Source organism: Moorena producens 3L (assembly GCF_000211815.1).
GTDB classification, from domain to species: domain Bacteria; phylum Cyanobacteriota; class Cyanobacteriia; order Cyanobacteriales; family Coleofasciculaceae; genus Moorena; species Moorena producens.
Genome location: NZ_GL890823.1, coordinates 92,369 through 309,732 on the forward strand (window position 1 = coordinate 92,369; position 217,364 = coordinate 309,732).

171 protein-coding genes and 13 pseudogenes are annotated in these 217,364 nt (G+C 43.8%); 81 read left to right on the plus strand and 103 right to left on the minus strand.

The features are described 5' to 3' along the window. Positions 1-141: 141 nt before the first annotated feature. Both LYNGBM3L_RS02125 and LYNGBM3L_RS46895 read right to left on the minus strand, forming a co-directional pair. Positions 142-3,066 (minus strand): esterase-like activity of phytase family protein, encoded by a 2,925-nt coding sequence (locus LYNGBM3L_RS02125; protein WP_008178488.1) that lies wholly within the window; start codon positions 3,064-3,066, stop codon positions 142-144. A 458-nt stretch (positions 3,067-3,524) separates the two neighbouring features. Then, a complete protein-coding gene (locus LYNGBM3L_RS46895; RefSeq protein WP_207554304.1) occupies positions 3,525-3,671 on the minus strand; it encodes a hypothetical protein in 147 nt (48 codons plus the stop codon). A 238-nt stretch (positions 3,672-3,909) separates the two neighbouring features. Here LYNGBM3L_RS46895 and LYNGBM3L_RS02135 point away from each other — a divergent pair, with 238 nt between their 5' ends. Further along, positions 3,910-4,332, plus strand: coding sequence for a helix-turn-helix domain-containing protein (locus LYNGBM3L_RS02135; RefSeq protein ID WP_044492020.1), 423 nt, complete (start codon positions 3,910-3,912; stop codon positions 4,330-4,332). Between the two features lie 124 nt (positions 4,333-4,456). Here the strand turns inward: LYNGBM3L_RS02135 and LYNGBM3L_RS42635 are convergent, their stop codons facing one another. After that, positions 4,457-4,678, minus strand: a complete 222-nt coding sequence (locus LYNGBM3L_RS42635) for a hypothetical protein (protein WP_008178494.1) — start codon at positions 4,676-4,678, stop codon at positions 4,457-4,459. A 167-nt stretch (positions 4,679-4,845) separates the two neighbouring features. Between LYNGBM3L_RS42635 and LYNGBM3L_RS02145 the strand changes: the two genes are divergently transcribed. Continuing rightward, positions 4,846-5,268, plus strand: coding sequence for a hypothetical protein (locus LYNGBM3L_RS02145; protein ID WP_008178498.1), 423 nt, complete (start codon positions 4,846-4,848; stop codon positions 5,266-5,268). A 33-nt stretch (positions 5,269-5,301) separates the two neighbouring features. Here the strand turns inward: LYNGBM3L_RS02145 and LYNGBM3L_RS02150 are convergent, their stop codons facing one another. After that, positions 5,302-5,493, minus strand: a complete 192-nt coding sequence (locus LYNGBM3L_RS02150; protein WP_008178500.1) for a hypothetical protein — start codon at positions 5,491-5,493, stop codon at positions 5,302-5,304. Between the two features lie 39 nt (positions 5,494-5,532). After that, the gene (locus LYNGBM3L_RS34605) at positions 5,533-7,515 is read right to left on the minus strand and encodes a caspase, EACC1-associated type (RefSeq protein ID WP_161603117.1); all 1,983 of its coding nucleotides are present in this window, start codon (positions 7,513-7,515) and stop codon (positions 5,533-5,535) included. Positions 7,516-7,543: 28 nt separating this feature from the next. On the opposite strand from LYNGBM3L_RS34605, the gene LYNGBM3L_RS42640 reads away from it, so the two are divergent. After that, positions 7,544-7,711 (plus strand): hypothetical protein, encoded by a 168-nt coding sequence (locus LYNGBM3L_RS42640; RefSeq protein ID WP_154659651.1) that lies wholly within the window; start codon positions 7,544-7,546, stop codon positions 7,709-7,711. Between the two features lie 100 nt (positions 7,712-7,811). Here the strand turns inward: LYNGBM3L_RS42640 and LYNGBM3L_RS02165 are convergent, their stop codons facing one another. Together LYNGBM3L_RS02165 and LYNGBM3L_RS37785 are read right to left on the minus strand one after the other, a co-directional pair. Then, positions 7,812-8,744: a hypothetical protein gene (locus LYNGBM3L_RS02165; protein WP_008178504.1), complete on the minus strand. Its 933-nt coding sequence runs from the start codon at positions 8,742-8,744 to the stop codon at positions 7,812-7,814. A gap of 69 nt (positions 8,745-8,813) precedes the next feature. Next, positions 8,814-9,993, minus strand: a pseudogene (locus tag LYNGBM3L_RS37785) (IS630 family transposase). An 804-nt stretch (positions 9,994-10,797) separates the two neighbouring features. On the opposite strand from LYNGBM3L_RS37785, the gene LYNGBM3L_RS45365 reads away from it, so the two are divergent. The 3 genes from LYNGBM3L_RS45365 to LYNGBM3L_RS45370 all read left to right on the plus strand — a co-directional run bounded on the left by LYNGBM3L_RS45365 (position 10,798) and on the right by LYNGBM3L_RS45370 (position 12,339). Then, positions 10,798-10,965, plus strand: a complete 168-nt coding sequence (locus LYNGBM3L_RS45365) for a hypothetical protein (protein ID WP_154659652.1) — start codon at positions 10,798-10,800, stop codon at positions 10,963-10,965. Between the two features lie 487 nt (positions 10,966-11,452). Further along, positions 11,453-11,875, plus strand: a complete 423-nt coding sequence (locus LYNGBM3L_RS02180; RefSeq protein WP_044492023.1) for a helix-turn-helix domain-containing protein — start codon at positions 11,453-11,455, stop codon at positions 11,873-11,875. 200 nt (positions 11,876-12,075) lie between these two features. Further along, positions 12,076-12,339, plus strand: coding sequence for a hypothetical protein (locus LYNGBM3L_RS45370; RefSeq protein ID WP_081473242.1), 264 nt, complete (start codon positions 12,076-12,078; stop codon positions 12,337-12,339). Here the strand turns inward: LYNGBM3L_RS45370 and ftsY are convergent. From ftsY to LYNGBM3L_RS02195, 3 genes are all read right to left on the minus strand, one after another. After that, complete coding sequence (gene ftsY / locus LYNGBM3L_RS02185) at positions 12,247-14,166, minus strand: signal recognition particle-docking protein FtsY (protein ID WP_008178517.1); 1,920 nt, start codon at positions 14,164-14,166, stop codon at positions 12,247-12,249. The two genes, LYNGBM3L_RS45370 and ftsY, sit on opposite strands and share 93 nt — an antisense overlap. A gap of 231 nt (positions 14,167-14,397) precedes the next feature. Next, a complete protein-coding gene (gene nusB, locus LYNGBM3L_RS02190; RefSeq protein WP_008178519.1) occupies positions 14,398-15,027 on the minus strand; it encodes a transcription antitermination factor NusB in 630 nt (209 codons plus the stop codon). A gap of 40 nt (positions 15,028-15,067) precedes the next feature. Continuing rightward, positions 15,068-15,796: a DUF502 domain-containing protein gene (locus LYNGBM3L_RS02195; RefSeq protein ID WP_008178521.1), complete on the minus strand. Its 729-nt coding sequence runs from the start codon at positions 15,794-15,796 to the stop codon at positions 15,068-15,070. A gap of 102 nt (positions 15,797-15,898) precedes the next feature. On the opposite strand from LYNGBM3L_RS02195, the gene LYNGBM3L_RS42650 reads away from it, so the two are divergent. Next, positions 15,899-16,039 (plus strand): hypothetical protein, encoded by a 141-nt coding sequence (locus LYNGBM3L_RS42650; RefSeq protein ID WP_154659653.1) that lies wholly within the window; start codon positions 15,899-15,901, stop codon positions 16,037-16,039. 152 nt (positions 16,040-16,191) lie between these two features. Continuing rightward, positions 16,192-16,431, plus strand: a complete 240-nt coding sequence (locus tag LYNGBM3L_RS39460) for a hypothetical protein (RefSeq protein WP_131827010.1) — start codon at positions 16,192-16,194, stop codon at positions 16,429-16,431. A 420-nt stretch (positions 16,432-16,851) separates the two neighbouring features. Here LYNGBM3L_RS39460 and LYNGBM3L_RS02200 read toward each other — a convergent pair. Together LYNGBM3L_RS02200 and hpsJ-B are read right to left on the minus strand one after the other, a co-directional pair. After that, positions 16,852-17,752, minus strand: a pseudogene (locus tag LYNGBM3L_RS02200) (glycosyltransferase family 2 protein). A gap of 52 nt (positions 17,753-17,804) precedes the next feature. Further along, a complete protein-coding gene (gene hpsJ-B, locus LYNGBM3L_RS02205; RefSeq protein ID WP_008178528.1) occupies positions 17,805-18,623 on the minus strand; it encodes a hormogonium polysaccharide biosynthesis protein HpsJ in 819 nt (272 codons plus the stop codon). A gap of 427 nt (positions 18,624-19,050) precedes the next feature. Here hpsJ-B and pgl point away from each other — a divergent pair, with 427 nt between their 5' ends. The 5 genes and pseudogenes from pgl to LYNGBM3L_RS02230 all read left to right on the plus strand — a co-directional run bounded on the left by pgl (position 19,051) and on the right by LYNGBM3L_RS02230 (position 23,383). Next, complete coding sequence (gene pgl, locus LYNGBM3L_RS02210; protein WP_008178529.1) at positions 19,051-19,773, plus strand: 6-phosphogluconolactonase; 723 nt, start codon at positions 19,051-19,053, stop codon at positions 19,771-19,773. A 293-nt stretch (positions 19,774-20,066) separates the two neighbouring features. Continuing rightward, positions 20,067-20,954, plus strand: a complete 888-nt coding sequence (locus LYNGBM3L_RS02215) for a double zinc ribbon and FHA domain-containing protein (protein WP_008178531.1) — start codon at positions 20,067-20,069, stop codon at positions 20,952-20,954. A 272-nt stretch (positions 20,955-21,226) separates the two neighbouring features. Beyond that, on the plus strand, positions 21,227-21,640 hold the full coding sequence (locus tag LYNGBM3L_RS02220; protein ID WP_008178534.1) for a hypothetical protein: 414 nt from the start codon (positions 21,227-21,229) through the stop codon (positions 21,638-21,640). A gap of 259 nt (positions 21,641-21,899) precedes the next feature. Beyond that, positions 21,900-22,370 (plus strand): annotated as a pseudogene (locus tag LYNGBM3L_RS50100) (IS1 family transposase); the annotation flags it as partial. A gap of 536 nt (positions 22,371-22,906) precedes the next feature. Beyond that, positions 22,907-23,383: an FHA domain-containing protein gene (locus LYNGBM3L_RS02230; RefSeq protein WP_229414261.1), complete on the plus strand. Its 477-nt coding sequence runs from the start codon at positions 22,907-22,909 to the stop codon at positions 23,381-23,383. A 31-nt stretch (positions 23,384-23,414) separates the two neighbouring features. On the opposite strand, the gene LYNGBM3L_RS46900 is transcribed toward LYNGBM3L_RS02230, so the two are convergent. Beyond that, positions 23,415-23,627, minus strand: a complete 213-nt coding sequence (locus LYNGBM3L_RS46900; RefSeq protein ID WP_008178540.1) for a hypothetical protein — start codon at positions 23,625-23,627, stop codon at positions 23,415-23,417. Positions 23,628-24,347: 720 nt separating this feature from the next. Here LYNGBM3L_RS46900 and LYNGBM3L_RS02240 point away from each other — a divergent pair. From LYNGBM3L_RS02240 to LYNGBM3L_RS02255, 4 genes are all read left to right on the plus strand, one after another. After that, positions 24,348-24,899 carry a sterol desaturase family protein gene (locus tag LYNGBM3L_RS02240; protein WP_008178542.1) on the plus strand — a complete coding sequence of 184 codons (552 nt, stop codon included), beginning with the start codon at positions 24,348-24,350 and terminating at the stop codon, positions 24,897-24,899. A 145-nt stretch (positions 24,900-25,044) separates the two neighbouring features. Beyond that, positions 25,045-25,668 (plus strand): Crp/Fnr family transcriptional regulator, encoded by a 624-nt coding sequence (locus tag LYNGBM3L_RS02245; RefSeq protein WP_008178544.1) that lies wholly within the window; start codon positions 25,045-25,047, stop codon positions 25,666-25,668. Positions 25,669-25,964: 296 nt separating this feature from the next. Next, positions 25,965-27,659 carry a cyclic nucleotide-binding domain-containing protein gene (locus tag LYNGBM3L_RS02250; RefSeq protein ID WP_008178547.1) on the plus strand — a complete coding sequence of 565 codons (1,695 nt, stop codon included), beginning with the start codon at positions 25,965-25,967 and terminating at the stop codon, positions 27,657-27,659. A gap of 273 nt (positions 27,660-27,932) precedes the next feature. Then, complete coding sequence (locus tag LYNGBM3L_RS02255) at positions 27,933-28,268, plus strand: DUF8822 family protein (RefSeq protein ID WP_008178549.1); 336 nt, start codon at positions 27,933-27,935, stop codon at positions 28,266-28,268. 225 nt (positions 28,269-28,493) lie between these two features. Here the strand turns inward: LYNGBM3L_RS02255 and rpsN are convergent, their stop codons facing one another. The 5 genes from rpsN to LYNGBM3L_RS02285 all read right to left on the minus strand — a co-directional run bounded on the left by rpsN (position 28,494) and on the right by LYNGBM3L_RS02285 (position 33,230). Continuing rightward, on the minus strand, positions 28,494-28,796 hold the full coding sequence (gene rpsN / locus LYNGBM3L_RS02260) for a 30S ribosomal protein S14 (protein WP_008178551.1): 303 nt from the start codon (positions 28,794-28,796) through the stop codon (positions 28,494-28,496). 57 nt (positions 28,797-28,853) lie between these two features. Further along, positions 28,854-29,570, minus strand: a complete 717-nt coding sequence (gene nth, locus LYNGBM3L_RS02265; RefSeq protein WP_008178553.1) for an endonuclease III — start codon at positions 29,568-29,570, stop codon at positions 28,854-28,856. A 389-nt stretch (positions 29,571-29,959) separates the two neighbouring features. After that, a complete protein-coding gene (rseP, locus tag LYNGBM3L_RS02275) occupies positions 29,960-31,051 on the minus strand; it encodes an RIP metalloprotease RseP (RefSeq protein ID WP_008178559.1) in 1,092 nt (363 codons plus the stop codon). A gap of 97 nt (positions 31,052-31,148) precedes the next feature. Continuing rightward, complete coding sequence (gene serS, locus LYNGBM3L_RS02280; protein ID WP_008178561.1) at positions 31,149-32,432, minus strand: serine--tRNA ligase; 1,284 nt, start codon at positions 32,430-32,432, stop codon at positions 31,149-31,151. 228 nt (positions 32,433-32,660) lie between these two features. After that, entirely contained in the window at positions 32,661-33,230 is a 570-nt protein-coding gene (locus LYNGBM3L_RS02285; protein WP_008178563.1) for a DUF3611 family protein, read from the minus strand. Positions 33,231-33,971: 741 nt separating this feature from the next. On the opposite strand from LYNGBM3L_RS02285, the gene LYNGBM3L_RS02290 reads away from it, so the two are divergent. Together LYNGBM3L_RS02290 and LYNGBM3L_RS02295 are read left to right on the plus strand one after the other, a co-directional pair. Continuing rightward, positions 33,972-34,376 (plus strand): PadR family transcriptional regulator, encoded by a 405-nt coding sequence (locus LYNGBM3L_RS02290; protein WP_081431986.1) that lies wholly within the window; start codon positions 33,972-33,974, stop codon positions 34,374-34,376. A gap of 248 nt (positions 34,377-34,624) precedes the next feature. Then, entirely contained in the window at positions 34,625-35,173 is a 549-nt protein-coding gene (locus LYNGBM3L_RS02295; protein WP_008178567.1) for a cofactor assembly of complex C subunit B, read from the plus strand. 150 nt (positions 35,174-35,323) lie between these two features. Here LYNGBM3L_RS02295 and LYNGBM3L_RS02300 read toward each other — a convergent pair whose 3' ends face one another. Beyond that, on the minus strand, positions 35,324-35,641 hold the full coding sequence (locus LYNGBM3L_RS02300; RefSeq protein WP_008178570.1) for a DUF3155 domain-containing protein: 318 nt from the start codon (positions 35,639-35,641) through the stop codon (positions 35,324-35,326). Between the two features lie 481 nt (positions 35,642-36,122). Here LYNGBM3L_RS02300 and LYNGBM3L_RS02305 point away from each other — a divergent pair, with 481 nt between their 5' ends. Then, positions 36,123-37,544 (plus strand): GAF domain-containing sensor histidine kinase, encoded by a 1,422-nt coding sequence (locus LYNGBM3L_RS02305; RefSeq protein ID WP_008178573.1) that lies wholly within the window; start codon positions 36,123-36,125, stop codon positions 37,542-37,544. A 532-nt stretch (positions 37,545-38,076) separates the two neighbouring features. Here LYNGBM3L_RS02305 and LYNGBM3L_RS02310 read toward each other — a convergent pair. Together LYNGBM3L_RS02310 and LYNGBM3L_RS02315 are read right to left on the minus strand one after the other, a co-directional pair. Continuing rightward, positions 38,077-39,327 carry an S-layer homology domain-containing protein gene (locus LYNGBM3L_RS02310; protein ID WP_008178575.1) on the minus strand — a complete coding sequence of 417 codons (1,251 nt, stop codon included), beginning with the start codon at positions 39,325-39,327 and terminating at the stop codon, positions 38,077-38,079. A 367-nt stretch (positions 39,328-39,694) separates the two neighbouring features. After that, positions 39,695-40,123 carry a tellurite resistance TerB family protein gene (locus LYNGBM3L_RS02315; RefSeq protein WP_008178579.1) on the minus strand — a complete coding sequence of 143 codons (429 nt, stop codon included), beginning with the start codon at positions 40,121-40,123 and terminating at the stop codon, positions 39,695-39,697. Between the two features lie 77 nt (positions 40,124-40,200). Here LYNGBM3L_RS02315 and LYNGBM3L_RS02320 point away from each other — a divergent pair, with 77 nt between their 5' ends. Both LYNGBM3L_RS02320 and aat read left to right on the plus strand, forming a co-directional pair. Then, positions 40,201-40,434, plus strand: coding sequence for a hypothetical protein (locus tag LYNGBM3L_RS02320; RefSeq protein WP_008178581.1), 234 nt, complete (start codon positions 40,201-40,203; stop codon positions 40,432-40,434). A 310-nt stretch (positions 40,435-40,744) separates the two neighbouring features. After that, positions 40,745-41,329, plus strand: coding sequence for a leucyl/phenylalanyl-tRNA--protein transferase (aat, locus tag LYNGBM3L_RS02325; protein ID WP_008178584.1), 585 nt, complete (start codon positions 40,745-40,747; stop codon positions 41,327-41,329). A 12-nt stretch (positions 41,330-41,341) separates the two neighbouring features. Here the strand turns inward: aat and LYNGBM3L_RS02330 are convergent, their stop codons facing one another. Then, a complete protein-coding gene (locus LYNGBM3L_RS02330; protein WP_008178586.1) occupies positions 41,342-41,917 on the minus strand; it encodes a hypothetical protein in 576 nt (191 codons plus the stop codon). 130 nt (positions 41,918-42,047) lie between these two features. On the opposite strand from LYNGBM3L_RS02330, the gene LYNGBM3L_RS02335 reads away from it, so the two are divergent. From LYNGBM3L_RS02335 to hpnH, 3 genes are all read left to right on the plus strand, one after another. Further along, complete coding sequence (locus LYNGBM3L_RS02335; RefSeq protein ID WP_008178587.1) at positions 42,048-44,987, plus strand: efflux RND transporter permease subunit; 2,940 nt, start codon at positions 42,048-42,050, stop codon at positions 44,985-44,987. Positions 44,988-45,081: 94 nt separating this feature from the next. Then, on the plus strand, positions 45,082-46,053 hold the full coding sequence (gene hpnA / locus LYNGBM3L_RS02340; RefSeq protein ID WP_008178589.1) for a hopanoid-associated sugar epimerase: 972 nt from the start codon (positions 45,082-45,084) through the stop codon (positions 46,051-46,053). Between the two features lie 456 nt (positions 46,054-46,509). Continuing rightward, positions 46,510-47,529: an adenosyl-hopene transferase HpnH gene (hpnH, locus tag LYNGBM3L_RS02345; RefSeq protein ID WP_008178591.1), complete on the plus strand. Its 1,020-nt coding sequence runs from the start codon at positions 46,510-46,512 to the stop codon at positions 47,527-47,529. 291 nt (positions 47,530-47,820) lie between these two features. On the opposite strand, the gene LYNGBM3L_RS33565 is transcribed toward hpnH, so the two are convergent. Beyond that, positions 47,821-48,489, minus strand: coding sequence for a hypothetical protein (locus LYNGBM3L_RS33565; protein WP_008178595.1), 669 nt, complete (start codon positions 48,487-48,489; stop codon positions 47,821-47,823). 177 nt (positions 48,490-48,666) lie between these two features. Continuing rightward, positions 48,667-49,767: pseudogene (locus LYNGBM3L_RS33570) on the minus strand (serine hydrolase domain-containing protein). A gap of 140 nt (positions 49,768-49,907) precedes the next feature. On the opposite strand from LYNGBM3L_RS33570, the gene LYNGBM3L_RS35750 reads away from it, so the two are divergent. Further along, positions 49,908-50,174 (plus strand): hypothetical protein, encoded by a 267-nt coding sequence (locus tag LYNGBM3L_RS35750; protein ID WP_081431985.1) that lies wholly within the window; start codon positions 49,908-49,910, stop codon positions 50,172-50,174. Between the two features lie 169 nt (positions 50,175-50,343). Here the strand turns inward: LYNGBM3L_RS35750 and LYNGBM3L_RS02355 are convergent, their stop codons facing one another. From LYNGBM3L_RS02355 to LYNGBM3L_RS44855, 5 genes are all read right to left on the minus strand, one after another. Then, entirely contained in the window at positions 50,344-51,570 is a 1,227-nt protein-coding gene (locus tag LYNGBM3L_RS02355; protein WP_008178601.1) for an ABC transporter ATP-binding protein, read from the minus strand. Further along, positions 51,571-52,380 carry an ABC transporter permease gene (locus LYNGBM3L_RS02360; RefSeq protein WP_008178603.1) on the minus strand — a complete coding sequence of 270 codons (810 nt, stop codon included), beginning with the start codon at positions 52,378-52,380 and terminating at the stop codon, positions 51,571-51,573. Between the two features lie 348 nt (positions 52,381-52,728). Beyond that, positions 52,729-55,452 carry a glycosyltransferase gene (locus LYNGBM3L_RS02365; protein ID WP_008178605.1) on the minus strand — a complete coding sequence of 908 codons (2,724 nt, stop codon included), beginning with the start codon at positions 55,450-55,452 and terminating at the stop codon, positions 52,729-52,731. A 13-nt stretch (positions 55,453-55,465) separates the two neighbouring features. Further along, on the minus strand, positions 55,466-56,536 hold the full coding sequence (locus LYNGBM3L_RS02370; protein WP_008178608.1) for a glycosyltransferase family 2 protein: 1,071 nt from the start codon (positions 56,534-56,536) through the stop codon (positions 55,466-55,468). Beyond that, positions 56,523-56,795, minus strand: coding sequence for a hypothetical protein (locus LYNGBM3L_RS44855; protein WP_131827009.1), 273 nt, complete (start codon positions 56,793-56,795; stop codon positions 56,523-56,525). The genes LYNGBM3L_RS02370 and LYNGBM3L_RS44855 overlap by 14 nt, the downstream gene beginning before the upstream one ends. A gap of 348 nt (positions 56,796-57,143) precedes the next feature. Between LYNGBM3L_RS44855 and LYNGBM3L_RS02375 the strand changes: the two genes are divergently transcribed. From LYNGBM3L_RS02375 to LYNGBM3L_RS42655, 4 genes are all read left to right on the plus strand, one after another. Continuing rightward, on the plus strand, positions 57,144-58,205 hold the full coding sequence (locus tag LYNGBM3L_RS02375; protein WP_008178611.1) for a glycosyltransferase family 2 protein: 1,062 nt from the start codon (positions 57,144-57,146) through the stop codon (positions 58,203-58,205). Between the two features lie 330 nt (positions 58,206-58,535). Beyond that, a complete protein-coding gene (locus LYNGBM3L_RS02380) occupies positions 58,536-60,005 on the plus strand; it encodes an NAD(P)/FAD-dependent oxidoreductase (RefSeq protein WP_008178612.1) in 1,470 nt (489 codons plus the stop codon). Positions 60,006-60,014: 9 nt separating this feature from the next. Next, positions 60,015-61,808, plus strand: a complete 1,794-nt coding sequence (locus tag LYNGBM3L_RS02385; RefSeq protein ID WP_008178613.1) for an LIC_10190 family membrane protein — start codon at positions 60,015-60,017, stop codon at positions 61,806-61,808. Positions 61,809-61,873: 65 nt separating this feature from the next. Further along, positions 61,874-62,029 carry a hypothetical protein gene (locus LYNGBM3L_RS42655; protein ID WP_154659654.1) on the plus strand — a complete coding sequence of 52 codons (156 nt, stop codon included), beginning with the start codon at positions 61,874-61,876 and terminating at the stop codon, positions 62,027-62,029. A 13-nt stretch (positions 62,030-62,042) separates the two neighbouring features. Here the strand turns inward: LYNGBM3L_RS42655 and LYNGBM3L_RS02390 are convergent, their stop codons facing one another. The 14 genes and pseudogenes from LYNGBM3L_RS02390 to LYNGBM3L_RS02460 form a co-directional block, all read right to left on the minus strand. Next, the gene (locus LYNGBM3L_RS02390; RefSeq protein ID WP_008178614.1) at positions 62,043-63,125 is read right to left on the minus strand and encodes an amidohydrolase family protein; all 1,083 of its coding nucleotides are present in this window, start codon (positions 63,123-63,125) and stop codon (positions 62,043-62,045) included. Positions 63,126-63,170: 45 nt separating this feature from the next. Beyond that, on the minus strand, positions 63,171-71,834 hold the full coding sequence (locus tag LYNGBM3L_RS02395; RefSeq protein WP_008178615.1) for a non-ribosomal peptide synthetase: 8,664 nt from the start codon (positions 71,832-71,834) through the stop codon (positions 63,171-63,173). Next, the gene (locus LYNGBM3L_RS02400) at positions 71,831-73,345 is read right to left on the minus strand and encodes a methyltransferase (protein WP_008178616.1); all 1,515 of its coding nucleotides are present in this window, start codon (positions 73,343-73,345) and stop codon (positions 71,831-71,833) included. Before LYNGBM3L_RS02400 ends, LYNGBM3L_RS02395 begins: the two co-directional genes overlap by 4 nt. Positions 73,346-73,387: 42 nt before the next feature. Continuing rightward, a complete protein-coding gene (locus tag LYNGBM3L_RS02405) occupies positions 73,388-78,493 on the minus strand; it encodes a type I polyketide synthase (protein WP_202799138.1) in 5,106 nt (1,701 codons plus the stop codon). Positions 78,494-78,567: 74 nt separating this feature from the next. Then, positions 78,568-80,121, minus strand: a complete 1,554-nt coding sequence (locus tag LYNGBM3L_RS02410) for an amino acid adenylation domain-containing protein (protein WP_008178620.1) — start codon at positions 80,119-80,121, stop codon at positions 78,568-78,570. Positions 80,122-80,155: 34 nt separating this feature from the next. Continuing rightward, entirely contained in the window at positions 80,156-80,962 is an 807-nt protein-coding gene (locus tag LYNGBM3L_RS02415) for a thioesterase II family protein (protein ID WP_008178622.1), read from the minus strand. Positions 80,963-81,115: 153 nt separating this feature from the next. Next, the gene (locus tag LYNGBM3L_RS02420; protein ID WP_008178624.1) at positions 81,116-82,009 is read right to left on the minus strand and encodes a chlorinating enzyme; all 894 of its coding nucleotides are present in this window, start codon (positions 82,007-82,009) and stop codon (positions 81,116-81,118) included. Between the two features lie 59 nt (positions 82,010-82,068). Then, entirely contained in the window at positions 82,069-82,971 is a 903-nt protein-coding gene (locus LYNGBM3L_RS02425) for a chlorinating enzyme (RefSeq protein ID WP_008178626.1), read from the minus strand. Positions 82,972-83,002: 31 nt separating this feature from the next. Next, entirely contained in the window at positions 83,003-83,290 is a 288-nt protein-coding gene (locus LYNGBM3L_RS02430; RefSeq protein ID WP_008178628.1) for a phosphopantetheine-binding protein, read from the minus strand. An 811-nt stretch (positions 83,291-84,101) separates the two neighbouring features. Next, positions 84,102-85,235: pseudogene (locus tag LYNGBM3L_RS37795) on the minus strand (IS630 family transposase). A 64-nt stretch (positions 85,236-85,299) separates the two neighbouring features. Next, positions 85,300-86,144: pseudogene (locus tag LYNGBM3L_RS37800) on the minus strand (IS630 family transposase). Positions 86,145-86,527: 383 nt separating this feature from the next. Next, a complete protein-coding gene (locus LYNGBM3L_RS02455) occupies positions 86,528-86,719 on the minus strand; it encodes a hypothetical protein (RefSeq protein ID WP_008178652.1) in 192 nt (63 codons plus the stop codon). Between the two features lie 74 nt (positions 86,720-86,793). Then, entirely contained in the window at positions 86,794-87,036 is a 243-nt protein-coding gene (locus LYNGBM3L_RS35755) for a transposase (protein WP_071986781.1), read from the minus strand. A 74-nt stretch (positions 87,037-87,110) separates the two neighbouring features. Continuing rightward, positions 87,111-88,181 (minus strand): annotated as a pseudogene (locus tag LYNGBM3L_RS02460) (ISKra4 family transposase); the annotation flags it as partial. 436 nt (positions 88,182-88,617) lie between these two features. Between LYNGBM3L_RS02460 and LYNGBM3L_RS02470 the strand changes: the two are divergent. Then, on the plus strand, positions 88,618-89,946 hold the full coding sequence (locus LYNGBM3L_RS02470) for a glycosyltransferase family 4 protein (protein WP_229414263.1): 1,329 nt from the start codon (positions 88,618-88,620) through the stop codon (positions 89,944-89,946). Between the two features lie 366 nt (positions 89,947-90,312). Here the strand turns inward: LYNGBM3L_RS02470 and LYNGBM3L_RS02475 are convergent, their stop codons facing one another. The 6 genes and pseudogenes from LYNGBM3L_RS02475 to LYNGBM3L_RS48290 all read right to left on the minus strand — a co-directional run. After that, the gene (locus tag LYNGBM3L_RS02475) at positions 90,313-90,768 is read right to left on the minus strand and encodes a nucleoside deaminase (RefSeq protein WP_044492035.1); all 456 of its coding nucleotides are present in this window, start codon (positions 90,766-90,768) and stop codon (positions 90,313-90,315) included. A 46-nt stretch (positions 90,769-90,814) separates the two neighbouring features. Continuing rightward, a pseudogene (locus tag LYNGBM3L_RS35760) lies at positions 90,815-90,919 on the minus strand (PDDEXK nuclease domain-containing protein); the annotation flags it as partial. 82 nt (positions 90,920-91,001) lie between these two features. Beyond that, positions 91,002-92,021 (minus strand): PDDEXK nuclease domain-containing protein, encoded by a 1,020-nt coding sequence (locus LYNGBM3L_RS02480; protein WP_008178663.1) that lies wholly within the window; start codon positions 92,019-92,021, stop codon positions 91,002-91,004. 161 nt (positions 92,022-92,182) lie between these two features. Next, a complete protein-coding gene (locus LYNGBM3L_RS02485; protein WP_008178665.1) occupies positions 92,183-93,340 on the minus strand; it encodes a tetratricopeptide repeat protein in 1,158 nt (385 codons plus the stop codon). Then, positions 93,337-94,614: a tetratricopeptide repeat protein gene (locus tag LYNGBM3L_RS02490; protein ID WP_008178667.1), complete on the minus strand. Its 1,278-nt coding sequence runs from the start codon at positions 94,612-94,614 to the stop codon at positions 93,337-93,339. The genes LYNGBM3L_RS02485 and LYNGBM3L_RS02490 overlap by 4 nt, the downstream gene beginning before the upstream one ends. 301 nt (positions 94,615-94,915) lie before the next feature. Beyond that, positions 94,916-95,062, minus strand: a pseudogene (locus tag LYNGBM3L_RS48290) (transposase); the annotation flags it as partial. A gap of 57 nt (positions 95,063-95,119) precedes the next feature. Here LYNGBM3L_RS48290 and LYNGBM3L_RS02495 point away from each other — a divergent pair. Then, positions 95,120-96,325, plus strand: coding sequence for an RNA-guided endonuclease InsQ/TnpB family protein (locus tag LYNGBM3L_RS02495; protein WP_008178668.1), 1,206 nt, complete (start codon positions 95,120-95,122; stop codon positions 96,323-96,325). Here the strand turns inward: LYNGBM3L_RS02495 and LYNGBM3L_RS02500 are convergent. The 3 genes from LYNGBM3L_RS02500 to LYNGBM3L_RS02510 all read right to left on the minus strand — a co-directional run bounded on the left by LYNGBM3L_RS02500 (position 96,311) and on the right by LYNGBM3L_RS02510 (position 98,016). After that, a complete protein-coding gene (locus LYNGBM3L_RS02500) occupies positions 96,311-96,811 on the minus strand; it encodes a tetratricopeptide repeat protein (protein WP_008178670.1) in 501 nt (166 codons plus the stop codon). The two genes, LYNGBM3L_RS02495 and LYNGBM3L_RS02500, sit on opposite strands and share 15 nt — an antisense overlap. A gap of 453 nt (positions 96,812-97,264) precedes the next feature. Further along, positions 97,265-97,585, minus strand: coding sequence for a hypothetical protein (locus tag LYNGBM3L_RS46340; protein ID WP_202799140.1), 321 nt, complete (start codon positions 97,583-97,585; stop codon positions 97,265-97,267). Between the two features lie 230 nt (positions 97,586-97,815). Beyond that, entirely contained in the window at positions 97,816-98,016 is a 201-nt protein-coding gene (locus tag LYNGBM3L_RS02510; protein WP_008178674.1) for a hypothetical protein, read from the minus strand. Between the two features lie 91 nt (positions 98,017-98,107). Between LYNGBM3L_RS02510 and LYNGBM3L_RS02515 the strand changes: the two genes are divergently transcribed. The 5 genes from LYNGBM3L_RS02515 to LYNGBM3L_RS02530 all read left to right on the plus strand — a co-directional run bounded on the left by LYNGBM3L_RS02515 (position 98,108) and on the right by LYNGBM3L_RS02530 (position 101,771). Further along, on the plus strand, positions 98,108-98,329 hold the full coding sequence (locus tag LYNGBM3L_RS02515) for a hypothetical protein (protein WP_008178675.1): 222 nt from the start codon (positions 98,108-98,110) through the stop codon (positions 98,327-98,329). 212 nt (positions 98,330-98,541) lie between these two features. Further along, positions 98,542-98,676, plus strand: coding sequence for a hypothetical protein (locus LYNGBM3L_RS48295; RefSeq protein WP_267871971.1), 135 nt, complete (start codon positions 98,542-98,544; stop codon positions 98,674-98,676). Between the two features lie 27 nt (positions 98,677-98,703). Beyond that, entirely contained in the window at positions 98,704-99,699 is a 996-nt protein-coding gene (locus LYNGBM3L_RS02520; RefSeq protein WP_008178678.1) for a hypothetical protein, read from the plus strand. Positions 99,700-99,893: 194 nt separating this feature from the next. Then, on the plus strand, positions 99,894-100,187 hold the full coding sequence (locus LYNGBM3L_RS02525) for a hypothetical protein (protein ID WP_008178681.1): 294 nt from the start codon (positions 99,894-99,896) through the stop codon (positions 100,185-100,187). 3 nt (positions 100,188-100,190) lie between these two features. Continuing rightward, a complete protein-coding gene (locus LYNGBM3L_RS02530) occupies positions 100,191-101,771 on the plus strand; it encodes a polyamine aminopropyltransferase (RefSeq protein ID WP_008178683.1) in 1,581 nt (526 codons plus the stop codon). Between the two features lie 308 nt (positions 101,772-102,079). On the opposite strand, the gene LYNGBM3L_RS02535 is transcribed toward LYNGBM3L_RS02530, so the two are convergent. The 7 genes and pseudogenes from LYNGBM3L_RS02535 to LYNGBM3L_RS02560 all read right to left on the minus strand — a co-directional run bounded on the left by LYNGBM3L_RS02535 (position 102,080) and on the right by LYNGBM3L_RS02560 (position 108,658). Further along, positions 102,080-102,334, minus strand: coding sequence for a BrnA antitoxin family protein (locus LYNGBM3L_RS02535; protein ID WP_044492115.1), 255 nt, complete (start codon positions 102,332-102,334; stop codon positions 102,080-102,082). Between the two features lie 2 nt (positions 102,335-102,336). Next, a pseudogene (locus LYNGBM3L_RS49685) lies at positions 102,337-102,435 on the minus strand (BrnT family toxin); the annotation flags it as partial. A 421-nt stretch (positions 102,436-102,856) separates the two neighbouring features. Next, complete coding sequence (locus tag LYNGBM3L_RS02540; protein ID WP_008178689.1) at positions 102,857-103,057, minus strand: hypothetical protein; 201 nt, start codon at positions 103,055-103,057, stop codon at positions 102,857-102,859. Positions 103,058-103,647: 590 nt separating this feature from the next. After that, the gene (locus LYNGBM3L_RS02545; protein WP_008178691.1) at positions 103,648-104,595 is read right to left on the minus strand and encodes a lipase family protein; all 948 of its coding nucleotides are present in this window, start codon (positions 104,593-104,595) and stop codon (positions 103,648-103,650) included. 220 nt (positions 104,596-104,815) lie between these two features. Further along, the gene (locus LYNGBM3L_RS02550) at positions 104,816-105,106 is read right to left on the minus strand and encodes a hypothetical protein (RefSeq protein WP_008178693.1); all 291 of its coding nucleotides are present in this window, start codon (positions 105,104-105,106) and stop codon (positions 104,816-104,818) included. Positions 105,107-105,241: 135 nt separating this feature from the next. Further along, the gene (locus LYNGBM3L_RS35285) at positions 105,242-105,877 is read right to left on the minus strand and encodes a single-stranded DNA-binding protein (protein WP_044492043.1); all 636 of its coding nucleotides are present in this window, start codon (positions 105,875-105,877) and stop codon (positions 105,242-105,244) included. 243 nt (positions 105,878-106,120) lie between these two features. Next, positions 106,121-108,658, minus strand: coding sequence for a mannose-1-phosphate guanyltransferase (locus LYNGBM3L_RS02560; protein WP_008178697.1), 2,538 nt, complete (start codon positions 108,656-108,658; stop codon positions 106,121-106,123). A gap of 728 nt (positions 108,659-109,386) precedes the next feature. Here LYNGBM3L_RS02560 and LYNGBM3L_RS02565 point away from each other — a divergent pair. Both LYNGBM3L_RS02565 and LYNGBM3L_RS02570 read left to right on the plus strand, forming a co-directional pair. Further along, the gene (locus LYNGBM3L_RS02565; RefSeq protein ID WP_008178699.1) at positions 109,387-109,581 is read left to right on the plus strand and encodes a hypothetical protein; all 195 of its coding nucleotides are present in this window, start codon (positions 109,387-109,389) and stop codon (positions 109,579-109,581) included. Positions 109,582-109,583: 2 nt separating this feature from the next. Next, the gene (locus LYNGBM3L_RS02570; RefSeq protein WP_008178701.1) at positions 109,584-110,375 is read left to right on the plus strand and encodes a cobalt-precorrin-6A reductase; all 792 of its coding nucleotides are present in this window, start codon (positions 109,584-109,586) and stop codon (positions 110,373-110,375) included. Between the two features lie 129 nt (positions 110,376-110,504). Here LYNGBM3L_RS02570 and LYNGBM3L_RS02575 read toward each other — a convergent pair whose 3' ends face one another. From LYNGBM3L_RS02575 to LYNGBM3L_RS46905, 3 genes are all read right to left on the minus strand, one after another. Then, a complete protein-coding gene (locus LYNGBM3L_RS02575) occupies positions 110,505-111,155 on the minus strand; it encodes a DUF3386 domain-containing protein (protein WP_008178703.1) in 651 nt (216 codons plus the stop codon). A 542-nt stretch (positions 111,156-111,697) separates the two neighbouring features. Continuing rightward, the gene (locus tag LYNGBM3L_RS02580) at positions 111,698-113,419 is read right to left on the minus strand and encodes an ATP-binding protein (protein ID WP_044492116.1); all 1,722 of its coding nucleotides are present in this window, start codon (positions 113,417-113,419) and stop codon (positions 111,698-111,700) included. Between the two features lie 132 nt (positions 113,420-113,551). Then, positions 113,552-113,836: a type II toxin-antitoxin system CcdA family antitoxin gene (locus LYNGBM3L_RS46905; protein WP_008178707.1), complete on the minus strand. Its 285-nt coding sequence runs from the start codon at positions 113,834-113,836 to the stop codon at positions 113,552-113,554. A 175-nt stretch (positions 113,837-114,011) separates the two neighbouring features. Between LYNGBM3L_RS46905 and lepA the strand changes: the two genes are divergently transcribed. The 8 genes from lepA (at position 114,012) to LYNGBM3L_RS02625 (ending at position 132,902) form a co-directional block, all read left to right on the plus strand. Continuing rightward, positions 114,012-115,823, plus strand: a complete 1,812-nt coding sequence (gene lepA / locus LYNGBM3L_RS02590; RefSeq protein WP_008178709.1) for a translation elongation factor 4 — start codon at positions 114,012-114,014, stop codon at positions 115,821-115,823. Between the two features lie 275 nt (positions 115,824-116,098). Then, positions 116,099-117,049, plus strand: a complete 951-nt coding sequence (locus LYNGBM3L_RS02595) for a UDP-glucuronic acid decarboxylase family protein (RefSeq protein ID WP_008178712.1) — start codon at positions 116,099-116,101, stop codon at positions 117,047-117,049. Positions 117,050-117,160: 111 nt separating this feature from the next. Next, entirely contained in the window at positions 117,161-118,552 is a 1,392-nt protein-coding gene (locus LYNGBM3L_RS02600) for a UDP-glucose dehydrogenase family protein (protein WP_008178714.1), read from the plus strand. Positions 118,553-119,500: 948 nt separating this feature from the next. Continuing rightward, positions 119,501-123,238 (plus strand): hypothetical protein, encoded by a 3,738-nt coding sequence (locus tag LYNGBM3L_RS34615; RefSeq protein WP_008178716.1) that lies wholly within the window; start codon positions 119,501-119,503, stop codon positions 123,236-123,238. Next, positions 123,235-125,667, plus strand: coding sequence for a tetratricopeptide repeat protein (locus tag LYNGBM3L_RS02610; protein ID WP_008178718.1), 2,433 nt, complete (start codon positions 123,235-123,237; stop codon positions 125,665-125,667). Before LYNGBM3L_RS34615 ends, LYNGBM3L_RS02610 begins: the two co-directional genes overlap by 4 nt. Before the next feature lie 364 nt (positions 125,668-126,031). Then, the gene (locus LYNGBM3L_RS02615) at positions 126,032-127,336 is read left to right on the plus strand and encodes a family 8 glycosyl hydrolase (RefSeq protein ID WP_202799141.1); all 1,305 of its coding nucleotides are present in this window, start codon (positions 126,032-126,034) and stop codon (positions 127,334-127,336) included. Positions 127,337-127,525: 189 nt separating this feature from the next. Further along, on the plus strand, positions 127,526-130,138 hold the full coding sequence (locus tag LYNGBM3L_RS02620; RefSeq protein WP_008178723.1) for a cellulose biosynthesis cyclic di-GMP-binding regulatory protein BcsB: 2,613 nt from the start codon (positions 127,526-127,528) through the stop codon (positions 130,136-130,138). Between the two features lie 169 nt (positions 130,139-130,307). Continuing rightward, on the plus strand, positions 130,308-132,902 hold the full coding sequence (locus LYNGBM3L_RS02625; protein ID WP_008178726.1) for a glycosyltransferase family 2 protein: 2,595 nt from the start codon (positions 130,308-130,310) through the stop codon (positions 132,900-132,902). Positions 132,903-133,098: 196 nt separating this feature from the next. Here LYNGBM3L_RS02625 and LYNGBM3L_RS39470 read toward each other — a convergent pair whose 3' ends face one another. Both LYNGBM3L_RS39470 and LYNGBM3L_RS46910 read right to left on the minus strand, forming a co-directional pair. Next, entirely contained in the window at positions 133,099-133,281 is a 183-nt protein-coding gene (locus LYNGBM3L_RS39470) for a hypothetical protein (RefSeq protein ID WP_131827007.1), read from the minus strand. A 233-nt stretch (positions 133,282-133,514) separates the two neighbouring features. Then, a complete protein-coding gene (locus LYNGBM3L_RS46910) occupies positions 133,515-135,623 on the minus strand; it encodes a cellulase family glycosylhydrolase (RefSeq protein ID WP_438941754.1) in 2,109 nt (702 codons plus the stop codon). Between the two features lie 1,094 nt (positions 135,624-136,717). Between LYNGBM3L_RS46910 and LYNGBM3L_RS33585 the strand changes: the two genes are divergently transcribed. Then, positions 136,718-137,497, plus strand: a complete 780-nt coding sequence (locus tag LYNGBM3L_RS33585) for a hypothetical protein (RefSeq protein WP_008178731.1) — start codon at positions 136,718-136,720, stop codon at positions 137,495-137,497. A 333-nt stretch (positions 137,498-137,830) separates the two neighbouring features. Here LYNGBM3L_RS33585 and LYNGBM3L_RS02640 read toward each other — a convergent pair whose 3' ends face one another. Continuing rightward, positions 137,831-138,202, minus strand: coding sequence for a hypothetical protein (locus tag LYNGBM3L_RS02640; RefSeq protein ID WP_008178733.1), 372 nt, complete (start codon positions 138,200-138,202; stop codon positions 137,831-137,833). Between the two features lie 343 nt (positions 138,203-138,545). Here LYNGBM3L_RS02640 and LYNGBM3L_RS39480 point away from each other — a divergent pair, with 343 nt between their 5' ends. The 9 genes from LYNGBM3L_RS39480 (at position 138,546) to LYNGBM3L_RS02680 (ending at position 153,163) form a co-directional block, all read left to right on the plus strand. Beyond that, positions 138,546-138,752 (plus strand): hypothetical protein, encoded by a 207-nt coding sequence (locus tag LYNGBM3L_RS39480; protein ID WP_008178736.1) that lies wholly within the window; start codon positions 138,546-138,548, stop codon positions 138,750-138,752. Positions 138,753-140,396: 1,644 nt separating this feature from the next. Beyond that, positions 140,397-141,179: an HAD family hydrolase gene (locus LYNGBM3L_RS02645; RefSeq protein ID WP_008178737.1), complete on the plus strand. Its 783-nt coding sequence runs from the start codon at positions 140,397-140,399 to the stop codon at positions 141,177-141,179. 580 nt (positions 141,180-141,759) lie between these two features. After that, positions 141,760-143,559, plus strand: a complete 1,800-nt coding sequence (locus LYNGBM3L_RS02650; protein WP_229414267.1) for an adenylate/guanylate cyclase domain-containing protein — start codon at positions 141,760-141,762, stop codon at positions 143,557-143,559. A 338-nt stretch (positions 143,560-143,897) separates the two neighbouring features. Next, entirely contained in the window at positions 143,898-144,758 is an 861-nt protein-coding gene (locus LYNGBM3L_RS02655; RefSeq protein ID WP_008178741.1) for an RNA-guided endonuclease InsQ/TnpB family protein, read from the plus strand. A 73-nt stretch (positions 144,759-144,831) separates the two neighbouring features. Then, the gene (locus LYNGBM3L_RS46345; RefSeq protein WP_008178744.1) at positions 144,832-145,221 is read left to right on the plus strand and encodes an RNA-guided endonuclease InsQ/TnpB family protein; all 390 of its coding nucleotides are present in this window, start codon (positions 144,832-144,834) and stop codon (positions 145,219-145,221) included. A gap of 1,515 nt (positions 145,222-146,736) precedes the next feature. After that, on the plus strand, positions 146,737-147,330 hold the full coding sequence (locus LYNGBM3L_RS02665) for a helix-turn-helix domain-containing protein (RefSeq protein WP_044492126.1): 594 nt from the start codon (positions 146,737-146,739) through the stop codon (positions 147,328-147,330). Between the two features lie 4 nt (positions 147,331-147,334). Beyond that, complete coding sequence (locus LYNGBM3L_RS02670; protein ID WP_008178747.1) at positions 147,335-150,073, plus strand: peptidase domain-containing ABC transporter; 2,739 nt, start codon at positions 147,335-147,337, stop codon at positions 150,071-150,073. Between the two features lie 243 nt (positions 150,074-150,316). Further along, on the plus strand, positions 150,317-151,870 hold the full coding sequence (locus LYNGBM3L_RS02675) for a beta-barrel domain-containing protein (protein WP_008178749.1): 1,554 nt from the start codon (positions 150,317-150,319) through the stop codon (positions 151,868-151,870). 555 nt (positions 151,871-152,425) lie between these two features. Beyond that, entirely contained in the window at positions 152,426-153,163 is a 738-nt protein-coding gene (locus tag LYNGBM3L_RS02680) for a peptidylprolyl isomerase (protein ID WP_044492047.1), read from the plus strand. A gap of 74 nt (positions 153,164-153,237) precedes the next feature. Here LYNGBM3L_RS02680 and LYNGBM3L_RS02685 read toward each other — a convergent pair whose 3' ends face one another. From LYNGBM3L_RS02685 to LYNGBM3L_RS02700, 5 genes are all read right to left on the minus strand, one after another. Continuing rightward, positions 153,238-156,489: a type 2 lanthipeptide synthetase LanM family protein gene (locus LYNGBM3L_RS02685; protein WP_008178757.1), complete on the minus strand. Its 3,252-nt coding sequence runs from the start codon at positions 156,487-156,489 to the stop codon at positions 153,238-153,240. A 354-nt stretch (positions 156,490-156,843) separates the two neighbouring features. Beyond that, the gene (locus LYNGBM3L_RS02690; protein ID WP_008178761.1) at positions 156,844-157,023 is read right to left on the minus strand and encodes a hypothetical protein; all 180 of its coding nucleotides are present in this window, start codon (positions 157,021-157,023) and stop codon (positions 156,844-156,846) included. Positions 157,024-157,491: 468 nt separating this feature from the next. Next, positions 157,492-157,875, minus strand: coding sequence for a hypothetical protein (locus tag LYNGBM3L_RS45385; protein ID WP_131827006.1), 384 nt, complete (start codon positions 157,873-157,875; stop codon positions 157,492-157,494). Between the two features lie 378 nt (positions 157,876-158,253). After that, entirely contained in the window at positions 158,254-159,369 is a 1,116-nt protein-coding gene (locus tag LYNGBM3L_RS02695; protein ID WP_008178764.1) for a T3SS effector HopA1 family protein, read from the minus strand. A gap of 107 nt (positions 159,370-159,476) precedes the next feature. Next, positions 159,477-160,637: a phosphotransferase family protein gene (locus LYNGBM3L_RS02700; protein WP_008178765.1), complete on the minus strand. Its 1,161-nt coding sequence runs from the start codon at positions 160,635-160,637 to the stop codon at positions 159,477-159,479. Between the two features lie 762 nt (positions 160,638-161,399). On the opposite strand from LYNGBM3L_RS02700, the gene LYNGBM3L_RS42665 reads away from it, so the two are divergent. Continuing rightward, positions 161,400-161,561: a hypothetical protein gene (locus tag LYNGBM3L_RS42665; RefSeq protein ID WP_154659656.1), complete on the plus strand. Its 162-nt coding sequence runs from the start codon at positions 161,400-161,402 to the stop codon at positions 161,559-161,561. A gap of 103 nt (positions 161,562-161,664) precedes the next feature. On the opposite strand, the gene LYNGBM3L_RS33590 is transcribed toward LYNGBM3L_RS42665, so the two are convergent. After that, entirely contained in the window at positions 161,665-165,429 is a 3,765-nt protein-coding gene (locus tag LYNGBM3L_RS33590) for a two-partner secretion domain-containing protein (RefSeq protein ID WP_008178767.1), read from the minus strand. Positions 165,430-165,672: 243 nt separating this feature from the next. Between LYNGBM3L_RS33590 and LYNGBM3L_RS02710 the strand changes: the two genes are divergently transcribed. Beyond that, the gene (locus LYNGBM3L_RS02710) at positions 165,673-167,157 is read left to right on the plus strand and encodes a zinc ribbon domain-containing protein (RefSeq protein WP_229414271.1); all 1,485 of its coding nucleotides are present in this window, start codon (positions 165,673-165,675) and stop codon (positions 167,155-167,157) included. 109 nt (positions 167,158-167,266) lie between these two features. Here the strand turns inward: LYNGBM3L_RS02710 and LYNGBM3L_RS45390 are convergent, their stop codons facing one another. Continuing rightward, complete coding sequence (locus tag LYNGBM3L_RS45390) at positions 167,267-168,721, minus strand: NF038122 family metalloprotease (protein ID WP_008178769.1); 1,455 nt, start codon at positions 168,719-168,721, stop codon at positions 167,267-167,269. Positions 168,722-168,975: 254 nt separating this feature from the next. Between LYNGBM3L_RS45390 and LYNGBM3L_RS02720 the strand changes: the two genes are divergently transcribed. Then, on the plus strand, positions 168,976-170,169 hold the full coding sequence (locus tag LYNGBM3L_RS02720) for a DNA double-strand break repair nuclease NurA (RefSeq protein WP_008178770.1): 1,194 nt from the start codon (positions 168,976-168,978) through the stop codon (positions 170,167-170,169). 398 nt (positions 170,170-170,567) lie between these two features. Beyond that, entirely contained in the window at positions 170,568-171,176 is a 609-nt protein-coding gene (locus LYNGBM3L_RS02725) for a hypothetical protein (protein ID WP_008178771.1), read from the plus strand. Between the two features lie 6 nt (positions 171,177-171,182). Here LYNGBM3L_RS02725 and xseB read toward each other — a convergent pair whose 3' ends face one another. Continuing rightward, positions 171,183-171,446 (minus strand): exodeoxyribonuclease VII small subunit, encoded by a 264-nt coding sequence (gene xseB, locus LYNGBM3L_RS02730; protein ID WP_008178773.1) that lies wholly within the window; start codon positions 171,444-171,446, stop codon positions 171,183-171,185. Positions 171,447-171,575: 129 nt separating this feature from the next. Here xseB and LYNGBM3L_RS02735 point away from each other — a divergent pair. After that, positions 171,576-172,410 (plus strand): annotated as a pseudogene (locus LYNGBM3L_RS02735) (Rpn family recombination-promoting nuclease/putative transposase). A 111-nt stretch (positions 172,411-172,521) separates the two neighbouring features. On the opposite strand, the gene LYNGBM3L_RS02740 reads toward LYNGBM3L_RS02735, so the two are convergent. From LYNGBM3L_RS02740 to LYNGBM3L_RS02750, 3 genes are all read right to left on the minus strand, one after another. Further along, positions 172,522-177,666 (minus strand): WD40 domain-containing protein, encoded by a 5,145-nt coding sequence (locus LYNGBM3L_RS02740; RefSeq protein ID WP_008178778.1) that lies wholly within the window; start codon positions 177,664-177,666, stop codon positions 172,522-172,524. Beyond that, positions 177,612-178,973 carry a P-loop NTPase fold protein gene (locus LYNGBM3L_RS02745; protein ID WP_008178781.1) on the minus strand — a complete coding sequence of 454 codons (1,362 nt, stop codon included), beginning with the start codon at positions 178,971-178,973 and terminating at the stop codon, positions 177,612-177,614. The genes LYNGBM3L_RS02740 and LYNGBM3L_RS02745 overlap by 55 nt, the downstream gene beginning before the upstream one ends. Positions 178,974-179,050: 77 nt before the next feature. Beyond that, entirely contained in the window at positions 179,051-179,326 is a 276-nt protein-coding gene (locus LYNGBM3L_RS02750; RefSeq protein WP_008178783.1) for a hypothetical protein, read from the minus strand. A 444-nt stretch (positions 179,327-179,770) separates the two neighbouring features. Here LYNGBM3L_RS02750 and LYNGBM3L_RS02755 point away from each other — a divergent pair, with 444 nt between their 5' ends. Beyond that, entirely contained in the window at positions 179,771-181,276 is a 1,506-nt protein-coding gene (locus LYNGBM3L_RS02755; RefSeq protein ID WP_008178786.1) for a GTP-binding protein, read from the plus strand. Positions 181,277-181,411: 135 nt separating this feature from the next. Here the strand turns inward: LYNGBM3L_RS02755 and LYNGBM3L_RS02760 are convergent, their stop codons facing one another. Beyond that, positions 181,412-183,043, minus strand: a complete 1,632-nt coding sequence (locus tag LYNGBM3L_RS02760) for a mechanosensitive ion channel (protein WP_008178789.1) — start codon at positions 183,041-183,043, stop codon at positions 181,412-181,414. A 1,195-nt stretch (positions 183,044-184,238) separates the two neighbouring features. Between LYNGBM3L_RS02760 and LYNGBM3L_RS02765 the strand changes: the two genes are divergently transcribed. Beyond that, complete coding sequence (locus tag LYNGBM3L_RS02765) at positions 184,239-184,703, plus strand: SRPBCC family protein (RefSeq protein WP_008178794.1); 465 nt, start codon at positions 184,239-184,241, stop codon at positions 184,701-184,703. 51 nt (positions 184,704-184,754) lie between these two features. Here LYNGBM3L_RS02765 and LYNGBM3L_RS02770 read toward each other — a convergent pair whose 3' ends face one another. Next, the gene (locus LYNGBM3L_RS02770) at positions 184,755-185,576 is read right to left on the minus strand and encodes a SirB1 family protein (protein WP_008178796.1); all 822 of its coding nucleotides are present in this window, start codon (positions 185,574-185,576) and stop codon (positions 184,755-184,757) included. A gap of 292 nt (positions 185,577-185,868) precedes the next feature. Beyond that, on the minus strand, positions 185,869-186,015 hold the full coding sequence (locus LYNGBM3L_RS45395) for a hypothetical protein (RefSeq protein WP_008178798.1): 147 nt from the start codon (positions 186,013-186,015) through the stop codon (positions 185,869-185,871). 61 nt (positions 186,016-186,076) lie between these two features. Between LYNGBM3L_RS45395 and LYNGBM3L_RS02775 the strand changes: the two genes are divergently transcribed. Further along, entirely contained in the window at positions 186,077-187,063 is a 987-nt protein-coding gene (locus tag LYNGBM3L_RS02775) for an aldo/keto reductase (RefSeq protein ID WP_008178801.1), read from the plus strand. A gap of 307 nt (positions 187,064-187,370) precedes the next feature. Here LYNGBM3L_RS02775 and LYNGBM3L_RS02785 read toward each other — a convergent pair whose 3' ends face one another. From LYNGBM3L_RS02785 to LYNGBM3L_RS02795, 3 genes are all read right to left on the minus strand, one after another. After that, positions 187,371-188,612, minus strand: a complete 1,242-nt coding sequence (locus LYNGBM3L_RS02785) for an SH3 domain-containing protein (RefSeq protein ID WP_008178805.1) — start codon at positions 188,610-188,612, stop codon at positions 187,371-187,373. Positions 188,613-188,692: 80 nt separating this feature from the next. Continuing rightward, positions 188,693-189,571: a universal stress protein gene (locus LYNGBM3L_RS02790; RefSeq protein WP_008178808.1), complete on the minus strand. Its 879-nt coding sequence runs from the start codon at positions 189,569-189,571 to the stop codon at positions 188,693-188,695. A gap of 497 nt (positions 189,572-190,068) precedes the next feature. Then, the gene (locus tag LYNGBM3L_RS02795) at positions 190,069-190,245 is read right to left on the minus strand and encodes an NblA/ycf18 family protein (protein ID WP_008178810.1); all 177 of its coding nucleotides are present in this window, start codon (positions 190,243-190,245) and stop codon (positions 190,069-190,071) included. 839 nt (positions 190,246-191,084) lie between these two features. On the opposite strand from LYNGBM3L_RS02795, the gene polA reads away from it, so the two are divergent. Next, a complete protein-coding gene (gene polA, locus LYNGBM3L_RS02800) occupies positions 191,085-194,075 on the plus strand; it encodes a DNA polymerase I (RefSeq protein ID WP_008178813.1) in 2,991 nt (996 codons plus the stop codon). 373 nt (positions 194,076-194,448) lie between these two features. On the opposite strand, the gene LYNGBM3L_RS48300 is transcribed toward polA, so the two are convergent. From LYNGBM3L_RS48300 to LYNGBM3L_RS48305, 6 genes are all read right to left on the minus strand, one after another. Further along, entirely contained in the window at positions 194,449-194,580 is a 132-nt protein-coding gene (locus tag LYNGBM3L_RS48300; RefSeq protein WP_267871972.1) for a hypothetical protein, read from the minus strand. Between the two features lie 32 nt (positions 194,581-194,612). Beyond that, positions 194,613-195,104 (minus strand): hypothetical protein, encoded by a 492-nt coding sequence (locus tag LYNGBM3L_RS02805; protein WP_044492054.1) that lies wholly within the window; start codon positions 195,102-195,104, stop codon positions 194,613-194,615. 12 nt (positions 195,105-195,116) lie between these two features. Then, positions 195,117-195,431: a hypothetical protein gene (locus LYNGBM3L_RS42675; protein ID WP_008178819.1), complete on the minus strand. Its 315-nt coding sequence runs from the start codon at positions 195,429-195,431 to the stop codon at positions 195,117-195,119. Between the two features lie 643 nt (positions 195,432-196,074). Next, complete coding sequence (locus LYNGBM3L_RS02815; protein WP_008178821.1) at positions 196,075-196,527, minus strand: MerR family transcriptional regulator; 453 nt, start codon at positions 196,525-196,527, stop codon at positions 196,075-196,077. Beyond that, complete coding sequence (locus LYNGBM3L_RS44865) at positions 196,502-196,690, minus strand: hypothetical protein (RefSeq protein ID WP_161603119.1); 189 nt, start codon at positions 196,688-196,690, stop codon at positions 196,502-196,504. Before LYNGBM3L_RS44865 ends, LYNGBM3L_RS02815 begins: the two co-directional genes overlap by 26 nt. A gap of 11 nt (positions 196,691-196,701) precedes the next feature. Continuing rightward, positions 196,702-196,833, minus strand: a complete 132-nt coding sequence (locus tag LYNGBM3L_RS48305) for a hypothetical protein (protein WP_267871973.1) — start codon at positions 196,831-196,833, stop codon at positions 196,702-196,704. Between the two features lie 1,051 nt (positions 196,834-197,884). Between LYNGBM3L_RS48305 and LYNGBM3L_RS02830 the strand changes: the two genes are divergently transcribed. Continuing rightward, positions 197,885-198,712: a hypothetical protein gene (locus LYNGBM3L_RS02830; protein WP_008178829.1), complete on the plus strand. Its 828-nt coding sequence runs from the start codon at positions 197,885-197,887 to the stop codon at positions 198,710-198,712. A 5-nt stretch (positions 198,713-198,717) separates the two neighbouring features. Here the strand turns inward: LYNGBM3L_RS02830 and LYNGBM3L_RS46915 are convergent. Both LYNGBM3L_RS46915 and LYNGBM3L_RS39515 read right to left on the minus strand, forming a co-directional pair. After that, positions 198,718-198,843 (minus strand): annotated as a pseudogene (locus LYNGBM3L_RS46915) (DNA-binding protein); the annotation flags it as partial. Continuing rightward, positions 198,836-199,069 (minus strand): hypothetical protein, encoded by a 234-nt coding sequence (locus tag LYNGBM3L_RS39515; protein WP_131827005.1) that lies wholly within the window; start codon positions 199,067-199,069, stop codon positions 198,836-198,838. The pseudogene LYNGBM3L_RS46915 and the gene LYNGBM3L_RS39515, both read right to left, overlap by 8 nt. Before the next feature lie 305 nt (positions 199,070-199,374). Between LYNGBM3L_RS39515 and LYNGBM3L_RS02835 the strand changes: the two genes are divergently transcribed. From LYNGBM3L_RS02835 to LYNGBM3L_RS02845, 3 genes and pseudogenes are all read left to right on the plus strand, one after another. Continuing rightward, positions 199,375-199,596: a hypothetical protein gene (locus LYNGBM3L_RS02835; RefSeq protein WP_044492060.1), complete on the plus strand. Its 222-nt coding sequence runs from the start codon at positions 199,375-199,377 to the stop codon at positions 199,594-199,596. A 121-nt stretch (positions 199,597-199,717) separates the two neighbouring features. Continuing rightward, a pseudogene (locus LYNGBM3L_RS50105) lies at positions 199,718-200,641 on the plus strand (Rpn family recombination-promoting nuclease/putative transposase). Positions 200,642-200,714: 73 nt separating this feature from the next. After that, positions 200,715-201,578 carry a DUF4351 domain-containing protein gene (locus LYNGBM3L_RS02845; protein WP_008178837.1) on the plus strand — a complete coding sequence of 288 codons (864 nt, stop codon included), beginning with the start codon at positions 200,715-200,717 and terminating at the stop codon, positions 201,576-201,578. Positions 201,579-201,867: 289 nt separating this feature from the next. Here the strand turns inward: LYNGBM3L_RS02845 and LYNGBM3L_RS02850 are convergent, their stop codons facing one another. From LYNGBM3L_RS02850 to LYNGBM3L_RS02860, 3 genes are all read right to left on the minus strand, one after another. Next, positions 201,868-202,899: an N-acetylglucosamine kinase gene (locus LYNGBM3L_RS02850; protein ID WP_008178838.1), complete on the minus strand. Its 1,032-nt coding sequence runs from the start codon at positions 202,897-202,899 to the stop codon at positions 201,868-201,870. Between the two features lie 74 nt (positions 202,900-202,973). Then, positions 202,974-203,231: a hypothetical protein gene (locus LYNGBM3L_RS45400; RefSeq protein ID WP_044492063.1), complete on the minus strand. Its 258-nt coding sequence runs from the start codon at positions 203,229-203,231 to the stop codon at positions 202,974-202,976. Positions 203,232-203,233: 2 nt separating this feature from the next. Then, positions 203,234-203,419, minus strand: coding sequence for a hypothetical protein (locus tag LYNGBM3L_RS02860; RefSeq protein ID WP_008178840.1), 186 nt, complete (start codon positions 203,417-203,419; stop codon positions 203,234-203,236). A gap of 185 nt (positions 203,420-203,604) precedes the next feature. Between LYNGBM3L_RS02860 and LYNGBM3L_RS02865 the strand changes: the two genes are divergently transcribed. Further along, positions 203,605-204,261, plus strand: a complete 657-nt coding sequence (locus LYNGBM3L_RS02865) for a sigma-70 family RNA polymerase sigma factor (RefSeq protein WP_008178841.1) — start codon at positions 203,605-203,607, stop codon at positions 204,259-204,261. A gap of 39 nt (positions 204,262-204,300) precedes the next feature. Then, a complete protein-coding gene (locus LYNGBM3L_RS02870; RefSeq protein ID WP_008178842.1) occupies positions 204,301-204,978 on the plus strand; it encodes a DUF1822 family protein in 678 nt (225 codons plus the stop codon). A gap of 62 nt (positions 204,979-205,040) precedes the next feature. On the opposite strand, the gene LYNGBM3L_RS02875 is transcribed toward LYNGBM3L_RS02870, so the two are convergent. Then, positions 205,041-205,799, minus strand: coding sequence for a bilin-binding protein (locus LYNGBM3L_RS02875; RefSeq protein ID WP_008178848.1), 759 nt, complete (start codon positions 205,797-205,799; stop codon positions 205,041-205,043). Between the two features lie 615 nt (positions 205,800-206,414). On the opposite strand from LYNGBM3L_RS02875, the gene LYNGBM3L_RS02880 reads away from it, so the two are divergent. From LYNGBM3L_RS02880 to LYNGBM3L_RS02895, 4 genes are all read left to right on the plus strand, one after another. Further along, a complete protein-coding gene (locus tag LYNGBM3L_RS02880; protein WP_008178851.1) occupies positions 206,415-206,741 on the plus strand; it encodes a hypothetical protein in 327 nt (108 codons plus the stop codon). A gap of 333 nt (positions 206,742-207,074) precedes the next feature. Then, positions 207,075-207,488, plus strand: coding sequence for a CHAT domain-containing protein (locus tag LYNGBM3L_RS02885; RefSeq protein WP_008178853.1), 414 nt, complete (start codon positions 207,075-207,077; stop codon positions 207,486-207,488). A gap of 194 nt (positions 207,489-207,682) precedes the next feature. After that, positions 207,683-208,141: a putative toxin-antitoxin system toxin component, PIN family gene (locus tag LYNGBM3L_RS02890; protein ID WP_229414273.1), complete on the plus strand. Its 459-nt coding sequence runs from the start codon at positions 207,683-207,685 to the stop codon at positions 208,139-208,141. Then, the gene (locus tag LYNGBM3L_RS02895; protein WP_008178857.1) at positions 208,138-208,377 is read left to right on the plus strand and encodes a hypothetical protein; all 240 of its coding nucleotides are present in this window, start codon (positions 208,138-208,140) and stop codon (positions 208,375-208,377) included. The genes LYNGBM3L_RS02890 and LYNGBM3L_RS02895 overlap by 4 nt, the downstream gene beginning before the upstream one ends. Positions 208,378-208,547: 170 nt before the next feature. Here the strand turns inward: LYNGBM3L_RS02895 and LYNGBM3L_RS39520 are convergent, their stop codons facing one another. The 3 genes from LYNGBM3L_RS39520 to LYNGBM3L_RS48310 form a co-directional block, all read right to left on the minus strand. Further along, on the minus strand, positions 208,548-208,754 hold the full coding sequence (locus LYNGBM3L_RS39520) for a hypothetical protein (RefSeq protein WP_131827004.1): 207 nt from the start codon (positions 208,752-208,754) through the stop codon (positions 208,548-208,550). A gap of 171 nt (positions 208,755-208,925) precedes the next feature. Continuing rightward, a complete protein-coding gene (locus LYNGBM3L_RS02900; protein WP_008178859.1) occupies positions 208,926-210,431 on the minus strand; it encodes a UbiD family decarboxylase in 1,506 nt (501 codons plus the stop codon). A gap of 28 nt (positions 210,432-210,459) precedes the next feature. Beyond that, positions 210,460-210,582: a hypothetical protein gene (locus LYNGBM3L_RS48310; protein WP_267871974.1), complete on the minus strand. Its 123-nt coding sequence runs from the start codon at positions 210,580-210,582 to the stop codon at positions 210,460-210,462. 15 nt (positions 210,583-210,597) lie between these two features. Here LYNGBM3L_RS48310 and LYNGBM3L_RS02905 point away from each other — a divergent pair, with 15 nt between their 5' ends. Both LYNGBM3L_RS02905 and LYNGBM3L_RS02910 read left to right on the plus strand, forming a co-directional pair. After that, positions 210,598-210,783 (plus strand): hypothetical protein, encoded by a 186-nt coding sequence (locus LYNGBM3L_RS02905; RefSeq protein WP_008178861.1) that lies wholly within the window; start codon positions 210,598-210,600, stop codon positions 210,781-210,783. Between the two features lie 144 nt (positions 210,784-210,927). Next, the gene (locus LYNGBM3L_RS02910; RefSeq protein WP_008178863.1) at positions 210,928-212,355 is read left to right on the plus strand and encodes an NYN domain-containing protein; all 1,428 of its coding nucleotides are present in this window, start codon (positions 210,928-210,930) and stop codon (positions 212,353-212,355) included. Here LYNGBM3L_RS02910 and LYNGBM3L_RS39525 read toward each other — a convergent pair. Continuing rightward, positions 212,320-212,553, minus strand: coding sequence for a hypothetical protein (locus LYNGBM3L_RS39525; RefSeq protein WP_131827003.1), 234 nt, complete (start codon positions 212,551-212,553; stop codon positions 212,320-212,322). The two genes, LYNGBM3L_RS02910 and LYNGBM3L_RS39525, sit on opposite strands and share 36 nt — an antisense overlap. A 102-nt stretch (positions 212,554-212,655) precedes the next feature. On the opposite strand from LYNGBM3L_RS39525, the gene LYNGBM3L_RS48315 reads away from it, so the two are divergent. Beyond that, positions 212,656-212,781, plus strand: coding sequence for a hypothetical protein (locus tag LYNGBM3L_RS48315; protein WP_267871975.1), 126 nt, complete (start codon positions 212,656-212,658; stop codon positions 212,779-212,781). 105 nt (positions 212,782-212,886) lie between these two features. Further along, entirely contained in the window at positions 212,887-213,585 is a 699-nt protein-coding gene (locus LYNGBM3L_RS02915; RefSeq protein WP_008178865.1) for an HAD family hydrolase, read from the plus strand. A 369-nt stretch (positions 213,586-213,954) separates the two neighbouring features. Here the strand turns inward: LYNGBM3L_RS02915 and LYNGBM3L_RS42680 are convergent, their stop codons facing one another. The 3 genes from LYNGBM3L_RS42680 to LYNGBM3L_RS42685 all read right to left on the minus strand — a co-directional run bounded on the left by LYNGBM3L_RS42680 (position 213,955) and on the right by LYNGBM3L_RS42685 (position 215,006). Beyond that, entirely contained in the window at positions 213,955-214,113 is a 159-nt protein-coding gene (locus LYNGBM3L_RS42680) for a hypothetical protein (RefSeq protein ID WP_008178867.1), read from the minus strand. An 8-nt stretch (positions 214,114-214,121) separates the two neighbouring features. Next, complete coding sequence (locus LYNGBM3L_RS02920) at positions 214,122-214,748, minus strand: CPP1-like family protein (protein ID WP_008178869.1); 627 nt, start codon at positions 214,746-214,748, stop codon at positions 214,122-214,124. A gap of 105 nt (positions 214,749-214,853) precedes the next feature. Beyond that, on the minus strand, positions 214,854-215,006 hold the full coding sequence (locus tag LYNGBM3L_RS42685; RefSeq protein ID WP_154659657.1) for a hypothetical protein: 153 nt from the start codon (positions 215,004-215,006) through the stop codon (positions 214,854-214,856). 281 nt (positions 215,007-215,287) lie between these two features. On the opposite strand from LYNGBM3L_RS42685, the gene LYNGBM3L_RS02930 reads away from it, so the two are divergent. After that, on the plus strand, positions 215,288-216,016 hold the full coding sequence (locus LYNGBM3L_RS02930; RefSeq protein WP_008178873.1) for a response regulator: 729 nt from the start codon (positions 215,288-215,290) through the stop codon (positions 216,014-216,016). Between the two features lie 273 nt (positions 216,017-216,289). Here the strand turns inward: LYNGBM3L_RS02930 and LYNGBM3L_RS02935 are convergent, their stop codons facing one another. After that, positions 216,290-216,592, minus strand: coding sequence for a TatA/E family twin arginine-targeting protein translocase (locus LYNGBM3L_RS02935; protein WP_044492070.1), 303 nt, complete (start codon positions 216,590-216,592; stop codon positions 216,290-216,292). Positions 216,593-216,862: 270 nt separating this feature from the next. Next, positions 216,863-217,066: a photosystem II reaction center phosphoprotein PsbH gene (psbH, locus tag LYNGBM3L_RS02940; RefSeq protein WP_008178875.1), complete on the minus strand. Its 204-nt coding sequence runs from the start codon at positions 217,064-217,066 to the stop codon at positions 216,863-216,865. Positions 217,067-217,364: the final 298 nt, after the last annotated feature.

The window sequence follows — 217,364 nt, forward strand, 5'->3', positions numbered from 1 at the left end:
GATAGTAACTCCAAAGTTGTCACTGGTATTAACTTCCTCGGAGAGGTTAGCTTTAATACTGGATCCTTAACCCACGCAGTATTGCGTATTACCAAATAATAAAAACCGGGTAATCCTTTAATTACCCGGTTTTACAACGGATTAGATGATCGTGAAATCAGCCTCTGTTAGAGGATTAGCGATCGCAAAAGTTGCTAATAGTTGATTCTCCAAACTAATGCGAGCATTTTGCGAATCTTGTTCAATGGATAACTGACCAAAGGTCAAACCATCGGCTAAACCAATTAAGTCAACTCCTGCCTGGAAATCGAGAATGAAATCTGTACCTTCCCCAGCAGCTAAGACAAAGGTATCACTACCGCTAATACCAGAAGAGTCATCACCAGTCAAGAAGTCATTACCTAATCCACCTCGGATTAAGTCATCACCTTCATTACCGAAGATAAAGTCATCTCCTGCACCACCGTAGAGTTTGTCATTGCCGAGATTGCCGTTAATCCGGTCATTGCCTAAGCCACCGAAGATAACGTCATCTCCGCCAATGGTGCTATCAGCAAAGTCTCCCTGCAATACATCATCTCCAGCTTCACCCTGAATCAGGTCATTGCCCAGACCGCCATCAACGGTATCATTGCCTTCAGCAGCAGTAATGAAATCGTTACCTAACTCGCCAACAATTTCATCACTATCTGGAGTACCTGAAATAAAGTTGGGGGCTGGAAGACCTAATAAAGGATCTACATCCAGGGGTTGATCTAATTCGATCAGAATAACTTCGTTATTATCAATATCCGGACCCCGTCCTACGGAGAAGGGATAGTTGTTGTCATTGGCAACTAAGATCGTATTCTGATCAATCACCAATACATCTTCGATCGTGACAAATGGGAAGGTAAAGGTGAGTTCACCATCCCCGTTCACATCATCTGGGTCAGGAATGTTGAGCAAGTCAACTACTTCCTCTTTGGCAACAAAGCCATTTTCATCAATCTCAGACAAGTCAATCTTAAAGATTTTCTTGAACTGAGCCTCCGCTCCTTGCTTACCATCCCGCTCTATGACTAAGAACTCGTTGTCATTGATGGGGGTAAAATCCCCAATCGGATGACCGGGAACATCGGTACGGTAAAATCCTACCAGACCTTGGTATTCACTGGAAGCAACATCAAACTCATAGATGCGTAGAGCATCCTCTGGGTCCCCATCTACTACACCTTCGAGTAGGGGATACAAGGTGGTGCGGTCAGGGCTAAATGCCATGCCCTCAAATCCGCGAGACCTAGATAGATTAGGCAGTATAGTTTCTTGGTCAACTACAATTCTTCCAGTTTCTGGGAAGTCTGTAAAGAAACCATCTACTCCAAGCTCAATCAATTGACGGAACTCATCCTCTGGGCTTTGAGGGGTACCATCAGGGTTGAGGGTCAGGAAGCGCTCTTCATTACGTAGGGTGTAGGGGTGAATCTGCATTCCTGCATCATGAGCCCAATCGATGAAAGGACGAACTTCACCAGTGAGCTGGGTAGTGATTTCAGCAATGCCATCACCATTGCCATCAACAGGAGTATCGATCGATTCCCGCAGCAAAAAGCTGTTTTTCCAAGGACCAACACCCTCAGCGTAGTTAGCGCCAATGTAGTCAAAGACTGTCTGAGTGGCTAAATCTTGGTAAGTGGTATCGGGAATACCATCACCAGTGACATCAGCACCAAAGTCGGGAACAATGTCAACTAAATCGCCGTAGGTAGCCCGAGCCTCTTCTGCGGTAAAGTCAGGTTTGCTGAAATTAGCAACAATATCGTAGGGAGCAGAAAAACCGCCACCACCAGCATTTAGGAATTGATCGTCTACATCTCCGTAGAGCTGTACTAGGGGTAGATTTTCCAATCCAGCCCCAGGTAGCAAGTTATTTTGTAAATCAATTAGGTTAGCTACTTCAAAGGATTGGATGAAAATCCGGCTGGGGTCGGTAAAACCAGTTTCTTGTAGGGTTGCGATTAAAGGCTCTTCTAGGGATAAGCCTTGGTCATCGAAGAATGTAGGATGCTTGGTTTCAGGATAGATACCGATTTTTTTACCAGTTTCCGCTTCTACCTGCTGGAGTAGTTCGATAACCTCTTTGAAAGTGGGAATTTCAAACTGACCATCAAACTCATCACTACGAAAGTCACGAGACTGAACAGCACGCAGTTGCTTGATTTCTGCTAAGGTGAAATCTTCAGCAAAGTAACCAGTAATTTCTTCACCATCGAGCAGTTTGGTGGACTTGCGGTCTTCACCAAATACTTCAGCTACGTTAGTGGTATCATCTAGCAACGGTTCGTGACGAGCAATCAAGACACCGTCTTTGGTGATTACTAGGTCAGGCTCAATGAAATCAGCCCCTTGTTCAATGGCTAGAGCGTAAGCTTCTAAGGTATGCTCTGGACGATCACCACTAGCACCCCGGTGTGCAATTACTAGGGGAGGATCACCATCAAGGGTATTGAACTTTAAATCTGGGTTTTGAGGCGATCGCACAAATTCCCCTGTGGTATTACCGGGGATATTGGGAGTAGAAATAGGGGCTTCGAGCAGTTTACCAGTAGCATCGAAGTGAAGTAAAAATGGACCGAATTCTTCACCAATCCAGATATCGCCTTTAGCATCAATCACAAAAGACTCGATATCAAAATCCGCCCCGGTCAGAAAGCGTCCGCTACTGTCTTCGTTGACAATCTTGAAAGGAATTTTGCCATCAGGGTCAGACAGTTGAACAAAGCCTTCAATCTCTACACTACCATCTCCATCCTCTGCACCCTTGAAATCAGGGTTAACTTGATAGAGTCTGAGTAGGTAATCCGCACTATTCTGTTGGGCTCCAAAACCGTTATCTGATAGAAACCAAAAAGAGCCACCCCCACTAGGAGCAAACTGAACACCACTAAAGCCTTGAACAGGTTGTCCATCAAACGGACCGGTGCGACCATTGGCAGAAATCGGTTCACCGTTGCCATTGTCTGCACCAGACTGGGGTCCCTCTGCAAAGGTATCAGCTGGTAAAGATGCAAATCCTTTTAATTTCATAAAATCCTGGAATCAACGAGACTAAAACTCTCGAATTTAGCGTTTTTATATCTAGAGACTTAGAAGCACAGAAACTAGCTAAATTGTGTCAGCATTTCAGCTTTCAGCTATCACCTAGTACGTAATTGTTGCCAACCTTAAATCGCCTTGGCCTAGGTTTACGTGATGATTGAAACTGGCTGACCTCCCTTAGTAAGGTTTTCATTTCCAGGTTAAATTTTGATTGTATTTATATAAACATAATTATAAGGTTTGGTTAAAGCTTGTTTTTGAAGTCGCTGTAAATTTTTAGTGTAATTTTATCTGAGTAGGGTATAAATATTTTGTAAAGTTAACCTAGATTTAATATTAACTTAATTTTTTTAGTTTTTTATTAACCTTGAGCCTAGAGATTTTTTATATAATCCCTGACTAAGTAAGGTTTCGGCCAAAAATTTTGTTATCAACGATTTTAACAATTAGTTTTTAGCAAAGGGAGTAGGAAATAGGAAACAGCGGATCTGGAAATAATTATTTTTGATTTTTTTTAAGTAAGTATTCAGCCGTTGGCCATGCAACTTGGTATTAGCATTTAATTGTGAAAATGCAATAGTTTTTGATAACACTTTTATCTCACTCCTCTCACTAATCCCACTAATCCCAGTTGCCCCTACTGCTTGAGATTGTGACAATGCAATAGTTTTTCAGCACTCCCAAACCTCCCAAACCTTCCAAATAACCTAAATATCCCAAACCTACCACAAGCCCTGAAATAGCGATAATGCAATAGTTTTACTATATCCTTGCCTTTTCCGAAAAAGTGTGTTAAAGTAATAATATCGTTAAAGCAATGGTTTACGACCCATGATGATTTCCACCGCACAAGCCGCTGAATTACTTGGTGTTTCCGCCACTCGCGTCCGTTACCTTCTGGGCAAAGGCAGAGTTAAAGGGGCTTATAAGGTGGGTAGAACTTGGGTAATTCCTTTGTTTGATGGCATGCCGGTGGTCACTCCTGGCACTCGCGGACCAAAACGGAACTGGTCAAAGCGCACAGAGTACACTAAGGCTGTGATCCACGTTAATCAGAAAGTCATTCGCCAAAATCTCAAGACCGGGGAGCGTAATCCTGTAATTACGGTGAAGCGAGGCACTAAAAATGTTTACGCTCATACGGTGGAGGTCAATGGCCCGTGTCGGGTGATGTATCGTCCAGATGATCCCCTCAAGTGTGGAGCACGGGTGTGGATTGAGACGATTTCTGATTTTGAAGTGATTTCAGCTTGATGGGATGTGAATGCGTTCGCGTAGCGTGACCTACGGTCAATCGCGTAGGGTGGCAGTAGGCCAATCCCATTCACATCAAATTAATCACAAGGTGTCTTTTTGCGATCGCATTCACATCGATCAATCACAAAGTGTTCTTTTGCGATCGCATAAGCGCGGAAGCTTCGCTTGATCGCGTAGGGTGGCAGTAGGCCAATCCCGTAGCGTGACCTACTGCCAATCCCATCAAACCAGTCAATGTGGCGTAAGTCCCCTTTTGCCTTTTGCCTTTTGCCTTTTGCCTTTTGCCTTTTGCCTTTTGCCTTTTGCCTCTTGCCTTTTGCCTTTTGTCTTTTTCTTCAACCAAAGAATTAACTTACCATAAACATTGAGTAGTGTAAAACACTGTTTTATACGAGTTTACCGCCATTTCATGAATTTTTGGAGATATTTCTTGGTTTCTTAGTAAAATATCCTGATTCAATTTAGAGCTAGCGAAGAGTATAGTAGTCAACCATTACTTTTCTCTTTGCCATGAAAGGAAAAATTTTAAATTACCTTGTTATTATTGGAGTAAGCATTATTCTCCTGCTCGGTATAGTTACAACAGCTGTTGGTCAGGATAATTACAAACCGAATTTTAATGATAAGGTTTGTTTACAATGCTTTTCACCATATGTCCCCCTACATGACATACAACCATCAAATGATGAAGATCCTACTCCGGTTATAGGTTACCTTCAATCATCTATTGAAGTAACTAAGATAAACGATTCCTTCACTAGTGGTGATATCATTTTTGAAAAAATAACACTAGATAATAATAATTATGAATTTGCGATTAATAAAGATTACTTAGAAGACTGCATAAATAAAACCCAAAATCAACCCAATCAACAAAAAAAGATACAGATTTGTAAAATTATTAAACCAAAATCAAGTAATATAAAAATTTAAGTGTTTATAGACCAATATCACTGATAAAATTTATTATTCAGGATTACACCGCCTTTTAAACTCCTGATCATTATAGTACGTATTAGTAGCTTTTTTGTTACCTTTATGAAATCCTTCAATTATATCATTACAATACACAGATTCTTTCTCTAAATAAGCCACACGCAGCAAAACAGAAATCACCACAATAGCGATAACTATAACAAGTTTTGAGAGGATTTTCATAGGTAAGCTAAGTATTATCAAACTATCTGCTTTTGAACTTTATTTTATCCCCTCTGGGGTAACTAAAGGAGTATCTGAAACAGGGCTATAATCCCTTGGTGCTTTAGCAATCTGAATTTTAGAACCTTCCTGATCAGTATAGATTTTAGGAGTCATGACAGGAAGGGTTTCTTTAATCTTATTTTCGATGTACTCATGTAACTCATCCAGAGAAATCACCCTATCCCCATTCAAATCAGCTTCTCCCGTTTCAATGCCTTGTACCAAATACTGAGTGTAAATTGAGAGCTGTTTGTCCAATTGACTAAAGGAATAGTCAGTTGAAGAGGCGAGAATAGCACGCCCTTCTCCTCCTAATTGATTTTGAAGATCGACGGAGCGATCATCTTTAACCAGTAGGCCCTTACGAAAAGCTGCACTAAAGCAGCAGTCGAGGATAACGACTTGTCGCTTGGAGCGGCTACCATTCATGATGTTATGGATAGCCCTAGCAGAAACGGCTGTTGTCTTAACTAGTTCCCCCTGTGAATTCTTACGAGTAATACGAGTTGTTAAATACAGTTGATTGCTGCTATCTTTGACACCGTGACCTGAAAAGAACAGTAACACCAAATCATCTTTTTCAGAACTAGCGAATAACTCTTCAATAGCCTCTTCCATTTCCTGTCGATCAGGATTGCTGAGAGCTTTGACATCAACAAAATTTCCCAGTTGTGGGGAATCCAGTATTCCTTTGATTTCCTCTAAATCTTTGGTTGCGCCAGGTAGTGGCTTTAACCCCTTTCCATATTTACTGACTCCAATCAACAGCGCTCGTTTGACCCCTTGTGATTGGCGAGCATCCTTTACATGGAGCTGTTTATGGCTTGGCTTGTCTAGCACAACTGGCTGATTTAGACGTTGAAATGACTCAATTGGACGTTGAATTAATTGAGCATCTTGCACTTGCATGAAAATCACAGGTGTGGCAAAATCCCGTTTCCGATATCCTGTTGATTCATGGAGACTAATTTCTCGTCTTCCTTCCTGTACTGCTATATCCGCTGGCTTCCCTTGAGCTAATTGTTTATAAAAGTGGCAGGCAAATCGGCTAGCTGTGCTGTTAGACACGGGATACTGCATTGCCACGAGTACAGGAATAATTTGCTGCACAACCTTGGAAGCTAGCCCTACAGATACTTTCGATGTAGACTCCATTGCTCCCTGACATGCCTGCAACAAAATAATTCTAGGTCGATGCTGATTCAATAGCTCACTAAAGTCATTGGCGCTAATCCACCGTGCCTGATCAAATTCATCCACCAAGGCAATTTCACCATTTTCATTCTGAAAACGACCATGACCGATGAAATGGAAAATGTGAGGCTTTTTCCTGAGAATGTTATCAATAGCTTTGCGGCTAGCTGGATTCACTACTGGTAACAATTCCACCTGCTCTGGTTGTTCCTGGGCTAGTGTCTCTATCGCCGCCTGTACTTCTTCGTAGGCAACTGGATTTAAATCTGTGGGTGCAGAGACAACTAAGGCAATCCGCATTTTTTCATTTGCCCCTGACTCCATCGGTGGTGCTGAAATCCGCTGTGAGGGCAGGCGCGAGAAGACCAAAGCAGGTGCAGTAGCCAACCACATTGTTCCTGAGTATTTCTTCTCGGGTAAACACATAAATTCCCACGGGAACGCTGCCACTTCAGGCATCTTTCGCTCATCTATATGTAGTTCTACCCGTAGCAGTTGCTGTTTAGTGTGAACAACTTCGTTATAAAATGCTATAAAGTCATCGCAAAGTTCATCATCAAACAAGGTATCAAACAACGCTTCTCCCAGAAACCTCGACTGGTTAGCATCGTTTAATCCGTTTTGACGAACCTTCTCAATCAACTCCTTGACTTCTGGGGTGATCTTATCCTGATAGCGAAATATTCCAGGGATTCGATTATTGGGCTTTCCAGGTTCTTCCTTTTCAACCCGCACTCTACGAGGATTTATCACGCAGATGCGATAAATGTATTTGGCTCTAGTCATAGCGGTCTGATCAGATAAAGCTGATGAATTGGTAAGCATACGCGCTACGCGCACGCTACTTGAGGTGCGGTCAGCGGTCAGCGGTCAGCGGTCAGCCTTCAGCCTATGTGCTACGCGCACGCTACGCGAACAGCCTTCAGCCGTCAGCCGATTTTATTCAAAAGCGTGGCACAGGCTTCGACGCTGTGACGCATAAGCTGATAGTTGATAACTGATAGCTGAATGCTGATAGCTGAATGCTGATAGCTGAATGCTGATAGCTTACCATAGATTTACAACCAAAAGATGCACCCGATTTAAGTCGCTAAATCCTGTTGAAGATTAGCTTTCGGCAGGTTCAATATCCATTCCTTAACATCACTACGACTGAATTTAATTGCTGCCTTATTCTTATTTCGTATTAAGGTTTGGAATCTATCTGCCAGATCACTGAAAACATCACGGATATCAGCAGTTAACCAGTTCATATCCGGCTCACCCCAGGCGATCCCGCGCAAATTAATAGACTTTATTTCCTTAGGCACTTTAAAGACAATTGCAAATTGGACTGTCAGTATTTTTTGGATTTCCGGCTCTTCAATCCGCCAGTAACACCTTGAGTTACCTTCACCTTGGGAAATAATTTCAAAGTGACCAGCTTCGTAAGCATACTCAGGAATGACAATGAATGCTTTGAGTTCGTTCTTATTTCCTACATTAGCTTTGAGCTCCGCAGGAATAGTTGTAAATTCGGCTAGTTCAGTGCTATCAATCCCGATACTCCAATCAAGATTGCTATTGATACCTAAATTCATGCCCACCCCGAAGTTCATCACAGGTCGCCATTGGCTTTTGGGGAAAATAGACTGAACGATGGGCTCTTTTTCTCCTTTGGGACTGAAGTCAAGCTCACAGCATAATCGCCAAAATATAACCCCTGGTTTAGGACGCAAATCGACAGTCACAGTCATGTAATAGAAATCAAATGCATCACGCATTTGCTGTCGATAAATATTGGTCAATCCCTCTTCAGTTTCTTCAAATAGGTCTTCGGTAAGTAATATCAACTTATCCCTAGGATTGCCAAAGATAACTCTACTTTCCTGCAAGTTTTTAACGGCGGTTCCACCTACACCAAGCTTTGTACTTTCATCCAGGGGACTTTCCCATTTTTTCACTTGCTCAAATAGGTCAGCCAATAAAGTCTCAGCTTCTTGGGGATTCGGTCGGGAAATGTTTTCATCGGTCATTGACTTCAGCTCTCTTTACATTGACAAAGTTACTCATATTTGAAAATATTGTGTAGTGGCGTGGCACAGCTAATTTGGTGCATTAGATTCTAGGTCTTCATCAAGTTCAAATACAGGATATAGGTGTTTAAGTTTGACTCGTGCATCTTCGGTAGTAAATCGCCAAACGACCTTGGCTGAACTACTGTTGCGCTCTTGTTGCCATGCATCAAGTTCATTCTTTAGTTCCTCAACCGTGGCAATCCGACGGTCAAGACATTGCTGAGACAGTACTGATAGCTCAGTTTCCGCGTTCATTTTGCCAACTACCATTGCGTGGCGTGTGAATCAACGACCGTCGCCGTGCCAAACTGTGGGCTTCAGAGGCGGGAAAAGTCTTGTAAAAAGAGGAGATGTTATGGATATTGAGGTTGTCGCACAGCAAGCGCACAATGTGATCATCAGGATAGTCAATATCGAGTAATTGCTTGACTTCCATAGCCCAGTCGGAGCTGGTGCGGTTGTCGCGACAACTGACTCGTCGCCAACCTCGGCTGGGGTCAAAAAACCTAAATAGGGCTTGGACTCCTTCACGGGTGTAGTGATAGTCTTCTTTGGCATTTACTCCTGGCTGCATCGGAATCGGTTCGCTTAGCGTGACCATGTAACTCCTTGCTGGCTTCATCCATGCAGATTAAGGGGATTTCTGGATTTTCAGGACAGGTATAGTGGTCTAGAACTACTTCCATTTCGGCTACAAATCTTGGCAAATCTCGTTCTGGAATACAGAATCTCTGAGTTTTCCAGGGACGCAATTTGTTTTTTTTAGGGTTCGTCTCACTGTTTCCCTAGAAATTTCCGTGACGATTGTGCGTCGCTTGAGTTCTGTAGTTAAGAGTCTCAAACTCCAATTCCCTCTCCCTTGGGGTGGCTCACTGCAACAAAGGGCAATAATTTGAGCTTCTGTTTCTCCATCCACAATCGGCTCTACTGGTGGTTTCCTTCTGAGTTTTCTCTCCTTAGCTGGCACTACTCCTTTTTCTAAGAATTTTTTTCGCACTCGACCCACTGTATTGCGATGGAGATTGAGTGCTAAGGCAATTTCGTTATCTGTCCATTTCCGCTTTGCTTCCCCTCCTTCGTCTGACATCAACAGTATTTGAGCATGAAGTATTTTTTTGGCTGGGGCGTATCCATTGTTGCTTATGACTTCCAGCCTTTTTCTCTGTTCTCGACTCAGAATCACCTTGTCTCGTTTTCCTCTTCCCATACTTTCCGCCTCAGTTATCCTATTTCTATTGCACTATTTTAGCTGTGCCACGCCAGTAGGGTGCGTTAGGGGGGCGATCATTTTCTGCCTCGTAGCCAGGGTTATGTTGCTGCCCGTAACGCACCACCGTGTCAAACAGCAAAAACGAGATATACCCGTATAGCACAAGCCACAATCACACAATTATTGATTAAGTTACTGGCAAGCTGCATCTACAGCTTCGATGGATAAGGGGGAAGTTAGAGAAGTTAACAACCAGCCTTTTCAATCAAATCCGTAAATTTACCAGACTATAAACTTATAAAAATTAGTATTATCTGATTATCTAGTATGATGAGCTATCAGGGTTGTAATTGGGGTAACAACAACTTGTCTAGCCAAACCATAACAAATAGCTATATTTTTAAGATTATTTACTTTGAGTATAGTTTATTTGATAATACTATACCACAATCCGGAACAAGAGGAACCAACTAGAGACAATTTTAATCTAATCTTTTATTCTTTCATCAGATAAAATAACCCCTTTCCAAATAGGTCATGAACACTAATGCGGATTTCTGATCACATCAAAAAATCCCGGAGTCCTTTGCTAATATTCTCTTTCAGCTGTTTCTTGTTTCCGGTTAGAGCAATTCTCTGTTTACATCTCATTTGAAAACCCTAATGTCCCTGAAACAATCGATAAATTTTAAGACTTATGAATTGACAAAAAAGCAAAAATGTGCATAGGAGAGAATAGAAAAAGCGATCGCATTCCCTATGGTCGAGTAACAAAGGGTTCCAGGAAAGCGTTCCCGTAGCGTGACCTACGGTCAATCGCATTTCCATAACAAAGGCAACAGGGTAACCATTCAGCCGTCAGCGGTCAGCGGTCAGCGGTCAGCGGTCAGCGGTCAGCGGTCAGCTTTCCCTAACTCAGATAAAAAAATGCTTACCTGTTTTATTCAAAAGCTGATGACTGATAGCTGATAGCTGATAGCTGATAGCTTACGCAACAGGCAACAGGCCAGAGCTGATATTTCGATAATGCAATAGTTTTATAGAACCCTTTTATCCTAATCATCCTACAATCTCTACACATCCCATACATCCCACCGAATTAGAAATTGCGACAATGCAATAGTTTTATAGAACCCTTTTATCCTAATCATCCTACAATCTCTACACATCCCATACATCCCACCGAATTAGAAATTGCGACAATGCAATAGTTTTATAGAACCCTTTTATCCTAATCATCCTACAATCTCTACACATCCCATACATCCCACCGAATTAGAAATTGCGACAATGCAATAGTTTTTAGCACCCTCTTATCCTGTTTAACTTGCTACACCCACTCATCCCATTCGTTTCTCTTTTAAATTGTGACAGTGCAATAGTTTTACCATGCCCTGGCATTTTCCGAAAAAGTGTGTTAAAGTAATAATATCGTTAAAGCAATGGTTTGCGACCCATGATGATTTCTACCGCACAAGCCGCTGAATTACTTGGTGTTTCTGCCACTCGCGTCCGTTACCTTCTGGGTAAGGGCAGAGTTAAAGGCGCTTATAAGGTGGGTAGAACTTGGGTAATTCCTTTGTTTGATGGCATGCCGGTGGTGACTCCTGGCACTCGCGGACCAAAACGGAACTGGTCAAAGCGTACAGAGTACACTAAGGCTGTGATCCACGTTAATCAGAAAGTCATTCGCCAAAATCTCAAGACCGGAGAGCGTAATCCTGTGATTACGGTGAAGCGAGGCTCTAAAAATGTTTACGGTCATACGGTAGAGGTCAATGGCCCCTGTCGGGTGATGTATCGTCCAGATGATCCCCTCAAGTGTGGAGCACGGGTCTGGATTGAGACGATTTCTGATTTTGAAGTGATTTCAGCTTGATGGGGAATTTGCGATAGCGTAGCGTGACCTTAGGCCAATCGCATTCAAATCGAATCAACCAGAAGCTGGCTTATCCTTGATGAGGGAGACTTTAGCGATCGCGTTTTTTAGCAATTATATTTTTTTGCTTCCATAATAAGTATGGACAACTTAGTCATTACATTACTAAACTGTTGTCCATTTATATTGGATATTATTCAGTGAGAAGCAAAACGAAGCAAAACCGTCAAACCCTATCCCTCTGCTCCCGACTCCCGACTCCCGACTCCCTACTCCCTACTCCCGACTCCCTACTCCCGACTCCCTACTCCCTACTCCCGACTCCCTACTCCCTACTCCCTACTCCCTACTCCCTTGCTGTCAAAACCAGCTTAGCCACTAAGCAAAGCTTCCACAAATTCATAACTAGAGAAAGGCCGCAAATCTTCAATCCCTTCTCCTGCACCAATAAACCGAATCGGTAAGCCCAGTTCCCGCACTACTGCTAAAGCGACACCACCTTTAGCACTTCCATCCAATTTTGTCAATACCACTCCACTCAGTTTTGCCGCCTCTGAGAATACTTGTGCTTGACGTAAACCATTTTGACCCAAAGTAGCATCCAGCACTAGCAACGATTCAACTTTGGCATCCGGGGCTTTTTTAGCAACAATTCGCCGAATTTTCGCCAATTCCTCCATTAGATTTTTCTTATTTTGCAATCGTCCTGCTGTATCCACCAACAGTAATTCGGTATTTCTAGATTGGGCAGCACTAATACCATCAAACACAACAGCAGCTGGATCAGTATTCTTACCAGGATTAGCAATCACTTCAGTACCACTGCGCTCTCCCCAAATCTTAACTTGTTCCACTGCAGCAGCTCGAAAGGTATCTGCTGCTGCAATTAAACAACGGTAGCCTGACTTCTGACCTAAGTTAGCGAGTTTACCAATAGTAGTAGTTTTACCAGCACCATTGACTCCAGTCATCAGCCAGATATTCAAGGTATCGTTTTCTGGAGCAAAGATCCGACTGTAATTGTTACTGTAAGGTTGCTCTAGCAAATCTCTGATGATTTGTTTGAGATATGCGATCGCTTTTTCTGCTGGTAGAGACTCCTCCCGCAACTTAGCTTGTAGAGTATCAATAATATAGTCAGTGGCCTCAATTCCTACATCTGCTTGTAGCAGCAGCGACTCAATCTCCATTACCGCGTCTTGATTCAACGGGCCTTGACCCACAATCGCCTTTATTTGGTTAATCAAGCTACGACGAGTTTTGCCCAATCCCTGACGCAGTTGCTTGAGCCAGCTAATTTCCTCGATCGAGATATCCTCAGGACTTCTTCCTTGAGATGCCAACACTTCTGCTGACCACAAGAACCCATCATCAAAGGCCAGACCCAGCATATCTTGATCTATCTCTGCTTCCCCTTCATCCTCTTCGATCACAGTTGCCACTTCGGGTTCCGGTTCAGGGGTCTCAATAGCTGTTTCCTTAAGACGTTCCAGCCGTGCTAGTCGGTTAGCACTTGCTCGACGCGCCCAGCTTGGGCCAGAAGCAGGCGTTTCTTCCTCTGTTGTCTCAGCTGATGGAGCTATATCAGTTGTCAAGCTATCTGACTCAGGGATTGGTTTATTCTCAACCAAGGTCATACCTATAGATGAGTCATGATTAGATTCTGAATCCGATGGTGTTGATACTACCTCCTCTACCATCTGATCAGAGGATTGCTCGGTTACTGGTTCCACCGTTTCAGCAGTATCTACCGAAGCTTCACTAACTGTAGACTCTTCTACTTGTGATTCTACTTGTGATTCTACTTGTGATTGTGCTTGTGATTGTGCTTGTGATTCTTCTTCAACAGCTATCTGACCTATCTCAGCGACTTCTGTAGTGTCAGTTTCCTCAGACACTTCCAATGTTTCAGCCGCTGGAGATTCAGTAGACGCTTCGGATGTTTCAGCCGCTAGAGATTCAGTCTCCTGAGATTCTTGAGGTTTTTCCGGTTTAGCCGTTGCTGCTGGCTGAGCCGTTGTATCATCTACTGGCTTACTTTCAGTAGTGTCTTCCTCTGGAGATTGATCTACTTGTTGCTTCTGAATATTTTTGTAGGCAGCTTTTGCCCAACTCAGGTAATCATCAGCTGCTGCTGAGGATGACTCTTCGACAGATTTAGAATCAGCTTGGTCTATTGGTTGTTGCTCTGTTGCCTTTTGTTCCGATTCTACTTGAGATGTATCAGAGTCCTTTTTCTCAGCAGACTCTGCGCTAGGATCAGACTTTCGGTGGAACCAATTAAAGACCATTACCCTTACTTGACTATGGCGTCAATTAACTATATATATTCAATATTTGATTTAGGTTTTGAGTGCTTAGCCCTAGGCTAATCCCTAACCTTTTCCCTTAATTTTATCGATATTTGACTTAATATTCTTAATTTTGTGATCTAGCCTGGCCTATTAGGCTAATTTTAGTCTATTCCCGATACTCCTCCTCTCTACTCCCTACTCCCTACTCCCTACTCCCTACTCCCTCCGCTATTGTGGTAGAGCTTGAGTTTTAATCAAGTCATTGGCACGACGCAAGACACCATTAATAAAACGGTGTCCCTCTTCATCACTGTAGCGTTTAGCCAGTTCCACTGCTTCATTAATTGCGACTCGGTCTGGGATACCTAAAAACGCAATTTCCGCCACAGCCATCCGCAGAATATCCCGGTCAATACGAGGTAAGCGCTTCAGTTGCCAATCTTTCAGGGATTGGTTCAACATCTGATCAATCTCAAGCTGTCTACGACTGACAGCTTTGATAATTTCTAGGGTATAGCTACGGACTTCAGCCGTATTAGACAACTGGACAATTTCGGGAATCTCTACCGCACTTCCCAAGTGATTGATCGCTTTCTCGGTTAACTCAATTGCATCCGTTACCATTGCTCTAGCACTACGTACATCAGTAGCGCGAGTTTCACTTTCGAGAATGCGATCGCTACCCCGTTTCAGTTCAGCCGCCGCCGTTTCTAAAGCCTCTTGAATTTCTCCAGTCAGGGTACGAACAGCCGCCAGCACCAGATTATTCAGTTGTTGTGTATCCAACCGCTCTGGTGAGTTGGGCATCTGAGAGATGCTCAAAAGAGCCAGTTCACGGGCCATTCTGCGAGGTTGCATTGTTTGTCCTTAGTTAATTTTGTCCTTTTACCCAAAAAGATTAGGTTTCTTCTGTTGGCAAAACCTGCTGTATCATCTCAGGCAAAGGTTCTTCCAATGGTTGCTTTTCAGGAGGCTGCTGTAGGTTAATTGGGATTGCAGGGCTATCTGGGCTAACAATTCCACCTGAGAGCAATACTTTAAAGGCATCTTCGATGGACATCGAAAGATTAATGACTTCCTCTTCAGGAACCATAGCATACCAGCCACTGGTGGGATTAGGAGTAGTAGGTATGAAAACGCTCAACATCGGACGATTCATGTGGGATTGGAGTTGTGCACTCACAACACCGGTGACGAACGCTATCGCCCAGACTCCTTGGCGAGGATACTCTACCAAAATCACCCGACTAAACTTAGTTTTAGAATCCTGTAAAAGGGTTTCCAAAATCTGTTTAAGGGTTTTGTATACTGAGCCAGCTAAGGGAATCGCTTGCAATATTTTCTCACCCAAATCTAGCAACCACCGTCCAACAATGTTGCGTGCCATCAAGCCAATCAGCATAATAAATAGTAGTGGGACTGTCAGTCCCACTGCTAAATTTAGCAGATTTACTAAGATAGGGTTGAGATTATCAAAAGGGTTAATTTGTTTGGGAATTCTAGTTAAAAAATTTATCACCCAGTTGGCGATTGTAATCGTCAGCCAGATTGTGGTAGCCAGGGGAATTACCACTAGAATCCCCGCAATTAGGTCATTTTTTAGATCCTGCTTCAAGCCCTCGAACACAGAGCACAGATTCTCCTTTTAATAACTGAATAAAATTTTTTACTAGCCACCTAAATCACAACTACTCTCCCAACTTGTTCTAGCCACTTTTTTTTGGAGTGGGTGAAAAAATGCCAAGGTGGCTATAGCCGTTATACACTAGTATACCTCAGTTTCCGTAGCGTGCGCCGTTCCCGTAGCGTGCGCCCATGGGCAATGGGCAATCTAATCAATTTACTCCCTTATGAGGAGGATACAGGATAAAGAATTCAGTTTTCATCATAATAATTCAGCGATGTTAGTGGCACTATACAGAATATTATTGGATTCTTTCGCCAATTTATCGGAAAAGTTCCTTGACAATCAATTAGTCTGAATCGAAGCTCCTGACTTTAGACTCCTCAATGGTCTGATAGTTGGTTAGATTGGGCCTAGGCGCACGCTACGGGAACGAACTCAGTTATTCTACACCAATAGACACTGATTTTGCAGTAGGTGGAGTGGGAGGAAAGTTGGGTTGCTTTCACCCATGGGAAGCTATATCATCGGAAAAATCTACGCTGCGCCTATTAGCTTATCTCGATAGTTGGGTAAGTTTTAACGGTGGAATTACACCTGTTTTACCTTCCCGTTCTAGAGTTTGGAGTTGGCTTTAGCTACTCCAAATCTGGTTTCTAGATACTGCCACAAAACGGTAGCCCGTTCGGATCAATCTAGAATACCACTTCCAAAGTCTGGCGCTAGTTAATGGGTGACAATATGATGCCATTAGGGCGTTATACCCATGACTAGATTTTACCCAGCACTAGCTATAGGGTTATTACTGGCATGAACTAACATCAGACCAGCTTTTTCCCTTTGACCAGATCAATCGGTATTATTCTTTACATATTACCAGAGATAGATTAACAAAGATAGAGAATCGGAATTGACACTCACCGGTGATTAGACGCGGGGATTGCTGCTACCCAGTTTTACTATGAAATGTTTGATTTATCAGTTAGTTAGCCAATTCAGTTAGTTAGCCAATGGTATAGTAATCTCTTTGATTCTACCCTAATCTGACATCAAGACTACTAGGATGAGGATGAAGTGACCTGGGTAGCATCAGAGTCTTTTGAGCCTTGGGAAGTTGAGGACATGACACGGCTACTGGGAGGGTGCATGGGATGCTTGAGTTCCCAAAGTTTGACCAATATCAGATACTCATAAAATGCTTGTAAGGTACACCAGGTAAACCCGGCTTGACCATCCAGGAAGCCTCCCAGTAGGAAATACATGTATATAAAACGCAATACAGGTCGCCAGGGCAAGCGTAAGGACAAGTTTTTGAGGGCACGGCGTCTTTCTACTTCCGAACGCCCAAAAAATAGGTCTGCCCACTGAACAGTTCCTTGGTCCAACTGGCGCAAGGTTTCGAGGGCTTCGTCGCTAGAGTAGCGATTGTGTTTATCAATCCAGCGGGTAAATCCCTTACTGTTGGTGTAGTGAGGATATGTTTCTTTGATGAAACCAGTCGGTCCATCACATACTTCCCGTTCCGTATGACCATAATCATCAAACCAAACATTGTCCTTACGAAACAGCCGTAGTTGGTAACGGGGATACTGAGTAGAGTAGCGAATCCACCGATTCATGAACATGACCCGCTCAGCAACGTAATAAGCCACATGCTCCTGTCCTTGTATTGCTCCCTGGCATTCGGCAAATAACTCAGGGGTCATGCGTTCATCAGCTTCAAGGATATAGACCCATTCGTACTTGGTGGGGACTTCCTTGAGCATCCAGGTGCGCTGACGTCCGTGACTTTCAAAGGCGTGCTGCACAGCTCGCACCGGATACTGACTAGCAATTTCTACAGTGCGATCGCTACTGATTTGAATCTACGATCATCACATCGTCCGATAGTAGGGCTGACTCGATACAAGCAGCAATACCTAGTTCTTCGTTGTAGGTCAGGATATAGATCGAGAACATGTCTTGGGGATCATCATCAAAAATCTGGTCAGGGTTAAAAGTCTCTACCCTACTAAGCTTGTCCACGACGGGTTACTGGTGTACTTCCCAACCCGCGCAATCCGGTCCAGCCAATGGCAATATAGCCAATTGCTAGGAGTAAGCTACTCAGACCAGTTTTAATGCCCAGTTTGAAAGCTTCAGTGGTGGCTCGTTTCTCTAGTTGAAGTTTCTGACTACGGATTTGGTTAATATTCTGCTCTGCTTCTTGATTGAGTACGTCAGGGTTTTCCTTTATTGCCTGCAATTGTTGTCTAACTCTGTTAGCCTGAGCTTTGGCTTGCTCAAGCTGTTGTGCTGGAATCCTACCACTTTTAATGGCTGCATCTAAATCGGCGAGTCTCTTTTCTACCTGGGCTATACCTTGAGGACTTTTGAGAAGTTCAGTGACTTGCTGAGTGCGGTTTTCCAGTTGAACTTCGGCGGTCTTGGCTCTTTGGTTAATTTGTTCTAGAGCCTGGGAACTTTGCAAACGAAGGTTATTGAGATGTAGGGGTACCATTAGCAAAAAGACCAACCCTAGAAAACTAGAGAGACACAGCACCCAAAATCGGAGATCTTGAACCGAAGATTTTGGCTGTGTGGTAGCGGTAGCAGCACTTTGAGCAATCCAATATCCAGCAAATAAAAACCCAATGCCGACCATAGGGATAATGCCTCGGTCAACAACTTGGGTAGCAAAGTTCAACTGCCACTCTGGCTTTAACAGGCTAGCTCCCTGTGAGGGAATTGCCAAAATGATGTAATCCAAAAGAGAGGAAACGATCATTATCACCCCGACAACCTTAAGAGTCAGAGCAGTAAACGAGGAATAAACAGAATTAGTATTCATGGGCTATGAAGCGCGATTATTAGATTAACTTAATCATCGAATTTAGTACTTGAATGATTAATTCCTCCTCAAATTACTGGCTTACTAGTTTTTGGAGTAGTTTTTGGAGTACTCACTCAAGTGTAAAAATAGAATAGCACGAAGGCCAACCATGGCGCTTTGCCCATATTAACCTATGGCAATCAAGAATCCTAACTCCAACATCCTAGCTGGTGTTAAGTTTTAGAGGGGAAGTCCCGCGCTCTACATTTTAGGTGAGCGTCACCAGCCTTAGCCATTAACCATTAACCATTAACCATTAACCATTAACCACTAATCAAGGTGTTAGGATAATTCGTGGTATTCTTCCTTAATCAGGTAAAGCGATCGCACAATCGCTGATTAACGGTAGTCTTGTGGATGTAGTGTTCCTCGGCAGACAGGTTTTATGAACAAAGTGGTTGAAGTTGTACCGGATAAAGAAGCTTTGATTAGGCGAGCTGTTGATGTTGTCCTCAGTAAAATCGAAGGAGCAATCCAGGCTAACGGTCGCTGTACCATTGCCCTTGCTGGCGGTAGCACCCCCAAGCCTTTATACGAAGCGATCGCTACCTTTGACCTTGCCTGGAATAACATTCATGTGTTTTGGGGTGATGAACGCTATGTTAGTCCCGAGCACCCGGATAGTAATCAAAGGATGGCTCGTCTGGCCTGGTTAGACAAAGTCGATATACCAGAGGCTAACATTCACCCCATGCCCACCGATGGCTCTAGTCCCACTGCTGATGCCGATAAACATCAAGCTCAACTGTATGAGTTTTTTGGCATACCAGTAGGAGAGTTTCCTCACTTTGATGTAATTTTGTTAGGCATTGGTGATGATGGCCATACTGCCTCCCTATTCCCCCATACAGAGGCTCTGCAAGTAAAAGACCGACTAGTTACAGTTGGCAACAAAGATGGTCAACCACGAATCACCTTTACGTCGAGCTTGATTAACCATGCCAACTGCGTTATGTTTCTGGTTGCTGGTGCTGGCAAAAGAGCAGCCTTGGCTCAAATATTTGCCCCCGAAGCTGATCCACAAACCTATCCAGCTCGGTTGATCCAGCCCCAAGGAGAACTTTGGTGGCTTCTAGATGAATCAGCAGGTCAAGATTTGAAACATTGACAAGCGCGGAAGTGTCAAGTGTGAACGATTAAGTGCGAAACAGTAACTTCAATCAAGTCTATTACAAGTGGGGCAGGACGTGTTCCTGACAAGAAAACGCGCCATGATGGAATCCAGTTATTGATAGTTCTATCACTAATAGTACCTCGTTCGCGCAGAGTCTCCAAAGGAGAAAGGAGTTCTGGTAGCCTTAAGAGGTGCATTAAGCCTACACTTGCCCGATCGGGAAGTGTATGATCGTCACATTATCTGAAACTAGATAATAGCTGTTAAAAATAATAAATTAAAGTTCTATGATTGTTTGCCCTAACTGCAATCACCAAAATCCGGAAGGGGCTACCCAATGTGAAGCCTGCTACACTCCCTTACCTTCCACTACCAGCTGTCCTAACTGTGGTGCAACAGTTCAGACTGACGCAAGCTTCTGTGGTCAGTGTGGATTTCACTTGAATGTGGGTGCCAATATGGAGAAAGGGGAGAAATCAGGGTCAAACTCTACCCCAGAGATACCCGACTTGGTATCCCCAGACCCACTTATTGAACCTATACCCATGGCTATGAATACTCAAGTCCCCGATCCAGCATCCAATCCTATCAGTTCTGATGATGCTGAATCTACCACCCCTATGCCAGCTACGGTCGTTAATCCAGCCCTCAACTCAGAAGCATTTCAACCGCAGAATCCTGACTTAGAAACCCTGCCATTGCCGCTACCTACCGTTGGCAATTTAGGGTTTTCTCAGGAAGAATCTAGCCAAAACTCGCCATCACCGTCAATACCAGAAGCTGACTTAGAGAACCCGCCACCGCCCCCTGTACCCAATAGAGGTACTGCCCAAACTCAGTTGCAGGTAATATCAGCTCAACTGCTGCATATGCAAACCAATACAACAATTGAGTTACCGCAGCATATATCGGTGATTCATCTGGGTAAGCCCAATGATAAAATTCCCCCGGATATTGATGTCTCTGGTTTTCCTGACTCAGACATTGTCTCTCGCATTCACGCGGATATCAGAGTGGAGGGGGATACCTACTATATTGAAGATGTAGGCAGCTCCAATGGCACTTATGTCAACCACACGTCTCTAGCACCAGGCAATCGGCATCGGCTAAGAACAGGCGATCGCATTAGCTTGGGGAAAGGTGATAAAGTGACATTTTTGTTCCAAAGTTCTTGAGTTTCCGGTGCTAGGTGGGTGTGACAGCTGGTTGTGCAAAATTGATCTCGGACAAAGCCCCGACCTAAAGCGCTAGCTAGGTCGGGGCAGTTTACTATCGGGGGAGTTTGGCACTGGTTCCGTTAAGCGGGTGGTTGAAAGTCTTGCTATATCTGAATTAGGAGGGATAATAGGTAAGATTTGACCTGTCGCGACTTAGAGGTGAGCAATGGAGTTATTATCCCAAAATTGTCCGTTGTGTGGTAGTCCACAAGTTAAACCCCACGACCGCTATGAGACCCAAAACGGCACACGAACCATCTACCATTGCTTTGAGTGCGATACGTACTGAGCGTGAGACCTTCGCCACCCCCATAGCAGGACTGCGCACCCCCTTAAGTCGCATTATCGAGATTCTCAAAGCCAGAAGCGAAGGGATGGGTCTCCGTGTGGTTCGTACCTTTAACGTTTCCTTGAAAACGGTGATTGATTGGGAAGAACGTTTGGGTGGGCTTAAACCTGTATTGATGCTGTACGCCTTGCTTGATCAGTTTCTGCAACTGGTAATCGTTGGGGATGAACTGTACACATTGGTCAACAAAAACGTCCCACAAAAGCTGAGTGAGGGCTGGACGATCGTCGAGATGGATAGAGCCAGTCGGTTTTTGTGGGAATTACATTGTGGTCAAAAAGAGCAACAACTGTAAGAACCACGCCATCAAGGTGTTAGTTCAAGTTATAGCAGTCGCCAGGGCAGTTAGGACATGACAAAAGTCTCACACCCTTTGTAAGCGATGCAGAGGTGCGACCCGTGGCGAATTTAATTCGCCAACGGAAAGCGCACCTAAGCGGTCTTGGGGGTTTCCCCCACTCGCTATTGCATCAAGAAGCGCAAGAGTTTGACTTCTGACTTCTGACTTCTGACTTCTGACTTCTGCTATATAGAGCAAACCCAAGACCGAGGGCCTGTTTACAGATGGGGAACGCCGCTATGGTAACTTGCTGTTTGAGATTTGCCATGAATTGGTGCGTGATGGCAAGCCGGGTCGTCCACCCAAACGCTTGCCCAAAGGCATACGGGTCAGACTCTTGAATAAGGGAGCCAAAAAGCGGGTCGGTCGTCCTCGCAAGAAGTACCAAGCTCCCGTACCAGAGCATCCGCAAACAAACTCAGAGGTTCCAGAACACGAGAAAAATGCCAATCATATCGATGGATTTAATCCATCGATGCGGCGGCGCAATAGTGCCAATAGGCGTCGAGCCAATACCTATGCTAAGTCCCGTCAACATTTGCTTTGAACCCTGGATGTGTTTTGGGTGGTTCACAATTTTGTTCGGGTACATTTCACAACTAAAGTTGTTCCTGCAGTGAAGTTAGGAATTATGGAAACAGGTCTGTCTTGGTCTGGACTGTTTAGTATTCGATCTGCTCTGTAACCACCTACTAGACAAGGGCTATACCTGTCCCATGCAACGGAACCAGTGCCCCACCTACGCGCCTGTACCTTAAAAACCTGGAATATAGGGTGACCTTCAGAAAAAAGACTCAATAGTTTGAGTTATCTGTGAATGGGTAAAATTCCATAGGTGCGCTTTCCGTCGGCGAATTAAATTCGCCACAGGTCGCACCTGCAGCTACATTGGAGATAGAACTTTTTGTATTGTTCCGGCGCGGAGGGGCATCCCGTGTCGTTAATAAAGCTTATCGAGTATCCGAACGCGCCCCGCGTCGGGCAAAGCCCGATAGGGATAGCTGGAGTTGGTAAGAAGCCCGCGCTGTACCGTGCTTGTCAGCGTCGGTAGTATGTCACTGTTTACAGTAAATTCTATATTAATATAGGTGTGCCTTAATTGGGGTGCATGTCAGTCCTTGCCAATCTAAGCAGATATGACTAACTCTGGCAGCCTTTTTGGCTGTATAAGCAAGGAAATCCCACGTCGTGTCGGTGGGGGATAGTTAACAGTATCAGGCCGTGAGGACAAAATCCTTGAAAGATGTGACACCGGCGATTACCCTAACCCTACTGCATCCTCTCCAGTCTGTGCCTGTTCAAAGTTGGCCCTTTGAAACAGAATCAGTGATTCGGATTGGCCGGTCAACCGATAATCATGTTATTCTCTATAGCGCTGTAGTTTCCCGTCACCATGTAGAACTACGGCGAAATCCTAATGGTTGGGAAATTATCAGTTTAGGTGCCAATGGCACCTATATGGATGGCAAGCGGATTACCCAAATGCCGGTTATCGATGGGATGATTATTCGTCTAGCTAGTTCGGGTCCGAAAATTCAGATTCATATTAATGGAGAAATGCCTTCAGCAAGGCTGAAGACAATTTTGGATAAGCGTGCCTCTGAAGGAAAGCGGAACATCAATTCATTCAATAATACGTTAATAAATGCCGAAAGCACCCAATCCGATCAAACTGAGTCAACTGAAATGGAAGATTGAACTTTTATGGTAATTTATGATAATTGGTAATTTATGATAATTGGTAATTGGTAATTGGTAATTGGTAATTGGTAATTGGTAATTGGTAATTGGTAATTGGTAATTGGTAATTGGTAATTGGTAATTGGTAATTGGTAATTGGTAATTGGTAATTGGTAATTGGTAATTGGTAATTGGTAATTGGTAATTGGTAATTGGTAATTGGTAATTGGTAATTGGTAATTGGTAATTGGTAATTCGTCATTCAAATAGGACTTACCTGAAACTGGGCACTAAATGCGCTTATTTAGTAGGAACCCACGCCGTGGGTTCCTACTAGCTTAGCCAGCTTAATTTGGTGCATTAGAATTATCCTCCTCTTCTTACCATTTAACCTTTTTCCTCTTACTCTCTATTAGACCATGTTTAGCTGGCCACGGGACTAAAAGTAGCGTTACTGGGTCAGTCCTCTCAAAAAACTTTGATAGTTGTGGGATATAATTGTAATTTTTAAAACGAGAAGTCCATACAGACTTGATTTAGCTAATTAAAATTATGGCTAATTAAATTAGCAAGCCCTAGTTAAAGTTAGTATGGTTTTTAATCAAAAAACTGCTTGATATTGGATTCAATTATAGCTCATATATAGACAGATTGATATCCTGTTCGTTTGACTAATGAGCATTGAAAGTTGTTCCTTAATTGTTAAGGGACAATTAACTATTAACTATTAACCGCAAAGGGATATCAATTAATTCAGTAATTCAAATTATATAGCGTAGCGCGTCGTTCAGGAGTGGTACAACTTAGATGAAGTTGAAAAACTAGAAGTCATAAGTCATAATTTTCAAACATTGGCTTAATTGAAACTATTAGATAATATAACGATTATTGTCCAAGAATGATTTAGAATTGCTAGAGTAGCATACCTTCAATAAATAATAAATTTAAGTTTAACCTCTTCTTTGACAAACCTTAACGTTTGTTGACTAAGATCAGCGCATACGAAGAGGAGTTAGATGTGTTTATCATTAAGATATTATTGGTTGCTTTAGTGCAGCTACTACTTGGGGATTTTCTTTCTACTTTTGTGTACCATGTCCCTGAGCACATTTTTGGTAAATTCCATGCCATAGTACACCATAGTAAGAATCGTAGCTTCATTCACTATGCTGTATTAACTAAGAACCCCCTGGTAATCCTTGATGGTTTCGCAGGTGCCTTTCCTTATTTGATGTTTGTGCCTTGGTTCTGGCAGATTTCTCCTCTAGGAACTATCTTGGGACTAGTCTTGGGTGAGCTTCATGTGATCTGGAGGCATGTTTCTGTGATGGAGTGGAAAACTCCCCAGACCCTAGAGCGCCTTTGCAACTTCTTGTGCATTACTACTCCAGAAAAGCATTGGCTTCATCATCAGGATGCAACAGTTGCTTATGGGGATATCTTCACATTTTACGACCAACCAGCACAAGCCTGGTATAGGTTTTTGATGTCAGTTAAGAAGAAATATAAGCTAAGTAGGGAGAAATCAAGTTAGGATGCTGGCTGTTGACTGTTTACTCTTAAGTATATGGTACGGTCAACCCTGGACGGTAAACAGTCAACGGTAAACCAAAACTATTTTGCCTACCCATTATCAAGAGCGTTTAATAGAGCTTTAGAAGCTACAGAACTTATAAACAATGCCTCTAATCCAAAAGGCCTTTCACGGAATATCCCAAGACGGACAAAAACAGCGACAGCGGCTGCGTTGGTATTCAAAGGGGGAAATGATTCCTTTGATTGCACCTGGGATCTGGCAAGTCTGTCAAGGTATTGTTCAACTCAGTAAAATTAACCTTGATGGAGAGGAAGTGCTACTAGGTTGGGCATTGCCCGATACCTCTTTCCGGATTGGGTTGGCTGCTCTAGACACCTATCAGGCTCAAGCTTTATCCGAAGTGCATCTTAAATGGTTTTCGATGATTGAATTGGAAGCGTGCCCTCATCTATCTCATTCCCTATTGAATCAGCTAGGTCACAGGATACAACAGACAGAAGCACTTTTAGCGATCGCTGGACTGCGCCGAGTAGAAGACCGCTTGCAGCAGTTATTATTCTTATTGAAACAGGAAATGGGGGAGCCAGTTCCCGAGGGCACTCGCTTGAGTGTGCGCATGACCCATCAGAATCTAGCTAATGCCATCGGCACCTCTCGGGTCACAGTAACTAAAACTCTAGGAGAACTCCATAACCGTGGTATGATTACATTTGACAGAGACCGTCACATCATTGTCAAACATGGTATAATATGTAATAATCTCTGAAGCTAACTTGAAGCTAGTACTGAGTACTGATTAGTGTAGTGATTAGTGATTGTGTCAGTGTGGCAATGGCTTTTTAGGCTTTGTTGTCAGGTTTGTTGTCAGGTTTTTTACTTGTGCCTGACTCAAAAGTAGTTGTGTTGCTCAAAGCGCTTCATGGTAGCTCGTTCAACGAATTTAACTGGTCTAGGAGTTGCCAGCTGGAAAAGTGGTAAATAGCAACTCTGAGATCTGAATCCTAAAATAATACTAAGATTAAGTGGTATAAATATAGATTCATAGCTGAAAAGCAGTTATTTATGCCTCTTGATCAATTAGTTCCAAAATTCTTAAAAAAATCTCTCTTCCAACTAGGAGAAGTGCCTGTATCTATTTTCACCATACTTCAATTAATCTTTTTATTTTTAATTGCTAAATTTATAATTCAAGATTTCAAAAAATTCCTGAATTATAAACTGCTTAATAAGCTAGTTAATGATCCAAATAAAAGAGAATTTTTATCTAAAATAATTAGTTATGCAATTTTAATCGTATTGGTATATATTATATATTTTATAGGTGGTTTAGATCTAATTAAGTTAACCATTTTTGAAGTAGGTAATACTAAAGTATCTATTAAATTAATAATACAGCTAGTACTGTCTTTAATGATAGTAATTTTTCTGGCTAGTACCCTAAAAAACTTTCTAAAACAAGAGCTACTTCCCCAAATGGGGATTGACGAAGCTAATCGAGCAGTTATCGCTACAATCATCAGTTACGCATTTGGAATATTAGGCATTGTAATTGTTCTGAATAATCACTTTGAATTGGGTTCATTAGCCGTTATTGCTGGTGGCTTAGGGGTTGGAATTGGTTTTGGACTACAGGATATAACTAAAAACTTTATCAGTGGTGTGACATTACTCTTAGAACGAACAATAAGAGTTGGTGATTTCATTGAATTTGATGGGTTATCCGGATATGTTAAAGAAGTCTCCATGCGGTCTACAATCATCCGGACAAGGGAGGGTGGAGATGTAGTAGTTCCTAACTCTCATTTGGTGGAAAACCGAATGCTTAACTGGACTTTTGACAGCTATAAAGCCCGTATACACATACCTGTAGGAGTCGCTTACGATAGTGACCCAGTATTAGTGACAGAAGTCCTGTTAAAATCTGCTTATTTAGAACCATCCGTCTTATCTGAGCCGACACCTAGAGTTCTTTTTAAAGGGTTTGGTGATAGTTCTTTAAACTTTGAACTTCGGGTATGGGTCAATCGAATTGATCAAGAACCTTTTATAAGAAGTTCTTTGAATTTTATTATTGAATATAATTTACGTCAGCAGGGACTCTCAATTCCTTTCCCTCAAAGGGATTTTTGGCTGCGCAACCCTGAAGCCCTGATGGCGAGAGACATTCACCGCGAAAATATTGAAACTATTGAAGAAAATATTGGACAATCAACTCAGCAGCCATTCAAAGTTAAAACACCTAGACCTTTAGCGTTACGTGACTTACTGCGGCAGGTCGATTATTTTAAAAATTTTACTGAATTAGAACTAAGGCAATTAATTGAAATTGGATACCGAAAGCGCTTACGTGCCTCAGAGATTTTATTTCATGAAGGCGACCCTGGAGATGCGTTTTATATTATCCTAGCTGGTTCTGTCGAAGTCTTTGTAGAGAGGATTAACAAAACTCTCAATAATCTTCAGGCCGGTCAATTTTTTGGCGAACTTTCGTTAATGTTAGGCGTACCAAGAACAGCATCAGTTAGAGGGTTAGAAGAGTCACTACTATTTGTAATTAACAATAAAGGTTTTAAACAACTATTGAAGGACTATCCAGATCTATCGGAGATTATTGTCCAGGAATTAGGCAAGCATCAGGAAGAATTAGCTGAGCGACAAAAACAGATGCGGAAAATGGGTTTGTTGGATGCGGCAGAAGATGACAAAAATCTTCTAGTTTGGGTTCGCAAGCGAGTCAAGAGACTATTTGCTCTTTAATAGCAGGATCAGTTTGTTTAGTATTGATACTAAGTTGCGGTCAAAGGTAAAACTTTCTCTACCCCCAATCTCCCAATCTCCCAATTTCCCAATCTCCCTATCTCCCTATCCAAGCAATCGACTATCTTTGAATCCAACTTGGTATGAGTGTTGAGTATGAAGTGTTGAGTGTTGAGTGTTGAGTCTTGAGTGTTAAGTGTTGAGTGTTGACAGTATCATAGAATCAAAGGTCAACAGAAAACTATTTAGCTTAGCCGTCATTAAACCTTATTTATGGCTAAACCGAAACCAATTCCAGCGATTACTCTGCCACCGGCTGCAAATCCTCAGCAGGAAGGTGAATGGTTACGAGAAACTCTTGCGCAATGGCTAGATCAAGAGTTTCTCCCAGAAGCAATTAATCAAACGATTGCACAACGCGCCGCCCAGATTTTCGTCCGTCAACGGATGGAGGGAGAAAATGATTTGGGTTCACTTGTGATTGCTATTGTTACAGAAATGCAGGCGTTTGACTTTCGAGAAAGTTTTTACGGGGAATTTGCGATCGCTAACGCTGTCAGTGACCTACTCTTAGAAAGTCTTGGCATTGATCGCTGTTGTGGCCAGTAGAGGTTTCAGGTTTCAGGTTTGTTTGCGTAGCGTGGCCGCAAGGCCAAGGTTGAAAGTTTCCAGAGCGTCATGCAAGGGTCGGTTTAAGCTCAAGGGAGAGTAGCTATGCTCCTCTTCAGTAGGAAAACCCGAAGGGTAGACTACGGTAAGTCAGAAAATCTTCTACCCTGCAACCTGTTAACCTGCAACCTGTAACCTGCAACCTAAAACCTGCAACCAGTTAACCTACCAGCTTGATTTAACCACACCTGGCAATAGACCTTGGTGCGCCCATTCCCGCAAAACATGGCGAGATAGTCCAAAGTCTCGGTAGTAACCCCGAGGACGCCCTGTAACCCAACAACGGTTCCGCACACGGCAGGGGGCGCTGTTGCGGGGGAGCTGTTGTATTTTCCGGTGGATCTCTAACCTTTCTCGTTGAGTCGCAGCATTTTTAAACTCTTCCTTGAGCGCCTCCCGCTTAGCTGCGTACTTCTCTACCATTTTTTTGCGCTTTTTTTCGCGCTCAATCATTGATTTTTTAGCCATTAATTCTCGAAACTCTATCTAAAAGAAGACACTGCCTTTTTATCTTATCCGATGAACTTAATCAGAGGCTGGTACAGTAGCGTTAGTTTTCCAGCTCTGTGTTGTAGTAGTCGTTTTCTCAGCCAGATCTGCACTGGCACATAAATCCGCCAAAACACAAGCATCACAATCAGGTTTTCGGGCTTTACAAATTGCCCTACCATGATAAATCAGCCGAATCGACCAGTTTTCCCAATCCTGCTGGGGCAAAAGCCCCATTAAATCTCGCTCAATCCTGATGGGATCTTTGTGTTTTGTCAATCCTAAACGCTGACTGAGGCGCTTGACGTGAGTATCTACAGTGACTCCCTGGTTAATACCATAGGCATGGGCAAGTACGACATTGGCGGTTTTACGAGCAACTCCAGGCAACTTGAGGAGTTTGTCCATTTGTTTCGGTACCTGACCACCGTATTCCTTAACAATCATGCGGCAGGCACCTTGAATATTTTTTGCCTTATTGCGATAAAAGCCAGTAGAGCGCACTAAAGTTTCCAAGACTTCTATATCAGCACTAGCGATGGCCACAGCATCAGGAAACTGGCGAAACAACCCCGGTGTTACCTGATTCACACGTTCATCAGTACATTGAGCTGAAAGAATGGTTGCCACCAGTAACTGTACTGGTGTTTCGTAATTCAGTGTACAGGTGGCTTCCGGATAGAGTCGCTTAAGGCGAATTAGAATCTCTAGGGATCGTTGCTGCTTGGCAGACCATTTACGGCTAATACTCATGGGTTGGAAGGTTGGAAGGTTGGAAGGTTGGAAGGTTGGAAGGTTGGAAGGTTGGAAGGTTGGAAGGCTGGAAGGTTGGAAGGTTGAAGGTTGACAATATCTTAGGGTCAATGTCTTCTGAAGCTACACTAGTAAAACCAACAGGGTAAACTAACCTAGGTCAAGAAATCTTTGTACCTGTAACCTGCAACCTGTAACCTGTAACCTGTAACTTGCAACCTGTAACAACTTGCAACCTGTAACCTGTAACCTGTAACCTGTAACCTGTAACCTACAACCTGCAACCTGTAACCTACAACCTGCAACCTGTAACCTACAACCTGTAACCTGTAACCTACAACCTGCAACCTGTAACCTGTAACCTGTAACCTGTAACAACCAAACACGGGTCACTGGAATAAGTTTTGTACCCAACCCAGGTTAGCTGTATCCCGAATAATCAAGAAGACACCTAAACCCAGAAGCAGCACTAGCCCAGTTTGCATAATATTCTGCTGTACTTCCATGGGCAAGGGCTTACCTCGAAGTCCTTCAATCAGTAAGAAAGCCAGCTGACCACCATCAAGGGCTGGTAGAGGCAAGATATTAATAATCGCTAGATTGATACTAATCAGAGCTGCAAACTGTAAAAGATTGACAGCGTTGGAACGAGCAATATCGGCTCCAATCGCCACAATTGCCACTGGACCGGATACTTGTTCCGCTGTTTCGCCAAAATTACTCAGTAGCTGACCAAAGCCTTCCAGGGTTAAGACTGTAATGCGTTGATATTCTTCGGCACCACGACTGAATACCTCCAGCAAACTACCAGCACGCTTACGCACTTCCTCCCCATTGGGAGACAGTTGTACACCAATTTTTCCTTTCCCATCTATCCCTGGTTCCGGAATCACCTTCAACAGTAGCGTTTGTTTTTGACGCTGTATCCGCATTTCCAGGGGCTGGTTGGGATGATTTTGAATCGCTTTCATCAGGAAAGTAATCCCTTCCGGGTTTGCTTCCAACTCTTGACCATCTACGGCGAGAATTATGTCTCTTGGTTTAAGGCCTGCTTCTGTAGCCACTAAACTGCTTTCTGGGGCAAGTTTAGGCACTACCACACCCGCTTGGTAGTTGAATTGGGAGATGCCAACCATTCCTACCTGAGCCACAAGCAGGAAGTAAGCAAAGACTAAGTTAGCAATGACACCAGCACTAATCACAATTGCCCGGTCTAGAATCGGTCGGTTGCGGAGCAAATTGGGGTCATTGGGGGGAATCTCGCTATCGGGGTCATCATCAGGAAAACCCACAAACCCCCCTAGGGGAATCGCTCGCACTGCATACTCAGTTTCTGGACCCTGATATTTCCATAGAATTGGACCAAAGCCAAGAGAAAAGCGATTGGCATAGATTCCTTGCAGACGAGCTGCCATAAAATGACCCAGCTCGTGAACAAGAATCAAGACTGCCAAAACTGCAATCGCCGCCAAAATTGACATATAAGTGAAGAATTTATTTAATGTAATGTTAACTTCATTTTTCTATTGTATAGGCATTGCAATTAGGTTCTAGGTTCTAGGCTTATGGCTGATGGTATTACAAGACGTCTCGCCCCATATAAGGCTGTAAAGCCTCTGGGATCTTAACCGTTCCATCCGGTTGCTGATAATTTTCCAGAATGCCTGACATAGTACGCCCCACTGCCAATCCTGAGCCATTGAGAGTATGAACAAAGTGAGTGCCTTTTTTGCCGGACTCTTTGAAGCGAATCCTACCCCGCCGTGCCTGGAAATCAAAGCAATTGGAGCAACTGGAAATCTCCCGATATGTCCTTTGCGAAGGCAGCCAAACTTCTAGGTCATAGGTTGTAGCGGCTGAGAAACCGATATCCCCTGTACACAGTTCTACAGTTCGGTAGGGTAATTTCAAGGTTTCCAAGATCGCTTCAGCATTCTTAAGCAGTTTCTGATGCTCTTGGGAGGAGGTACTAGGCTCAACAATTTTCACTAGCTCAACTTTATTAAACTGGTGTAGTCGAATTAGACCCCGGGTATCCCGTCCATAGCTACCCGCTTCCCGGCGAAAGCAGGGGGTGAAGGCACAGAGATTAATGGGAAGTTGGGATGCTTCAAGGATTTCGTCTCGGTAGAGATTCACCAATGGCACTTCTGCTGTGGGTGCTAACCACAAATCATCATCAGAACACTTGAAGCTGTCCTCGGCAAACTTGGGCAACTGACCGGTAGCGGTTAGGGATTCACTGTTGATTAGTACCGGTGGCATCACTTCGGTATAGCCAGCAGCAATTTGCTGGTCAAGCATGAAGTTGATTAGTGCTCGTTCCAAAGCAGCACCAGCCCCGATCAATGTCACAAATCGACTCTGAGCGATTTTCACCCCTCGCTCAAAGTTAAGAATGCCGAGTTTTTCGCCAATTTCCCAATGGGGGAGAATCGGAAAATCCTTGGGAATGTACTCATCACCCCAGCGATGGACTTCCACATTTTCGGCTTCACTCTTGCCAATCGGTGTGGATTCGGAGGGCAAGTTGGGGAGGGATAGCAAGAGGGTGTTCAGCTGGTCTTTTAGGTCTTTTTCTTTGGGTTCCAGTTCGCTCAACTTAGTTTTGATTTGGTTACCCTCTTCCTTGAGCGACTGAATTTCTGGGCTTTGTGGAGGACTACCCGATTTGATTTTTTGACCAATCAGCTTACCAATTTCATTACTACGAGCCTGCAACTGGGTGCGGGATGTTTCCAGCTCCCGCTGACGCTGATTCAGTTCCAGAATAGGTTGTAGGTCATATTGATTGACACTACGTCGGTCGAGTAGTTCTTGAACCTTTTGTGGATTTTCCCGAATTTGCTTTAGGTCAAGCACGAATTTTCTTTACTAAAATGACGCGATCGCATGATCGGTACTCATCTGAGCAACATCGATCTAACTTCACCAATTTGCCACAGTTTTCTTGCCAACGGCAATTAACTTCTCCTGGGAGTAGGGAGCGGTGCGACAATCAAGCAAATTTAATTACGGGTCAAGCGCACCGAGGGAGTAGGGAGTAGGGAGTCGGCTGGTGAGCTGGTGAGCTGGTGTGGGGTATGTTGGCTAGCGACTGACTCGATTAAATAGCCACAGGGAAATGGCTATGCCAACAAAATTAGCAAAAATAGTGTTGATGTTTGCCTGCACAACAAACAGGTCTATCGGTGGAACATCATTACAAGCCAACCCAACTGGACTTTGTTGCTGAGCTAGAGCTAGGGCTACAAGGCTGCCTATGACTGCAAATGAGCCAATGATGGTCAATAACATTCCTACTAAACTGACAATCAAGCCCAGCCTAATCGTTTGAAGGGTTTGAGCTTTGCTTGGTATGTCTGACCCATTGGCAGCTAGCAGCCGACTAGCGATGCCAGTGTAACGGTAGGCAAAATAAATGCCTATACCTAAAGCCACTAGTCCACAAACTACGAAAAAAAGACCGAAGCCGATTCCTTGACCCCCTTGATTGTCAGGTTGAGGGCTGGCAAGGGCAAACCCTGCAAACACTAAAATCAGCGTAGAAATAACCCCTAGGATTAACTGAGTCCAGAAGGAAATCCAACCGAATCTGCGTAGGGTTAGGGCAATTTTTTGACGAGCTGGTGGGATGGAACTGTCAGGTATCTCTCGCATGGGGGCTGTGTCCCTTGAGTAATCACTTTTGAACCGCCTACCACGCGCTCCGCAACGCGAAAAGACGTAGGGCTAATCTTGGGTTGGAAGCTAAACACCCTTGTGGTAGGTCGGGGGGGTCAGCAACCAACTTTATTGTGACAAGGATTGATGACACTCGCAATTCATCCCCAGCTAAATCGCAGATAAAGCCCTGAGGGACTTCTTGTGGGAACCGTTAATTTTCTACAAAACCTGCCTGAATGGGTCCTATGTGAGATGAGCAATATTAATGGTTCACTTTTGTGTTACACTAACCCCCACTTACTCCAACCCCCACAAAGATTGCTATATATTAATCCCTCCATGCCCCCATCCTTCCATCCCCGATCATCCTCTCTAGGTCGCATCAATGAAATTGGTGTTACTCGTCTGTCTTGTCTTCCTTCCCGATGTTCCCCTTGATAGTCGGTAGTTTTGGATAACGGTTTCGAGCAATTATTAAAGTTGATCTTTACTTTTTAGGTGTGTTAAGTCCAAAATTCATTAAACTTTCATCAAATTAGGGAGATATTTAAACCCTACGCCAGAGATTTTTAAGTTATAAAGTGTGATAGCGATGTACCTACCAAGGTGAGTCGTTTAAATAAAACTCACTGCAAAACGCGCGTGAATTTCCCAGGGTGCCTCCAACCATGATTATTTGCCAGAAAACCCTCTAATCCCATCTAGAATAACTGGGAATTCCAACTACATATGCAGATGAAATTCGAAGATATCTATAACTTTTTCCAAGATCCTCCACCCAACTATCTCAATAAAGAATTAGCCGTATGCTATGTGCTATCGGTGTTGTTGCAAGGAGAATCTTATGGAACACAACTGATCCAACAACTGGAACAAGAATACCCCACCTATCGACTTTCAGATACTGTCCTCTACAGTGCACTGAAGTTTCTTGAAGAAAAACAGGCAATTTCAGCCTACTGGCAAAAAGTAGAAGGAAGAGGACGCCCACGCCGGATGTATCAAATCTGCCCAGAGTGGCAGGAGAAAGCTATAGAACTGGCCAGTTTTTGGCATGACTATATGGCTGAGGAAACAACCGTGGGGAAATTTCAGCCAAGGACTCCCTGCCACCAGTCTGTTGTTGAGTCAGTTAGGTAGGGAAGTAGCAATTTTTTCCAGGGTGCTGTCTTTGAAAACCCTGGTGGCATCCCAGAAGTCAGGTGATGCATTGTCTTACCCAGATGTGAATTCAGGTGAATTCAGGGCGTGCTAGCTGCTAGCCATCTACCCACACCAGCATCTTACAGCCTCTAGCTAGTGGGTACCGAGGAGCTAACCTGACCAAAGTGTGTCTAAGAAATTGTAAAGTAGTAGCAAAGGATGTGTATTTTTATCGTTAATATTCAGTGAATACAACTATTCTTGCTTCTACACTTTTGCTAACCCTTTTATTGGCAGTAGGTTTGTTTTTCTTTATTCGAGCCTCTGTGAAAGACCGAATACAACAAGTCAAGTTAGCTTCCCCAGAAACAGAAGAATCGCTTCTAAATCAGTTGAAGCAATATTTTGATCAAAGAGCCTACCAGGTGGCGGCGGTGGATGCTGCCACTAATCAAGTCACGTTCCAGGGGATAGTCCGACCGAGTTGGTTTCTGGCTATCTTTTTAACCGTCTTAGCTGCCTGTGGTATAGTCTGCTTATCTCTAGTGCTCTCTATTTTGTTTCCGACTTTGACTAAGGTGTTTTTGGGGCTAGTGGCACTAGCTCCCGCTGCGGGCCTTTTTTATTGGAAAAAAGCTGAGCGACTCGAACAGGTATCTCTGAAATTAGAATCAGCGTCTACCCAAGCCCCTGGGGATCAAGCCACTGCGGAGCAATCTTTGGTTATAGTCACTGGCCATCGCGATGAACTAATACAACTTCAACAGTCTCTGAAACTAAAACCCTTGCTGTAAGCAAGCAGGGTTTGACATCCTCCCCAACTATAATCAGCGAGATCAATTTCCAGAATAGGTAAATTTACCAAGATACTTAGCCCTCCTCAAGCCAAAGAGTTTGAGGAGGGCTAAGTCAAAGCACTTTCAATAAATATTACCAGTAAGGTTTCAGCGGCTACGAGCGGCAACCCCTACCTTCTTTAAGGGAGAGTTGATTAATCGCAAACTGGGAAACAGAAAATGATTTTCTTCCACATATTGGGCACCGAAGAGCCCTTTTTCTGCCCAGAAATAACGGTCTGTGGTATGCTCGTTACGTTTGACCAGTAGTAGGGCAGGTGGAACTATCCCTTGTGATCGAATGTATGCCCGTGCTGCTGTAACCGGTTTATACTCGCCACTTTCTAGATTGTACTGAGGTACATGCTCAAGTATCTTGCGCCCTTCTTGGCGGCGGCGACTCTTACGCTTACGTCTTCTTGCCAACCTTTTTACCTCCTCTTTTTGCTGGCAATTGTAAAGATAGTTACAAAAGCCGTGGAAATTATATCGAGTCTTTTGAGAAATATCAAGCTCTTGTCATAGAACTAAATAAACCGGCTGAAACCTTTGACAGCAATACTTTAGGGGATTTTCAGTTTCCTGATGACCTCCGGAAAATTCATACAAAATTTAATTTATTAATAAAATTAAATATAATTAGAAGAAATAGCCTTAAACTCATCCGAGCATTACACTGATCAGGTGATGAGGTGATGGGGTGATCAGGTGATTGGGCAACGGATGTAACGGATATTTGCCATAGGTCTAATGACTGATGACTTATCACGCTATGACTTATCACGCTATGACTAAAGCTGACTAAAGCATAATAGTCAATTGTTTAAGGGGTTCGACATTTATAGAAGGGAAGCTGATAGTGGCTTAACTTCGAGTAGGATTAACCCAGATCACTCATCTATAGCTCATGTTCACTCGATTCAGTTCAGAATTTGTCTCCCTGTGTCGAAACCAAGTGGCTTTATTAACCCAAGGACTGGGAGCAGCTAGTGGTGCTGTATATTTAACGGAAGAATTCGTTGAGGGAAATCAGGCAAAGCTAATTCCTGTGGTAGTTTATCCGGAAACAAGTACCGTGTGGGATATGAGTGATCCTGACTGGGTTTTGCCACAGAAAATAGGTGAGATTGATCAGATTCCTCGATTATCCAGCAGCTTACCTCGGCTACTCCCTCAGGGAAATAACCAAGATCAAGATTTGGGTTCAACCTCTTTTGACTGGACAGAAAATTCCCTACAGCAGCAGCACCAAATTGTTTTACCTCTAATCCATGAAGGGATAGTGATGGGGTTATTGGTGAGTGCTCGTGATGATAGACCTTGGAATCACACAGAACAGGCAAGTGTGGAAAGCATTGCCAGAACCTTAGCGATCGCATATGTCATAGAACAGCGTCAAGGTTGGTTTGAGCAGCAGTTGACTCAGCACAGACGTCTACAGGCAAAACAACGGGATATGCTTGATGATCTGCTGCATCAATTTCGTAATCCCCTGATGGCCTTACGAACCTTTGGTAAGCTACTGCTGAAGCGACTGGTACCAGGAGATAAAAACTATCCAGTGGCTTCGAGCATTATACGAGAAAGCGATCGCTTACAGGAGTTGCTGCAACAGTTTGATGCTTGCCTGGACATGAACCAAACCGGTACAGCATCCTTAACTTTGCCTGTAGCTACGGCTGAGGCTTGCTCATCCCCAGAATCAGATGATCTTGGGGAGATTTACCCAACTAGTCACTCCGAACCACACTCCACCCCAGGGGAATTTCCCCTACTCACGGACAAAACTCTTCCGTTGCAACTGTTTGCGGTCAAGGATGTCTTAGAACCCTTGCTTATATCTGCTGACGCTATTACTCAAGAGGCTAATTTGGAGTTGCATTGCTCTATTGCCCCTGATTTACCTTTGGTGAAAGGGAATCCTAAGGCTTTACGGGAAGTCTTGAGTAATTTGATTGACAATGCTTTGAAGTACACCCCAGCTGGGGGAAAAATTGATATTCAAGTTGGTGTTGGACAATGGCTTGATCATGGTGATGCTATAGCGATCGCAATTAGTGATACTGGTCCAGGTATTGCTCCAGAAGACTTAGACCATCTGTTTGAGCGACATTATCGGGGAGTTCAAGCTAATGGTCCTATCCCTGGCACTGGTTTAGGATTAGCGATCGCAAAAGAACTCATGGCATACATGCAGGGTGATATTGAAGTCTTTAGTCCTGCCAAACTACTATCAACTGAGGAAAATGGGGAATTATCCATTAGTCATGGTCAAGATAACTCAAGGATGGGAACAACCTTTATCGTTTGGTTGACTTACGCTCAGTAGCCCTCAGTAGATAGTTGTTGTTGACCAAAAATATGGGTTTCAAGCCTGGCCTTTGGCCACGCTACTTGAGGTGCCCTTCTAGGGCGACTTTTCCAGGAATAATGTATAATATATTTAATTGTGTAGCCTAGCACAGGCAGGATTCGTCGGTACTGCCCTATTTAATAACGAGCGTTTTGCGATGCTAGTACACGAGGCGCGAAAAACCTCGCTATACGCATGGATCTTAACGGATACCGAACACCAGTAAAATACAGTTTCAAAATATTTAACGTACCGTGGGGCACACGGAAACGGGGAAATTCCCAACGCTTAGGGAGATCAGCCCACTGGGGTTAGTTAAATTAGGCTCGATATTTGGTTTTTAAACGGGTATTTGGCTTAAGTATTGCCTTTCAGGATAGCTAATTTTAAGGCGTGTCGTAGAACTAAGAATCCTCGCTCTTTTAGGGCGGGGAGTGTCAACGTTGAGAGGTTGGCTGTGATTGGTTAATCTATCATCCTCTCAACAGTTAACTGTCCACATATGTAGTTACTGACTGCTAATCACCAGGTCAGAGTCGATGGTAAGCTGTAAGTCGGTTTCTGGTTCAACCACAAATAGGTCAACGCTGCTGCTACCAAATAAACGTTTGCCGATATTTAAAGCGATGCCAGAACTAACTCCGATCAAGATTTCTTCTGTAGCGATCGCACGGTCACCGGTAACGGCAGAGATAGCAGCGGCGGCAGCGGTACCAACTGCTGCATCTTTTAGGATACTCCCTGGATTGCTACCCTTGCGAATGGTTTCAGTGGTGGTAATTTCCTCAGAGGTGGCATTAAACGATAGGGTTTCACCATTGATCAACAGCTGCTGAGCTACAAACTGAGCTCCCTCTTTTGTCGCACGCAGTTCGCCAACCACTTCACTACCAGCAGGAATCAGCAACTTGCCCTCATCAGCAGTGGTAATGTTTAAATCCACTGTCAGGGTTAGGGGAATAGTTTCCTCTTGGGCGAGCAGAATTTTATCTTTTTTGTACTTAACCGGAATAGAAGTACCTGCAGGAATTGTGAAGGCTACAGGTGCTGGATTGGGATCGATAATGTATTGGGAGCTAATCACTGGGGCTTGTTCTGTTGCCACCAGCGCTTGGTACATAAAAGCTGCAACTTCTGCACGAGTTGCATTCCGAGTCGGATTGAGAAAGGCAACGTTAGGATAATTAACCACCAAACGATTTTCTGTAGCAGCAGCGATGGGAGCACGGGCAAAGTTAGAAATTTGGCTGCCGTCGCGGTAGAAACTGACCAGTTCTGAGGTAGAACCGCTGGAAGAGAAATTCAGTCCATTAGAAAGGGCAACTAAAACTTGTTCACGGGGAATATTTTGTTCAGGTCTAAAGATATTACCAGGGTAACCACTTAGAAATCCGGTTTGGTAGGCTTCCTGAATGGCAGGATTTGCCCAGTAGTTGGAAGCAACATCCACGAAACTGTTGCCACCGCGAATCGCGGGTTTATTGAAATCTTGATTTGCTTTACGCAGCATTGCCGCAAACTGAGCGCGGGTCACTGGTGCATTTGGTCTGAAGGAGCCATCAGGAAATCCGGCAATAATACCGCGCTGGGACAATTCCCCAATAAACTCACTTGCCCAGTAGTTGGATGAAACATCGATAAAGTTAGTGCTTTGGGCAAAGGAGGGAGCAGGTGCGACTAGGGGAGCCATGGTGGTGGCGGTGAGTCCAAGGGCTAAAACAGCAGCAGTTCCTGATTGAAAATGATTTAGGTTAAGCATGGAAGGCATTCTCTTAAATTAATGTGTTCTTAATTAAATAGAACCAATCAGATGCTAGATGTTCCTAGGTTCAATAAAATTGTTTTTTTTGCTCAAAATAAGCATAAAAAACCAGATTACGCCTGTTTAATAACAATCATTTCGGCACAATCTGAGTAATTTGACGCTAGTAACATTCCATGAGTTGCCAACCACTTGCCAGATCAAAAATTGTCACATTAGCCCAAGGGGGTGGGGTGACCAGTTGACCCCGTGTGGAGTGTAGTAGGAGAGTGCTCAGGGTGACCCTAGAGCTAGAGTTGCTGGGTAAGTCCTGAAGTTTTGAAGACTTACCCAGCACTTAGCCACTGATCTACTGACGCAGTAATCAATCAGTAAATTGCTTATTAATCCACCGGCGGTAAATTTTTTGAATTGCTTTGAGTACTTTTTGACTACTCGACTGCTGAGATGGACTGCTGGGGTCGAGTAACTGCAAGCGATTCAGAAGTTTCGCTTCTTCTGTGTCTACCAGCCCATCACTATAAATTAAAGCACTGAGGGCTTCAATCAAGCGCTGATAGTCTTCTGGACTAGGGCGATCGCCTAAATACTCTTCCACCCAACTGTAGCATTCATCTGCTGACACAGCTTTGAGTTCATACAGTAACGGTTTAATCTCTGGGTCGTCAGCAACTCCATATTCCTTGGCGACTTTATACAGATATTCCCGTTCCTCTGCCTGAACTTTACCGTCTATCCAGGCGGCACCGATTAAAATTTTGAGCAACTGTTTGACATTAGAATTTGTAACCATGACTTTATCTCTCCAGTAGGGGGGAACCGAACCAATACAGCACTTGTTGCCGGGAGCAGGTCAAATTTGCAGAACAAATGAACTATATAGGGAACAGGGAGCAGGGAGCTGAGGCCGTAGGCCACGCTACGCGAACGGAGTTGGGAGCTGAGGCCGTAGGCCACGCTACGCGAACGGAGTTGGGAGCTGAGGCCGTAGGCCACGCTACGCGAACGGAGTTGGGAATATGGCATCAAAAATTCTCACAATTCCTAAACGGTACCCTATACTATCAGAGCAACCTAAAACACATTAGGGAGCTATGGCTTTAGTACAAATGTTCTGCATAAGTGACATGCTCCCCTTGTTGCCAATCAACCTTGAATCATCAACAGCTTGCCACGATTAGGGGAAAAGGGAAAGTGGAAAGGGAATAGGGGGAAGAGTGGGAAGATTGGGCAGACGGGGGAGAACTTTGTCAAAAAACCGGGTTTGTTAAAACTAACTTAGTTACACCCCTTTATCTAGGTAATAAACCTCATTTCTTTAAAGCCAATTTTTTTTTCACAGAAGTTTCAACCGGTAGTATGTTACGTTTAGTTCTACTTAACTAATTTAGTTCTTACTTACACAGTTCTGTTAATGGAAATCGATATTGATTACTTAATTCAAGGGTATGCTCAAGGCTATTTCCTAATGGCAGATGATACTGGTAATTTAGGCTGGTACTCAAGCCGCAAACGTGCTATAATTCCTCTCGATGATCGGTTTCGCTATCCTAAATCTCTGCGTCGTGTCCTAAATCAGGAACGGTTTAGTGTCAGCATCAACCGAGACTTTTTAGGGGTAATGACTGGTTGTGCTGACCGTGAAACTACTTGGATTTCTCCAGAACTAAAGGAAATTTATTGGCAATTTTATAAGGCTGGATGGGCCTACAGCTTTGAAACTTGGCAGGGAAATCAGCTAGCAGGAGGAATTTTGGGCATTGTAATTGGTGGAGCGTTCATTGGTGAATCGATGTTTTATCGGATTCCGGAGGGCTCGAAGGTAGCGATGGTTAAGCTAGTAGAACGGTTGCGTCATCGAAACTTTTTGCTGTTTGATGCTCAGATGATGAATTCTCATCTAGAACGGTTTGGTGCCTGTACGGTAAATGAGCAAGAGTATAGTCTGCTATTACAGCAGGCAATAGCACAAACCTGTTCCTTTGATGAACCGATCTAACTCAGCTAGGGCTTACTTGCTCCAAATAGCCAAACCTCCTCCCCGACCTCTAGCAGCAATGCAACGGTTTTCCACTAAAAAGTAGGTGAAGAATGCTTGTTCTTTTAAGGGTTGCTCATAGAACCTAGTTTCCCGGTCTTGTCCACCTTTAATGTAACCTTGATAAAGTGTTAGACCAGATAACGATATCCTGATTTGACTAAAGTCGAAAGCTAAGATATTGGTCTTAGGATAAAACTTCGTAGGACCGGTGAGAACTATTTGAAGCGGTCCAAGTTGAACAGCATTTTGAACCGTGCCTTGGTCTTGAGAAGACTCTGATGGGGAGTAGGATAGGTAAATTTTGATCCACTTTGGCAGAAATCGTCCGCTACCCAAGATCACCCCTGCTCGTTGGCGCGATCGCTTTGTCCCAGTAATAAACCCTAGTCGCCAAGTTCCGATCAGTTGTGAATAGCCATGGCTGAGTTTGGTTCGTTTAGCAGTTGTCTCTGCCTGAAGTAGTGCCTCGACTACAGCTGATGAGGTCGGGGGGGTCACCGATGGGCTTGTTAAAAACTCAATCGCTTGGTCTAGAGCTTTATCCATTGCTAGCAAGTGTCTTAGGGAAGTGTGGCGCTACTGGGTCAATCCCATGTCTTGAGAATCTAATCCGATCTTATCGCCGATCGCTAAAAGTATATCCTAGGGGAACAGTGAATTAACATAATTGTCTTGAATGGTCAAGTTGAGTTCCCTCAATGCCTTACGAAAGCGGTTCAATATTTCCCGGTTAGCCATTAAGTATTCCCGAGTAACCATAGGTTTTTGGATCGCAATGGTTGTGGCTGGGCTTTTGGCGTTCAGTTCCCTTAAGTATGCCCTATTCCCAGATATTACGTTTCCGGTGGTGGTGGTCAATGCTCAAGTGCCATTGGAGACTGCCCTGGAAACTGAGCAGAAACTGACTCAACCGATTGAGGAAAGGCTTTTCCCTTTGGCAGGACTCGATCAGATGGTTTCCTCAACCTACCCTGGTCGAACAGTAGTTACCCTCTATTTCCATGTCGGAACCGATCTCAACTCCTCTTCAATGGAGGTTGAAAAGACACTGTGGCAAATTGCTCTTCCTGAAGGTGCAACCTTTCAGGTCATTCCCTTCAATTTGAACGAATCCTCTGCAGTTAGCTACACCATCAAGAGTGATACTAAAGACCTGAAGGAATTAGCTGAGATTGCTAAGACTAGTGTTTTACCAGAGATTGCTCAACTTCCAGGAGTTCTGAAAGTCAATTTGTTGGGAGGGGGGGAAACTACCTTTACGGCTCTCAATTCTGGCTCAGACTTGACCAAACAAGCACCAGAAATTATTAAGGAGGAACAGCGGCAAGATACTCCCGAATCTCCCATACCCGTTACCCCAACTCGGATTCGCTTCAATGGACAGGAAGCTTTGGCTTTTCAGGTGATCAAAGGGGGTGATGCTAACACCTTAGATGTGGTTAGTCGGGTAGAGGAAACAGTGCAAAGGCTACAAGGTAGTTTGCCAGGGGTGCAGTTAGTCTTAGCAGTGACTCAAGCTAACTATATCCGGGAAGCGACTCAATCTACTATTGATGGTTTAGTACTGGCAATTGTTCTGGCAGTGTTGGTAATTTTTACTTTCTTGCGCAACTGGCGTGCCACCCTAATTACTGCCTTGGCAATTCCAATTTCCCTACTGGGAACCGCTATAGTGATGGCTATCTATGGGTTCAATCTCGAAACCATTACTCTACTAGCTTTGGCTCTGGTAATTGGGATTATCATTGATGATGCGATTGTAGAAGTCGAGAACATTTCTCGGCACTTGGAGGCTGGGGAGTCTCCTCGACAAGCTGCTCTTTCTGCTACTAATGAAATTGGTCTGACGGTTTCTGCTTCTACTTTGACCATTGTGGCGGTATTTCTACCGGTTGGTTTAATGGGTGGTAACTTAGGACAGTTCTTTAAACCCTTTGGTCTGACGGTTTCGGCAGCAGTTCTTACCTCTTTGCTAGTTGCTCGAACCTTATGCCCAGTGCTTGCGGTTTATTGGCTTAAACCTAGGCAGGGGAAAAGGGAACAGGGAACAGTAAACAGGGAAAAATTATCGACAGTAGTTTTCGACTTTTGGTTGAGGTCTAATCCTAAGTATCCTGATTTGCTGCGCTGGTCCCTAGGGAATCGGAAATTTGTAGTAGCATTAGCGGTATTGAGCTTGGTGGCTGGGATTTCTCTGATTCCCCTAATTCCTCAGGGGTTTATTCCTACCCTAGACCGAGGGGAATTTATGATTACCTATACAGCACCGTTGCCTCAGATGCCTAGTGCCTCTCAATTTGGTGATTTAATTAATAAGATTCTGAATTTGGGAGGGTTTGATACTAATAGTCAGGAGTCAAAGCCATTAAGTAATTCAGATACTAATTCAGATACTAATCCAGACCTTAGGGAGCAGCTAAAACCACAACTATCAAAACCAAAACTATCAAATTCCGGGTTTAATGGTCTATTTGCGATTCAAAGTGGGATGAAATTAGTACTGAACCAATCTGAGCAGGTGGCTAAGCAGTTGGAAGAAGCGGTGCTGGCTTTCCCAGAGGTGGAATCGGTCTATACAGTTGTGGGGGTACAGGGTGAGCCGAACAAAGGTAACCTTCAGGTCAAACTTAAACGTAATCGCCAATATACTACTGCTCAGGTTCAGGAAAAAATGCGGGCTGCTTTGCCGAAGATCTCTGGTGTAACTACTAGTGTTGAAGATATTCAGTTTATTGAACTACCTACTCAAAAACCGGTTCAAGTTGCTTTATTGGGTGATGATTTAGAGGTGTTAGGCAATAGTGCTGCGGATCTCAAAAATCGGATTGAGACATTACCAGGATTAGTGGATGTAGAGGCAACAGGTCAGAATAATCGAGGCAATAGGATTACTGAGATTGAGCATGTTAATGGTCAGCGAGGAGTTTATGTTCGCGCTAGCCTTAACCAGGGTCACAGGTTGGGAGATGCGACTGAGGAGGTGGTAAAGGTGGCCAAATTGGTTTTACCCGATGGTGTGAGGTTACAACTGTGGGGGGATTCGGCTCTGAGTAGTCATGTGCTGGGGAGTTTTGCTGGCACCTTGACCTTGTCTGTTACCTGTATGCTGTTAGTGCTAATTTTGCCTTTTGGCCGATTGTTAGAACCGATGGTGGTGGGCTTGTCGTTGCCCTTATCTATTGTGGGAGCAATGCTGGCACTTCTGATCACCCAGAGTGATTTTGGCATGATTTCTCTGATTGGTCTAATTTTTTTGCTGGGACTACTTGACAAAAATGCGCTTTTGCTGATGGATTATGTTAACCAACTTCGTCGAGGTGGTTTAAGTCGCACTGAAGCAATTCTGGAAACGGGAGTGGTGCGTTTGCGACCGATTATAATGACTACTGCTTCGACAATTTTGGGGATGTTGCCCTTGGCATTGGGATTTGGTGCAGGAGCAGAATTGCGACAACCGATGGCTGTGGCAATTATTGGTGGATTGCTTACGTCTACGTTGTTGAGTTTGATTGTTGTACCAGTATTGTATAGTCTGCTGGAAGATTGCTGGGTAGGATTATTTTCTGGTATAGCGCTACGCGCAAGTCAGAAGTCAGAAGTCAGAAGTCAGAAGTAAGCTATGACTAAGTTTCAGAGTTTAGAAATGTCAAACACCTTAATTGGTAGTGCTATAAGCAATAAGGAATTGGGAAACAGAGGAGCGTGCGTCAATGGCAATCAAAGCTTTCGTCACTGGAGGAACAGGGTTTATCGGTGCTCATGTTGTGCGATCGCTACTTGAAGCAGGATACTCCGTGCGAGCTCTGGTGCGCCCTACTAGCCAACTCGATAACCTCCAGGGTCTAGATATAGAAGTCGTTATCGGTGACTTAAACGATCCAGGTTTGTCCCAACTGATGCAGGGATGTCAGGTATTATTTCATGTCGCTGCCCATTATTCCCTGTGGCAAGCGGATCGAGATTTACTCTATCGTAACAATGTCGAGGGAACCCGTAATGTGCTACAAAGTGCTGGTAAAGCTGGGATTGAACGCACTGTTTACACCAGTTCAGTAGCGGCTATTGGTGTGGGTAAACCTGGGGAAATTGTGGATGAAACCCATCAGAGTCCTGTAGAGAAATTGGTGGGTGACTATAAAAAATCTAAGTTTTTTGCTGAACGGGAAGCAATCAAGGCAGCTGAATCTGGTCAAGATGTGGTGATTGTTAATCCTAGCGCTCCCATTGGTCCGATGGATATTAAGCCAACTCCTACCGGAGAAATCATTGTGCGCTTCTTACAGCAGAAAATGCCATTTTATTTGGATACGGGATTAAATTTTATTGATGTGCGGGATGTGGCTCAGGGTCACCTGTTGGCGTTAGACCGGGGGAAAAAAGGCGATCGCTATATTTTAGGTAACCAAAATCTATCTTTCAAATCCTTATTGGAGCAACTTGCGGACATTACTGGATTGAGTGCGCCTCAAAAAACTGTTCCGGTCTGGCTACCGCTGAGTATGGCTTGGATTGATGAGTGCGTGTTGACTGCTTTCGGGAAAACCCCTTCTATTCCGCTCAATGGGGTGCGTATGGCACAACACCCAATGTATTACGATGCCTCGAAAGCGGTGAGAGAGTTAGGGTTACCCCAATCTTCGATTAGGAAAGCCCTCAAGGATGCTGTTGATTGGTTGAGGTAAGGGAACAGCGGATCTGGGAACAGGGAGCAGGGACTGAGGCCGTAGGCCACGCTACGCGAACGGAGCAGGGAGCAGGGAACAGGGAATAGATAGACTTTTGGCAGCTTTAAAAAAGTTAACACAGTTCCGTTTATTTATCTCTAGGTACTTACCGCTGGCGGCAGGAAATAGGGAAACCGAGAACTGCGGCGAAATCTAGGATTTTAAGCAATTCGCGAACAGTATTGTTAATACCAAGTTGCGGTCAAACGTACAACTTTCTCTTCCGCCTATCTCCCTATCTCCCTATCTCCCTATCTCCCTATCTCCCTATCTCCCTATCTCCCTATCCAACCAATCACTCTCTTTGAATGCAACTCGGTATAATTTATCGGCGAGGCTGATCATAGTTCAAGCTGTAGGGTAATCATGATTACCCTCAATGATTAGCGTTAATTATATGGTGTGAGGACAATTATGGCAATTCAATTACAACAAGCCCTTGATGTCGGAAAGTATATTGTTACCCAGCGTCTTTTGGGTCGTAAACGCTTTCCCCTGGTGCTGATGTTGGAACCTCTGTTCCGCTGTAATCTAGCTTGTTCCGGTTGTGGCAAAATCCAGCATCCTACGGAAATACTCAAGCGCCAGCTAACTCCTGAAGAGTGCTTTGCTGCGGTGAAAGAGTGTGGTGTTCCTGTGGTTTCTATTCCGGGGGGAGAACCTCTGCTTCATCCACAAATTGACGAAATTGTCAAGGGTTTAGTGGCATGGCGAAAGTATGTCTATCTCTGTACCAATGGGTTGTTGTTAGAGAAGTCTCTGGATAAGTTCCAACCTTCCCCTTACCTGACTTTCAGCGTTCACTTGGATGGCTTACGGGAACGGCATGATCAGTGTGTGGACCGTCAGGGGGTATTTGATAAGGTGGTGCAGGCAATTCGAGCGGCTAAAGCTAGGGGATTTCGTGTGACTACTAACACGACGGTGTTTGAGGGAACTGATCCTAAGGAAATCCAGGAGTTCTTTGATTTCTTGGCCATGTTAGGTATTGATGGCATGATGGTTTCTCCTGGATATAGTTATGAATGGGCACCAGATCAGGAGCATTTCCTGAAGCGGGAACAGACTAAGGCGATGTTCCGGGAAATTTTAGCGCCTTTGAAGGCTGGGAAGAAAACCTGGAATTTTAACCATAATCCTTTATTTTTGGATTTCCTGATCGGGGAGAAAGATTACGAGTGTAGCCCTTGGGGAAGTCCTAGTTACAGTGTTTTGGGGTGGCAAAAGCCTTGCTATTTGTTAAATGAAGGGCATTATTCCACTTTTAAGGAATTGCTGGAGGAAACGAATTGGGATCAGTATGGTCGCGCTAGTGGTAATCCTAAGTGTGCCGATTGTATGGTCCATTGTGGGTATGAGCCTACGGCGGCTATGGATGCGTTTCAGCCCCAGAATATGGTTCGTGCTATGGGCAGTGTGTTAGGAGGGGTTTAAACCTGACCAATTTCCCAGACCATAAAGCTGGCGCTAGTTCCTAGGTCTAAGTGGTGATGGATTGCTAAGCCTGGCAGGATCGGCAAGGTCAACTTGAGCACAATACACACAATACAATAAAAGCGATCGCATTAATCTGAGGCGCACGAATAAATGCGATCGCATTAATCTTAGCTTTCTGATTCTTGATTAAATTGACATTGAAATCAACTTCAAGGTCATTATTGAATTGGGAATGAATTGGTTTTACTAAAACCCCATTATCTGCTGCCCCTTATCTAATCACAAAAATTAAAATTTAAATCCTAATAAATTCCAATAATTTAGGAGCCAGATAAATAGCCATGCCGCTAGCATACTCAAACAATAATACCCTCGTCTGATCCAAGACCAATTTTTGTCTCTCCAAGCCAGTAAACCAATAATCGATACTACAGTAGTCAAGCCTGTGGTGACAATGGGTAGATAAAGTAACGCAATCATCACAGGGGGGATTCCGAAGAAAAATTCCCAGAAATCTATTATACTAATAGCTATCCCCATCCCGCTGAAAAAGCATAAATTCAAGATACTAATCAGACCAATGATCAACTCCACCAGACGAGTATGTCGTGAAACTAGAGATAAGCTTTGATTTTTGCGGCTAATTAATGGTCTAATTAGCCAAACCAAACATCCCCATAGGAAGATTAGCACACAAAATCCTACCAGTCCAACCTGTAAAACAAGAGTTTCGTACCAGGCTAACTTTTCATAGGTTAAATGGACATGACTACTCAAAGACATAGCAGTAATTTTACCCTGACTATCTTTCCGAAAACTTATATACATATTGCTGTCAGGATAGCGAAATAGGAGTGGCTCAAATTCCTCCCATTTACTTCCTCCTGGAAATACAGTTAAGGTGCGGTCTGGATTAGTTTTAATAGTAAATAATCGTCCAGATTCCAGCAAAACCATGGCTAGTTTAACCAGGGAGTTTCGAGGATATCGAATGAAGCGATAGCCGCCATTAATTTGTTGATATTGCTGTTGATATTGCTGTTTATAATGCTGGGTACTATTAGCTTGAGGGCTAGCTTTAGAGCTAGCTTCAGGGATAGGTTTAATAATCGTTTCAGTAGGTGAGGTAATGGTCTACTGTACAGGATAATAACGATCTAAAAACTGTTCAACCAAGTCGTCTCGCAAATTCTCATTAAGACTGTTACGATTGTAAGCAATATAGAAACCTAACTTTTGTTCTGGGATTAAAAACACCAGATTAGTATACCCTGACATGCTACCGCCATGCTCAATTATCCGTTGATTATTCACAAAGCGCTCAAAAAAACCATAAGTAGATCCTGCCGATTGAGGAATGTTCGGAAAATTAGTATAGTGTTGGTGGTGCATATCCTTTACTGTAGTATCATTCAGGATACGCTGTTTACGATAACGACCTCCCTGTAAATGAGCAATCATAAAGTGGGCCATGTCTTCAGCAGTAGTAGTTAAAGCTGTAGTAGGAACACTTTTATTACAGGTAAAGGCTTGCTTTAGATAATTGCCATTTTTGTACCGATATCCTACAGCTAAGTTAGCTGCCAGCTGATACGGTAATGGTTGCTGAAAACTACTTTGACTCATATCCAAAGGTTGTAGGATAGTTTGGTCAATATATTCACTGAAAGGAATTCCAGCAACCACTTCTACTAAGTAACCTGCCAATGCTAATCCTACATCACCATAAACATATAATTGACCTGGTGGTCGCACTCGCTCTGGTAAATTTTCTGTGAGAAATTTTTCTAAGGATAGCAGCTTAGACTGGCAACGAGTGGCTCCGCCAATCACCCAAGCTACATCGAATCCATCAGTATGAGTTAAGAGATGATCAACTGTAATTGGCTTAAATTTATCAGTCTTAATTTGAAATTACTTAAGATACTGGTTAATATCTTCATGTAGCTTAAGCTTACCTTGCTCGACTAGTTGCATTACTGCTGTAGAGGTAACTAGTTTAGATACAGAGCCTACACGAAACAGAGTTTTGTTAGGAATAACCGGTATCTTATCCTCAAGGTTAGCGTAGCCGTAGCCTTTCGAGAAGAGAATCTTGTCATCTTTTACTAAGGTGAATACGGCACCAGGAATATGATTTTCTGCCATTTGATTGACAAAAAAGTCGTCACTAAATTTTTCTATATCCTGGAATTTAGTTAGTTCTAACTGGGAATCATTGGCTGTAGATACCATAGGCAAATCCTGATTAGATACATTCAAGGATTCCTGAGCAAATACGGGCAGTACAGAAACACTAAGAATCAAGATAGCTAAACTTATTGATTGAATCAGCTTTAATAATCTATATACTATTTTTTTCAATAGTTTTAGATTTGATAAATTTTTGCTCAAAGGGAATCGGGAATCGGGAATCGGGAATCGGGAATCGGGAATCGGGAATCGGGAATCGGGAATCGGGAATCGGGAATCGGGAATCGGGAATCGGGAATCGGGAATCGGGAATCGGGAATCGGGAATCGGGAATCGGGAATCGGGAATCGGGAATCGGGAATCGGGAATCGGGAATCGGGAATCGTAAAGCTAAATCTGTTACCTGTTGCCTATTACCTGTTCCTCAGTCAACAATCAAGCAACATTAAACCTACCCTTCACCGAACGCCAAAGGCGAACAACATTCAACATTCAACTTTTACCCAACCTTCAACCTTCACCCAACATTCAACCTTCAACCAACATTCAACCTTCAACCAACATTCAACCTTCAACCAACATTCAACCTTCAACCAAATTTAAACCTTCAACCAACTTTCAACCTTCAACAACATCCCAACGAAGCGGTGGGCTAATAATACCTTTTTCGCTATCTTTTGAACGCACTAAAAGCTGATACACATGCCAATGGTAGTCATAGGTATAAGCCCGATTCGGTTCATAAACCCCAACATCAACAAAATACTTACCACCGTTTAAATCTAAGCGGGATAGATGGAGTTTTATTTTTCCTTTACCTTTAATACCTGGTAAGGATGCTCCCATGGTAGTTGTGTTAGTCTCAAGACAGATTTGACCATCTTCAGTGCTAATGATGACACTAAAAATTAGTCCATCAATTGGTTGAAGTGACAAGTACTCAATGTCAATGGCCAAGGAATCACCACTATTAATCTCTAAGCTAGGTAACAGCAGCACATCGGTAATTTCTACTTCTAGAGAGCCAAACCGGTTTTCATTCATTCGCAGTTCCACACCAGACCTAGTCAGTTGGGCAGGTCTGTTGGGAGTAGGTTGCTGGGTTTGCGATCGCATTTGATTGACATACTGTCCTGCTACCACTTTTGGCTCACCGTAAGCCATGATTTGTCCTTGTTGTAGCCACAAAGCGCGATCGCAAAGTTGCTCAATTTGCTCGCTACTGTGAGAAATTAGGACAATAGCACAGCCAGACTCTTTCAACTGAGCAATTCGTTCCAAGCACTTAGCCTGAAATGCCAAATCCCCAACGGACAGAAACTCATCAACTAGCATCACATCTGGGTCTGTGTGTACAGCCACCGAAAACGCCAGCCGCATCTGCATCCCTGTACTATAAGTGCGGACTGGGTTATCGATAAACTGCTCAAGTTCAGCAAACGTCACGATTTCATCAAAACGCCGCCCCACCTCTTGACGAGTAAGACCTGCTACAACACCACTAACAAAAGCGTTTTCTCGCCCAGTCAAATCTGGATGGAAACCAGCCCCCAAATCCAGCAGCGCTCCAATGGAGCCATTAACCCTAACCTTCCCTTCATCCGGTTTTCCAACCCCACCAATCAAGCGCAATAACGTTGATTTACCTGCTCCATTGTGACCGAGAATGCCTAGCATTTGGCCTGGGGAAACCTTGAACGTAATATTCCGCAACGCCCAAAACCCTTCCGCTGCCATAATATGCCGAAAACCCGACAGCGCCGCCTCCATAATAGTAAGCGGTCGCTCAGGATGATAGTAGTTAAAGCGTTTACCGAGTCCTTGAACAATAATTGCATCAACCATCTATAATTCCTCCACAAAGCGATCGCTCTGCCACCGGAAAATTTGAAGACCGATAGGTAAAAACACTGCCGTGACCAAAGCCATAACTAGCAGAGCTATCCAATCCGGTGGTGTTCCTTTAATTAGTACAGCGCGATAGGCGGTAACCAGATGCACCATCGGGTTAAGGTAATAGAAAAACTGGTAATTTTTGGGCACATTAGTAATTTCATAAAAAATAGGTGTGAGATAAAAAAACAGCTGTAGAAGTACACCGATAGTATGCTGGGTGTCGCGAAATATTACATTAAGCCCAGCTAGTATATAGGCTAAACTAATGGTAACGGAAAACTGTAGAGCTTGTAGGATTGGTAACAGTATAATTACTGGCTGTAGCTGAACACCATCGATTAACAGAAAGATAACTAATATTGGCAGGGCTAGAATAAAGTGAATCAGACCTGTTGTTACGGTAACCACCGGTAAGATAGCGTTGGGAAAACCCGGTTGTCGGATCAGGGGGCGATTACTAATAATCACCCCAGTGGCTTGAAAAAGAGACGTGTTAAACCATGTCCATACCAACAAACCAGAAAATGCAAAGGAGGTATATTGAGGAATATCAACCGACAATACAAAACGGAAAACAAAGGAAAATACAGCTAGCTGGAGTAGTGGATTAAGCAGCATCCAAGCTACTCCCAAAACTGACCGTTTGTAGAGTAGCTTCATCTCCCGATTAACTAGCTCTCGTAGCAAATCATAGAGATAAGAAAGCCGCCACTTGTAAAATTGTTTGAGTTTTGATTTTCGATGTTGTATTGAAGACATTGGAGTAATATAGCATTTGACAGCAGTTGTCAATTGGTTTAGGTAATTTCGCCCTCCCTGGTTTTTAGAGAGCAGGGAGCAGGGAGCAGGGAGCAGGGAGCAGTAAATAGGGAATAGTAGGAAATAGATCCGATTATTTGATGATCTATTTTAAAATGCTATATTACTATTTTTTTAGACTTTAATAAAGCAGTAAATTAAAGCTTGATAGGGCTTTATTCAACCCATTGTGATTTAATTTTTTAGTTATTCAAAAAAACTTAAAACCTTGATTAAATAAAAGTTTCAGTCTTTGGCTGAGATTATTGTTTTACGAGAGTGAAACAATATTGTGATAATTTTTGTTCCCTACTCCCTACTCCCTACTCCCGACTCCCGACTCCCGACTCCCGACTCCCTACTCCCGACTCCCGACTCCCTACTCCCTACTCCCTTTGCTATACGACCTTCACGTTTAACCCGCAGATGGGACTGCCACAAAGACCAAACTCCAGCCAGATTACCTGTCATTTCCAACCAGATTAGGGAGATTGGATAATCGCTCCAACCTCTGAGCCGTTGATAGATGCGAGATAAATGAGCAAGTGGCAATCCCAGCACTATTTGCACCAATCCTCGCCAATCCCCATCCTGTAGCCATGTGGTCAGATTGTAAGCAACATGACCTTTACTGTAGTTGTAAAGCTGACGATGTAGCTCTGCCATTTCAGTGCGATGCTTATGCCAGACATAAGCGCTTGGCTCATAGATGAGGGTGTAGCCAGCTTTAAGTACTTTATAGAATAAGTAAGTATCTTCACCAACTCCTGAAGGCATACCGGGACCGAGGGCTTCGTTCATTAGACCAATCTTGGGATGACTAAAGATACTGGCACGAAAAGCAGCATTAGCGGTTGCTCCTAACTGCCAAGTTGGTACAGCATGGCGTGAAAAGGATTCAAACCAATCTCCGTTAACCTCAAACTCCTCAAAGCCCCGTCCCAAGCCGCCATAATTTTCAAAACACTGCTGGGCATTGGTTTCCAACTGTAGGGGCAAAACATTACCTGTGACAATCATCACATCCGCTCTAGCAAAAGGAGCGATTAGTTTTTCTAACCAATCCGGTGGCACAGTAACATCATCATCCGTCGCAATCACAATATCCCCAGTACTAGCAACAAAGCCAGCATTGCGAGCATAAGCTAGTCCCTGACGGGATTCACTAACTAAGACAACATCAGGAAACTCAGCAACCACTGGTGGAGTCAAACCAGAAGCGGGATGATTATCAACTACAATAATTTCCAATTGTCGAGTATACTTTTGGGCAACTATGCTGCACAAACACCTCCGCAAATCTTGGGGTCGATCATAGGTAGCGATGATAATAGAGATTGGTATTTTATCAGGTAAACAGGTTAGTAAATCAGTCTCTTTATCCGTGACTTTATAGTGATTATTTAAGATAGATATTGCTTGAGTATAGCAGTAATACCTACTGAAGTTAAGGTTTACTTCCAGCAGCTTCATACCAAACTGATTGACAATAACCTCAATTAAGCGACTCTTGCTAATCCCTCGATCAGGGTTAGGAATATCAACGCTACCTAAAAGCTGATCATGCCATTTCACAAAGACTCGTACTGATGAGTACTCTTTAACATCAGTTAATGCCTGTAAAGGTTCCCGTAGATCCACAGTCCGCACTGCCATACCTGGATTGGTTTTAACCTTTTGGATTTCTTCCTTAGTCAGAGCAGGAAAGATAGGGTCAGAAAAAATCGGGTAGGGAGCACTATCTACATCCTCTTCTGTTTCCCGTTCTTGCTCACCGAAAGATTTAGTAATCTCAGCAGCAGTGTGGCGAGCTTTGTGATAGCGAGTTAAACCAATGAAGCAGCCTTTTAATTCAGCCAGAATTAAATCCCGTGGGAAGCGAGTGGGATGTTTGAAACCAATCCACAGACGTCTTAAATTCCAATACACTATCCACCAGAGCAAAATCGACAAGAAAGAAAGACACTCATCTGGATAGGCAAAGAGACTACGGATACAGTAAGAAAACAGACCAATACTGTTATTAGTAATTTGCGTACGCAACTTAGCATAATCCCGTCGATGTCGATGGCGCACTATGGCACTAGGCTCATAGACGAGGGTATGTCCTTCCTTAACCACCCGGAAAAACATTTCTAAATCACCACCACCATTAGTCACAGTACCCACATCTAAAGCAGGGTCAAAGAAACCAATATCATCAAATACTGAGCGGCGATAAGCCATGTTTGCCCCTGTACCGAATTGTCCAGTACCCAGGAATTTCCAAGGCATTTTGTTGCCTCGATTAACCTGATACCACTTACGCCTCATGCCTCGCCCGAAGCCGCCATACATTTCAAACAGCACTTGTGCTTCGGTTTCCAATTCATAAGGCACAACTAACCCAGTCACTGCCATAACGTCAGGATGTTTAATAAACACTAGCGCTAATGCTTTTACCCATCCTGAATCAACCACTACATCATCATCAGTATAGGCAATTATGTCTCCTTTAGCTTCAAGAACAGCTCGGTTTCTCGCCCAATCTAAACCCGGACGAGGTTCACAAATATAACGAACATTAGTATAAGTTTCCACCAGTTTATTAGTGTCATCACTGGTGGGAGCATTATCAACAACTAAAATATCTAAGTAAGGATAATCGAGTTGATTGATAGCGTCTAAACATAGAGCAAGATCAGCAGTGCGATCGCGAGTACAAACCGCAACTGTTACTAACGGCAACTTGCCCTTATACTCTGGTGGTGACACATCAAACAAATCCTCAAGACACAACCTTTCGCGTCCGAGGGGTAAGGATAATCCATTGTACAAAAGGCGATTGATAATCGTCTCGCTATGGCCTTCCAGAATAAGTTTACTTAAGGTTTCTGCTGTGCAGTAACCATTAGTAATCGGTGCTTGAACATATCCAATTGGCGCACCATGGAAGCGAACCAGTCCTTTCACTGCAATATAGCCATCTAAACCATCAAGAGTAGTCAGGGGGCGGCTCAATTCAATGTCCACCACTTTGATTGGATAAAGCATAACCAAAACTTCCTTATATTATCAGCAGTGAACGGTGTAATAAATTTCCAAGCAAGAGCTTGAAATATAGACTCCATCGGCGTTTATTTAAATCCGCAGGACTTACGCCTACACCCGGTTTATTAACATAATTACCGGATTTAAGCTTAGTGATAATTCTCAATAAGCTTTTAAGGGACAAGATATACAACCCATAGCGAAAAATAGGCGTAATAAAATCAGCTTTTAAAGCTTGAGATAGCCAAAATAACGTACTGCGATCGCTACTACACTGACTACTTTGTCGTGCCAAATACATATAAAAACTACTCTTAGACAATCGATAAAGCGCTGCTGGAATCTCTGGATGCCTTTGTTGAACGTCACGTAGCATCAAACCATGAGACTTAGCCATTTGGCTGTAGTCGCGAGACATACTACTAACAATTTTGCGATAGCCAATCAGAAATTCCGGCACAACAGCAAATTCATAATGTTCTGCAATTCGCAAATAGAGCTCCCAATCCTCACACCCCTGAGCCTGTTGTGCCTTCAGTTGACAGTTGTAGCCACCAACGGTCTCAAAACAACAGGCGCGAATCATAGATGCACTAGCATTGCCTAAAAAGTTATGACATACCAGAGTTTTATAAACCTTTCCCTCTATACTTGAAGCACGGAAATCTCCAGTCAGTGAATTTTCCTCATCAATATCCACCGACCAAGCATAAACCAACCCTACCGCTGGATCTGTTGCCAAGAAGCGTTTCATTTGCTTTTCTAAATTTTGCGGATACCAAATATCATCAGCATCCAGGGGAGCGATATAGTCTCCCTTAGTGTTTTGAATCCCTAAATTCCGAGCAGCAGCCACCCCTAAATTTGGTTGTTGTAGTAAGATAACACGCTGATCTTGCTTAGCAATAGATTGAACAATCTCAGCTGTCCGGTCTTGAGAACCGTCATCTACCACTATCAATTCCAGGTTTTTATAGGTCTGAGAAAGAACAGACTGTAATGTGATTTCAATAAACTGCTCTGTATTATAGGCAGGGATAATCACTGAAACCAGTGGTAAGCTATCAACTGTTTTAACAACCGACATTTGGTGATTTAAATTTTATATTTATACTTTCCACAGGGATAAACTGAGTTTTTAATTTAGCGTTGCTTAATAATGGAATGATTTTAAGAGTTTTGTGGAATGGGCATCTTGCTGTGGAATGGGCATCTTGCTGTGGAATGGGCATCTTGCTGTGGAATGGGCATCTTGCTGTGGAATGGGCATCTTGCCGTGGAACTGGCATCTTGCCAGTTTCAATATATTTTCGGGCGGGCAGGATGCCCACTCTACTCCTATTCATTCGAAGATTCAGCAAAGCTTTTAATTTAGCTATCAGCGTTTAGCTATATCAAATGGGCTGACTATGGGCTGACTGCTGATAGCGGATGGCTGACTGCTCAACCTGTAGACACAACCTGTATTACAAGTACAGAGTTACTTAGTCAATTCAGGATTTTTTTTTAAAAAAATCCCTACTGGTGATTCTTATATAGTTTTGTTAAAGCCAATAAACTAGTTTGTAAAACTTAGTGTAATCTAATAATTTTAACTAAAATAATGTTAAACTATACGAGGGTATTATTGAGATGCATAGTAACGATTTAATCTCAAAATCTCAATCAGTAATTGAAGGTAAATTCTCTAAAGAATGGTTGACTCTGCTAAACTAACTATCTCCGTCATCATCCCCGTATACAACGGAGGGGAAGACTTTCGTCAATGTCTTGCCAGACTATCTCAAGCTGCACCCCCTCCCGATCAAGTGATTGTAGTAGCTGACGGCGATACTGATGGCTCATGGCGTCTAGCCCAAGACTTTGGAGCCACAGTAATTCGATTGCCCACAGCAGGGGGTCCGGCTAAAGCCCGAAACCTGGGAGCTAAAGTAGCACAGACCGATATCCTGTTTTTTATAGATGCTGATGTAGCCATCTATCCGGATACTATTGGTCAAGTGGTGAAAATTTTTAATAATGAACCTAATTTAACCGCTTTAATTGGTTCTTATGACGATTCTCCCGGTGCTGCTAATTTCCTTTCCCAGTACAAAAATTTACTCCACCACTACACTCATCAAACTGCATCTGAAGAAGCATTTACCTTTTGGGGTGCCTGTGGCGCAATCCGTCGTGACATCTTTATTGCCATGGGTGGCTTTGAGGAAAATTATCGTCAACCCTGTATTGAAGATATTGAGTTAGGCTATCGACTCAAGCAAGAAGGTTACAGGATTAAGCTGTGTAAGACTCTACGGGTGAAACATCTCAAGCCCTGGGGCATAATTTCTCTCCTTAGAGCTGACTTTTTCTACCGCGCCTTGCCCTGGACTGCCGTAATTCTCAAGGTTCGCGACGCAAGTCCGGAAAACTGTCGTGAGTTTATCAGTGACTTGAACCTAAAGCTGTCTAGTCGTATTAGTGTGGTGTTGGTCTATGCTCTACTAGGTGCTTTAGTTACAGCTTATTGGTGGTCTAGTACTCTGATTGCTATGGCTACTTGTGTATTTAGTCTCGCCCTGCTAGTACTCAACAGACCTGTCTACCAATTCTTTTATCAAAAGCGTGGTCTACTATTCACTATACGAACCATTCCATGGCACTGGCTGTATTACTTTTACAGCGGACTTGCGTTTGCCATTGGTATAGTTCGTCATTGCTTTCAAAAGTACCTACAACCTCGGATATACTTGCCTAAGCTATCAAGTTTATAGCAGGGATAAATTGGTTGAGGTACTTTCGTAGTGGGTTTTAGGGAGTAGGGAGTAGGGAGTAGGGAGTAGGGAGTAACGGTAATAAAAATGAATGTACATCATAAGTATGATAAACGCTATAAATCTTTATTTAAAAATAAACTAAAATCGGGTTTATTTATGAGTATTAAAATCCTGAACAATAACAGTTACTATCGACGTTTAAAATAACGTTTAACCTTAGGTTTAACCTAGAATTGCTATCGCTATGGAATAAAAATCAATATTGTCCTACTAAGCACTAAACACTCACCACTGACGCACTCACCACTGACGCACTATTTTTAATCAATGGAACATTATCCCGTAGTGATTACAGGCGCAGGACCGGCTGGTCTTACAGCTGCCTATGACCTGGTTAAACAAGGCATTAAATCTATCGTTCTAGAAAAATCCAATAAAGTCGGTGGTATTGCTCGCACCGAAGTCTACAAAGGCTATCGCTTCGATATTGGTGGTCATCGCTTCTATACCAAAGTAGAAGCAGCGCATCAACGTTGGCAAGAGGTTTTAGGGGAAGATTTTATCAAAGTTCCCCGCATGTCACGCATTTATTACCAGGGTAAATTCTACGACTATCCCCTCTCAATCTTTAACACCCTATCGAATCTAGGCATCATTACCAGTCTGGTTATGTTGCTCAGCTACTTCAAGGCAAAAATCAAGGCAAAATTGCGACCTTGGCATGAACCTGAAACCTTTGAAGAATGGGTAAGCGATCGCTTTGGTCGTCGTTTATACAGACTATTTTTTAAAACTTATACGGAGAAAGTATGGGGCATACCCTGTGATAAAATTCAAGCAGAATGGGCAGCACAGCGAATTCAAAAATTATCTCTAAAACGAGCAATCATCAATGCTTTGTTCGGAAGTCAAAATAGCAAAAGCTTGATTAAGGAATTTGATTACCCGCTACTTGGACCAGGGATGATGTGGGAAAAATTTCAGCAAGCAGTAGATAATCAAGGTGGTCAGGTAAGACTGAATACTGTAGTGACTAGTATTCAACGAGATGGCAATCATATCAAAAGCATTACTGCTTTGCAGGATGAAAAAACTATCAGTATCTCTGGAGACCATTTCATCTCCAGTATGCCAGTGACAGCACTGGTTAAAAAACTCGACCCACCTCCCCCACCAGCGGTAATCGAAGCAGCAAAATCCCTATCTTATCGAGCTTTTATTATTGTAGCGCTCATTATTGATGCTAAAGATCTATTTCCTGATCAGTGGATTTATATCCATAGTCCAGAGGTGAAAGTGGGTCGCATCCAAAATTTTAAGAATTGGAGTCCAAAAATGGTATCGGATCCTAGCAAGACCTGTCTGGGTTTAGAATACTTCTGTAATGAGGGAGATGAAATCTGGAATCTATCTGATCCCAAATTGCTGGATTTAGCCACCCGTGAATTGGCGAGTTTAGGTCTGGCGGATGCCAAGGCTGTAGAGGATGGTACTGTGTTGCGCCAACCTAAAGCTTACCCAGTTTACGACCGTGATTATCGTCAGCATTTACAAGTGATTCAAGATTTTTTAGCAGACTTTGATAACCTACAAACCATTGGACGTAATGGGATGCATCGCTACAACAATCAAGACCATTCGATGTTAACCGGAATGCTAGCAGTTAAGAACTTACTGGGGGAAAATCATGATCTGTGGCAGGTAAATACTGAGCGTTCTTACTATGAAGAATTTACCACAGAAGAGTTAAAGCAAAAACAGGATTCAGTAGAGGACTCAGTTTTTCAGCCTGTATAGGCTATTGGCATGTTCTACTTTATCACGACTTGGAATTTTCTACTTATTCCTTGCTACTTGATCGGAACTGCTGTGCTGAATGTACTGCAAGCGGATTCCTTTAAACGAGTTAGCGATCGCATTATTGCAGCAGTGTGGTTGGGCATCGTTGTGCTGTCCATTGCACTGCTAGCAACCTCCCTAGTATTTCCCCTCAATTCCTGGGTAGGCTGGTGTACCGCTGTTAGTCTGAGTTTATTGTCTCTGACATCACAACCTACCCGCGATGAAATTGCTAATCTATGTTTCATGCTGTTTCCCAACCTAGCCTTGGGATTGTTGACCTTAGAATTTGGTGTCGCAGCATTCACCAGCCGACAAGTAACTTGGCTTGACACAGGTCTCTATCACTATGGAGCCATCCGATGGTTGTCCGAGTATGGAGCAGTGCCAGGTATCGCCCTGCTCCTTCAGCAGCTTGGTTTTACCTCATCGTGGTTTGCGCTCGCTGCTCCGTTTAACCCTCCAATTTTCGATGCTCAAGTTAGTGCGATAACCAATGGCTTTGCCTTTCTTCTCGCAATAGTACACTTTCTGATTGCTTTAGCTCAACTATTCACCAATAAAGCACAGCTCAGTGACTGGTTTATCGTCATCTGCTCATTGATTGTACTCCCTCTCCTAGCTCTATCGAGTTTGATGTCAGATATCCTGGTATCTCCATCGCCAGATATCCCAGTAATTTTCCTCACCGTAATCATCGCTTGGGCAATTTTAATCATTGCTCACCATCGCTCATCATCCGTAACTCGGGGTAAAAATTCTAGTTTTAAAAATAAATTTAATAATAAATTTTACGATGAATTTATCCCACTGATTTTAGCAGCTGGAGCTGTAACCATAAAGCTTACTTCTCTACCCCTATTATTCATATCAGTTATTTTTTATACTGTTTTCAGTAGGTTTTGTGTGCAACGACTAGTGATAGGTGGTGTCATCACGAGTTTACTCTTATCACCCATGTGCGCTGTCAATATCATCACCTCTGGTTGCCCACTTTTTCCATCATCCTTCTTCTGTCTGGATTTACCCTGGTCTTGGACAGCGGAAGACGCTGAAGCAGTTGCTGAAAACACTCGCGGCTGGGGAACCTGGTTTGGCTCACCTCCCCCAAATTCAAATCCCTGGCTTTGGTTATTTTGGCAGTGGTTCAGTTCTAGTACTCTAAATCAAATTGCGACTGGAATAATTTTAATTTCAATTTTATTAGCCATCTATATTCTCCGCACATCAATCATTCATCGCCTCTGGGGTTTGATTTGGGTCTTAGGTTTAGCTATTTCGGGAACTTTATTTATGATGCTTTATGCTCCTGTGATCAGATTTGGACTAGGATATCTAATTCTTCTACCTGGTTTATATATTACTATAGTTTGTCATCAAAAAATCGGAAATTTAAATTTACTGATTACCAAAAAACTACCGGTATCAAAGTTATGGATAATTCCTCCGATATTTAGGATAACTAGTTATTTAGCTTTATCTCTTATTACCTTAGTTATTGTTTTGAATCAAAAAACGTCCTATCGACTGATTATCCCTCCCCAGATGATGACGTCAGATTTAGTAAAAAAACAAGTCAATGGTATTAATTATTTTTCTCCACAAGATATCTCTCCAGAAGAGCATGAGCTATGCTGGTCTGCTAAACTCCCTTGTGCATTTGAACTAGAAGATAATATTCAACTTCGCGATCCAAACCGTGGTATTAGAGGTGGTTTTATAAAAGTGAAAAGTGAAAAGGGAACAGGGAACAGGGAGTAGGGAACAGGGAATAGGGAGTAGGGAATAGGGAATAGGGAAAAAATCCGGCGTTGCTGAATAATATAATGATTTTAAGAGTAGGTGCGCGCCTCCAAGGGCGATTTACTCACCCTTGGGTCGCACCTGTAGAATGGGCATCTTGCCTGGAACTGGCATTTTGCCAGTTTCATGCTTATTTTCGAGCGGGCAGGATGCCCACTCTACTCCTATCCATTACTTGATTCAGCAACGCCGCTATGTTAGCCCGTAGTAATTCAAGGGATTGTCATGGAGAATTTTGTGAATTGTCTCCTCAGGGAGACGCTCTTTCAGTGCCAGTGCCTCATCGACACTTTCGATAAAGTTCGGATGATCCATGTGAGGGAAATCAGACCCAAACAATAATTTATCTGCTCCGATGTACTGGATTAACTCGGGTATATAGGGTTCTGATGTTTCGACACCAATGAAGCACTGACGGTGGAAATATTCAGAGGGCTTCATCTTGACATTATCCTTGACTTCATAGACGAGATTTTCATATTTCTCATCCATTCGCCATAGCCAGTAGGGCAGCCAACCACACCCAGCTTCAAACAAACCTACCCTCAATTGAGGATGACGCTCTAAAACCCCTCCCTCAATCATGGCCAATAGCCCCATCATCATCTCCAGGGGATGGGAGCAGGTATGAAGCGCAAAACGAGAATGAAACCGATCCGCCCCGGCGGTAGGGAGGCGGCTATGGGTTCCTTCATGAATCGTGACGGCGATGTTGAGACGTTCGCACTCACTCCAAAACGGTTCGTAGGCTGGATCACTTAACAGTTTTCCCTTGACTGGATTGGGACGGATAAAGACCGCTCGCCAACCAAACTCTGCAATTCGCTGCAACTCTGGTACCATGTCTTCGGGGTCATGTTGGCTAATGGCACCCACCCCCCTTAACTTTTGGGGGTCATGACTGCAAAAGTCCTGTAGCCAATTATTATAGGCTCGGACCAGAGCGTCAGCCAGTTTCGAGTCCATGGTGTCAATCGCCCACATAAACAACCCGATTGTTGGGTACAAAAAGGTCACGTCAGACCCCATTTTTTCCATTAGCTCAACGCGGGCTTGGGGATTATAGCCCCCTTTATAGCGATCGGGGTTCTCTTCAAATAAACGCCGACCTTCTGCCACTACGACATCTGGCGTCTTGTACATGATGGATTTTCCCTCAAATTGATTGTCTTTAGGTGCTAAGTCTTTAAACTGAGGGTCTAAGTATTTTTCCCAGAGATCGTCGGGCTCTAAGACGTGGCTGTCGGCATCAATAATGTCAAAGTTTTTCAGCATGAGATATCGTTACCCTTTTTTAATTCATGTACAAACAAAAGATTGTCATTTAGATGAAGTCTCAACATCGGTATTGAGCCCTTTTTCAATATCGGCTTTGATGGTCTCAGCCACAATGACGACTGTGGGCTGATATACCATATATTCGTGATAACCAGGAATGGTATGGACCTCCACCTTTGAGGGCGAGATCGCTTGCCAACCCAATGTAGGATCTGTTGTCACTTCCGTTGAGGATACTGCCACTGAACCAGCTTCAGCGTGCAGCAGTGTGATCACATCTGGATAGTCAGGGGGAGAGTAACTGCGCATGGCCTTGTGATTGAGCTTCATCAACTGGAGAAGACGCTCAATCTGAGCTGCCCCCAAATCTGGTGGTACTAGGTTCGCCTGGTGAGCTTGCTCCCAAATCAAGGCAGATTGTTGCTCCGAGGGCAAATCTCGGAGTACTTCCCAATCGAGGGAGAGAGGTCCGCCAAAGAGCTCAAGCAGCACTTCCACATCTTCTGATAAGACTTGCTCATCAGGCATGTGGGCCGGTGCATAGGTATCCAACAGGCCCAGAAATGCAACCTGCTCACCTTGGGAGAGCAAATCGTGGGCCATCTGCAAGGCAACCATCCCACCAAAAGACCAACCCATGAGTAGGTAAGGACCTTGGGGTTGGACTTCGCGGATGGCAGCGAGGTAGACGTTGGCCATCTCTTCCACCGTTGTCAGTGGAGCTTGTCCTTCCTGTTGCCCCAGGGATTGCAATCCATAGAAGGGCTGGTTTGCACCGAGCAGTTGGGACAGCTCCAGGTAGCAAAAGACCGTCCCACCAGCAGGGTGGACACAGAAGATGGGCGGTTGGTTGCCCTGAGTCTGAATGGGAACCAGGGGAGATAGGGTGGGCACCCCCTGCTCCTGCTGCAAGATCACGGCCAGTTGCTCAATGGTTGGGGCCTGAAATAGAGTCGCCAAGGGCAGCGAGCGCCCAAAGTCCTGCTCGATGCGATTCATTAAGCGCACGGCCAACAGGGAGTGCCCCCCCAAGTCAAAGAAATGACTGCCCACCCCAATGGGTTGAACCTCTAAAATCTCCTCCCATAGCTTCACCAGTTGCAGCTCTTGGTGATTGCGTGGGGGAATGTAGGTATCAGGGGAGTAATGATCGCTGATTAATTCAGGGGTGGGCAATCGTTTGCGATCGACCTTACCATTTGCCGTTAGGGGCAGGGCATCGAGGACCATGTAACTCGGCGGGACCATATACTCTGGCAACTGCTGCTGCAAGTAGTGACGCAGTTCGTCGATGCGCATGTCATCGTGGACGTCTTCTGTGGCAGAGTCAGATGATGATTCTGAGTGAAAGACCACATAGGCGACCAACTGCTTACTCTGTAGTTCACCCACAGCAGCCACAACGGTTTCCTTAACTGTAGCATGCCCCAGCAGGGTTGCCTCAATCTCACCGAGTTCAATTCGATAACCACTGATTTTGACTTGGAAATCCTCCCGACCCAAAAATTCACTGTTGCCGTCGGGTAAGTAGCGGGCCAAATCACCCGTTTTATACAAGCGCTCTCCAGTCTGGGGATGCAGGATAAAGCTGGCATTCGTTTTTTGCTCATCCCGCCAATAGCCCTGGGCCAGACCAATCCCACCAATGTAGAGCTGACCTGGAACCCAATTAGGACAAGGGTCCAGATTGTGATTGAGCACATGTAGGCTTTGATTCACTAGAGGTTTGCCGTAGGGAATGCTCTTCCATTCCGGCTCTACGGTAGTGATGGGATAGTACACAGACCAAATTGAAGCCTCTGTGGCTCCCCCCAGACTGACCACCTGTCCTTGGGGCCATAATGATTGGATTTGGGTCGGTAAATTGAGTGGAATCCAATCACCACTCAACAGGGCAAGTCGGAGGTCCTCAGTTACTTGGTCTGGGTGCTCAGACAGATATTCCACTAGCATCTGCATCAGGGCTGGGACAGTGTTCCAGAGGGTGACTTGATGGGTCGTCATTAACTCAACCCAATGGACTGGGTCTTTGGCTGCCTCTGGAGTGGGCATGACTAGGGTGCCCCCCGCTGCCAGGAGGCCAAAGATATCGTAGACAGACAGGTCAAAGTTGAGGGCAGAGACCGCCAGCATTCGGTCAGTGGGCTGAACGTCAAACCGTTGGTTAATATCTTGGATGGTGTTAACGGCTCCTCGGTGATCGATCATCACCCCTTTGGGTGTTCCTGTAGAACCGGAGGTAAAGATCACATAGGCTAAATCGCTGCTGCTAACGTTTGCCTCCAGGGGAGTGTCTATGATCTCCTGTGGTTGGGAAGCAACCACCAGGCAGTGCAGGTGGTCTGGCAATCCTAAGCTAGCGTTTAGGGCAGCTTGTGTCACGACCAGTTTGACTTCTCCTTGCTCCAGCAAAGACCATTGACGCTCCTGGGGCAGGGCGGCATCAATGGGGAGATAGGCTGCACCAGCCATCAAAATGCCTAAGACAGCAACGATTTGCTCCCAGCCTTTTTCCATGAGCACGGCTACTAGGGTGTTGGGGGTGGCTCCCAATTGCTGAACTTGCTGGCCGAGCGCCTGAGCTTCGGTGTAGAGTTCATGGTAGGTGAGGGTGCGTTGCGGGGTGATGAGGGCGATCGCCTCTGGTCGCTGCTGAACTTGCTTCACAAACAAATTATGGAGGGTCTCTTCAGAAACAGGGGCATAGGTTTCATTAACTTGGAGGCGTTGGGTAAGTTGAGAGAGGGGCAGTAGTTGAGGGCAAGTCTGCGCCCAAGCCACATCGGAGGTTGCGAGCTGTTGCAACCAATGGTAGTAGCTTGTGAACATGTCATTGAGGAACCCCTCTGGGAAGAGGTCTTCGACTACATTCCAGATTAGGAGTAAGGCACCATTTTGTTCAGCAACAGAATTGTCTAGCCACACTTGAGGGGTTTTAGAGACCATATAAACAGTTTCTCCCAATTGGTCGAATGGCCAAGCGTGCCATTCATTGGACGGCAATCCCTTCTCTGCCGACGTATTCAGCGCCAGCGTACTGGTAAATACAACCCCCATGGGTTGATAACTACCGCGCTGACGGCGAAGTTCTCGTTGCACCTCAACGCCCCCAACATAGCGGTGGTCTAGGTCTTGCCAAAGTTGTCCCTGGAGACGTTGAGCACGCTGAGCAAAGGGAGCTGCGTTTTTTTGATTGACCTCTAAGAGTGTCAGGGAAGTGAAGTCTCCCACTAAATCATTGACTTGGGGATGCAAAGGTAGCCGGTTAAAGAGGGTGAGATTGATCGTGAATTTGGGACTTTTGCTCCAATAGGCTAGGAAATCGGCAAACGCGGCTAACAAGACCCCTGACGGTGTCAAACTGGCTTGTTTTGCCCTGGCTTGCAATTGCTGCCAATCTGGGGCAGACAGTTCAGCCCGATAACAATTAAATTCAGGTTGCTCTAGTGTGGCAGTTTGCTTGACCAAGGGAAGTTCTGGTGCAGGGGGGAGTGTCTCTAAGCGATTCCACCAATACTGTTGAGAGCGTCGATATTGGGGCGTGTCTTTGAGACTCAGTTCTGCTAACACATAGTCCCGAAATGTGAGGTCTAATTTTGGTAGGAAACTGTCTGGGTTCTGGTATAGCTGCAGCCATTGTTGCCAAACAATGATCATGCTCCAGGCATCAGCAATTAGGGCATCAAAGCTCCAGTGTAAGCGGTAACGCTGATCCGCTAGGCGAGTCACACGAATCTTAAATAGTGGCCACTCTCCAGCGGGGAACATCTCGTGGGACAGGCGATAACGAATGGTTTCTAGTTCGGTTGAGACGATTTGTTCTGGTTGACCGCGCAAGTCTAAAACTTCAATCTGATAGGGGTAAACCTGTTCAAGGACTTGCTGTTCACCATTGGGTAGAATCACCATTCGCAGCATGTCATGATGGTCTATTACTTGCTGCCAAGCCTGACTTAACCGGTCTAAAGCTAAATTCTCACAGTCCAGTTCCAGATAACCATGCGTGGTAATATTACCCAAGTCAAAGTGCGAATTGCGGCCGAGCCAATAAGCTTGTTGAATCTCGGTGAGGGGAAAGGGTTGATAGCGCTGGCTTGGCGCAGGCACAATTGTGGGTAAAAGACCATCAGGCTTTTGCTTTGGTGAATCTTCAACCCTAGGTAATTGGACTAAGGCTGAGTCTAATTCGGCAATGGTGGGGGATTCCAATAAACGCTGTAAAGTCAGTTCCTTTCCAAGAGCTTGTCTGATCCGAGACACAACTTGGGTAGCCAGCAAGGAATGTCCACCCGATTCAAAAAAGTTGTCATGTATACCCACCTGTTGGATACTCAACACCTCTGCCCAAATTGCAGCTAAGGCTTTCTCTGTGCTAGTCTCAGGAGCCACGAACTCGGTTGACCTACTACTGGTATTATCGGGTGCAGGCAATGCCTTGCGGTTTACCTTGCCATTGGGTGTCAATGGCAGTTGTGGCAAAATCACGTACCTACTCGGCACCATATACTCCGGCAACCGCTCCTCCAGATACTTCCTCCACTGCGGTATTAGTTGTTTGCCTGTTACAGAAGCCAAGGGATTATTGCCATAACGATGCCAGTTCCCCCCTACCACTGATTGTTGAGTTAGTGGTGTTAATACCATCGCTTCTGGGGCTAAGGAGCTTCGCACAAATACTGCATCAAAACATCCTTCCGTCTTATGTGACCAACACAACTCTAGTTCATACCCCAAAGAGGCGCTCAGTTGATGTAGCTGTTCTGGTTCGATACCATTGACTAGCTTCTGCCGTAACTGTTGTCTCAACTGCTGCACATTCAGTTTTGACTCTACTTGTGAGAGCAACTCTACCGCAGCCATATCTGTTGCCACCCGACCATTAGTCAAACTACTAAAGCAGATTGATTCTGGTTGCTGTTGTCCCAGATATACTTCAATGTCTTCCATTGACATACCCACACCATTCTCTACTGGTGCAACGATTACTGATGTAGGTTTAGCCTGTATGTGCAGTAGCACACTGTAACGGTATTTATTCAGCTCGTTGTGTTCGCTTCCCCTCTGTAAACGGATCTGTACATGAGTGATTTCTGGATAGGTGTCTTTGAGGGCGACAAACAACTCTGGTGAGACCAACAACTCTGTCTCCTGTTGCATAAGCCTGTATATGCCTTGCTTTAGTTGTTGCACAGAGAGTGATGGGGGAGCTTTGTGCAGTTGCACCGAAGTGTGAAATGCCCTCATTAGTGGCAAAGAGCGGATATCCCCTAGGAAAATCATTCCTCCTGGTTTGACTACCCGGATACTATTAGAGATTACTTGCAACAGATACTCTACACTTGGGAAATACTGGACTATGGAGCTTAGAAGCACTACATCAAAGCTGTTATCGGCAATGTCTGCCATCTCTTCTGCTGCTTTCTGAGCTAAGGTGACATGAGCATATTTGTCCGGTTGCTGTGCTATTTGTGTTTGGATATACTTCAACGACACTTCTGAGATATCGGTGCCGTAATAAGCCCGTGTGTGGGGGGCTATTTTAAATAGCAGCATTCCTGTGCCACAACCTACTTCCCACACTGAATTGGGTTTGTTGGCTAAGACTTGAGTTACTATATCCTCCGCCCAGTCTCGCATTTGTGCTTCGGGTATGGGTTGCTTGTCGTAGTTGCTTAAGTAACCAGTAGTGTTGAACAGTGGGTCTGTGACTTCACTTAGTTGAGAGTATATTTGTTGGTTGAATATTTCTTGCCAACTGTTGAGGTGAGTCTCTGATAGTTCTGGGTTGGAGTTGGTTGCCGTTTCCATTTGAGCCACTATATAGGCACATAGATGTTTGTCTCCTGGTTTGTCTTCTCTGGCTACTACTACTGTTTGTTTTACCGTGGGATTTTGATTTAGTACCGCTTCAATTTCGGCAGTTTCAATGCGGAATCCTCGTATTTTTACTTGATGGTCGATCCTACCCAAGAATTCGATGTTGCCATCTGGTAAATAACGTGCTAAATCCCCTGTTTTATAAAGCCTCTGTTCTGCTTTGTTACTGAAAGGGTTGGGGATAAACTTCTGAGTGGTTAAGTCGGGACGGTTGAGGTAGCCACGAGCCAAACCGATACCACCGATATACATTTCAGCAGGAATGCCGATCGGAACTGGTTGTAAATTGTTGTCTAGAAGGTAGATTTGGGTATTAGCTATGGGGTGACCAATGGGCAGCACTGAGTACTCTGGTGAACATTCTGCCATCGTGGCACAGACTGTTGATTCTGTTGGTCCGTAGGCATTGACAAATTGTCGCCCCTGTGACCATTGGGATATTACCTCTGCTGGACAGGCTTCTCCTGCTACGACTATAGTCTGGAGGGATGGTAATTCCTCTTTTTGCATCACTGCTAGAGCTGACGGAGGCAGGGTAAGGTGGGTGATTTTTTTCTCATTGAGCCACTTACTCAAACTAGCTCCTGGCAACAAATTTTCTCGGCTTTCCAGATACAGACTGGCACCGGAACCTAAAGCCATAACTATTTCCCAGATCGAGGCATCGAAGCTTAAAGATGCGAACTGAAGCACTCGACTATTTGAGCTGACTTTAAAGGCTTGAATCTGAACTTTAAGTAGGTTATGTAGTCCAATATGGGCTACCATTACTCCTTTGGGTTTGCCTGTGGAACCTGAAGTGTAGATCACATAGGCTAAATTTTCTGCCGTAACTTCACTGGTAACATTTTTAGGATTTTCAGTAACAATTTTTTGCCAATCTCGATCTAAGCAAACTACCTTTGCTTCGTATTGAGGCAACAAAGTTAGTAACTGTTGTTGAGTTAGCAACACCGACATTTGGGAGTCGCGAAACATATAGTCTAGACGTTCTTGGGGATACTTGGGATCTAAAGGTACATAAACTCCTCCTGCTTTGAGAATCCCCAACAATCCCACTATCATTTCTAATGAACGCTCTACACAAACGCCCACCAATACCTCTGGACTTACGCCTAAACTTTGTAGATACCGAGCTAATTGATTTGCACGGATATTCAACTCTTGGTAGCTGAGTTTCTCTTCCTTAAAAACCACCGCAATAGCATCCGGTGTCTGCTCCACTTGTTCTTCAAACAACTGATGAATACATTTGTCTGTCGGATAATGAGTAGTGGTCTGATTCCATTCAACTAATAACTGATGCTGCTCTGCCTGGGTTAACAAAGGCAATGACTCTAACCTTTGTTCAGGATGCGTGACAATCCCTGCTAACAACGTTTGTAAATGACTAGCCATCTGGGCAATAGTCTGCTCATCAAATAGGTCAGTGTTGTACTTGAAGAACCCAGACAGTTGTGAGTTAATTTCGATAATTTCCAGCACCAGGTCTTCTAGGCTTTCATATTGATCGAATAGAAATGTTTCAACTTCCATTCCACCCCAATGAACCAAGGTCTTTGTTTCACCCAGGAACAGCTGTTGCGTTTCGGACTGTAGGAAATTATGGAGTCCAAAGAAGACTTGGAAAATGGGGGAACGGCTGAGATCGCGCTCCGGTTGCAATTTTTCAACTAACAAAGAAAAGGGATAATCCTGGTGGGCTAATGCATCAATAACCGTCTGACGAACTTGGGTCAAAAACTCTCGAAAACTGAGGCTCCCTGACACCTTAGCTCGCATTACCATCGAGTCAACAAAATAACCCACCACTGAGGTAAACTCCGGTCTGGTTCGACCAGAGGTTGGAGAACCCACCAGAATATCTTCTTGCCCTGTATAACGATGCAGTAATACTTGAAATGCAGCTAAGAGCGTCATGTAAAGGGTTGCCCCTTCTGCTTGACTCAGAGCTTTGACCTGTGTTACCAAATGCTCAGGTAACTGGAACCGGTAAACCGCACCATTATTAGTTTGAATTGGAGGATGTGGCCGGTCAGTTGGCAAATTTAACACCGGTAACTCCCCTGCCAGTTGCTGTTGCCAGTAGGTCCACAGGCTTTCTCCTTTTGAGCCCTCCACTAATTGCTGTTGCCACTTAACATAATCCTGGTAGGTATGCTGCAGGGACGGCAGATCAACGGCAACACCTGCACAGTGGGCTTGATAGAGTTCTGAGAGTTCCTTGACAATTATATTGGCAGATGAACCATCCCAAGCAATGTGATGGATGGTAAGCAACAAAATATGCTCTTGTTCTGATCTCGTGAACCATCTAACCCGCATCACAGGATCGGTTTGTAGATCAAAGGGATGCCGATGCGCTGCCACAACTTGGGTCTGCAATTCATTCTCATCCCAAGTAGATGCGTCAATCTGCACAAAGTCGAGTTGCTCGGAATGCTGTCGAATCGGGGTCTCCCCACATTTAGGGAAAGTGCTACACAGCAATGGATGGCGCTTCCTTAACGCCTCAAACGTCTGTTGCCAAGTCGTAACATTGACTTGGGAATATATGCGAGTGGCAAATGAAACATTGTAATTAGGGTTGTCTGGGAAGAGTTGCCACAGAAACCAGATGCCCTGTTGACCGTAACCAAGAGGGTAAACCTGGAGAACTTCTGGGTGCTCCTGCAAAATTGTGAGAATGTCTCGTTTGTGTTGCTTGAGCTGGGCTAACACTTGATCTGTTGAGTCAGCATCTGGAGCCTGGAAACAGACTTGCCCCTCTTCAGCCCAAAATTGCCAGCCGCTGATGACAAGCTCTTGTAAAAACTCTGATAAGTTCATAACCTACCTTCCCTCATTTTTTTGTCCTGAAGCGCTATCTCTTGTAAATTGTCGCCATCCATCTTACTCTCTAGATCTTGAGCACCTTGAGCATTCCGATGTAGTAGTTCACTCACCTTGATTGCCAGACGACTAATATTTATATCTCCCATCAAATCCGCAACAGAGATGTCAACACCCAAGTCAGCTTGAACTCGATTTCGCAATTCCAAGACCATGAGAGAATCAACACCCATCACAGTAAGTGATGTCTCTTCATTGATTTCAGCTTGTGTCTCCTTTAAAATAGCAGCAACAACAGTTTTGAGATAAAACGCTAAGCCAACCTGAGCATCGGATAGATCCTGTGACAGAAATTGTTGCCGAAAATCTTCTCTAGTACCCTGAGAAAAAGTCGTCGATCCTTCTCTGAAAAACTGAGGTAACAACAGGGGTTTACCATTAGGACTGTTCTCAATAATTTTCGAGTAGGGGGTTAAGTTCTGAAGTTTTTCTTGATTTAGTCGTAAAATTGTCTCCTTTTCAGTAAAGCTATCTTTCTGGACTGTAATTAATAGATAAACAGCCAATTTTTTGCGCAGTAACTCTCCAAGTTCATGGGGACCAACAAAATGATCTTTAGCGTTCTCATCATAACCTTGACATAGACGAGCTAAGTTATCGGTAAAATTTGGATCGTACAGATAATTGGCAATTCCAAGGCTAGCATCTACTCCCTCAACCACTTTTAAATTATTTCGAGCCAGCAACTGTGCCCATTTTGATCGGGTAACATAATAAGCAGTCGATTTGGCATCGTCAATGGGCGTCAAGGGCAAATTGGAAATAATTTCCGCTGCTACGAAAAAACCGCTATCGTTGAGATGTTGACTTATATTTAAGAATACATCTTCCTTGCGCTTGATATGATGAATGACCTGACAGCTGAAGATTAAGTCATAGGTATCAGGCAATGGCTGTTTAGCACTATCACGGTTGTAAAGGTAAATACGGTCAGAATAGCCCAAACCTTGGATTTTTTGCTCACCTGCTTTGACTTGCTCTGGAGAAATGTTATAGCCATCTAGCTGGAGATGGACATGGTTGGTTGCCAAATCAATTAAATCATGGGAGTATCCACAACCAATATCCATAACTTTTTTAATCGATGAGAAGTCGATGCCCCTAAATAATACAGCCTTCATTTCGGCTTGCGCTTGTAGACTTAAGCTAGTCTGCTCCGGGTGCTGATCGGGATTGAGGATAACTTCCAGCCAAGAAAAGTCAGGCACAACCTCAGAAAAGGGTGCAAATCTCGCATAATCTTTCGCGGTATTGCTATGATCTAGCGCTCGATAATAGCGGCTTAACCTTTCTTCAGTTGACCCTTTTTCAGCAATGAATTCCTGACCTGATAGTTGCTGATGTGGTTTGTTTTCGGCAATCTTCTTTTCAAAAAATTGACGTTGTTCAGGAGAAAGTTTTGACAATCGTTCTTGAAGATTATTCATGTTTTCTAGATCGTCAGACATTTTGATTGTTTCCTAATTAATTCAGTTTTTTGGTTAATTTTGCTATGAATTTTGCGAAAATTTTTCTGCTTCTGACAAGAGCTTATTTAAATTTTCACTATCCATCTGTAGCATCTGATTCATTAAATCCTTCTCTTTACGATCTTTATTAGTCAAGAGTTCATTCTCTTGATGATAAAGATTTATAATTAACTGCGCAAATTTCGACAGTAATTTCACTTCTTCCTCTCGCGATAAATCCAATGTTTTTTTTAAATATTGAATTAAATCTAAAACATTTCCTTGATTGAGCAATCTAATAAAATTATTTTTCTGATTTTTAGAAGTCGCTGATGTGAATTTTTGCTCATTCGTTTCATATTTTTCAATCCAGTATTTTTTGCGTTCAAATGGATATGTGGGTAATGTCACCTTCTGATAGCTATATTCTTGGTTCAAACTAGACCAATTAACCCGAACACCCTGTACATATAGCTTTCCTAAACTAGAGAGCATCTGCTGCTCATCGTCTACCGTCGGACGCAGAGAAGGTAACCACACCCCCGTCCCTTCTGGGAGGCATTGACGTCCCATACCCAACAAAATGGGTTTGGGACCAATTTCTAGAAAGCAGTCATACCCAAATTCAGATAATGCTTCCATACTGTGGGCAAATCGAACTGGTTGACGAATGTGATTGACCCAGTACTGAGCAGTGGCGATTTGTTCGTCTGCTTTTACCCCCGTCACATTTGAGATCAAGGGAATGCGAGGAGAATGATAAGTGAGTTGTTCAGCTACCGTGGTAAACTCTGCCAATATTGGCTCCATCAGAGGAGAATGAAATGCATGGGAAACTTGGAGTGACTTGGTCTTTACCCCTGCTGATTCAAGCTGGTTAGAGATCGCACCCAAGACCTCAGCAACACCTGAGATCACCACACTTTCAGGTCCATTAATAGCTGCAATAGATATCTTCTCGGTATGGGGGGAAATTAGCGATCGCACTCTCTCTTCAGAGGCCATCACTGATACCATCGCTCCTCCGGCAGGTAGCTGCTGCATCAACCGGCCCCGAGCAGCAATCAGTTTTAGTCCGGTTTCTAAATCAAAGACCCCAGCAATCGTCGCTGCCACATACTCACCTACGCTATGCCCCATTACCACCGCTGGCTGAATCCCCCAGGATTGCCACAATTGAGCTAAGGCATATTCGATCGCAAACAAAGCCGGTTGGGTATAGGCTGTGTTATTCAGCCGAGCAGCATTCTGCTCATCCGCTGTTTGCGGATATAGAAGATCAATCAAAGAAACCTCAAGCTCGGACTGTAAAATCTGGTCACATTGGTCAATCGCATCCCGAAACACAGACTGAGTTTGATACAGTTGCCGCCCCATGTTCAGATATTGCGACCCTTGACCAGTGAACAAGAAAGCAATTTGGGCTCGAACTGATGCTTTAGTCTGCCCTTGAGCAAGTTCCTGAGTTTGCTCAGGGCTCAACTCAGCATTATCATCCAACACATTTGCCAGTTTGCAACGTAGATCAGGAATCGAATCACTTACTATCGCTAACCGATGTTCAAAGTGTGCTCTTCCCACACAAGCCGTATAACAAATATCTCCAAGCTCCACTTCAGTATTGTCACTCAGATAGCGTTGATAGCGCTTGACTAACGCTTGCAGTGCAGGAGCTGTTTTGGCTGAAAGGGTGAGAAGATGATGCGATCGGTCCTCAAGCTTGGCTCCATCTTCGTTTCTGGTTTTTGGTTGGGCATTTTCTGGTGCTTCCTCCAAAATCACATGGGCATTTGTTCCTCCAAACCCTAAGGAGTTAACACCGGCCCGTCGAGGATGACCATTCCTCTCCCACTCAGAGAGCATTGTATTCACAAAAAACGGACTATTGGCAAAGTCAATTTTGGGATTCGGTGTTTGGAAATGAAGACTAGGGGGGATTTGTTTGTGGTAAAGAGCAAGGACTGTCTTAATCAAGCCCACAATGCCGGAGGTGATTTGTAAGTGCCCCACATTGGTTTTGACAGACCCAAGGGCACAAAACTGTTTGCGCTGAGTTTTAGCCTGAAATGCTTGGCTCAGAGCACCCAATTCGATCGGGTCTCCGAGCAAAGTTCCTGTGCCGTGAGCTTCCACATAGGTAATCGTCTCGGGATTGATATTGGCAGTTGCAATTGCCTCGGCCACCACTGTAGTCTGTCCCTCCCCATTGGGTGCGGTATACGCAACTTTGTTGCTCCCATCGTTATTAATGGCAGATCCCTTAATAACCGCATAGATATGATCTCCATCTTGGAGAGCTTCCTCCAGGCGCTTCAAGGCAACCAAGCCAACGCCATTGCCAAAAATAGTTCCTTCTGCTTGGGCATCAAAGGCTCGACAGTGGCCATCGGGAGATGCTATGAGCCCTTCTTGGTGGAGATGTCCAACTCGTTGGGGCACCTGCACTGAAACACCTCCCGCAAGAGCCAAGTCACATTCTCCATTAAGCAAGCTCTGGACTGCTGTGTGAACTGTAACGAGTGAAGTTGAGCAAGCCGTTTGAATATTGACACTCGGTCCAGTCAGGTTCAATTTATGGGAGATGCGTGTTGTCAGATAATCTTTATCATTAGCAAGTACCACCTGCAGGCCGCCCATAGAGTCGGGAGTGAGTACTCGTAAATCATCATGTTCATCAAAAGTGTCACGGTTGGGCAGAAGATTATGAATGAAATAAGTACTTAACATTGCTCCCGCATACAAACCAATAGAGCCTGAATAAGTCAGAGGATCATACCCTGCATCTTCCAAGCTTTCCCAGGCACATTCCATCAATAATCGTTGCTGGGGATCCATAAATTCAGCTTCTCGGTTAGTATAGCCAAAGAAGTGAGCATCAAAATATTCCACATCAGAAAGAATTGGACTTGCTCTCACATAATTAGGATTACTTAAAAGCTTCGGATCAATGCCAGAAGCTAATAGTTCTGAATCTGAGAAAAAGGTAATGGACTCCGTTCCATTCTGTAAGTTCTGCCAGAATTGATCGAGATTATCTGCGCCAGGGAATCGACCTGCCATGCCAATCACCGCAATCTCTGTTGAGTCCGCTTTACGAACTTCTTGGCGAATCTGTGCCCGTGCATACCCCTGTTGGGCTGCTGAATCTTCAGGTTGCGTCTGGGTGAAATATTGAGCCAACGCCTCGATAGTGGGATGACTAAACATCTCTGCAATTGACAATTCTTTGCCAAAAGATTCTTGCAACTGACTTTGTAGCGTTAACAGTAAAAGGGAATGACCACCTAATTCAAAGAAGTTCTCTTGCAAGCCAATTTTATCTAAACCGAGGACATCTTGCCAAATATTGACAATTACCTGTTCTACCTCAGTTTGAGGTAAGGCTAAGGCTGTTTCCTGAGATCCCATAATTCTTAGAGACTGTCCTACTGTCTCGATTAAAGGATCAAATTCTCCTGCTTCAAATTGCTGCTTTAACTTTTGACGTTGAATTTTTCCAATTGCTGTTTTAGGAATAGATTCCTTACCAACCGGTAGGAGATAATCGGGATTAATTCCTATATTTTGAACGACAGCACCTCTAATTTTTTTTATTAGTCCTTTGAGAACTTCTGGATTGGTCTCAATATTTGCTTCAACCGCACTAAAGAAAATCGCAAGTTGATCTGATGAAGACGAATTCGTTTTACCTTGTATAGCGCAGGCAGCTGTGAAGGAAATTTCAACTCCATCCACTTCTTCCACTACTGCTTCAATTTCATGGGCAGGGTAATTAACTCCATTGATCAAAATTACGTCCTTATCTCGCCCTGTTAAAACAAGATATCCATTCTCTAGATAGCCTAAATCCCCCGTCCTAAACCAGCCATCCGCAGTAAATGCAGCTTGATTTATCTCAGGGTTTTGATAGTAACCACTAGTGACTGATGCCCCTTTAACTTGGAGCTTACCGATCGCACCTTCATGAACAATTTCATTATCATCATTAACAATTCGCAGACAAGCACCAGGAATAGGAAGACCCAAACCAACAAAGGGCATGTCATCTGAAGTATTACTGAGTGAAAATTGATCGGACCAAGTAATGCCTCCAGAGGTTTCTGACATGCCAAAAGCTGGACGTAATACCGTTTCTGCTAATCCTTGTCGCTTCATTAATTTCAAAAATCTACGAGCGACTTTAGGCGAAATTTGTTCTCCTCCATTCACTAAGAAACTGATCGATGACAAATCCCATGACCCTGCTTCAGCATCTTGAACCAAGTCATTAATGAGGGAATATGCAAAGTTTGGTCCCCAAGAGATTGTTGCTTGATGTCGTTCAATCAAAGCTAACCAATGGAGTGGGTTTTGCAAAATATATTTAGTTGGTGCATGAACTTGTTGGCAGCCTAGTTCTACGGCCATAACGTTCAGCATAATAATCCCCCCCACGTGATCTAGGGGCATCCAATTCAAGGTTACCGCCTCAGAATCGAAGTGATTCATCTGGATCGTGCCTGCAGACTCACTCAAAATATTTCTATGGCTCAACATGACTCCTTTTGGGAGTCCAGTACTGCCAGAGGTTAACAAAAGCAAAGCCAATTCATCTGGTTGCCCTCGGTAAATTTCTTGAGTTGGATCTTGCTTCCTTAGATCTTCAATGACACCTGTCTGAAAATCCCTCAAATTTAGATGAGTTGATAGAGACCGAATCTCAGGAGCAAGCTCTCGGTTGGTTAATATCAGCGGATGCTCTAGCATCTGCCATGCATTGTGTAACTTTTTAGTTACATTATTTAATTGCTGGTAAGTAGGGGCGATAGATAGAGGTACAGGAATAAATCCACCTAATAGACAACCCCAAAAGGCTGGAATAAAATCATGTCCTTCTTCCAATTGCAATATCACCTTATCTTGTGGTTTAAGATCCCATTGTCTTAACCCTGCCAATATCCTTTTGGCATCTAATAGTAAGTCTTGATAGGATTGGTATTGTTCTGAGCCATCCGCCTGAATATATGTAATTCCTTTATTCGTTAAAGCTGCTCGCGGTAACAGATCGCATAGAAGTGTTGGAGAATTTGATGGGATATTTAATGAACCACCAAAGCTGGTGGAAAGTTTATGATTTACCTCATCATAGTTTTTTTGATGTATACCCATAGGATTATCCTTCATGCGTTTAGTGCCACTTTTCAGCAATCAATTACAATTCTACCTCGATGATCATAAATATATTAATGCACTTTACTTGCCAGCAAATCCCTCTCTAAGATAGACGATAGTGTTTTTCGATCGGTTTTTCCAGAGGATAGCTGAGGAAATTTTTCCATAACGACAATCTGCCTCGGCACCATATACTGTGGTAATTCTTGGTTTAAATGCTCTTTTATTTGTTTCAATGCACTATCTTTTGATGTCTCATTTGCCAACATCAGAGCCGCAGCCAACATTTTTTCTCCATACTTAGATTCTAGCGTCACTACCTCTGAATTTTCCACCCAATGGAATCTATTAATGACTTGCTTTATTCCGTTGAGGTGAACTCTATACCCACCAACATTTACTTCATTATCATTCCGTCCGACGAAGAAGAGGTTACCATCTGCTAGGTACTTACAAATATCGCCTGTTTTGTAGCAAGTTGTCCCCTTGAATTCAACAAGTCTTTCTTTACTTTGCTGCTCCCGGTTCCAATAGCCCGCCATGACCTGAGTGCCACCGATCAAGAGTTCTCCTGGTATTTCTGGATCGTAGATCTCCTGATTCTGCTGATCTACTAGATATAGCTTAGCATTTTTCAACGGTTTGCCAATAGGATATAGCTCGCGACGATTTGGATCTCGATCGCGGATGATATAGGCTGCACAAGCACAAGTTCCCTCAGTCGGTCCGTAGCCATTGATAATTTTTATGTTCTCACCCTTTCCCAACCATTTTTGGATCACTTTGATATCGGGAACATCTGCACCAGTTAGAATTGTTTTGAGATCTTTAAGGATAACATCGTCGAACTCTTTTGTTTGCGCAATCAAGCCTAACATTGAACCGAAAGCAGCAAAATGAGTTACTGAGTTATTTTTGATTACCTCAAACAGCAACTCATGTAAGACAACATCACTATATAAATATAGCCAGGCTCCTTGGTAAAGGGGAAATAGTATATCTATTACTGATGCATCAAAATGAAAAGGTGAGAAACTGACACAACGTGAATCTTCATCTACATCATAAAACTCTCGAGTTCCCTCAAAAAAATCTATGACACTGCCATGCTTAATCAATACTCCTTTAGGATCTCCAGTTGAGCCCGATGTATAAATGCAATAAGCAATATCTTCACTTTCAATTTGTGGCAATCTATCTTTTTCCTCTACTGTGCTGTCGGTGATTAGAGGGTGTAATTGCTCGATTAGAACTATTTTCACTTCCTGCGGAACATTTTCGCTGACCAAATGCAATAATTCTTGGTCTGTCAATATCACACTAGGAATAATTTCTGTAATGATTTTATTAAGACGATTGACAGGCATCTTACCATCTAGGGGCACATGGATGCAGCCTGCCTTAAATATGCCCAGTATACCAACCATGAGTATAGTCTGCTTACTGGCTAGTACCACTACGCGATCGCCTTTTTGACAACCCATCTCGATTAACTTTCGTGCAAAGCGGTTACTAGCTGCCTCCCAGACACCATAGGATAATTCAGTTTGTCCATCTGTTATTGCACATTTATGAGGAGATTTTTTACTATGTCTTGTCACAAGATTAGCAATGTTTTTACCCATGGTGATTTCATCCTTTTATATGATGGTTAGTAAGCTATGATTTTTGCAATGCTACTTTCGTCGAACAATTATCATTAGCCTTAATATATCGCTGTAATTCTGTGCAGATAGTGTTAAGCACTAACTCTTCTGCACTGTGCAGGAAGAAATGGTCTCCAGGGAAAGTATATAGTTCAAACTCCCCCTTAGTTTGTTCTTGCCAACTATACATACCGCTCTTACTAACAAATGAATCTTCTGTACTATATAAAGCAATGATCCGGCAGTCCAGTGGCTCTTCATCTTTATAAATATAAGTTTCTCCCAGTTTGATGTCCGATCGGAGGCGTGGAAGCAGCAACTCAAACAATTCCTCATTTTGAGCAATCACTTGAGGTATCCCGTTATAATCGCGAATTGCTTGAGCAAATTCATCATCAGGCAACTGGTGCATATTTGAGGATTCTTTTGGTCTTAGCTGGGGAGCATCAAACCCTGAAACCATTAGAAATTGGGGTTGTCCGAGTTCTTGTTGACGTAATAGCCTAATCAAGTCGAAAGCAATCAATGCACCCATGCTATGACCCATAAAAGCAAAGGGTTTGGACAGAAACGGCGACAACTCTTGAGCTAGTACAAGATTAATGTCCTCAATATTGGACATTAACGGTTCATAACAACGCTTTTCCCTGCCTGGTAACTGAATTGCGACTAACTCAACTTCATCAGGGAGCGCTCTCGACCAATCCTGGAAAATAGAACCCCCTGCACCTGCATAATGAAAGCAAAATAAACGCATCTTGGATGCCTCACATTTTGGGGTTTCATCAAAAATTAACCAGGATGAATCATCTGTTTGCATTGGCTTATAACTAATATGTTGCCATGAAGGTATGCTAGGAGGTTCCTTTCTTAGAGAGCCAGTCAAGAAACCGGGGTTCTTTTGAGGAAATACTGATATTTCCTTGTCCTCCTCATGGGAAACCCGGTTTGCCGAGAATACTTGACAAATTCTCTACAGAGGTTGTCTCACTTTGTTGTGTTTGTAAGTATCTTCCCCAGCCACTAGAACAGTTGAATAGCGATCCAGCATAAACTTTTCCCCAAAGTGCTCAAAAGAATCCCAATCTGGATATACTCTCACATCTGTTGATACAAAGCGTGTTGACCAACCGTAACGTATCGATGATTCAGAGGTATTTGGTTCAGAACCATGCATACAGCGAGAGGTAAACAGGAAAAATTGACCCGGTTCCATCTCCAAGTGTACCGCTTGGGATTCATCTGGTTCCCAATTTGGATCGAGTTTCAGTTTATCGTAGTCATAGCCATAGAAACCTGATTTTTGGCCTTTGGTGAGTTTTTGGTTGATATTATCTGGCTCAAACTTAATGTTCCGATGTTCGTCAAAGTACCAGGTAGTGTGAGTACCAGGCATGACTTTCATACAACCATTTTTTCGAGTGGCTTCACTGAAGGTTACCCAAGCAGTCAGTTCCCAAGGTCCATCGTGAGACTCAGTAGGAACCAGCTTCGACTCTCCCTCAAATTCTACGAAGCTTTCTGCTTGATGCCAGTCTGTACCTTCATCACCCGGATATTTGGGAAACCACTCTGTTCGCCAGCACAGTACATTTGGACCCAAAATACTACTAACACGATCAACAACTTTTGGGTGAGAGATGATATCATTGAGAGCCTTGATATCAAGATGGCGATCATAGTTCATTTTGTTGTTTGGGAAAGGAGCCGTTTCCTTGTCCAACAGATCCATCTTGATACCATACCATAACTCAAGCATCTCTTCTGGTGGGAAGAGAGTAAAAGGTCCAATATAGCCATTTTCCTGAAAGAATTGTTTTTCTTCCACAGAAAGATAGTATCTGGGTTCAGCAGTGATAGTTTTCATTCTTATCTCCCTTGTTTCTCTTGAAGTGGTCAAATACTTCTGCAACAAATCTACTCAGGTTACTGTCCCAAAGGTCGTCTAATTTTGTTGTGTTTGTAAGTATCTTCCCCTGCTACCAGAACAGTTGCATACCGTTCTAAAGGAAATACTTCTCCAAAGTGCTGAAAAGATTCCCAATCTGGATATACTCTCACGTCTGTGGGAACGAAGCGTGTTGACCAGCCGTAACGTATCGATGAGCCAGAGGTATTTGGTTCTGAGCCATGCATACATCTAGACGTAAACAGAATAAATTGACCCGGTTCCATTTCCAGGTGTACCGCTTGGGATTCATCAGGCTCCCAGTTAGGATCTAGTTTCAGTTTATAGTAGTCATAGCCATAGACCCCAGTCTTTTTACCCCCAGTGAGTTTTTGGTTGATCTTGTCTGGCTCAAACTCAATGTTACGATGCTCGTCAAAGTACCAGGTATTGTGAGTACCGGGCATTACTTTCATACAGCCATTTTCTCGGGTGGCTTCACTAAATGCAACCCAAGCAGTCAGTTCCCAAGGTCCATCGTGAGACTCAGTAGGAACCAGCTTTGACTTGCCCTCAAACTCGACGAAGCTTTCTGCTTGATGCCAGTCTGTTCCTTCATCACCAGGATATTTGGGAAACCAAGCCGTTCTCCAACATAGTACATTTGAGCCCAAAAGACTGCTAACACGGTGAGCAATTTTTGGGTGAGAGATAATATCACTCAAAGCCTGGATATCCAGATGACGGTCATAGTTCATTTTACTGTTAGGGAAAGGTGCCGTTTCCCTGTCCAAAAGATCCATCCTGATTTCGTTCCACAACTCCAGGATCTCTTCAGGTTGAAATAGAGTAAAAGGTCCAATATAGCCATTGTCTCGAAAGAATTGTTTTTCTTCCACAGAAAGATAATAACTGAGTTCAGCTTTTGCCCTAGTTTTCATCTACTTTTTTACTCACCGATAAAGTTAACTGCTAATGTGTTTGCTCTCTGACCGCATCAATTTCTTTACTCAGTTCAGCAATTGTTGATTTGTGCTTATCAAAAAACCACCGAGCTTTGATGCTAACCCCCATCTTTTCTGTTACCTGATTAACCACTTCAACCAAATTTATTGAGTTCCCCCCGATATCCATAAAGCGATCTTCTATACTGATTGTCTCAACACTGAGAACGTCTTTCCATATTTCAGCAAGCTGCTTTTCTGTTTCTGTCTGGGGAACCACGACATCAGAAATGGGTAGTTCTGTTGAATTACTCATCTATTTATCCTGATTTATCTATCTATAAGAGATGTTAAAAGTGCTTGTCACATCTCTGGACTAACCTTTTTAAGTAAGGAAGAGTGTTAAGGGGAGTTTATACACTTTGCTTATTTATAGCGTTTATCGTGATTATGATGTACAGCGCAATTTCAGGATTATCCCCGTACAACCCCCTTAAATATTGGCTTTTGCCTTTTGCATCTTGCCTGAAAATGATAAGCTTTGTCCTCATGAATATGAGAATTGCTATATCCATTTTTCATGGTATCACAGAGCCAGCCAAAAATAACAAGATTATCTTATCAAAAAATATTATGAATATTTTTAATAGTATAGAAAAACATTATGAAAGCACCGAAAAAAAAACGTCGAGGGTTATTCAAGGTAAACGCATCTAAATTTGTATCAAAATTTACATTCAAAAAGTAAACAATAATACCAAAAATCTAGAATTACCCTGTAGACATCTCCAGGAATTGCAAAGCAGTTCTATCACTAGCTTTGAGATGCTTGCGATCATTCACAAAAATGACAACTTTCAACGAAAAAATAATAGTTATTAAGCTTTGTTAATAATAAATAATTAACCTAAAAAATATAAACTAAATATGTAAGCATTCAGCCGTCAGCCATTCGCGTTCGCGAAGCGTCGGCTTTGCCGAAAGCTTGGCCTATGGCCAAGGCCAAGGCTCACGCTGCTTGAGGTGGTTATTTTATTCAAAAGCACCTCAGAGCTGATTCGTAAACTCGCTGTAATGAACCTATCCCACTAATATAATTTTAGTAATCCACATAAGCTGTTGCGCATTTAAACTGTGATAACAGCATTGCCTTTGTTTTTTATTTTTCGTACCCATTTTATAATTAACCCTCCTTCATTTAAAAGATGATTTAACAAACATTCTAATTCTTCAATTGATTTGAAAACTCGATTGGCAATATATTCTTTTGCTGAATGCCAAACCAATTCAATTAAGTTATAATCAGGACTATACTCGGGAAGATATTCTAAATAAATATTCGGCATATCTTCTTCTATTTTATGAATATATTCGGCTTTTTTGTGAAAACTAGCATTGTCTAAAATAATGACGATTTTCGGTCCTTTCTTAGCAAAGTCTTCTAGTTGATTACCCGCTTCCATCCATTCATTTTCTAGCTCTTTATAAAAGGTTTTTAAAACTTCATAAAAAGTTTGACTATTGCTTTTTTTGAGGAAATCTACAAATCTTTTTTTATCTGAATATCGCAAAGCTCCCATCACATTAACTCTCCCTTGCCTTTCGGGCAAAGCCCGACGCTGCGCGAACGGTCTCCTCTAACTTTTTTTCGCTTTCCTCTTTTACACCAGTTTTTTCTTCTGATGACTCTCAAACTAAATCCGCTTTCATCCCAAAACCATACCTGAAGACGCTCTGGGCTTTCTTTTTCTATTTTTAAATACTCATCTAGTTTCTTTTTAAATGCTTCCCTTTTTTTAGGGTCTTTTTTAGAATCTAAGCTATACTTTGACCAAAGGTAAACATATTTTTTCTTGACTAGTATCCTACGAACTTGAGACCCACTTAACTTGATGCCTGTTGTATCTTCTAAATGAACGGCTAATTTTTGAGCTGTCCATCGACCAAATTCATATCCTAATTCTTCGGGTTCTTTTTCGACTAATTCTAATAATACTTCTATATATTGTTTTGTTGCTTTTTGGTGATTGCCTTTCATTCTTTTATCTTTAAGACTCTCTAAGTCATCTGGATCTCCGTGGACACACCAATAACAGACTGTGTTCTTTGAACAACCCAAAACTTCAGCAATTTCTAACTGTGTTTTTCCACTATTCAACAACAGCAAAATTAAAATACGTTCTCTAATATTTCCATTTTCTTCTATTTTTAAGGCTTTTTGAAGTATTGTTTTTTGCTGTCAGATAATTTTTTGCTGGCATATTTCCTATTATTGGGTTATTTATTAATTTTTATTATATAGTTATTTTAAATAAGGAGGAGACACTAAGAAGCACAATATTCACGAATTACTTCATCCAGAGAAGTGTCTATAGAAGTATACATTCTGGCTCTCTTTAAAGCACTAAAATCATGCTCTATATCATTGAAATCTGGAGAGTATTTCGGCAAAAATAATACTTGATGACCGGCTGACTCTACTAATTCTCTAATTGCATTTTTTCTATGAATTGGTGCATTATCCATAATTAATACTGAAGGAATTGTTAATGAGGCTAATAAATATTGGCTTAACCATCCTTCAAATACTTCTGCATTAAGACTACCACTAAACAAGGGGCTATTAAATCTTTTGATTTCTTCCTTCTTCCTGCTACTAAATTTTCTCTTTTTATTCGTTTTCCTGTTTGTTCACCATACAGTTTTTTCCCTTTTTTTGACCATCCATAAAGGCATGACTGTATTTTGTCAAACCCCGACTCATCAATGAATACAAGGCTTTTAATTCCAGATATTTTTATTAATTCTCTTAATGCTCTTAAATACTTTATTCTTTCTTTCCTATCTCTTTCCCGATAACGAAGTTCTTTTTTTTTACGAGTTATTTTCATTTTTTTGAGTGCGTATAATATTGCACTTGGGCGCACTCCAAATTTTTTGGCTCTCTCTATTAATTTAGCATCTGGATTTTCTTTGACATCTTGTTATAAGGCTTTCCAATCTAGCTTTCTTTGACGACGTTCTACTTTATTAGCCTTTAGTTCGGAACGATTCAACCACTTGTATATTGTCGCTCTTCCTATCCCAAATACTTTCGCTGCCTCTGTAATTTTTCCACCTTTTTCTATATAGTTTATTACTTTTTTTCTGAAATCTAGACTGTATGGCATTGCTGTCAGTTATTGAAAATATACCCTTTTCATTTTACCTCATCACCGTCTTATCCTTAATTGAAACAACTATACCAATTTAAATGCCGAACAGCTTATGAATAGTCGCGCTTGGCAAGGAAAGCATCGAACACAACACAAGCCGCGTTCCCAACGAACCACCTTTCCGTCGGTACTTCCTTTGATACCAAGTGAATCTTCGTTAAAGTTGAAATCGTGGTGTATCATCTTTGATTGGTCTACCTCGATGCATCAAGGACTGATCAACTCTTTTAGGGAACTGGGGTCATTTACCTCTAATTCTTAGCAGTGAACGTTTCTCTAATGAGTCGTAACCCTTGTCAGCGGCTATTACTCGGAATCTTTTCAAGGGACGACCCCGTTTACCTGTAACAAAGCGCGATGCTATCTAGTAATGGTATCACCTGCTCCGGTTCACTCCCATTAGCTGGTGTGGTGCTGTAAGCCATGGGCATACCATTACCTTCTGTGACTGTGTGTATCAACACTCCTTTCCCTTTATATCCATAGGCTACTCCTTCACCTCCTCCCTTGCCAGGGGGAAAAAGAGCCATCTACGGCTCCATAATTCCAGTTAATCAACCCTCGATTTTGCGCGATCGCCAATACTCTACATTGTATTTTTTCGCTAAGTTCCGTTTTTTTGCCATCGTTTCAACCATCGATGTGCTGAACTTTTTGATGCCCACTGTTCCCCTCTGGGCACATCACACCAACGACATCCTGTAATTAATACGTACAGCAGTGTGTTTAAAACGTAACGGAATGGTACATGGGGCATACCTCTACCTCGCTTTTGCGCTTCACACGGCAAAATCTTTTCAAACAGCTCCCATTCTATGTCACTTAATCCTTCAAATCTTCCTGGCATTTATCTGTTCAAGTTTTTCTGATTACTTGATTTTCAGTCTATCAAGTTTTCGGACAATAGTGGGATAGGTTCAAGGCAAATGCCGCCTTCCATAAATATTCAATTACATGGATAATATCGAGAACAATTGTTAAGTTAATCTGGTGTTTGCTCGCAAACTTCTTCAAAGCGCGATAATTGAGTTTTATTACCATCTACCAAAGCACAAAAGTGTTTTTGTTGAGTGCTTCGGCGGTGCAATACCTCGTCAAATGCTTCGCTAATAACTACTTCTGGCTGTTTAATTAAGCTTGCCCAAACACGCTTGGATTGAGGCTTGGGTCTTTTGAGTTCTTTAATATCAAGCTCCTCCCCTTCCGGATTGACAATTTGTTCAGGTGTGCGAACGAATGGGTCAATGGTATAAACCGAAGCTACTGTAGCCATTCGCTTCGAGTTTCGTTTTTCACCAAGGGTTAATCGTTTATTTAACTTCTTGCTCTTTGCCAGCGCCCTAATTCTTTTATGAGCACGTAAATCTTCCTTTAGCATCACTACACCAAGACCCTCAACAGTAATCACTACTATTTCCCCTGTTTGTGGAGATTGCTCTATATGTGATTGTTGCTGGTGGTAAAATTGGTCAAAGTCACAGGCACTATTGAAGGCTAATTCTTCCACTTGACGCTTACCAACTTTGGCTGCGGTTGTTTGGGAAATTATCTCTACTGTTTCACCAAACCCCGAACGGGCTACTTCTACTGCGACTCGCTCTGTCAGTCCGTGGGAATATTGGGATGGCGGTAGGTTTAATTCCGCATCCAATGGACTCAGGGAATTGAGCTTCCTTCCTCCATAACCAATTCGATTGACTCTTACGGTTCCAAATAAGGTGGTCAGTTTACGAGTCAACTTCTTCTTATGAGTTCTTCTGGCTTGGTCACTACCCAAACACTCACCTTCAATCTCGTCATCACTACGTCTATCAAAATAACCGCGGCAGTTGCCGTCTTAATAGTTCGTACCCGTTCTCCAGTAATTTGTTCTCTAACTCCCCATGCTCGCGCACCGCAAACCCGATCTGAACCCAACCACTCTACGATTTCTTCAAATAGCTCTCGTGCTGGTGAAAAGAAGATGTCTTCATTTGAGTACGATGCTTGCATATCTCTGAATTTAACCCCGGTTTTCCACTTATGTACAAGAAACGTCCCTTAACGGTTTTTTTGACTCAAAGCCTTACTCTGACAAGCTTGTTAGTTTTCTTATTTTAAATAATACCGTATTTCTAGAAGAGCCGCACCCAAATCATTTGTAAAATCAGCAAAATCGGTAATCGTTGCTGGGCAAGGGTTATAGGGATTTGGCGTTCGCGCAGCGTGGCCAATATATTTCACGAATCATTTAAGACTGCTATATGTGGAAAATACATTGTCAACAAGCACAATAAGGCCGAGTTTATTAAGAAATATTAGTAGTTTATTGACAATATACATTGACCCTGTATAGGTAATTAGAGTGACAAAGTAAGTGTAGTCGATCGGTTTTAGCGGCTCCTAGGTCGCATGGCGTAGCGTGACCAAAGGTCAATCCCGGGTGCTAGTGGATAAACAGATCACAGAACATAGGGTATATAATATGAACCTTCGAGTATTGATTGCAGCGGAACATGCATCTGCAAAGTTTGGTGGTGAAGCAGCTCTTCCATTACATTACTATCGAATTTTGCGCCAACGAGGAATTCCTACTTGGTTAGTCGTACACGAACGCACTCGTGCAGAATTAGAGGCATTATTTCCCCAAGATCAACATATTGCTTATGTTCCTGACACCATTTGGCATCGTATGTTGTGGCAGTTAGGTAATCTGCTGCCTACCCGTTTATCCTACTTTACCCTAGGGCTAGTTATGCGTCTTTTGACCCAGCTGACCCAGCGGCAAATCATTGGCCGTATTGTTAAGCAGGAGCAGATCAATATTATTCATCAACCGATTCCAGTATCCCCTAAAGAGCCATCTATGCTGTTTGGAATGGGTGTACCGATCATTATTGGTCCTATGAATGGTGGTATGGACTATCCTCCAGGTTTTCATAAACTCCAAAAGAAAACTGTCAATTTAACCATATTTTTGGGACGGAAGTTTTTAAATATTATGAACCAATTGATACCTGGAAAGAAACAGGCAGCATTACTCATAGTGGCAAATGAGCGAACCCGAAAAGCACTACCTCAAGTCGCCTGCAAACAAGTAATTAAAATAGTAGAAAACGGTGTAAATTTATCTATATTTAAGCCTCTATTATCTGCGTCTAGCAACAGTGAAATAAAAACAGTAAATTATATTTTTATTGGTAGGCTTGTGGACTGGAAAGCCGTTGATATATTGCTGATTTCTTTTAAACAGGCATCCCTAAAGTTTCCTATCAGCTTAACTATTATTGGTGATGGAACAGAGAGGGATAAATTAGAGAAACAAGCACAAGAACTCAAGATTTTATCCACAACTATCCACAATACTGGTAAAGTATTTTTTGCTGGTTGGCTTTCTCAGGAAAAGTGTTCAGAGCAATTACAGCAGTCTGATGCGTTTGTTTTACCCAGTCTTTTAGAGTGTGGTGGGGCAGTGGTGCTTGAGGCAATGGCAAAGGGACTTCCAGTGATTGCCACTAATTGGGGAGGCCCAGCAGATTATCTCGATACTTCTTGTGGAATTCTTGTAGAACCCTCCTCTAGAGAGGAGTTTATTGATAGTCTTGCCAATGCAATGCTGACGCTGGCCCACTCACCCCAAAAACGCCTTGATATGGGAAGAATGGGCCAAAATAAAGTTATGCAACATTTTGATTGGGAAGTTAAGGTAGATCACATGATAAAGATCTATCACAAGGTGATTGCTGACCACCTAGCCAGCTCCAAGATACAGTCCTGACTACCTGACACAAGTAGTTCAAACCCAATCTGTCCTTGAATAAGATTAGCTAAAATCTTCAAGAAGTGCCTCTTCTGCCTTGACCCTAACGAATAACGTCATAGGTGCATCGGATTTTTGTAATTCTTAAAAATCGGTATTATCTTGGAAAGATGAGTAGTTTGCTCATCCCTATTACTGCTGGCTAATTTCGGCAGTAATTCAAATTATAGCAATTATCATAGCTATGAGGTACACTCGGGATTTTAGGGAACAGGGAACAGCGGATCACCGGAACAGATAAGAGTTAATCTGGAATAGCGATGCGCTGCATCAATACAGGGAATCCACCTCAAATAATACTGTACCTCATGAATGCGACAAACGCTATAAATCATTATTATCAACAACACCAATATCCTCATTCCAAAGTTTAGAGTTATTCAGAATAAAGTCTTGCATTAATTGATAGCAACTATCGTCGTTTAAAACCTCAACAATAACACCTCTAGAACGAAGTAATTCTTCTTCACCTAAGAACGTTTTGTTTTCCCCAATCACAACATGGGGGATCTTGTACAACAAAATCGCGCCAGTACACATACTGCATGGTGACAATGTAGTGTACAAAACGACATCTTGATAAAAAGAAGCAGGTTGAGAGCCAACATCTTCAAGAGCATCCATCTCGCCATGAAGGATTGCACTACCTTTTTGGACTCTCCGGTTGTGCCCACGCCCTACAATTTCACCACCCTTAACCACAACTGAACCGATCGGTATTCCTCCCTCTTGGAAACCCATCTGAGCCTCTTTAAATGCTGCTAGCATAAACTGATTCACAATTCCACCTCATCACTCTGAGCTACTGCATTTTGGCTATATATTACGACAAAAACTCCCCGATTTTTAAATCGATTGCTACCAAACATTTGAGATAGCGATGAAATAACAGCAAATCAATGAAATACTCTTTGTTGCTAATTTCTAAACGAGTAAGCTTATGCCCTACGCGCACGCTACGCGAACAGCTTATGTGCTACGCACACGCTACGCAAACCGCTGTATGCTTACTATCACTCCACCCCCTCCAATAACAAAGCCACTTGTTCAGGTGCAGGAAGTTGATTCTGCAATTGTTGTGGTAACGTTGAAACTATTCGATAAGTAGCAACACCAATCGGTTTGTTTGACTCCTTCAACGCATATTCCACAATGGTCTTATCTTTAGACTTGCACAGAATAATTCCTATGGCATAATTCTCCTCTTTTAGCCTAACTTTGTCATCTAACGCTGCTAAATAAAACTGCATCTTGCCTATATATTCCGGCAAAAACTCCCCGATTTTTAAATCGATTGCTACCAAACATTTGAGACTGCGATGAAATAACAGCAAATCAATAAAATACTCTTTGTTGCTAATTTCTAAGCGATACTGACTGCCAATGAAGGCAAACATCCCTCCCATTTCTCGTAAAAATGGTTCGACTTTAGCTATAATTGCTTGCTCTAACTGACGCTCACTGTACTGATCAGCTAGTTCCAAAAAATCAAAGGTGTACTCATCTTTAACGGCTAACTTAGCTTGCTTACGAATATCCTCGGAAACTGTCTGTTCAAAATTAGTTTGATTCAGCAACGTTTTCTCGTAGGTTTGATTCTCTATTTGGTGAATCAAAACATTTTTTGTCCAGCCAAATTTCCGCGTCATCCGGATATAAAACTCTCGCTCTAAGTCATCTTTACACTTTTGCATAATAAGCAAATTATGACTCCAACCAATTTCTGCAACCAATGGTTGCAGTTTTTCATTTTGAGAGTAGGTGAGATATAAATTGCGCATATTCCAGATATTACGAACCGAAAAGCCACTGATACCTGGAAACTCCGCTTGTAAGTCTTTTGCTAGTTGTTCCACCACTGACTTACCCCAGGTTTCTCCCTGTTGACGGCTAAAAATTAACCCTCCAATATCCCAATAAAGACTAATTAATTCCTTGTTGACTGCTTTGAGGGATTGGTACTGAGCCTCGCGAATGCGCTGCTTGACTTCTACTAGTAGTTGCCGATACTTCCCTGAATCCAAGTCACTCATCTGGTTTCCGTTTCAACAACATTTGTCCAAAAGGTGATCATAACAAACCTAAAGCAGTCAGCGGTCAGGGGTCAGCGGTCAGCCATTGGCCTTGGCCTTTAGGCCACGCTACACGAATGGCTGATAGCTGATAGCTGACCACTGACTACTTACTTCCACCCTCAAATCCTCTGTCGAGAATCCTCAATATTCTGCTTTAGCTCCTCTAACTTGCTTTGTGCCTCTGGATCTTCCAAATTAAAAAGCTTTTGGTAAATTCCCTCAGCAGCCTCTAGCCATTCAACTGCTTCAGCAAACTCTTCTAGGTTGTGGGCAATCTCACCAAGCTGTTCTTGAATTTCCGCCTGCAATGGCAAATTATTAGCCTTTGTGGCCAGTGCCAGGGCTGTGCGGTAACGCTGCTGAGCCTCTCGCTTTAGTCCAATGCGCTTATACATGTCAGCTTGAAGCTGATAAATGGCAGGATTTTCTGTACCAGCTTTGATTCTTGTTTCTAAAACCTCAATGGCATCCTGATTGAGACAAGTGTTGAGGTAATTTTGATCTTGGCAAGTGCTGTGATAAAGATGAGCTTGCCCCTGAGCTTTGGCATCTGCATCCAGATTTTGTGTGTCAATCAGAGCTAGGTTCTTCTTTAGCTCCTGCTCCAGCTCATCCGTCAGTAGGGTAATGGTGGGAGCTGGCTCTTGATTGGGATTTTCCGGTGAAGACACACCGGTACTAGCAGTCACCACTATAAAATAATCCCGATCCCGTCGGAGTTGGGAGCTATCAGGGTAATCAACTATGGGTTCAGATACCCGTTTTTCCCACACTGGTGTTGCCAGATACTTAATAGTAACATCATAGTGGGTGGCTTTTTTCACGGCATGCCAGCGCAGGGTCAGGGGTTGATTAGGACGTAGTGCTGTATTCCTAGGACTGATCAGGTAGGGAAGTTCCTCATTCTCGATGTCACGTCCAGGTGCTAGGGGATCGTCCGCTCGGAACAATATTCCTGAATCTGATAATATTCCTGAATCTGAGCAACCTTTAGACACCTTAAAAGCTTTTCCTACAGGAACCTGCCAATTACTGAGATGATTGCAAAACACTGTAGCAGAGGACTGAGGGTTTCTGACCCAGATCCGGTCTGTGAGCTTGAGGATATCTCCTTGGTGAGCTCGATCATAACCAAACCACAGGGGACGTTTCACTTGAACATTCCCTGTCAGAGCTGCAATGTAGTAGAGACCTTCAGCCGGAGTAGTCGCTGGAGCTGCGATCGCGATTAGAACCGTGGAAAGTAGGGAGATGGAGAATAGACGTTTCCAAATCATGGCCTTTGTTTCTGTTGTTGAGCTTTCTCAATACGTTGATTAGCTAGATGTAACCAGGTGTCTTCTTCTGGAATCCAAGGATTTCCTATTCCTAAATCATTAGTTAGAGCCAGCCATTGGTTTGGTTTTAAAATCAGAGGATTTCCGATGATTAAATCGCGACAATTTTCCCATTCCTGGAGAGCTTCAGGTTTTTCCTGGCGTTCAAGTACCTGAGCTAAAATACAAGAGGCAGAGGCACGATTGGGCAGATAGTTTGCCACATCTGGATTCTTAGCAATGTTGATACCTTTTTTCAGGGCAATTTTAGCTTCATCATCCCGATTTTGTTTGAATCTTACCCACCCGAGATTTTTATAGAAATTGTATTTATCCTCTGGATAAACTGATTGCTCTGTGGTCAGTTTTAGACCTTCAACTACAAGGCTGACTGCTTTAGGATAGTCCCCCTCTCGAATATAGAGTCTGGCCAAGTTGTTGTATGCCCTAGGCATCTTGGCACTTACCGCCAACTGGTACTCTTGCTTTGATTTCTTGAGCTGTAACCAGTCTTCATAAACTATGGCCAGGTTATAATGGGCGTTAGCATTATCAGGATCAAGGGCAATCGCTCTGTGGTAGTCGGCTTCGGCACTACTAAGCTCACCGGCTCGATAGTGCCCTAAGCCACGTTGATCGTAAATAGCTGAAATCTTGGGTAGGCTATACCAAAACCCTAGGAATACCAACAGTAGAGCGAGAGTGGAGCAACACTTAGTTTCAGCATGAAGAAACTTAGGCACCTTCAAACCAGTTAGCAATTCGTCAAAACCTTTTTTCAATGCTTCTGAGAAATCGTTATCTTTTTGCTCTTCTTCGGTAAAGTCACTTTTGGCTTTTAGCAGAGTGATCAGAGTTGATACAATGATGGCGAAAGTGCCAACCACATCGGGACCACCAGTTAAGAAGCGACTGGCAATATTGACCAGCAGAGCCAGACTGACACTCCAACCTCCAAAGGTCAGACCCTTAAACACCCAGTCGTAACGATCTAGCCGATGAGGAGGACGCTGTTGATCCAAATACCACCACCAGCCCTTAGGCTTTGCTGGTAGACTGTGGCGATAGGTAGAAAGTTCCAGAGCTTGGTCAATCCGTTGTTTGTGTTGTTGGAGTTGGGCATCTAGCTCATGGATGCACTCTAGAAGCTCTGCAGGTATGAAGGGTTCCTCAGTGAGGGCATTGTTGAGTGCATCTCTGGCACAGAGAATCTCTAGAGCTTGTTGATCACTCAAGGGAGAATCTGTGGCTAGGGACTGGAGGGCAGCTCGATATTGACCAAAAAAATGGGTCTCAAGCCCTGTCCTTCTAGGAGACGAAACCTTAGAATAAAGGAGCCTTTATGGTTGTTCAGCTATACGTAAAAGAGGTGGGATCCGTGGCGAATTTAATTCTTAATACGGAAAGCGCACCTTTGGTTAAAACTTGGCGAATTTTGGCTCCTTTATTCTTACGGTAACTTGAGGCCGTAGGCCACGCTTGGCCGTAGGCCACGCCAAAGGCGAACGCGAACAAATCATTAAGTTCTCTAATTTAAAAATTCATTTTCTTAGCCACTTCTTTGAACGAATTTTCAATGGCCGCGAGACTCTCAGTGGTCAATATTTTTTGGCGGTACTTAGTTACGCATACTAGGTGCATTTGCAAGGAGCTTAATACTGTGCCAATATTCCGTAAACCCATTGTCAAATCTTGTAGATTACACTATAATCGGAGTACAGACCAACTATAAAACGCCAATTGAAAGCAAGATACCAATATCGTTTTTATCCAACTGACCAACAGAAACAGGACTTAGCTAGGCTGTTTGGCTGTGTCAGAGTCGTGTGGAACGATGCTCTGGCTATTTGCAAGAAATCTAAGAAGGTTCTAAAATCTGGAGACTTACAGAAACTGGTCATAACTCAGGCTAAAAAGACCGAAGAAAGAAAATGGTTGTCTGAAGTGTCAGTCGTTCCTTTGCAGCAGTCCGTAGCTGATTTGGGAGTTGCTTTTAAGAACTTATTTGAGTCGCACAATGGAAAACGAAAAGGACGAAAAGTTAGGTCTCCACGATTCAAAAAGCGTTCCAATAATCAATCAGCAAGATTAACTCGCAGAGGTTTCTCTATTCAAGGTGATGGAGTTTACTTAGCCAAGATTGGGGTAGTCAAACCGATCTGGTCTAGGGAATTGCCATCTGATCCAAGCTCTGTGACCATTATCTTAGATTGTGCTAACAATTATTTCTTGAGCTTTGTAGTAGATATTGAGCCTGTTCAAGTTGATGCCAAGAACCAAAGCATTGGGATTGATCTAGGTATCAAGACTTTCGCGGTAATGAGTGATGGGGGTCATGTCAAGAGTCCTGACTATTCAAAACTAGATCGAAAATTACGCAAACAAACACGAAAGTTTGCTAGACAAGCCAAGGGGTCTAACCGGAGGGAGCAAACTCGCATTAAGATCGCAAGACTAAATAATAAAATCGCCAACAAAAGGAAAGACTTCCTGCATAAGTTCTCAACTAGGATAGTCAGCGAGAACCAAGTAATTGTCCTAGAAGACCTTAACGTGTCAGGAATGGTCAAAAATCGCAAACTAGCGCGAGCTATTAGCCAGCAAGGTTGGTCAGAATTTAGGAGTCTAGCTCAAGCAAAATCAGATAAATATGGCAGGGATTTTCGGGTTATAAGCCGTTGGGAACCCACTAGTCAAATCTGCTCAGATTGTGGGTTCAAGTGGGGGAAACTCGATTTGTCCGTACGCTCAATACTCTGTGTTAATTGTGGAACCGAGCAGGACAGAGACATAAACGCTGCTAGAAACATAGAAAAAGTCGGCATGGGGCATCGGCATGACTCTAAATGGGCAAGGAGGGGCGATAAGACTGTTGAGACCGTAGGTCACGCGGGGCGCGTTCGGCAGCACACCCCGATGATCTGTCAAGAATCACCGTTCTTCTAGGACGGTGAGTATGTCAACATATCTGCCCTGGCTTTTGTAGAGTAATGCCAGATTATTGAGGCTGGTTGCTACATCGGGATGGTCTTGACCGAGCAGTTTTTTCTTCCGTGCTAAGGCTTGTTGATAGAGGGGTTCGGCTTTCGGATATTTCCCCTTGTAAAAGTAGAGGAATGCTAGATTATTGAGGCTTTCTGCCACATCACGGTGTTCTTCTCCCAAGATTTCCTGCCGAATCTCTAATGCTCTCTCAGCTAGGGGAATCGCTTCTGAGTACTTTCCTTGCTGAAAAAGCTCAATGGCTTGCTGATTGAGTTGAGAGGCTTCTGCTAGGGATAACTCTTCAGCCCTTTCACTCCCTGGTGAACTGGGTTGTTGAGCAATGATACTTTGCCCCCAGCTAGACCTAGGGAAAGCCACTCCCATTGCCATCACACCGACAACGGTGGCTAAAATTGCTGCTCCCTTAACAGATAGGTTTTGATTCATTTCCTGAACACCGTTTGAGATACGCAACAAACCTCACGATAGGAAGTGGGGGTGATACAGTAGTGTGCCACTCACTATTATTCTTCCACTGAAATTATAGCTATTGGGATTTATAGCAACCGAAGTATAGTTTAGTTAGCAAGTAGAGTGGGCAGTGCTTGAGACAGATCAGATCAGCTGGCCTTTAGGCGTAGGTAGGCACTACTCACCGACGATTAATCCCAATGGTGCCAGATGTGAGTATAAACATTTCCAGGATCACGAATTGTCTTAAAAAACTATAGTCAATCAAGGTTTTATCCTAATAACTTACCCTTTAAATATTTATATAAAATTCCTTGTTCGTTACCGTAACGATAATTTTTACAAGCTCCTTGAGTTTGAATAATTTATGTGATGGGAATAGTTTAATTATCAGCAGACTCTAATAATTTAATCGCACTCTTGCGGAATTTAATAGTCATTTTTAATCCCATCTGTTAGATCAGTTACTTCTTCAGTCTCATAGTCTTGAGGTAAGCCAAAGCTGGTGTCAAGCTCTTGTTGCTCTTGATCACTAACGTAAGGCATTAACATATGACAGAGTAAGAGTCTTTCTTCTCTCAAAACTTCTCGGATGCTTTCTTTAATCAGTGTTTTTAAGTCTTGAGTTTCCATCGCTTTTGAATTAAAGGTTATTTTTTTAATTATATACCAAAGGGAACAGGGAACAGGGAACAGGGAGCAGGGAGTAGGGAACAGGGAGTAGGGAACAGGGAACAAACATTCTATCAATTGATTTAGGATTGCTATAGCATTTTTTATACTAGGAAGTCGGGAGTCGGGAGTTGGGAGTCGGGAGTAAAGTGAAAAAAAATAGCCGTAGAAATACTATCCACGACTATTTCAATTTTTTATGTCACAAAATTAGCAAATATAACCTGCTCTGATTAGCCAAAGGTCACGCTACAAAACCAGACCAAAACCTTGGCCGGGGGAGAAAACCCCCCCAGAAATTTAAGGTGTTATGGCAACAACCAATACTTGGTGATTGTAGTGATTACTTCCCCTGGAACATCAGTCGGTTCCAGAGGGGTCCATTCCGCTATCTCTGCATAGCCTAATGCGTAAAGCATCTGCATGCTATAAATTACTGCTTCACGAGAACCTTTCAGAGTTTGATGAGCAGGTTGTTTCTTGAAGTTTTGCTTGAATTGTTGTGACATCATAAAAAACTTAATTTCGGTTTATATTGATTATTGTAATGATTATGATTTGAGTAGTCAAGGGTTTTAAAAAGTTTTTTTTGGGATTTTTATGGTTAATAAAAAATTAGCGATCGCTGTTAGCGGAAGCTTCGCTTCATCGCGTAGCGTTAGCTTTGCGGCTCTTCCCTCTGTTCAAGGACAACCAATTAAAATGTTGATTGGGGGAGGAATTGTCATTATAGTTGGTAATTTATCAGCTGCTTGGGGACTAGATGAAGAGCTTGCTCTACCACGAGAGATGATCCGCACTGCTGTGGGAAATGGGTATTAATATCCTGCATTTTGCTTGGTGTCGGCGGCAACTAACTCTGCATAGTAGGAACATTGCTCTCCAACACCCTAGTTTGCCATCTTCTCCAACTAGGCCAAAAACTCTTCCAGAATCACCGATGTCTCCAACACAGAATAGGAAAAGAAAAAAACTTTTGATTTGTTAAATTTTTGATAATTTAGAATTGGGAATTTATAATTTATAATTTAGAATTGGGAATTTATAATTTAGAATTGGAATATGCCTGTCGTGTTGGTACAAAAACTCTTTTCTACTTTGGTCAGACAATTATCACTGGTGCTAAAAACTGGAGTTTGTGGACATCACCTCTGGCTCGGTGTAGATAATAGTCTATACAGACACAATAAAAACCAGTGACTATTCAAACTCAACGTACTAGTGGTTTTATCGACCCCTGCCCTTATATTGCTATCGGGTCTACACTACTGGTATTTTTAGCCTTATTCCATGGTTATCGGTTCCAGAAAACACTGCTATCTACTACCGTCAGTGCCAGGGAAGAGGAACCGCTGCAACTTCAAACACTGTCCCTCAAGCGCCAGCTGATTGGTGCTCTTCGCATAGAAGCTAAAGCAAAAATTCCCCTTAACCGATGGGTTACTTATGAAATCCAGTTACTCGATGGCCAAGGTCAAGCATTCGCCTCCGCCATCAAGCAAGCCTGGAATGAATCAGGAACTTGGTATGATGATGGGGAGTCTGGTAGTTGGCAAGACGATGACCTGTTAGCAGGACTTGATGTTCGCGCCAAGCAGGAAGAGATGGTGACCATTGCCATTGCAGTTTTGGAGTATGGGGATACATCAGGAAAAGTACTTGATCAACCAGTGCCGTTTCAGGTAACTGTCCAAAATGGAGTGATAGATACGCGCTATCTTTGGCCAGGTTTAGTGGGGACATTATGTCTGACCTTGATGACTTTATATGCAACGCCATTAACCGGGAAAAAAGCCATCTTCAAAACGATTAACGATAGCGACCCCAGCGATCGCGCTACTGTCGGTGGTGCAAATCGCCTTGTGCGGGTTAAAGTTGATGTTAAGGCAGATGAAACTTCCCCATCAAAACTAGAAGTTCGCCTTTTTCTCAAGGACTCCTATGGTGAGCAAATCTATAACCATTCGTTTCCCTTGCCTATGACCTATCTCAAAAACAACGGCAAGATCAAGGGAGCAACAGGTAAACTACAAACATTCTTCCTGTTGGAATCTCGCAGTTCCTATGGCTTCTATGTGGAAGTATGCCCAGATGCATCTGTCGATCGCACAACCTTGAGAGTTATTGATGGCAACCGTACCTTCACAAGCGTTGAGGTGGTAAAAATTAGTCCAACCTTTGATACGCCATGAATAGCTTATATCATGTCCGGATAATTAGTTATCAAAAACCTTATTCGATGAAACCTTACTTCTTTACTTCTGCCTTCTGCCTTCTGCCTTCTGCCTTGTTTTTGCCCTTAGTATAAGTATTCAACCGGACATGATATTAGAAACAGCTAGGGGAGTGTCAAACAGTTTTAGCTGTTTCACGGGCTTCGAGCAAGATGCTCCCACTACGCGAGCAAGATGCTCGCACTACTTCTATTTTCCATCCAGGAATTGATCCCATGTTGACTAAAATTTTGACAGCGACGACAGTTGCGATCGCACTATTTACCATAATCGCAGGTTACACTCAGCGTTCAGCCCTTGTCCTGCGGGAAGAAAAACAAAATAACTACTGGCCCCGACATCGGACATATTTATCCGGTTACTATTATCTAGGTATTTGGAAATCGTCCCCCAATCGCTCAGACTATGGTAGCTTTCGCGGAGGCGGTCCGGCTACCGGGAAATAGACGATGGAAGATGCGATATCAGATGGGAAACCGATACCTAACTCTAGCATCCCATCCCTCAAACGGGACCAGCGTTGGTTGCTCATGATTGCTGCTGCGGTTTCCTCAATTTGTGGACTAGCGGTAGAACTGTTGCTGGGAACTCTAGCAAGTTACTTGGTAGGGAATCAAGCTCTATCCTATGGTATTTCCGTTGGAGTATTTCTCGCAGCAATGGGTCTAGGGTCTTACCTGAGTCAGTTTATTGCTGTCAATCAGACCAATTCCCCATCTCTACAACACCAACTACTCTTAGTCTTTGTCAAAGTTGAACTACTCATTGCTCCCCTAACTGCCCTATTGCCTTTGGGACTATTTGCTGTATTTGTTAGCAATGGTTCCATCTGGCTGGGTTTATTCTTCGTCACTATTGTCCTGGGAGTACTAGCAGGACTGGAAGTGCCGCTACTGACCCGAATTCTGGAATTGGACAAAGGGGTGCGGGAAGCATTAGCAGGTGTTTTAGCCTTAGACTATTTGGGAGCACTACTGGGTTCCCTCGCTTTTCCCATCCTCTTATTACCCATTATCGGTTTATTTCCTACGGCTTTTGTCTTAGGGTCATTACCCGCCTTGATGGTGTTTGCCATTGGCAGACGCTTTCCCAGACTGCGGCCCTGGGGATATTTGGGTTTAACCCTAGGTATTCTCCTGTTTACCTTGGCTCCCTTAGCCATTCCGATTAGCGACAAGCTGGAAAATACTCTGTATAGTGGGCCAGTGATCACCCGCATCCAGTCTCCCTACCAACGCATTGTCCTCACACGACAAGGACAGGATGTTCGTCTCTTCCTCAATGGCGATTTGCAATTTTCCACCCTCGACGAATACCGCTACCATGAAGCTTTAGTGCATCCCGCCATGAGTGCTAGTGTTGGTAGGCGTCGGGTTCTGGTGTTGGGTGGAGGTGATGGTATGGCCTTGCGGGAAGTGCTCAAATGGCCAGAAGTCGAACGAGTCCTACTGATCGATTTAGACAGCGAGGTTGTCAAATTAGCTAGTCATCACCCTCAATTAGTCCAAGTTAACGATAACTCATTTTCCGACCCCCGTGTCGAAGTGTTGTATGCTGATGCTTTCATTAGGGCACCCGCACTCAACGAAACCTTTGATGTGATTATTGCCGACTTTCCCGACCCCGATCAAAAGATTATTGCCAAGCTTTATGCAGAAGGATTCTACCGCCGTCTCTTACCGCGATTAGCAGACAAAGGCATTTTTGTGACTCAGGCATCTAGTCCCTTTTTTGCTCCCAATGTTCTGAGTTGTATTGCCGCAACCTTGGAAAATGTGGGACTATTAGTTCATCCCTATGTTATAGATGTCCCCAGCTTTGGGCCTTGGGGTTTTGTCCTAGCATCAAGGCGATCGATTCAGCCGGACACCCTCAATTTATCGGTATCAACTCGCTTTCTGACCCCAGGCATTTTACACTCCTTGTTTGAGCTGCCAGGAGATATTAAGTTGGGTAATGTCGAGGTCAACCGCCTTGCTCATCCTGTGATTGTACGCTACCAATCTGACCCCCGTTGGGCAGCTTACTAAAAAAATTGGGTTTAAAGCCCCCTCCTTCTAGGACGGCTTTCTATTGAAAACTGTTCTGACGTTTGTCGCCAGTTAGCAAGTAGGGTGGGCAGTGCTTGAGACAGATCAGATCACCTCAGCTTTGTGCTTAGATAGGCACTGCCCACCGACGATTAATCCCAATGGTGCCAGATATGATTAGAAACATCTCCACGATCACGAATTGTCTGAAGAGACTATAGTCAATCAACGTTTTATCCTAATAACTTACCATTGAAATATTTAGATTAAATTCCTTTATCGTTACCGGAGCGATAATGTTATCAAGCTTATTGACTTTGAATAATTTCTGTGATCGGAATAGTTTCCTGATCTCCTTCTACTTCTATCGATTGATGCCGAATGTGCTGACGCAACACCTGATTAATCAAGGTTTGATAATTGCCTCCACCAGATAGATGTACCTGCTCACGAAACCACTCAATAACATCGTTATCTAAACAAATTGTGATCCGAGTTTTACCAGATGGCATCGGGTCAATCGCGCCACGCTTACCTTGACTAAAATCATACTCAGCTTCCATCTTCATCCCTCCAAATATTGTTTACGTTCAGTACGAGTGGCTTTGCGAGCTGAAATCAAACGGATTTGATCACCTCGCCAGGTATAGACCACAACCAAAACGGGTGCATCTCAATGCATGCTATTTGACGCGGTGGTGCGTTACGGGCAACAACCTAACACTTGCTATGGCTTGCGTCTTGGCGAGCCCGTCCCTAACACACCCTACGCCTAAATTCTAAATTATAAATTCTTAATTCTTAATTATAAATTCTTAATTCTTAATTATAAATTCTTAATTCTTAATTCTTAATTCTTAATTCTAAATTCCCTCTTTCGATAAGTATCAAAAAAAAATAGCCGTAGAAATACTATCCACGACTATTTCAATTTCTTATGTCACAAAATTAGCAAACTTAACCTGATCAGTTCCTATCTGATTCGACCAAAACCAAGGCCCCCGGGGAGAAACCCCCCCAGAAATTTAGCGATGCAGCGCGGTCTTGGGGGTTTCCCCCATGAGCGACTGCATCAAGACAAAGTGTTATGGCAACAACCAATACTTGGTGATTGTAGTGATCACTTCCCCTGGAACATCAGTCGGTTCCAGAGGGGTCCATTCCGCTATCTCTGCATAGCCTAATGCGTAAAGCATCTGCATGCTATAAATTACTGCTTCACGAGAACCTTTCAGAGTTTGATGAGCAGGTTGTTTCTTGAAGTTTTGGCTGAATTGTTGTGACATCATAAAAAATTTAATTTCGGTTAATATTGATTATTGTAATGATTATAGCTTTAATTGTCAAGGGTTTTGAGAAGTTTTTTTTGGTAGTTTTGGGATTAATAAAAAATAAGCGATCGCGTAGCGTATATTTCATATAATCGCTTTTATAAAATTAGCGATCGCGTAGCGTGACTTCGGTCAATCGCACAAGGGCGGAAGCTTAGCTTCATCGCGTAGCGTGACTTCGGTCAATCGCGTAGGTTTTTTTTCAGAGAATCCCTTAGTTTTTAACTATTAGTTTTTATAGCATTTATTGCCTTAAAGTCCCCCTTTTTAAGGGGGACCAACGGGGGATCGGTTGGGTGCATCTCATTTTTGCTGTTTGACACCGTGGTGCGTTACGGGGCGGGCTATCCAAACCCTAGCTACGAGGCGGAAAATGAGGCCACCCCTAACGCACCCTACCCAACTGGAAGGGGTTAGGGCTGGGTTCCTCTTGCCTCTTTTCTGTTCCCTGTTCCCTGTTCCCTGTTCCCTGTTCCCTGTTCCCTAAAACCAGAAAATTTGTACCTCACAAACTTGAAATCCGCTAGACAACCCCAGACCAAGAGCTACAACCAATATCTACAGACTTGACTAGGATCTGGTTTCACCGACTTCATCGTTTTGTCCTGATCGTAGTCAAAGGTTCTCTCACAAAAGCCACTTTCACTCTCCAACGCACAATTCAAAACAGTTTTATAATTTTTGTAATGATGATTGTCTATAACATCAAATTTACCCATTAAGTTGTCTCGAGAAAATGAAACTAGATAGGCATAGGGCAAATGCTGATATCCTTCATATTTAAATGGGTCACAAGGAACTTTGTCATAAACATTTTGGATACGAATAGTTCGTGTCTCGGGGTTTTGTTGCGGTGCCTGTTGTTGATAAAATTCTACAAATGCTTGGTTGCCTACACGAGGGGAAGCATAGTTGTAGCTTGCAGACTTGATATCTGGTCTAGACAACGCCATATCAAGTGTGAATAAAGTGCTCAGTGTAGAGCCTAAACTATGGCCAGTAATATACAGAGTATCGATCGGTTTTTCAGATGCTTGGTATTTATCAACTAGGGCAAACACCTGATTCTGCATCGAGGGTGTGTTCCCATCACTATTGGAATAGATATGGTAGAAACCTGATTCAACCCTAAGCTTAGATGGCACTACAACATCTTCCTGATAAGGTACAAATGTTGTATGATTAACACCAAAAGTATCTATTAGATCCTCTGTGGAATAAGTACCTCTAAAGGCAAATATATAAGTGTAAGGAGACTGCTGAGATCGAAACACTACACCATAACACTCAACAGTTTTGTATTTATTAAAAATCGCATCAACACCAGTCCAGTAGTCTACAAAATCATAACCATCCGGTGGAGACACCTCAAGACACTCAGCAGGGTTTTGCTTATCAAAAGCATCATAAGTTAGACTGCTTGCTTGCGCTAAAAGGATGGCCCTGGTGGAATCAAGGTCAGCAGTTGTGAGGTAAGTAATTGTGTTATCCATCACGCATGCTTTCATTAGGATTGCTATATATAGCAATCCTATCTGATTTGTGAAAGAAATGGTCTGCTTTAAGGCAGGAAGCAGACGGCAGATGGCAGAAGGGAAGGGAGAAGGCACCAGTTTTTAACAATTCCAGTGATTTTACAAATAATTTAGGATTGCTATATAGGCTTCCTCCCCAGCAGCAAGGATGAAGCCAATGGCATTACTGTCGAGTCTGTTAAACCCTAGTCATGTAATTATTTTTTGCACAAAAGTCTATACAATTAATTGCTGCTTCAGAATTAGCAACAGAGGGATGCACGGTACATTTAAGACGATAATCACCAGTAAAAAACTGACAGTTAGAACAGGGAATTTGATGCAGTCGTTTGGCAACAGCAAAACTTTCTCGGACTGCTGACAAAACCGTCCAAGCTAGAATCATCATTATCCCCCAAGCCAAACAAAAGCAAATCAAGTCTAGATAAGGCTGGAGGGCATAGATCAGTACGTAAAGAAGTTGAAACACAATTTAATAGACTTCTTGCAGAAGTCGGGAACAGGGAGCAGGGAGCAGGGAGCAGGGAGCAGGGAATAGGGAAGAGGTAACACATTTTGTGTACCTCATAGCTATGATAAAAGCTATAATCTTTTCTCCTAATAACTAAAAGGGAATATCATCTAAATCTTGTTGATGACTAGGGCTACCAGAGGTTGGGTTTTGAGGAGATGAAGACCCAAAAGAAGAGTCAAAGCTTTGCTCAGTATTTTGTTCAGTGCTGGTATAAGCAAAATCTTGTCCGGTATTGTTAGGAGAAGAAACTGATGACGACATCCGATGTTGCTCCATGGATACCACCTTATCATGAGGTGCGACCCGTGGCGAATTTAATTCGCCAACGGAAAGCGCACCTATGGTTTGGGGACGAGATGGTTCTGGGGTCTGCTGGAAAGTTCTTTCCGAGCCCATGACTTGTGGCTCAAAGTGATCATCTGTTCCCAATTTGTGAATCCGGGAAACATTCAATTCTGCCCGTTTTTCCTTGAACCCTTCTGGTCGCTCAATCACATTCATCCTTAAGCTACCTTCAATCACCACGCGATCGCCTGTGGAATAGTTTGTTTTAATTTCATTGGCCAAATATTCCCCCCAACCTACCACTTTTAAGGTGGATGGGGATTCCTCAGCCTTAACACTGGCGAATTGTACTAGCATCTGAGTCAGGGGTGTCTGATTCTCTGAGGTGTAACGCAGTTCTGGATCCTGAATAATTTGTGCCATTAAAATGCAGCTGTTCATCTCCTATATCCCTGGTCCTTTGAATGTTGACTCCTTATTATAGAACAAGCGTACCAGTACTCTTGGCTTTTCTTTGATTGAACTTAACCTACCAACAATTAACTACCAACAAGGGCATAGCGGTGACTTTCCTGAGGTCTACAAACACTCTTTAGGTGCGCTTTCCAATGGGCGAGTAAATCGCCCTTGGGTCGCACCTGAGGAAAGCCACCGCTATGCCTGTTAAGAGCCGATTAATCGGATTTATGACACGGCTGAAGGTTGTGCTTCTACACCTTGTTCTTTTTCAACGAATTCCTGAACATGGTTGCGATAATGCTTGAGGTTTTCCTCAGCCCAATCCCGGTCATCGCTGTTGGCAAAAATATGAACTAAGGGTTCGCCAGCATCGGGTAAAATCAACACCCAGTTATCATTTTGCGGGTTGATAATTTTAACTCCATCGACAAGTTCGAGCTGCTCACTGGGATGGGTTTCGACCAGATGACGCATGAGGCTACCCTTAACTGTCCAAGGACAGCGCAGAGTAACGGTTTTGTACCATACCCGGGGGAGTTCGGCACGAATATCAGCAAGCGATCGCTCTTGGACTGTCAGCATCTCGATCAACTTGGCGATTCCAAACATGGCATCAAAGCCTGGATGTAGTTGGGGGAAAATAAAGCCCATGTCCCAACTACCTCCCAATACCACATTGGGGTTGCTTTGAGAAGCTTCCATCAGTGCTGTGGGGTTAGCTTTGGTGCGGATCACCTTGCCATCATGGCGTCGGGCAATTTGTTCCACCGCACTTGATGTCTGGACTGGAACCACCACAGTTCCCCTGGGATTAGAGGTTAACATAATATTGACCATCAGTGCAGTCAATACCTCACCTCGAATCGAGATTCCCGATTCATCAACCAAAATCAGCTGTTCCCCATTAGCAGAGACCTGCACGCCAAAATTGGCTTTTAGGGCCTCGACCACCTGACCCAGCTGATTGAGCAAACTCTCTCGTTCTTCTGTGGAGATAGCTGTTTGTTTCAAACTGGCATTGAGGACTACTGCATCAGCCCCAAATTTCGCTAACAGTTGGGGTAACACCGCACCAGACACAGCATAAGCATAGTCAATAACTACCTTAGCACTACTGTTGCGAATTGCCTCTACATTGAGATGCTTCTCAAAGGCAGTACCGTAGATATCGATTAACTGAATCGGGTAGTTAACATTGCCGATATCATTGATCTGGACTCGTCTTAGGTCTTCTTTAAAGTAAGCCCCCTCAATTTTTTTCTCTTTACCCTTGCTGATATTAATTCCCTTGGCATCAATAACTTCGATCAGGATATGATCTGGTCGGTCAGGATGCACTCGCACATGGATACCTCCGGAGACCCCTAGGGTTGGTACCACGGTTCGAGCCACGGGAATTGCGGTTGCATCTAGGTTCTGGACATCGACACCCACAGACATCAACCCCCCAATCAAAGACCGGGTCACCATGCGACAGATACTACGCTGGTCACGGGAGAGTGATACTTGGGAGCCTAGTTTTAAGGTAGACCCATAAGCCGCTCCCAACTTAACGGCAAATTCAGGAGTAATATCGATGTTGGCTAAGCCTTGGACACCCCGCTGACCAAAAAGATTCCGTTGGGCAGTGTTGCCCCAAATTAAATTGATATTCAATGTTGCACCTGATTCTATAGTTTTATTTGGCCAAACCCTTACAGTGGGACTAATTTGAGCTTCTTCTCCCACTTTAGACAGGGAACCGACAACGGCACCTTCCAAAACCTGAGCACGACGGTCTACCCTGGTTCCCCTGGAAATGGTGCAGGCACTCAGATTAACCTCTTCACCAATTAACGCTCCATTCCAAATAATCGGTCGTTTCAGGTTAGCGTGAGCAGAGATGGTAACATTATCGCCAATTACTGTTCCTGCTTCGATGTGGGCGTTTGGCCCAATCCGGCAGTTGCTACCAATTAGTACTGGGGTTTCAATCTTGGCAGTAGGGTCGATATAGGTATTTTGTCCCACCCACATTCCTGAGGATTGTTCTGGGTAAGCAAAGTCTAGTGTGACCTTATTCATTAAGCCGTCATACTGGGCTTCTCGGTAAGCCTCCAGGTGACCAACATCACACCAATATCCCTCAGCTACATAGCCATACATTGGCTCATCTTTCTCGAGGAGTTTCGGAAACAGGTCTTTAGAAAAGTCACATTCCTCATTTGATGGCAGGTACTCTAGAACCGATGGTTCAAGAATGTAAGTGCCAGTGTTAACAGTATCGGAAAAAATTTCTGAGGTCGAAGGTTTTTCCAAAAATCGGCGGATGCGCATTTCCTTATCGGTGATCACCACCCCGAACTCAACGGGATTGGGAACGCGAGTTAGGATTAATGTCGCCTTTGATTTCTTAGCTTTATGAAATTCGATCGCAGCAGTCAAATCAAAGTCGGTGATGCTATCGCCACTAATGACTAAAAAGGTTTCATTGAGTAATTCGGAAATATTTTTAACACAACCTGCAGTACCCAGAGGCTGTTCTTCTTCTACCGCATAAGTCATCTTTACCCCAAAGTCACTGCCGTCTTGGAAGTAGTCCCGCATGACATCTGGGAGATAGTAAAGAGTGGCAATGACCTCAGTGATATTGTGCCGTTTGAGTAGATTAACAATATGTTCCGCAATGGGTCGATTCAGGATTGGCACCATGGGCTTGGGCAGATCACAGGTCAACGGTCTAAGCCGTGTTCCTGAACCACCAGCCATCAGCACTGCTCGCATAATTCCTCCTCTTTTAACCCGTTAAGGGGTTTGATCATGTTGTCTACGTTCATTTGTCTTTTTATGGGCTTTTTTTAGTGAAGTACTTTCCTCCACAAACAGTGACTTGATCTGAAAACCGTGATTTTGGTATGGCCTAGTCGATAGTGATTCATAAGTGATTCACATAGGTGCCCTTGACCCATTAAGAATTAAATTCGCCACGGGTCGCACCTAAATAGTGCTTTCGACAAAGACTGGCGGAACCATAACAACGACACTGGTGTCGCCAAGTTTCCTCCTCCCTGAGAAGAAAGATCCCGTGTTGACCCGCTCCTTCTTCACTCACGTAATCATGACTACTGAGTTTGGCTAGTCTGTAACTCCTAAGGGTGACACCACATAATGAAGACTAGAGAAACTGGATCTGGATCAATGCTACTTTGAGCTGTAATCCGAATCAATTCGTAGGTGCGCTTTCGTGTCGCACCTGTTGATTAACCTACACACTTATGGTATTGAGGTCATGGTCTAACACTTGCTTGATAAGGTAAAATTATCATTAATATAAAAATTATCTTATAAAAAGCACCCGAGGTGAAAAACCATGTCACAATAACCAAATGTGTTCTACCCAGATTCATCGACGGTAGTTAAAACCGCCCCAAGGGCTCGCTTTTCCTCCCTGTCAGGCGAGACGCCTATCTTACTTGAGACGGGGTTTCCAAATATGGCAAGATTTTTGATGAATGGCTAACTTAATTGTCTTCGGGTTACTGGTAGTCTATGGGTATGGCGTGTGGAAATTCTGGAGGGGGTTTGAGCGGACTGACTTCAGCCGGAGTTTAACCAATCGGATAGCATTGTCACTGTTGTGGCCAGCTTTAATCGTTGCCAATAAGTCCTATCGCAAAAACTTTACTAAAGCCCTTAAGGGCAGATAGGAGTGGTAGATAGCAGTGGCCGTATTTGGCTGATTGGTGGAACCACCGAAAGTGTGACTCTGGCAAATGCGATCGCATTCAGGGGGATTCCCTGTACAGTAACCGTTACCACAACAGCGGCTAAATCCCTCTATCCCCAAACCCCAAATTTAAGGGTTCGAGTCGGACGTTTAGATACAAATGGGCTAGAGCAGTTTTTGGAGAACCATGGTATTGTAGCGATCCTAGATGCCTCTCACCCCTATGCGGTGGAAATTTCCCAAATAGCGATTTCAGCCGCTTGTGCTCGGCATATACCTTACCTGCGTTTTGAAAGGCAACAGCTAAATTCTCAGGTAAGTTCTGAACTAGACAATTCACCAATAATTTATCTCAATAGTTTCCAAGACCTGATTGCTGGTAACTATCTCCATCAGCAGCGGGTATTACTGACAATCGGTTATAAACATTTACCCTTATTCCGTGGTTGGCAAGACCAATCAACCCTATACGCCAGGGTTCTCCCCAGTGTTACTGCAATTGATTTAGCGATCGCGTCTGGATTTAGCCGGGATCGAATTATTGCCCTGCGTCCTCCGGTACCAGCTGATTTGGAAAAGGCACTCTGGCATCACTGGGACATCTCTGTTGTGGTCACCAAGGCCTCTGGGGTTGCTGGGGGAGAAGATATCAAACGAGCCGTAGCTACTGAGTTAGGCATCTCCCTAGTTATAATTACTCGCCCAGTTGTTGATTATCCGCAGCAAACCAGCCATGTATCTGTGGCATTAGAGTTTTGCGTACGTTATGTTTGAACTCTCTCCCGGTAAATAACAGGTAAGCCTATGGGCTACAGATGGTGCTACTTGAGGTGCCGTCAGCTGTCAGCCGTTGGTCTTTAGCTGATGGCTGATAGCTGATAGCTGAATGCTTACAACAAAAGTTTAAACCATAGCTGGTTGGAGTAACCTGATATTATAAAAGTTGAATTCAGTAGCTGTCCGCCCTTTTTCCTCGATGGCATAAACTACTTGACGAGTCATAATATAATAATCACCAACTTTCTCGAACCTGTCCTCAAATTCTCGTTTAGCCATCAAATCACCAGTTTTGGCATTGCGAAAAATGGCATTGTAGCCTGAAGAAATATACCCTTCTCCTGTATCTAGGCTATGGTTGGTATTAATTGTAAAAGCCATCGGACCCATAACCCGACTGACATGACAAATTTCCCTACCCCGGACTTTATAGTTAGAGCCCATAGCATCACCCTTGACCAAAATTTCCACTGCACCAGTAGAATCGTTTTCACCAAAGCTAAATTGGTTTTTCCCATGGGCTTTTTCAAAGGATGACCGCTTGCGATGGGTCACAATATCCCGCATCTGGTTATAGACACTTTCTTTGACCTTTTCATCATCAAACCCACTGACTTCAACACTGTGATCACTATTAATGCGAACTTGACCAGTGTATACTTCATCACCTTGCTTAATTTCCAGGTCAGCTTTGTAACCAGGAAAATTGTCGTCCCAGGTGTAGCGGTTTTCGTAAGCCGCCTGGAACACTTCACGAGCTGTTTCGTTTTCGATCATAGTCTTGTTAAGTCAACCGATATTTTGAGCTAATAGTTCCCAAACTAGACAAACTATACTAGGGAAGTGTTACTATCCAAAGACTACTCACTAATCTCTGACGGTGCTTATTATAGCATTACTGTTTTATAGAGAATCTTTAAATTTGGTGAGGTACTTTAAGCGTAAGCTATCAGCGTGTCGCGTATCAGCTATCAGCTAATGGGCTACAGATTGTGCTACTTGATGTGCTTATGGGCTATTATAAAGCTACGGAACTTTTGAATAAAACAAGAAAGGATTCGAATAATGCTGAGTTATGGAAAGCACCTCAAGCAGCGTGAGCCATTCGCGTAGCGTGGCCTTTGGCCAAGGCTCAGGGCTGACGGCTGACGGCTGAATGCTTACGTTTAATCTAACTTTCAGCTAAAACTAATACTAACACTTTTCACCATTACTCCCAAATTTATTATGGCTTGTAAGTGTTAGTAAGTTTAGTTTAAGTTTTCCGTAAAAAGCTAAGGGCTGAATCCTTACGTAAGGGGAACCTAAAGAGTGGATGGTTAATCAATATCAGTTGCTTGATTGGAAATCATCACAGGAACTTGATAAAGAGGTACTGTGAAGGTAACTGTTGACCCTAAATTTTCCCCCATACTGAAAAAATTGACCACACCCCCCATGGTTTCAATCAGCTTTTGGGATATGACTAAGCCTAAACCCGTGCCGCCATATTGGCGAGTCCGGGAACCATCGACTTGGGTAAAGGTTTGAAACAGCCGGTCTTGCTGGTCGAGGGAAACACCGATGCCAGTATCGGCAACTCGAACTTTAACCAATCCTGGGAATTCTGTACCTTTGAAAGTTATCTTCTTTCGGATCACCTCAGCACTAACAGTCACCCCACCTTCATCAGTAAACTTAATGGCATTGCCGACTAGGTTTAACATGACCTGTAGCAGCCTTTGATAGTTACCATACATAACAATGCCATCATAGACATCAGGCATTTCAATTCTGAGGCTGAGGTTTTTGAGCTGGGCTTGATTGATCGTAAAGTCCTCAACTTTTCTAAACAGAGAATCTAATTCTACTGGAGCGAGTTCTAGCTCCATTTTACCAGCTTCAATCTTGGCAATATCCAGGATATCATTAATAATATTGAGCAGATGCAATGCAGAATTGTAGGCTTCTTGGATAAAATCCCTTTGCTCCTGTGGATCGTCTGCCATGCCATCAAGAACCAACTTGAGAAACCCAATCATGCCATTGAGAGGGGTACGTAACTCATGGGAAGTATTAGCCAGAAAATCACTTTTGTGGCGAGAAGCTTCTTCAGCCCTTTCGCTAGCTATTTCTAACTCCTTGTAAAGGGTGCCATGAGCGATCGCTGTGCCGACTTGTTCAGCCAATTCTCCCACTAACTTTATTTCTGCGGCACTCCATTGACGGCGATCACCACACTGCTGTAGGCAAATCAAACCATTAGGTTCATCTTTATAGGAGGTTGAAACCACCAACACAGACAACTGTTCCCATTCACCGGGAAGAATGTGTTCTACCAGCAGTGGCTCCTGACTAGTGAGGGCTTGTTCGAGGTAAGGCTCAGAATCTAAGGGTAGCAGTTGTTTCGCCATTGACCGCAAGGGCTTTTGACAATATTCTGCCTGCACCTTGGTTACCCGTGCGTCTGGTTTGTAATAGCAGACGAGGCAACGGCTTACCTGGAGTGCCTCCCCTAGACTTTGGGCAGTTTGTTGCCAAATCGTATCTAGATCGAGGGTCCGACGAATCTGCCGGGAAATTTTGGTGAGTAATTGTTGATGGGGGTCTACACTTAGGTTTGTAGGAGATTCCCGCCATTCCAATATTGATGATTCCGGCAAAAAGCGACCCATAACTAGAACAGTGGTTGCTTCACCATCCGCTGGCAAAATGGGGCTAATCACCAACTCAAAGGCAAAGGATCTGTCCTGGTAACAAAACGATTGAACACAACGTTCAGGGGAACGCTTGCTCAAAATTCTCTGAAGCCTCTCTTGGTAGGCTTCGGCTTCAGTCGGGCAGAATGCATCTTCTAGGGGAAGTCCCACCACTTGTGTCAAACTCAGACCATATTGCTCAGCAGCTTGCCAGTAAAAAGAAAGGCATTTACCCGATGCCTCTTGAGTATAAACCAGCTCACACCCTAAACCCTGCAAAAAGTTAGAATCACCTTGTGCACTAGCGGATTGCCTATTTATATATCCAGTTTGAAAACATTGAAAATTCACAGGTGCAGCCATTAAAAGAAACCTGGAAACTACAAGCAACACCGGGAGCCTCAGTTCCCGTTTCAACAAGTAAATGCAACCAACCAACCCTAACCCACGAGCCAATGGCAACGTCTCAAAGTAGATGCCTTTACCTCTTGTCTATCAATCGTTCCACTCACCTCGGGGCGGCAGGGGAGGATTTCGGTCAAAGGTACGGGCTAATTCCTGATCTGTTCCCCTTTCACCCCTAAGCCATTGACGAATTGCCGTTTCTATTACTTTACTCGGATCATTAGTCAAGTGTTTGATTTGATCCAAGAGTTCCGTATCCAAATGAATAGAAATTTCTTCTTTGTCAGCTGAACGTGATAGATCTACGTTAGTAGCTTTGGTAGACTCAAGGTGGTTTTCAAGCAAACCCTCTTGATGTAAGGCATGATCATTCATAATCGATGGGCTAATAACACTACTAATATAACTTTACGATAACTGACAATTAGCCTGGCTCACTTATAACCATTCCAGGGATAGTACCCTTACCTCTGACGGAAAACATTAAAATACATTAAGTGAAGCATGAACTCAATAGACCAGTTATTGACTGGGTTTATACCAATAGCTTATGACTGATGCCCCTGTCTCTCATATTCGCAATTTTTCGATTATCGCCCACATTGATCATGGGAAATCGACCTTAGCTGATCGCCTACTGCAAGCTACTGGTACCGTAAGCGACCGCCAGATGAAAGAACAGTTCCTGGACAATATGGATTTGGAACGGGAGCGGGGAATTACGATTAAGCTGCAAGCGGCTCGGATGAACTATACTGCTAGCGATGGTCACGAGTACGTTCTCAATTTAATTGACACTCCCGGTCATGTGGATTTCTCCTATGAAGTGTCCCGCTCACTAGTGGCTTGTGAAGGAGCACTGTTGGTAGTCGATGCATCCCAGGGTGTAGAGGCTCAAACTCTAGCAAATGTTTACCTAGCCCTTGAACACGATCTAGAAATTATTCCCGTTCTAAATAAAATAGACTTGCCTGGAGCTGAACCGGAAAGGGTAAGTACCGAAATCGAAGATATCATTGGTCTTGATTGTAGCCAAGCGATTCGAGCATCAGCCAAGGAAGGTATCGGTATCGAAGACATCCTCGAATCTATTGTACATCTAATTCCACCTCCAAGCGATACCGTAGAGCAACCCCTAAGGGCGTTGATTTTTGACAGTTACTATGATGCTTATCGTGGCGTAATCGTTTATTTCAGAGTGGTCGATGGCACTCTAAAAAAAGGCGATCGCATTCGCTTGATGGCCTCTGGCAAGGAGTACGAAATTGATGAGCTAGGGGTGCTTTCCCCTAACCAAGTCCAAGTGGATGAACTCCACGCCGGTGAAGTTGGTTACCTGGCTGCTGCCATTAAGGCGGTAGCCGATGCCCGTGTTGGTGACACCATTACTTTAGCAAAAGCAGCAGCTATTGACCCTTTACCGGGATACACTGAAGCCAAACCGATGGTTTTTTGTGGCTTGTTTCCCACTGATGCTGACCAGTATAAGGATTTAAAGGAGGCATTAGATAAGCTGAAACTCAATGATGCTGCCCTGAACTACGAACCAGAAACTTCCTCTGCGATGGGATTTGGCTTCCGCTGTGGTTTCTTAGGCTTGCTGCACATGGAAATTGTTCAAGAGCGCCTGGAAAGGGAATATGATTTGGAGCTAATCACCACCGCCCCTTCAGTGGTCTATCAAGTGACCACCAATCAGGGAGAAGTCCTTGAAATTGATAATCCGAGTACCCTGCCATCCCCCCAAGAACGGGAAAAAATTGCCGAACCCTATGTCCGGGTAGAAATGATTACCCCAGAAACCTATGTTGGGACTCTGATGGAACTCTGTCAAAGCCGCCGTGGGGATTTTAAGGATATGACTTATCTTGCCCAAGGACGGACTACTTTAATTTATGAATTACCCCTAGCAGAAGTGGTTACTGACTTTTTTGATCAAATGAAGTCTCGCTCTCGGGGTTATGCCAGTATGGAGTACCAGCTCATTGGTTACCGAGATAATCCCTTAGTCAAGCTGGATCTACTGATTAATGCGGAGCCTGTGGACTCCCTGGCAGTAATTGTTCACCGAGACAAAGCTTACTATGTGGGTCGTACCTTGGTGGAGAAACTCAAGGAACTCATTCCCCGACACCAATTTAAAATTCCTCTTCAAGCGGCTATTGGTAGTCGAGTCATTGCTAGTGAACATATTCCGGCTTTGAGAAAAGATGTATTGGCTAAATGCTACGGTGGTGACATTTCCCGGAAGAAAAAACTTCTCCAAAAGCAGGCAAAAGGTAAAAAGCGGATGAAAGCTGTAGGGACTGTTGATGTTCCTCAGGAAGCGTTTATGGCAGTATTGCGTCTTGACCAAGGCTAGAGGGGGGATTCAGTCATTAAAAGTCCAGACCTGAAAGCCTTGTACTAATCTCGGAATGCTTACTACCAACCTAGTAATTCTCAACCGGTTAGCCAAGAGAATTCGATGATAACCTTCGGTAATTACGGAATTGGTTTTCAAGGTAGGTGAAAAACTATATGGAGAGATATATATCCGGACTTTTTGCCATAAATTAAGTAAAAATTGTCTAACTGGACACTGTTAAATTCAGAGGTTAGTTTAGGATTGATTTCACATCACAAAAGTTCAGTGGCATGAGAATACTAGTTACTGGTGGGGCTGGTTTTATCGGCTCCCATCTAATTGATCGTTTGATGGCAGAAGGTCATGAAGTTATTTGTCTGGATAACTTCTACACTGGTCACAAACGGAATATCCTGAAATGGCTGGCACACCCCTACTTTGAGTTGGTCCGCCACGACATCACTGAACCGATTCGGTTAGAAGTTGATCAAATATACCACCTCGCTTGTCCAGCATCCCCAGTTCACTACCAATACAATCCCGTCAAGACTATCAAAACCAATGTCATGGGTACCCTATACATGTTAGGGTTAGCCAAACGGGTGAAGGCGAGATTATTATTAGCCTCCACGTCTGAGGTATATGGGGATCCGGATGTCCATCCCCAGTCAGAAGATTATCGGGGTAATGTCAATCCCATTGGGATTCGCAGTTGTTACGATGAAGGCAAGCGAGTGGCAGAAACCCTCGCATTTGACTACCATCGACAAAATGGTGTAGACATTCGTGTAGCCCGCATTTTTAACACCTACGGTCCTCGAATGCTGGAAAATGATGGGCGAGTCGTTAGCAATTTTGTGGTGCAAGCTCTGAAGGGGGAAGCCTTAACGGTTTATGGGGATGGTTCACAGACCCGAAGTTTCTGCTATGTCTCCGACTTAGTCGAAGGACTAATTCGACTTATGAATAATGACCATACCGGACCGATTAATCTCGGGAATCCTGGAGAATACACTATATTAGAACTCGCTCAGGCGATTCAGAAAATGGTGAATCCTGATACAGAAATTATCTTTAAGCCTCTACCTCAGGATGACCCCCGACGTCGGCAACCAGACATTAGTAAAGCTAAAACCTTACTAGGTTGGGAACCTACTATTACTTTGTCAGAAGGGTTAGATTTCACAGTGTCCGATTTCCGTAAGCGTTTAACTCCTCAAGAGGAAAACAATCAGATTTAATTAAATCAATCAACCTCAGGTCAGGGTGCCAATACTATCTGTGGCTCCAACCGTGAGACTTTCTTAACCTTTACTAACCATTGAAGTTTATATTAATTGAGGTATAGGTCCATGCGCGTTTGTGTGATTGGTACAGGATATGTGGGCTTAGTAACTGGCGCTTGCTTAGCCCATATCGGTCATCAAGTAATCTGTGTAGACAACAACGAAGAAAAAGTTAAGCTGATGAAATCTGGACAGTCGCCCATCTATGAACCAGGACTGTCGGAAATAATGCAGGAGTCAGCTAATGCAGGTAGACTTGAGTTTACCACAGATTTGGCGGCTGGGGTAGACCATGGGGAAATTTTATTCATTGCAGTGGGAACTCCCCCCCTACCTACCGGAGAAAGTGACACTCGTTATGTGGAAGCTGTGGCCAGAGGGATTGGATCCCATCTCAAGGATGGTTACAAAGTAATTGTCAACAAATCAACGGTACCCATTGGTTCTGGAGATTGGGTAAGGATGATTGTCCTAGATGGGGTAGCTGAACGCCAGAAATCTTTGGTAACTGCAGGAGGGCAAGCTGAAACTGAACCAGCAGAAGACATTACCGCGGATTTTGATGTGGTCAGTAATCCAGAGTTTCTCCGAGAAGGTTCAGCAGTTTACGATACCTTTAATCCAGACCGTATTGTCCTAGGAGGCAATAGCGAAAAAGCGATCGCAATGATGAAGGAACTGTATCAACCAATTGTCGAACGCCAGTTTGCTGAAGACAAATCCCTTCCCCCAGTTCCAGTGCTAGGTACAGATCTCAGCTCAGCTGAGATGATTAAATATGCGGCTAATGCCTTTTTGGCTACTAAAATTAGCTTTATTAATGAAATTGCCAATATTTGCGATCGCGTAGGTGCTGATGTTACCCAAGTTGCCCAAGGAATTGGTTTAGATTCCCGGATTGGCAACAAGTTTTTACAAGCAGGAATTGGCTGGGGTGGTTCTTGCTTCCCCAAAGATGTCTTAGCACTACTCCATACCGCTGAAGATTACGGTTATGAAGCGGATTTGCTGACAGCCACTGTCAGTGTCAACAAACGCCAACGTCTACTTGCGGTTGAAAAACTCCAGAAAGAGCTGAAAATCCTCAAAGGTAAAACAGTGGGGCTGTTGGGTTTGACCTTTAAGCCCAATACTGATGATATGCGGGATGCTCCTGCTCTAAATCTGGTGGAGGAACTAAACCGACTCGGAGCCAAGGTCAAAGCCTATGACCCAATTATTTCCCAAACTGGGATGCGTCATGGTCTATCTAACGTGATTGTCGAAACGGATCCAGAACGGTTGGCTGATAGCTGTGATGCTTTAGTGTTAGTTACAGATTGGGATCAGTTCCAGAAGCTCGACTATGGTAAGATGGCCGAGCTGATGAATCATCCGGTGATCATTGATGGTCGCAACTGCCTAGATCGGAACCAGCTAGAACGTGCTGGTTTCTCGTATTTGGGAATTGGTTGTTGAACTATATCCCCTCCTCATAGAGCTAGGATTGATCGTCAACCTAAAGTTGTCAGAGCAGCTGATTAACTCTATCTGACAACTTTACCTTTAAAACTTCCCGACAAACCTCTGACTTGGGAAAATCAAGTTGTGTTGTTACTTCCTGCTCCAGGGATCAGGACTTTCCTGGAGCGCTTTGGTCACAAAATTAGCGGCATCTTTTAGGTCCGACCCGTGGCGAATTTAATAATTAGATGCGGAAAGCGCACCTTTAGAATTTTTGTGATAGCAAGTTTACCTGACTTATATGTAAATTGCCATAAGTGAAATCCTGTACTAGAATAACTGAGGGGTTTGACCCCTCAGTTATTTTGTGAAGACTAGCTGAGTACCCAAACCCCATCCCCAAAGCTAAAAATCTTAGTTGTTGGGATTTGGCAACAACTTTGTGTTAAGACTAATGTTGGTGTTGATCAAGAACAAAAGCCCAGTCAGCACCCCGCACCCTTGGTGACGGGGCATAAAGCATCTAAATTTAGTTAACTAACCAGTAATCCCCATTAAAATTGGCTAGGTGTACGGCAAGTCTTAAAGTCCTACCCAAAAATCGGCACTACCACAAAAGGGCAGGTCAGGGAACTGATTTGGTTGTTAACTATTGGGGGGATTAGATATGTGGATGGTTTAATGGCTTCATGGATGCCAGCAACCATTGATTATCAGCAAACCTGATCAGTAACCCAAGCGTGATCTAGTTGGCGACAAATCGAGCTAAGCACTAAACTCTAGTAATGGTAATTTTGGTGATAGTTTTGGCTTAGATTCACTAACAGTCCAGGTAAATATGAGGTATATGAGCTAATATTGGTTCATTTTTCCACAAAAATGAGCCAAAATCCTCTAAAACTGGGTGCGTCCTAAATTTTTGACCATAACTGGTCAGGCAAGATCAATGAGAGTGGAGGTAGTATGAGTCGCCCAAAACCAAGCCCTTTCCTAGAGCGGCGACAGGGTTTACAGAAAGGATTGATTAGTCAAAAAACCCAGACAATCCAGCAAACAACTAGTCAATGTCTGAGATGGATAGTTAAGAATGTCCTTCTATGGATGCAACTGCTTAGTACTGGGTCATTCGCCGTAGTCTGGATGCTGTCCTTGAGTGCCATTGAACCAGCTCAGGCAACTGCTATATCTAAACATACTAAGTTCTTAGAGCAGCTCCGGACAAATCAGAGCAATGATTCAGGTCAATCCGTTAGTGAGGAAAGTGAAAAAGCCCCCCAAACCAAAATTATAGCACTAGGAAAGCTTGGAAGTAAACAGGAGAAAATCCCTGAGCCAACTAAGACCCAAAAGTCTTCTGTCCCAAGGACCAACTCCACCAGAAAACTGGCTTCATCTGTGCTGCCGCACTCTAAATCCCAGACTGAACAACCAGCTAAACGGGCAGCTAAGCCTAAGTTAGGGTCACGCCAGTCAAGGGCTACCCCTAAGGCTATCCCTCCACTGCTTAAAACCAAGGCGGCTCAGCCCAGTTCTGCCGCTACCAGGCCAGGGGATTTACCATTATCTCGGTTGCAGCAGCAACAATTAGCCAAACGGGACTCTACAGCTAAAGCTGTTTCTGCACCGCTGAAAACCCAAAGCTCAGCTACCCCAAGAACTGCCTCCAAAAAAACCGTAGCTGCTCCAATCCAGGCGACAGCTAAGCCCCAGCCAGAGGAGATAGCCAAAGTTATTCCAGCACGGCCCAAAGGCAAAAAGTCTGCTGTACAAAGCAGTAACGGTAGAGAAAACAGCACTACCCTAGCCCAGCCGAGACGTAACCGCCAGCAAGGACAATCAACTAAACCCAAGTTCAGGTCACCCTATGCCAGGTCTAGAGCTAGGGCAGTCCCAGCCTTCGGAAAAGCCCAAGCCTTGGCTTCTCCAAACACCACCACTAGCAAAAAGGTGGGTTCGAGAATCCCTGAGTTATCTCAACAGCCTCAAAAACCAGGGAAACTGGATCTAAAACCAGGACACAGGGATGGGTTAGCCAAGTCATCTGTGCCCAATAAAACTAAAGTCTCTTATCGACCTAACCATGAGGTTACCTCGAAACTAGGCTCACCAGCCCCAGAGTCGTCGGAACTAAAACAGAGCAAACCAGCTAACTCTAAGCTAGTCACCCAGAAGAAATCTGCTAACACTAAAGCTGACACTAAAGCTGACACTAAAATAGACAAGTTAGCGTTAACGCCATCACCTCAAAAGCCTCTAGTGTCATCATCGACCCTAAACCTAGAGCAAATAGACTTAAAGTTCACGGAGTTCAAGCTCAGCCAACTGTTGCCCTATGGCAGCAGTTCGAGTGTGGATTTGGAAGGAGTAGTTCCAGCTAAGTGGAGCAACTGCCAAACAAACACAGCCTGTAATCAGCTGCTGCCATCCCTAATTCCGAAGTTAGTTCCAAATAGTGCCAACTCTAGCTCCAACCAGCAGACAACCTCCCAAGCAAAAACGGCACCTTTGCCAGTACCAACAGGGCCAATTCCCTCCAATGCTGGTAAACTTCCCAAAAAATTCAAGCAACTGCCTCCTTCCCCACCAACCCTGCCGGAACAGCTAGGGCAAGGAACGGCGACACCCCTATTTCTGAATAACTACCAAAACCAATCGGTAGGACAACTGCCTGTATTCCCACAAACCAAGACACCAGCGCCATTGCCAGCACTTCCTAACTCGATGCCGTTGGGAAGCAATACTCCTAACCCGAATTGGGGCTATTTCCCTTACGTGCCACAAACGGTACTATTGATGCCGATGATGCCAGGAGTAACTGGGTCGATGCCGTTGGGTACGAGTAATGGTAATCCTGGTCAATTGCCCTACGTACCACAAACTTTACTATTGATGCCAACGGCAGGGTTCGGCATGTCTACCCCCCAGGGAATAAATAGTTATAGCCCTAGCTATAACCCTAGCTATAACCCTAGCTATAACCCTAGCTATAACCCTAGCTATAACCCTGGGTTAGGTCAGCTACCTTATTTGAGAACTACACCGGCTCCCCTGCCAGCCCCAGTCAATCCCATTCCGATGGGGGGTACTACCTATAACCCTGGCTTCGGTCAGTTGCCCTACCCGAGACCCATGCCCGCTCCTCTGCCAGCCCCAGTAAATCCCATGCCCATGAGGGGTAGTCCTTACAATTCGGGTTTAGGTCAGCTGCCCTATCTGAGAAGTTCCCCAGCCCCCCGGCCAGTAGTCCCGATTAATCCCATTCCCATGGGGGGCACTAGTTATGGCTTGGGCTTAGGTCAGCTACCTTACTTAAATACCATTCCAGGGCAGGTACCAGGGCAAATCATGGCAGTACCAGTGGTGCCAAATCCCAACATCCCTGGCTTGAGCCAGTCTCCTTTCCCAACTACCCCCCCAGGTCAGGTACCAGGGCAAGTCATGCCCATCCCAGTGGTGCCAAATCCCAACACCCCTGGCTTTGGCCAGTCTCCTTTTCCAGCCACACCCCAACCACCGCTACCAGGGCAAGTCACTCCGATCCCAGTGGTGCCAAATCCCAACACCCCTGGCTTTGGTCAAGTACCCTTCTTCCAACCAGCACTACAACCCTGGCCACCGGCTCCCAACTCAAACCTAAATCGTCCAACTTCTCCGCCAGGCAATTCAACCGCCCAATCCACCGGTCGCCCGTTGCTGCCTAGCACCGCTCTAACCCCAGCATCCTTGCGTTTCCAGGGCAGCTTCGTGACTCAAGGGGAAAATTCAGTAGCCAGAGCTCGCTTGGACGGAAACTATGTGCTAACGCCCCAATTCCTGTTTGGAGCTACCCTAGATCTGACTAGCGAAAATGACCAATTGGTAGACTCACCTAACGAAGGGGCAACTATCAATCAGTTGTTCTTTACGGCTGCTCCTGCTAGCACCTTACCCACTCTGCGGTTTTCCGTCGGTCAGTTGGATTTAACGTCCTACTTTGATCGGAATAGTTTTGCCAAGGATGGGGTAAGCCATTTCTTTAATCCAGTTTTTCAAACTAATCCAGCCTTGAGTGCTACTGCGATCGCATCTCGTCCAGGTTTATTGGTTAACTGGGCAGTGACAGACAATATAGAAGGCAAAGTTGCTCTGTTTTCATCAGCTGAGAGTCTGGAGCGATTTGACCTCAATGGCTTGGCAGGAGAAATTGGTCTGCGCTACGATAATGTGATCGTGCGAGGAACCTATGCCTCAGGCAGGGATGGTGGTGCCAATAGTGGCTTCCGGGAAATTTTCTCCATCGAACGGGGAAGGGATGACTTTGGCATCAACAAGAATGATGATGAAGAAGCATTTGGTGTCAATGGCGAAGTGTTTATTCCTGAACTGAATATGGGCATATTTGGTCGCTATGGGATTTACCGCAACCGGGATTTGGATGAAGAGGGAAACACCTACAGTTTCGGAATCACCTTCTTGGATTTATTTTCTAAGAATGACCGGGTAGGGTTAGCCTATGGTCGGGATCTGTCCAATGAGGAATTGCGCCAGGAAAATGGGGATGATGTACCAGATGTGTTAGAGCTATACTACGATTTCCAATTTTTACCGAATGTGCGGCTTGGTTTTAGCCTTCAGCAACGCAATAGTTTCAAGGAAACGTTTGCCGGATTTCGATTGAAAACCGATTTTGATGTAACTCCTAGAGGTAGGTTTACTCCATGATTCTAGAGGAAGGCAAAAGGAACAAGGGAAAAGGCTTACCCCCCATAAAGAGCGGAGAATCCTCAGGTCAGAGGCAAAAGGCAAAGGGACTGGATTCACATTGCCATCAGTGTCGCCGTGTGGTAAAGTTTTTTCCCATTTACCTCTTACCCTTGACCGTTTACCTCTTACCATTGACTGTTTACCTTTTTCCTCTTGCCTTTTGCCTTGAGGCAGCTCAAGCCCAAACTATTCCGGTGCCGATTATCAGAGCCTTTAATCTGCTCAGGGAAGGACGAGTGGAAGAGGCAATTAAAGAGTTTGAGCAAGCTGTCCAGCGTTATCCCCAATCCATTGATGCGAAGATTGGCCTAGCCATCGCCTACCGCCGACAGGGATTGATTGACCAAGCTTGGGATGCCTATCAACAGGTGCTCGCTCAAGACCCCACCAATGAGTTAGCCCTAAGTGCAGTAGGTCTGCTAGGGACATATAAACAAGAATGGCAGACTCAGGGAATTGAAGCCCTTACGGTCTTGCTCGATATCAATCCCAATGATACAGAAGCTCGTGGCAGGCGAGCTCTGCTGTATGGTTATCAGCAGCGATTTGGTGAGGCGATCGCAGACTATGAAATTGTGCTGCAAACTGACCCTAGTCCAGATGTGCTAATAGGGGCAGCAGAAGTTTACACCTACAACGGTAACCCTCAAAGGGGTCTGGAACTCTTTAACCAATACCTCGCTACGGGGAATGTGATTAGTGGCTATGCTGTCCTGGCTTATGCCCAATCCTTAAGGCAAACCGGCAATGCGGCTCAGGCGGTGCAGGTTCTGGAAAACGAGTTAGTGGGGTTCGCCCTCATCGATCAACTCGACGACCTAGGCATCCAAACCAGAGCCGCCCTCTCCCAAGCCTATGCCGAAAATGGACAGATCTCTGAAGCATTGGCCGTATTAGAGCCTTTACAAGGTATCCCCCAAGCCACATTGCCCTTAGCGCGATCGCTAAATGAAATTCGCAATAAAAATCAAGATCCAGCCCTGGAACCCCAAGTCTCTATGCTCTACCGCCAGGCACTGGCAGAGAATCCTAATGACCCTAACTTAATTCGGGAGATAGCTGATGTGTTCACAGGCATACCCAGCGAACGGGCAACCGCATTGCAGCTTTACCAACAACAGCTTGCCTTCGAGCCTGATAACCGTAGTCTGATGATTAAGATCGTGGGTCTGGAAAGTCAGACCGGGTTAATTTCTCAAGCTCAATTGAGCAACCGTCTAGCGACCATACTGATTCCCCTACCTACTGAACCCAGCGAATTGCAAGCGGTGGCAGACGCCTTGATCCCGATCGAGCCGCCGGGGCCAGAATTTCTATCTATTTACCAAAATATCCTGGCATCTGGGGTTAACGCGCCCTTTTTGTACTTTCGGATCGCTCAACTTTACATTGAAGCCAATGACTTGATCTCAGCTAGAAATGCGTTGGCTACATATACCGCCACACCCCAGGGAGCTAACGATCTGGTAGTACAGTTGCTAGCGGCAGATATTGAACGTCTTGAGGGTAACTGGATTGCTAGCCGCCAGCGTTACCAAGCCTTGATTGCCAGCAACCCACAACGGGATATTCTCAATGGAGCATTGCAAGGATTGTCATCTATACTTCTGCTACAGGATAGACCAGGGGAAGCTGTGGCAGTTTATGACCAACTAGTGGCGCTCAATCCTAGTGATGTTAACCTACAGCTAGCACGAGCTACAATTGCCTATCAAGCGAATCTGATTCCAGAATCCCAAGCTGAGGCATTTGTCTACTATTGGTTGCAGACACAACCCAATGTGCTTCCGCCCCAAGAACTCTTTGCTCTAGTCGGTGCTCTACCTGCCAATCCCACACGGGAACCCCTATACATTTCGCTGCTGCAATCTGAACCAGACAACATACCAGTAAACCGCCGTTTAATTCAGGTTATTGCTCAGCGTAGTCCAGAATTAGCTAGAGCTCAGGTGATTGAATTAGTCAATCGGGCTCCCTACTCCGTTCAGACATACTTGTTGCAGGGGCGATTGGCAGAAGCGATTGATCAGTTAGACATAGCAGAACGCGCCTATCAGGTGATTTTGACCGCAGAACCCAGTAACACTGAGATTATTGCTGCTTTAGGTGGTGTTCGTTTCCAACAACGACGCTTTGACTCCGCCAAGCAACTCTATTATAGGGGTCTTGCGATCAAACCCCTGGATTTCGGGGTACGTCGTGCCTTAGTTGGACTAAATCAGACAGAAGATTTTAAAGTCAAAGCCCTAGAACAGTTGGAACAGCTACGACTGGAGGAATTCAGTCGAGGGTCTAGTACTGCTACCCTGTCCCGTCAGAGACAGCAAATCCAAGAAGGATTTCTGTTCCGCAGGGGTTTCCAACCGCCTTGGGAACGTTTTGATTAAGGATAAAAAATGAAGTCTAGATGAAGTGTCAAGTGTAAAGAATAAATTCTAAATGAAGTATAAAGGATGAAGTGTCAAGGATGAAGAATGAAGTGTCAAGGATGAAGGATGAAGTATAAAGGATTAAGGTATGACAAGGGAAAATCCCAAATGGCAATTAACACTTAAAAATTGGCAGTTTTATAATCACAAATGAATAATCCAGACATTTAAAGCCAATATCAGAATTGAATAATTCTGAACTCTGATGTTTTTAGGCTAGGCTTAGGTTCAGACTTCTTCCCTTAAAAGACTACGTTGGATCAATCCAGAGGCTTGTATCCAACTATGTTTGAGGAGTAAATGTAAGAGCCGCAAATTTACGATGTCATACAACAGCCGTCAAGGTTTATTTATGGGTCGCACCCTCAGCGTTTCTATCGTTACTTTCACCATTATGTTGTTGAGTCTATGGGGTTGTGCTCCCCATCAATTGTCAAGACGATCTCCAACCCCTTCACCACCCCAGTCATCACCAAGCAAAACGCCTTCAGTATACCGTGAGTATCCTGAACCAGAGGCTCCCCAGACTGCTTTACCTATAGACGAAAGCGGTATTATAGCAGAAAGTTGGACTGTATACAAAGAGAAATTTATTCAAAAAGACGGGCGAGTCATCGACTACGAAGCAAGCGATCGCTCAACCTCTGAAGGGCAAGCCTATGGGATGCTGCGAGCGGTAATTGCCAATGACCCCACCACCTTTGCCCTGACCTTAGAATGGTCTCAAAACAATCTCAAGCGCTCAGGAACTAATGGTACTCTCGAAGACCAACTTTGGGTGTGGAAGTGGGGTCGTGATCAAAGCGGTAACTGGGGTGCGATTGACAGAAATTTTGCCAGCGATGCCGATATTGATGCAGCAACAGCATTAATCCTAGCTTACCGCCGCTGGAATCGTCCGGAATACTTGGACTTAGCCTTAATTAAGCTGGAAGATTTGTGGAACTTGTCCACCAAAGAGGTAAGGGGAAAGCGCTATCTTTTGCCAGGACCTGTAGCAGCCTTTGTGCCTTCTCCATCAATTCTATATCTCAACCCCTCATATCTTGCTCCTTTCTCCTTTCGTCTCTTTGCCCAAGTTGACCCCAACCATGACTGGTTAAGTTTGGTGGATAGTAGCTACCAGGTGTTAAGAGAGTCTTCCCAGGTTTCTGCTGTAGGCTTACCCAGCGATTGGATAGCCTTTGACACCGAAACTGGTCAATTCCAGCCATTGCCACCAGACAGTCCACTCAAAAGTTCTTATAGCTTTGATGCCTACCGAGTGTGGTGGAGAGTTGCTTGGGATGCAGCTTGGTTCAATACCCCAGAAGCATTTTCCTATCTCGGTACTGCCACGCAGCATTTGCAATCCCTGTGGCGTTCTTCTTCAAAGCTGCCCGCCAGGATTGACATCCAGGGAAAACCAACGGTGACTTACGAAGCCACTTCCCAATATGCCATGCTTTATTCTGCCCTACGTTTAATTGAACCAGCCATGGCTAGAGAATTGATAGAGCAGAAACTAATACCACAATATCAGGAAGGGATTTGGGATGATCAATCGGCCTACTATACCCAAAACTTAGCTTGGTTAGGGTTATTGCCTACCACAGCCATCGACCGCAACCTGTTAAATCCCAGTTAGGGAGGGGAATAGTTTAAACATACCAATAACTATACCGATAAATATACCGATCAATCTATACCGATCAATCAGGTGATACAGGTGACAAAAATGGTCTCAATCGTTAAAGTTAAGCCTAAGCCATACAACTTTTCTTTATAAATTAAGGGTGATCTTACTATTCTCCTAGTATTCTCTATAGTTACAATTATGAAATTCTTGTTTCGCCGCTCCCAAGCCCAAGATCCTACGACTAATCATCAACGACGTGCTCTCTATGGTCCTAGATTATCCTTATTGCTGCTATGTACAAGCATGGTCTTAACCCTGGGCATCGGTACTACCCTAACTAGAGCTCAAGGGGACGGTAACCTCAGAAAACAGGAAGACCAGTTCATCCAGAAGTACACCTTACCCAAAACTCCCACTAAGGCTCCAGTCTACAAACCTAGACCTCGTCCTCGTCCTCGGCCAGCTGCCCGACCTAGACCAAAAGCTGCTCCGGCAGCGCCACGACAAAGACGCTCTAATCGTGCCCCAGCAAGGGTTGCTCCCGCCCGACCTCGGCCAGCTGCCCGACCTCAGCCACGGCGGACCCAATCCCCCTCCCAGCCCCAACCTCGTTCACAGCCCCAATCTACTCCAAATCCGATTTCTTCTACCCCGAATATCCCATTAAGTGAGTACATCTTGCAATTTAATCGCTCTCCGATTGTAGGCAATCGCCTCCGTATGCGGGGGGTTTATTCGGAAGCAAGACTGGGCTTTACCCGTCCTCGGGGTTGGAAGATAAAAACCGCCAAAGCCTTAATCCGCTTCCAGCATTCACCAGCCCTGATGGCAAATCGCTCTAACCTGACCTTGCGGATTAATGGCACCAGTGTGGCAAGTGTCCCTCTCAACCGCAAGCAGTCTCAGGTGGCTAACGTCATGTTTGCTATCCCAACGACCCTGATCCAGGACTACAATGAACTTTCCCTAGTAGCCCAGCAACACAACACCAAGGGTTGTACGGATGGAGGGGATGCCACGTTGTGGACTGAGGTTTTGCCGGATTCAAAATTAATCTTCCAATACCAAGTTGAACCTATTCCCCTAAACTTCAGTCGCTATCCTTATCCTTTCTTTGATCAACTCAGCTTAGATGCCAATCCCATTGCTTATATGCTGCCGCAGGGGAATGTCCAGACCCGATCCGTGGAGTCCTTAGAATCTTGGTTGACTGCTGCGCCTCGTTTACAGGCTTCCCTAGGCAGGTTGGCTGACTTCCGTCCCATTACCACCCGTTTGGTAGAGACTATCGACGAATTAGAGTGGGGCGATAGTTTAGTTGTGATGGGGACTCCTGGAAATCAACCGGTTTTGAAGTCTTTAGAACTGCCCTTTACCTTCTCCGGGAATCAAATTTTAGATGGGACTCAGATTCCCTTACCCGATGATGTCGGTGTGCTGGCACTTACCACCGTCAATGATGGCAGTAACCCGGTCTTGGTGGTGACTGGCAATGGTTCAGATGGCGTGAAAAAGGCTGCCCAGTTTTTAGTACAGCCAGATACCAGTAAACTTGGCACAGGTCAATTAATTTTCGTGGATCAGGTTCCGGATGTACCAATACCATCCTCCAGAAATTGGCCTGGTTATTTGCCAGAAGAAAATTCCTTTACTCTAGAAGACATCGCTACTCAGCCCAATGGTAAACCCTTTAAGGACGTCACAGTGCGAGGCACTTCAGCACCACCGGTAGAGTTTGATTTTCGGGCCTTACCGGATGATCGCTTTAAACGGGGCAGTTCCATGAATTTAGTTTACAGCTATGGTCCCCAGGTCAATCCTCGCACCTCTGCTGTAGAAGTCTTACTAGATGATGTACTAATTGGTGGTAAACGCTTGACCAAGAGGGATGGCTCACAGCGAGAAACCCTGAAAGTGGATCTTCCTGCCAATCTGATTAAACCCACCTCTAAAATCAAAGTTGCTTTCCGGCTGAACCCCAGGGAACCAGAGGAGTGTGGTAAAATCACCGATCAACAACTAACGGGTACGGTTCATGCTGAGACCAGCTTCAAAGTTAATCGGGAGCCCTCAGTTCAACTACCTAATCTAGAACTGTTGCAAGTAGGTTACCCATTTGCAGCTCCTCAAGATTTGTCTAATACAGCGATCGTGTTGTCAGAGACGCCATCTGATAACGATCTGCTCACCCTCATGGCTATCAGTGAGCGTTTAGGACGTCTAAGTAAGGCAGATTCAGTACAAATGGATGTTTACACCATTGAACAATTGCCTGATCAGATCAAGAGGAAGCGAAATCTAGTTGGAATTGGCACCAGGGAGGAATTTCCCTTTCCAGAGGTATTTGAGTCAAGTGGTTTGCGTTTGAGTAATGCTCTAGGACGTCAGTGGGGTGAAGCTAGTGTCCAGACTCTACCGGATAGTGAAGGGGTAATTAAACAAATCATGTCTCCCTATAACAATCAGCGGGTACTTTTGGCTTTGAGTGGTCAAACGGAAAATGGCTTAGACCGCGTGCGGCAGATTCTCACTAAAGATTCTTGGTTCTACCAGTTGCAGAAGGATACGGTTTTAGTTAGTAGTTATCAACAAGACCCTGCTGGTTATGACCCCGATGCCTATAAGCTAGAGTTCTTTGAACTAGCCGGTTCTAAGAAGCGCATTGAAAAAACCTCCGCCCTCAGTAAAGCATCGTTCTTCCTCCAACGAAACTGGTGGTTCCTAGCTTTAGGTATTCTGGGGGTAACCTTCCTACTTTATGGCATTAGCCAGTTGTACCTCAAGCGTGTGACAGATCAAAAAAGTCATTAGGAATTAGTGATTAGTGATTATTCTTTAGTTTTAATTAGTCTTTAGGATTGTTTGTCTATTAAATAGGATTAAATCAAAATTCCACTGTCAGCTATCAGCTGATAGCTGACGGCTGAATACTTACATCAATATTAGTTTCACATCTCAAATCAAAATGCTATAAATTGCTATGTCTTTTTCCTTATTCAAACAATCGAGAAATAGGCAAAATCGCCCTCGTCGATCCCCTGTAATTACATTACTCGTTGATCGCCTACCTCGGTTTTTTGACCGAGTCCTAGCACGGCTAGGGTCGAATCACTTGTCGTGGCTGATTTTGCTGCTGGTGTTGCTATCCATACCCCTGATTACTACACCCCTAACAGTCAGGCAGCAGGGGATTGTAGCGATCGCACTAATATTGGTTGGTCAAGTGGTAGTGCGCACTGAAGCCAAACAATCTGATAAAACAGTCAGTGAGTATTTTCATCTGTTTTTAGTATGGCTGAGCCTGGTGACCACCATGCGCTACCTATACTATCGCTTTGCCTATACCCTAAATTTTGATACTTGGATCAACGGGTTTTTCTGTGTGCTGTTGTTGGGGGCGGAATTGTATGCAATTCTAACCCTATTGCTAGCTTATTTTCAAACTCTCAAAATCAAAGACCGAGAAACCGTTGATCTGGCTAACTATCCTCAAGACCAATGGTTCAAGGTTGATATCTACATTCCAACCTACAACGAGCCTGTGGAAATTGTCCGCAATACAGCAGTAGCCGCTCTGGCTATGGACTATCCGGAGGATAAAAAACAAGTCTATGTCTTAGATGATGGCAGAAAGTATCCAGAGCGTCGCAAAAAGTTGAAGCAGATGTGCGAAGAAATCGGCTGTAAATTGCTGACTAGACCTAACAATGATCATGCCAAGGCAGGTAATATCAACACAGCGTTTAATACTACCAAGGGCGATCTGGTATTGATTCTGGACTGCGATCACATTCCAGTGCGAAAATTGCTGATGCGCACAGTCGGGTTTTTCTACAACCCAAACGTATCCTTTGTGCAAACGCCCCACTGGTTCTTTAACCCCGACCCCTTTGAGCGAAATCTCCAGACTAAGGGTGAGATTCCAGTGATGAATGAACTCTTTTATAAAGTACTGCAAAAGGGCAATGACTTCTGGAATGCTTCCTTTTTCTGTGGCTCAGCAGCGGTAATTCGCAAAAACCATGCGCTGGAGATTGGGGGAATTGCCGTTGAAACCGTTACAGAAGATTGTCACACGGCCTTCCGACTCCATTCCTTAGGTTATGAGTCAGTGTACTATGACCAGATTATGGTTGCTGGCTTAGCCCCTGAAACCTTTGCCTCCTATGTGGGTCAGCAAGTGCGTTGGGCAAGGGGAATGGCTCAGATTCTACGGCTAGAATTCCCCTTGTTGAACTGGAAGGCAAAACATCTCACCTTAGGCCAGCGGATTTGTTATTTTTCAGCCACCTCCCACTTCTTCTATGGCTTTCCCCGGCTGATTTACGCTGTCACTCCCACTCTATTCCTATTGTTTGGCATCAATCCCATTCAGGGTTTGGGGCTAGAAACCTTATTTTATGCCCTGCCCCATCTACTGATTAGCCTCAATGCTAACTATATCACCTACAAAGAAGTTCGCTTTTCCTTCTGGAACGAGGTGTTTGAATTTGTGATGTCATTCCAGACGGGGTATGTCACTCTGATGGCGGTGATTAACCCCAAGCTCGGTTCATTTAATGTAACTGACAAGGGGGTATCGGTTAGTCAGCGGAGTTTTGATTGGCAGTCAGTACAGGGTCTTTTGGTAGTAACAGCTATAGTGATTGCTGCCTTACTAGCTGTTCCCTTTTGGCTGCTGCTCCGTCCAGAAGATGCAGAAGCGGTCTTGGTTAACGCCATGTGGTGCGTCTTTAACTTGATTCTGCTGACAGCAGGTTTGTTGGTTGCCTTTGAACAACCCCAACAACGCCCCAAACACCGCCTGCTACGACGCCTTCCGGTGACAATTCACACCACTGACCAGAGTTGGCCAGGGGAAACGGTTAATATCTCAGAAAGCGGAGTTTTAATTGCCTTAGATAGCTGGCCCAACCTACCTGATCAAGTAGACCTTGAAATTGTGGGAGATTACGGCAGACGAGCCTTTGTTGCTGGAGAAATTATCCGCAAGACACCGATTAGTGACCATCAAGTTCACCTTGCGATTAATTTGATCAACCTCACTCAAGCTCAGCTAGATGATTTAGTCCTAGTAATTTATTCCGATGTCAGGGAGTGGTATTCCCAGAAGCGTGCGACCTTAGACCGACCCATGGGCTCCTTAGGTTTCTTAGCCACTGGTGTGTTCCGTGCCTTCCGAGAGTTGAATACCCAAACTAGTACTAAGGTGCGTAAACAGATTAGGGCTACTGTTCAGCTTTATTGGGAAGGTAAGTTTTACAGTGGTAGGGCAACTGAAATGGGAGTGATGAGTTTACGGGTTGAATTAGAACGCAGCACTGCCTATTCTGATACCACGGAGCAAACTAGTCCATTGCTCACACCAGAAGATTTACGAAGAATGGAGCAAGACCAACCCTTCGTTGGCTTGCTATTGAGTCAGGAATCGACTAACCAGTTACCACAGCGATTGTTGGCTCAAATTGTGGATGTCGAAGATTTATCCGATCAAGTTGCCATTGAGTTGAAGTTCCCAGACCAATTAAAGCAGAAACAGGAGACCAAAATTAAACAGCTTTTGAAAGTACTGTAGTTGAAGGTTTAATCAGGTTGAAGGTTTAATCAGGTTGAAGGTTTAATCGGGTTGAACGCGCACGCGTGGCCTATTGGCCAAGGTTGAAGGTTTAATCGGGTTGAACGCGCACGCGTGGCCTATTGGCCAAGGTTGACGGTTTAATCGGGTTGAACGCGCACGCGTGGCCTATTGGCCAAGGTTGACGGTTTAAACCTCACGGGGTAACAACAACCCTAAAGCTCTCTGGGTGATTGTGGGAGTAGTCCCAGTGCTTCGGCGTTCGCGTAGCGTCGCCGTAGGCCAATGGCATCTCAATCAGGGGAGATGTCAGAAATGCGATTGGGTAAATCCTGCCAGGGCGATGCGTTCGCGTAGGGTGGCCGTAGGCCAATCCCATTCAACTTTTATTTATCAAAAGGGAGAGTTTGAGAGGGAAAAGAATACCCCTTGACTAATAGTTTGGGGATGAATTTTCCCTTTCAAATAGTGTTAAGATAAAAGATAAAGGTCTTAAAAAACTGGGAATTGACCTTACTCAGCTACCCCCGGTGCGGGGGAAAGTTACGCCCTAGGAGATAACAATCTATTTGGTTGTGCCTGGGAATCCCCATCCAAGACGGTTGGGGAAGTTCAATGCCCTGATGCCAACATTTGCTTGGGTTTGTAGTCAGACCCCAGCTTGTTGGCACAGAATCCTAAATGACGGCTTTGACCAGGTTCGATCAATCGTCCCCAATCCAGCGGGGTGACCACATAGTCTTTAGAGGATTGAGAGTTTTCCATGTTACGGGGTTGGAAATTACCATTCCAACTATTGTTAATTGCAGCTTGATTCATTTGGAATGTTAATTCCCAGTCTTCAACCTTAGTACTGCCCTCATTGATAACCTGTATACCGATGCAAAATCCTTCTTGCCAATCTGAATGCAGGTTAGGTACCACTTTTAAAGGGACACGGTTTCGAGTCTGTGACCTTGTAGAGAGATTAGGGTTAGGGAGATTAGGGCTAGGTTCGGGTGTTGGCATTGGCTCCCTTAAACCTTGGTTGGTATCCGGTGGCGGTGAAGGTAAGGGTGCCATGCCGCTGGGTTTGGCACTGGGGGATGGTAAAGGTAGTGGCTCCTTTAAACCTGGATTAGCAAGGGGTGACGGTAGGGGAAGGGGTGTAACTTGCCTTGGTGTGACAGTTGGTGATGGTGCAGGTAAAGGTGCCGGTAACGGTGCGATTACACCAGGGTTAGTACGCAGGTTAGGTGCCGGTAACGGTGCGATTACACCAGGGTTAGTACGCAGGTTAGGTGCCGGTAACGGTGCGATTACACCAGGGTTGTTACGCAGGTTAGGTGGGGGTAGTGGTGCCACGCTCCTGGGTGTGGGATTGGATAGGGATGGAGGTAGTGGTGCAACCCTCCTGGGTGTGGGATTAGAGAGGGGTGGAGGTAGTGGTGCAACCCTCCTGGATGGTTGCCCACTTGGTGTTGGTGTAGGCATTTGCCCGATTGAGCTGGGTTGGGAATTTGGCAATGGCGTGGGCATTGGTTTGGTTCTGCCTGGTGGGAAACTTGGTCGCCGTATGGAAATTGACGGGATAATCGGAGCAACTCCCACGTTCGGGGCGAAATTGTTGGCAATTAGCAGTCCCTGAAGCAGTTGTTGTTTAGGACCCTCCAAACTCTGCCAATCATCTTGCAGGATCCCGCCAGTATCCCCACTATTGGGATTCCAACTCCAGTAGGCAAAACTTAGATTGTTTCGATTAATGTAATCTACCAGCCGCCGCTTCCAGAGTCCCTCTTTTGAGTTAGGGTCTACCTCCTTACCACCGAATTCTCCGATCAAAATCGGCGCAATGCCTTCTCTAGCGATATAGTTCCAAGCAATTTCCCAGCGGTATTCCAAATTGTTAGGGAAACTCGGTTCTGAAAACCAAGGGTGATTGAAAACTCCAGGGCCGTATTCATGGGGGGAATAGACCAGCTTATTGGCATTAGACAAACGTACTGGATATTCCCTAACCCCTTCCAGATTACCCCCATGCCAATGGGTTGCTAGTCGTTGACGTGGAACATTCTTTTCCACACCTTCAACAACTATCAGCCAATTGGGGTTGACCGCAAGAATGGCATTACCAGCCCTCTGTGCTGCCAGTCGCCAGTCAGTGGCTAGATCGTTTGTTCCCCAGCTGGCTCGACCATGGGGTTCATTTTTCAGGTCTGCACCAATGACATTAGGCTGATTGCGGTAACGAGTTGCCAGCATTTTCCAGGTTTCTATCCAATCAGTTTCCGTAAACCCATCCCCATACCATAATGGAGGAATACGTTGGTCATTGAGTCGGTGACAGTCCAACAAAATTAATATGCCTTGCTGCTGGGCTTCCTTGATAATGGCATCCATGACCTCCAAGGGCGATTTACCGTAAAGCTCCCGATTGTTACCGATGTTGAAATCAATCCCACTGACCTCTGAGGCTCTTAGGGATTGGATAGAAAACGGCAGCCGAATCATGTTGTAGCCCAAGCTTTTGATCTGCGCCAACATATCCTTGTAGTCTCGTTTCCACAACCCATGAGGAGCATGCAACTCTGTCTCAATCCCAAACCAGTTCACCCCTCTGAGTAATATCGGGCGACCTAGGGAATCAAGTAGTTGTGATCCTTGGGTAGAAAGAGGTAGCTGCATGGTTCTTGCTGCATTGGCTGCATCAACAGGATGGTGAGAAGGCAAGGTTAATTCCATCAGGGATAAAAAGACTAACGCTAAGCCAAGACCAATGATTCGCCAAGGAAGTGTAAATTTGGTTCGCTGGTACTTAGGAAGCCTACTATGCCCAGGCTTGCGCCGTCGAGGCTGCCCGAAATGGCTGATGATTGTCAGCAGGATAGTTGATAGGATGCGGGCAACTCGGGATATGTGCCGGAAAAATCTAGACATCGGTTTCTACAAGAGAAGAGGTAGAGTTAGTCACAACTAGAGGTGCGACCCGTGGCAAATTTAATTCGCCAAGGTCAAGCGCACCTAAGAACTTGAGATTGAGCTTCCTTCACCCTGGCTAACTCGACAAACTAAATTAAGCAACTATATATAGGGCAATGGGTAGGTGACGATAGACAATCCCTTAATATCAATACCCAAAACTAGCCCTAATGTCAGTGTATCTCGTCAAAACCGAAACCAGAAAATGCCCCTGATTAAAAATCCTGTAATGCTTGATGGGTAAAGCCTAGAGTCGAAATCAGCAGGTGCGACCCAAGGGCGATTTACTCGCCCATTGGAAAGCGCACCTATAGGAATTTCTGGTGGGGGTTACACAACCTTCACAAAGTATTTTGACAGATTCCAAAGACTAAGTCAGGGCAGGTATTAAAAAAACTCAACAACTTTTGGGGGGGCATACAGTCAAATACTTATTGAACATGGGTTTTAGCTCCATAACCCTTTTTAGTTTCCCCCACATCCACGTTGAAAACCGTCCCTTTTTCAGGGAGTATTGTGAGCTACATAGCCCCTGAATTGTAAAGCTTTCAGGTGATCACTAGGAACTGCAAGTTTCAATCTAGACCGGGTTTATATAGCTTTACTAGTTATTCATATAAAATTCATCAAGTTAGTGAACCGTTTCATGAAAGTTTTATGAAACATGGGCTCACTACGGATTAACTTAAAGAAAAGCGAAAGTATTAAGGGGTGTAGCTACAAAAAACTTCTGCCGCTGACCACTGATAAGTAGTGAGCCAAAGACTAAACTCTTGACAATTTGATCAAACTTGGCAGAGTTTGCACGGCTCAGGTTAAATGGCTTATGCGGCAACTATCCAAGGAAACTACTGATTATGACATCTCCGATTAAACAATTTGTCCTGAAACCGATCGTATTTTCAGCTGCACTGTTTGCAGTCCTAACCATACCACTGGCTTGGTTTGGCTCTGAACCTTTGAATATCCAAGTGCAAGAGGAGCCAGTGTTTGATGGTAAACTAATGGACGTAGCTCCACCTTACTTGGGCTTAGCAGCGCTACTAAGTGTGACTCTAGGAACTGCTACGGTGGCGATCACTGGATGGCGCTCCGCTGACCGCAACCGGTCTGATATAGAGGCACAGTTATCCGGTCTTGAGGAAAATCTCAAGAAAAAGGAGGAATTGTTAGAGACACTTCAGCTCTCAGACTCTAGGTTAGATGCTTCTGGACTCAGGGAGTTTACCTCAGATAAAGACACTTCAGTATCTTTGAACGACAACTACCAGCCAATTACCAATCTTGAGCAAGTCAGTTCTGAACCCTTGCCCAAAACCTACCATCCGATTCCCGAAACTGGGTCGGTAACTGAACCAGTAATCATTAACACTCAAGCAGTGGACCATGAACCATCCACTAAACCCCCCACTAAACCCGACTTGGACGTGCGAGCAGCTACGGCTAGGTTTCCATCGGTTCAATCATTTCTAGCCTATGCTCCACCCAATGCTGCTCAGGAGCCACAGATTAACCCAACTTCCCTTAATCGTGATGAGTTTGACCAACTCTACACTAAAATTCAGCATCTGATGTCTCAGATGGTCACTGTAAAAAAGGCTATGGAAAGACGGTCACCCAAAACTTCACTCGAGTAGTCGTGATCAGATAGCTACCAAAAAAACTTGGTAATGGCTAATTCCTAGATATTGATAGTTAAGTCATATCAAGGGTTAGTCATTATCTTTTCTTACTAGTCAAACCGGAATCTTACGACGTAATGTTTTAATAAAAGCCCTAATCACCTCAGCTGGAGTGTTTCTAGTCTGTTCATAATGTTGATGTGGATTGCTTCAATAATTCTATTGCTTCAATAATTCAAGGTCTGATTCTTAAAGAATTATCGTCACAAAGTATGCAAGCACTGTCAAGATCAATGCTGAATTGCTTGAATGCACCCTGACTATGCACTGACATCATATGCACTGACATCAATTAAGCTCAGAATGATTGGAAAGCATTGCTACAATGCGGTCGAACCTTTTCCTATTTTGCCAACCTAGCCATAGGGGGAGAACTTGGGATTCTGCTAATTCTAGTACCAAGGATTGAATTTCTTGGTCAGATGCCTGTCCATAAAGCAGTAGTACTAAGAACCCATTGAGTTGCCGTGCCATTGTTTTAGCTTGAGGTAAGGCATCTATAGCTTCAGTCCAATGGACAGGGAACATCAAATGAAGTGGCTTATCGTCTCCCATGTGGATGAGAGTGGGTTTGAGGAGATTGCAAGTTCCATGAGGTCCCTCGTACCAAGGGCGATGATTTTCTAGGTACGCAGCTTCTGACTTTACCCAAGTATTCATTTTGTACCTCTAAGTTTATTATAGCTCTTATTTTCTTTATGGTAATTGATGAAAAATGGATTCGCTAAAATTCGTTGTAGTCTACAACGAACAAATCCTCTTAGGGTTTGCTCTTGAGAATTTATCCCGTGGGATAATAACTTATTACCATTGGTATCCCAAGGTAATAGGTCTGGTGATATAAACGCTAAATTTATGTAGCTGTAGCTGTCGTAGTTGATTCTCTAAAAAGAACATGGATTGGTAGTATTTAGTCAGTTATGCAATGTTATAACGCTTAAATTTTAAAAAAATCCATAGTTTGCAATTAGTTTTTTTAAGTTATACTTTAGTTAACGACTAATTGAATTTATGGCCAATTTATCTTGACTTATATCCCCACACCAGTGAGGCGGGAATAACTTACGAGGAAGCGAGTTTTTTCAGTTATTGCTCTGACCAAGAGTCAAGATTTAGAGTGACAGTAACCTGGGATGAACCCGAAAAATTTCCCTTTACCTTTATCCTTATTGTGATGGCCAGGGTGCATCTCACTGTCTTGATGCAATAGCGAGTGGTTTGAAGTTACCGTAAGACAGTTGAGCCTTATTCACATAACTTAAACCAAATACCCATAACCTGCCGACGCTCATTGGCTCAACGTAATCAGGTTTCATCTCCGGGGGTTTCCCCCAAGACCGCGCTACCTCGCTGCATCGCTTTTACAATTAGGCAAAAATTCGCGCGAAAATTCCCACACTTCCCGCGCCCGGGCCCCACACTTCCCACACTTCCCTTCTTTTTTACAAATATGAGATGCACCCGATGGGCACAGGACAAGGGCTGATCGAAAAACTTGATCTCAAAAACCCTGGATTAGGTGGTGACTCCTATTAGTTTTTATGGTTCCTTGAGGAGGAATAGTGGTTTGGATTAACAAGTATAGCATTTTCAGGTGAAATGAAAACGCTATATACCTTGAGAGCTCCTCACTTATATATAGCGCTATAGTAATTGAGTAATTTAGTCAGTAATGCGATTGGCCGTAGGCCACGCTACGGGAACGCATATTTCCCAAGCCAGCAGTCCCTCACCAAGATCAAATTCTGAAACTCTGACCAAAGAGGGACTTTTGCATACATGACGTTTGCCTTTTCAAAAAAGGTACCCACACGGGTACTGTCCAAAGCTGGTGGCGTTTTCCATACTCAAAATACGAGTAAACAACACACAAGAAACGCAATGACCAGACATGGCCGACTCTATCTAAGAGATGTTCCCCAAGATCCAGATTCTACGATGGTAGGTTTGGCAGGCTTTTTCCTTCCCCCTCTTATCGAGCTCAGCGAAACCTGTTGCGGCATCTGACCTTTAGTCTAGCATCAGGACAAGCAGTTTCGAGAGCACTACGGATTAAACCGTATGTCTTATAGCGTTTCTCACAGTTATGAGGTACAGTCTTCTTGGAAGCTGATTCCCTGTTAGGTGCGCTTTCCGCATCTAATTATTAAATTCGCCACGGGTCGCACCTCTTGATGCAGCGCATCCCTATTCCCTATTCCCTATTCCCTATTCCCTATTCCCTCTTTTTTCTTCCCAGATCCGCTGTTCCGGTGATCTGCTGTTCCCTAAAATCCCGAAATTGTGTACCTCATAGCTATGATAATTGCTATATCTAAATCAAGACCAGGATTGGAGACCAACACTGGCTTCACATCCAGGCATATTTGGTATTGTCGATCTTCTTAAATTTGCTGGAGTTGCATAGAGACTATAGCAATCCTAAATCATTTCTAAAATCACTGGACTTCTTAAAAACTAGCTCCAACTCCTGTCCCTTCTGCATAGCTGCCTTCTGCCTTCTGCCTTAAAGCAGCCCATTTATTTCACGAATCAGATCGGATTGCTATATCACTTGATAGGGTGCTATAAAATTATACCAATTCACTAAAACCTTGCTATCTATTATAGCAATCCTAAATCATTTGTAAAATCACTGGACTTCTTAAAAACTAGTTCCAACTCCGGTCCCTTCAGCATAGCTGCCTTCTGCCTTCTGCCTTAAAGCAGCCCATTTCTTTCACGAATCAGATCGGATTGCTATATTGCATAATGGTAAAGATTAAGGGGAAAATGTAAAGGTAAAATCTTTGACTTTTTTCCCTTAATCTTGAGTATAGTAATTTGTAGTATTCATAAGTATTAATTAAGTGAAATGGTACCCACAATTCTGGCTCTCGACTTTGACGGTGTTCTGTGTAACGGACTATTAGAGTATTTTCAGACCGCGTGGCGTACATACTGTCAAATTTGGAAACCCGCTAGTCAAACACCACCCGAGAATTTAGCAGCTAGCTTCTACCGCTTACGACCTGTGATCGAAACCGGCTGGGAAATGCCAATATTGATTCACGCGCTGATTCTCGGTATTTCAGAAGAGAAGATTTTGCAGGATTGGTCAGCAGTTGCCCAGTCTATCGTTAATTCCGAGACCTTAGACAGAACCGATATAGCTAAGCAGTTAGACACTATTCGGGATAAATGGATTACCACCGATTTAGATGCTTGGTTGAGTCTACACCAATTTTATCCTGGTGTGATTGAGCGGTTGGATCAAATACTTTCTACAAATACCACACAGCTATATATTGTTTCTACTAAAGAAGGACGCTTCATCAAGCAGCTATTGCAGCAACAAGGTATTAACTTACCACAAGAGAGGATTATTGGCAAGGAGTCCAAACGACCCAAACATCAAACCCTACGACAATTAATTGAAACTTTTCCAGGGGAAGCCGTAACACTATGGTTTGTGGAAGATCGGCTCAAGACCCTTCAATCTGTGCAACAGCAGCCAGACCTCAAACCGGTGAAACTGTATCTAGCTGATTGGGGCTACAACACCAAAGCTGAGCAAGAATCTGCTGGTCATGACCCGAGAATTCAGTTGTTGTCTCTTGAGCAATTTTCCCAGGATTTTTCAAATTGGCTCGATTAACTATTAGGTATTAGGTAAGCTATCAGCTATCAGCTATCAGCTATCAGCTATCAGCTATCAGCTATCAGCTATCAGCTAATGCGCTACAGATGGTGCTACTGTTCGCGCAGCACCTCAAGTAGCGCAATCGGTGCTTTTAGGTGCGACCCGTGGGGCATTTAATAATTAGATGCGGAAAGCGCACCTTTGAATAAAAGAGGTAAGCATTCTTTTAATGTGAGTTAAGTCTTTTAAATAAAAGACTTAAGCATTCATTTAATTTGAGTTATGTTACAGCGCTTGTGGCCTGTGCCACAAAGCTGACGCCTGACAGCTAGCTGTTCGCGTAGCGTGAGCTAAAAGCTCACGGCTGAATGCTTACGGTATTAGTCCTTCTGGAAGCGAAATTTAGGTTTTGGCAGCATTTCAGAGAACTCTATAACTATCACCTCTGAGATTGTCTTCTCAACCAGGGGTGAAAGGGATTTTGAATAAAACGCTTTTCGGTTAGGGTTTCTATGGGATGCGACACCTAATTTTTAAATTCTGGAACTGGTTACTAAACCAAATTTTTCAGAGAATAATCCTGGTTCTAACGATCATGTTTTGCCTGGGAGTGGGAATTGCCCTCTCAAGTATGTCTCGTCTGTCAATGGATCTAATTGAATCCCACGCACTAGAGTATTCAGCCTTATCCGCTCAACTTATTAATGAGGCACGTAACCTCTACAGTACTGAGGTGGTTACTCGTGCTAAAACTGTTGATGGGATTACCGTTACCCATGACTACACTACCAAAAAAGGGGGAATTCCTAATCCAGCTACCTATGTGATAGAACTGGGTTCGCGCATCAGTGCCAATGATACGGGAGCTTTAATCAGGCTTTACAGTGACTATCCCTTTCCCAATCGACAAGGTGAAGGGGGTCCGAAAGATGATTTTGAATGGGATGCACTCAGATTCTTGAGAAAATATCCCACTCAGTCATTTTTTCGCCAAGAGCAGATCCAAGGTCGTTCTTCATTTCGATATGCAGAAGCCATCATTATGCAGCATAGCTGCATTGCTTGTCATAACAGCCATCCGGATAGTCCCAGAATGGATTGGAAAGTAGGAGATGTCAGAGGTGTTTTGGAAATAATTCAGCCTCTAGACAAATTTGTGGTACACACACAAATGGGTCTGAGGAGTACATTTATCACCTTAGGAGGACTATCTGTGTTGGCACTCTCAGGGCTAATTCTGGTTATCGGTAGATTGCGTCAAACAGCAAAGGAATTAACAAGGCGGGTTAGGGAACGCACGGCTGATTTGGCTGAAGCTAACCAAGATTTAGAAAAAAGGAATCAAATCATTAGTCAGATTTTTTGGCGTTACCTGAGTAAGGAAGTGGTAGATAAGTTACTGGAAAAACCCGAAGAATTGAAACTGGGAGGCCAGCGCAAAACTCTCACCATACTAACCTCTGATTTAAGAGGATTTACAGCGCTATCAGAACGATTGCTTCCGGAAGAAGTGGTTAAAATTCTCAATCTCTATCTGAAACATATGTCAGAGGTGATTACTAAATACCAAGGAACCATTGATAAGTTCATGGGTGATGGAATTTTGGTTTTGTTTGGTGCTCCTACGGCGAGAGAAGACGATACAAAACGGGCAGTGGCTTGTGCTGTGGCGATGCAATTGGCAATGGTTCCTGTCAACGAAACGATGAATGAGTGGGGCTATCCACCTCTAGAAATGGGTATTGGTATCAACACAGGTGATGTTGTGGTGGGTAATATTGGCTCGGAAAAACGCACCGATTACAGTGTAGTGGGTAGCCAAGTCAACTTAACCTATCGCATTGAATCCTATACCATAGGTGGTCAAATTCTTATTTCACAATCTACCTTTGAACAGGTTAAGTCAATCGTGATTACTCACGGGCACAAACAGGTACAACCAAAAGGGGTTAAACAGCCAATTACTATCTATCAAGTTGTGGGTATTGGTGATGACTATAATCTCTTTCTACCTAAAGAAGATGAAGAATTTTTTTTCCTTCCTAAAGCCATACCACTCACCTACAAAATTTTGGAAGAAAAGCATATCGGTAAAAATCTTTTTCTTGGAAGTTTAGTTCAGCTTTCAGCTAAGGGAGCGAAAGTGCGTTCCTATGAGATAATAAGAGAGAATTTCCCGGTAGAGCTAAGTAATATAAGCCTGAATATATTAAATCAATACCAAGCAGAATATAGTGATGATATCTATGCTAAAGTGACGTCAATTGAACCAGAAAATAAAGGTTTTTATATCCGTTTTACATCCCAACCTCCAGAGGTAAATAAAATGCTTGATTCTCTATACAAGTCGATAAATGATAGAAGTGAATATAAGGCGTTAGGTATCAACAGTTAGCCGTCAGCTAGGGAAAGGCAAGAGGCAAGAGGCAAGAGGCAAGAGGCAAGCGTCGTATATAGGGATTTTTGGTAGTGATGCAGCACGGTCTTGGGGGAAACCCCCATGAGCGACTGCCGTTCCACGGGGCGTACAAGGTGCGTCGCGGTGTTCCGCACACAGACCCAAAACCACTCGTTATTGCATCAAGACAATGTATTTTTAGTTTATTGAATCCCTTGCTATTTAAGGGTTTAAGCTGATTTAAACTACTCATTTACTATAATCAGTCTAGGAGATACCGGAATGAATATTGCAGTGTGGTGTAGAATAAAGTAAGCAGAAAAGGTCGATACGTGATGATAGTGATAGAGTTCAAGGCATACGGGAAGCAAAAACAATATGATGCGATAGATGAAGCTATAAAAACCGCTAAATTTATTCGAAATAAATGCATCCGTTATTGGATGGACAATAAAGGAGTCAAGAAAACTGATTTAAGTGCTCTTTGTGCCGTCTTAGCTAAAGAATTACCGTTTGCCAATGAATTGAACTCTATGGCTCGTCAAGCCAGTGCTGAACGAGCATGGTCATCAATTGCCCGTTTCTATGACAACTGCAAAAATAAAATTCCTGGTAAGAAAGGATTTCCTAGATTCAAAAAACATTGTCACTCAGTGGAATACAAGACTACTGGATGGAAGTTATGCCCAGACAAAAAATCAATAATTTTTAGTGACAAAAAAGGAATAGGAAAACTCAAGCTCAAGGGTACGTGGGACTTATGGCGCTTTGACAAAAAGCTGATCAAGAGAGTCAGGATAGTCCGTCGAGCAGATGGGTACTATGTTCAGTTTTGCATTCAGATCGATATTAATGAGTCTGTTCCAGCAACAGGAACCACTATTGGCCTGGACGTTGGACTAAAGGATTTTTACACTGACTCCAATGGCAATACTGTACCCAATCCTCGATTTTATAGAAAAGGAGAAAAGCGTCTAAAATTCTATCAACGTCGGGTTTCCCGGAAAAAGAAAGGCTCTGCTAACCGAAAGAAAGCAATTAACAGACTAGGTAAGGCACACCTTAAAATAAGTAGGCAGCGTGAAGAACATGCCAAGAGACTGGTTAGAAGTTACCGCAAGAAGAGTGCAGCCTTTATAGTTGATAGGCTATGCATCAAAGGTGGCAGGTTTTGTTGTAAGGCTGCACTCTTCTAAGGTTTCGTCTCCGGCAGGTTGCGTAGTCCGGTCAAACGACCTGGTCGCCTAGGTCGATTTAAGGGTTAAAAACTTGGTAAAGAACCACTATCTTGCCAAATCTATTAATGATGCAGGTTGGTATCAATTCCGGAAATGGATGGAACATTTTGGGACTAAGTTTGGCAAAGTAACTGTTGCAGTTAATCCAGCGTATACTTCTGCTGAGTGTTCTAATTGTGGTGAAGTAGTCAAAAAGTCTCTATCAACTAGAACCCATGTCTGTCAGTGTGGTTGTTCTCTAGATAGAGACCATAATGCTGCAATCAATATTTTGGAAAGAGCCTTGAGTACGGTGGGGCACACCGGAACTCTGATCTTAAATGATCCAAACGCTTGGGGAGAGGGAACCTCTACTTTTGCTGGTGAAAACCTGTCAAAGCAAGTTGCCTCGTTGAACCAAGAATCCCCGTCTCGCGATTAGCGGGGAGTGTCAAAGTGGTTTGACTTTGAGCCTGGCGGGATTGCTCTCTACAGTATGGTTGGCAGTCAGAAATTGGTATGGTTTGTGGCAAATTAATCTAGCAGATTGAGCTACTGTGGGCGACAAAGGTGACGCAGCAAGCATTCAGCCGTCAGCTGTCAGCTATCATGCCTAATGCCTAATGCTAATCAACGGTCGGTAGTAAACAAGCTGGGGGGTGCTGGTACGGCTGGTTGAAAATCCCTGCTCGTTTTACTGATCCGAGCCCGTGCAGTTAAACCGCCTGCTAGCTGATGGCTGATGGCACCTCAAGTAGCGTGCGCGTAGCGCATTCGCTGAATGCTTACGTTATGCGATCGCAAAAGCAAAATTTGCTCAACCAGTTTTCCCCAAGCCCCCTTCAGATTTTTAATGTAATCCTAGTTGTGGTTTATAGCAGTTTTCAATTGAGAACTGCTATCAATCGATATTGCCTTAACACAGAAAGTGCAGTGAAACAGTACCCTTTTGGGTACTGTCAGCATTAGCTCTGATTAAGAATAATAGGTAAAGAAGCCGTTACTACCAACTCAAGATTGCTTATACATGTAGCAGCTTGCAGCCATCGTAATGGTTTGCGGACCAAGACACTCAGCTCATGGGGCACATGGTGAAGTATGACACTCACCTTTAAAGTCTTACCCAGGGAACTGCATTAACTCAGGCTTCCACTCCAATCAAAAAACTAGCTATAGCATTCAGGTGTGACAAGCAGCCTTGTCAGCCTTCAGTGATGCTCACTTCATCGGTGCTAAGGTCCCGGCTAGTGGCTAATTCCAATCCCCTGATAATTACAGATTACATCCATTGTGGATAAAGGAATAAACTATGGAATTTTATCTGATAAAAGTTTTTTTTATCAAAGCTTTATAGAGTTAAAGTTTTAGTTAATTTTTCGTGAAAGCGATAACCTTTATATAACCATTGTTTTAGTGATAATTACTCGGATAAACTTTTTTAATATTCTGTTAATTTTTGTCAATTATTAGTCCATATGTGTGGAGCAAATATGGACAATATTTCAGAATTTATTAATGGTAAATTTTGATTTTAATCCGACTAATTATATAATCTTTTGTGGGAGATACTTCAGCCATCAATACCAAGATTTGATTCAACTATTATTGAACTCCTAATTACTTACATCAAGGTTCAAATTATCTGTCTTGGAAGTGTAAGTTGATTGTGCTCGATTAATTATTGGGGTTTATATAGGGTTTATAAATAGCTCATTACTAAGCAGTCAGCCGTCAGCCGTCAGCCGTCAGCCTTGAGCTGATAGCACCTCAAGTAGCGTGGCACAGGCTTCAACGCTGGGACCTATCCCATAGGCTGATACCTGATAGCTGATTACTGACCGCTGTTCGCGTAGCGTGTGCGTAGCACATAAGCTGATAGCTGACGGCTGATAGCTTACATTCAATGAATGTTAAAACTGCCCAATTTAGGGCTGTTGTACATAGAAAACCGATTGATATGAACAACGAGCAAGGTAAAGAAGCCAAAATTCTTAAAAGTCATTATTTAACACCATTCCAAAGCAAACTACTCCAAAAAAGTCTAGAAGAGGATTTACATGAGTCCTACCGTCAGCGGATTCAAATTATGTTATTGGCAGATCAGGGCAAATCTCAAACGGAAATTTGTCAAACCTTGGGGTGTTGTGCCGCAACAGTAAGACATTGGATGCATATTGCTCGTAGTGGGATGGCTCACCAATGGCAGGATTGTCCAATTGGTCGCCCCAAGGCAGTCAATGAGCAGTATTTAGACCGTTTGAAAGAACTGATTAACCAGAGTCCCCGGGATTATGGTTATTCCTTTCGCCGCTGGACAGTGAATTGGTTGAACAAACATCTGGCAAAAGAATTCGGGATTGAACTGAGCAATCGCCACCTGCAACGATTGCTCAAGGACATGGGATTATCGACTATACCAAAACGGACAGAGGTTAAATCCCCTAGGGGACGGGAAAAGGATGGTCACAGCATCTTAATTTCTGACCTGAAATCCGCTAATGACTCCGAGTCCAATGGTTTTTGGCTATTCAATCCCAGCAACATGGCATGAGATTATGGTTCGACATACATCCACATCTAATCCACTGATTTCCCCTCAGCAGCTCGCCCATACTCTAGGGCATTCTCTTTCAGAACCAGAACTATCACGCTGTCTCAAACAAATCAAATATCGCGAGCCAACGGTCGGTCAATTTTGGCAGTCAACAGACGCCGAGGCTGGGGTCTATATTGTGATTTCCGGAAAGGTCAGACTGATTAATAGCGCCGGGGAGTTAATTACCAATCTAGAAGCCGGAGCTTCCTTTGGGGAGTGTACTTTCTTTCCAGAGGAGTCTTTTGAGTGCTACTCAGCCAGAGCTTCCCTCAAAACCAAGCTTTGTTATCTAACTCCGGAACTGTTATTTCCCCTAATTAGCAAACATCCCCAAATCCGCGAACATTTTTATCGTCAGGCCCAAGGGCAAAATTCCCTGCTGATGCCGTCGGAGAGTCCTTTGGCAGAAGCCGAGAAAGGGAGAGTGGGGGAAGTAGAAAGAGTAGCGGAGAAGAAAGACATCCCCACCTCAGGAGACGAAAAGCCCAAGCAAACCATTAGCAAAGCTTACTTTCCTAGCCCTACTCAAAAAGTTGGTCATTTGTGGCAGCGAGTGATCCGGCGCTATCCGTTTTTTGCCCAACAGAGTGGTTCTGACTGTGGTGCTGCCTGTCTGGTGATGATCGGTCGCTATTGGGGAAAACGATTCAGTGTTAATCGCTTGCGAGATATCTCCAATGCCGACCGTAATGGCGCTTCATTGCGGGGACTATCAGCGGCGGCGGAAAGTATTGGCTTTTCCACTCGACCGGTGAAAGCTAGTTTGGATCAACTGGCAAAACAACAGCTACCTGCTATTGTCCACTGGGAAGGAAAACACTTTATTGTTGTTTATGAAATTACCAACAAGCATGTGGTAATTGCTGACCCTGGTCTTGGTCAGAAAACTCTGAGCCATCAGGAATTCAAAGCGGATTGGACTGGTTATGCACTGCTACTGGAACCCACAGCAATCCTGAAGGATACCAAAGAAAGTAAGACCTCCTTCTGGCAATTTTTTGAGTTGGTAAAGCCTCACAGTGTCGTGTTGCTGGAGGTGTTTTTTGCTTCCCTGATGATCCAGATATTTGGTCTGATTACACCGATATTTACCCAGATAATTTTAGACCGAGTAGTGGTGCAACGGAGCACCCTCACCCTAACGGCTGTGGGGTTAGGATTGCTGATGTTTACTATGTTTCGGGTTGCGATTACCGGGTTGCGGCAATACTTGCTTGACCACACCGCGAATAAGGTAGACCTAGCACTAATTGTCGGGTTTATCAGCCATACCTTGCGATTACCTTTGGGTTTCTTTGAGTCTCGTTTTGTGGGTGATATTACCTCCCGGATTCAGGAAAATCGTAAAATTGAGCGGTTTCTCACCGGTGAGGCGTTATCTATCCTGCTAGATTTACTAACAGTTTTTATCTATGTGGGGTTGATGTTTTGGTACAGTTGGAAGATGGCGCTGCTAATTTTGGTAATTGTGCCACCTTTTTTCCTGCTGGCGTTGATTTCTACACCGTTTTTAAAACGAATTTCTCGGGAAGTCTTTAATGCGATCGCAAAAGAAAGTAGTTATCTGATTGAAGTACTTTCTGGTGTCCGCACTGTCAAGTCTACAGCAGTTGAGCAAACCGTACGCTGGCATTGGGAAGAGTTATTAAATAAAGAAGTTAAAACTAACTTTTCTGGGCAGGTTATTAGCAATCGACTCCAGATTTTCAGCAATACGATCGAGGGGTTAGCCACTACCGCACTGCTCTGGTTTGGGGCATGGTTGGTGATTCAAAATCAGCTCACCATTGGGCAATTGGTTGCTTTTAATATGTTGCTGGGTCAGGTGATCAGGCCTTTCCAGCGGATCACGGTACTGTGGAATGAATTTCAGGAAGTCGTGATTGCCATGGAGCGCATCAATGATGTGCTGGATTACCAACCAGAAGAAGATTTGCACCATCAGGCACGGCAATCATTACCTGAGTTGCGCGGTCACATTCGCTTTGATCAGGTCACCTTCCGCTATCACCCAGAAAGTGAGAGCAATGTTCTGGAAAATCTTAGTTTTGAGGTCAAACCAGGGCAAATGGTAGCCCTAGTGGGGCGCAGTGGTTCCGGGAAAAGCACTATTTCCAAGCTGATGTTGGGGCTGTATCTTCCTTCAGATGGGAAGGTGTTGATTGATGGGCAAGATATCACCAGTCTTTCCTTAGGCTCCTTGCGCCAGCAAATTGGTGTGGTGGATCAAGATACATTTCTGTTTGGAGGGACAATTCGAGAAAACATCGGTCTGGCTTATCCCTCAGCCACCTTAGACGAAATTATGGCAGCAGCAAAACTGGCCGGTGCCGATGAATTTATCCAAAAACTGCCCATGGGCTATGAAACCGAGATTGGGGAGGGAGGAGGGATGTTGTCTGGGGGACAGCGACAGCGTTTAGCCATTGCTCGCGCCCTCTTGGGAAATCCCCGCCTATTAATTTTCGATGAAGCCACCTCCCACCTGGATGCGGAATCAGAGCGGATTATTCAGACCAATCTCAATACTATTCTCAAAAACCGCACCACCCTAGTTATTGCTCACCGTCTTTCTACGGTACGCAAAGCTGACCTGATTTTAGTCCTGGATAGAGGGGTCTTGATTGAAAGCGGTACTCACGAAGACTTAATGGCAAAGCGAGGACATTATTTCTATCTCAATCAGCAGCAGCTATAGCGCTACGCGCAAGTCAGAAGTCAGAAGTCAGAAGTCAGAAGTCAGGAACAGGGAACAGGGAACAGGGAACAGGGAACAGGGAACAGGGAGGAATCGGTAAAGTCCCCCTTATTAAGGGGGATTTAGGGGGATCAACACCCTTAACAACATCCCCAAGGCTCGATCCTCCCCAGCCCTGCCTCAGCTGATTTAATCTACCGTAATTTTTTTTGAATCCTTTAGCCAACAATCCAAAATACTGCTATGCCTGAAAATCATACATTGAATGGACATAGTCCTACTCAAACTATTCCAGACCAGGGTCCCTATCAGGAGTTACTCACCCAAGAAACGACTTCTCAACCTAGGAATGATCAACGACTCCAGGGTCATGAATGGTCTTATGCGACTAAGGAACTGCTTGATACATTACCTCAGGTTTGGACAAGGGGATTACTCTATTTTTTGATAGTATTTATTGGTATTGCCTTACCTTGGGCGATATTCGCTCAGGTGGATGAGACGGGGAAAGCTAGAGGAAGATTGGAACCTACGGGGGAAACCATCAAACTTGATGCGCCAGTAGCAGGAACCGTAGCAGCAATTAAGGTCAAAGAAGGGGAATTGGTAACGGCTGGTCAAACCTTACTAGAACTGGAATCGGAGTTAGTTAGCACTGAACTTCAGCAGGAACAAAAAAAATTAGAAGGGCAACAGAATCGGCTGAATCAATTAGAGGTGCTGAAAAACCAATTGATACTGGCTCTGCGTACCCAGGAGCAACAAAACCAAGCTCAAGAGTTAGAAAAACAGGCGCAAGTCGAGCAAGCACGGCAGAATCTGGAAGCCTTCAAGTTCGCCTACAGTTTACAAAAGGAAGAACTGTTGGCACAAATAGACCAGGCACGGCAGGCTATTGAATCTAGCAAGGTTGCCTATGAATTAGAAACCATTCGTTTAGAAAGTGCTCAGGAAAAAATTCCCCGTTACCAAAACGCTTATAAAGAGGGGGTTTTGTCAAAAGAACGCTTTTTAGATGTGCAACAGTCAGCCAAAGAAGCCGAGAAAACTATAATCAGAACTGAATTAGAAATAAAACAAGCTCAGTCTCGCCTGAAAGAACAACAAGGTACTTATCAAAAGACGATTCATCAAGCATCGGCTGATATTAAACAATCTCGCCTGCGCTTGCAAGAGCAAGAACGGAGTTATAAAACTTTAGTTCATTCTGGTAAACTGGCTTTACTAAAAAGTGAGGAACAACTGAAAAATATAGAAACCCAAATTACTACCCTCAAAGCAGAAGCATCTCAGACGAAAAGTCAGATTAAATCCTTGGAAATTCAGTTAAAGCAAAGGATGTTAGCGGCTCCGATCGAGGGAATAGTGTTTCAGTCACCAATCAAAAGTGCTGGAGCTGTGGTGCAACCTGGAGACACTATAGTCGAGATTGCTCCAAAGGGGTCGTTCCTTTCCCTGCGAGCCCAGATCGCTATTTCAGAAAGTGGGTCGTTACGGGAAGGAATGGCGGTAAAAATGAAGTTTGATGCTTATCCTTTTCAAGACTATGGGGTAGTAGAAGGCAAGGTAATCAAGATTTCTCCAACCTCCAAGCTTACAGAAACAGAGCAGGGTAAAGTGCCTACTTATGACTTAGAAATTCAGCTCAATAAAACCTGTATGCCCACACCAAAGGAATGTATTGCTCTCCGCCCAGGGGACACCGCAACAGCAGAAGTCATTGTCCGGCAGCGTCGGATTATTGATTTAGTTCTGGATCCATTTAAGAAATTGCAACAGGGGGGTTTGGAATTGTAGTGCTATCTGAAGGGAACAGGGAACAGGGAACAGGGAATAGGGAAAGAGAGGGAAGTGTGCGGAGTTGGACATATAGCGCTACGGGCAAGGCAAAAGGCAAAAGGCAAAAGGCAAAAGTTTACTATCACAGCTTTTCTACTTGTATCAATGTCCTCACCTTAATCGGTAGTGCTATAATCAGCGACTGCATCAACACAATGAGCAAAAATGCTATATGTAACAGTTTTCTCTCCCATGAGGAAGGGATCCCCCTAAATCCCCCTTAATAAGGGGGACTTTGAGGCAATAAAGCGTACCTCATAAATGCGATAAACGCGCTGATAACATTCTCATAGTAATGAAGTACACAAGATTTTTCCCTCTTGCCTCTTGCCTCTTGCCTCTTGCCTATTGCCTCTTGCCTCTTGCCTATTGCCTCTTGCCTCTTGCCTCTTGCCTCTTGCCTACTCCCTACTCCCTGCTCCCTGCTCCCTATTCCCTATTCCCCATTCCCTGTTCCCTGTTCCCTGTTCCCTACTCCCTAAATTTCCAATCAAAAATTACCAAAAAAAAATCATGTTACCAGCTATTACGATTACCACGGAAGATATTTTTAACCAAGTCAAGCTATCCTACAAAATCCCTGACATGATTGAAGGGATTGTTACCCGCAAGGTTATTGCCGCTACTGCGGAAAGTGCTGGCATCCGTGTAGAAATTGAAGACCTTCAACAGGCAGCCGACCAATTCCGGTTAATGAACAAACTTGAGAATTCCGAGGACACTTGGGCATGGCTGCAAAACTATAGTATGTCTTTAGATGATTTTGAAGAAGTAGTTTACACTAATTTGATAGCTAATAAGTTAGTTCAACATCTGTTTGCGGATAAAGTTGAACCCTATTTCTTTGAACATCAGCTGGATTATGCTGCTGCCGTTATTTACGAAGTCGTTTTAGATGATAAAGACCTAGCCATGGAACTGTTTTATGCCCTGGATGAAGGGGAGACAAGTTTCTATGAGATTGCTCACGAATACATCCAGGATACTGAGTTACGGCGCTCTGGAGGATATCGGGGAATCGTTAAGCGTCACGAGTTTAAGCCGGAAATTTCTGCGGCTGTGTTTGCGGCTGAGCCGCCACAGTTGCTTAAACCGATTGTGAGTTCTCAGGGAGTGCATCTAATTTTGGTTGAGGAGATTGTTAAATCGGAATTGGATGGGAAGTTGCGTGCTCAGATTGTGTCTGATTTGTTTACTGGGTGGTTGAAGGGACAGATTGGGGAAGTTGAAGTTATTAAGCAAATAGAGTAGATACTAAATAGTGGGGTGGAGTTACTTACTACAAGAGCGAGAGCGTTTTCGCAACAGAACCATTCAACGGTACTCTACTCCCAAATCAGCACTGAAGGCAACAATTCTGGAGATGCTAAGCGTAACAACTGATACCCTACCCCTGCTGTACCTCGGAAAAAACTAGGGTTAAACAGCGAGTTAGGGAAATCAAAGAAAAAAGTATATCCTCCATGTTCTTTTGACCTTTCTACTACCCATGCTGCCTGCTTCCTAGCAGTTTTAAGCCAATTTTGGTTGCCAAGTTTTTGGGAGGCGACGACAAATAGTTCGGTTCTGCCTAATATCCCGCAACAAAGATGGTCTATATCTCTACTCGGTCTGCTGTAGTTCTGCGTGGTTTCCAAAGCTATCTCAATGTCAGCATAATTTTCTTCTATTTTTAGAATGGATAAACTTGCCAAACGTGCTAATCCAATGCCAACACTTCCGTGACACCAGGTGTGCATGAAGCTAATTTGATTAGTTTTCTCCAAGAAACGGAAATCTGGCCAATTTCGGGCAGATTGGTCAAAGACACTCCGCTCATATTCAATTCCCTCTTGTGCTGCTTCCAAATAAGCAGTGTCTGCTGTAGCAGCATATAACCGCAATAAGGCCAAAGCATTACCCGCTGCACCGTGAGAAAATCCCGTTAAAGGGATTTTACAAATTGTCTTCCACGCCCTCGGGACAGTATTACTTCGTTTTGATAAGAGACGATTGCCACAGGCGATCGCTGTATCCAATATAGCTGGCTCACCTGTTTCTTGGTAGAGGGATAATAAGCCCAGAATTGCCCCAGCTACTCCACCCAAAATATCCAACGTTTGGTCACCAGCGATCGCCTGTGGAGAGATCAGTTTTGCTGCCTGCTGGGCATCTTTGAGGAGGGCTGGCTCTTGGAGAAACTGACTAATTTTAACCAGACTGTAAATTATCCCACCCAATCCTGCCACACCGAGTCCAGACTGAATTAATCTTCCGGTAGTTTTAGTGTTCTGAAGAGACTGGCGTAAAGGAGAGAGAGCTGCTAGAGCTACTTTTTGAAATTCGCTTTTGCCAGTAAGTTTTGCTAAGGCTGCTAGAAATAGGCTAACTCCAGCGCGCCCCTGATATAAAGAATCATCCAACGCCTGGAGTTGATAGCGCTTGGCATTAAACATATACTCTATGGCAATCCAGTTGCAGCTGTCATTATTTATAATCGCATTGGCGATAAGACGATTGCCAATTGAGAGTGCCTCTTGCTGTAGTTGTTCAGGGGTAAGTGGGAGAAATTGATAAGAATCCGCCTGGGGTGCAACATTCTTTTTTGTCAGATGAGCAAACCTGGCCAAAAAACTTCCCCGAATTAATTTAATTTGCAGGGCTAAATCTTGTTGATCCAGACTCTGAAGCCTAGAAATTAGTTGTTGGTAACTAGAAGTTTTGAAAAAGTGCTTGATGGGTTGGTCTAGTCCAACATCTAAGGTATCCTTATTACAGGATACGGTGAAATAGGGAATGTCTTGCTGTTGTAAAGATTTGATTTCCGCTGGCAAAGTTACCCAAGCTTCCGGTTTTTCTTCAGCAGTTAAGTAGGTTCGACTGAGAGTGTCTATTCCAATACTATAGTCAACTCCGCTACGCAAATATTGTGGGTTGAGGCTATGCTTACAGATAACACTATAGGCCCTAGCTGGGCGCAGAATAAATCGAGAATTTAATGATTTTAAGCCTGATAGAATACTATTCTCGGTTAGGAGAGTTTCCCTATGTTTGATTAGGAGGCGATACATCTCCTCAAAACCCGTCACTACCTCTTCAAGGTAGTCATTGGGGCAGACGGTTTCCTCTTCTAGCACGACGACATTATTCCGAGGCGGAATAATAGTAGTTTTGGGAGTTAATTGCATCCCATCTGTGTTAATAAATTTCCACTCTATTGAGGAATTAATTTGCTGGGGGTAAATACCGCCAATATCACTATAGTCTCGAGTATTTGCTGAGGCTAAATTACCTTCCCAAGAAGGTAAAAAGCCTGTCTTTATAACTGAGTATTTGAACCAGTTTTCTGATTCACTAAAACTTTTTTCTATAGGAGACATTAAGGTGTCAACATTGATGATAATTGGATATTCACGGCTGGCAATGACATTGGTCTTGTGAGATTTACTTGAGCCTAAGACATAGAGGAGAGATAATAGCATTCCTGCTCTTTTGTAGAAGCGTTGGACTGCAGCTTTATCTTCACAAGGTTGCTGCTCAACAAATTTAACCCAGCCATATCCCTGACGATTAAGAATCTTGGTTAGTTGGAAGGGTAAAGAGGTATCCTTTTGGTTGCACCAGTCTAGCAACTGGTTGAAAGCAACATCTAGACCCAAATCTTTGGGCTTATATACCACTTTTACACCCGAGGAGAAGGTAAGAACTGATACAGAGCGTCCCCCATTATGAGGTTCTGAGAAAGCAGTCTCAACATTTTCAACTTTTCCTAAGCTTTTGCGGTCAGAAAAGATAAGTTCAATTGCCGATAAATCTTCTTGTAGACGTTGGATAAATTCAGTAGTAGATTCTACCCATAAGTTAATAGTTGTGGCTATCAAGCGAGCCAGGACTGGGTATTGCTGAAAAAATGCCAGTCCCCCATCTTGGAGAAGGTTTTGGATCAAGGCGCAATACAAAGCTTTACTTTGGCTTTCTTGGGAATCGATCTTTTCATAAGAGGGCTGACTTTCCCGAAATTTGTAAAATTCAAATAGTAAGGTTTTTGCCCCTAAATCAACCAGTTTTTGTAGGAGGCTCCTTTCTAGGGCTTTCCAGGCTTCTCGACTCAGCAATTCCAGAGGGCGAGTTGCCGATAAACCAGTGTATAGTTTCCGCTGTGCTACTAGGATAAAGGGAAGATAAAAATCTTCAAAAGGTAAGGGATTTTGGGAGTCAATTGGTGATTTATATTCTCCCTCTATACCGAGTAAGGTAATTGCGCCACTTTCAATTAATTCTTTCAGGGTTTCCGCCCAAGGTGGCAAAGTAGGATTATCAATCACATCCGCTGTTCCCAGTAAAATACGGACTGTGTTTAAGTCCCATCCATTCCACTGAAGGCGCTTCTTAAGTCTGTCTTCTCCTCCCAGGAGTTTACACCAGGTTTTGAGGCGTTCTTCAATGAGATTTTGGTCAAGCTTATGGGGATTAAAATCCCGTTCAAAAGGACAATTTAAGCACTCTGAAAGAAAGGCTGCATTGGTAGCTATAGTAGCTATTTGTGATAATTCTACTGCTGTTATTTCCATACTCAGTTCATTTATAGCAATTATCATAGCTATGAGGTACAAAGTTCTGGTTTTTCAGGGAACAGGGAATAGGGAATAGGGAAAAGATAATAGAGATCACTGCATCAATATAGGGAATCAACATCAAATAAAACTGTACCTCATAACTGCGATAAACGCTATATCGGAGATTTTGTCCCGTTCGCTCAAATAAATAAATGAATAATCTCTTGAACCTGGTAGTGCTGCGAATCAGGGAGGTTTAACCTCCCTAATCCATGTCACTGGTGCCAGGTATCGAAACCGCTGCAACTCCTGCTGTAGGAAACTTGACACAAGGCTGAAGCCCTTTTGTGTGTGACTACTCCCTGTGCTAAGCTTAAGCTATAGGCTGCAAATGGATCAGAAAACTTCAGTGCCTGTAGGGCAGTTACCAGGATGTGAAGTGGGGAATGGAGAAGGGCACTCCGAACCCCCTGCTAGTTCAAGTTCGTTGTCTTGGAGATCCTTGATAAAACTTTCAGAATCACCGAACAACTCAGCACCAGCAGGTTTGATGTTATTAACTTTGATGTTAGCCATTTGAGTTTTGCTCCAATAATGAATTTGTGTTGTTGATCAGGAATCAATTAGTAATTTTTGATTCCTATTTTTATCCTATTAAAATTAATTTAGTCTGTCTAGGATTTTTATAGCTTATTGATGCTAAACCAAAAACACTTTTGTCACTAAATTAGATGTAGTTACCTACTGCTAAACCTATTCATAGCTCACAATTAACCTTTACCATTATTCTGATACTTAACCTCTCTCTAATTTAGTGAATCAACTAAACTAGTTATGTCCACAAAACTAGTGAAGCTGAGAAAAAACATAAAAAATAGTCCAAGACTACTCTTGGACTAAAAGACTAAGATTAGTTTCTACCAGTAATTGGTTAAGGCACTTTCGTCCTAGGTTGATACAGTCAACATTTACCCTATTATAATTAAATTAATAAAGGAATTGGATTACCCCCTACCGGATCCACTGGGAAAGACTTGACGGGGATTACCTCAAACCCAGCATCCAGAATTCCAGAGTAGTTTGCGATCGCCTCCAAGGCATTGGAGCAGGGAACAGAGAGCAGGGAGTAGGGAGTAGGGAGTAGGGAGTAGGAAGCAGGGAGCAGGGAGTAGCTGACAAGGGTAGGTTTTTTACTTTGGAGATAGGTAATAGGTAATAGGTAATAGGTAATAGGTAATAGGGAATGGGGAATGGGGAATGGGGAATGGGGAATGGGGAATGGGGAATGGGTAATCGGAACCCACCCCTAACCCCGACCAGGAGGGGAAGAGCGGGAGATGGGTCGGTAATCGGTGGAAATTCTGGGAGATTTTCCGACAGACATATTTGGCGAAATTTCAACAAGAGTGCCAGTACGTAGTCGCCCAAATGTAAAAAACCTACCCAAGTGAGGCAGGGAGTAGGGAGTAGGGAATAAAAATTATCACAATTAATTTAGGATTGCTATAGGAATCAATTAGTAATTTTTGATCTCTGTTTGAATCATACTTGGATTAATTGAGTTGGTTTAGTTTTTTTTATTTTATTGATGTCATAAGTAAACCTTTTTTTTTAGGCTCTACCGAACTGGCTATGTAAAACTTTGAAAAACTAATTATTATAATCCTTATGGGGCGGGAGTTTTAGTTCTTGATAAAATGATTTATTATAAATATAATACCCAATCATATTTAGTGGTAATTTCAGCGTTTTTATGCATACTAGGTTCGGTAGATCCAAAAAAGGTTTAATTTTTGATTACTTCGACTAAGAGAAATTTAATGATGTGTAAATATCTTCAGAATTGGCATTCAGATAAACACGCTCCAAGTCAATCCCCAGCCTAGAAAATTGCCCAAGGATAGCCTTCATCCTTCCTTCAGTGGAATCATCCCCTTGATGCCAAGCTTCCAACAACCCATTGGCCACAATCTGACAGCGATTCATGCCAAAGCTTTCCTGTTCGGCAAATTTTTGGTCTGGTTCTTCTGCTAACCCCAAACCTGGTGCTAGCTCCATGGTAAATAGGGGAACATCTGGCTGAAAATGAGATTGGTGCTCTGTATAAACAGTCTTTAAAACTCCCTCAACAGCGTCATAGTTACGCTTATCAAAGTAGAGTACCCCCGAATCGTGTCGTTCGTAGTCCTTGGGATTGTACAAAACTTTAAAGTGGAACGGAATTTCCATGTCGTTCAGCTGTTGGGTTAAGCTACCCATTACGGCAACTGCACCGTCAGGAGTCAAGTTGAAGTAAATTCGCACAGTCACTGACTGGTCTGTTTGCGGACGATTTGCTTCTAGATTGCCAACGGCCATATAAAAGCCATTTTGCACCAAATTCTTAGGCATACGGATTGCTACTGAATCCCCGACGGTGGCAGATTGCTGGGATGCTGGCAGATGCTGCTCCCGTTCAATATGCAGCCTCAATCCTCCCTTAGTCACAGCCAAAGTGCCATCACTTTCTTCTCTGAGAACAGACCAACCAGGGTCAAAGTAGCCTTTGCCACTATTGCTGTCGTGGAGTCGCTGATAAAATCCCACATCTACTCCCAGGATGGTATTGTTCTCTAGGTCTAGTGGCGCAGCTTCAGTATCTGCTTCCGGTGCGAGAGTATCTCGCATTGAGCCATTGTAATAAATACCATAGAGAAAACTCCGCAGTTGCAGACTGATATATTTTTGCTGCATCTCTTCGGGCATCCGTTGAAAACGTTCCACAGCTTCGGCTGGAATTTCCAACGGTTTGTAATCTGAATGGTGAATAGAGAAGTCTGATTGGATTTTTACTTTGTTAACAATATCGTCTAGAACATCTAGTAATTGCTGATTGGCGACTTGGGATAGTTGAATTTCTCTAGAATCAAGTAGTTGGATCATGCTTTGGTAGGGAGTAGGGAGTAGGGAGTAGGGAGTAGGGAGTAGGGAGTAGGGAGTAGGGAAAAAATCCTGTGTACCTCATAGCTATGAAAAACGCTATAAGTGTCTTAAACAGCGGAAGGACTGAGTTGAATTAATTCAGCAATAGCAGGGCCAAAAATTGTGGGCATGGATTTTTCTGGACGACACAACAAGGTCTTGGCAACCTGAAGCATGGCAATCCCGGCATTACCAAAGGATTTTTGGTACTCAATCATCGCCCGAATCCGTTGAATCAAACCAAAACCGGTAAATTGCACTGCTGTCCGCAAAAAATCAGGTCGGTGTTCTAAAATTTCTGGAAAGGTTTCAAAATACCCTTTAGTTAGGGCAGCAATGGAAGGCTGGAGCTGTTCCAAGGGGGTCATGGCTAAACCTAGGGATTCTTCAATACTTAAAGATTTACTGATAACTAGGCTACTCAGCCAGATTTGGACATAGCTACTGATCAGTGTTCCTAAATCAAACCCTGGGTCTCCCCAACTACAGCGCTCCCAATCAATTAGCCTGACAATGCTGGTACTCTCATGCTCCCAATCTTGGTGCAGAAGGATATTATTTAGCTTTAGGTCATTGTGGGTCAGACAGCAGGGGGCAAAACCATTGCCTAGTTGTGCGATCGCTTGCCCTAAACTATCGTATCGTTGATAAAGGGCAAAGAATTTCAGCCCGTCAGCAGGTACCGCACCAAAAATCTCCGGACCAATTCGTTCTAAACTGTTAACTAATCTAGGCACTTGGTCAGTGGTTATATTATCGGTTTCACTACAGAATAAATCTTGATAGTCTTTACGATTAAATGTATGATGATGGATTTTTCCTAAAAGGGTGCCGATGGTGGCAGCAACCTCTGGAGGAAAGATATTTTCCTTGGCGTAGAAATCCATTAAATCCCGATAGTCATCGAGATAGCGGAAAACCATAATGGAATTCTCACCATCAAAATGCAGCACCTCTGGTATCAAAGAGCGGAGGTTAGCAAGTTCTGGAAATTGCTGTAAGAATTCTTGAATTCGCCATTCATTCAAAAACTCACCAGCGGCTTTCCCTTCCTGGTTATGTCGCTCCTGCTTTACGAGCAGCTTATGACCATCTGGAAAGGTCAGCAATAAGTTAAAGTTCTTGGCTTCCAGTGGCTCAATTTTACTGAGAGCTTGCTCGGAGGGATTGCATAAACCACGAGCAGCTAGATAGTCAAAAACATTATGAGAGTTTAATATGAATGTCATAATTAGGGAACAGGGAACAGGGAACAGGGAACAGGGTAAAAATAGGTGTTTAAAACCTTATTAATAGGAAAAATACTATATTCAGTAGTATAGGTAAAAAGAAAGTTATTCTGCCAATTATTTCTGCTTAAAAACAGACGCAACTAAAACTTTTATGTCCCTAAACTATTCAGGGTAAGTGTGGTAAATGTGATCAATGTGGGAAATGTGGGAAATGTGGGAAATGTGGGAAATGTGGGAAGTGTGGGGAGGGTCGGGAGATAGCGAGATAGCGAGATAGCGAGATGGGGAAAGGGTGCATCTCATATTTGTAAAAAAGATCGGGAGTGTGGGGCGGGGGCGCGGGGCGGGGGCGCGGGGAGTGTGAGGAGTGTGGGAATTTTCTCCCGAATTTTTGCCTAATTGCAAAAGCGATGCAGTGGCCTCACGGGGGTTTCCCCCAAGACCGCTCTGCATCGCTGCTCCCTACTCCCTAGTCCCTGTTCCCTGCTTCCTATTCCATTTGCTCTATAACTAAACTAGTTATGTCATCAAAATATTTAAAAAGAATAGAAAATTATAGAGGTCTGGGTTTTATGATTTATTTGTAAATTATGTAGACTACGGTTGCTGGATAAAATGACATTGGTGACCGAAAATTAAGGATAATTTTCACTTTATTCTGGTAAATCTATGCTTTGAGTATCACAGGCTGATGTATGCGATCGCATTCGTTTTATGATTCTAATGTATGCGATCGCATTCGTTTTATGATTCTAATGTATGCCTTCCCGTAGTGGCTCTGTTCGCGTAGCGTGGCCTTTGGCCTTAAGAGCATCGCGTTTGTTGATGGTAAGCCTTCAGCGGTCAGCCGTCAGCCGTCAGCCTTTAGGTGATAGCTGTTCGCGTTCGCGGAGCGTGGCCAAAGGCCAAGCGTGCGCGTAGCGCATATGCTGATAACTGAATGCTGATAGCTGAATGCTGATAGCTGACGGCTGATAGCTGACGGCTGATAGCTGACGGCTGATAGCTGACAGTCCTATTATGCTTACCTAAGATTATGACAGTTGATGGTCCTATTCAATACTGGTTTGAGCTCAGGACCAGTGGGATAAGGCACCAACTCCACAATTCCATCCTGATTAATGATCCATCCTTGAGCTTCAATAATTGGTGGCTTTTTCGCTGTCACTTGAGGTTCCTGATTGGGTTTTTTCCCCCGATTGCGAGCAGCCCGATACAATTGACGCCTGGTTGCTGAGAAATCTCGCCAATCTATCCAAATGGTTTCACCTTTGAGGGGGTCAGTGGGGTCAGTGGGTAAGCCCCCTCGTCCAAGCAGAGCAAATCCATTCTGCTCATCATCGGTGCTACAGCCTGTGGCAATGAGTAGACCGGTATCGATGATAGTTGCTGGTAATGGGATTAATCCCAGGTTTTGAGTTGGGTCTGGGTTGCTAATGTTGATTTGACCATCAATACCAAATTCAGAACTGGCAGTAATCTGGCTATCTGGAGACAGAAACAGACCTTGAGTAGTGATTTGAATATTACCGCCAGGACCAAATATGGCGTTGGCTGCGATGTTACTATTTTCTACAACCACTACAAAATCACTATTAATCTTAATATCACCGCCACCACCATTACTGTCATTAACGCTGGTACTAATGGCGCTTTGGTTTGAAAGGAACAGTAAGTCACTAGTAAGTTTAATATCACCACCGCCGCTAAGCTCAGAAGTGGCAGTGATTTGCCCTCGATTACTGGTGATTTGATTAGCGGAAATATCAATATTGCCTCCTCCCGCCGAGAAATTGGATGCGGTAATACCACCACCATTGGGAGTGTCCGCTCCGCTGTTAGAAAGCTCGATCGAGTTTGCCACAATCTCAATATCCCCAGCTTGGCCTTGCCCTGGTGCTAGGAGGTTATTGCTTTGGAAGTTACTGACACTGATCGTTGCTCCATCTCGGATACTTAACTGATCAGTGAAGACCTCTAATTTACCGCCATTACCACTACCTGCGATCGCATTCGCCAATAATCCGCTGGCACCTAGGTCTGATCTCCCAATCAGTTCTATCTCCTGTGCCTGAACTCTCAAGGTTCCCCCATCCCCTTCGCCTCTGGTAATGGTTGCCACTTGAGCCCCATCCACCAAGCGCAACCGTTCGGTTTCAAGGGTCAGCTCACCCCCTGTACCTATGGCCTCTAATTCCACATTGGCAAATATAGCGCTAGCAAAATTCGTGGCGGTACCAATTAATTCGACGTCTGTTGCGTTTACCTCTATAGAACCAGCATCCCCTTCACCAAAGGTAGTCGCTGCAATCTGAGCCCCATCACTCAGCCGCAAGCGTTCGGTGTCAATGGTCAATTTACCCCCATTCCCGATGGCTTCTCGTCGGACTTCTGTAAATAAGCCACTGGCTAATTCCTGTGGTGAGGTACCAATTAATTCGATGTCTGTTGCGTTTACCTCTATAGAACCGGCATTTCCTTTACCAAAGGTATTAGCTTCAATCTGAGCGCCATCACTGAGCCGCAAGCTCTCGGTGTTAATAGTCAATTTGCCCCCATTCCCGATGGCTTCTCGTCGCACGTCTGTAAATAAGCCACTGGGTAATCCCTGTGGTGAGGTACCACTCAATTGCAAATCGATTGCCTTTACGGTTAAAGAACCTGCATCCCCTTCACCACGGGTAATTGCTGAGATCTGGGCTCCATCAACCAGTCCCAAGCGCTCGGTGTTAATGGTCAATTTACCCCCATTCCCGATCGCGTCTGGTTCCACATTGGCTAACAGAGCGGTGGGTAATCCTTCGGTTGACGTACCACTCAATTGCAGATCGATTGCCTGTACGGTTAAAGAACCGGCATCCCCTTCACCAAAGGTATTAGCTGCAATCTGAGCCCCATCAGTTAGCCGCAAGCGTTCGGTGTTAATGGTCAATTGGCCCCCATTACCAATGGCTCCTGCTCTGACGTCTGTAAATAAGCCACTGGCTAATCCCTGTGGTGAGGTACCACTCAATTGCAAATCGATTGCCTTTACGGTTAAAGAACCTGCATCCCCTTCACCACGGGTAATTGCTGCGATCTGACCCCCATCAGTCAGCTGCAAACCCTCAGTTTCAATGGTCAAGTCGCCCCCATTCCCGATCGCGTCTGGTTCCACATTGGCAAACAAGCCACTAGGTAATCCCTCTGATGAGGTACCAATTAGTTCCATCTCAGTGACTTGCGCCCTCAAAGCACCTGCATCCCCTTTACCAAAGGTAGTAGCTGAAATTTGAGCCCCATCAGTAACTCGCAAGCGTTCCGTGTCAATGAGCAAATTGCCCCCATTCCCTGTAGCTCCTAGTTCCACATTTGCCGACAAGGTACTGGGGAAGATGCCAAAAGCTGTACCAATCAGTTCTACCTCCTTGGCCTGAACTAGCAAATCTCCTCCATCTCCAGAGCCAAAGGTACTAGCTGAGATCTGAGCCCCATCAGTAACTCGCAAGCGTTCCGTGTCAATGAGCAAATTGCCCCCATTCCCGGTAGCCCCTGGTGCTACTGGCACAAACAAACCACTGGGACCGAAGTTCGAGCCAGCAATCACCTCTACCTCAGCAGCGGTGATCGTCAAGGTGCCAGCATTCCCGGAGCTAAAGGTGCCACTGGAGATCTGAGCGCCATCAGCAACCCGCAAGCGTTCCGTGTCAATGAATAAATTACCCCCATTCCCTGTAGCCCCTGGTGCTACATCACTAGATAAACGGCTGAAAAAGAAATTATTTACAACGGTACCGATAACTTGCAATGCCTCCGTCGCCTTTACCGTCAAACTTCCCCCAGCCCCACTGCCCAGGGTATCGGCTAAGATGGCTGACCCCTGACTAAGGGTCACCCGCCGACCCTGCACCTGGATTTCACCCCCGCCATTACCACTGGTACTCACCGACGCCCCTTGGGACAAGGTAATATCCTGAAATTGTCCTACATCTTCATAGCTTAATGTCCAACCTGAGTTAGTTGGGGTTAGCGTTACCATCCCTTCTCCCTGGACGCTGCCCAGTTCAATCCGTCCTCCTGCTGTGGTGAGATTTCCTCCTGCAACCGCCACATCACCCCCCACCAAGGCTAAGGTTTTACCTGGCTGTACTTCCAGCCCCACTGGTCGATTGTCTCTGATTACTGCAAATGTAGCGGGATTAATACTCAGATTGTTCCCAGGCCCGTTGATCACAATTCTGCCTGGATTGGCTTGGGAGCCATACTGTAAACCAGTAGGAATATTAATGGTTAACAGGGGAGGCTCCTGGGGATTGGTAGCACTAAATTCACTGCCATCGGCAAATTTAATGCTGTTGGCGGTAGAGCCGATAAACGAGCCACCAATATCTAGGGAAGCCTCCGAACCAAACACAATCCCATTGGGATTGATTAAAAACAGGTTAGCCCTACCGTTAGCCCGAATTAAGCCATCAATCTTAGAGATGGAGCCACCAGTGACCCGGCTAATAATACTGTCAATAGTCAGGGAATTGTTGAAAAAGGCTGTATTCCCAGTCAGAACGGAAAACTGCTCGAAGCTATGGAAGAGATTACCTCCTGCAGTGGTACCACCGGTAATCTCAATGATATTGCCATTAGGAGTAACAATGGAATTGTTCGGTAGAGTATTATCTGGAACAATTTGAGCTGAGCAGAGCAAGGGCATCTGAGCCACTAGGTAACAGGCAATGGGCAAGGTCAGGAGTTGGTTTAAGGGTTTATTGTGATGCGACTTAGGTGGCAATTTACAAAAATCTGTGGTGACCATGGGGCTTTTCTAGAGACTGAAGCATGTCGTGGGCAAGAACTATCCTCTAGAATTCCCAAACCTCTAGACCAAGTAACGCTTATGACTAGAAAAGGGGAAATTTTTGGCTCTACCGTACTTGTTATAGCGCGTAGCGCTATACCTGTTTACTATCTGCTACGACCCTTGAACAGACCACCAATGCCTTGCCATTAAACCCCCAAAAAGCGGTACAAAATGGGATTTTTTGGGGTATAATGGACAATGATTACAACAAGCTCGAATATGTCTAAGGGGAAGAAAAAATCAGGCACAGTCAAAAAGCTCTCAACTCAGGTAGTTCCAGTAATTGGGATGTCAATGGTAGTTGAAGCTGAGCTTGTTGCCATGATGCAACGCTTAGGCATCGTTCGTTCTGAATCCTACAACAAGCTTGGCAGCGTTAGCCATTGGGGACTCGACTGGCGGAAAGCCTACCCAGAGGTTAGGTCTTTGAGAACTCCAGAATCTTTAGGTCTACCATCTAAACTAATGGAATGGACAGTTAGCGATGTCGGTAAAGCCATTAGTGCCCAACAAGCTGCTTGTATTGAAGCATTAGGAAAAATCCTGCATAAGCGATTTCCAGGTAAAGAAAATAAAAAACGTCGAAATCAATGCTATAAACAGCTATCAAGTCCCAGTTTTCTAGACGATCCATTTTTGCCTCGAATTGTTAGGAAGCAGTTTCAGCGGGGTCATTCAAGGATAAAAAATCAAATAGTCTATCAACAAAACGGTTACTCCTGCCAACGGATTTCTCGCCACACTTACCAGTTAGAACTGGCTGGGTTACGTCGAGGTAAACGCCATCGAATTCTGGTAAGATATAATCGAAAAATAACAGGACAGATCCGACTAATTTACAATCTTCATTTGCAGCGCTTTGAAATCCATTTTTTGGTTGATCATGGAACTATCAATAATCCGACTGAATGTCGTTGTGTTGGTGTAGATAAGGGTTACACAGAAGTATTTTATGATTCAGATGGTCGTGCACACGGTCTTGGCTTAGGTAAACTAGCGACCAATAAATCTGACAGAATTGTTAAGAAAAACCGAAATCGTGGCCAGTTATGGGCACTGCATAGAAAATTAGAGAAAATCGACCCAGCTAAGTCGGCTCGTATACTAGAAAATAATCTGAGCCGGAAAACAGAGAATCGTCGCTTAAGAAAAGACCAAGCAGTAATTTTTGTAATAGGCGCTGCTTCTAAATCTCTTTTTAGGGGAGAATCGTTAAAAGTTTTTGCGGAGGATTTGACCCAAGCAATCAAAGGTTTTCGTCAATCATTAGCGATGTCCCGCAGGTTAAATACTTGGATGAAGGGAGCAATCCGGGACTCTTTACAGAAATGGGCTAACTGGACTGGTTCAGTAGTTTCAGAAATTCAACCGAGCTACACGTCGCAAATTGACTCCGTAACTGGCACCCTGTTAGGGGTCAGGAAAGGGGACAGTTTTACCAGGTTTAATGGGGTCGTGTTGCAGGCTGACTATAATGCTGCGAAGAATATCCTGGCTCGCGGTACAGACCAGGAAATCTCCCGGTTTATGACCAGGGTTGAAGTTCAAGCAGTATTGTTGCGCCGTACCGCGCGTTTCTTGAAAGGTATGGACTTGAGTCTTATTGACGCGGTTGAGCTAGGGTGGCTTGACTCTAAGCATAGTAAAACTCAAGCTTTTAAGGAACTCCTCACCGGGATGTGAGGAACGTCTAGATAGATGGGTGGGAGGCTTAACTCCAATTGCTGTATGACCACCCCTCACTCAGACAACAATAAATTGACCTTGACCTTTTTATTCGGAATTGTTCCGATTAATCCCGGTTTAAGAGTATCCCCAACAGACCTAACCCAATTAAGCCACTGGTAGCCCCAGGGTCTGGCACCTGAGCCGATCCCTGGTCAGCATTGAAGGTTGACCAATTGAAATTTGAAGAAAACCGCTGCTGTTCTATCAACTGGCCTAATACTTGCCCACTGCCACCGCCACCACCGCCACCACCGCCACTGCCGCCACCACCGCCACTGCTACCGCCACCAGCACCGCCACCATAGCCCCATTCGTAGATGTCGAGCACATTCTGGATCCGGTCTTGATCTAGCCAGGATCCTGCTGTTTCGTTATAGCCATTGGCGATATACCAGTCGATCCATGAGGCATTCCAGTTAGGATCATTGAAGTAGGCACCGATTTTGCTGGCTAAGGTATTCTTGGCGTTGTTGAGCAAGTTATTGAGATTTAGGGTCATATTTGAGTCACTGGGGCGTCCATCTGAGCCCAACACAGTGGAGTTTAGGTTCCAGCCAATCACATCAAATGCTCGTAAATCTAGTGCTGAGATATCGGCCCTCTCTGCCCAACCTAGGGCTGGCTTCATAACACCCAAATCATTGCCCATACCGTCCCAGTGGCTGGCTTGATAGCCATCACCTCCTAATCCTAAATTGGGATCCTTGCCTTCAGAAAAGTATGCCAGAACTTTATTACCCCCATCAATGGAAAAGTAGGCGTCGGCACCATAGGCTAATTCAAGCATGTCTTGGTCTTCGCTCCAGGCACTATAGCGGTACATATCCAGGGAGGTAGTACGCATCAGACGGTCAAGGTTCATCTGATAACTAGCGTCATAATCCGCGAGTATCGTCGAATCCACCCCACTGACGAAGCCCAAGATATGACCAATTTCATGGATGCCGACACTGAGAAAGTCTATGGTGTTTGATGGGGTTGGGGCGTTACGCTGGTAATCATAGCTCCAATTGAAGGCGTCATTCATGACGATATAGCCATCGAGAAGGGAGTTATTCCTGTGGTAATTTATGGCTTTGGCATTGGCATTGGTCAGAGCAATGTTTTTGTTGTACCACCCATTTCTGCTTTCAAACACGGCATGATAGCCACTATGGCCATCATTATAGTTATGTTTTTGCAGGTTATCATAAGCAGTATAATCATCTACCGACGTTCTATCGGACTTCAGCTTCTTCCGAAATTTTTTGTACTTTTTAGACTTTTGCAGACCAGGGAGTGCCCCACCGAGGATGTTTGAGGGCAAGTCGTCGGTGACATCAAGGTGAATTTTGACGGTGACATTATCGGTTAAATAGTAAGACCAAATCTCACCAGCCATTTCAAACCCGAGCATTTGTTCGAGGGACGTTCCTGGTTGATAGCTGAAGTCGAAGTCTATGGCTTGAGCTGGGGCGTTACCACCAATTACGGCTGCGGATGCCAGGGACAAGGACATCATTAATTGGCGATTCTTCATAAAATCTTACCTCGTAGAAATTACTGACATGAATACTGTCAGTATGAAAAGGTAATGTATGCAATCGTGTTTGTGATCTGAGGCTGGTGTATAGGATCGCGTTTGTTATTGGAGCCTGATGTATACAATTGTGTTTATTTATCTCTGTTGGTTTAGGATCACTTAATGAGTCGTTTAGGATCACAAGAAAAGTGTGTTACAGATCACTAGTTTGAAATTAGCAAATCTACGGTAAATCTACTAATCAGCTCTCCATGCTTGATCTGGCAAAACTGGCAGGACAAATTCCTGGTATTAGTAAGCACCTGAGACTAGAGGCAGTGGCGTCTCGCCAACGCCTAGAACGGGCTGAACAATTACTGGCAAAGGCTAAAAAACAACAAGAGAGTTTGGTCAAGTCTCATCAGCAATGGCGCGATCGCATGATTTTCACGGCGGCAACACCTGTAGAATCTCTGGATACTTGTGTTGATATCAGTAGTCCCCCTGAAAGCCATAGTGTTTTCGCCACCGATGGGTCTCAAATTTCCCCCTCTCACCACGAAATTCTCTACTGTTATGTGATTAATGTGGGTCGGGTAATGTTGCACTATGGACAAAGTCTTTACCCTCTGTTGGATAGTGTGCCCGAAGTGTTCTACCGACCGGAAGACTTATATATTTCTCGTCAGTGGGGGATTCGCACGGAGGAGTGGATGGGGCATCGGCGCACCATTTCCGAAGTATCGATGTTAGCAGAAATGGCTTGCCGTTGGGTGAAGCCACCAGCTCCCCACAGGGATACTCCCAATTTAGCGATAGTAGATGGTTCCCTAATTTACTGGTTTCTTGATGGGATGCCAGGGGATGCACGCGATCGCATATTGCCTCCGATTCTAACAGCTTGGGAGCAGTTGCGTTCTGTTAATGTACCCCTGATTGGTTACCTGAGCGCTTCTCGTAGTGTGGAAATGGTTAATTTCCTCAGATTACCAGCTTGTCCCTATGAAACACCCAAATGTATCACCCAATGTGGTAATCTCACGGACAAGTTGCCCTGTCAGGTGATTGACCCCTTGCGGGATACCACTCTCTGGGCAAGTTTATTGCAACCAGGACAGCGTAGCCCTCTATTTCAGAGTTCCGCACGGATTCTGGATTTATACGACCATCACCGGATCTATTTCTGTTATGTCCATGTGGGTACAGAAATTGCTCGGATCGAGATGCCAGAATGGGTAGCCCAGAATTCGGCATTGCTCAATCAAGCCTTGAGTTTAATGCTGGGCCAGGTCTATAAAGGATATGGTTATCCCATTGCTGTGTCTGAAGCTCATAATCAGGCCGTGATTAAGGCCGGTGACCGGAATCGCTTCTTTGCTTTGCTTGAACAACAAATGATTCGTGCAGGTGTCAAAAATGTGGGAATATCCTATAAGGAGGCTCGTAAACGGGGTAGTATTAGTTGAATGTAGAATGAAGAATGGAGAATGTAGAATGAAGAATGGAGAATTTAGAATGAAGAATGGAGAATTTAGAATGAAGAATAGTGAATGCAGAATGAAGAATAGTGAATGCAGAATTTAGAATTTATAATGCAGAATAGTGAATGATGAATGGAGAATTTAGAATTTATATATAATGGATAATTTAGAATTCATATATAATGGAGCATGAAGAATGGTGAAGGCAGAATGGTTAAGGCAGAAAGCAGAATGGTTAATTCTACATTCTTAATTCTACATTCTTAATTCTACATTCTCAATTCTACATTCTTAATTCTACCTTCTTAATTCTACATTCTTAATTCTACATTCTCAATTCTAAAAAATTTTTACCTTATCCAATTAAAAACCGGTATCATGTCATGGCAAATGTATTAAGAATTCTGTTTAAGCAAGATAGCTATCTCAAGCAAGAGCCGATTCAATCGTCCCAATTGCCTGATAAGAAACGTCAGCTGATACCAGCAGGTACGTTATTAGTACTTGGCTATTATGGTCAGGAATCTGGCAATCACATTAAAATGGGTTTAAAAGATATTGCGTTTAAGGGGTTCAGTGGTGATTGGTATGCCTTTGAAGACCATGTAGCCATTATGATGGAGAGTATTCAACCGGTAGAAACCGTTAGTAATGTAGTCTCTAAACAAGATGATAAGACTGCTTTCAACATTCCTATTTATCAGAATACCTTAGTCAATCAACCCGTTTTACTTAACCTTTTCTTTAATCAAGATACGGTAATTAAGCGAGCTCCTATTCAATCTAATATGTTGAATGAAGCATCAAAGCAGGAAATTCCAGCAGGCACTGATTTGGTGATTGTTGCCGATCAACCTAATGCTGATAATACGATTAAGTTTACCCTGGAGGAGAATCACGTAAAATTTACCCTGAAAGATCTGGAATTCAAGGGCTTTAGTGAAGATTGGTATGCCTTTGCTGGACATGTTGGTATTCAAGGGATGGGATAATTACTCTTAAAAATCTGAATCATCACTCAGCGTCTCAATCAACAAATCCATCTGTTGCTGTCGCTGATCCAGAAAATATTCACATTGATGGAGATATTCGACAGCAGCGGAGAACTGATCAAAGACGTCGGCTAGTTCTAGTTCTCCCGTTTCTATTTGCCTAATGATAGTTTCCACTTTAGCCACCGTCGCTTCATAGTTCCAGGTTTCTCCAGAAGGGATTTCAGTTAGGTTTGAATCAGTTAGGTTTGAATCAGGTTGAGTTTCCATAGATAGTAATTGTCAATAGGGTGAGATATAGATTTTTTTGATTACCGATTACCGATTACCGATTACCGATTACCGATTACCGATTACCGATTACTATAGCTATAGGTATAGTTAAGTAATGACCTAAATGTGAAAACCGATACCATATTCTATCGCCTGTTTCAATCGTTTCCCAGCATCTTTTTTGAATTAATTAACCATTCCCCTACAGAAGCACAAGCTTATCAATTCGCTTCTGTAGAAGTCAAACAACTAGCATGCAAGAATTGATGGGGTATTCCTGCCCACAATTACCACACCCCAACAACCAATTTATTTTGTAGAAGTCCAATTTCAGAGGGACTCTCAATTTTACTCCCGCTTCTTTAGTGAAATATTCCTGTACTTAGACAAAACCGAACTCAGCAATGATTGGCGTGGTGTGGTGATTTACCCTAGCCGCAATGTGGATAAAGGAGCTACTGTTAGGTATCGAGAATTACTGGATTCTCCAAGGGTATCTCGGATTTATCTCGATGAATTAGTCGAGACCTCTGCACCATCGGTGGGTATCGCCACAGTACAGCTAATTGTCACTGAGGAAGATTCTGCGATTGCACTTGCTCAAGACTTGATTCAACGAACCACTGAGGAGGTAGAGAATGAACGACAAAAGCGAGAACTTCTACAATTAATAGAGACCATACTGGTGTATAAGTTACCACTACTCAGTCGCACGGAGATCGAAGCCATGTTTAGCTTAAGTGATTTACGGCAAACCAAAGTTTATCAGGAGGCAAAAGCCGAAGGTATACAGGAGGGGAGACTTGAAGGTGAAATTCAAGGCAAATTAAAGTCGATACCTCGGTTATTAGCGTTGGGGTTAACCATAGAACAAGTTGCCCAAGCTTTAGAATTAGAGGTGGAACAAGTTACACAGGTGGTTGAGCAGTCTTCTGATAGGGTAATGGGCAAGAGGCAATAGGCAATAGGCAATAGTCAAGAGTTCATAAACTATAGCGCTGCTCCCGATTCCCGATTCCCGATTCCCGATTCCCGATTCCCGATTCCCTGTTCCCTACTCCCTATTTCCTTGCTATAGTGAAAATCCACAAAGCTGATCCCTTTGAGCATCACGGTTATGATGCCAATAATCGTACAACCAACTACAACCACGCTCTAGCAAATAATCCACATCTAAATTCCACAAGATCACGGTTTTGTCTTTACTAGCAGAAGCTAGCCACTTGCCATCGGGACTAAAACTGACTCCAAACACCGAATCGTTGTGTCCCTTAAAGGTATTAATTAAATGTCCATCCCGACTCCAAAGATTAACCGTTTTATCACCACTAGCAGATGCGATTAAGGTTCCATCGGGACTAAAACTAACCCAATTCACGGCACCATTATGCCCTTTCAACGTATTGAGCAACTTGCCATCACGATTCCAGAGTTTTACAGTTCCATCACTACTAGCAGAAGCAATCATCTCGCCGTCTGGACTAAAACTAACCCAATTCACCGCATCATTATGCTCTTGATTATCCCCTTCTAAGGTTTTGAGCAACTTACCCTTAGTATTCCAGAGTTTTACAGTCCCATCATTACTAGCAGAAGCAATCTGCTTGCCATCTGGGCTAAAACTGACTCCCCAAACTTTATCCTGGTGCCCCTCTAAGGTCTTGACTAAGGTGCCATCTAAATCCCAGAGTTTCACGGTTTTGTCAGCACTAGCAGAGGCAATTAACTTACTATCGGGACTAAAACTAACTCCCCAAACCTGATCCTGGTGTCCTTCTAGAGTGTGAAGCAAGGAGCTATCTAAATTCCAGAGTTTCACCGTTTTATCTTCACTAGCGCTAGCCATGATCGTGCTATCAGGGCTGAAACTAATTGCAGTCAACCCTTGACCATGAGCCGAGAAGGCTTTTCTGCTACGATCCTTACGGTTCAAAAGTTGAATGGTATTGTCTGCACTAGCAGTAGCAATCATTTCACCATTGGGGCTGAAACTTACACTTCTGACAGCTTGATTATGCCGGATCGGAGCCAGTATCCCCCCGTCACTAGCCCAGAGTCTAATAGTTTTGTCTACACTAGCCGATGCAATGGTCTTGTTGTCGGGACTAAAACTTACATCTACCACCATTTCACTATGTCCAGCCAAGGTTTCGATTAATTCCCCATCACTGTTCCAGAGTTTGATGGTGTGATCAGCACTAGCCGTAGCTAGCCTCTTACCATCGGAGCTAAAACTGACATCGAGAACCCAATTACGATGACCTTCCAGGGTATCGATTAATTCGCCATTAGTTTGCCAGAGTTTAACAGTGTTGTCTGTACTGGCAGAGGCAATAGTCTTGCCATCAGGACTAAAACGGACACTAACCACTGGTTTTGTATGAGCTTGCCAGGTTTTCAGCAGTGTTCCGTCCCTGCGCCAAAGTTTGATAGTTTTGTCTTTACTGGCAGAAGCAATTAACTGACCATTGGGAGAAATACTAACCCCCAACACTGAATCACTGTGACCGGTTAGAGTATGGAGTAAAGCACCATCTTTACTCCATAGTTTGACGGTTTTATCCTCACTAGCCGATGCGATCATCTGGCGATTGGGGCTAAACCTAACACAATGGACTGTTTTGGTATGCCCATGTGGCCCATCTAAGGTCATGATCAGGGATCCATCCTTACGCCACAGCTTGACAGTTTTGTCTTCACTACCACTAGCCAGCATCTGACCATCTTGACTAAAACTGACACTTTGGATTCCAGCCCGATGACCTCGCAACGTTTTGAGCAAGGTACCGTCTTTGCGCCAGAGTTTGATAGTGTTGTCTCGACTCCCAGAGGCAATCCGCTGACCATCTGGGCTAAACGTGACACTACGGACCCAATCTCGATGTCCCTTTAAACGGTTGCGTTCTCTGACGCCATAAACTGCCTGTTGTAGAGCAGTGACTACCCGTGTCTGGGTCTCTGGATTCACCCCAAGGGATTGCTGCAATTGCTGGGCTGCCTCTAAACTTAGGATTAGGGCATCAAAGGTTCTGTTGGCATCAACTAGAGCTTTTGAGGAGTAGCTCAGGTCACTCAAATGGTTGTTGGTTTTACTGATAGCGTAGCGAACCCCAAGTATACCGGTAATCACCATCAGACTGAACAGTGCCATTCCTGCCCAACGTGCTTCTCGCAATCGTTGCCTGAGAATTTGATTGAGCTTTTCTTCAGTTTTCCTTTGTTTTTTAGTTATTTTGGCCAGTTGGTTTTGGAGTTCTTGTTCTTTAACCAGTTGCTCAATTTTATCCTGGCTCTGTTTGTCTTTCTGGCGCAGATTTTCTAATTCTGCTTGCAGTTTCGATTGCTTTTTCTGGCGAATAACGTCTACCAGGTAATCGTGAACCAGTTGATAGCGGTTGATCGTAACTTCTGGTAATAGAAATACCAATCCCGATTTCTCAAAAATTTCTAAGATTAAATCTAAGGTATGGTCTTCTAAGCATGACTCTATGGCTAGTTCGGAGCGATTCTTAAGGGGACGATTTTTATTGTCATCAATGAGTAACGACAACAACAGCCAAGCCGCTGTTTCATTTTCAGGACCACAATCTTTAATAACTTTTTCTAAAAACCGTTCCACCAGTTTGGCTTTGGGACCATGGTGCTGATACTGAGCTAAGGTAGTAATATTTTCAGCTTGGAGTTGAGCTCCTACTACTTGCAACTCAATGGGACGAACTTCTCCAATTTCAGCTCCTAATTCTCTGACTAATTCGTCAACTAAAGCTGGCTCTAAATAAAAATTAGCCCGATGGGTTAAGCTTTGAATAACTGAATAAGCATCTTCTAAGGAAAAATTGACTAATGGATAACGAATCTTTTTGTCTAAGATATTACTTTCTATAACTTCCCAAGTATAATGTTCTAGTTCTAGTAATTTATGTAAGGCGTTATCTCGGATAGAAAAAATTAGTTTTAAATAGGGTAATCTCAGACAATTTACTAAAAATTTATAAAATAGTTTTCGTTGGGATTGATGGGAATAAACTGAGAAAAAATCTTCAAACTGATCAAAAATTAAAACCGTTAACAAGTTATTATCGGCGTTGTGTTGTAATTGCTCCAGGACAGAATCAATTAGGGCGTTACCATTACCATTACCGTTACCATTACCGTTACCATTACCGTTACCATTACCGTTACCATTACCGTTACCATTACCGTTACCATTAGAATTTAGAAATTTTTCCCTGATCAAGGGGTCTTCATTTCCATGTGCTGATACCTGATCGGCCAAGTGTTTATGCAGTTCCCCCACCCAATCGGTGTAAACTTGCACCACAATCGGTAACCCTATGCGATCGCCAAGGGGTCTATTTTTGAGTGCTGGCACTAATCCGGCATGGACCATGGAACTTTTTCCAACCCCTGACTGACCATGAATCACTGTCAGTTTGTGGTCGGCACGGGTAATCCGTTCCATTAAGCGGTTTACATCTCGCTGACGTCCGGAAGCTGCCATTTCCTGGGGAATAAGGTCTTGTGGCTGTACCCCATGCCAGCTGGGATTATTAGCTCCTCGTGGTGGCTGTAGACGACTAGCACCAATGAAGGCACGGAAGCCATACAGCTGCTCCACTGCCCGTTGTTCTTGTTTAATCCGAAATGCTTCTAGGTATTGCCCTTGTTCAAAGTAAAGGCTACGTAATCGTTCTAACAGGTGCAGGTAACGCTGAGGCTCATAGTGATAATTGCTGGATTCTATGGCATCTGCCAGTTTATGACTCGCTTTTTCCAGCTGCTTGACCGCTTCTGCTAAATTTCCCTGCTTTCCTTGGGATTTTACCAAAAATAATCGATAGAGCTGGGCTAATAGCAATGGATGCAAGCCTTGGTCATGGGGCTGATCATCAGCAGCAACAACCAAAATTAATAGAGCTTTCTCGGCTAATTGACCAGCATCGTCCCATCGGGATTGCTCAAGGGCTACTTCTGCCAGAAAACCGTAATCTTGGGCTAGTTGCACCTGAGTCCCATAGGTTTCATGAAGGGACAGAGCCTGTTGAGAGGTGGTTTGTAAGAATGACCACGCTTGTAGATGCTGCAGCAGTTCAGCTAGCTTACTAATAAAAATAGCCACCAGATCGTGACGCCCCGCTTGGGTGAAAATTCCCATACATCGATGCAGATACGGCCAAGCTTCTTCCCAATAGCGCTGTTTATGAGCTTGATTTTGGTCAGCCTGGCGACAGTAACACAAACCGAGATAAAATAATAATAACCCCTGCCGTTCTAAGTTATCGGTTTGCTGCCAAACTCTTAAGCTTTTACGAAACCGCTTCTTGGCTAGATTTATGCGATCGCGTTTATAGTCATCTAGACCCAAAACAAAGTCTAGACTAGCGTCTAATTCCTTTTCTAAGGTAATGCCACGACTGTGTAAATCTTCTAGGGCAAAATCCAGTTCAAATCGACGTTGGTTTTGGAGTGCTGAGTTCCTGGAATAGGTAATACAAATATCGGGGTTGGGAGGTTGTTCGCCTTTGGCGTTCGAGTAGGGTAGCTTAGGATTTGGGATTTGTGGCGTGGTTGAGGGGGAAGGCTCTCCAGAGTTCAATAGACAGGCAAATACCATTTGAGCCTTTTGTCCGAGAAAATTGACTAACTCTGTGGTAGTCAGTTCAAACTTGAGGGGAGTGGCTGCCCAACTGGCAAAATCTGGTGCCAACCGGATCAGTTTTTGCAGTACTTGGTCATTAACCCACAATATTAGAGGAAAGGTTAGGCGTTTACGAAACTCATCCCGGACTTGATTAGTAGAGGTAAGTAATTCCTCAAGGGCAACCACTGACTCTAAACCAACAATCAGTAATGCGGAATGAGGGGGTGAGGAGGTAAGAGGGTCAGGGGATGAAGGGTCAATGGGGCTAGAACTCTGCCTGTTCCCGCATCTGTCTATCCCCTTGTCCTTTCCACGCCCCAATTCCCTGTGTTCGTAGTTTTGGATGGTGGTATAAAGGGTGGTAGCCGATGGCGGTATGATAAACTCTGTAATCTGGTATTGCGGCTGACACAGTGCTTTGAGGCGTTGCAGCATCTGTTGTTGCAAACCCTGGTAGTTACATCGCACGATCACAAGAGAAAATTCCCCTTGTGAAAATGCGATCGCTCTAGAGAGAGCCTTTAATGTACTATCGTTGTATTGGGCAGCGTCTGCTGGTGATTTTGTTTCAACCATGACTTAAACTGCGGTGCCTCTTCTAATGCTGGATTTATACCAAACCAATTTCCATCGCGATCGCGGTATTCAAAGACAAACATACTGCGCAATAGAGTTTGGTATTCCGTATCACCCCTGACTTTTTGCTGTTGCACCACCTGAAACAGCAATTCCCACTCCTCATCAGTAATTGATGAGATCAGATAATCGCGACGTTCGAGAATCACATTTTCTAAACACTCACTGGGAATCGGTGGGTTTTCTTGCCTAAGACAATCAAACAATAATCCTAGCAAGTTGCGCACATGACCACCACTAATTCGGCACAAGCGGTTTAAGGTTTCTATATTATCAAATACTTCCGGGAGCAAAGCAAATTGTTCCTCAGTAGTTTGATTGGGGAAAGCTCTAACCAGTACCATTTCTCGTAGCAAAGCCATGCCATCGGGAAACTCCTTACCTGTGCGCAGTTTAACTGGCACCATCGGTAAGATTTTAGGAGTAAGTCCACCACCTAAGCGATTCTTCAGGGTTTCGCACTCATTGGAGAAAGTTAACGCCAAGGGAATTGTGTACACAATATGGCAATTGAGTCGGCGTAACTGTTCACCCCGGTCAATGAATAAGTATTCTGGTTGCGTACGCCCAGAGGGTAAAGGGCGAATATCCACCCGGTCCAGATTATCCACAATCACCACTAGTCCCGCCTTACCCTTTTTCTTCAGGGTAGTGGTAGCAGGTTTTAGTAGTTCTTCATTAATCGAGTCTAAGATTCCACTAGTGCGAGGTTCGAGGTATTCCCGTAATCGACGCCGCAGTTTAGGACTTTCCTTAGTTTTAGCCGTTATTTTGCCAATGCCTACCGACAATTCTGCTTCAGCACCTAATTCAATTGGTGTCCGCAAAAAATCGGTAATTTCTGTAAAAAGATTGACAAAATAGCCTGGGTTTATATTAATTTTAATTTTCTCCAGACTTTCACTGACTTGACCAGCTATACTCAGCAAAATATCGCTTAGATCAACATCAGCCATGTCTAAATCTTGAGACGACTCAAAATAAACCACATGAAATTTCTGTTGCTCTAATTCAGCTTTTAGTCTAAGTAATTCTGTAGATTTACCACAGCCAATATGCCCTGTAAACAGCTGACAAGTCGGCTCATCTGGAGAAATTAGGGTGATGGTTCGCTTGAGGGACTCAATAATTTTATTTCCTCTGACTGGGGAAAAATCAATATAGTATTTTCTATCATTGACATCTCCCATACTCAGGGGCTTGCTGGGATTACAAGCTTTGTAGAATCTTGGCAGATCTAGTACCATTATAGCGTAATTTTCCTTCCTGATTTAGTCGCAGGACAATGCTAATTCCCACGTTTTTTTAGCACCTAACTTACCTTTTATAAAAGCGTTTTGCTAACCAATAAAGATGCCCCCGTCAATTCTGAACATATGTCTAGCCACTCACACTTTTGCTCTTGGTCTTTTGCTTCATCCCGGCTGGCCAAGGATAACGACGGTGGGTTTTGACTATTGAGTTTACCCTCAAAATTAGTCCATGTTGGTGTATGATCATTAACTTTACCATAATTTACGATTTGGGTATCCGTGAGACTCTGACCTAAGTTCAGTAGCATCGGCAAGGTTAGACTAACACTTAAGAATTGGCTGATCATCTCATATCTCTCCTATGGTTTGCATCGAATCAATGGTGTAAGGCAATGATTAACTCTTCGACAGCTGTGGGTTGGAATCAGGAAGTTACCAGGGATGAATAATGGCTGTAACCCATGTCAGCTGTGAAGCATCTATGTAAGCATTCAGCCGTCAGCTTAAGCGCTACGCGCACGCTGCGCGAACAGCTATCAGCCATTGGCCGTAGGCCACGCTACTTGAGGTGCTTTGTGGCACAGGCAAATAGTTTGTGCCACAGGCTTCGAGGCTGGAACCTAACTCAGCATTATTCGAATGCTTACTTCTTTTATTCAAAAGCTGACGGCTGACGGCTGATAGCTGAATGCTTACGCATCTATTTCTATATTCGCCCTCTTCTCAAAAGTGATTCCTGAACTGATGCTCTAGGATCGAAAGCAGAAGTGTCCTAACCAGGAGGTGCCGTTTTGACCGAATTCTGGCCTGAGTCTGACTCTGTTAACTCTCTAGATTTTGATCAGGATTTAGATAGCGCAATTTCAGGTTTTGAGCAAATCCAGGCAGAACTGAACTACAAACAGGCACAAGACTCCCTCAGGGATCTAGTCGCTAATCTTGACTTATCCCGTAGAGAAAAAGCTGGTTTAGATGCTCAAATCCAAGACTTAGGCAATCTGCTTGAGAAGCTGGAAAATACCTGTATCCAAATTGCGGCCTTTGGCATGGTGGGACGAGGGAAATCCTCTGTACTCAATGCCTTAGTCGGTCAACCTGTATTTGAAACTGGTGCCCTACATGGGGTGACTCAGAATGCTCAAACTGCCCATTGGCAGCCCCATAATCAAAGCCATAATCAAAGCCCTAGTCAAACCTCTAGTCAAGAAACCCCTAGTCCAAATCATAGCCAACAGGATATTCTACAGGTTGCCCTACCCAGTATTGGTAATTCCCAAATTCAGCTAATCGATACCCCAGGGATTGATGAAGTAGATGGGGAAACTCGGGAAGCCTTAGCTCTAGAGGTGGCTAAACAGGCAGATTTACTGCTGTTTATTATTGCTGGTGATATGACTAAGGTAGAGTACCAAGCTCTATCTCAGTTAAGAGCTAGTGGGAAACCGATGTTACTGGTGTTGAACAAGATTGACCAATATCCCGATGCTGATCGCATGGCAATTTACAGAAAAATTCGGGATGAACGGGTCAAGCAGTTGCTTTCACCAGCAGAAATTGTGATGGTTGCTGCTTCACCTTTGGTATCTGTAGCAGTGCGATCGCCTAATGGCAACATTCAGGTCAAGCGCCGCCGAGGGAAACCCCAGATTGAAGATTTGAAACTAAAAATTCTGGAGATTTTACATCGGGAAGGTAAATCCCTTGTTGCTCTTAACACCATGCTTTACGCGGATGAGTTGAATGAAAACTTGGTCAACCGAAAAATGAAGATTCGGGATGACAGTGCCAATCAAATTATCTGGAAAGCAGTGATAACTAAAGCATTTGTGATTGCTCTCAATCCAGTTACTGTTGTGGATATCCTCACCGCTACTGTAGTTGATGTGGTAATGATTCTTACTTTATCCCGTCTCTATGGTATTGCTATGACTGAGCAGGGAGCTGTTCAATTATTACAAAAAATCGCTATGAGTATGGGAGGTATTGGTGCTAGTGAACTCTTGGCTAACTTGGGACTGAGTAGCTTAAAAAGTATTTTAGGCATTTCTGCTCCTGTCACTGGTGGGGTTTCCCTAGCGCCATATATGTCCGTTGCCATCACCCAAGCTAGTGTTGCTGGAGTTTCTGGCTATGGTATTGGACAAATTACCAAAACCTATTTAGCCAATGGAGCATCCTGGGGAGAAGATGGACCAAAAGCCGTTGTTAGACGAATTCTCTCCTCTTTAGACGAAACCTCAATTCTCCATCGCATTAAAGGAGAATTGAGGGCAAGATTATCGAAAGTTGAAGGTTGAAAGTTGTTTGTAAGAATGTAGAATGTAGAATGTAGAATGTAGAATTAAGAATTCTACATTCTACATTCTTAATTCTTAATTCAAAAAGGGCGAACAACCTTGGCCTTTAGGCCACGCTACGCGAATAACTTCGAGTTACTTTTTGAAAGAATCTAGCCATTCTCTAACTTGCTCACCAGCAACATCGCGACCTCCGAGACCGAAGGCTAATGCGATCGCAACCGCGATTGCACCTAAGAGCAAACCAAAGGCTAAGTTCACAATATCAGGGGCAATGCCCATTTGTTGTAGACCTAGAGCTAAAGAAAAAGCAATAATCGCAATCCTAGCTACTTGTGCCAGGATATTGGATTGGCGAGCGCCGGAGCCAGTAATCAAGTTGAAAGCAAAATTGGCTAGGAATAGACCGATAGCAAGGACTACTAACCCGGACAGCACCCGAGCACCAATGAAACCAACCCCACCGACAATGTCAGTTAAGGCGGGAATCTGTAACACATCCGTTGCTGCCACAATACCAGCGATCATGATACCAATCAGTACAAGCAGTCCCGCTAGCTCAGAAGGGGTGCGACTGGTAAGTGGGTTCTGTGGTGTGTCTGATTCTGCTGTTTCATCAGTTGTTTCATCAGTGGTGCTAGGAGCGCTGGCGGAAAAACCTAGCCAATTAAATAAATTGTTGAAGCCAAGGTCTGTCAGGACGTTGGTGAGCAGATCATTAACAAACTGTCCGATTACGTAGAAAACTGCCAGAATACCAGCCGCAGCAAATAGTTTGGGGATGGTATTAGTAACCTGGCTTAACATTGCGATCGAAGGGCCAGAGATGGCCTGGATCTGCAAGGCATTAAGGGCAGCGGTAGCAACGGGAATCAAAATCAGGACATAGACAATCGTACCGATAATCCCCGCTAGGGAGCGACCACCAGAGCTACTTAGTCCAAACCGCTCCCCGATCTGATTTGTACCTGCTGCTGTCAAGAAACTAGTGACAAGACGTTGCACAAGTTGAGCAATAAACCAACCAATAGCACCAATTGCTATGGCTGCGCCAATATTGGGCACAATCCCCCAAATCTCACCCAGCATAGTTAGTACTGGATCGAGAGTTCCCTGTAAGCCTAGGGTCTCTAAGACCGATGGCAGAAACAGTAAGAAGATTAAGTAGTAAAGGGCATTGCCAATGGTTTGAGCCAGAGAGAACTGACTAGTACCACCATCGCCGACTTGCTCACCCAAGCGCTGATCGAGATTCAATGCATTGAGGGTCCTGACTACTATCATCTTGACGATAGTTCCGATTAACCAGGCAATGCCCAATAGAATCGCCGCACCAAAGACACTGGGGAGGAAGCCGAGGATGGTGTCTAGAAAACTATTCAGGGGTCCGGAAACCGTATCTAGCTTGAGGGTTTCTAGAACCGCCACTACCGTGAAAACGATGATAATCCAGAAAACTGCCCCGGATAACCATTGCTCAATGGGAGGAGGCTCGCTTCCTGGCTGACCGCCAGTAGCCCACTGAGCAATGTTGTTGTCAATATTGGTGCGATTCAGTACTGCTTTGGTAATACCAGCAGCAATCTTAGCAAGGATAAGACCAATGACTAAGATTGCGATCGATTTAACCACATTCAGTAAGGTGGTTCCCCCATCTGCCAAAACTTGGTCTAATGCGGGAACTCCTGTCTGGGCTAAAACCAGGTGTGCCGATGGCTGCACACCCACTCCTACAATTTGGAAGATACCTTCCCAAGTTCCATTCATAGTCTTTGTTCTTACTTAAATTGTCCAATGTCACAGGCAACCCTAAGTTTTTTAAGTTCCTTGTGACTACTGTGGTCTGGTGAGGAGCACGGTATTATCGTCTCAACTAGATAAGTTGAGCAGCGGGGAAGCTGCGCGTCTGGTGACCCCAGAGGAACCGAGACGCTGCGGTATAGACTGCCGTCCCAAAAAGAGCTGGACAACAAGAGGTGCAGTTGTTGTGCTTTCCAGTTAAAGCCGGAATCGCCGATTCTGCACAAGGTAACGTTTGCCTCGCCAACGTTGTTGGTCGGTACTTTCCGAACCGCACTGTCTTAGCCCTCGTCTAATTGTTTAACGACTCGGTTCTAGAGCTTGGAGCGGGCAAAGTACCCCAAGGTAGGAACTTTAACACTTGCCAACAACGTAGATCCTTTACCTTAAGGGCAACCCCTTGGGTCAAGGTCTTAGGCTGGTCAGCTACCTGAAGGGAGGCTATCTACGCCTGGTCTCTTCAGAGGAGGGTGCTGACTGAAAATAACCTTGAGCAGAAGGTACGACAAGAAGATTTAAAAGTAAAGGTTGAGATGTTCATGGAGAACGTTTTACTCCTCAAATTTTCCACAGATGTGGCTTAATCTTGCCTAACTGACAAATCTTGACCCAGGAGTGCTGATAGAATTTACCCATAGTTGCCGACAGGAGTCAACTGCTTGGCTTAGGGGGTCTTACCCCCGCTGGTTAGCTGGGTAACTTGATTGAGTGTTGAATCGGCATTTGCCCCGATGTGACGTCGGACACTCGGGAGCTGAAAGATTTCTTGGTAGGTTTGTCAGTCACTCAAGACGTAACCCTTATATTTAGAGCGAATTGATGTACAAAAATCAAGTCTTGATTAATTTTTCCTCCTCACAACTCTAGTGGTCTGGTAGTGTGGCTAGCTGCCACGGTAATCAAGATAGTTCATTGAACCTCCCCAACCGGTATAGGATGGGGATTCCCAGGCACAACCAACTAAGTGGCTGTTAACTCCATGGGCGTAACTTTCCCTGGCCGTAGGCCACGCTGCGCGAACGTTCCGGGGGTAGCCGGGTAGGATCGATACCCAGTTTTTTCGCTTATTAACGCCATTGAGGGGAAAAGAATACCCCGTCCTCTTAGGTCTCGGATGAATTTTCCCCTCAAACTCCCCTCTTCGATAATGTGGAAATTTTACATGCAAAACGCCCAAATTTTTGAACAATCCATTAAAATTAATGCCAGCGCCACCATTGTTGAGCGCTGTATCACTGACCAGAGCTTAATGCATCGCTGGCTCAACCCGATTTTGCGTTGTGAATCAGTGGGGCAGTGGAGTACTGATGTCGGGAGTCGCTCGCGGTTTATTATTAACATTCCCTGGTTGCAGCCCACTCTCAAGAGTGTGGTTATTGACCGCAAGCCAGGGTTAGTGGTTTGGCAGTTCCAGGGTTTTTTCAAAGGACGAGACCGCTGGGAGTGTCAGCCAGCTGAACAAGGCACCCGTTTGGTCAACCGTTTTGAATTTGAAATTCCCAACCCCATCGTTAGCTGGGGATTCAACAGCTTTGCTGCCCAATGGACTCAGAATGATATGAAAGCCCAACTCAGACGCCTTAAGTTAGTAGCAGAAGAGATTTACCGACGTGAGTGCAGTCATTAGGGATTAGGGATTAGGGAATTGGTGATTAGTCATGCCCATCCATAGAAGCCTTTACTCATTTCCGATCTGTTTTAGTAACCGACGAATGATATCAGCATCCTCAGCTTGGGGCAGGATTTCCAAATAACGTTCTAAATCCTGGCATGCTTCTGATAAATATCCCAACTGGGAGTAAATCAGCCCCCGATCCCGCAGTTGTACCGGTGCATTAGGAAACAGCAACAACATGCGCTCAACTGCGGCTAGCGCTCTAGGTAAGTCTTGGCCATTGAGATAAATCAATTTAAGATTCATGAGCATCCTTGCTAACAGCTGCCGATTACTCACCGGTGCTAGGAAACTTGGTTGTAGGGTTACCGGATGACCATAAATTTGGGTTAGTCGTTCCTCGCAATCTTGTTCAAATAAAATCTCACCACCATCGAAAGCATCTACAAAGATCCCCACCTGCTCAAACTCTGGGCGAATTAGGAAATGCCCTGGCATCCCAATACCAACCATGGGAAAATCAAGGCGTCGAGCGACTTCCAGGTACACCACCGAAAGGCTAATCGGAATACCTGTGCGCCGATCCATGACCTGATTTAGGAAACTATTACGGGGATCGTAGTAATCACTGCTATTGCCCGAATATCCTAGGTCATCATAGAAATACTGATTAAGAGTTTTAATCACTCGCAGGGGATAGCGTTGCTCAGGCAAACGCTCCTCTACTTCAGATGCCATCACATCTAAGGCATTCAAGTAATCATCAATAGCCAGATCCGGGTATTCTTCCTCAGCTATGTAAAGCGCTGCTCTTGCCAAATGAATTTGGTCATCTGGCTGATTTATTTCTGTGTAAAACCCTTGACGCCCTAAGGTAAAGTCCATCTAAAATTTCCTCAGCTACTATGAATATAGCAGAAGTCAGAAGTCAGAAGTCAGAAGTCAGAAGTAAAACTATTGCTATACTTAGCTTTGAGACTTTTGTCATGTCCTAACTGCCCTGGCGACTGCTATATATAGTATTTTTATGTGATAGGTAAACATAAGATTGATATCAAAAGGGAACAGGGAATAGGGAATAGGGAACAGTGTCAAGATATCTGAGGAGTTTTTAGTGTTATCATAAAGCGATACAGTTGCTGATAGGGAAGGGCTGCATCAATACAGGGATAAGAGTTTAAGTTTTTTTTCCTGATTTAATTCCAGTTGCCAAACCTGTATGTTTATCGGCGTAGATAATGTTTCCACCATTGGAATAGATAAAGTTAGCAATCTTGGCGACAAGTACTTTGTCAGCTGTTTGCGTAGCGTGCGCGTAGCGCATATGCTTAGGTTGCAGAAACCAGGCTAAAATACGGGCAAACCTACTGTAAAATAGGCGAGCGATGACACGTAAAACAACTCGACGTCAGTTGATCGTGACCAGTGTTGCTGCTGCGGGTGGTATTGTTGGAAGTGCAGCATGGCATCAACAGCAGTCTCAACTGTCAGCAACAGCAGCTATTCAACTGCCAACAGCAGCTACAATGCCAGAACGAGTGTTAGGTAAAACGGGGGTGAAAGTTCCAATCTTTGGATTGGGAGGTGCAGGAAAAACGCCTTTGTCGAAGATGAATCGAGAAGCTGATGCCGTCGCCCAAATTGAAGCGGCGTTACAGTTTGGAATTCGTTATTTTGATACGGCGGCTAGTTATGGCCCCAGCGAAGAATATATGGGTAAGGTATTACCCGCTTATCGCTCTAATCTATTTTTAGCAACAAAAACAGCACAACGAGATCGAGATGGGGCTTGGCGAGAGTTAGAGCGATCGCTTAAACGCCTTCAAACTGATTCTATCGATTTATGGCAATTACATCATGTTTCTTTTCACGAAACGTTAGATCAGATTTTTAGTCCCAATGGCGCTATCAAAGCCTTTGAAGAAGCAAAAGAACAAGGAATTGTAAAATATTTAGGTATTACCGGACATCACGAACCGGATGTGATTGCAGAAGGGTTGCGGCGCTATCCCTTTGATACCACCTTAATTTCTCTCAATGCGGCAGATGTTCATCATCCTCGTCCTTTTGCCAAAACTGTTTTACCAGTGGCGCGAGAGAAAAATGTAGGAGTCGTTGCTATGAAAGTTCCGGCTTATGGCAGGTTATTCAAAAATGGTGTCTTAGATGGAATGGATCAAGCTATGGGTTATGTTTTGTCTCTGGAGGGAGTACATTGTTGTATTATTGCTGCCGAATCCGTCAAGCAATTAGAATCAAATTTTAAAGTAGCCCAAGCATTTCAATCGTTGAGTTCAGAACAAATGACTGCTATTGAAGCACGGACAGCTTCTGCTTGGAAAGACAATACATTTTTCCGGAAGTGGACTTAAAATTATGTAAGCATTCAGCAGTCAGCGGTCAGCCGTTGGCCAGGCTAGGGGAATGGCCAAGCTACTTGAGCTGCCGTCAGCTGACTTAACAGAGATTAAAGCAATGCTTACTTGTTTGATTCCAAAGCTGAGAGCTGATAGCTGAGAGCTGATAGCTGATAGCTGAATGGTTAAAGAATTATAGCTTATAACAACGTGCATGCTCGATACTTACAGATCAGCAGTAGGGTGCGTTATTAACGCACCCTACAATCTTAGCTGCATCGCTAGATCGACAATGCTGCCAGATCTCAGCCAGATCTCAGCGTTAACCCACTGGTTCTGACTCCTCTTCTGGCTTAGACTCAGGACAATAGATCAGATACTTGCCAGTAACGTAACCTTGTAAGGGCGCAGAAATAGGAACCCAGCCATTATTTCCACGATTAACAATCGTTACCTTAGAACCATCAGCGAGAATTCCAATAATCTCGCCATCATTTGACGGTGCTTTGCGGACATTTAAACCCTGTGGTGCTGAAACTTGCCGACAATTCTCTTCAGATGGTGGTGGTGTTGGACAAGGTTTTATCGTAACAAACTGGCCAGACACATAACCGATTATGGGTTCTGAAATCTTCAGCCAGCCATCGGCACCTATACTCTCAATCTTGACCTCAGTACCATTTTTTAATGTACCGATACTGGGACCACCAGGGGTTGAACGCACGATCAGATCACTACCACGAGTGGTAACTGTACCACACTGTTCTTTGACGGTGGGACAGGGTTGAAGATATGCCTCAGACACATAACCTTTCTGGGGCGAAACAATCGGTACCCAACCATCAGTACTAGTACCCTTGATAGTGACCTTAGTACCATTTTCTACAACACCGACAATGGTACCACCGGGGGTCGCACGCACATTGAGCGGGTTACCCTTAGTCGAAACTAGACGACATTCTTCTTTCGGAGGAGGAGGTGGACAGGGTTTAAGATACCGGTCGGAAACATAACCTTTTAGGGGAGAGACAACCTGTACCCAACCATCAGTAATGGTATTGACGATAGTGACTTTAGCGCCATTGTCCAAGTCACCAATAATCTTACCACCAGGACTCTGACGTACATTCAGACCCCTGCCAGTATTGGTCGAAACTATGCGACATTCCTGTTTAGGTGGTGGTGGACAGGATTGGAGATACCGCTGAGAAATATAACCTGACAAGGGAGAAGAAATTTTTGCCCAGTCTTGGTTTACTATTTGCTCAAGGGTAACCTCAGACCCGTTTTTGACAAAACCGATAATCCGGTAATTGCTACCGGGTCCACTGCGGACATTGAGATCACTGCCTCTAGTCACCACTTTGCGGCAATTGTCTGTAGCCGCAGCAAGTTGAAATTTTACCTGGTTCTCAAATGAGATGTTTTCTAAACGAGATGATGGGGTAAATTGAGCGATCGCAGGACTAGTAGCATAAGATGGCGCAGGAAAAGCTGTAAAAGCTAGCGCCACAGAGATGCACACCACTAGTAATCTTCGCCAACCACTAATCTTTCTGATCATATGTTGGATTTATTATTCACTATCAAAGTGGAACGGCTTTATTTTATTAGAACTCTGCATAAAACCCTATACTCTCGATCCTAGCTTTGTGGTGGAAAGAAGAGAACAGGGTGCCAGCTGCTGCGCATTAAATCACCGGCTAAGCTACGCACTGACCAATCTAAGAATTTTCCTTTGTGATCGGAAGAGATTGCGATCGCAGTAATATCAAATTCTAAGGCTGTGTCTAAAATCTCTTCACGGGGATTGCCCACTCGCACGTCCGTATTGACCTGTAAGCCCAGCTCTTCTAACTCTGCTTTTACTGGTTCTAGCTTGTCTTGAGCTTTTTGTAACTGAGGGTCCTTGGATAATTCTCTGCGCCCCCCTTCGCTGACTACCCACAACAGCATACACTGCTTGATTGAGTTATCTGGTGCTTGTTTAGCATACTCTTTGACCCTTTCGACGGTATAGTTCGAGGCTGTAGTGCCGTCATAGGGAATTAGTAAATACCGGAATAGATGTTTGCAGCGTAGATCGAGTTCTTCGCAGGTGTAAGCTGAAATCAGTTGTGGTCGCAGCATTAGCAATGGTGTACTACATTCCTTGGTCAAGGTTGCTGTAGTGCTACCGAAAAGCTTTTCTTGTAATAAGCTGCGCACTGGCGTGCCAATCAGGATGACATCAGCATCGTAACGTTTGGCGATTTTAGGAATACTGTCACTAGGACGACCTGAGGTCACTTCGATGTGAACCTCTACCCCTTCAGGTATATTGGTCAAACCCTCTTCAAAGCGGCGGCGAGCTTGTTCTATTCCTTCTTCATCAATACGAGGTATTTCTCCCTCTTCCCAAAGCGGAACAAAGTTGCAGAAGATGATTTTCTTGAGCCCACCAGCCGCTAAACTGGGGACAAAATCTACTAGCCGATATAAACCGTCGGAGAAGTCGGTGCAGACTAGGCAATGCTGAAACATATGCAGGGAGGATCGCTTTTTCTTAGAGTTTCTTTCAGACTAGAACAATTTACAATTACTTTAGATAGTTTTAGATAGTTTGGGATTATTTTATATAAATTTATCAACTATTCATCCTGGCTGCCCTAGAGTGAATTGGGGTATTGCCAATCCGTAAGCTATCAGATATCAGCGAACAGCGATTAGCGCTACGCGCACGCTACGCGAACACCTTGTGAATAAAACAGGTAAGCATTCGTTTAATATCTGTTACGTCTACTGACGGCTGAACGCTGAAGGCTGAAGACTTCCCTTTAAGCAAGCCTACGGTGATAATACTTACGCTGATGATATTAGTTAACAATAAGTTGAATCAATCAATTTTAATTTTAATTAAATCTTAATATAATTCGAGTTGACGCCCCAGCATCCCCAGCTCCTTTCCTACCTACGGAATTGAGCAAGAGAAGGAGGTCGCGGCTCAATTAAGGCCAATAACAATCAGACTAGGGCTTTAGCTATAATCCCCACTCGTGTTTTAGGACTTCTTTGTACATTGTTTCACGCATCATCATTTGCTCATAGAGTTTGATTAGGAATTCCTGAGCTTGCTCACGGCTCATTTTCTGGACCTGAGATTCAAAGGACCGCAGGTTAAATTTTTGTTCCAGGGAAAGTTCTACAGGTTTAGACATAGTTGAGCTCCTTAAAAACTAATCATGGGTTTTGGCTGGCTAGAGCAGCCCTAGTCATGGTCACCCTAGGTATCGGTAAATGTATCAACCGTTAACCTATCTGACCTTTAATGAAGAATCGTAACAAGTATTTGACAAAATTGCCATATTTTGATTCTGCATGACGTTAGAAACAATCGTAGACTATTTCTAGCAAGTTTCCTGGCTAGGATTGATGCTGTCCAATTCGGTATAGTTGTTTCTTATACTCCATAAAACAAAAGTTGATGCCTTCATCATCAACAGGACTTACGCAAAAATAGACACACCACAAAGGTGCTGAATTGCTAGGATTCTTTAATAACGCACCTTACCGGTAGAGTTACTGAGTAAGCTGTGAGCAAAACACTGCTCAGGTTTCGTTAATAACACACCTTCCCGGTAGAGTTAGTGAGTAAGCTGTGATCAACACATGGCTATTCCATGCGATCGCATAAGCGCGGAAGCTGAGGCCGTAGGCCACGCGGGGCGCGTTCGCTTCATCGCAAAGCCGATCATACAACCAGCACCCTACCGGAATAGTAGTGAGTTAACTATATAGTATTTATCCGAGTTAAGTCAGTGGTTTTAATGGGATTGGCCGTAGGCCACGCTACGCGAACGCAAAGCCAATGATATAACTAGGCTTCTAACGGAATAGTAGTTAATTAACTATAGTTGAGATACCATTAGCCAGTTAACATAGACCCTAGACCGTTAACGATTCATTCTTAGTTAATTACCTGATCAGTCTGAGTTAATCCGGAATTCCCTAGCTACCAACAAACAACCAATCGCTACAATACCGCTACAATAGGGCTATGCCCAGATCTACTTCTTCTGAGAACTCTCCCCCGGTCCCTGATGATTCCCCAATGGTAGCATCCCCCCTACTGATCCTAATTGATGGTCATTCTCTGGCTTTTCGCTCCTATTTTGCTTTTGCCAAAAGTCGTCAGGGTGGATTACGGACTAAAACTGGAATTCCGACCAGTGTCTGTTTTGGCTTCATTAAATCTTTGCTAGAGGTAATGGAGTCAGAAAACCCGAATGCGATCGCAATTGCTTTCGATACCAAAGAAGCCACCTTTCGCCAACAAGCCGATGCTACTTATAAAGCCAATCGCACCGAAACACCAGAAGATTTCTTACCAGATGTCAAGAATCTCCAGCAGTTACTACAAGGGTTAAGAATCCCAGTAATAACTTCTCCTGGTTATGAAGCTGATGATGTATTGGCAACCTTAGCTCACCAAGCTATTGATCAAGGCTATCGTGTCAAAGTTGTATCTGGCGATCGCGATTTATTTCAACTAGTTGCTCCAGACAAAGGAATTACCGTTTTATATCTCAGTGGTCCGTTTTCTAGGGGGAGTGCTACAGTTGGCCCAACGGAATATGGCTTAGAGGAAGTAGAAGCAAAATTGGGAGTATTACCCTCTCAAGTCGTGGATTATAAAGCCCTCTGTGGGGATCCATCCGATAATATTCCTGGAGTTAAGGGCATCGGAGCAAAGACTGCAGTTAAGTTACTCAAAGAATACCAAAACCTGGATAATATTTATGCTTCCCTTGATACTATTAAGGGTGCCGTTAAGAAAAAGCTGGAAGTAGGTAAGTCAGATGCGGAACATGCTCGCTATTTGGCTCAATTACGATTTGATACTCCTATCGATATTGATTTAGACCAATGTCAGCTCCAAGGATTCGATCCTCAAGTGCTCAAACCGCTATTGGAGCGATTAGAATTAAAGTCATTTATCAGTCAAATAGATAAACTTCAGCAGCGTTTTGGTGGCGTAGTGCTAGAGGATATCGAAACTAGTGCCCCAAATGATACTGTTAGTGATACTGTTTCAAATACTGATAGTGATACTGATACTCAGGAAGATGATGATATTTCCTTTTTCAGTGTAGCGGAAACGGAAGAGTTTCAAGAGCAAGGGTCTAATACTGGTTCGATTCAACCACAAATTATCGATACTGTAGACAAGCTCAATCAATTAGTTGAACAGCTGAAATACTATACCGATGCTGGAAATCCTGTGGCTTGGGATACAGAAACCAGTGATTTGGAACCACGAGATGCTCAGTTGGTGGGGATTGGCTGTTGTTGGGGAAAAGAATTTACTGATGTTGCTTATATTCCTATCGGTCATAAGGATGGGACTAATTTAGACAAGGATATTGTCTTAGAATCCCTACGTCCAATTTTAGAAAGCTCAGATTATCCCAAAGTATTACAAAATAGTAAATTCGACCGACTAGTCTTACGTTGTAACGGGATTCAGCTAGCAGGAGTGGTATTCGATACCATGCTAGCGAGTTATGTACTCAATCCCGAAACTAGCCATAAACTTAGTGACCTAGGGCTGCACTATTTAGGAATAGAAGCACAAAGTTATAATGACTTGGTTCCAAAAGGGAAAACTATCAGAGATTTAGACATTCCTACTGTAGCCGATTACTGTGGGATGGATGCTTATACCACCTTCGGAATAGTTTTTAAATTGCGAGAGGAATTGGAGCAAATTCCAGCATTGCAGCAATTGTTGCTAGAAGTAGAGCAACCCCTGGAACCGGTATTAGCTGAGATGGAATACCAGGGGATTCGTATTGATAAGGATTATCTGCAACAGTTCTCTCAAGAGCTGGAAAAGGATTTAGTGGCAATTAAGCAGCAAGCCTATCAAGATGCTGGAGAAGAATTTAATTTAGGTTCCCCTAAACAGCTCAGTCAGTTACTGTTTGAGAAACTAGGGTTAGATCGTAGGAAGTCTCGTAAAACCAAAACCGGTTACTCTACCGATGCTACTATATTAGCTAAATTACAAGGAGACCATCCCGTAGTAGATGCTATTGTGGAATACCGTAGCTTATCTAAATTGAAATCTACTTATGTGGATGCTTTACCAGCACTGATGCGTTCTGATACTAAACGAGTACATACGGATTTCAACCAGACCGTGACCACAACTGGTAGATTATCTTCATCTAGTCCTAATTTACAAAATATTCCTATTCGTACTGATTTTAGTCGCCAGATTCGGAAGGGTTTTATTCCAGAATCCGGTTGGCTGTTGGTATCTGCTGACTATTCCCAAATTGAGTTACGAATCCTAGCTCACTTGAGTCAAGAGCCAGTGCTAGTGGAAGCTTATCAAACTCAAGCGGATGTCCATACCTTGACAGCGCAAATGTTATTTGATAAAGAAGACATTACTGCTGAAGAGCGGCGCTTGGGTAAAATAATTAATTTTGGCGTAATTTACGGCATGGGAGCACAACGGTTTGCTCGCGAAGCTAAGGTATCGACAGCTGAAGGAAAAGAATTTATTGATCGATTGAACCAACGCTATCCTCTAGTGTTTGCTTATTTAGAGGAAACTAAGAAAAAAGCGATCGCACAAGGCTATGTAGAAACTATACTCGGACGCCGCCGCTACTTTAGCTTTGGTGGTAACAGTCTTAGAAGGCTGCAAGGTAAGCCTCTCGATCAGATTGATCTAGATAAACTTAAGAGTATCAATCCTTATGATGCTGGGTCATTAAGAGCAGCAGCTAATTCCCCGATTCAAGGCTCTAGCGCTGATATCATCAAAATTGCCATGATTAAACTCTATCAAGAGTTACAGAAATATAAGGCGCGGTTGCTATTACAAGTCCATGATGAATTAATCTTTGAAATTCCCCCTGATGAATGGGAAGAATTGCAGCTAAAAATTCGAGAAACTATGGAATCAGCAGTTGAGTTGACTGTTCCTTTGGTTGTGGAAATACATGCTGGGGATAATTGGATGGAAGCGAAATAAGGCAATAGTGCGTAGGGTGTGTTAGGGGCGGACTTGTCCTTATTTTTAGGCGTTGCTGAATTAAGGAATGAATGTGCGATAATTTGGTTTTATTAAAGCCCCCTAAATCCCCCGAGCGAGCAATCCCTCGCTCGGGGGACTTTCATAGTTTTGTTCCCCCCAGAATTGGGGGGCTAGGGGGGCAAAACCATACGCATAATCAGCAACGCCGATTTTTATCCTCGTAGCCAGCATTGGAATAGTCCGCACCGTAACGCACCACCGAGTCTAATTCAGAGTTGACACTCCCCGATATAATAATGAAATATTTACTGGATAAGGGTTTTGGAATTTAGATGCGTTTGTTCTGGTACGGAAAAAGCAAAAATGATCCCTAAGTAGAAAAGCGATCGCTAAGTATAAAGGCGATCGCTTTATTATGGTTAGTTTCAGAAAAATGGACAATTAAGTAAGCCTTAGCATGGGTATCACTAGCATAAACTAAGATTATGCTAGTGATACCCATGCTTTCAGATACTTCTGTCAGTCAGACAGCACCTAAACTGTTAGTTCATTACGTTGGTAGTGAACAGTTACAAAACCTGTGTTGTCGCCATAGCCACCCGGTGCATCGTTCATCTTAAATACACATTTTTCATCCTCAAACAATGGAATCTCGGGAGTCCTGCAATCTTCATAATTTAGTCCACTGCTACAATCAACAATCAGAGAAAATGAATCATATTCAGGATATAACATTTGATATTGACTCTCCCAGTTTGGATCTCCGCACCAATCACATTCAGGAGTGGCGGATCCTCCTTGCCATACACCTTCTGCATCAAAAAAGTAATCTCCATACTCTCCATAGTGAAGGGAGGGGTCGAAAACCGCAACACCGCTTTCGTCATTGGCATACACTTCAAAACTACCAAAATCCTCGAGTGGGATTGGGGTAGATGCTAATGCAGGACTAGCCATTAAGTTGAGTGTCATAAGGAACCCAATAAAAACAATGAAGAAGTTCCTCAAAATCTTGTTAAGTTTCATCTAGATTTCTCGTTAAATTTTGGCCTTTGCCAATTTACTCGTAAATTGTAAAGTATTTTTCAAATTATAAACCTCATAAACCTCATGTAAAACCTCATGTAAAACCTCATGTAAAACCTCATGTAAAACCTCATGTAAAACCTCATAAACCTCACGTAAAACCTCATAAACCTCATAAATTTCATGTAAAACCTCATAAATCTCATGTAAAACCTCATGTAAAACCTCATGTAAAACCTCATAAACCTCATAAATCTCATGTAAAACCTCATAAATCTCATGTAAAACCTCATAAATCAGGTAATTTGTATAAATGGTAACAGACAAAATTATTATTAACTCAATTTTTTTAGAAAATTAGAATAAATCCCATCCTAAAGAAGTTTTTTTTGTTCAAAGTCAACGAATTTTCCGCTGACTTTGAACAAAAATCCAATTCGGATTGCGTACGCAACCATAATTTAGAGTACTCTCAAATCGACCAAGGATAACACGGCCAATAATTGATAATAAATTGGGCTTATTGATAATAAACAGGGTGATTAAAGATTTTTGATACTATTTACGAACATTTACTTCAGAGGTATGGTTCCGCTAAGCCATACATGGTTAAGATTCCAATCGAATCCAAAATTAGTGGTGAATTCACTATTCCTGATCGGTATCAAAGCTGTGAGGGGAATGGTTGTAAGTAAGAGTTATATAGCAATTCTGTTTCCCATGAGGTACCAAGGGATCCCCCTAAATCCCCCTTAAAAGGGGGACTTTGAGGTTGCTTACTTTACCTCATACATGCAATAAACGCTATAACTATTTTTGGTGATAACTTTACCACAATATACTGCTAGCTGAGTCAAGCCATTAGCTTGAGCTACCGGGCTATGCGATCGCGCTTTCATACTTCAATGTCTTGATGCAACGCCGAGTAATGAAATAGATATTTTGACTAGTCCCAAATCCCTTAACGCCCTCAACTACTAGCCGGAAAACTCCCACCTATAAAGTGAATATCACTAAAGGTTTCAATCCACAAACGAGCGCCACAATCGAGTGGATTATCCGGCTGATACACAATCTTACAAGGACCGAGGATTTCTACCTCATTACCGTAGAGATTGGTTCCCTTTCGTTTTACTGAAATCACTGGCTTCCGGTCTTCCGGGCTTTTTTTCATATTTGAGCCAATGTGATTGCGATTGACATTAATCTTGGCTAAAGCGGTCGTACGACTAGTGCGCCATTTGCCCTTTGGTCCACGATTACCTTTAGTAATTTGCGGCAAATTGTTGAACAGAGGAATAATCCAGAATTTCCCGCTTTTATAGGCACCCCGGACGCGACCCTTGTCTAGGAGTTGGCGCAATCGTCGAGAAGAAATTCCTAATAGAGATGCTGCTTCAGTAGTTCCAACGCACTTGTTCATCAGTTGACCCTGCTTTAACTATTCCGATAATACTAGTATAAGGTAAAAAAGAGAAATTGACAATTTCCGGGAATCGGGAGGAAAGCGTGGTAATAGTGGTAAACATGGTAAGGGTGGCTAGCAAGTCAAGTGCTGTGGTTTCGACTATTAGCGACTGCGTCAATATCGGAATAGTTAGGAAATCGGGAATCGGGAATCGGGAATTGGGAATCGGGAATTGGGAATCGGGAATTGGGAATCGGGAATGTTTTCGTGTAGCGTGACCTGCCTGTCAATCGCATATAAGTGATCGGCAAATGCGATCACTATGGTGGAAATAAGTGTGTGGTAGTGCAGTTTTTAGCAATCTACGGACAGTAAAATCCATAAATTTGTACCTAACTGAATTGCAAACTGCTGTAATGCCAAACACAGCAAACAGGGAATAGATAAAAGGGCTGATATCTACATATTGGATATGCTCACCAGCTTCTTTACTTAAACCTAATCCCTCTTGCTGTACTAGCAGTTTAGCTAACAGTAAATTATTACCAGCCCCCATTCACATAACAGACAGGGTAAGTGCCTATTCCATAATTGGAATAAATGGCCTATTGCATACACTACAAGGATCTAGTGTGTCGTTTCCATTATTACCGCTACCAATAGTATCTTCATCAGTTAGGCAGCTAATCTTCTTGCTAGAATGGAGACTACCATTGTAGTAATAATTTAGAAAACAGGAATCACCTTCTTGTTCTATAACAAAGCAATCTATATCATCACCACATGGGTTTTCCTGTATATTGATTTCATCCGCGAGTGTTTTTACAGGTGCTAACCCGAACATTGAAAAGGCTAAAGAACTGCTCAACAAAATAGTCGAAAAATTTTTAAGCATAATACTAAGAACTTGAAATCGTTAGTCGCACACTTTAATCAGACATGATTTGTAATTGATTGTTCCTGCGCGACTAAAAAAAAATGGGGGAAGAAACTTATCTCCTCCAGGACTTACGCAAAAAATATACTTGTAAAATTTATTAACAATCATTTTACGTTGTATATAATATATATAGCGGTTATAATGTCTTGATGCAGCGCGGTCATAGGGGGAACCCTCAAGACCGCGCTGCATCGCTTGCTGTTAGGTACTTTTGTTCTGGGTTTTTAGGGAGCAGAGACTAAGGCCGTGGGACAGACTACGGACGGAGCAGGGAAGAGAGAAGAAAATCCTGTGACCTGATCATTATGGTTCTTCCGTACTAAGAGTAGGGAAATCTGAAGTTGTAAGGAATGGCCTTTAAGGGATCAGATCCTTTTCAATCACTTGAGGAGTGGTTAGAATCTTTAGACATATCAATACTATAGTCATCATATGCAAAATTACAAACAAGATCAGAAGCTAGTAAACCCGGAGAATCCACCTAGATCTTTAGTTAAGAATTTTTTATGGATGGGAATCGGTATTGCTACACTTTTCATTACTGGTAAGGGAGCCATTTTTGGCTATCAGCAATGGCTATCTCATCAAGAGCAACTATTTGTGGAAACGATGGAAGACCTGATCATCAATAAAGACTTTGTCGAGTGTATGAACAAAGCTCTAGAAATTCCTGAAAGTTCTCACCAATCCTATAATGCACGAGCTTTTCTAAATCAGTGTGCTCAAGGACAGTTGGATCAAGCAGAGAAAGTGGTAAAATCACAGGAGTTGAAACCAGTTGATGAAAATTATAAATTAGCCATTAACTTGGCCAAAAAAATTCCTTCATCAACATCTGTATATAATCAAGCTCAAGATGCGATCCTTAAGTGGGAAAAAAAGTGGAGAAAATTAGTTGGAGTAGAAGGCTTTACTGATGGCATTTATTTTTACCAGCAGAACAAAGGCTCTAATCTATATCTTATTTTCCAGAAGCAAGGAAATAAGATATTAGGTAAAAAATATGGGTTTCAAAGTGATTATATAGTTTGTTTGAGAGGAGTTATACGGCGTGATATACTGAAAGACTTAACTGGAATTTCTTATGGCATTGATTTTATACCACAGGTCGAAAGTGTTGACCCAATAAATTTATCGAAGTGGTATCGAATAAGTTGGGATAAAATCTCTAACTCTAGCAAGTATCCTCTACACTATGCTTATAACAATAAGGATCATCATATAGAATCTTGTCAAAAAGAATTTGATAAAAACCCTTGATCAACTTAGCTACTAGCCGGAAAACTACCACCCATAAAGTGAATATCACAGAAGGTTTCAATCCACAAACGAGGACCACAATCGAGTGGATTATCCGGCTGATACACAATCTTACACGGACCATTAATTTTCGGGAATCGGGAATCGGGAATCGGGAATCGGGAATCGGGAATCGGGAATCGGTAATTGGGAATCGGGAATGCGATCGCATATAACTATTCGATCGGCAAATGCTTTCGCGGAGCGGCGACCTTCGCGTAGCGTGGCCTTTTGGCCAAGGAGCATCGCGTAGCTTGACCGTTCGCGTAGCGTGGCCAAAAGGCCAAGGTTAATCGTGCAGCGGCTCCAAGCTGCCATCGCACATAGTAAGTAGTTAATTAATAACTTTATTTTTATATTAATGAATTATTAATACAGGATTTTGCCCCACTCCACTACTCCACTACTCCCTGCTCCCTGCTCCCTGCTCCCTGCTCCCTGCTCCCTGCTCCCTATTCCCCATTTGTTACAAAAGTTTTCAAAAAATGTTATAATAGAGTATTTTTTGTGTTATAATAAAATTACCGTGGGCGCTAAAACGTTCCACGGTAAGAGCCAGCCGACAGTTTCTCCCAGCTACAGGCTGGCTCTGGAGCCCCAGTTAAGGAGATACCTAATATTTTATGTCGTACTCTCAACGCCTATATCCATGGGCGCTCATTCGTCTATTGCCGAAGATGCAGCGGGTGGTTGTGCGTCGTTTTCGCAACCGTTCTGATGCGGAGGGGCACTTGCAGGCTCTGAAACGACTGATGCCCGATGAAAAATTTATTATTATCTTCGATTTAGGAGACCCTATAGACGGCGATTCTATAGAGGGAGAGTCTATAGACGAAGAATCTTAAAAAACAGGAAGTTTGGGAAGTGTGACTTGCCCAGCTCTTCAGTAATCAAATTTTAGTTGAACCCCAGAAACAGCCCTGGGTTTAACTCAGTAATTAGTCTTGATTCGATCAATTGTATTGTATGGCAAAACCTGTAGATATTGGTAGCAAACGCCTCATCAGTCTCGCTCCTAATGCTTGGGTGCAATGGGTAACCGGTAATTCCCAAGTGCGGGCATCTCAGTTGCTGGATGCTGAGTTCCAATGGATTAGTCGCGAAAGCGATGTGATTGTCAAAGCCTCTAGTCCTGAACACTCCGAATTTCTGATTCTCAATGAATTACAACTACGCTATGACCAGAACATGCCTCAGCGAATGCGCAATTATGTGGCTTTAGCTGAGGAGAAATACAACCTATCTGCTTATCCAGTATTAATTAACATCTTGCCGCCCCCAGCCACGGTCACCATTGAAAATTGCTACGAAAGCGAATTCATGGGATTAAAGGCCCGTCAAGATTATCGGGTAATTAATCTCTGGGAAGTAGATGCTGAATTAGTATTAGAACAACCTTTGCCTCCCTTATTTACATTTGTCCCAATTTGAAAAGGTGGTGGTAGTGAATCAAAATTGCGCTCAGCCGTGCAGGCGCTACGAGCGGATCAAACCTTGAATCAACTAGAGCCATTGTTAGCTTTCTTCGCTAGCTTTGTTTTAGAGATACCTTTAATTCAACAAATCATGAGGTGGGATATGACAGTATTACGAGAATCGCCCTGGTATCAAGAGATTTTACAAGAGGGTCTTGCTCAAGGGATTGAACAAGGCATCCAACAAGGGATTGAACAAGGGATTGAACAAGGGATTGAACAAGGGATTGAACAAGGGATCCAACAAGAACGTCGAGGCAGTTTAGAGCGCATCCTTAAACTACGATTTTCAGAGATTCCTGTCGAGATATCCGTGAGAATTCAAGCCTTAACTCTCGAACAATTAGAAGAGTTGATGGCAACAGCATTAACGGTTAACTCCCTAGATGAGTTTACTCAACATTTGCCCAATTAATTAAATAAGGCCACACCCACCTCGACCGTGGGGTGGGCGTAAGTCAATAATTAGTCTTAATTGGATCAATTGTATGGCAAAACGTGCAGATATTGGTAGCAAACGCCTAATCAGTCTCGCTCCTAATGCTTGGGTGCAATGGGTAACCGGTAATTCCCAAGTGCGGGCATCTCAGTTACTGGATGCTGAGTTCCAATGGATTAGTCGCGAAAGTGATGTCATTGTAAAAGCGTCTAGTCCTGAACACTCCGAATTTCTGATTCTCAATGAATTACAACTACGCTATGACCAGAACATGCCTAAGCGAATGCGCAATTATGTGGCTTTAGCTGAGGAAAAATACAACCTATCCGCTTATCCAGTATTAATTAATATCTTGCCGCCCCCAAGCACGGTCACAATCGAAGACTGTTACGACAGTGAATTCATGGGATTAAAAGCCCGTCAAGATTATCGGGTAATTAATCTGTGGGAAGTAGATGCTGAATTAGTATTAGGACAACCATTACCTCCCCTATTTCCATTTGTACCGATCTTAAAAGGAGGTGGTAGTGAATCGAAATTGCGGTCAGCGGTGCAGGCTTTACGAGCGGATCAAACATTGAATCAACTAGAACCGTTGTTAGCTTTCTTTGCTAGCTTTGTGCTAGAGATACCATTAATTCAACAAATCATGAGGTGGGATATGACAGTATTACGGGAATCACCCTGGTATCAAGAGATTTTACAAGAGGGTCTTGCTCAAGGGATTGAACAAGGCATCCAACAAGAACGTCGAGGCAGTTTAGAGCGCATCCTTAAACTGCGATTTTCAGAGATTCCTTTAGAGATATCTCTGAAAATTCAAGCCTTAACTCTCGAACAATTAGAAGAGTTGATGGCCACAGCATTAACGGTTAACTCCCTAGATGAGTTTACTCAACATTTGCCCAAGTAATGTAAGCATTCAGCGGTCAGCCGTCAGCCGTCAGCTTTGTGGCACAGGCTTCTAACCTGTGACTTTCGTGACTATTAAACGAATGCTTGCCTGTTGTCTTGATGCAGTCGCTCATGGGGGTTTCCCCCAAGACCGCGCTGCATCGCTTATTCAAAAGCTGTTCGGTGTAGCGTGCCCTATGCCCATCAGCACATCAAGTAGCGTGCCCTATGCCCATCAGCTGATACGCGACACGCTGATAGCTGACAGTGCTACACCCTACCTCGACCCTGGGGTTAGGGGTGGGTTACTATTGCCTATTGCCTCTTGCCTCTTGCCTATTGCCTATTGCCTTTTGCCTTTTGCCTAGGGTCAGCAACCCTAACAAACCGGCACCATAAGCAGGCTGATCGCGAGGCCAAATTACTTTAACATTAGGGCTAAGCATGACTAGAGATGATTCAAATTGCTGACGGATTGAGGAAAGACCATGCCATACACTTCCGGTTGTTACTACTTCACATACTGAGTCAGGGCTAAATACGCTTTCAATTACAACTTGGGTAGCTTTGGCTAGTTGATTAACGGTATCTTCGATAATGCTAATGGCTACCTGATCCCCTTCAGCCGCTGCTCGATCCACAATTGGTGCTAAGGATGCAATTTCTTTGACTCCCCACCCTGGCTGATAAATAATATCTGTGATATAATTAAAGCTTGATAAGTTAAAATGGGTGGTGAAGCGCTCCTGAAGACTAGTTGTTGTTAGACTGGTTACTGCGCAGCCATCATAGGCTTTCATAGCGGCTCGTAATCCAGACACGGCAATGTGATAGGCACTGCCAACATCTCCTAGGATATGCCCCCAGCCACCAACTCGCTTGGTATTTCCCTGGGCATTGCGTCCAAAAATGATTGAGCCGGTGCCTGCGATCGCAACAACTCCCACAGGCTTACCGACTCCCCCCACTAAGGCAATCAAAGCATCATCACAAATCACAACATTAGAGGGGAGCAATGCCCAAGTGACGGGAATTGTCTGACTTGACAACAACTGTGGGACGAAGCCTTGCACCACTTCTCTATCTCGTGGACGACCAACACCGGCTAATCCCAAACACATCGCTTCCACTGTGACCGATTCCATGGACAGTTTAGCGGAAGCTTGTTGGGTGGCTTGGCGAATGGCTGATTCTATGGAGGCGAAAGCGGTTTTGATACCAACGGTGTGATAATTGGAGGCATCAGCTTCTCCTCGACCTAGGATTTGACCTTGGTGGTTGATCACTACACAAAGGGTTTTACTGGCACCGCCATCTATTCCGATTATACAAGTGGTCATTTATAGTTAGTTGATTCTAATGAAACTGGCAAGATGCCAGTTCTACGCAAATTGAAACTGGCAAGATGCCAGTTCTACGCCTGATGCCAGTTTAGCGATGGCTCGAAGAGCCCGCCAAAGGCGATCGCATTCAAAACTGGCGTTGCATCAGTCTTCGCCCTGAATAGGAGTAGAGTGGGCATCCTGCCCGCGCGAAAATAAGGAGGAAACTGGCAAGATGCCAGTTCTACGCCTGATGCCAGTTCTACGCCTGATGCCAGTTCTACGCCTGATGCCAGTTCTACGCCTGATGCCAGTTTAGCGATCGCATTCAAAAGTAGGCAAAAGCTCACAATTATTTATTGTCTGGATCTTCTTGCTTCAGAAGCGCATCCACTAATACTGTGACTTGCACCAGGGAATTGATCACATCACTGGCTTGGGTAAAGGGTTTACCTTCATACTCGCAGTAGGCTGACCAGATTAGAGGAATAGCAACAAGTCCGACGAGCCAACCCTTGATGGTTTTAGGATTATACATGGGCAGGAATAAAAACAACAGCCTCATCTGTTTTTGTTAACTTTCTCAAAGAGCGATTCCATGCCAAATCGAGCTAGAGAGCCCATTTGAAAAATTTTTTCCGACTTTGCATAGAATCCAAGGTTGGCCACCGTTAGTTATTTAGAAAGGTAAATCCAGGAGATGGATTGAGATGGAGTTAACCCATGAACGAACTGGAGGAACGACTACAACAGCTAGCGTTAGAAGCTCAAAAGCATTCCCCAAAAAGCCGTGGCCGTCGTCTCGTCCTGACTCGGCTGATTCATATGATTCAAGCATCCGGCAAATTATCTCGCAGGAGATTTGACACTCCTCAGGAGGTTTACGATGATGCACTTCAAGAGACTTTGTTGTATGTGTTAAAAAAAATTGACACTTATGAACCGAGAGCTCCGGTGATTAACTGGGTCAATTACGTCCTCAAGAGACGGTTGATTGATGGCAATAAACGACATACCAAAGGGGGAAAGGAGTACTCACTAGATGCACCAATAAACTCTTCCGATGGGGGTAAGATCAATCAATCAGGTATGACCTATTTAGAAACCGTTGCCCAACCAGAAGACACTCCGTTACCTTCACAGCTTGTACGTCAGTGTATTGAAGAAGACTCTGATGGGCTGTTTGCCAGCAGACACGTTAAAGGACATCCTCAGGCCAACTTCAGAACTATTGCTCTTTTATATCTTGACCGGAAGAGTTGGCAACAGACTGCTGTAGCAGTTGGGTTAAAGCCAAAGCAAGCCTCAACGGTGCAAAGTTTCTACTGCCGCTCTTGTAAGTATTTTGCTGACAGGTTTAAGGAATACTTGCAGGAATAACTGACAAATAAGATTCAATGTATAGACGAGAGAGTAACCATGAATAACTTAACGGAAAAATTAACATTCTCTGTGCCTCTTACCAGAGATTGGTATCAACTAGCAGAAACCTTTAGTCGGGAACAGCACGAGCCGGACAAAGCTCAAGACGTTTACCTCAATACATTAGCAGTTTATGCCGTAAACTTCTACTTACAGTGTATGGAAGTAGAAACTGATTTACCAGCAAGTGATAGCAGTAATCCAGCCCTGCGATCGCTAATGAATGTATCCGATTTGATGGTTAAAGGTTGGGGAAAATTGGAATGTCGTCCTGTTTTACCTGGTGACCTAGTTTGTGACATCCCACCAGAAAGTCGCCAAGACCGAGTTGGTTATGTGGTGGTAGAAATTCATAAACCAAGTAATCAAGCTAAACTGCTAGGATTTTCCAAAACTGCAGTAGAAGGAAGCTTGGATATTAGTAAAATCGAGTCTCTTGAGCAGTTAATTAACCAATTACCAGAGCTGGAATCAAAGGTCGTAAAATTACTGGAATGGTTGAAGGATAATTTTGAATTAGTTCGTCGTCAATCTAAATTTATTTATCACTTAGAGAAACTTATTCACAAATATCCAGAATATGCAGAAATTTTAGAATTCGTAATTGAAAGGATGAAGAAAAAAAAACAAGTCCAAATATTAGGATTTATTCAAATGCTGAATAATAAGGATTAATACTGGTAATTATTTATTAAAAATCTAACACTTTGTCTAGAAGCGTTAACTCAAAATTAGGCTTATAATCTTCTAGGGATTATATTGATGATCTCGTCCAAGTAAAGGGTTATTTCTTTAGCTTCTTCAGGATCAAAACTTAGACTAACCTTTTGGTTTTTAATAAAATCTAGTGCATCTACATAAAGCTGTAAATCCCTATTCACAGGAATCTTTGATTCCTGTATTGCTCTATCCATCAGCTCCCAACTTCCTAACTCTAAACAGTAATAGATCAACTGCAAATATTTTCTGATTTCTTGAGAAAATACCTCAATATCCTCTGAGTAATCTGTATCTACATTGTTTGGATTCTGGTCATAATGCTTCCTTAAAGCTGCTTCGGCAGCTTCTTGGGATAACGCTTTTCGGTTAGCCTTGAGCCATTCCATAGCTTGAAGGCTAGCCTCCTCACTTTTTTTAAACTCACTTAGTGCTGTCTCTAGTCCCTTAATTAACTCCCCCGCACGCTCCGAGTCTCCCGTATCCTTGGCTTGGATTTGTTCTATAGATTCTGATACGAAGAGTTCTTCTGGAGATAGTACATCTTCCGGTTTTAGACCTAAAGCTTCGATAATTGCGATCGCATAACCCCGATCCACAGGTTTTCCACTGAAGAAGCGCTTAACTGTTCTATCGCTGATATTTTCTGCTCTTTCTGCAAGGCGATCAAAAGTTAGGGACTGACCTTCGTCATCTGTTTCAGTGGCTTTAGCTTGGTTAAGACGCCTTATTCCTTCAGGACTGGCACTAACACCACGGGGCTTGCGCTGTTTACTCATAGATAACAAATCTGTGTGATTGTCGTTGTTGAGAAGGACAGAAAAGGACACTTATTGATCCGAAACTGCTGCTTGACTGACTTTTCTGGCTTCCTAGGTTGAGTGGAATATAGTCAAATCCAACGCTGGCAATGGTTTGCTTAGGTTTCACTACCGATCCACCGCTCTAGGTAAAATCAAGGGTTTTAGGAGTAAAGTCAGTCAATCAGTCCAAAACTATGACTCAAGAGCTTAGAAAAGGACACTTATCTATCTTTGCTTTACTGTTGCTGAACTATTTTAGCGCTCAGCTTGCTCTTGGTGCAAGGCGCTCATAAGTTAGGGGCTTACCTTCGTGATCTCTTTGACTGGCTCTAGCTTGGTTAAGACGCCTTATTCCTTTAGGAATGGCTCTAATGCTACCAAGCTTGCCCTTTTGACTCATTGATAATTAATCCGTGTGATTCTAGTTGTTAAGAAGGACAGAAAAGGACACTTATTGATCCGAAACTGTCACTCAAGAGGTTAGAAAAAGACACTTATTATCTTGCCTTTATCTTTCCTTTACTGTCCTTGATACACCCATCTGCAAAATCTAGGATGGTGTTATAAGCAATCAAGCATCAGGACAAAACCATGACCAACTTACTAAAGCAATTTACTAGCACTTTTAAGGCACAGAAGAATACGCAACAGAATAGAGAAAAAACTACTGTAGTCACAACTCCAGCAACTGATAAAAACGGTGAGTCCCCAGTAGTAAGGCAATTTTCCATCTGGGGAATTGCCTTCCTGCTGATATCTGTATCTATAATATTTAACCTAGGACCTCACTTGATTGCCAAATCTAAGTTCACAGGGAAATATAATAGCAAGGTAGAGATCAGCGTAGAGGGAATCACGGTAACAACTGAAATAGACACAAGAGAAAGTAGTGGAGCAAATGACAATACCGAAGAATAAGAAACTGAGGAAACCAGCCAGCTAAGTTCATCCTATCGTTAAGTGGTTATGTATAAGAATTATGGGGGCTATCTGCCCTTGGGCAGCCCCTTTCAGTGATCGCCAAAGGCGATCGCTCCCTCCCCAGCTCCGATAGAATAATCAGGATACTTAGAATGATTCGCCTTAATAATGGCTATCCACAGCATAGGCTATTATATACAGCACTTACCTATTGCTCCCATTATTCCCTGTTCCCATGATCCCCTCAACTGTAGAGGGTGAGGTAATCCGGATTTTGACGTGGTATTTTACTTTCTTTGATTAGTCTTAAAGCTTGCTACCTAACTACCTATGCTTAATGGGTTGTTTGCTCCCACTCGTATCTCAGGTATTGGGAGTGCGATCGCCTTGGCTCCTTCTGTAGAAGAAAACGGACTACTAACTGCTGAAGAAATCTTTAAGATGAAACTCAGTGCGGAACTAGTAGTAGTCAGTGCCTGCGAGACCGGAGTCGGTCACATCAACAGTGAGGGGGTTATTGGTTTATCTCGTTCCTTAGTTGCAGCGGGTGTTCCCAGTGTGATGGTTTCCTTGTGGTCAATCCCTGATGATAAAACCACAGAATTGATGACCGAGTTTTATCGGAATCTTAACCGCACAGGGGATAAAGCTCAAGCGTTGCGCCAAGCGATGTTGACTATGATTCCGAAGTCAGGTAATCCGAAAGATTGGGCGGCATTTACGTTGATTGGTGAAGCGCTTTAGGGAATCGGGAGTAGGGAGTAGGGAGTAGGGAGTAGGGAAAAATCGTGCGTATAGCGGTTTTTAGTCTAATAAGGTACACAGGCTTTTTTCCCTCTTGCCTCTTTTCTGTTCCCAGATCAGCTGTTGCCTAAAACCCAGTACTCTGTACCTCACTGAATTAAAAACCGCTATAATACAAATGTAAAGTTGATGCAGTGGTTAAAAAACAAATATGTATGTATGTCTTTGATACTAATATTTTTGTCGCTGCATTACGTTCTCGACGAGGTGCTAGCTTTTTAATCTTGAAAGCCATTCGTCAAGGATTAATTTTAGGTGGAGTTTCTCAAGCATTGTTTCTAGAATATGCTGAAGTTTTAAAGCGAGATGAAAACCTACAGAATTTTTGGACCACATCAGAAGATGTTGACGTGATTTTAGGTGTGCTTGCGGATGTCTTCAGACCCATCCAAATTTATTGGAAGTGGCGACCTCAGTTAAGTGATCCAGATGATGAAATGGTTTTGGAATGTGCGATTAATGCTCAAGCCCAAGCTATTGTCACTTTTAATGTACAAGATTTTTTGCCAGCTGCCAAATATTTCGGGATTGAAGTTATTCGACCAGGAGAGTTGGTTCACTCTCTCAATTTACAGGAGCAAGTTACAGAATGAGTTATTATCCTTTAGAATTACCTGAGACCTTGTTGAAGGAAATTCAACGTCTTGCTGCAGAAAATCAAGTTTCTATCGAGCAGTGGTTACTGAGTGCTGTTACGGAAAAAATGGAAGCTCATAAAGTTACAAAACTATTGCAGAGTTATGCTGACAAAGCTGATTACAAGCGTTTTGATGCAATATTAGCATCAGTACCAGATACAGAACCTATCCCAGGGGATGAGTTGAGATAGAAGCCCTTAGGAGATAAGCTGACACGCATTTAAATTGGGATTTTTGAAGCCTAGACCTCTTACAGCAAGGCTTGTGAGCGATCAAAATAAATGCTTAACAGCTTATATGCGATCGCGTGACTCGCTTAGCGTGACCTACGGTCAATCGCTTTTTAGTAGGCATTGCTTAATTATTGAATGATTGTAAGAGTAGGTGCGCTTTCCAATGGGCGAGTAAATCGCCCTTGGGTCGCACCTGTAGAATGGGCATCTTGGTGGAACTGGCATCTTGCCAGTTTCGGATTAAGAATTAAATTCGCCACGGGTCGCACCTGTAGAATGGGCATCTTGGTAGAACTGGCATCTTGGTAGAACTGGCATCTTGGTAGAACTGGCATCTTGGTAGAACTGGCATCTTGCCAGTTTCAATATATTTTGGCGCGGGCAGGATGCCCACTCTACTTTCAAGATATTTTCGCGCGGGCAGGATGCCCACTCTACTGCTATTCATCCGAAGATTCAGCAACGCTTTCTAGTCATCTATTTGAAGCTGACCGCTTACCTATAAATTACATATCATACCCAAACAAATTGGGATCAACATCCTTGAGATCCAAATCCCCTAACCCATACTCAGCCCAACGCCTATCTACCATCGCTGCTACATCCCCATCAGACTCCAAAGTTGCGCCCCATTCATGTTCCGTTTCCGGTGGAATCTTAGTAGTAGCATCAATACCCATCCGTCCCCCTAAGCCAATCTTTTCACTGGCAAAATCCAAACTATCAAAGGGAGTATTGGGCAAAATAAAGACATCCCGCACCGGGTCAACTTTAGAACTAATCGCCCACACCACTTGACGGGGGTCGCGAATATTAATAGTCTCATCCACCACAATCACAAACTTGGTGTAAGTAAATTGAGGCAAAGCACTCCAAAAGGCCAAAGCAGCCCGTCGCGCTTGTCCTGGATAGGCTTTCTTAATCGAAATAATGGCAGCTTTATAACTCAGAGCTTCCATGGGCAAGAAGAAATCCACAATTTCTGAGACTTGTTGCCGCAGGATCGGGGTATAAATCCGATTGAGTGCGATCGCCATCATCGCTTCTTCTTTCGGTGGACGCCCACTAAAGGTAGTTAAATAAATCGGATCCTTGCGGTGAGTCATACAGTGGAAGCGAATCAAGGGGGAATCCTCGACTCCACCGTAATACCCCATGTGGTCACCAAAGGGACCATCTGGCAACATTTCCCCTGGAGTAATCGTGCCTTCCAGGACAAACTCAGAATCCGCTGGTACCTCTAAATCTAAGGTTTTACATTTGGCTAGGTTAACCCCAGACCCACCATAGAGTCCAGCAAAGAGCCATTCCGACAGGTCAACCGGTATGGGAGTAGCAGCGGCCAGAATAATCAGGGGGTCAACACCGAGTGCGATCGCAATTTCTAATTTTTTTCCTCTCTCCACCGCCTTGCGCAAATGTCGTGCTCCACCCCTGACCGAGAGCCAATGCACAGTCATCGTAGTCTTAGACTGCAGTTGTAGCCGATAAACCCCCACATTAGGAATACCAGTCTCACAATCCTTAGTAATCACCAATCCTAAGGTAATAATCTTGCCAGCATCACCGGGATAAGGGCGAATCAGGGGTAACTTATTCAAATCCAAATCATTTTCCTCGACCACCACCTGGTGACAAGGAGGGAAAAAGTCTCGCCCTGGTTTAGCTTTCACCACATCAAACAAAATTTTGCCAAATTCCACCGCCTGGGAAATCTTCTTAGGTGGCTTTGGTTGTTGCAGCATCCCTAGCTTCTTGCCCAGAGTTTCCAAATCTTCCGGGCTTGACCGATTCATCGCCCAGCAAACCCGTTCTTCTGTTCCCATTAAATTAATCGCAACCGGAAAGGATGACCCTTTTACATTCTCAAACAGCAAGCCAGGTCCACCCGCTTGTAGCATCCGGTTTGATATCTCAGCAATTTCCAAATCTGGGTCAACTAAAGCCTTAATCCGCCGCAATTGCCCCTTCTGTTCTAGCTCTTGGATAAATCCCCTTAGGTCTCTGGCCATGATTACAATTTGTTAAGCTGAGTCACTCTTAACTATACCAGTTATCAATTGGCTGAGGGACTTTAGTCTTGGGGTAAGGGGAGTCGGGAGTCGGGAATAGGGAATAGGGAGCAGATGACAGGGAATCGGCGAAAAATTCTGTATAGCTCATTACTCAACAGAAGCGATGCAGCGCCGACCTGCGGGGGTTTCCCCCACTCGCGCTTTGCATCAAGACAGCGCTATAATAACAAATTTAACCCTAACGACTCCTGGCTTCTGGCTGGAAGCTCCTTCAATCTACCAACAGCTGAGTTCTATGGAACTCGAATTTTTCCACTACCCACTGCTGATCCTTGAGGGATCCCTGTAGGAATTGTGGGAATTTTTGTTCCGAGATCCGCTGTTCCGAGATCCGCTGTTCCCTGTTGCCTTTGCTATTTCACATATACTGGGTTCATAGATCTGCTTTTGTATTCAGCCCAAAATTACTCACCAAATCTACCAGAAACCATTCGTGAATGACTCTGCCGCGATCAACGAAATTAGCCTTTACCTCTACCAAGCCATCCTTGAGGTTCAGCAGCAGCAGTCCGAATTACTCAAGGAAAAATACCGAAAAATCGCTTGGGATAAACCCCGTCATCAATCGGCTTTCCTGGCCAAGTTCAAATCAGAACTCAGCCAAGAGCAAGATTGGCCCCGACGAATTATCAAAGTCAGGAAATTACTGCAAGTTCTGTTTATTCCTGGTTATTTCAACTCCCCCAGCTTTAGGGAACTGACCCAAAAACTTCGTCACTCTATCCGACCCAAGCCAGGGAGTAATTCCCATAACTTAGCTGTCTCTACTGGTGTCTCTACTAATAATAAAACCCCAACATCAGTTTCCCCTTTGCCAAAGCTAGGCACAGGAATTGCCATCTTACTGCTAGATGCCGAAAATTTACGGCTCAATACTGAAACCGAAAAATTCCTAGCTCAAATTTGTTCCTACCCGATCCAAATCAAAATTGCTGTTGCCAATTGGCGTGCTATGGGTAAGTATGACACTGAACTGCATAGTCGTGGCTATGAGCTAATTCATGTCCCACCAGGAAAGGACAGCGCTGATTTTAAGATGGCTACCGTTGGCGCTTCTATCTTTATCCATTATCCAACCGCCAAGGAAGTCTTAGTCTGTTCCTCTGATGGGGTAATGACTCATCTTTGCACCACCCTACAAACCCATGGACTAAAAGTCTATTTGGTGCGTAAACAAAACGATAAGATCATTGTTTTAAATAACAAGACTCGTGAAACTCAAGCCCATTCTCTGGTTTCTGTACCAGAAATTCCCACCCTTGAGGAATTTATTAATCAGCTCAAAGACATCCTCAAAGCTGAACAAAAACGCACTTCCAATGCTTGGATAAACCTGTCTAGACTATCTTATCTATTTGAGTCTAAGTATCAGCTAACCCTCAATCAAGTTGTCTCCCTGCGCTTGCCTGGAAAACTAACAACCGATATTTTTAGTGATTACCCCAAGGAATTTGTGACTCATCACATACCGGGAACTTCAAATTTTTATCTAACTCTATTTGAAAAGCCAATTTCTTTCATTAAAAAGACCTCTTCTTTAAAGACTATTCAGTTAAAGCCTACTGTTAAGCCTTTATCTAAAATTGAATCTAAATCAGATTTGGAAGAGATACTAGTTAAACTCCTCAAGGATTTGAAGACAAACTATAAAGATCCTTATGTTCCGATCGCTCATATAGCTACTGAATTTAAAAAACAATACTCTCGACCCATTACTCAGTTGATGAGAGACTTAAATTTAAAAGGTACATTCCCCAAATTTTTGCAATCCTTAGGAGCGTTTAAACTGAAGAAAGTTGGTAAAGCTTATCAAGTGGCTTTACGGTTAGACGGGTTGAATGCGGTAGTTATTGAACAGTAAAAACTCTAGAGTAGTCGGGAGTCGGGAATCGGGAATCGGGAATCGGGAATCGGGAATCGGGAGTCGGGAATCGGTAAAAAATCCAGCATTGCTGAATCTTTGGATCAATATGAATAAGTGGGGTGGGCATCCTGCCTGCCCGACAAGATCAGTAACGGGCAAGATGCCCGTTCCACGCAAGATGCTCGTTCCACGCAAGATGCCCGGGTAGGTTTTTAACTTTGGGGGGAGTACGTACTTTCATTGCCAAAAAAACTCCAATAATATAGATATCCAAATCTACAAGAATTTAAGGGACGGGTGCGCCCAGCTGAGGGCGTTTCCCCGACTCCCGACTCCCGACTCCCGACTCCCGACTCCCGACTCCGGACTCCCGACTCCCGACTCCCGACCCAAACCTCAAAAACCTACCCCTGTCAGGAGTAATGGGTAAGTCCTAAGACATAGGCAATGTTACAAATTCGTAACTTTAGTGATAAATACTCACGGGATGAGATAATAATGTAAATAAATATTACATTTTGTTAGATAATGATTAGAGTATTTACAGACTTTGACGGTCCGATCATGAATGTGTCGGAGCGTTACTATCGGGTTTACCAGTTTTGTCTCAAAGAAATCCAACGCCCTAACCAGCCAATCCTGCCCATGTCCAAGGCGGAGTTTTGGCAGTGTAAGAGGGGGCGTGTTCCGGAGATAATTATTGGTATTCGTTCAGGTCTCGATCCCAGCCAAGCTGAAGCATTTGCTCAGCTGCGCCGTCAAACTGTACACACTCTGCCCTACTTAGTCCATGATCAACCGGTTCCCGGAGCGATAGATGCCCTGGAAAAATTACAACAAGCAGGTATAGATTTAGCCGTCATGACCATGCGTCGGGTGCGAGAGCTTGATGAAGCGTTCAGTCGCTTAGACCTGGAGCAATTTTTCCCCCCTAACCGACGGTATTGCCTGAGTAACGACTATGTTAAGACCGGTGACACTAAAGATAAACCTTTGCTAATGGCAAAAGCCCTAAAAAAACTCCCAGCTGCCTCTGATGTCTGGATGATTGGCGATACAGAAGCGGATATAGTGGCTGCCAAAACCCACGGTATTAAAGCAATTGGAGTTTTATCTGGAATACGCGATCGCACTCAGCTCAATCTCTACGAACCAGATTTTATCGTCAATAATCTCACTGAAGCGGTAGATTTAGTTCTAGACACAGCACTGCTACAAGCCGTATGATTGTGCGATTTTAGCTGATCCGGCTAGAGCGCGCCCTACACCTGACCCTCGGTCAGGGTGGGATGAAATGAACCGTGAAAGTTCAAGTGATTTTTTATTTCAAAAAATGGCGTGGTTAAATTATCTCAAAATTTAGGAAATTATATCACTAACTCGCCGTGCAGACCAGGGAACTTCGGATCAGTTAACAGAAAGGGTTTGATCAACTTTAATTTTATTAACACAGTTAAGAAAATTGGCTCTCTAGCCTGTGGCTATGATAAATATTTATAAAATAAAAATATTTATAAAATAATCGCGCTAAAGTCTTGGCTTACAGGGCTTGTGGTGATTTAAAAAAGCAATTTTTATGAAAACTGCTTTTCATGGTCATGATGCAGTCGCTCCCCATGAGCGACTGGCTTGGTTTCCACGGGGCAAACCCAGGCAAGGGTAGAGAAGTTTGGGAGATATCACATCAAGGGGAAAAGCACCACTACGAGACAAGTTAGTGCTTTTGGAGGCACGTCCTAATCCCCAATCCCCCATGGCTATTTTCAACGTAAGAAGCAACTAATCACCCAAAGCAAGACAAATGTCACCAATGTAGCCAGTTCTTCTGTTTTCAAGTCTAGGTTGGTGAATTGGCTTTCCAGAGAATTCCCCAGCAAACTTCCCAATCCCACACCTAAAAACAGACCTGCCAGGGTTAGCAACACCGCACGACCAAATTGTTGTTCTTTCCGATTGAGGAAATAGATCGTGAATCCGAAGCCTATAGCCATCACCAACGGCAAAATCGAGTTTCCGGATGAGGTGTCAAGGACAGTAGCACTGCTTAAGATTAAGAACACTGCACTCGGCCAGATTATGTCTTCTCTTGTCGGAGTATCCCACAACCGTTTCAGCCACTCAGGAGAGTTATTAACTGGTGTTTGGGGAAAACTCGGTGGAGCTTGAGAAGCCTTCTCCGGGAAACGAATGCGATCAGGAACTTTAATCTTTCCTTCCTGGCGCATCCTAAGTCGATCCATAATAATGGCATCGTAGGCCGCCTCTACGGTATCTAAAAGCTTTTGGTTACCACGATGCTTTTGGATCAGGCGACCTTTGGCATCCTGAATTTCATCAAAGGACGCTTCTTCCGTAACCCCAAGCTGATCATAGGGATTGTTATCACTCATTCAAGACCTCCGAGACATCCCTTGTTTTCACATACCTTCTTTTCATTAGTATGACAGCAACTTTAAACTAGTTATGTATATGTTAAGGTTAGGCACGAGAAACTCTCAACCTTGCTCTGGGTAACCACTGTTCACAGAGTCGTCTTGGTTGAGGGTGGTGTCAATGCCCCTGGGTGCTAGTGTAGCTTGATCTTCAAACAGCAGTGCCGCAGTGAAGTCAACACAATGCCGGTGCATCTCAGTTTTTGGCCAAATCACCGGAGAATTCCTGAATAATGTTAGAACCGTTAGTAAATCCATATAGACTCATCAAGGCTATGGGTTTTTTGCTCTTTAGAACAAGAAAAAAAGACTTTTTGCCGTGGTTCGGGAAGTCCTACTGTGGGGGAATTTTGAAAATAACTGATCTGCCTATGCGATTGACCAACTATTGGCATTGCCTAATAATCTGAGGATAATTGTCTACAATGCCCAACAGCACCGTTGGTGTCAAAACACTCTGCGTCTTAAATTTGTGATCCCGTTTTCCGTGGAAAGTTATGACCGCCGCCAAGATTCTTGTCGTAGATGACGATCCGGCAATCCGAAATTTAATTCTACGCTTCTTAAGTCAAAAGAATTTTCAAATGCAGGCTGCTCAAGATGGCAAGACGGCTCTTGCCACATTTGAGCAATTTAATCCAGATTTAGTCATTCTAGATGTGAATTTGCCTGACGCCCTTGGCTACAACCTGTGTCAGCAAATGCAGAGCCGCACTGATGTCTTTGTCCTCTTGCTCACCAGTCGGTCGGATGCTGCTGACAAAAATCAAGGATTTCAACAAGGTGCTGATGACTACATCACCAAGCCCTTTGATTTACAAGAGCTGGAAAATCGAGTTAGAGCAATTTTGAAACGGAAGCGGGCTGTTACTGCTACTGAAGCAGAACGCCTAGTCTTCGACCATTTAGTCATCGACCCAGGGCGCAGGGAGGTAACTATAGACGAAATACTTATCCCTCTAACTGCTCTGGAATTTGATCTACTCCATTTTCTGGCCTGTCATCCGGGTCGGGTCTTGCGCCGTTCTGAGTTAATCCAGGAAGTCTGGGAGTACGATTATGTGGGAGATCAGCGAGTAGTTGATGTCCATATCGGTCAAATTCGCCGTAAAATTGAGGTGAATTCCAGTGACCCTTCCTTGATTCAGACAGTTCGAGGTGTTGGCTACAAGTTTGAGGCACCTTCTACTAAGAAGAATGAGAAAAATGGTAAATCCAGTAGCTAACTCATTGTTGACACTCCACGACTATTCAAACCCCTTGCTCGTGGAGCGTCAATGGTTGCCAAGGCAATCGACTACTGAGTTACCGGACTAGAGTTAAAGAGTCGTCTAGTAGAGCACGGCGGAAATAAAGATAGGATTCAAAAATAGCAAAACGCTTATGTAATAAGCATTCAAGAATTGTTAATACCATAATTTTTAATTCCCCGCAGCAGTACTAGTCATCATCCCTGCTTTGGTCTAGCCTCTTGCTGAAATGGCTCGAAGTCCCTGGGATTAGCTTTTTTGAGAGGGAGTCGTAGCATGATTGTTTGATTCTGCTGTATCAACTTCTGCTGTAGCAACTTCTTTGGTGGTAATTTGATCAGATTCACTTGGGGTAGGGGTGTTCAGCCCTTGCTCTATCTGTTGTGCCTCTAGCTTAAACTGATTTTCAAACTCCTTGGAGGCATCTTGAAAGCCTCTAATCGCTTTACCCAGACTACGACCAATTTCTGGCAACTTCTTAGGGCCAAATACTAATAGGGCAATGACCATAATCAACGCCATTTCCGGTAAACCCATACCAAAAACGTTCATTATATAACCTCCTGGGATTTGTCAAGTGCTGGTTTGCTGTTACTAGTTTGCTGTTATTAGTATTCCACATTTGACCCAAATTGACCGCTGTTCCGTTGAACTAAGCCAGTTGAACTAATCCAATTTAACCAAATTATTTTAACTAAAGGTATTAATCCCAGGGACTTCCTAGCCTATCCATTGCTGTCAACAGCATTAAAAAACCCGGACAAGCCGGGAGGGAGCTGAAATATTTGAAATGTTTGATTAGCAGTTGAGCCTGGCAGTATACTACTGCCCTAGGCTTGTCCAATCAACATTGAAACCTTGAATGAGGATTGATTTGTTGTAAATCTGCAAAATAATCAGCAAAAAGACGAAAAATAGCCCCATAAAGACTCCCATTACAGGAGTAGTGCCCCAACCTGGGGCAACTTTACCATATTCCGAGTTAAGGGGTTTGAGAATATCTCCTAGCCGAGTTCTTTGTGCCATGGGTAAATTGAGTTTATGGTAAATTTAGATTTATGTTAATAGATATTGTGACTACTCCCACATCAAATTAAAGATTATGATGTGGGCGCGCTCTTACTCACGAATGAGAATTGCTGCTCCTCGGCGGAAGCCGACGCGGGGCGCGTTCGATATCCTGTACCGATTTACCACAGCCATTGAGCGGCAGTCCAACCGCCATTAATCCACGATTCAATAGGTGCATTTTCCAATGGCCGGGGAACCCGGCCTTGGGTCGCACCTCAATATTGATACCACTGTTTCAGTCCAAAATCAAGAG

Coding starts and splice junctions, on each gene's coding strand:
- LYNGBM3L_RS02125 (WP_008178488.1), bottom strand. CDS start 3,066: ATGAAATTAAAAGGATTTGCATCTTTACCAGCTGATACCTTTGCAGAG.
- LYNGBM3L_RS02135 (WP_044492020.1), top strand. CDS start 3,910: ATGATGATTTCCACCGCACAAGCCGCTGAATTACTTGGTGTTTCCGCC.
- LYNGBM3L_RS02145 (WP_008178498.1), top strand. CDS start 4,846: ATGAAAGGAAAAATTTTAAATTACCTTGTTATTATTGGAGTAAGCATT.
- LYNGBM3L_RS02150 (WP_008178500.1), bottom strand. CDS start 5,493: ATGAAAATCCTCTCAAAACTTGTTATAGTTATCGCTATTGTGGTGATT.
- LYNGBM3L_RS34605 (WP_161603117.1), bottom strand. CDS start 7,515: ATGACTAGAGCCAAATACATTTATCGCATCTGCGTGATAAATCCTCGT.
- LYNGBM3L_RS02165 (WP_008178504.1), bottom strand. CDS start 8,744: ATGACCGATGAAAACATTTCCCGACCGAATCCCCAAGAAGCTGAGACT.
- LYNGBM3L_RS02180 (WP_044492023.1), top strand. CDS start 11,453: ATGATGATTTCTACCGCACAAGCCGCTGAATTACTTGGTGTTTCTGCC.
- ftsY (WP_008178517.1), bottom strand. CDS start 14,166: ATGGTCTTTAATTGGTTCCACCGAAAGTCTGATCCTAGCGCAGAGTCT.
- nusB (WP_008178519.1), bottom strand. CDS start 15,027: ATGCAACCTCGCAGAATGGCCCGTGAACTGGCTCTTTTGAGCATCTCT.
- hpsJ-B (WP_008178528.1), bottom strand. CDS start 18,623: ATGAATACTAATTCTGTTTATTCCTCGTTTACTGCTCTGACTCTTAAG.
- pgl (WP_008178529.1), top strand. CDS start 19,051: ATGAACAAAGTGGTTGAAGTTGTACCGGATAAAGAAGCTTTGATTAGG.
- LYNGBM3L_RS02215 (WP_008178531.1), top strand. CDS start 20,067: ATGATTGTTTGCCCTAACTGCAATCACCAAAATCCGGAAGGGGCTACC.
- LYNGBM3L_RS02220 (WP_008178534.1), top strand. CDS start 21,227: ATGAGACCCAAAACGGCACACGAACCATCTACCATTGCTTTGAGTGCG.
- LYNGBM3L_RS46900 (WP_008178540.1), bottom strand. CDS start 23,627: ATGACGAATTACCAATTACCAATTACCAATTACCAATTACCAATTACC.
- LYNGBM3L_RS02245 (WP_008178544.1), top strand. CDS start 25,045: ATGCCTCTAATCCAAAAGGCCTTTCACGGAATATCCCAAGACGGACAA.
- LYNGBM3L_RS02250 (WP_008178547.1), top strand. CDS start 25,965: ATGCCTCTTGATCAATTAGTTCCAAAATTCTTAAAAAAATCTCTCTTC.
- LYNGBM3L_RS02255 (WP_008178549.1), top strand. CDS start 27,933: ATGGCTAAACCGAAACCAATTCCAGCGATTACTCTGCCACCGGCTGCA.
- rpsN (WP_008178551.1), bottom strand. CDS start 28,796: ATGGCTAAAAAATCAATGATTGAGCGCGAAAAAAAGCGCAAAAAAATG.
- nth (WP_008178553.1), bottom strand. CDS start 29,570: ATGAGTATTAGCCGTAAATGGTCTGCCAAGCAGCAACGATCCCTAGAG.
- rseP (WP_008178559.1), bottom strand. CDS start 31,051: ATGTCAATTTTGGCGGCGATTGCAGTTTTGGCAGTCTTGATTCTTGTT.
- LYNGBM3L_RS02285 (WP_008178563.1), bottom strand. CDS start 33,230: ATGCGAGAGATACCTGACAGTTCCATCCCACCAGCTCGTCAAAAAATT.
- LYNGBM3L_RS02290 (WP_081431986.1), top strand. CDS start 33,972: ATGAAATTCGAAGATATCTATAACTTTTTCCAAGATCCTCCACCCAAC.
- LYNGBM3L_RS02305 (WP_008178573.1), top strand. CDS start 36,123: ATGTTCACTCGATTCAGTTCAGAATTTGTCTCCCTGTGTCGAAACCAA.
- LYNGBM3L_RS02310 (WP_008178575.1), bottom strand. CDS start 39,327: ATGCTTAACCTAAATCATTTTCAATCAGGAACTGCTGCTGTTTTAGCC.
- LYNGBM3L_RS02315 (WP_008178579.1), bottom strand. CDS start 40,123: ATGGTTACAAATTCTAATGTCAAACAGTTGCTCAAAATTTTAATCGGT.
- LYNGBM3L_RS02320 (WP_008178581.1), top strand. CDS start 40,201: ATGAACTATATAGGGAACAGGGAGCAGGGAGCTGAGGCCGTAGGCCAC.
- aat (WP_008178584.1), top strand. CDS start 40,745: ATGGAAATCGATATTGATTACTTAATTCAAGGGTATGCTCAAGGCTAT.
- LYNGBM3L_RS02330 (WP_008178586.1), bottom strand. CDS start 41,917: ATGGATAAAGCTCTAGACCAAGCGATTGAGTTTTTAACAAGCCCATCG.
- LYNGBM3L_RS02335 (WP_008178587.1), top strand. CDS start 42,048: ATGGTCAAGTTGAGTTCCCTCAATGCCTTACGAAAGCGGTTCAATATT.
- hpnA (WP_008178589.1), top strand. CDS start 45,082: ATGGCAATCAAAGCTTTCGTCACTGGAGGAACAGGGTTTATCGGTGCT.
- hpnH (WP_008178591.1), top strand. CDS start 46,510: ATGGCAATTCAATTACAACAAGCCCTTGATGTCGGAAAGTATATTGTT.
- LYNGBM3L_RS33565 (WP_008178595.1), bottom strand. CDS start 48,489: ATGGTTTTGCTGGAATCTGGACGATTATTTACTATTAAAACTAATCCA.
- LYNGBM3L_RS02355 (WP_008178601.1), bottom strand. CDS start 51,570: ATGGTTGATGCAATTATTGTTCAAGGACTCGGTAAACGCTTTAACTAC.
- LYNGBM3L_RS02360 (WP_008178603.1), bottom strand. CDS start 52,380: ATGTCTTCAATACAACATCGAAAATCAAAACTCAAACAATTTTACAAG.
- LYNGBM3L_RS02365 (WP_008178605.1), bottom strand. CDS start 55,452: ATGCTTTATCCAATCAAAGTGGTGGACATTGAATTGAGCCGCCCCCTG.
- LYNGBM3L_RS02370 (WP_008178608.1), bottom strand. CDS start 56,536: ATGTCGGTTGTTAAAACAGTTGATAGCTTACCACTGGTTTCAGTGATT.
- LYNGBM3L_RS44855 (WP_131827009.1), bottom strand. CDS start 56,795: ATGAATAGGAGTAGAGTGGGCATCCTGCCCGCCCGAAAATATATTGAA.
- LYNGBM3L_RS02375 (WP_008178611.1), top strand. CDS start 57,144: ATGGTTGACTCTGCTAAACTAACTATCTCCGTCATCATCCCCGTATAC.
- LYNGBM3L_RS02380 (WP_008178612.1), top strand. CDS start 58,536: ATGGAACATTATCCCGTAGTGATTACAGGCGCAGGACCGGCTGGTCTT.
- LYNGBM3L_RS02385 (WP_008178613.1), top strand. CDS start 60,015: ATGTTCTACTTTATCACGACTTGGAATTTTCTACTTATTCCTTGCTAC.
- LYNGBM3L_RS42655 (WP_154659654.1), top strand. CDS start 61,874: ATGATTTTAAGAGTAGGTGCGCGCCTCCAAGGGCGATTTACTCACCCT.
- LYNGBM3L_RS02390 (WP_008178614.1), bottom strand. CDS start 63,125: ATGCTGAAAAACTTTGACATTATTGATGCCGACAGCCACGTCTTAGAG.
- LYNGBM3L_RS02395 (WP_008178615.1), bottom strand. CDS start 71,834: ATGAACTTATCAGAGTTTTTACAAGAGCTTGTCATCAGCGGCTGGCAA.
- LYNGBM3L_RS02400 (WP_008178616.1), bottom strand. CDS start 73,345: ATGTCTGACGATCTAGAAAACATGAATAATCTTCAAGAACGATTGTCA.
- LYNGBM3L_RS02405 (WP_202799138.1), bottom strand. CDS start 78,493: ATGGGTATACATCAAAAAAACTATGATGAGGTAAATCATAAACTTTCC.
- LYNGBM3L_RS02410 (WP_008178620.1), bottom strand. CDS start 80,121: ATGGGTAAAAACATTGCTAATCTTGTGACAAGACATAGTAAAAAATCT.
- LYNGBM3L_RS02415 (WP_008178622.1), bottom strand. CDS start 80,962: ATGCAAACAGATGATTCATCCTGGTTAATTTTTGATGAAACCCCAAAA.
- LYNGBM3L_RS02420 (WP_008178624.1), bottom strand. CDS start 82,009: ATGAAAACTATCACTGCTGAACCCAGATACTATCTTTCTGTGGAAGAA.
- LYNGBM3L_RS02425 (WP_008178626.1), bottom strand. CDS start 82,971: ATGAAAACTAGGGCAAAAGCTGAACTCAGTTATTATCTTTCTGTGGAA.
- LYNGBM3L_RS02430 (WP_008178628.1), bottom strand. CDS start 83,290: ATGAGTAATTCAACAGAACTACCCATTTCTGATGTCGTGGTTCCCCAG.
- LYNGBM3L_RS02455 (WP_008178652.1), bottom strand. CDS start 86,719: ATGGCTCTTTTTCCCCCTGGCAAGGGAGGAGGTGAAGGAGTAGCCTAT.
- LYNGBM3L_RS35755 (WP_071986781.1), bottom strand. CDS start 87,036: ATGCCAGGAAGATTTGAAGGATTAAGTGACATAGAATGGGAGCTGTTT.
- LYNGBM3L_RS02480 (WP_008178663.1), bottom strand. CDS start 92,021: ATGAGTGACTTGGATTCAGGGAAGTATCGGCAACTACTAGTAGAAGTC.
- LYNGBM3L_RS02485 (WP_008178665.1), bottom strand. CDS start 93,340: ATGATTTGGAAACGTCTATTCTCCATCTCCCTACTTTCCACGGTTCTA.
- LYNGBM3L_RS02500 (WP_008178670.1), bottom strand. CDS start 96,811: ATGAATCAAAACCTATCTGTTAAGGGAGCAGCAATTTTAGCCACCGTT.
- LYNGBM3L_RS02510 (WP_008178674.1), bottom strand. CDS start 98,016: ATGTCACAACAATTCAAGCAAAACTTCAAGAAACAACCTGCTCATCAA.
- LYNGBM3L_RS02515 (WP_008178675.1), top strand. CDS start 98,108: ATGGTTAATAAAAAATTAGCGATCGCTGTTAGCGGAAGCTTCGCTTCA.
- LYNGBM3L_RS02525 (WP_008178681.1), top strand. CDS start 99,894: ATGCTCCCACTACGCGAGCAAGATGCTCGCACTACTTCTATTTTCCAT.
- LYNGBM3L_RS02530 (WP_008178683.1), top strand. CDS start 100,191: ATGGAAGATGCGATATCAGATGGGAAACCGATACCTAACTCTAGCATC.
- LYNGBM3L_RS02535 (WP_044492115.1), bottom strand. CDS start 102,334: ATGGAAGCTGAGTATGATTTTAGTCAAGGTAAGCGTGGCGCGATTGAC.
- LYNGBM3L_RS02540 (WP_008178689.1), bottom strand. CDS start 103,057: ATGTCACAACAATTCAGCCAAAACTTCAAGAAACAACCTGCTCATCAA.
- LYNGBM3L_RS02545 (WP_008178691.1), bottom strand. CDS start 104,595: ATGGATAACACAATTACTTACCTCACAACTGCTGACCTTGATTCCACC.
- LYNGBM3L_RS35285 (WP_044492043.1), bottom strand. CDS start 105,877: ATGAACAGCTGCATTTTAATGGCACAAATTATTCAGGATCCAGAACTG.
- LYNGBM3L_RS02560 (WP_008178697.1), bottom strand. CDS start 108,658: ATGCGAGCAGTGCTGATGGCTGGTGGTTCAGGAACACGGCTTAGACCG.
- LYNGBM3L_RS02565 (WP_008178699.1), top strand. CDS start 109,387: ATGGCTAACTTAATTGTCTTCGGGTTACTGGTAGTCTATGGGTATGGC.
- LYNGBM3L_RS02575 (WP_008178703.1), bottom strand. CDS start 111,155: ATGATCGAAAACGAAACAGCTCGTGAAGTGTTCCAGGCGGCTTACGAA.
- LYNGBM3L_RS02580 (WP_044492116.1), bottom strand. CDS start 113,419: ATGGCTGCACCTGTGAATTTTCAATGTTTTCAAACTGGATATATAAAT.
- LYNGBM3L_RS46905 (WP_008178707.1), bottom strand. CDS start 113,836: ATGAATGATCATGCCTTACATCAAGAGGGTTTGCTTGAAAACCACCTT.
- lepA (WP_008178709.1), top strand. CDS start 114,012: ATGACTGATGCCCCTGTCTCTCATATTCGCAATTTTTCGATTATCGCC.
- LYNGBM3L_RS02595 (WP_008178712.1), top strand. CDS start 116,099: ATGAGAATACTAGTTACTGGTGGGGCTGGTTTTATCGGCTCCCATCTA.
- LYNGBM3L_RS02600 (WP_008178714.1), top strand. CDS start 117,161: ATGCGCGTTTGTGTGATTGGTACAGGATATGTGGGCTTAGTAACTGGC.
- LYNGBM3L_RS34615 (WP_008178716.1), top strand. CDS start 119,501: ATGAGTCGCCCAAAACCAAGCCCTTTCCTAGAGCGGCGACAGGGTTTA.
- LYNGBM3L_RS02610 (WP_008178718.1), top strand. CDS start 123,235: ATGATTCTAGAGGAAGGCAAAAGGAACAAGGGAAAAGGCTTACCCCCC.
- LYNGBM3L_RS02615 (WP_202799141.1), top strand. CDS start 126,032: ATGTCATACAACAGCCGTCAAGGTTTATTTATGGGTCGCACCCTCAGC.
- LYNGBM3L_RS02620 (WP_008178723.1), top strand. CDS start 127,526: ATGAAATTCTTGTTTCGCCGCTCCCAAGCCCAAGATCCTACGACTAAT.
- LYNGBM3L_RS02625 (WP_008178726.1), top strand. CDS start 130,308: ATGTCTTTTTCCTTATTCAAACAATCGAGAAATAGGCAAAATCGCCCT.
- LYNGBM3L_RS39470 (WP_131827007.1), bottom strand. CDS start 133,281: ATGGGATTGGCCTACGGCCACCCTACGCGAACGCATCGCCCTGGCAGG.
- LYNGBM3L_RS46910 (WP_438941754.1), bottom strand. CDS start 135,623: ATGGAATTAACCTTGCCTTCTCACCATCCTGTTGATGCAGCCAATGCA.
- LYNGBM3L_RS33585 (WP_008178731.1), top strand. CDS start 136,718: ATGACATCTCCGATTAAACAATTTGTCCTGAAACCGATCGTATTTTCA.
- LYNGBM3L_RS02640 (WP_008178733.1), bottom strand. CDS start 138,202: ATGAATACTTGGGTAAAGTCAGAAGCTGCGTACCTAGAAAATCATCGC.
- LYNGBM3L_RS02645 (WP_008178737.1), top strand. CDS start 140,397: ATGGTACCCACAATTCTGGCTCTCGACTTTGACGGTGTTCTGTGTAAC.
- LYNGBM3L_RS02650 (WP_229414267.1), top strand. CDS start 141,760: ATGTTTTGCCTGGGAGTGGGAATTGCCCTCTCAAGTATGTCTCGTCTG.
- LYNGBM3L_RS02655 (WP_008178741.1), top strand. CDS start 143,898: ATGATAGTGATAGAGTTCAAGGCATACGGGAAGCAAAAACAATATGAT.
- LYNGBM3L_RS02665 (WP_044492126.1), top strand. CDS start 146,737: ATGAACAACGAGCAAGGTAAAGAAGCCAAAATTCTTAAAAGTCATTAT.
- LYNGBM3L_RS02670 (WP_008178747.1), top strand. CDS start 147,335: ATGGTTCGACATACATCCACATCTAATCCACTGATTTCCCCTCAGCAG.
- LYNGBM3L_RS02675 (WP_008178749.1), top strand. CDS start 150,317: ATGCCTGAAAATCATACATTGAATGGACATAGTCCTACTCAAACTATT.
- LYNGBM3L_RS02680 (WP_044492047.1), top strand. CDS start 152,426: ATGTTACCAGCTATTACGATTACCACGGAAGATATTTTTAACCAAGTC.
- LYNGBM3L_RS02685 (WP_008178757.1), bottom strand. CDS start 156,489: ATGATAATTGCTATAAATGAACTGAGTATGGAAATAACAGCAGTAGAA.
- LYNGBM3L_RS02690 (WP_008178761.1), bottom strand. CDS start 157,023: ATGGCTAACATCAAAGTTAATAACATCAAACCTGCTGGTGCTGAGTTG.
- LYNGBM3L_RS02695 (WP_008178764.1), bottom strand. CDS start 159,369: ATGATCCAACTACTTGATTCTAGAGAAATTCAACTATCCCAAGTCGCC.
- LYNGBM3L_RS02700 (WP_008178765.1), bottom strand. CDS start 160,637: ATGACATTCATATTAAACTCTCATAATGTTTTTGACTATCTAGCTGCT.
- LYNGBM3L_RS42665 (WP_154659656.1), top strand. CDS start 161,400: ATGCCTTCCCGTAGTGGCTCTGTTCGCGTAGCGTGGCCTTTGGCCTTA.
- LYNGBM3L_RS33590 (WP_008178767.1), bottom strand. CDS start 165,429: ATGGTCACCACAGATTTTTGTAAATTGCCACCTAAGTCGCATCACAAT.
- LYNGBM3L_RS02710 (WP_229414271.1), top strand. CDS start 165,673: ATGATTACAACAAGCTCGAATATGTCTAAGGGGAAGAAAAAATCAGGC.
- LYNGBM3L_RS45390 (WP_008178769.1), bottom strand. CDS start 168,721: ATGAAGAATCGCCAATTAATGATGTCCTTGTCCCTGGCATCCGCAGCC.
- LYNGBM3L_RS02720 (WP_008178770.1), top strand. CDS start 168,976: ATGCTTGATCTGGCAAAACTGGCAGGACAAATTCCTGGTATTAGTAAG.
- LYNGBM3L_RS02725 (WP_008178771.1), top strand. CDS start 170,568: ATGGCAAATGTATTAAGAATTCTGTTTAAGCAAGATAGCTATCTCAAG.
- xseB (WP_008178773.1), bottom strand. CDS start 171,446: ATGGAAACTCAACCTGATTCAAACCTAACTGATTCAAACCTAACTGAA.
- LYNGBM3L_RS02740 (WP_008178778.1), bottom strand. CDS start 177,666: ATGGTTGAAACAAAATCACCAGCAGACGCTGCCCAATACAACGATAGT.
- LYNGBM3L_RS02745 (WP_008178781.1), bottom strand. CDS start 178,973: ATGGTACTAGATCTGCCAAGATTCTACAAAGCTTGTAATCCCAGCAAG.
- LYNGBM3L_RS02750 (WP_008178783.1), bottom strand. CDS start 179,326: ATGATCAGCCAATTCTTAAGTGTTAGTCTAACCTTGCCGATGCTACTG.
- LYNGBM3L_RS02760 (WP_008178789.1), bottom strand. CDS start 183,043: ATGAATGGAACTTGGGAAGGTATCTTCCAAATTGTAGGAGTGGGTGTG.
- LYNGBM3L_RS02765 (WP_008178794.1), top strand. CDS start 184,239: ATGCAAAACGCCCAAATTTTTGAACAATCCATTAAAATTAATGCCAGC.
- LYNGBM3L_RS02770 (WP_008178796.1), bottom strand. CDS start 185,576: ATGGACTTTACCTTAGGGCGTCAAGGGTTTTACACAGAAATAAATCAG.
- LYNGBM3L_RS45395 (WP_008178798.1), bottom strand. CDS start 186,015: ATGCGCTACGCGCACGCTACGCAAACAGCTGACAAAGTACTTGTCGCC.
- LYNGBM3L_RS02775 (WP_008178801.1), top strand. CDS start 186,077: ATGACACGTAAAACAACTCGACGTCAGTTGATCGTGACCAGTGTTGCT.
- LYNGBM3L_RS02785 (WP_008178805.1), bottom strand. CDS start 188,612: ATGATCAGAAAGATTAGTGGTTGGCGAAGATTACTAGTGGTGTGCATC.
- LYNGBM3L_RS02790 (WP_008178808.1), bottom strand. CDS start 189,571: ATGTTTCAGCATTGCCTAGTCTGCACCGACTTCTCCGACGGTTTATAT.
- LYNGBM3L_RS02795 (WP_008178810.1), bottom strand. CDS start 190,245: ATGTCTAAACCTGTAGAACTTTCCCTGGAACAAAAATTTAACCTGCGG.
- polA (WP_008178813.1), top strand. CDS start 191,085: ATGCCCAGATCTACTTCTTCTGAGAACTCTCCCCCGGTCCCTGATGAT.
- LYNGBM3L_RS48300 (WP_267871972.1), bottom strand. CDS start 194,580: ATGGGTATCACTAGCATAATCTTAGTTTATGCTAGTGATACCCATGCT.
- LYNGBM3L_RS02805 (WP_044492054.1), bottom strand. CDS start 195,104: ATGAAACTTAACAAGATTTTGAGGAACTTCTTCATTGTTTTTATTGGG.
- LYNGBM3L_RS02815 (WP_008178821.1), bottom strand. CDS start 196,527: ATGAACAAGTGCGTTGGAACTACTGAAGCAGCATCTCTATTAGGAATT.
- LYNGBM3L_RS02830 (WP_008178829.1), top strand. CDS start 197,885: ATGCAAAATTACAAACAAGATCAGAAGCTAGTAAACCCGGAGAATCCA.
- LYNGBM3L_RS39515 (WP_131827005.1), bottom strand. CDS start 199,069: ATGGCAGCTTGGAGCCGCTGCACGATTAACCTTGGCCTTTTGGCCACG.
- LYNGBM3L_RS02835 (WP_044492060.1), top strand. CDS start 199,375: ATGTCGTACTCTCAACGCCTATATCCATGGGCGCTCATTCGTCTATTG.
- LYNGBM3L_RS02845 (WP_008178837.1), top strand. CDS start 200,715: ATGGCAAAACGTGCAGATATTGGTAGCAAACGCCTAATCAGTCTCGCT.
- LYNGBM3L_RS02850 (WP_008178838.1), bottom strand. CDS start 202,899: ATGACCACTTGTATAATCGGAATAGATGGCGGTGCCAGTAAAACCCTT.
- LYNGBM3L_RS02860 (WP_008178840.1), bottom strand. CDS start 203,419: ATGTATAATCCTAAAACCATCAAGGGTTGGCTCGTCGGACTTGTTGCT.
- LYNGBM3L_RS02865 (WP_008178841.1), top strand. CDS start 203,605: ATGAACGAACTGGAGGAACGACTACAACAGCTAGCGTTAGAAGCTCAA.
- LYNGBM3L_RS02870 (WP_008178842.1), top strand. CDS start 204,301: ATGAATAACTTAACGGAAAAATTAACATTCTCTGTGCCTCTTACCAGA.
- LYNGBM3L_RS02875 (WP_008178848.1), bottom strand. CDS start 205,799: ATGAGTAAACAGCGCAAGCCCCGTGGTGTTAGTGCCAGTCCTGAAGGA.
- LYNGBM3L_RS02880 (WP_008178851.1), top strand. CDS start 206,415: ATGACCAACTTACTAAAGCAATTTACTAGCACTTTTAAGGCACAGAAG.
- LYNGBM3L_RS02885 (WP_008178853.1), top strand. CDS start 207,075: ATGCTTAATGGGTTGTTTGCTCCCACTCGTATCTCAGGTATTGGGAGT.
- LYNGBM3L_RS02895 (WP_008178857.1), top strand. CDS start 208,138: ATGAGTTATTATCCTTTAGAATTACCTGAGACCTTGTTGAAGGAAATT.
- LYNGBM3L_RS39520 (WP_131827004.1), bottom strand. CDS start 208,754: ATGCCAGTTCTACCAAGATGCCAGTTCTACCAAGATGCCAGTTCTACC.
- LYNGBM3L_RS02900 (WP_008178859.1), bottom strand. CDS start 210,431: ATGGCCAGAGACCTAAGGGGATTTATCCAAGAGCTAGAACAGAAGGGG.
- LYNGBM3L_RS48310 (WP_267871974.1), bottom strand. CDS start 210,582: ATGAGCTATACAGAATTTTTCGCCGATTCCCTGTCATCTGCTCCCTAT.
- LYNGBM3L_RS02905 (WP_008178861.1), top strand. CDS start 210,598: ATGCAGCGCCGACCTGCGGGGGTTTCCCCCACTCGCGCTTTGCATCAA.
- LYNGBM3L_RS02915 (WP_008178865.1), top strand. CDS start 212,887: ATGATTAGAGTATTTACAGACTTTGACGGTCCGATCATGAATGTGTCG.
- LYNGBM3L_RS42680 (WP_008178867.1), bottom strand. CDS start 214,113: ATGGGGGATTGGGGATTAGGACGTGCCTCCAAAAGCACTAACTTGTCT.
- LYNGBM3L_RS02920 (WP_008178869.1), bottom strand. CDS start 214,748: ATGAGTGATAACAATCCCTATGATCAGCTTGGGGTTACGGAAGAAGCG.
- LYNGBM3L_RS02930 (WP_008178873.1), top strand. CDS start 215,288: ATGACCGCCGCCAAGATTCTTGTCGTAGATGACGATCCGGCAATCCGA.
- LYNGBM3L_RS02935 (WP_044492070.1), bottom strand. CDS start 216,592: ATGAACGTTTTTGGTATGGGTTTACCGGAAATGGCGTTGATTATGGTC.
- psbH (WP_008178875.1), bottom strand. CDS start 217,066: ATGGCACAAAGAACTCGGCTAGGAGATATTCTCAAACCCCTTAACTCG.